This window comes from Stutzerimonas chloritidismutans, assembly GCF_051486945.1.
GTDB lineage: Bacteria > Pseudomonadota > Gammaproteobacteria > Pseudomonadales > Pseudomonadaceae > Stutzerimonas > Stutzerimonas chloritidismutans_B.
The window spans coordinates 340,583-567,638 of sequence record NZ_JAHVDX010000004.1 but is presented as its reverse complement, the minus strand read 5'-3'; the positions used below and the strand labels follow the sequence as shown (position 1 = coordinate 567,638).

Genomic DNA, 227,056 nt, shown 5'->3' with positions numbered 1-227,056 from the left:
GATCACCAGCTTGAGGAAGTCCAGCAGGTTGCGGGCGTATAGCGCCGAGGCATCCGCCGGCACGAGGGTCGCCAGGTTGGTGTAGCCAACCAGGGTCACGCCGTGCTTGACCACCACCTGATCGGCTTCGGTCAATGGACAGTTACCGCCCTGAGAGGCGGCGAGGTCGATCACCACCGAACCGGGCTTCATCTGCTGCACGGTTTCTTCCTGCAGCAGCGTCGGTGCCTTGCGGCCCGGAATCAGCGCGGTGGTGATGATGATGTCGGCCTGCTTGGCACGTTCATGCACGGCCTGGGCCTGACGTGTCATCCAGGACGCCGGCATCGGACGGGCATAGCCACCGACGCCTTCGGCGCATTCGCGCTCTTCGTCGGTCTCGAACGGCACGTCGACGAACTTGGCGCCAAGGGACTCGATCTGCTCCTTCACCGCCGGACGCACGTCCGAGGCTTCGATCACCGCACCCAGGCGCTTGGCCGTGGCAATGGCCTGCAGCCCGGCGACACCAGCGCCAAGGATCAGCACGCGCGCGGCCTTCACCGTCCCGGCGGCGGTCATCAGCATCGGCATGAAGCGCGGATATTGGTTGGCCGCGACCATCACCGCCTTGTAGCCGGCGATGTTGGCCTGGGAGGAGAGCACGTCGAGGCTCTGCGCGCGGGACGTACGCGGCGCGGCCTCCAGGGCGAAGGCGGTGACGCCGCGTTCGGCCATGCGTGCGATGTTGTCATTGTCGAAGGGATTGAGCATGCCGATCAGAGCCGTACCGGGCGCGATCTGCGCCAGTTCGGTCTCGCTCGGTGCGTTCACCTTCAGCAGGATCTCTGCTGCGAACGCCGCAGCGGCATCGGCGATGGTGGCGCCTGCCGCCTCGAAGGCACTGTCCGGAATACTGGCCTGTACGCCAGCTCCGCTCTGCACCGTCACCCGATGCCCTTGCCCGATCAGCTTCTTGATGGTTTCCGGTGTCGCGGCGACGCGCGTTTCACCGGGCCTGGTTTCGAGAGGAACACCAATGTGCATTGTTCTTGTTCTCCTGCTGGATCGTCGCCTGCGGTCCTGCCGGTCGACCGGCCATGAATCGCTGGCGTTACGTTTCGCCCGACCACTGCGGATGGCGGTCGAGCGTGGATCGGCTACGGCCCTCGCATCCAGGCAAAGCCCGGTGCGGCGCGGCATTCTGCAAGGACTGAAAAAATCAAACAACTGTTTTAACGTGAACGCAAGTGTGGCGGTTCGTTCACAATGTGACCGTTAGGTTGCTCCGCATCGCTGCAGGCCGCGTCGGTATTGGATTCGACCTTCGTCTAAGGTTCCATGCCGGGTTGTGCGCGGCGCAATCATGAATGACGGCCCATAGACGCGGTATTCGCCTGCGGCCTTGTCTATATTCGACCTTGGTGCCGGTTACGCGATTGACCGCGGCCAGCCGCACGTTAAATTCCGCGCACGGTTTGCAATGTCATGCATTCCCTGTAGTCCATAGCTGTTGGCCGCGCCAGGATCGGACCGCCGGCCATCCCCATGCGCACGCTCTGCGAGAAAATAGCCGGCATGACCGAATTGAACGTGAACGAGATGACCTTGCTCGAGGAGCCGCTGCCACGGCGGTTGCCTTTCGCCTTCGCCCGCCGCCACGGCGTGCTGCTGCTGGAGCGTCCCGAGGGCTTGCGCCTGTGTGCGCGTGAAGGTGCGCCGCTGACCGCACTGCAGGAGGCGCAGCGCGTCGCCGGTGGGCCGCTGGCGATGCAGTGGCTGGCGCAGGACGAGTTCGAGCAGGCCCTGAGCTCGGCCTATCAGCACGATTCGTCCGCGGCGATGCAGATGGTCGAGGGCCTGGGCAACGAGATGGACCTGCACAGCCTGGCCGACCAGATCCAGGAAACCGAGGATCTGCTCGAGCAGGAGGACGACGCGCCGATCATTCGGCTGATCAACGCGATCCTCGGCGAGGCGATCAAGGAAAACGCCTCGGACATCCACGTCGAGACCTTCGAGAAACGACTGGTGATCCGCTTTCGCATCGACGGCATCCTGCGCGAGGTGGTGCAGCCCAAGCGTGAGCTGGCGGCGCTGCTGGTCTCGCGGATCAAGGTCATGGCGCGATTGGACATCGCCGAAAAGCGCATCCCGCAAGACGGCCGCATCTCCCTGCGGGTCGGCGGGCGCGAGGTGGACATCCGCGTCTCGACGCTGCCTTCGGCCAACGGCGAGCGCGTGGTGCTGCGCCTGCTCGACAAGCAGGCCGGACGCCTGACGCTGCGCCACCTGGGCATGAGCGACCGCGACCGCAAGGTGATGGAACAGGCGGTGCAGAAACCGCACGGCATCATCCTCGTCACCGGCCCGACCGGCTCGGGCAAGACCACCACGCTCTATGCCAGCCTGGTCACGCTCAACGACCGCACGCGCAACATCCTCACCGTCGAGGACCCCATCGAATACAACCTCGAGGGCATCGGCCAGACCCAGGTCAACACCAAGGTCGACATGACCTTCGCCCGCGGCCTGCGCGCCATCCTCCGTCAGGACCCGGACGTGGTGATGGTCGGCGAGATCCGTGACCAGGAAACCGCCGACATGGCGGTGCAGGCGTCGCTCACCGGCCACCTGGTGCTCTCGACCCTGCACACCAACAGTGCCATTGGCGCGGTTACGCGCCTGGTGGACATGGGCGTCGAGCCCTTTCTCATCTCCTCGTCGCTGCTTGCCGTGCTGGCCCAGCGCCTCGTACGCGTGCTGTGTAATGACTGCAAACGCCCCTACGTGGCCGACGAGGCCGAATGCGCGTTGTTCGGGCTCGACCCAAGCGAGGCGCCGACGCTGTATCACGCTGAGGGTTGCGATGTGTGCCGCCAGCTCGGCTACCGCGGCCGGACGGGTATCTACGAGTTGGTGATGTTCGACGATGCCCTGCGCAGCATGATCCATACCCGCGCGCCCGAGCAGGACATGCTGCGCCACGCGCGCCGGCTGGGACCAAGCATTCGTGACGACGGCCTGCGCAAGGTGCGAGAGGGCGTGACGACCATCGAGGAAGTGTTACGCGTCACACGTGAGGAGTGAGATGAAAGCCAATGATTGGCGCTCGGACAGGGCGGTCGCCGTGCAACCTCATGAGCCGATTCGGATGATTGGCTGCGGTGTGCTGATGTATGGGGCGCGTGGCTGATGGCAGCGTTCGAATACATCGCGCTCGACCCCCGCGGCCGCGAACAGAAGGGGCTGATCGAGGCGGACAGTGCGCGTCAGGCTCGCCAGCTTCTGCGTGAAAAGCAGTGGTCCCCGCTTGAGGTCAAGCAGGCCAAGGCCAAGGAGGACAGCGGCGGCGCAGGTTTCTCGTTTGGTCGCGGGCTGTCGGCACGCGACCTGGCGCTGGTCACCCGGCAGCTGGCGACCCTGGTACAGGCGGCGTTGCCGATCGAGGAGGCATTGCGTGCGGCGGCGGCTCAGTCCGCTTCGCAGAAGATCAAGTCGATGCTGCTGGCGGTCCGGGCGCGCGTCATGGAAGGCCATAGTCTGGCGGGTTCGTTACGTGAATACCCGTCCGCGTTTCCCGAGCTGTATCGCGCCACTGTCGCCGCCGGCGAACACGCCGGGCACCTGGGGCTGGTGCTTGACCAGCTGGCCGACTACACCGACCAGCGCCAGCAATCACGGCAGAAAATCCAACTGGCGCTGCTCTACCCGGTGATCTTGCTGGTGGCCTCGTTGGCGATTGTCATCCTTCTGCTGGGCTACGTGGTGCCGGATGTGGTGAAGGTTTTCGTCAACACCGGGCAACAACTGCCGGCACTGACCACCGGGCTGATCGCAGTGAGCGAGGCGGTGCAGCGCTGGGGCTGGTTGATGCTGGTGGTGATCGTGGTAACGGGCCTGGGCGTGCGACAGGCGCTGCGCGACCAGGGCATCCGGCGGCGCTGGCATGCTGTGATCCTGCGCATTCCGTTGGTCGGGCGGCTGTCGCGGGCGACCAACACCGCGCGGTTCGCCTCGACCTTGGCGATCCTCACGCGCAGCGGCGTGCCGCTGGTGGATGCGCTCGGTATTGCGGCCGCGGTGATCGCCAACTTGCGTATTCGCGACAAGGTCATCGAGGCGGCGCAACGCGTCCGTGAGGGCGGCAGCCTGACGCGAGCGCTGGACGCGACGGGCGAGTTTCCGCCGATGATGCTGCACATGATCGCGAGCGGTGAGAAGTCCGGCGAGCTGGATCAGATGCTCGCCCGCACCGCGCGCAACCAGGAGAACGACCTGGCTGCGCAGATCTCGCTGATGGTGGGGCTGTTCGAACCCTTCATGCTGGTGTTCATGGGGGCCGTGGTATTGGTGATCGTGCTGGCGATCCTGCTGCCGATCCTTTCTCTCAATCAACTGGTGGGCTAGTGAGCATGACGTTGAACACGCGTAAACAATCGGGTTTTACCCTTATCGAAATCATGGTCGTGGTGGTGATCCTCGGGATTCTTGCCGCGCTGGTCGTGCCGCAGGTGATGAACCGCCCGGACCAGGCCAAGGTCACCGTCGCCAAGGGTGACATCAAAGCCATCGGCGCCGCGCTAGACATGTACAAGCTGGACAACTACGCCTACCCGAGTACCCAGCAGGGCCTGGATGCGCTGGTGGAGAAACCGTCCGGCAACCCGCAACCGAAGAACTGGAACCGCGACGGTTACCTCAAGCGTGTGCCCAAGGACCCATGGGGCAACGACTACCAGTACCTCTCGCCGGGCACCCAAGGCCAGTACGACCTTTACTCCTACGGTGCTGACGGCAAGCAGGGCGGCTCCGACCTGAACGCGGACATCGGCAACTGGGACCTCTGATCTCATGTCGCGGGCGCGCCGGGAGGGCGGCTTCACGCTGATCGAACTGCTGGTGGTGATCGTCATCCTCGGCAGCCTGGTCGGCTTGGCGGTGCTCTCCATTGGCAGCACGAGTTCATCCCGGGACATCCGGGACGAAGCGCAACGCCTGGCCAACCTGATCGGACTGCTCGCTGACGAGGCGGTGCTGGACAGCCGTGAATACGGCTTGCTGGTCAACCGCGAGAGCTACCGCGTGCTGCGCTATGACGAGGCCAAGCAGCGCTGGCTCGATGCTGGCGACACCCAGGCGCACCAGCCGCCGGATTTCATCCGCATGGAGCTCGAGCTCGACGGTTCGCCGCTGGAGCTGATCGCCCCGACCACGCGTGAGGATGACCGGGCAGGGCTATCCCAGGAGGGCGACCGCGAGCGCCGCCGCGCACCGCGTCTGCAGCCGCAATTGCTGATTCTTTCCAGCGGCGAAATGTCACCCTTCACGCTGACGTTCGCGGACCAGCGTCCCGGCGGCACTCGCTGGGTCGTCTCCAGCGACGGCTTCCGCATGCCGCAGGCCGTGCCCCTGGAAGATCGCCGATGAGCGTTCGTGCTGCACGGGGATTCACCCTGCTAGAAGTCCTAGTGGCGCTGGCGATCTTCGCCATCGTCGCCGCCGTGGTGCTGACCGCCGCCGGGCGCAGCGTAAGCAACGCGGCGCGCCTGGAAGCGCTGACGCTTGCCGGCTGGATCGCCGACAATCGCCTGACCGAACTGCAACTGCAGGAACCGGCGCCAAGCGTTGGCCGTGAGGACACCGAGCTGGAGTTCGGTGGACGCCAATGGCAGACGCTGAGCGAGGTCGAGACCAGCGGCACGCCTGGATTGCTCAGGATTCGCGTCTGGGTCGCCGCCGCCGAGGCCCGACGCGGGGCGTCTTCCGGCTCGATCGACGAGCGTGCGGTGACCAGCATCACCGGTTTCGTTGGCGTCGAACCATGACCGCAATCCGCTCCCGCCTGGAGGCGGGATTCACGCTGCTCGAGCTGCTGATCGCCATCGCCCTGTTTGCCCTGCTTGGGCTGGCGACCTACCGAATGCTCGAGACAGTGCTACGCAGCGACGAGGTGATCCGTGCTCAGGAGGGCCAGTTGCGCGAGCTCGGCCGTGCCGTCTGGACATTCGAACGCGATCTGATCCAGGCGGCACCGCGGCCTGTGCGCGACGGCTTCGGCGACGAGCAGAACGCCTTCATCGGCCAGCTTTCGGGCGAAGATGGCGTCTCGATGGAGCTGACCCGCAGCGGCTGGCGCAACCCCACGGGCCTGCGGCGTTCGAATCTTCAACGGGTGCGCTGGCGCTTATCGGGCGACACATTGGAGCGGCTCTACTGGGTGGTGCTCGACCGTGATGTCGACAGCGAACCGCGCATACAACGTGTGCTCGATGATGTGTTGGCGCTGCGCCTGCGTTACCTCGACGCTGAGAACAGCTGGCACGAGGAATGGCCGCCTTTCGAGTTTGGCCGTGGCGATCCGGCCGAACAGGCGCGACGCATGCCGGTCGCGGTCGAGGTGTCGTTCGATCATCGCCGCTACGGCACCATCACCCGTTTGCTGCGCCTGCCGGATGGCCCGGCACCGGCGCAGCAGTTCATCCAACCCGACTCCCAGGGCGTGCCGGAGCCTGGCGGCGTGGGGGAGATGCAATGAAAGCCCAGCGTGGTGTCGCGCTGATCACCGTGCTGCTGGTGGTGGCAATCGTTACTGTCGTCTGCGCCGGCATGATCGCTCGTCAGCAGCTGTCGATCCGGGGCACCGGTAATCAGATGCAGGCGCGCCAGGCTTGGCACTACGCGCTGGGTGGGGAAGCGTTGGCCCAGTCGATCCTGCGCCAGGATCGGGAGGCCTCGGCCGAGGGCGTGCCTGCGGTCGATCATCTACTCGAGCCCTGGGCGCTGCCGCAGCCAGCCTATGACCTGGACGAGGGGCAGGGCCAGGTACAGGTGCGTATCGAGGATCTGGCCGGCCGGTTCAACCTGAACAGCCTGGTGCAGGAGCAGCAGCCCAATGCTGCCGCCCTTGCCCAGTTCCGCCGCCTTCTGCTGCGGCTGCAGATCAGCGCACCCTATGCCGAGCGCCTGCTCGACTGGCTCGACAGCGATCAGCAGCCCAGCGGCGAGCTGGGCGCCGAGGACAATGCCTACCTGCTTCTTGAGCCGTCATACCGGACCGCTGGGCGCGGGCTCGAAGATCTGTCCGAGTTGCGCTTGTTGCTGGACATGCGCGACGAGGACTTCCAGCGCCTGGCGCCCTACGTCAGTGTGCTGCCGGCCGATACCCCGTTGAACGTCAATACCGCCAGCGCCATGGTGCTTTCCAGCCTCGCCGACAGCCTCAGCCCGAGTGCGGCTCAGGCGCTGGTCAAGGCGCGGCAATCGACACCGTTTCGCGACACCGCAACCTTCATGGCGCAACCGGCGCTCAGCGGTGTCCAACTGCAAGGCATCACGCTGGCGGTGACGAGCCAGCACTTCCAGGCGATCAGCGAAGTGCGCCTCGGCGACCGGCGCCTGGCGCTGGTCAGCCAGTTACACCGTGAAGACGATGGTGCCGTGCGCGTGCTGCAGCGTAACCTCGGGCAGCCACCTCGCCTGCCCGCCCAACTCGATGATGGAGATCGATAGCCCATGGACTGCCTGTTCCTGCCCGCTGACTGCGGCGCCCGCCTCAACGGCGATACTCAGGCCTACTGGCTGCCTGGCGAGGGCCCCGGCGCCTGGCTGCCACTGGCCGGATGCGCCGAGCAGGCGAGTACAGGGCTAACCCTGGTACTGCCTGCCGAGGTATGCAGTTATTTCGCGGTCAACCTGCCGACACGCAAGGCGCGGTGGGTTAACCAGGCGCTGGCCTATGCCGTCGAGGAGCTGCTGGCGGAGAACGTCGACGACCTTCACCTGACCCACGGCGATGCGCTGGAGGATGGCCGCCGCCGTGTGATCGCCATTCGCCGCCAACAGCTGGCCGACTGGCTGGCCGATCTGCAAGCACTTGGACTGACCGTTGTAGCCATCCATGTCGATGCCGACCTGCTGCCGCGTGACGGCACCCAGTTACTGTTTCTCGACGGCCGCGCCTTGCTGGGCGGTGCGCCGGAAGCTCGCCTGGCCTTCGCCAGCGGCCAGTGGCCTCACCTTGCCGCGCAATGTCCACCGCCATTGCATGCGAACGGCACGCTTGACGAGCCACCCGCGCCGTTGGCGGATTATGTGAGGCTGGATGAGCCCTATCGCTTTCTTGCCAGCGGCCGCGCCGCGGCGCTAAACCTCGCGCAGGGGGAATTTGCCGTGCGCGCCGCTGGCAGCGGGCTCGGTCAGTGGAAGCCGCTGATGGTGGTGCTGGCCTTGGTATTGGCAGTGCAATTGGTGTTCAACCTGGTCCAGGCCTGGTCGCTCGGGCGCCAGGCGGAGGAATACGCCGAGGCCAGCCGCGCCCTTTACACCGAGCTGTTCCCGGAGGACACGCGCATCGTCAACCTTCGGGCTCAGTTCGCCGATCACATCGGCCAGAGTGACACTACAGGCGGGCAGTTCATGCGCGTGCTCGATGAGGTCGCGCTGGCGATCGCCGAAGGCCTACCGGTGTCGATCAGCCAGCTCGATTACAACCAGGGGCGGGGCGACATGGCGCTTCAGGTGCAGGCCAGTGATTTCGCCGCGTTGGAGCAGCTTCGGCAACGCCTGGGCGAGACCGGCCGCAGCGTGCAGCTCGGGTCGGCCAGCCGCGAAGGCGATTCGGTGAGCGCGCGCGTCGTGATAGGAGGCTAGAGATGGATCTGAAACAACAACTGCGCGTACGCCTGGCCGAATCACCGCTCTGGCTTCGTTGGCAGCGTCTGCAGCCGCGTGAGCGGCTCTCCCTGACCTTGCTCGGCGCCTTCCTGTTGGTAGTGCTGTTCTACTTGTTGCTGTGGCAACCGGCGCAGCAGCGGGTCCGCGATGCGCGTGAAGCGTTCGAGCGTGAGCGCGAACTCTATGCCTATCTGCAGCAGAACACTGAGCTGGCACGGCAGATGTCCCGCAGCAATCCCATTGTGCTGGCGCCCGAGGCGCTGCAGGGCCTGGTCACCCAGAGTGCACAGGCCAACGGCCTGACCATCGAGAGCTTCGACAACGGCAGTGACGGCAGCCTGCAGGTCAGCCTGCCGAGCGCGTCCTACCCGACGCTGCTGCGCTGGTTCGATGAGATGCAGGGCAATGGAGCCGCCATCGGTGAGGTGAGCATCAGCCAGGTCGGCGATGGGCTGGTGGATGCGCGAGTGAGTTTTCTAGCCGGCGGCTGACCGGGGAGCAGGAGCCCGGCCAGCCTCTAGCCTCAGGCTGTTGGCTGGAACTGGTTGGCCAAGGCGCGCAACGCAGCTTCGGCGTCGAGCACCTTGTTGACTACGTCGTCGGCCTTTTCCCGGGTGAGGCCCAGGCGATCGAACAGGCTTTGCGGAATGTCTGCATAAGGCCCCGAGCCGATGCCGCGGTTGCGCAGCAGATGCACGGCCAGGCAGACCAGGTTCGCATGTCCGGCATGCTCGCCGGTGTAGTCCGGGTCATGCTGGAACCGCAAGGCGACCGACAATTCCTCCGGCATTTCCCAGTAGCGCATCAGCCAGGCACCGATCTGCTCGCGGGTGATGCCCAGCAAGTGCTGTTCGATGGTGCTGTGGTCCAGGTGCGGGTTGACCTCCAGGTGCCGGCAGATCAGCGAAAAGTGCGGTGGGAAGACGTGGGCCAGTACCAGATAACCGAAGTTGTGCAGCAGCCCGGCCAGGTAGCTGAGGCCTGCCTCGGGGCGCTGGGTGCGAGGAATCGCACGGTTCAGCCCCTCGATCACTGCGGCGGTGTAGATCGCCTGTTGCCAGTAGGGCGTGGCCTGCTGCGGGTGATCCTTCGGCAGGCTGAGGGTCTTGCCGAGCGCGAGGCCCAGGGCGAGGTTGATGACCAGATCGAAGCCCAATACGCGGACGATGGCGTCCTCCACCGAGCGAATCTTGCCGGGGGCGCGGTAGTAAGGCGAGGCGGCCCAACTGACCACCTGCGCGGCGAGTGCCGGGTCGGTCTCGACCACGCCGGTCATGTCGTCGACGCTCGCTTCAGGACTCACGCGCAGCTTGATGATCTTCTGTGCCGTCTGCGGCAACGGGGGAATCTCGAGGGTCTCCTCGAGGCGCTTCTGGATGCGCCGCGCGGTGAAGCTCTGCACCGCTTGGCTGATCTCGGTGCTGTCGTCGCCGGGGCGATCGAGGTTAGGGCGAATGCCGCTCAGCGGCGCGGCGAACTGGCCGGCGCTGGCCTTGCTGAGCAGTTGCTTGAAGTCCTGGCTGGCCATGGCCACCAGCAGGCCAGGGTGGCCGCTGTCGACCAGCACTTCAGGCTGTTGCAGCAGACGCTCTTCATAAAGACAGGGGGAGCTCGTCAGCGGTGGCAGGCCTGGCAGCACGCGCAGGTCCTGCTTGGCCAGCATGCGCGTTAGGCGTTCGGGCGTGACGGCGGTGAGCTGGCGGCCAGTCAGCTCGACCAGGCGCGGCAGGTCGAGCAGGTGGTCACGGGGATACAGAACCAGCAGTGCGCCGATGGCGTCGTCCAGCAGCACGGCCTGCACACGCGTGGCGGGGTCCAGGTCCGTGCGGTCTTCACAGGTGCGGTAGGGCAGCGCCAACTTGTCCAGCAGCTGGACAATCAGGGGAGGCAGCGTGACATCGTTGGTTTGGTCGACAGCCGAATTCATGAGCGAGGTTCCGTCTTATTCCCGTGCGGCGCAGTATAGCCCCAGCTTTAGTGCGGTTTGGGTTTGCCGACGAGCGTCAAACCTGACCGTATTGCTGACCATGGCGCAGCCAGCGCTCAAGCAATGGGCTGACATGCTGGGGCCAATGTGCCAGAAGTGCCTGGGCTGCGTCACGGACGCTCGGAAGGAGATCTGCGTCACGCATCAAGTCGGCGACCTTGAATTGGAGCAGCCCCGTCTGACGGGTGCCGAGCATTTCGCCGGGGCCGCGCAGCTCAAGGTCCTTCTCGGCGATGACGAAGCCGTCGCAGGTTTCGCGCATGATCGCCAGCCGTTCGCGGCCGATCTGCGAAAGCGGCGGATGATAGAGCAGCACGCAATGGCTGGCCGCGCTGCCGCGCCCGACGCGCCCGCGCAGCTGGTGCAGTTGGGCGAGCCCGAGGCGTTCGGGGTTTTCGATGATCATCAGGCTTGCGTTGGGCACGTCGACACCCACCTCGATCACGGTGGTGGCGACCAGCAGCTGCAGCCGGCCTTCCTTGAATTCGGCCATTACCGCCGCCTTCTCGGCCGGCTTCATGCGTCCGTGGATCAAGCCGACCTTTAAGCCGCCAAGCGCCGCGCTGAGGTCCTCGAATGTTGTTTCTGCAGCCTGGCAGGTCAGCTCCTCGGACTCTTCGATCAAGGTGCAGACCCAGTAGGCCTGGCGTCCCTCATTGCACGCCGAGCGCACCCGCTCGATGACTTCCAGACGGCGGCTGTCGGCCACCAGCACGGTGTTGACCGGGGTGCGGCCCGGCGGCAGCTCGTCGAGGAGCGAGGTGTCCAGATCGGCGTAGGCGCTCATGGCCAGGGTACGCGGGATGGGCGTGGCGGTCATGATCAGCTGGTGCGGGCAGAGCCGACCCTCGACGCCCTTGCGCCGCAACGCCAAGCGCTGCTGGACGCCGAAGCGGTGCTGCTCGTCGATGATTACCAGCGCCAGGCGGCGGAACTGCACCTCGTCCTGAAACAGCGCATGGGTGCCGACCACCATCGGGCAGCCGGCCGCGATGCGCTCCAACGCTGCGGCACGGGCTTTGCCTTTGAGCTTGCCGGCCAGCCAGGCGACCTCGATGCCCAGCGGCTCGAGCCACTTGCAGAAGGTGATGAAGTGCTGCTCGGCGAGGATCTCGGTCGGCGCCATCAGTGCGACTTGATAGCCGGCTTCCAGCGCCTGCAGGGCGGCAAGGGCGGCAACGACCGTCTTGCCGGCACCGACGTCGCCCTGCACCAGGCGCAGCATGGGTTCGTCCTGGGCCAGGTCATAGGCGATCTCGGCGCCGACGCGCTGCTGCGCCCCGGTGGGCTGGAAGCCGAGGTTGGTCAAATAGCGCTGAGGCAGGTCGCGGGCGACCGGTAGCGGAGGCGCGTGCTGCGCGCGGCTGCTCTCGCGCAGGCGCTGCATCGAGAGTTGGTGGGTCAGCAGCTCTTCGAAGGCGAGACGGTGCTGGGCCCAGTGCCGGCCTTCGGCGAGCTCTTCCAGGTCGGCATCCGGCGGCGGTCGGTGCAGGTAACGGATTGCTTCGTCGAGCTTGGCCAGCCGGTAGTCGCGGGTCAGCTCCGCGGGCAGCCAGTCCGGCAGGCTGTGGGGGCCGAGCCGTGCCAGCGCCTGTTCAGTCAACTGGCGCAGGCGCTGCTGGGTCAGGCCTTCGGTGGTCGGGTAGATCGGGGTCAGCGTCTGTTCCACGGCGACCGGCGTGCTGTCGCTAAGCGCGCGGTATTCGGGGTGGTAGATCTCCAGCCCCGACGCACCGGGGCGCACTTCGCCGTAGCAGCGCACCTGGGTGCCGCGCTTGAGCGCTTCCTTCTGCGCCTGGCTGAAATGATAGAAGCGCAGGCTGAGGCTGCCGCTACCGTCGTGCAGGCGCACCAACAGACTGCGTCGTCGTCCCATCACCACGTCGGCGCCGGTCACCGTGCCTTCGACCACTGCATCCTGGCCTGGACGCAGCGCGCCGATCGGCACGATGCGGGTACGGTCCTGATAGCGCAATGGTAGGTGGAACAGCAGGTCCTGCAGGGTTTCCAAACCGACCTTGGCGAGCTTTTCGGCCAGCGCCGCGCCGACGCCCTTGATCGCGGTGACCGGGACCGCCGACAGCTCGCTCATGGGTTCAGGCGTTCGCGGCCGGCGGCTTGGCGACCGAGCACAGCCGGATGGAATCGGCCAGCACTTCGATGGCCTTCGGCCGCGGGAAGCTGGCGCGCCAGGCGATCGCCACGGTGCGGAAAGGCACCGGCGGCGTCAGCGGGCGGATGTCCAATACGCCGGCGGAGTAGTGATGGCTGTCGACCGCCGACAGCGGAAGGATGGATACGCCCAGACCCGAGGCGACCATATGGCGGATGGTTTCCAGCGAGGAGGATTCGACGGTGGTATGGCTCGGTGCCTCGCCCTTGCGGGTGGTGGGGCAGGCTTCAAGCACCTGGTCGCGGAAGCAGTGGCCTTCCCCGAGCAGCAGCAGGCTCTTGTCGTTGAGCATTTCGCTGTCGATGGTTTCGCGCTTCGCCCACGGATGGCCGGCCGGCATCAGGACATAGAAGGGCTCGTCGTACAGCGGCAGGGTCAGGACATCGGCTTCCTGAAAGGGCAGCGCGATGATGATCGCGTCCAGCTCACCGGTGCGCAGCTTGTCGCGCAGGATATGCGTGAAGTTTTCCTCGATATACAGCGGCATGTCCGGCGCCACGCGGTGCAGCTGCGGGATCAGATGCGGGAACATGTAGGGGCCGACGGTGTAGATGGCGCCCACTTTTAGCGGTGCCGCCAGCTGGTTCTTGCCGGCCTGAGCGAGCTCCCGAATGCTCTGTGCCTGCTCGAGAACCTTTTGCGCCTGGGTGACGATGCCCTCGCCAACCGGGGTCAGGCGTACCGCACTTTTGGTCCGCTCGAAAATCAGCACGCCAAGCTCGTCCTCGAGCTTTTTAACGCCCACCGAAAGGGTAGGTTGGCTGACATGGCAACGCTCGGCGGCCCGGCCGAAGTGCTGTTCTTGGGCGAGCGTGACGATGTAGCGCAGTTCGGTCAGTGTCATAGCGTCATTCCATCAGAGTGCCGGCTAGCATAGCCTTTGCTCGTGTTCGAACCAACTGGCTGCCTGTTGTTCCTTTTACATCGCAACGAGCGCACAAAGCGTCGCCAGCAGTACACTCGACGCAGGCGGGCCCGAACGATGGCTCGCACCGGTTATGGAGCAACCGCCATGGCAAAGCGTCCTTCTGTAATGATCGCCGGCTGCGGTGACGTCGGCAGTCGTCTGGGGCTGCGGATGAGCCGGGCTGGCTGGACGGTGTTCGGCCTGCGCCGCGAGGCCTCGTCGCTGCCGGTGCCGATTCTGCCGGTCCGCGGTGATCTGGCCTCGCCCGAGGTGCCGCGTGGTTGGCCCAATGTCGCGCTGGACTACCTCGTCTACGCCGCTTCGGCCAGCCAACATGATGAGCCGGGTTATCGTCAGGCCTACGTCGAGGGCCTGCGCAACGTGCTCGGCTGGTTGCAGCAACGCGGCCAGCAGCCGCGCCGCTTGTTCTTCCTCTCCAGCACCGGCGTCTACGGGCAGCACGGCGGCGAGTGGATCGACGAAACCTCGGCAACCGAACCGAGCGGCTACACCGGTAGCGTCATGCTGGAAGCAGAGGCGCTGGCGGCGGCCAGTGGCCTGCCAGCAACCTGCGTACGCATGGCGGGGCTCTATGATCCCGTGCGGCCCTGGATGCAGAACCAGGTACGCGCGGGGTTGCGTGTCGATCGGGAGCCTGCGCAGTACAGCAACCGCATCCACCGCGACGATGCCGCCGGCTTGCTCGCCTGCCTGCTGGAAAAGGATCTTGCCGGAGCGCCGCTGGAGGACTGTTATCTGGGTGTGGATGACGACCCTGCCCCCCTTCACGAAGTGGTCGACTTCCTGCGCGAGCGGCTCGGCGTCACGCATTGGGCAGAACAGACGATGACCCGCCGCGCTGGCAGCAAACGCTGCAGTAATGCGCGCGCCCGCGCGCTGGGCTGGGTGCCACAGTATCCAAGCTACCGCAACGGCTACGCCTCCCTTCGCCCCGGCAAGGGTTAAGTAAGGAGCCGCGTCGCGGGGGGGTGGGGCCGCGGGGGTCGCACGCAGAGCGTGCTCCTACAGCAAGGGCGGTGCGATCAGCCCGGTGGAGCGCCTTAGATCAATGGGCGAACGGACCGCATAAGGCCTCCCCGCACCGAACCGCGTATGTCATTCCGTCGGCGATCCGCCCGTTTGGCCGTCATTTCCCGCAACTCTGCCGACATCGTGCTTACTAAAAATCTGATAGCACGCACGCCGTACACCCTGCCGCATGGCAGCAGTCGGGTCAGGAGCAGCTGCCGCAGCGCGGCGAAGTCATCAGGAAGAACCACCACGGCGGCGTTTTCGAACACCGAAGCAGGAGATTTTTCCAATGAGAGCCCTTCGCTGGCACGGTAAGCACGACATCCGCTGCGACAACCACGTACCCGATCCGTCGATAGAAGACCCCCGCGACGCCATCATCAAGGTGTCGTCCTGCGCCATCTGTGGCTCAGACTTGCACCTGTACGACGGTTTCATGCCCGGCATGCAGCACGGTGACATCATGGGTCACGAGTTCATGGGCGAGGTGATGGAAGTCGGCTCGGCGAACAAGAAGCTCAAGGTCGGCGACCGCGTGGTGGTGCCCTTCACCATCGTCTGTGGCGAGTGCGATCAATGCCGGCGCGGTAATTTTTCCGTTTGCGAACGTACCAACCGCAACAAGGACGTGGCCGACAAGGTCTTCGGCCACACCACCGCTGGCCTCTATGGCTACACCCATCTCACCGGCGGCTATGCGGGCGGCCAGGCCGAATATGTCCGTGTTCCCTACGCCGATGTCGGTCCGGTCGTTGTTCCAGATGGCATGACTGACGAGCAGGTGCTGTTCCTCGGCGACATCCTGCCCACCGGCTGGCAGGCCGCGGCGCAGTGCGATATCCAGCCCACCGACACGGTTGCCGTGTGGGGCGCAGGACCGGTCGGCCAGTTCGCCATCCGCAGCGCGATCATGATGGGTGCCGAGCAGGTCATCTGCATCGATAACGTGCCCGAGCGCCTGTCGATGGCCCGCGCCGGCGGCGCCATCACCATCAATTTCGATGAAGAGAGCGTGCTCGAGCGGCTCAAAGAGCTGACCCGCGGCAAGGGCCCGGAGAAGTGCATCGACTCGGTGGGTATGGAAGCTCACGCGGCGCGTTCCATCGACTCGATGTACGACCGCGCCAAGCAGGCGCTGATGCTCGAGAGCGACCGCCCGCACGTGCTGCGCGAGATGATCTACGTCTGCCGTCCGGCCGGAATCATCTCGATTCCCGGCGTCTACGGCGGGCTGATCGACAAGATTCCGTTCGGCGCGGCGATGAACAAGGGCCTGACCTTCCGCATGGGCCAGACCCACGTCAATCGCTGGACCGACGACCTGCTCAAGCGCATCCAGGAAGGCCAGATCGACCCGAGCTTCGTCATCACCCACAGCGTCAGCCTCGAGCAGGGTCCGGAGATGTACAAGACCTTCCGCGACAAGCATGACGGCTGCATCAAGGTCGTTCTCAAACCCTGAGGCCCGGGTGGCGGTTCCCTGGTACAGGGAGTCGTCATCTGCTTCCCCCGAGCCCCGAAGGAGGGACTGAATAATGAGCGTTCCACATCGCGTTACCCGCCCCAACCATTCCGCTCGTACCCTGGCCCGCGGGCTGGGCTGGTTCAGCATCGGCCTGGGCCTGGCCGAGGTGCTGATGCCCGGCAAGCTGGCCCGCTTCCTCGGCGTACCCGGCAACGAGGGACTGATCCGCGCCTGCGGCGCACGGGAAATCGCCACCGGCGTCGGCCTCCTGCTCACCGACGATCCCAAACCCTGGATATACGGCCGCATCGGCGGCGATGCCCTCGACCTGGTCGGCCTGGGCCTGAGCATCGAAAACGGCACCGAGCAGGTCAACGCGGCCATTGCCGCGGGGGCGGTGGCTGGTATCACGGCACTGGATATCAGCTGCGCCAAGGGGTTGGCCGCCGAGAGTCATTACGTTACCGAATGGGACTACAGTGACCGCAGCGGCTTCCCGGCGGATCCGCAAGCGATGCGGGGGAAGGTCGAGGCGGAGTTCGCCGCGGCGCGGGCTGAGCCGAATGGGTACAGTCCCTCGACGATGTTGCATTAAGGGGCATTCCGGCTGTCGCCGACGGGACGCGTTGCGCGGGTTGGTTTTGCGCGCTGGGTGACTACCGAGTTGGTTGAGGGCTTGGTATCGCGCTGCTGGGTGGGTTTCTTTTGGCAGTCGCCCGGATGGACGGTCTGCCAAAGGGACCAAAAAAGCCTTAGTTCTGCGTATTGCGCTGTTGTGGGTTTTGGGCTTTTGGGCTTTTGGGCTTTTGGGCTTTTGGGCTTTTGGGCTTTTGGGCTTTTGGGCTTTTGGGCTTTTGGGCTTTTGGGCTTTTGGGCTTTTGGGCTTTTGGGCTTTTGGGCTTTTGGGCTTTTGGGCTTTTGGCTTCCGAGCCTAGGGCCCGATGGCGGAGCTAGCTGGAGCATTGGTTTCGCCCTGCTGGGCGACTCACTTTTTTCAGTCGCGAAAAAAGTAAGCAAAAACGCTTGCCCCTGCATCCGGCCCCGGCTGCGCCGGGGTTCCCTCGCTCCGGTGACGTTCCAGGGGCCCGCCGCGAAGGGCCATCCCTGGCCCATCGCGGCTCTCGCGGCATCCATGCCGCTCAACCCCTTCCACGCCACCTGCGCTCGGCCTCCTGAAAGGGGCGATTCGGTGTCGTCTGCCGGGCCGTGCGCTTACAAGAAGAGCAAAAAACGTAGCATGCGAGATGTCCTGTGCTGCACGTTGATAACGTTCACTCACGCGGCCCCACCGCCCCACGAGACTTGTTTGTCGCTTTGTCGCTTTGTCGCTTTGTCGCTTTGTCGCTTTGTCGCTTTGTCGCTTTGTCGCTTTGTCGCTTTGTCGCTTTGTCGCCTTTGCTCCGTTTTCTTTGCACAGATCGCCAGACGACACAAAACGCCCCATCAGGAGGGTGAGCGCAATCGTTGCGTAAGGGAGCGAGCCGCATGGATGCGGCGAGAGGCTTAAAGGGCCATGGATGGCCCTTGTAAGCCGGCCCCTGAAGCGGCGATGGAGCGAACGAACCCCGGCGCAGCCGGGGCCGGATGGCGGGGCAAGACCTTTTGGTTCCTTTTGGGGCAATTGCCAAAAGGGACTCGCCCAGCAGGGCGAAACCAATGCCCCAGTCAGCTCCGCCATCGGGCCCTGGGCTCGGAACTCAAAGTCGAAAAGCTTCGCGGTCAAGACCGCTCCCACGACAGCGCAATATGCAGGGGCAATCGGTTTTACGCGCTTAATAGCTCGAAAAAGCAACTCGCCCCGAACAATGCGACAGGCCATTTTTTGCTAAGGTCTGCAGCCCGCCCCGCACCGCCACCCCTGGCGGTCACCACCCGATGAGAACCCATGTCCGCCGTCGTCAACGTCGTCCTCCCGGTCTTTGCCTTGATCCTGCTGGGTTTCATCTGCCGCCGTACCGGCCGCATGGGGCCGACTGGGGCTTCCGAGCTCAACCGGTTCGTGGTCTGGCTGGGGTTGCCGGCGCTGCTGTTCAGCGTGGTGGCCAACTCCACATGGGCGCAGTTGTGGCAGCCCGGCTTTATTACAGCGTTCGCAGTGGGTTGCCTGGGGGTGTTCGCCTTTACGCTGGGTTATCGCCTGCTACAGAAACAGCCGCTGGTCGATGCCAGCCTCGATGCACTCGGCGCGTCCTATGCCAACACGGGTTACATCGGTATTCCGCTGTGCATGCTGGTGTTGGGCGACGAGGCGCTGCAGCCGGCCATGGTGGCTTCGATCGTAGTGGTCTGCGTGTTGTTTGCCATCGCCCTGGCTTGTGTCGAAACCGGCCTGCACAGCGGCCAAGGCTTCAGCCGTACGCTCGGCAAGGTAGCGTTTGCGCTGCTGCGCAACCCATTGGTGGTGGCGCCAATGCTGGGTGGGCTTTGGGCGGCCAGTGGGGCGACATTGCCGGTAGCGGTGGCGACTTTGCTGGAGCTGCTCGGCGCAGCGGCGGCGCCCTGTGCGCTGGTCTCGCTGGGGTTGTTCCTGGCGCAACCGCAACCAGGCGGGCGGGTGGCGGGGGTTTGGCCTCTGGTAGGTCTGAAGCTGATCGCGCAGCCGCTGATCACCTGGTATTTGGCGTTTCAGATCTTCGAGTTGCCGCTGCTATGGGCCTATTCGGCACTGCTGCTGAGTGCGTTGCCTACCGGGACGGGCCCCTACATGCTCGCCGAGTTCTATGGGCGGGAGGGCTCGCGGGTGTCGCGTGTCGTGCTGTATTCGACGCTCGGCTCGCTGGTCACCCTGTCGGCGTGCCTGGTGCTGTTGCCGGTGTAGAGGTGGCCTTGCACCCATCCTACGGATCTGGTGCCCCTATCAAAGGTCTGGAACGCGTGGATAAGCCTGCGGCGTTATCCACCCTACGCCTGGGCCGGTCGTAGGGTGGATGGCCACCCCGTGGAAAACCGCGAAGCGTTTGCCACGCGGTAACGTTCAGCCCGCCGGCCGCGTCACTTCCAGCACCACCGCTGCGATGCGGTCGCACTCGGTATAGGCACCTTCAAGTAATTCCTCGCCGAACACGTCCGGATCCACCTCCCGGTAGCGCCAATCGAACCCACGCCCCTCGAGACGTTGCTCGACCTCGCGACGGAACGGGTCCTGGCTGCCCTTCATCGCAACGCCCGTATACAGCAGCAGAGTGCCGCAGGGCGCCAGACGTTGCAGCGCGCTGTCGACGATCGCCAGAGACAGGCCCGCACCAAGCGGGCCGCCGCCGTGCCGATAGGCGCGCTCGCCCGGGTCGACCAGATAGGGCGGGTTGGCCAGGATCAGATCGAAGTCGCCTTCGACATCATCGAGCAGGTCGCTGTGGCGTGTGCTCAAGTTGTCGGCTCCGGCCAGGGCGGCGTTGGTGCGGGTCATGCGCAGCGCCAGCGGGTTGATATCCACAGCCAGCACCTCTGCTTGCGGGCGTGCCAGAGCGGTGAGAATTGCACCGGCGCCGGAGCCGCAGCCGATGTCCACCGTGCGGGCGATGTTGCCCGGGTGATGGCTCAGATGCGCGCTGATTGCGTTGGCGAAGCGATAGGTATCGGGGCCGAAAAAAACCGAGTCCGGCGAGTCGGTCGGGTAAGCCGAGTGCACGAAAAGTTGGCCGTCAAGGCTTGATAGCCGCACGCGGCTACGCCAGTGGGAATCGCAGGGTGCCAGGACGCCAGCCTGGTCCATGAGGCTGAAGATCGCCGGTGGCAGCAGCTCATGCTGGAACGGCCGGCTCCAGCCGAAGACGCCCTGCAGATCCTTGGCGAGCTGGTTCTCGGGGCGTTGATTGACTCGCTCGTGCGTCAGAGGCGTCGGAGTAACGAAGTGGTAGCCGCGTTCGCGCAGCGCATTGACCAGCTGCAGCAACGCGCGGTCTTGAGTGGTTTCCGTTGTCATAGTGCTTCCCTGGCTTTCGCCTATCAGTTGAACAATCCGGTAAAGATGCGGGTGGCCAGCAGCCCGGCCGCGCTGTGGTGGCGGGTCGGCGCGAGCAGCGGCACCAGGTGATGCATGCGTGCCTCGCGGCTTGGCAGTTGCGCCAGTTGTTGTTCGAGCAGTTGGGTCTCGGTGTCGAAGTCGCTGTTCGGCCGATCCTTGGCCGCGACCAGCGCAGGCTTGTTCGGGCGCTCGGCCGGCGTGCGTCGGCGGCTATTGAATTGAGCCTGGCGCTGCGCCAGGGCCGGGTGCGGCTTGCCCGACGTCGGGGCCTGCTCGGCCAGCCAGTCCCCTGCAATCCAGTCGTGGATAAGCTGCTGCTCGTGTGCGCTGAATACGCCGAACATCGGGGCCTGCTCGCCCGTGATCAGCTGCCAGAAACGGCTGTGCTGCGGATCCTGGTGGCGTTTGATCCAGCCACGCTGTTGAAGCGTGTCGAGAAAGCGCGGAATCAGCGCCGGTTCGGCGAGCCAGGCGTTCACCGTGCGGCCGTCGAAGCGGCAGTAGTCCGAGTGGACGAACTGCCCGACCGCCGCCTTCTTTTCCAACACCCGCATCACTTCGTGCTCGGGTTCGAAATCGGCGATCACCGACAGCGTGCTCGCGCCGAGATCGTTGAGTCGATAGCCGTTGACGACCCGGCGATAGAATTCTTCGCTGTCGGCCACTTGTGGCCAGGCAGACAACAAACCCTGTACGGCCTTTTTCGCATGGCCGTTATCGGCGTTGTCTACTGTCACGTGCAGGGTGAAGTAATAGGGGTCGATGCCTAGCTCAGTGAGCTCGTAGGAACTGATCAGCAGATGCAGCGGAAGCTGCTCGTAGCCGAGATTGAAGCCGATCACCTCCGGGAGGAACCGTTCGGCATGCTCCGCCAACGCCAGCTGAATCGCACCCTGAACGAAATGCTCGTCTTCGAGGCTTTGCCAGTCATCACATCCCTGGCTGGCGAGCAGCTTGCGGTAGAGCACGACATGGTTCTTGTCTGGCTGGCCTTCGCCGAGCTCTTCCAGATAGGTCTGGATCAGTGAGGTGAAGCGGGCGTCGTCCCAGCGCTGCAACAGGCCATAAAGCCAGGCGCCGTCGACGAGCTTGGTCGGTGCCACGCCCCGCAGGAAATGCAGCGCGTGCGCCTTGCTGGTGAAGTAACGGCGTGGCCCGCCCGCGCGGCGCTCGTCCAGATAACGCTGGTACTGCGCGCCGACCTTGGCGGTATGCCCTTCGAGCCATTCGCCAAGCCCGGCCGGATGTTCGGGCAGGTCACAGGGTAGCGAGGCGGCCTTGCCCAATTGCAGTTCGAGATACTCCGCTGCGCTTGCGCGGATTTGTTCGCTGGCAGGCGACTCGAGCAGGGCGAAATAGAGTTCCTTGGAAGGCGCCCTTGCCTCGGGTGCCACGAGCAGCGCATCGACGGGGAGGCTTGGAGTCAGTTGCATAGGTTCACACGGCGGCAGAAGGGGAGGCCCCAGATGACTTTTTTGGCCCCGCCCGCTGGGTATTAGTTCAGCGCGCCTGCCGAATGGCCGGTCATCAGCGGGGGCTGATCGTCGTGCAACTTCTACCCATGACGGTCTTCCTAACTGCAAGGGCGCGTATCGCCCAGCCCATCCCATCAGGAGGTCCTAATGAACCCATCCGAGCGTGGCAAACAGAACCTGGAGACTCTCGAAGACCGCATCCCAGCGCGCGACGACCAGGCCCGCAGCAACGGCCGCACCAGTAACGGCGAGGCGGCCGGAGGCGATCGCGACGACGTGCCGGGTGGCGCCTACAACGTGCCGTCGGACATGACCGAGGAGGTCAGCGACGACCCGGCGCGCGGCAGCGATAAACCCCGGCACTAGTCCAGCGGCCCGGGCGGCGAAAAAAAATGGCGTCCGGGCTTAAGAAAATCCTATCGATGGTCGCTTGCTGGCTCTACGTACATCGTCCTACGGCGCCTGGCTCGTCATGCGTCAGGGCCGCCGAACGAGACCGCAGAGCCCGCCATGCGCCAACATACCCGCCTCAGCTTTCGTCACCTCAGCCGCATCCTGGTCACCAATCGCCTCAGTGGGGATCCGATGGGCTACGTGGCAGACCTGTCCATGGGTGGGTTGCGGCTGGTCGCCAAGCAGCCGCTGGGCATGAGTGGCTGCTATGAAATGGTGCTGCACGTGCCGGACCAAGGCGAGCGGTTGCGTGAGGTCGAGGTGGTCGTGATCTGCCAGTGGGTGCGCAAGGATTCCCGTCGCGATGCCTTCGAGATGGGCTTTTCGCTGGACCGGCCCAGCGCGGCCTTCATCGACCTGGTCGGACGGTTGCTGCCCAAGCGGCGTTGATCAGCGATTGACCACCCGGGCCGGCAATGCGGCTACCAGCAACGAACCGAGCAGCAGGCAAGCGGCGAAGAACAGCAAGGCGCTGCCGCTCTTGCCGGTCAGCTGCAGCGTCACCCCGATCACCGTGTTGCTGACCAGCCCTGCAATATTGGCCAGCGAGCACGCCAGGGCGAAGCCGGTCGCTGCAGCCGTGCCGGTGAGGAAGGTCGCCGGCAGGCTGAAGAATACGGGCACCGCACCGATGATCGCCGCCTGTGCGATTGAGAACAGCAGGACCGTGATCAGCACGTTGTCCGTATAGGCCGTACTGGTGGCAAGTGCGGCGGCGCCGATCCAGAACGGCAGGATGATGTGCCAGCGCCGCTCGCGGAAATGGTCTGAACTGGCGCCTAGCCCCAGCATGCCAATGACCGCAGCGACGCTCGGCACTGCCGTGAGCAATCCGATGACCGTGACATCACTGACGCCCGCATTGCGGATGAAGGTCGGCATCCAGAACCCCATCGCGTATGCGCTCAGCAGAATGGCGAAATCGATGCCACCGAGCATCCAGACCTTCAGGTTGAAGAAGCCCTGGCGAAAGCTGTCGCCGCTGGCCGGGCTCTGTGCCTCGTCCAGCGTCAGGTCGCGCAGCACCTGCCCTTGCTCGGTAACATCCAGCCAGCTGGCTTGCTTGGGTCCCTCGGGCAGCATCCGCAGCGCCAACAGCCCAAGCAGTACGCTGGGAATGCCTTCGAGCAGGAACAACCATTGCCAGCCGCGTAGCCCCTGAATCTGGTCGAAATGATCGAGAATCCAGCCGGATAGCGGCGCGCCGATGACGCTCGACAACGGCAGGCCGATCATGAACAGCGCGATCATTCGCCCTCGCCGGTAGGTCGGAAACCACAACGTCAGGTAATAAAGCGCGCCAGGGAGGAAGCCCGCCTCAGCGACGCCGAGCAGGAAGCGCACCAGGTAGAACTGCCCGGGCGTGGTGACCAGCATGGTGCAGGCCGACAGCACACCCCAGGTGATCATGATCCGCGCGATCCAGACCCGCGCACCGACGCGCTTGAGGATCAGGTTGCTGGGCACTTCGAAGAGAATGTACCCGACGAAAAACAGGCCCGCCCCGAGACCGAATGCCGCTTCGCTGAGCTGCAACTGATCGGCCATCTGCAACTTGGCGAAGCCGACATTGATACGGTCGAGGTACGCCGCCAGGTAACAGAAGCAGAGAAACGGGATCAGCCGCCAGGCAATCTTGCGATAGAGACGCGGGTCGTTCGGCTCGCCGTGAGTGGCCTGGGCATCGGGCGCGGGCGCCTGGGGCATTGGTTGTCTCCGTGTCTGTCATGTGTCGAAGGCAGCTCGGCATAGTAATGGAGCCGGGTGGCTGAGTCAGAACCTCTGACCCGAGACGTGCAGCGGAATGTCCCGTGTCGCGCTCAGCGCAATGACAGGCGTGCGTGGCTTTACTGGCAGACCGGCGCGAACTCGAACCCCATTGCCCCGGTCGCACCTGTTCGACCGGTGCTCTTCGGTGCGCCTGAAATTGTCCGGCAACTCGCAACTCAACGGAGACAGGCATGACTTCACAGTGGATCGACATTCCCGCGCAAGACGGCAAATCCTTCAAGGGCTACCTGGCTCTGCCGCCGCCGGCCACGGCCCTGGCATCGTGCTGATTCAGGAAATTTTCGGGGTGAACGACCATATCCAGTCGGTCGCCGACCAGTACGCGTCCGATGGTTATGTCGTCCTGGCGCCGGATCTGTTCTGGCGCAGCGAGCCGGGCGTGCAGCTCGGTTATGACGGCGACGACTGGGAGCGGGCCTTTGCTTTGATGAAGGCGCTGGACTTCGAGCTTGCCATTGACGATCTGCGCCGCAGCGCCGAGCTGCTGCGCGAACGCGACGACTGCAGTGGGCGCGTAGCCTCGGTGGGCTACTGCATGGGCGGTGTGCTGTCTTATCTGCTGGCGTCCCACCCAGGCGTCGATGCTGCGATCTGCTACTACCCCGGCAGCATCGAGAAGCGTCTGGATCAGGCGGAGAAGATCAAGTGCCCGACGCTGTTCCACTTCGCCGAAGAAGATGACCACATCGACAGCGACGCAGTCGCGGCCTTGCAGGAAAAGATGGCGCAGGTCGGTGGGGCCCAGATCGAGACTTACCCGGGCGTCGACCATGGATTCAACTGCTGGGCGCGGCCAGCCTACAGCCAGAATGCCGCGGCGCTGGCGCATGGGCGGAGCCTGGTGTTCCTGGCGGAGAATCTTTGAGCAGTCCAGATGGCTAGGGATCGCCCCGTAGGCGCTGCAAGATCGAGCCCTGCTTTGCGACCTGCGGCTACGAAGGGCCCGTGATCGCGAGCAAGCTCGCTCCTACAAGAGCAGCCCGCTCCGGCGGCGAACTCCGTACCTGTAGGAGCCAGCTTGCTGGCGAACCGGGAAATTTCGCGGGTCGAACGACTGCATCGAGCGTGGCTGCGGCATCGTCGACCTGATCTTTCGCGAGCAAGCTCGCTCCTACAGGAGCAGCCCGCTCGGGGGCGAACTCCGAACTTGTAGGAGCCAGCTTGCTGGCGAACCGGGAAACCGGGGGGCGAAACACTGCAGCGGGCACGGCTGCGGCATCGTCTACCTGATCTTTCGCGAGCAAGCTCGCTCCTACAGGAGCAGCCCGCCCCGGGGCGAACTTCGCACCTGTAGGAGCCGGCTTGCTGGCGAACCGGGAATTCTCGCGGGTCGAACGACTGCAACGGGCGCGGTTGCGGCATCGTCGCCCTGATCTTTCGCGAGCAAGCTCGCTCCTACAGAAGCAGCCCGCTCCGGGGCGAACTCCGCACCTGTAGGAGCCAGCTTGCTGGCGAACCGGGAAATCTCGCGGGTCGAACGACTGCATCGGGCGCGGCTGCGGCATCGTCGACCTGATCTTTTGCGAGCAAGCTCGCTCCTACAGGAGCAGCCCGCTCCGGGGCGAACTCCGAACCTGTAGGAGCCAGCTTGCTGGCGATCCCCCAGGCTCCCGAGTCGCGGGGATCGCCGCCAGCCGGCCAGAGCCGTGGCTGATCAACCCAGCGTCCCGAGTATGTTCACCCCGACCCGATCCGGAATCTCGTTCTGCGACAGTACGTGCAGCCCTGGGCTGAACACCCGTGCGTAACGCGACAGCAGCGGGCGCAGCTGTGGCATCACGGTCAGGATCGGCGGGTGGCCGTCCTTGCGCAGCTTTTCCTTCACCACCGGCATGCTGTTCTGCAGCTGGTTGAGCAGGCTCGGCTCCACCGGGATGTTGTCCAGGCTCACCTGGCCGGCCTGCTGGGCAATCGCGAGGGCATTGAGCAGGGTGTTTTCCAGTGCGTTTTCCAGCACGAAGACCGCCAGTTCGCGACGATCACCGGCAATCATCGAAACGATGCTACGGCGCAGGGCATAACGTACATCAGCCGCCAGCAGCACCGGGTCCTTGGTGGTTTCGCTGCATTCGAGCAGGGTGCTGGCGATGGTTTCGATGTCGCGCAGCGGCACCTCCTCCTGCAGCAGCTGACGGTACACGCGCATCTGCTGGGTGTAGCTCAGCGCGCCCTTCAGGCTTTCGGCCAGCTTTGGCGCCTGCAGCGTCAGGCGTTGCATCAGGTGCTCGACGTCGTCGTGCTTGAACAGGTCCGGCAGGTGCTCCCGCACCACCTTGTTCAGGTGGGTGGCGACCACGCTGGCGCAGTCGATCACCTGATAGCCGAGGTTCAGCGCCCGCGACTTGTCCGTCGGCTGAATCCAGACCACCTGCATGCGGTACGCCGGATCGGTGCCAAGGATGCCGTCGATCTCGCCGTACAGCTCCGGCGAGGGGATCGCCATCAGGCGGTCGGCATGCAGCTCGGCGCCGTCGATCTTCTCGCCATTGATGTAGATGTCATATTGCGAAGCCTTGAGCCGCAAGCTGTCGCGGATCTGCACTTCCGGCAGCAGGAAGCCCAGGTGCTCGGAGAGCGTCTGGCGCACGCCGCGCACCCGTGCCGGCAGCGGCGCGCCCGAGGCTTCGTTGACCAGCCCGACCAGCTTGTAGCCCAGCGAAATCGACAAACGCTCGACCAGCGGAATGTCTTCCCAGGCCAGCGTCTGGGCCTTTTCCTTGTCCATCGCCTGGCCGAGCTGCTGGATCTCCTTGAGATCCGCTCCGGCAGCCGGCGGCTCGTGCAGCGACACCCGCCAGCCGATGAAACCGATCAGCGCGGCAAAGCCGATAAAGGCCAGGTGCGGCATGCCCGGCACCAGGCCGAGCACGAAGAGGATACCGGCCACGGTGTACAGCGAGGCCGGGTTGGCCAGCAGCTGGCGCTGCACCTGGCTGGTGATGTCGCTGGATTCGTTGATCCGCGTGACGATGATCGCTGCCGCGGTGGACAAGAGCAGCGCCGGAATCTGCGCGACGAGGCCGTCGCCGATGGTGAGCAGGGCGTACTGCTTGAAGGCTTCGCCAGCCGCCAGGTCGTGGGCGAACACGCCGATGGCGAAACCGCCGAACAGGTTGATCAGGAGGATCAGGATGCCGGCGATGGCGTCGCCGCGGACGAACTTCGAGGCACCGTCCATGGCCCCGTAGAAGTCGGCTTCCTTGGCCACTTCCTGGCGCCGCGCCTTGGCTTCTTCCTGCGTGACGAGGCCGGCGTTGAGGTCGGCATCGATGGCCATCTGCTTGCCCGGCAGGGCGTCCAGGGTGAAGCGCGCGGTCACTTCCGAGATCCGCTCACCGCCCTTGGTGATGACGATGAAGTTGATGATCATCAGGATCACGAACACCACCAGGCCGACGATGAAGTTGCCGCCGATGACCACTTCGCCGAAGGCCTCGATCACCTTGCCCGCCGCGCCAGTACCGGTATGACCCTCGAGCAGCACCACGCGCGTCGAGGCGACGTTGAGCGTCAGGCGCATCAGCGTGGTGATCAGGATCACCGTGGGGAACAGCGAGAAATCCAGCGGACTTTTCGACGACACGCTGACCAGCAGCACCAGGATCGACATGGCGATGTTGAAGGTGAACAGCACGTCCAGCAGCTGCGGCGGCAGCGGCAGGATGATCATCGCCAGGATCGACAGGAGTCGCTGGAAAAGATTCGCCAGTCGGGCCGCGAGACGCTGCTGTTCAGCGGTGGCCGTCAGCTGGCCGAACCGGTGGCCGTGGTGCTCGACGACGAGATGACCGACGAGCAGATCCTGCGCCGCTTCAACGGCAGCCTGGGTCAGGCCGGGATTCGCGCCGAGCTGGACCAGAACGGTGCGCTGAAATTTTCCGCCCGCGAAGGCGACTGGCAGACACTCAAGGGCCAGCTGGCGGTACAGGGCGAAGGCAAGCTGTTCGACAAAGGCCGGTACGTTCGCGTGCAGAGCGAGGACGACCAGCTGCTGAGCTTCCCCGATGAACTGCAGCTCGATTCCTTCCGCGAGCTGCGCCGTCTGCTCGATTCGGTGGTGGCCGGGCTCGACAAGGTCACCACGCTGCGCGAACAGCTGAGCAACCGCCAGCAGGAAATCCGCGAATTCCTCGCCCGCCAGGCGCATGTCGACGAGAAGCAGTGGGCCATGGATTTCTCGCGCTCGGTGTTCAACCTGATGCAGCGCAGCCCATCGAGCTACGCTGCGGTCACCCAGACGGTCGTCGCCCAGGCGACCATCAGCCGCTTCGCGGTGGTCAGCCTGCTGTCCTGACGAGCCGCCCCCTCACGGCTCGCCGCGATCGATGAATTTCACATCCGAAGGCCGCCCCAGCGGCAGCGTTTGCACGGTATCGCCGAGCTTGCCGCTGTCGGGGTCCCGCGCCAGTACAACCAGTCCGTCACTCTTCTGATTGGCAACGATCATGAACTGGCCGCTCGGGTCGATGGCGAACTCCCGCGGCTCGCGGCCTTCGCTGCTGCGCTGCTGAATCTCGCGCAACATGCCGGCTTCCTCGATTGCATACACCACGATGCGGTTGGTCTCGGCGCGGTCGCTGACGTAGAGGAAGCGGCCGTCTGGTGAAGGGTGAATGGCGCCAGGTGAATGTTTGGACACATCGCCATTTTCGGCCAGGCTGACGAGTTGGCGCTGCACCAGGGTGCCATCGACATGATCGAAGCGCGCGACCTGGGCGCTCAGCTCCAGTGTGGCGTAAGCCTGCAGCCCGTCCGGACTGAACACCAGATGGCGTGGGCCGCTGCCGCCGGGCAGGGCGATGAATGCGGGGTCGGCGGGGGAGAGCGGTCGCTCGGCGTTGGCTGGGTCGTAGCGGTAAGCGAATATCTTGTCTGCACCCAGATCGCTGACGAAGAGCGTCTTGCCATTGGGCGACATCACAGCCGAATGCACGTGCGGGCCCTGCTGGCGCTCCGGGTGTACTTCGCTGGCCTTGTGCGCGGCAATCTGCGTGACGGGCGCCAGGGTGCCGTCGTTCGCCGTTGGCATTACCGCCAGGCTGCCACCAGGGTTTGGCCGCGAGCCATAGTTGGAGACGAACAGATAGCGGCCGTCGCGGCTTTGGCTCAAATGGGTGGGCTCGTCGCCCAGGCTGACCTGCTGCGCCAGTGGCGACAGCCTGCCGCTGTTCACCGCAATCATGAAAGCACTGACCCGGCCTACGGGGTCGGGCTGCCCCGGCCCGTTCTCGTTGGTGGCGTAGAGCCGGTTGCGGTTGAGATCCAACGTCAGCCACGAGGGGTTGTGGCTACGGATGACCTGCAAGGGCTGCGGTTCGATCTGGCCGCTGCCAGCGTCGAATTGCATGCGGTAGATGCCGCGATCATCCTCTTCGCTGGTGTAACTGCCGACTAGAAACTGGTACATGGGTGCCGCTACTCCCGAGGCGCTGAACGCCAGCGCGCCGAGGAGGGCACTGTGGCGCAGGGCAGTGATGAGGTGGCGCATGGCGGATCTCCCGAACGTGCGTGAGGCTATGACCGCAGCCGCGCCGCAACGCTCCACGCGTTGCCCTTCAGCCCTGCGTTCGTACCTTTAGCGCACGCTGGCCCAGCGCTTTGCGGCGGTGCAACCCGTGCAGCGAAATCGCCACCGGTACGGCCAGGGCGAACCAGCTCAGCCAGTCGCCCAACCCGTCGGATACCAGCCCGGCAATCAGCCCGAAGAGCGAAAGCGTGGCGATCACCAACGGCCAGAACCAGATACGCATCATGGCTGCCGCTCCGTAACGCCGCGCTTGAGCCATAGGTACAGGCCGCTGCCGAGCACGATGATGGTGAGGATGTCGAGCAATCCCCAGAGCACCTTGAGCGGTAATCCCCCGTAGTCACCAAAGTGCAGCGGTTCGGACAGCTGCAGCGCGGTGACGTACCAAGGGCGGGCGCTGGCTTCCAGCACGTCGCCCGTGGCGGGATCGACCAATAGGGCCTGGGTCAGGCGCGAAGTGAGCGGCGTGTCGCCGCGCAGGATCACGGCGATGTGCTCGGGCGTGGCGCGCAGGGTGCCGGGGTAGGCGATCATCGATACCGCCATGCCGGGTGCAGCGGCCAATGCGCGATCGACTGACGCCTGCAGTGTGCCGTCCACGGCGGGTGCGCCCTCGGCCTCGGCAGCGAGCAGCACGCGCGTCTCGCCGGCCTGCAGCGCCGCGACCTGCTCGGCCTGCCAACCTTTGAAGATCAGATCAGCCCAGGTGTTGATCACGCCAGTGAAACCTACTGCCAGCGCCCATACCAGGGTGACGATGCCAAGCAGGTTGTGCAGGTCCAGCCAGCGCGTGCGTGCGGCGCGCTCCTGGCGCACTTCACCGAAGCGCAGCTTACGCATGAAGGGCGCGTAGAGCACCACGCCGGATATGATCGCGATCATCAACAGCAGGCCCATCAAGCCGAGGAACAGCTTGCCGGGCAGGCCGGCGTACAGGTCCACGTGCAGGCGATACATGACGCTCATGAAGCCTTCGTCGAAGTTCGGTGCACCGAGCACCCCGCCGGTGCGCGCATCGGAAAGGATCAGGGTCGACTCGCTTTCGTCGGTATCGACACGGGTGTCGAGCTTCACGTACCAGAGGTCGGGCTCGTCTTCCTCGGCGAAGAAGTACAGCGGCACCAGCCCCGGATAGGCCGCCACCGCCTGCGCCGCCACCTGGTCGACCGGCGCGCGGGGAGCTCCTTCGGGCATGGCCGGCGCTTCGATCTCGTCGCCGGCCAGGTGCTCGATTTCATGCGAGAAGACTAGCGGCAGGCCGGTCAGGCACAGCATCAGGATGAACAGCGTGCAGACGAGGCTGGACCACTTGTGGACCCAGCCCCAGCGCCGAAGCGTTGCTGCCTGCATCAGAAGTCGACCGTGGCGCTAACCGTGAGGGTGCGGGGCGCGCCGAGGACGAGGTAGTTCGAGCCCGGATAGCCGCCAGCGGAGGCCCAGTAATCGCGGCCGGTGGCGTTGTCCAGACGAGCCCGCAGGACCACGTCCCGGTCGTCGATGGTCATACGGTAACGAGCGCCGAGGTCCAGGCGAGTCCAGGAGGGCAAGCGCAGGTCATTGCTGGCGCTGGCGTACTGCTTGCCGGTATGCACCACCAGGCTGGTCAGGGTCAGCCCCTGCATGCCGGGCACATCCCATTCGCCACCGACATTGGCCTGTACCTTAGGAACGCCGATGGCATCGTTGCCATCGTTTGCGCCGTTGAGGGTCTTCTTCTGTTCGGCATCCAGCAGGGTCAGGCCGCCTAGCAGACGTATCCCATGGGCGGGCTCGCCGAAGACCGACAGCTCGATGCCACGGTTGCGTTGCTCTCCGCCCTCGCGGAACAGCTGGTTTTCAACGATGCCGAAAGGCCGTTTGGTATTGAATACCGCAATGCTGCCACCCAGGTTACCGCCGTCGTATTTGAGGCCGACCTCGGTCTGCTTGGCGACATAGGGCGCCAGGATCGCATCATCATTGAGCACTGGCAGCCCGTTGGATGTTGCCGGGGCGGTTTCACCCTTGGTCAATCCTTCGATGTAGTTCGCGTACACCGAAAGCTCGTCGGTCAGCATGTATACAACGCCCGCGACGGGGGTGACTTCGTGGTCATCGTACTGGCCACTGCGGTTACCGGTCTGCGAGGAATAGCTCTTCGTTTCGATGCCCTGCCAGCGCGCACCAAGCGTGACCAGAAGGCGGTCATCCATGAAGCCCAGCGTGTCGGCTAAAGCGAGGCTTTTCGTACGGATGCGCTCTGTTACATGCGGATCAGAGAGGTCTCCACCATCGTAGGTAACAGTGGTGGGCAGCACCGCGTCGAACGGGTTGTAAAGGTTACCGACCACCGGGGCGTAAAACTGATTTGCCCCCTTTTCCCGCGAGTCGTACATTGCCGCCGAAGTCACGAGCTGATGCGAGACTGCGCCTGTCTGCAGGCGCACGCGCAAGCCGGCTTCGCTGGTGAATACGCTGTCTTCGCGGTAATTGTCGAAGCGCGAAGCGGAGGTTGTGCCAATGGCTGTGGCCCGTGGATTGGCAAGGCGATTTTGTTCCTCACCCTCACGCAAACCGGCGGCCAGCCAGCCAGTCACGGCGTCGGCGAAATCGTATTCGGCGCGAAAGGTGCCAAAGGTCTGCTTCTCTTTCGAATAGGTCCAGGACTGCGCAAAGTTATCGTCAGCATCTGGCGCGCTGGGCAGGCCACCGTTCGGTGTCACGCTCGGGCGTGGTTCATCGATGAAGTGGTACTGGTGACCAATGTCCGCCGACAGACGCAGGCGATCACCCTGGTAATCCAGGCCCAGCGCGAACATGTCCAGCGTTTGGTCCTCGTCGTCGACACCAGTTTCGCCAGCGCGTTTGGCGGCGTTGAGACGAAAGCCGAACTGGTTTTCCTCGCCGAAGCGGCGGCCCACGTCCGCCGCGACTGTGCCCTGGCCTCCGCTGCTGGCACCAACGGTCATTCGCGTTAGCGGCTCGTTCGTAGCGCGCTTGGGCAGCAGGTTGATAGCGCCGCCAAGGCCGGTACCGCCTGGTGCCGCGCCGTTAAGAAAGGCGCTCGCACCCCGGAATACTTCGGCTCGCTCGATAAATTCGGCGGCAACGTACTGTCGAGGCAACAGGCCATACAGTCCGTTGTAGGAAATGTCGTCCGAGTACAACGGGAAGCCGCGCACGACATAAAGCTCCTGCATGTTGCCGAAGCCTCGCGCGACACGGACCGAAGGATCGTTCTGCACGATATCCGACACGCTGCGCGCCTGCTGATCCTGAATCAGCTGCGAGGTGTAGGACGTAGAGGTGAACGGCGTTTCCATGTAGTCGCGATTGCCCAGGATGCCCACCCGGCCGCCCCGGGCAACTTGTTCGCCTGCGTAAGGTTGAGTCAGGCCTTCAGCAGAGGCGTCGGCGCTAGCTGTGATCTCGACCGATTGCAGTTCCACCGGCTCGGTGGTCGCCGCCTGGGGCTGGCGCTCGATTTGTTCCTGCGCCATCAACGGCGTGCCAGTGAAGCTGGCCGCAAGGCAAACGGGCAGCAGGGCGGTTTTGCGTGCGAAGCGAAGAGTGGGCATGGGAGACCTGACCGGCATGGAGGCAATGGGTGGATCACGGAGCAGAGGCCGACGAAACGGCATGCTATCTGAGGGCCACTATCATATTTCAATGCGAACAATTCGCAACCTAAGTTGCATCATCCTGCGCCGAATGGTCGCGACTATGCCGTTGGTCGTCATATTCGGAAACACATGAGGGCGGTTGTCGATCTGGCTTGCTGCCGGACGACCAGTTCATGCGAAACCCACATGACAGGAGAAACCACCATGCCAAATGCCATCCACCCGGACGAAGCCCGCATTCGCCAACTGCACAACGAGTTCGAGGCTGCCATCAAGGCCAAGGATCTGGACCGGATCATGGCCCAGTACGCACCAGACGTGGTCGCCTTCGATGCGGTCGGCGCACTGCAATTCAGCGGTGTGCCCGAGTACCACGCCCACTGGAAGCGCTGTTTCGAGTTCTGCCAAGGCGAGGGCTTTTTTGAGGTGCATGACTTGCACATCGAGGTCGGCGGCGACCTCGCCTACAGCCGCATGCTCAACCATTGCGGGGGTACCAACGAACAAGGTCAGCTGCAGACCGCCTGGATGCGCGGCAGCCGGGTTTGGCGCCGGCAGGATGGCGAGTGGCGGGTCGTGCATGAGCATTTCTCCATGCCGTTCGACATGGAAACTGGGCAGGTCAGTTTCAGCGAGGCGCCGGCGCAGCAACAGGGGCAGGCGTAGCGGATGCGTTCGTCGCCTGGCAAGGCAGGGTACGTGGCGGGCTGCTAGCGTTGCTGCGTCAGCGGCAGACGGAGCCCGCCCATGAACTACCTGTGCCTCATCTATTACGACGAACAGCACGTCGAGACCATGACCGACGAGCAGTGGCATGCGCTGGTCGAGCGGTGCCTGGCGTGCGGCGAGCGGCTGCGCGCCAGCGGCCACATGCTGGCCGGAGAGCCGTTGCAATCGGTACGCACGGCGCGCACGGTCAGGGTGCGCGACGGTGCAGCGTCAGTCGTTGACGGGCCTTTCGCTGAAACGCGCGAACAGCTGGCAGGCTTCTACCTGATCCAGGCGGAAGATGCGGACGAAGCCGCCGAAATCGCCGCGACCTTGCCGCCCGCAGCATTTGGCAGCATCGAGGTGCGCCCGCTGCGTCAGCTGCCGCAGCGTTAGGGATGCCCGCCCAGGCGACCAATGTCGCGGCGCGCATCGAGCATCTCTACCGGAGCGAGTCGAGGCGCGTGCTGGCGACCCTGATCCGACTGCTCGGTGATTTCGATCGCGCCGAAGAGGCGCTGCACGACGCCTTCGCCGCCGCTGTCCAGCAGTGGCCGCGCGATGGCGTGCCGGCGAGCCCGCGCGCCTGGTTGGTGTCGGCTGGACGATTCAAGGCCATCGACGCCCTGCGCCGGCGCATGCGCTTCGATGCCTCGTTGCAGCAGCTCGCCGATCAGCTCGAGCAGGCGGCGCCGGGGGAGGTGGACGAGGTGGACGATGATCGTCTGCGGCTGATCTTCACCTGCTGCCATCCGGCATTGCCGCCTGATGCGCAGGTCGCCCTGACGCTGCGACAGGTCTGCGACTTGACTACCGACGAGATCGCCCGCGCCTTTCTCGTTGCGCCCGCGACCATCGCCCAACGCATCGTTCGCGCCAAGGCGCGCATTCGTGAGGCGCGGCTGCCTTATCACGTGCCGGACCGCGACGAGCTGCCGGAGCGGCTGGATAGCGTGCTGCGAGTGATTTATCTGGTGTTCAACGAAGGCTATTGCGCCACGGGCGGCGATGCGCTGACCCGCGCCGACCTCTGCCGTGAGGCAATTCGTCTGGGTCGCTTGCTCGAGCATCTGCTGCCGAATCCGGAAGTGAGCGGGCTGCTGGCGCTGATGTTGCTGCACGAAGCCCGCCGCTCGGCGCGGGTCGATGCCGCTGGGGATCTGGTGCGGCTCGAGGATCAGGACCGCAGCCTATGGGAGCCGGCCATCATCGCGGAGGGTCTGGCGCTAGTACGGCAGGCATTCAGAACTGGCCGCCCTGGCCCCTACGCCTTGCAAGCGGCCATCATCGGCGTGCATGCCGAGGCCCCCAGTGCGCCGGAGACCGACTGGCAGCAGATCATCAGGCTCTACGATGTGCTGCTGTGCGTCAGTCCATCACCGACCATCGAACTGAACCGTGCCGTGGCGCTGGCCATGCACGACGGCCCTGCGGCCGGTATGGCCGTTCTCGACCACATCGAGGCCCGCGCCCTGTTGAAGGATAACCACCTGCTACACGCCGCGCGTGCCGACTTCTGCTACCAACTCGGCCGCCTGGACGAAGCGCGCCGGGCTTACCGAACCGCACTGTCTCTCGCCCGGCTCGAATCGGAGAGGCGTTTTCTGCAGCGTCGGCTTGACTCATTGGGGCGATAGCGAAGGGAGGCTTGTCCCGGATGCGCAGTTAGCGATTTGGCTAAACGCCCGTGAACGGGTCCGCATAGCCCGTTATCGATTTGGGCTAGGGTGCTGTGTTTTTGCGGCGCCCCCGTCAGGCCTATCGGTGCGTCGAACCCGCAGCTCACTCAAGGACGAAACATGCGGCTTCTTTTTTTGGCGATCTTCGCTTTGCTGTCCGCATTGGCTGCTAAAGACGCCATCAGTCGTGCCGCCTCGCTTATGGCCACCGTCCCGGACGCGCAAGAGCTTGTCCAAGAACGTATCACTGTTAAAAGCGTGAAAACGGGGCAGTACTGCAGGGTGCTCCGCCGTGGCGAGCGCCTGTGCGACTGGAGGATGGTGCTTGTCACTGATCGGCAGCGGGAAATACGGATGTTTCTCGCACCGTTGCTCGATGCGAACGACGGCCGCTATGCATTGCTGCAGGCAGGCGACGAGCTCAACGTAGGGCTACGGGGTGACGTTGCGTACACCATTACCCGAACCGCTTCGCCAGCCCCGCTTCCAGGCTTACCCCGTACCGCTACGTTGCTCGATATGGTGCAACTGAAGGCGTGGCATAAGTCGCTTCTATGGCGAGACGGCGGACGCCTGTTGGCCGACATACTTGTGTTGGCCCTGGCCTACGTAATGATCAAACGGATGCGCTTCCCGAGCCGCGCGCTTGTCTTGTATCTCTTGTGCGCGGTGCTTGTATCCGCGGTTTCGGTCTGGAGCCTCCGTCCGAGGCCAATGCCGGCGCTTCGCAGCCTGGTTGATCAGCCCGTTACGGTTGCGGCATTTGGCGAGAAACTGAGCTGTCGTAGTGGTTGGCTCAGCACCCATCGCCGTTGCGAGCCGCAGAGCTTTATCGCGGATACAGAAGGAAGAATCTGGCCGCTGGCCTACCGCGATACCGTCATGCTGCCCATTGAGCGTGGGCAGGATGTGTTGCTCGGCACCCATGAAGGTTTTATCTATCGGATCAAACCACCGATCCAGTCCAAAAAAGCTCAAGGGACCTGCAGCTTTCGAGATCACCCGACCGCCTTGCAACGAAAGGTTGTATGGATGTGTGATGACGAAGCTGAACGGCTGGTGCGCCAACGCGATTTTGTTGGTCAGTTCATCGCTCGAATCGATCGAGGCCGGATAAAGCGGGAGCTGCTTCAATTCGACTGGACCCAGGCCGCTTACAACGAACAAGAGCGAAAACACAGGCACCGGATGTTCATCGGAGCCTATATCCCGCTGATCGCCTGGTTTCTTACCTTTGTGGTGCTTTCGTATGGAAGGACTGACCAGGACTGAGCGGTGCTCCCAGGCTCTCTAGCGAATCAGTTGCCTCGATACGATGGGTACGTAGGGGCAAGTTCCACGCGGCGCCTGTTGCAGGCGCCGCGATCGCGCTAGCGGTTGGCTGCGCTGTCGAACACCTCACGATCCAGCTCGTTCTCGCTGCGGCCGATCAGGGTCGTCGTCATCAGGTCACCAGCGACATTGACGGTGGTGCGGGCCATGTCGAGGATGCGGTCGATGCCGGCGATCAGCGCTACGCCTTCGAGCGGCAAGCCGGCGGAGGTCAGGACCAGGCCGAGCATGATCAGCCCGGCGCCGGGGATGCCGGCCGTGCCGATCGAGGCGAGCGTCGCGGTAAGGATGATCATCAGGTATTGCCCGGCGCTGAGGTCGATACCGAAGGCCTGCGCGATGAACAGGGCCAGCACGCCCTGATAGATGGCCGTGCCATCCATGTTGATGGTCGCGCCGACCGGCAGCACGAAGCCCGCGACGCCTTCGGAGACACCCAGGTTCTTGCGGGCGCACTCGATGGAGACGGGCAGCGTGCCGGCGCTGCTCGAGGTGCTGAAGGCGACCGCCAGGGCGGGCGCAATGCCTTGCAGGAAGCGCAGCGGGCTGAGCCGGCCGACCAGCCCCAGCAGGCCACCGTAAACGACCAGTACATGGGCGATGCTGGCGAGATAAATCACACCGATCACCCCGGCGAGCGGCAGCAAGACTTCCGCCCCATGGCTGCCGACCACCCCGGCAGTCAGCGCGAATACGCCGATGGGGGCGACGCGCATCACCAGGTCGGTGAGCTTGTAAAAGGTTTCGGCCAGGCCGTCGAACAGGCGCACCGCCGGGGCTGCGCGCTCGCCGACCAGGTTCATGCTGACGCCCATCGCGATGGCGAAGACGATGATCTGCAGGATGTTGCCTTCAGAGAAGGCGGTCACCGGATTGCTCGGCACCAACCCGACGAGGATGCTCACCAGCGATGGCGCCTCCTTGGTTTCGGCCGTGCCGCTGGCAACCATGTTCATCCCTTCACCCGGGCTGAACAGGGCGCCGAACAGCAGGCCGATGCTGACCGCGAAGGCGGTGGTCACTAGATAGACGACGATGGTCTTGACGCTGATGCGGCCGAGCTTGGCGCTGTCTTTCATCGAGGTGATGCCGGCTACCAGCGAGACGAACACCAGCGGCACGAAGAGCATCTTGATCGCGTTGAGGAACAGCGTGCCGATCGGCGCCAGGACAAGGGCGTCCTGCTTGAATGCCAGGCCGACGGCGATGCCGAGGGCCAGGCCAATGAGGATCTGCTGCCAGAGGGCCAGGCGGCCGAGCAGGCGGAAGGGTGTACGCAGGGTGGTGCTCTGGTTCATGCGGGTACCTTGTTGTTCTTATTGAAAGAAGGGCCGCCGATCGCGGCCCGGATGCAAGCGCGCCCGACGAGTCGGGCGCGTGAAACGGGGGTCAGGCCTTCAGCGGGACAAGCCGCGGGGCGATCATGTTTTCCGGTCGCAGGATGTCGTCGAGCGTGGCGTCGTCGAGCAGTTGCTCCTCACGCACCAGCTCCAGCACGCCGCGCCCGCTGAGCAGCGCCTGGCCAGCGATGCGGGTGGCATTCTCGTAGCCGATGTAGGGGTTGAGCGCGGTGATCAGGCCGATGGAGTTTTCCATCAGGCGGCGGCAGTGGTCTTCGTTCGCTGTGATGCCGACGATGCAGTGCTCGCGCAGCATGTCCATGGCGCGCTGCAGCAGGCGGATCGAATCGAACAGTTTGAAGGCGATCAGCGGCTCCATCACGTTGAGCTGCAGCTGGCCGGCCTCGGCGGCCATGGTCAGCGCCAGGTCGTTGCCGATCACCTCGAAGGCGACTTGGTTGACCGCTTCGGGAATCACCGGGTTGACCTTGCCCGGCATGATCGAGCTGCCCGGCTGGCGCGCTGGCAGGTTGATCTCGTTGATACCGGTGCGCGGGCCGCTGGAGAGCAGACGCAGGTCATTGCAGATCTTCGACAGCTTCACCGCCAGGCGCTTGAGCATGCTGGAGAAGGTAACGAAGGCGCCCATGTCGGAGGTGGCTTCGATCAGGTCGGCAGCGGGTTTCAGCGGGTGCCCGCTGATGGTCGCCAGGCGTTGCACGGCCAGGGCCTGATAGTTGGGGTCGGCATTGATGCCAGTGCCGATGGCGGTGCCGCCAAGGTTCACTTCGACCAGCAGCTGCGGCGCAATCAGGCGCAGGTGCTCGAGGTCTTCGCCAAGCGTGGTGGCAAAGGCGCGGAATTCCTGACCGAGGGTCATCGGCACGGCATCCTGCAGCTGGGTGCGGCCCATTTTCAGGATGTGGGCGAATTCGCCGGACTTCTCGGCGAACGCCTGCACCAGGCTGTCGAGGCTGGCCAGCAGGGTGTCGTGGCCGAGCAGCAGGCCGAGGCGGATGGCGGTGGGGTAGGCGTCGTTGGTCGACTGCGCCATGTTCACGTCATTGTTCGGGTGCAGGTGGCGATATTCACCCTTGGCGTGGCCCATGTATTCGAGTGCGAGGTTGGCGATCACCTCGTTGGCGTTCATGTTGGTCGAGGTGCCGGCGCCGCCCTGGATCATGTCGACGACGAACTGCTCGTGGTGCTCGCCGCGAATCAGGTGCGCACAGGCCTGGCTGATCGCCACATGTTTGGCATCGCTGAGGTGACCGAGCTCGCGGTTGGCGTCTGCGGCGGCCTGCTTGACCATCGCCAACGCCACGACCAGCTTGGGAAAGTGCGAAAGCGGCACGCCGGAGAGGTGAAAGTTGCGCACCGCGCGCAGGGTCTGGATGCCGTAGTAGGCGTCGGCGGGGACTTCAAGGGAGCCAAGCAGGTCTTTTTCAAGCCGGAAGGATGCAGCGGAGGACATGAGGTTCTCATCCGAGAGAAAAACGGCATTTGCCGCGAAGGCCGCTACCATAGGGGTTCAAGGTGATGCTCGGCCAATGCCGTTGGGTGTTGGGTCATGCAGGATCGGCATAACGATGCTGTGACGCCGTTTCGCTGGCGAGCGTTATCGAGTTGTGCGTCGCTTGTCCCACCGCCCGGAGCTGGCATGAACATCGAAACGAAATGGCTGGAAGACTTCGTCGCCCTGGCCGCCACCCGCAGCTTTTCCCAGGCCGCCGAGCGGCGCTTCGTCACCCAGCCGGCATTCAGTCGGCGTATCCGCAGCCTGGAGAATTGCCTCGGCCTGACCTTGGTCAACCGTGCGCGCACGCCGGTCGAGTTGACCGAGGCGGGGCAGCTGTTTCTGGTGACCGCGCGCAACATGATCGACCAGCTCGGCGAAGCGGTGCATTACCTGCACAACCTCGAAGGTCAGCGCGGCGAAGTGCTGCAGATCGCCGCCGCTCACTCGCTGGCGCTCGGCTTCTTTCCCGAGTGGCTGGCCCGCCTGCGCCAGGATGGAGTGCCGGTGAACAGCCGACTGGTGGCGACCAACGTCGGTGAGGCCGTGCATTCGCTGCGCGAGGGTACGTGCGACCTGATCCTCGCCTACTACGATCCGGAAGCCGCGCTGCAGATGGACCCGGAGCTGTTTCCCTCGTTGTCGCTCGGGCGCACAGAGATCGTCCCGGTCTGCGCGGTGGATGCCGGCGGCGAGCCGCTGTTCGATCCGGATAGCGGGCAGACGGTCCCGTTGCTGGCCTACACCGCGGGTGCCTCGCTCGGCCGCTCGGTCAACCTGTTGCTGCGCCAGCGTGGGCTGCGCGCGACGACGCTCTACGAAACCGCCATGGCCGACAGCCTCAAGAGCATGGCCATGCAGCGCCTCGGTCTGGCCTGGGTGCCGCGCCTGAGCGTGACCGCCGAACTCGAACGTGGCGAATTGGTGGTTTGCGGTGGCGAGCAGTGGCGTGTGCCGCTGGAAATCCGTCTGTATCGCTGTGCGCTGGTGCGCAAGGCGCCGGTCCGGCTGCTCTGGCGCAAGCTCGAAGCGGGAGCGGGGCAGACCGGCGAAGGGTAAGCGAGCGGCTAACCGATCTGCTTGTCACAACCCGGACGCAGCCGCCGCCTTGTCGGCCGGTGGGGTACTGACCGGACGGGGGTTGCGCTATACTCCCCGGCCCTCTCGACGGCCGGCAATCGCCAGGCCGCGAGGCATTCCAGGCCACGCTCTATAGCGTGGTTTGTCGTTATTGATGCGCCCCTAAGGCGCCGATGAGAGGCACGATGATGAGCGCACTGGTAGGCGTGATCATGGGCTCCAAGTCCGACTGGTCAACCCTGAGCCACACCGCCGATATGCTGGAAAAGCTCGGCATACCGCACGAAGTCACCGTGGTGTCCGCGCACCGCACCCCCGATCTGCTCTTCCAGTACGCCGAACAGGCTGAACAGCGTGGCCTGCGGGTGATCATCGCCGGTGCGGGCGGTGCCGCCCATCTTCCGGGCATGTGCGCGGCCAAGACTCACCTGCCGGTGCTCGGCGTGCCTGTGCAGTCATCGATGCTTTCAGGCGTTGATTCGCTGCTGTCCATTGTGCAGATGCCAGCCGGTGTGCCGGTCGCGACCCTGGCCATTGGCAAAGCGGGCGCCATCAACGCTGCGCTGCTCTCGGCCAGCATCCTGGGCCATGAATTCCCCGAGTATCACGTGGCGCTGAAGAAATTCCGCGACGAACAGACCCAGACCGTGCTCGATAACCCGGACCCGAGGGACGCGTAAATGAAGATTGGCGTGATCGGTGGCGGCCAGCTGGGCCGCATGCTGGCCCTGGCGGGCACACCGCTGGGCATGAACTTCGCGTTTCTCGACCCGGCGCCGGATGCCTGTGCCGCCGCGCTCGGCGAGCACCTGCGTGCCGATTATGGCGATCAGGATCATCTGCGCCAGTTGGCCGATGAGGTCGACCTGGTGACTTTTGAATTCGAGAGCGTGCCGGCCGAAACCGTCGCCTTTCTCTCGCAGTTCGTACCGGTCTACCCCAGCGCCGAGGCGCTGCGCATCGCTCGCGATCGCTGGTTCGAAAAGTCCATGTTCAAGGATCTCGGCATTCCCACCCCGGAATTTGCCGACATTCAGTCGCAGCAAGATCTCGACGCCGCGGCAGCCAGCATCGGCCTACCGGCTGTGCTCAAGACGCGGACCCTGGGCTACGACGGCAAGGGTCAGAAGGTCCTGCGCAAACCGGCCGACGTTACCGGCGCCTTTGCGGAACTGGGCAGCGTGCCCTGCATCCTCGAAGGCTTCGTGCCGTTCAGTGGCGAAGTCTCGCTGATCGCGGTGCGGGGTCGTGACGGCGAAACCTGTTTCTATCCCCTGGTTCACAATACCCATGAGGACGGCATCCTCAGGCTCTCGGTTGCCAGTAGCAACCATCCGCTGCAGGCGTTGGCCGAGGACTATCTAGGTCGCGTGCTCAAGCAGCTCGACTATGTCGGCGTGCTGGCGTTCGAGTTCTTCGAGGTAGACGGTGGCCTCAAGGCCAACGAGATCGCGCCGCGTGTGCACAACTCCGGGCACTGGACCATCGAAGGCGCCGAATGCAGCCAGTTCGAGAATCACCTGCGCGCGGTGACCGGCCTGCCACTGGGCTCGACAGCGAAGCTGGGCGAGAGCGCCATGCTCAACTTCATCGGTGAAGTGCCGCCGGTGGACAAGGTCATTTCCGTTGAGGATTGCCACCTGCATCACTATGGCAAGGCCTTCAAAGCGGGGCGCAAGGTTGGCCACGCCACGTTGCGCTGCCCGGATCGCGCGACCCTTGACCGGCAGGTTACGGCGGTCGAGTCGCTGATCAAACGTAACTGAGCTCCCGGCCGTCTGGCTCGCCGCACCGGTTTCCGAACTGGCTGGCGCGGCGCCGGTCCGAAATTGGGTAACGCCAATATCGGACCTTAGGAGACTGCCAATGGGCATCATCGGAACAATCATCATCGGCCTGATCGTGGGCCTGATCGCACGCTTCCTGAAACCGGGCAACGACAGCATGGGCTGGATCATGACCATCCTGCTGGGTATCGGCGGTTCGTTGCTGGCGACTTACGGTGGCCAGGCGCTCGGCCTCTACGAGGCAGGCGAGGGTGCAGGGTTTATCGGTGCCGTGATCGGTGCAATCATCCTTCTGGTGATCTACGGTATGGTGACCGGCCGTAAACACTGATCCGCACGGGGCCGTCTCCGGCGGCCCGTTTCCCATCGACCAGTCGACCTCCATGCGCCTCACCGCCCTCTTTCTGCTGCTCTGCGCCACCTTCACCCATGCCGCCCCGGCCGAACTCGACTGGCTCGAACTGATGCCGGCCGAAGATCGCCAGGCGCTGGAAGACATGCCCGAGATCGCGCACGACACACCCGAGGCGGACGGCTTCAGCGACGAGGGTGGACTCAAGCAAGGCGCCGGCCTGCCGGAGGTGATGTATTCGGCCAAAACCGTGCCGGCCCTGGCGGGCAAGCAGATTCGCCTGGGTGGTTATCCCGTCCCGCTGGAAACCGACGCAAAAGGGCGCGCCATCGAGTTCTTCCTCGTACCCTACCCGGGCGCCTGCATCCACGTTCCACCGCCACCGCCGAACCAGATCGTGATGGTGCGATACCCGGCTGGCATCCTGCTGGACGACATCTACGCGCCGCTATGGGTCGACGGTACGCTGGCAATCGAACCGGTCAGCAATGAACTGGCGGATGCCGCCTACGCCATTGCCGCTAGCAGCGTCACGCTCGTCGACGAGGACGATCCCTAGCCGATGCGTCAGTCTGGGGCTCTTGATCCGCAGCTGCGCCAGGCGTTTCGCAATCTGGCAGCACTGACGGAGGGGATCGACACGGCGGTTTACCAGGCATTCGGCAAGGACCCGCTGGAGCCCATCATCGGGCTCGGCCCAGGCGACGCCCCCGTCGCCTTTCTCGGGCGTGACCCGGGGCGCGAGGAGGTGCGCCATGGCGAGCCGTTCGTTGGCAGCGGCGGGCAGCTGGTGCGGCGTGCGCTTCATCGCCATCTTTACGCAACCGAGTCGCCCAGCTTCGAGGCGAGCCTGGCGGTGGGAGCCGACTTCTTCTGGCTTAACACCGTGCCCTACAAACCGCTGGGCAATCGCGCATGGTCGATGGCGGTCAAGCGCCGCTTTCATCCGTTGATGCGACGTTTGCTGCTGGAACGTTGGGAGGGCGAAGACGTTGTCACACTCGGGCGCGAGGCCTTTCTCTGGTTCGGCCTCGATGCGACGCCCGCCGATCGTCAGCGGCTGGAGGCCTACTGGCAGCGTGAGGACAGGTTCAGCTCATGTTGCGAGATCATGCTCGACACCGGGCAAGGCAGACGCCAGCTGCGCCTGCACCCACTGCCACACCCCTCGCCACGCAATCTCGCCTGGTACAGCCGCTTCCCCGGGTTGCTCGATGCGCGGCTGACGCAGCTACTGCCCAGGCGATAGCGCTCAGCTGGCGCTTGGCTCGACGCCGATCGCAACGCTGAGCGTATGGCTGGCTCCGGGCGCGAGCTGCACGACATCGTCCATGACATTGGCCGTCTCGATGCAAAGCATCCGCTGCCAAGCGTCGTCGGCGAATTGCGAGAGGCGCTGCGACTTGTCGATCCAGGGGTTCCACAGCACGGCCGAGCGCGACCCCTCGACCTCTAACCTGATGCGCCTGTTCGCTGCTGGATCATGCAGGGCCAGGCTGGCTGGAACGTCGAGGTAAATGCGGTCAGTCTCGCCAGCGAAGCGCAGGTCGCCTTGTTGTTCGCGGCGCTGCCAGCCGTCGAGCGTCTCGATGTAGGGCAGGCCATCGAGGCCCTCGACCACCACCTGGTGGATGTCGCTGATGGCGAAATAACTGTGCAGTGCCTGGGACAGCGCCACGGGTTGGTGCCCGCGATTATGGCTGGTCAATGACAGATGCAGCCGGTCGTCGAGGCGAATCTTCAGCTCCGCCCTAACCTCGTGAGGCCAGCCGGGAAGATTGCCGGGGCAGGCGAAGATCAGGGATGCGCCCTCGTCATCGCTGTCGCTGCTCTGCAGTGTCCAGTCGATGCCGCGAACCAGCCCGTGTGCTGGCGGTTCGCTGCTGTGGTAGGCGTTCTGCACGGCTTGAGGGTTGCGCTTCAGGTCACCGAACCAAGGCCAGCAGACCGGTACGCCGCCGCGCACCGGTTGGCCGCGCAGAAAGGCGGCCTGCTCGCTCAGCCAGATGACCGGCTGGCCGTCCGCACCGCGGTAGCTGAGTACCTGTGCGCCCTGCTCGGCGACTACCAGCTCGGCATCGCCGCGGCGGATACGCCAGCAAGCGAGTTGGTCCATTTCGATGCGCTGGATGTCGACGGGCATAGGTGCTCTCGCGAGGGTAATGAATGAATAGCTCTGACCCTGCCGGCGCCGCGGGATTCCAGAACGGCGCGGTGAGAGGGGCAGGCGGGGCGCCGCGCGGGCGGGCCCCGACGGGGCGTGATCAGCGGCCCTGGCAGGCGTCGACGCGCAGCCAGCGCTCGATCAACTTGAACCCCTGCATCAGCACGAAGGCGATAACCAGATAGATCAGGCCGGCAGTGAGGAACATCTCTTCGTGCATGTAGGTGCGGGCGGCGATCTTGCGCGCCATGCCGGTCAATTCCAGTAGCGTGATGGTGCTCGCCAGCGCGCTGGCCTTGAGCATCAGGATCACCTCATTGCTATAGGCCGGCAGGCCGATACGCGCCGCACGGGGCAGGATGATGTGCCAAAGCGCCTGGCTACGTGACATGCCCAGCGCCCGTGCCGCCTCGACCTCACCCGCAGGCACGTTCTGGATCGCGCCGCGAAGGATCTCCGCGATATAGGCCGCGGTGTGCAGCGTCATGGTGATGATGGCGCACCAGTAAGGATCACGTAGGTAAGGCCAGAGCACGCTGTTGCGGACCGCCTCGAACTGCGCCATGCCGTAGTACACCAGGAAGAGCTGGACCAGCAACGGCGTACCACGGAAGAAAAAGATGTAGCCGTAGGGCAGGGCGCGCACGGCCAGCATGCGGGACGAGCGGGCAATGCCCAGCGGCAGGGCGAGAATCAGGCCGGCAATGACCGAGACCCCGACCAGTTGCAGGGTCAGCCAGGCGCCTTCGAGAAAGCTCGGCAGCCACTTGATGAATAGCTCCCAGCTCATGCGGCGCTCCTGACAAAGCCGCGACCGGCCCGTTTTTCTAGGAAATACATGCCCGTCATGGCAATGACCGTCAGGCCCAGGTAGATGAGTGCGGCAACGACGAAGAACGTGAAGGGTTCCTTGCTCGCGGTCACGGCGATCTGAGAGCTGCGCATGATCTCTTCCAGGCCGATGACCGATACGAGCGCCGTGTCTTTCATCAGAATCATGAACAGGTTGCCGAGGCCAGGCAGGGCCAGGCGCCACATTTGCGGCAGGATCAGGCGCAGAAAGATGCGTCGCTTACCCAAGCCCAACGCGAGACCGGCTTCCCGGTGACCCTTCGGGATCGCCAGCAAAGCACCGCGGAAGACTTCCGTGGCATAGGCGCCGAAGCACAGGCCGAGGGCGATGGTGCCTGCAGCGAAGGGGCTCAGGGCGAGGTTCTCGATGCCAAAAAGCTCACCGATACCGCGCACCAGGCCAATGGTGCCGAAATAGATCAGCAGCACCCAGAGCAGCTCGGGGACGCCGCGGACAATCGTCGAGTACGTGCCGCCGACCCAGCGCAGGGCGGCAAACGGGGACGTTTTGGCCAGCGCGCCGAGCAGGCCCAGCACCAGGCCGAGGGCGAGCGCCGCAAGGGCCAGTTGGATGGTCATCCAGGTGCCGGCGACCAGCGCCGGACCGAATCCGTGAAGATCGAGAATCATATGGGCTCAAACATCAAAGCCCGACCTACCAAGACTGGCGGCCGGGCTTCGATTCAGCTGGATCAGTAAATGTCGAACGGGAAGTACTTGGCGTTGAGCTTCTCGTAGGTGCCGTCAGCGCGGATTTCCGCCAGCGCCTTGTTCAGCTTTTCACGCAGCTCGTCATTGCCCTTGCGTACGGCGATGGCGATCTTGTCGTTGTCGAACACCGGCTCGCCTTTGAACTCGAAGTCCTTGCCTGCATCGCTCTTGAGCCATTCCCACTGGACGAACGAGTCGGCAAGGATGCCGTCAACGCGGCCAGCTGCAAGGTCAAGGTAGGCGTTTTCCTGGGTGTCGTAGAGTTTGATGTCAACGACGTCATCGAGGTTGTCCTCGAGCCAGGTACCGGCGATGGTCGCACGCTGTGCGCCAATCACCTTGCCATCGAGGTAGCTCTCGTCTGTCTTGAAGTCGACGGACTTGGGCGCCACGAACTGCAGCTTGTTGGTGTAGTAGTGATCGGTGAAATCGACAGCCTGCTTGCGCTCCTCGGTGACCGACATGGAGGCGGCGAGGAAGTCGAACTTACCGGCATTCAGGGCGGGAATGATGCCGTCCCAGTCAGAGGTGACCACTTCGCACTCGACTTCCATCTTGGCGCAGAGCGCGTGGGCGACGTCCAGGTCGAACCCTACGACCTGCCCGCTGGCATCGATCAAGTTGAAGGGTGGGTAAGCACCTTCGGTGCCGATACGCAGTTTTTCTGCAGCAAAGGCGTTGGCGCCGATCATCAGCGTGGCGGCGGCGGTCAGCAGAATCTTCTTATAGCTTTTCATGCGGTGTTGCTCCATTAGCGATGGCTGGACATGAACTGTTTACAGCGTGCCGATTGGGGATTGTCGAACACCTGCTCGGGCGTTCCCTGCTCTTCGACCAGGCCCTGGTGGAGGAAGACGACCTCACTGGAAACCTGCTTGGCGAAGTTCATTTCATGGGTGACCAGCAACATGGTGCGACCTTCATCGGCCAGCGACCGGATCACCGTAAGCACTTCTTGTACCATCTCCGGGTCGAGGGCCGAGGTTGGCTCATCGAACAGGATGACCTGTGGTTGCATCGCCAGCGTCCGTGCAATGGCCGCGCGCTGCTGCTGGCCGCCGGAGAGCTGATTCGGGTAGACGTGTCGCTTGTCGGCGATCCCAACCTTGGCCAGCAAGGCTTCGGCCGTTTCGGTCGCCTCGGCCTTGCTAAGGCCAAGCACGCGGCGGGGCGCTTCGATAATGTTGTCCAGCACGCTCATGTGGGGCCAGAGATTGAAGCTCTGGAACACGAAGCCCAGCTTGCTGCGCATCTGGTTGATCTGCTTGGAGTCCGCGGCAACCAGGTCACCGTCCTTTGCACGCTTGAGGCGCAGCTGCTCGCCGGAGACGTAAATCTCGCCCTCGTTGGGGTTTTCCAGCAGGTTGATGCAGCGCAGGAAGGTGGATTTTCCGGAGCCGGACGAGCCGAGGATGGAAATCACGTCGCCGTCGCGCGCGGTCAGCGAGATGCCCTTGAGTACTTCCAGATCGCCGTAGCGCTTGTGCAGGTTGCGGATTTCCAGCGCGGGTATGGCCTCGGCCATTGAGCTTCCTCTTCTCGGAGCAGGCGGGGACCTGGTCCGTCTTTATGTAAATTGCGCTCCGGCCGACTGCTCGCCGTCCTGGCGAGGCGCAAACCTAGCATGGGTGGGGGCATGCGCCAAGCGCGACGCTACCCCGTGCGGCGTGACTGACCGGTCAGCTTTGCCGTGCCCTGTTCAGGTGCCTCTATCTATATAGATGAAATTCCCAAGGGCGGCGCAATTGGATCGTTTGCGCCCTTGGGTGCGAGCGTCAGGCCGAGCCAGTTCGAGCGTGCTCGGCCTCGCCGGTCAGCATTTCGTCATGCTCTTCCATGCGCCATGGCAGGCTGCCGGGCGAGATATGCAGGAAGTGCAGGTACTTTTCGAACTGGTCGAGAATGTCGCTAATGATGTCGGCCTGGTCGTAGCCGTACACATCGTAGTGCTGCCCGCCGCGGCGCAGGAAGACTTCGGCGCGGTAGTAGAGCTCGTCCGACTCCGGTGCGTCGGCGAACGCGAACGCCGGCATGGCGTAGCCGACCGCGCGAATCTCATAGACGAAGTCGAGCTGGTCTTCCTTGATCACTTCCAGATACAGGCGCGAGTTGGCTTCGTCGATCTGTATCTCGGCCGGCCAGCCTTGCTCTACCAGCCCGCGTTGCACGCGGCGCATGCCCTTGAGCACGGTGGTGTCCATGAAGGTCTGCACTTGCTCGCGGTTGGGAAAGTTGACCAACCCGGCCAGGCGCTTCTTCCACGTACCGGGCGCCGCTGTGGTTGCACGATTGCCCTGGGCGAGGTTCTGCAGGCTGAGCTGGTGCCCTTCGATGACGAGCGCGCGCCACATGCCGAGCCCGGCCAGCATCATCAGGATGCAGAATGGCAGGCCGCTGGCGATGGCCATGGTCTGGAGCGCGCTGAGACCGCCAGCGATCAGAAGCGTCGCGGCGACGACGCCCTCGATAGTCGCCCAGAACACCCGCTGCCAGACCGGCGTGCGGATGGCGCCACCGGCGGCGATCGAGTCGATGACCAGCGAGCCGGAGTCCGACGAGGTGACGAAGAAGGTCACGATCAGCAGCACCGCCAGAAACGAGGCGACTGATGACCAGGGCAGCAGTTCGAACAGCTTGAACAGCGCGATGGCGTTGTCAGCCTGGACCTCGGCAATCAACGAGGTGTAGCCCTCGACCATGATCAGGTGCAGCGCGGTGTCGCCGAAGACTGAGAACCAGAGGAAGGTAAACATCGTTGGCACGATCATCACTCCAAAGACGAACTGGCGGATGGTGCGCCCGCGGCTGATCTTGGCGATGAACAGCCCGACGAAGGGCGACCAGGAAATCGTCCAGCCGAAGATGAACAGCGTCCAGTTGCCAATCCAGTCGCTGCGGCTGTACGCCTGAAGATTGAAGGTCCGCTCGACGATGTTGTTCAAATAACTGCCGGTGTTCTGCAGGAAGGTCTCGAGAATGAAGATGGTGGGACCTACCGCCAGCACGAACAGCATGAGCACGGTCGCCAGCAGGATGTTGAGCAGCGACAGGTTCTTCACGCCCTTGTCCAAGCCGGCAACCACGGAGGCGACAGCCATCGCGGTGATGATGGCGATGGCGGTGACCTGCACCCAGATGCTCACCGGGATCTCCGGCCAGAGGTAATTCAGACCCGCGTTGATCTGAGTGACCGACAACCCAAGCGTGGTGGCGATGCCGAACAGCGTGCCGAGAATGACCAGCACGTCGACGAAATGGCCGATCGGCCCGTAGATGCGCTCACCGATCAGGGGATACAGCGCCGAGCGCAGCGACAGCGGCAGCCCATGGCGGAACGAAAAGTACGCCAGCGCCAGCCCGACGATGCCGAAGATGCCCCAGATATGGAAACCCCAGTGAAAGAAGGCGATCTGCATCGCCTGCTTGGCCGAATCGACCGTTTCCGCCGCGCCGGCTGGCGGTGACGCGTAATGCAGTACGGGCTCGGCAACACCGAAGAACAGCAGCGCAATGCCGTACCCGGCCGAGAAGAGCATGGCGAACCAGGCGGGGAAACTGTACTGCGGTTCGGCATGGTCCGGACCCAGCTTGATGTTGCCCCATTTGGTCAGCGCGATGCCGACGATGAAGACCAGGAAGAAGGCCACCGACAGCATGTAGAACCACCCGAAATTGGTGGTGATGAAGGCCAGGGTCGAGCTGAACAGTTCGCCTGCCAGGTCTGGGTTGCTGATCGTGCCGATCACCAAGAGCAGCGTCACGATGACCGCGGGCACGAACACCGGCACGAGGATGATGGCTTTGGGTAGCTTCTTGTCTGCTTCCATATGTCGGTCTGCTCTCTGGTTGGAGAATGGGACGGAATACGGGCTGTGGCTCCTTTATGCGAGACGCCAACCAAAGGTAGACGGCAAGGGGCGGCCGAATACTCACCAGAACTTTCCCGAAGCAGGCGCCTTCGGGCCAACCGCGCACAGGACGTGCGCGGGCAAGGACGGTGGGGTGGGGTGTTCCGGCGCGTGAACCGAGTGCGCCGTGTCGCTTAGAACGTGACGGCGTAGGCGAGCGTGAAGGTGCGACCGCGGCCGTTGAACACGCGACCGTCGCGGGTGACCTTCGAGCCGGTGTTGGCCGCCTGCGAGTAGTAGGTCAGGTAGTCCTCATTCAGCAGGTTCTCGATGCCGAGGCTGGCCTCGCCCACCGGCAACCGGTAGCCCAGGGTGGCATCGACCAGGCTGTAGCCATCGAACTCCAGGCCGGGCGTGTCGAAATCGCGGCTGGCGTAGTGGTTTACCTGTAGCAGGCTGTGGAGGTTGTCAGTCCAGTTGGCCTGCCAGCTCATGCTGTAGCGGTCCGGCGAGATGTTGGCACCGTTGAGGTCGGTGTCGACCTTGCCGTCGCCGTCGGTGTCCGAGCGGCCATCGACCTGGGCATACATCAGTTTCAGGCGATGTGCATCGTTGACCTGCCAGCCAGCGGTGAGCTCGACGCCGTCGATCTCGGTGCGCTCGCGACGGATCTGGTAGACCCCGCCTACGCTGTCCAGACGTGAGCCGAGATCGGCGTCGGACTCGTAGTAGCTGATCTCGGCATCGAACGGCCCCTGCTTCAGGCGCAGACCGATCTCGCGGTTCTCGGTAACCACCGGCTGTAGATCGAGGAAGCTGTCTACGCGAGTGTTCGGGGTGCCGATGCCGCGCAGCACGCGGCCGACATCAGGCATACCGAAGCCCTCGGAATAGTTTCCGAACAGTTGTGCCCAGTCATTTATCTGCCACACCAGGCCGGCGTTGTAGAGCGTTTCTTCGAAGCTCGGGTTGCCGCCCTCGACGTCTACGCCGCCTAGCGCCGGATTGGTCGAGGCGATGGTGCGGAAACTGTCGACCTCAAGCTCGGCGAACTCGTGGCGCACCCCGGCGAAGAGGGTCAGGGAGTCCAGCGTGCGGACCTCGGCCTGCAAGAAGGGCGCGTAGTTGCGGAATACCGTCTCCGGTACCCATTCCCGATCAGTGAGGATCAGCTGCTGGCGGGTGGTGTCTTGCAGCACATCGAGGCCGCCCGTCAGCCGCAGGTGATCGTCGAGCAGGCCGTCGCGACTCAGGGTCAGCTTGCCGCCAATCTTGTCCGATTCGTTTTGCGACTGATCGAACAGGGTGCCGATCGGCGCGATGCTGTCGTCCTGAAAGGTGCCATTGGTTCCGCCACCGAAGCGCGCACGAAAACGCTGGGTGTAAAGCTGAAGGCCAAGTTCGTTGCCGTACAGATCGGCATGCTTGTAGGAAAGGCTGCTCGCCAGCGTCTCGTTCTGCGGCGCCTTGCCCTGCGGGTCGCCTTTGCGCGAGGTCGCGGGTACATCGGCGTCTGCGTCGCCCGGCACGTTCACGTATTCGTGTTCGCCTTCGACCTGGTAGCGGTTGAGCATGAGCGACACGTGCTGGTTGTCATCGATCCAGTAGCCGAGCTTGACCATCAGATCCTGGGCGGTGGAATCCATGACGTCGCCCTGGGTGTCGTCGACACCGATCAGTTCGCCATTGGCGTCGTAAAACATCCCTTGCGTCTGCCAGCTGGCCGCGGCCAGGTAGTCGAAATCGCCTTTCGTGCCTTCGACCCGGTAGTCCATCTTGTAGCCAAGGCCTTCGGAATCGTAGTCGGTGGGGGCCGTGAGGCTCACGGCGGCATGCTGGCGTAGCGTGCCACTGGCGGGGCGCCGCGTGACGTAGTTGATGATCCCGCCCGTGGCGCCCAGGCCGTGCTCGGCACTGGCGCCGTGGATCACCTCGATGCGCTCGACCATTGACAAGTCGATGACATAGCCATCTCGCTGACTGTCGCGAAGCGGCGTCGACTGCGGTACGCCGTCGATCAGGATCAGCGCCGAGCGACCGCGAAAGGTTTCGCCAGCGCTGCTCATCTTCTGCCGGCTCGGGGAGTAGGAGGGGATCAGGTTGCTGAGCACCGCACCATGATCCGACGTGATCGCCAGCTGCTGCTCGATCTGTTGGCGATCGATGACGGTTATTTTCTGGGGCGTCTTGCCCGCTTCGCTTCGAGCGCGTGTGGCGCTGATGGTCACTGCTTCAAGCTCGGCCGCCTGGTTGGCCAGGACCGGCGCGGAGGCGAAGGATAGGGAAGCCAGAGAAATGGCCAGACAAAGACAAGGTTTGCGTAACACCTGGTGCTCCCGGTATTGGTTTTATTGGGGGAGCGAGAACTTAAACTAAATGCGAATTACTTTCATTAAATTTACACAGTCGGCTGGGTTGTTTCGGCCTTGCGCAAGTCTTCCAGCGAGATGGGGGTGGTCTTGCCGTGGCGACTCACCGCTTGCGTTGGCGCCATTCCCAGGGCGCCTGCCGGTCCGATTTGGGCAATGCCCACAGGCCGCGCTTGAATTCGCGCGCCACGGCTTCGAGGGCTAGCAGGCTCCGATCCGTCATGTAGTCGGGTTCGGCCCAGGCTGCACCTGCTCGGATCATCTCGGCGTTCACATCCGTGTCGCCCGCATGAACCCGCGCAAGCGTGCGGCCATGGCGATCGCGTCCTTTCACCGCGAGCGAGACGTCCTTACCGAAAATGAAGCCCGACAGGGCGTGCTGTGCCTCGAGGCCATACGCCTGCCCCGCCTCGGGCGCGTCGACCTCAGCCAGCCGCACACGTATCCGCTCTCGGTCGGCAGTCAGGCACGCAAAGAGATCGCCCCCCGCAATGCCGATGACGCGGCAGTCGATTGAGTCAGCCGAAGCGGGCAGGGCGGTGACCAACAAGGTGGCGAGCAGGTAGCGCAGCATGTGTACCTCCGGCGAAGCGAGGCGCGCGAGGTTAGCAGGCCAATTACCGAAGGGCAGGGAGCTGTGTCTCAGATGGGTAGCGACTACAGAAATCGCAGGCAACAAAAAACCGGCTCATGGCCGGTTTCTGGTGTTTCGAAGGTGTGCACCACTCGAAACGAAATGAGTGGTGCCCAGGGACGGAATCGAACCGCCGACACGGGGATTTTCAATCCCCTGCTCTACCGACTGAGCTACCTGGGCAACGGGGCGCTATTAGACGGATTTGGCTTTTGCCTGTCAAGCGCGCCCTGGAAAAATATTTAGCCAGGACGGGCGTTTAGGTGACTACCCGCCCTGCTCGCCCTCACTCGCTCGGCGGCACGTAGCCTTCGGCCTGGGCGTACTCTTCGCCGGAGAGGAACTTGTCCATTTCGGCCTGGAGGAACTTGCGATCCTCGGCGTTCATCATGTTCAGGCGGCGTTCGTTGATCAGCATGGTCTGGTGTTTCTGCCAGTCGTCCCAGGCCTGCTTCGACACGTTGTTATAGATGTCCTCGCCTTTCGGGCCGGGGTATGGGGGGCGGTCCAGGCCGGGCAGTTCTTCCTTGTATTTGCGGCAATTCACGGTGCGGGTCATGACATCTCTCCTGCGTTCAGTTCGGCGGCGGCGCGCTTGAGCAGCGTCTTCACCGGGGCGGCAAGCCCCAGTCGCGGCGGGGTGGCGAGGTTATACCAGAGCCAGTCGGGCTGGGCCACGGCGCCGGCGACGCTGTCGACGCGGACCAGCCAGGGTTCGATGGCGAGCTGGAAATGGCTGAAAGTGTGCGTCAGGCCCGGCAACGGTTGTTGCCCCTGCAGGCGTAGGGCGTGGCGTTCGGCGAGCGGCGCGAGGGCGTCCAAGTCGTCCAGTTCGGGCAGGCTCCAGAGGCCGCCCCAAAGGCCCGTCGATGGGCGACGATAGAGCAGGATGGCGCCGTCCCGGTTGGCCAGCAGCGGCATCAGGGTGCGCTTCTGTGGCAACGTCTTGCGCGGCTTGGGGACCGGGAAATCCGTCTCGCGACCCAGCAGGTGAGCGCGGCAGCCCGAGCGTAGCGGGCAGAGCAGGCAGCTCGGCTTGCTTCGCGTACAGAGTGTGGCGCCCAGATCCATCATTGCCTGGGTGTAGTGGTTAACGCGCCGGCCCGGGGTAAATCGCTCAGCGACGTCCCAGAGCTGGCGGGCGACTTTCGGCTCGCCGGGATAGCCCGGTTGAGCGGTGTAGCGGGCCAGCACGCGCTTGACGTTGCCGTCGAGGATCGGCGCGCGCAGGCCCATGCTGAGGCTGGCGATGGCGCCCGCGGTCGAGCGGCCGATGCCGGGCAGTTCGGCGAGGCGTTCGACGTCACGGGGAAATTCGCCGCCGTACTCGGCCACGATCAGCTTGGCAGTCTTGTGCAGGTTGCGGGCACGGCTGTAGTAGCCGAGGCCAGTCCAGAGGTGGAGCACTTCGTCTTCCGGCGCGGCAGCAAGCGCCTCGACCGAGGGGAGCGCGTCCATGAACCGGTCGAAATAGCCGAGCACGGTGCTGACCTGGGTTTGCTGCAGCATGATTTCCGACACCCAGACCCGATACGGAGTGATGCCCTGCTGCCAGGGCAGGTCTTTGCGCCCGTGACGGTCGTACCATTCGAGCACGGCGTCGCCGAACTGCTCCGGGCTCATCGGCTCGGTGATCATCGGTTGAACAACCCCTTGAGCGCATCCTTCAGTTCCGGGCTGACCTTGTCGCCCAGCTTTTCTTCGATGGTCTGGTTGAGTTTCTCGCCGGCGAGCCGTGCGGCGATCTTGCCCAGACGGTCATTGTCGAAACGGCACGCCTTGGCGCCGAGCTCCAGCGGCCCCCGGCAGTGCAGCGGCCACTCGATGCCTACGTAGCGCTCGTTAACCTCGCAGGCCGGGTCGGGCATGGCGCCCTTGTCGCCTTCGACGAGGATGCCGACGCGGTAATCCATGCCCAGCACACGCAGGTCGATATCGCCTTCGCCGTTGACCGTCAGGCCCGGGATGCTGGCCTTGAGGTCGCGGTTGGTGGCGACGCCATTGCTCACGACCAAGTTGCCCTTGAGTTCACGGAAGGGGGTGTCTTTGCCCCGAGGGTCGCCACTCAGCTGCTTGCGATTGAGCGTGGCGATGGCGCGGCAGACTTGCTGCTCCAGGTTGGCATCGACGAGCACGCCATTGTCGATGATGAAGCCGGCCTTGCCGTTGAGGTTGTCGATCCAAGCTTTTTGACTATTGCCCTGGGTGCGGAAGTCGCCGTCCAGATTGACCAGCCCCTTGATGATGACTTTCTCGCCCATGCTTTGCAGAAGACGTTCGATGGGGACATGGATCAGCCGGCTCTGCAGGCCGATCTGCGGCAGCGCCTGCCGGACATCGAGGGTCGCCGAGCCTTCGACGCGCCCGTTGTACAGGCCGGCGCGCAGTGTCTCGACAGCAAGCTGGCCGCCAGCGCTGCGTGCGTTGAGGCTGACGTTCTCCAGCGGCAGCTTTTTCGCGGTGAGGCTGGCGACAGTAACCACGACGCGCGCGTCCAGCTTGCGCAGCGTCTCGACTGGCAACAGCTTCTCGTCGCTCCAGGCGTGCTGGGTCGGCTTGTCCGGAAGCGGGGTGGTGCCGCTGCCGATCACCGCGGCTTCGGTGGCATCGACCTCGCCTTGGCGTGCGGCGCCCGCCGGATCGTCCTTTTGCGCAGGGGGCAGGTAGCGGTCGAGATCGAGCCGGTCGCCCTTGAGGTCCATACGCACGGCCTGGCGGGCAAAATCGCTGATGCCGGCTTGGCCGGTGAAGCGGCTGTCATCGAACTTCAGGTCCAGCTCTTCGAGCATGAGGCTGGTCGGCGTGGCGGCCAGTCGCGTGACCAGTTCGGCTTTGCCCAGGGCGTTGCCGTCGGCCATCACCGGCAGCGGCTGGCCGATGCCTTCAAGAAACTCACGCAGGTTGAACGACGCGATAGACAGCGTGCCGGCGACCTTGGGCTGGTCGTTGAGATCGCGCGCCTTGAGTTCGCCAAGTCCGCGCACCTGATTAGCGGTGAACTTGAGGCTGGTCCACTCGGCCACATCGGCGGCCAGGTCGGCCAGAAGCTGCCCTTGGGCGCTGAAGTTGAGGGTCTTGCCTTTCAGCGGCTCGCCCGATGCTTCGCCGCTCAAGCGCATGTCCTCGAACTGGTAGCGCTGCAGGCGATTGTCGAAGCTCAGCGAGCCCTGCAGCTCGGTACGGGCCCGCATGACCGGTTTGTTGCTGCCAAAGAAGGCATTGAGCTTGAGCGGGATCGGGCTGCCCTCACGAATAGCGCCGGTGGTCAGCTCGATGCCTTCGGCGCTGAGCTGCTGGCCGCTGCGGGCGTCATGGTAGGCGACACGAGCATCGGTAATGGTCAGGCTGTCGATGTCCAGGCGCAGCGGGCGTGTGCTGCCGGTCGTTTCCGCCTCGGTATCGGCGGGCGCTTCGGCTGGCTCGGCCTCCGCGCCTTGCTCGGTGTCGCCCTGCTTCGCCGGGCGACCGATGCCTTCCCAGTTGCCCCGGCCCTGTTCGTCACGGGCGAGCATCAGGTTGAGACCGTTGACGGTGATGTCGCTCATTTGCACTTCGCGGCGCAGCAGCGGCATTACGCGGACTGACAACCCGAGCATGCGCAGGTCGGCGAAGGGCTGGTCGGGCGTCTGGGCGCTGGCGAGGGTGGTTTCGTGCAGCTCAAGACCCAGCCAGGGAAACAGGCTCCAGCCGATGTCGCCGGCGATGTTCAGTTCGAGGCCGGCCTTGTCGCGGGCAAGCTTGCGAATTTCATCCTTGTAGTCATTGGGGTCGAAGAGGTGGGTGAGTGCGAAGCCCAACCCGACGAGTACCAGCAGCAACCCGAGGATTACCAGGCCCAGGATCTTGCCGAGCGCTTTCATGGACGAGTCCTTGTGTTTTTGCGTTCTGAAAGGCAGCGAGTATAGCGCCGCAGGTTGGCCGGGCGGCGCGGTGCGTGTTGGAGTCGATGTGGGCGCCGCGGTTCCTGCGGCCGGTCGGGCCTCAGATCAGGTCCAGCGGCAGATGGGTGCGAGCGGCGAGCGCCTGGGCGTCGAGATGGCCGGCTGGCGCGGCCAGGCGCAGCGGTTTCCCGGCCTCGGCCGCCAATCGCAGGCTCTCGTCGAGCAAGCGTTTGCCGACGCCACGGCGCCGGGTGACCTTGCGCACGCAGAGGTGTGAAAGCTGCCAATGATCTGTGTTGCGCCGAAGCTGGGCGGCGCCGAGTAGGCGGTCATTGAAGCGGCCGGCGATCAGGCTGCCGTCGGCCAGCGCGCTGTCGATCAACGCCTCGGCATCGGCGTGGGGCACGAGCAGCCAGGCGGGCGCGTCGGCATAGATTTTCGCCAGGTCGATGCGATCCTGCGGGCTGGGGTCGGTGAGCGTTTCGACGTAGACGGGCATACGGCCGGGCACCTGTGCGGAAGATGCCGGCAAGCATAACCCCGCATTCTGGCAATCGCACGACAGCACCCTGCCTGCGCGGGTTGGCCGCCGGTGTTGCGCCTGGACACGGCTCATGGGCGCCCAGAGGCGATGCGCGGGTCCTTGATCTATCCGCGCGGGCTCGAGATATCCGATGCGGTTGCCCGTGCAGCAGGGGGGAGCGGGGCGATCTGCCGGTCCGCGCGAGGCGATCCGGCCGGCGGGCGCGTATCCCTTGGTACGGGTTTACGCCTATAATGCGTGCCTTTTTCGCCCGATGATCAGCGGAGCTGTTGATGTCCGAACGTACGGCTTGCGTAGAGCGCAACACCCTGGAAACCCAGGTCAAGGCCACCATCAATCTGGACGGCACTGGCAAGAGCCGCTTCGCCATCGGCGTGCCTTTTCTCGAGCACATGCTCGATCAGATCGCCCGCCACGGCTTGATCGATCTCGACATCGAATGTCAGGGTGACCTGCACATCGATGATCACCATACCGTTGAAGACGTCGGCATCACCCTCGGCCAGGCCTTCGCCAAGGCGGTGGGCGACAAGAAGGGCATGACCCGCTACGGCCATTCCTACGTGCCGCTGGATGAGGCGCTGTCGCGCGTGGTCATCGATTTCTCCGGTCGCCCGGGTTTGCAGATGCATGTGCCCTATACCCGCGCCACCGTCGGCGGCTTCGATGTCGATCTGTTCCAGGAATTCTTCCAGGGCTTCGTCAACCACGCGCTGGTCACCCTGCACATCGACAACCTGCGCGGGCACAACACCCATCACCAGATCGAAACCGTATTCAAGGCCTTCGGCCGCGCGCTGCGCATGGCCGTGACGCTGGACGAGCGCATGGCCGGGCAGATGCCATCGACCAAGGGTTGCCTGTAATGCAGACCGTCGCAGTCATCGATTACGGCATGGGCAACCTGCATTCGGTCGCCAAGGCGCTCGAACACGTGGGCGCCGGCCGGGTACTGATCACCAGCGATGCGCAGGTGATCCGCGAGGCGGACCGCGTAGTGTTTCCCGGCGTGGGCGCGATTCGCGATTGCATGGCCGAAATCCGTCGACTGGGCTTCGATGAGTTGGTGCGCGAAGTTAGCGTGGATCGGCCGTTCCTTGGCGTGTGTGTGGGTATGCAGGCGCTGATGGAACATAGCGAAGAGAACGGCGGCGTTGACTGTATTGGATTGTTTCCAGGTCGGGTGCGCTTTTTCGGTAAGGATCTGGAAGAAAATGGCGAGCGCCTAAAGGTGCCGCACATGGGCTGGAACGAGGTGGAGCAAGCGGTCAGCCATCCGTTGTGGCACAACATCCCAGCTGACGGCCGTTTCTATTTCGTTCACAGCTATTACGTCGAGGCGGCTCAGCCGCGCCAGGTCGTCGGGCGGGGTCGCTACGGCAAGCCGTTTGCCGCCGCGCTGGCCGACGGCTCGCGCTTCGCCGTGCAGTTCCACCCCGAGAAAAGCCACACCCACGGCCTGCAGCTGCTGCAGAACTTCGCCGCCTGGGATGGCCGCTGGTAATGAGCCGGGCCAAGCCAAAGGCTCCGGTCCTGACGCTGGATTCCGCTCAGGAGCAGGCCGCGCAACAGACCATCAAGCGCTTTCTGGAAGACCGTTTCGAGCTGGAGCTGGGCTCGTTCGAAGCGCAGGAAGTGCTTGATCTGTTCGCCCGTGAAATCGCTCCGCTGTATTACAACAAGGCGATTTTCGACGTGCAGACGCACCTCAAAGAGAGGTTCGAAAGCATCGAGAGCGACTTGTGGGCGCTCGAGAAGAGCTGACCTTAACCGACACTTGATTTGAACAGGTTCGAGCCATGCTGATTATTCCCGCCATCGATCTCAAGGACGGCGCCTGCGTGCGTCTGCGTCAGGGCCTGATGGATGACGCGACGGTGTTTTCCGATGATCCGGTGGCCATGGCCGCGAAGTGGGTCGAAGCGGGCTGCCGTCGCCTGCATCTGGTCGACCTCAACGGTGCCTTCGAGGGCCAGCCGGTCAACGGTGAAGTGGTCACCGCAATCGCCAAGCGCTACCCGAACCTGCCCATCCAGATCGGCGGCGGCATTCGCTCGCTGGAAACCATCGAGCACTACGTGCGCGCCGGCGTCAGCTACGTGATCATCGGCACCAAGGCGGTCAAGCAGCCCGAGTTCGTCGGCGAAGCCTGCCGCGCCTTCCCGGGCAAAGTGATCGTCGGCCTGGACGCGAAGGACGGCTTCGTGGCCACTGACGGCTGGGCGGAAGTCAGCAGTGTGCAGGCCGTCGATCTGGCCCGCCGGTTCGAGGCCGATGGCGTCTCGGCGATCGTCTACACCGACATCGCCAAGGACGGCATGATGCAGGGCTGCAACGTCGAGGCCACGGTGGCGCTGGCCAATGCCAGTCGTATCCCGGTGATCGCTTCCGGTGGCATCCACAACATTGGCGATATCCAGAAGCTGCTCGACACCAACACGCCCGGCATCATCGGCGCCATCACCGGGCGCGCGATCTACGAGGGCACCCTCGACGTCGCCGAAGCGCAGGCGCTCTGCGATCTGAAGTTCAAAGACGAGTAACAAGCCGTGAGCTGGAAGCCGGCAGCTGAAAGCGAAGCTGCTCGACCGGCTTCCCGCTTCTGCACTTAAGGCTTCAAGCTCTTTTCGGAGAAAAGCATGGCCCTGGCCAAACGCATCATCCCCTGCCTCGACGTGGACAACGGCCGCGTGGTCAAGGGCGTCAAGTTCGAGAATATCCGCGACGCCGGTGACCCGGTGGAGATCGCGCGCCGCTACGACGAGCAAGGCGCCGACGAGATTACCTTCCTCGACATCACCGCCAGCGTCGACAACCGCGACACCACGCTGCACACCGTCGAGCGCATGGCCAGCCAGGTGTTCATTCCGCTGACCGTGGGCGGCGGCGTGCGCACCGTTCAAGACATCCGCAACCTGCTCAATGCCGGTGCCGACAAGGTGTCGATCAATACGGCCGCGGTGTTCACCCCAGAATTCGTCGGTGAAGCCGCCGATCGTTTCGGCTCGCAATGCATCGTCGTGGCGATCGACGCCAAGCGCGTCTCGAAGCCCGGTGAGCCCGGCCGCTGGGAAATTTTCACCCATGGCGGTCGCAAGCCCACCGGGCTCGACGCGGTGCTCTGGGCGCAGAAGATGGAAGCCCTTGGCGCTGGCGAAATCCTGCTGACCAGCATGGATCAGGACGGTGTGAAGAGTGGCTATGACCTCGGTGTCACGCGCGCCATTAGCGAGGCGGTGCGCATCCCGGTCATCGCCTCCGGCGGTGTCGGCAATCTGCAGCACTTGGCCGACGGCATCCTTGAAGGCAAGGCCGATGCGGTACTCGCCGCGAGCATCTTTCACTTCGGCGAGTACACCGTGCCGGAAGCCAAGGCCTACATGGCCAGCTGCGGCATCGTGATGCGCTGACAACCGCCGCCCGGCGGACATATCACCACACCCAAGGACACGGCCGCCAGCAGCGGCCGTTGCGTCATCAAGGACCCCTGAAAAATGTTCAAACCCCTCCTGCTTGCGCTGGCCGTCGGCCTCTCACTCGCCCCGGTCGCGGCCCAGGCGGAACCGGAACGGATCCACCTGCTGACTGAAAATTTCCCGCCCTACAACATGGCCGTCGACGGCAAGAACTTCGCGCGCGACGAGAACATCAGTGGCATCGCTGCGGACATCGTGCGCGAGGTGTTCAAGCGCGCGGGTGTGGACTACAGCCTGACCCTGCGTTTCCCGTGGGAGCGAATCTACAAGATGGCGCTGGAGATGCCGGGCTACGGCGTGTTCGTCGCGGCGCGCCTGCCAGAGCGCGAAGCGCTGTTCAAATGGGTAGGGCCGATCGGGCCGGACGACTGGGTGCTGCTGGCGCGAGGCGACAGTGACCTGCAGATCAGCAGCCTCGAACAGGCGCGCCAGTATCGAATCGGCGCCTACAAGGGCGACGCCATCGCCGAGCACCTTGCAAGCAAGGGACTCGAACCGCAATTAGCGCTGCGTGACCAGGCTAACGTCGAGAAACTACAGAACGGGTCCATCGACCTCTGGGCCACGGGTGACCCGGCGGGGCGATTTCTGGCTCGCCAGCAGGGTGTGACGGGCTTCAAATCGGTGCTGCGGTTCGACAGCGCTGAGCTTTACCTGGCACTGAACAAGGAAACCGCCGACGACATCGTGGCCCGTTTACAGGCGGCGTTGGACAACATGCGTGCCGATGGCACGCTGGACGTCATTACGGCTCGCTACCTCTGACCTACCCCCGCGCCCCATCACGGGGCGCTTTCGCCAGCCCGTGCGCAACGCGCGGGCGTCGCGGCGAGGCAAGGGCCGCACAGTGCCCGGTATTTCTACCCGACACCTCCTTGTGATATCGAAATGACAGCTTAGCTGTGACCGATTTCTCATTTCACGGCTTGCTCGCGTGCGCCTGGTTCACAACTTGCTAAACCAGATGGAGGAACACTGGCGCAGTGCCTGTACGACAGGCTGCCAGCGGCGTCGGTGCAAGCGTGTTCGATGAGGGGAGCGTGTTCGATGAAGCGTTTGTTTGCGGTGGCCTTGTTCATGTTGTCGGCCGTGTCGGCTCAGGCCGCATTGCCAAGCGATTACAAACTCGTTGTGCTGACTGAGAACTTCCCGCCCTTCAATATGGCGGCGGACGGCAAGAATTACGCTGCCGACCGGAACATCAGCGGCATCAATGCTGATATCGTCCGGGAGATGTTCAAGCGCGCCGGTGTGGACTACAGCCTCACGCTGCGTTTCCCCTGGGACCGCATCTACAACCAGGTGCTGGAGCACCACGACCAGGCCCTGTTCTCCACCACCTATACCCCTGAGCGTGAGCCATTGTTCAAATGGGTCGGGCCATTGGCGAGCACCGGCTGGGTTCTGCTTGCGCCACCCGGCAGCTCGCTGCGCCTGACCTCCTTGGAAGAGGCCAGGCAGTACCGGATCGGCGCCTACCGCAACGATGCGGTCAGCCAGCATCTGGAAAGTAAAGGTTTCGAGCCGGTCAACTCGCTTCGTGATCAGGAGAACGTCGGCAAGTTGCTCAAGGGGCAGATCGATCTTTGGGCGACCACCGACCCGGTCGGCCCGTACCTCGCCAAGCAGGAGGGCGTCGGCGGTCTGACCACCGTATTGCGATTCAACGATGCCCAACTGTTCCTCGCGCTGAACAAACAGACGCCCGACGAGGTGGTGAGCCGCCTGCAGAAGGCACTCAACGACATGCGGAGCGACGGATCGATCGATGTCATCCTGCGCCGCTATCTGTAGCGCCTGATGTCATGGTCAACCCGCAACAGGGCGGGGCGGTGCTGAAAGCTGTTGGTCAGCGATAGACGCCATCGCGGCCGTGCGCAGCCATAGCCCGGTTGGCTCGCATGGCGATCATCTGGCCCATGTCGACCCAGTCGATGCCGGCCTCCTCCAGGCGCGGCAGTTCGCGCTCAAGCAGCGCCAATGTGCTGCGGTGCGGATGGCCAATGATCACCACGGAACCCTGTTTGCGAGCGAGGGCGAGCGCCTCGCGGAACTGTGTGGCCACTGCCGCGGGGCTTGGATCGTCGTCGAGAAAGATATCCCGTGACAGGCTGGCCAGCCCCACCTGCTGGGCGGATGCCGCCGCGACCGTTCCCCGGTTAGTGCGGCTGTCGAGAAAGAAAAGGTGGCGCCGTTGCAGCTCGGTCATCAAGGCCAGCATCGGTAACTGCCTGACGGTCATTTCACTGCCCATGTGGTTGTTCAGTCCGCTTGCGTGCGGTACGGCCCGGAGCGCCTCGTCCAGTCGGTGCTGAAGCGCGTCCTGAGGCAGCCCGGGGCGCCAGGCGTAGGGACCACCCGCCGGCGCCATGGGCATGTGCAGCATGACGGTCTTGCCCGCACTGTTGGCCTTCTCCGCAAGCGCCCTGGCGTGAGGGGCATCCGGCAGGATCGCCAGCGCGACCGGCCCGGGAAACTGCAGGACTCGTAGGTCGCGGTGCAGGTTCTGACCGAGGTCGTCGATGACCAGAGCGAGCCTGGGCCTGCTGGCAGGAGCTTGCCGCTGGGCTTCAGGCGGGCTGGCACGGTCTGCCGCCGGGGCGGGTGCCGCCGCGGCATGCAGGAACAGCGTCAATGCCGCCAGCCACGGCAGCGCCACCCGGCGCACCGGTTACTGGCCGCGGGTCAGGTTCAGTCCCTTGAGGAGGTTCAGCGCCTGCCCGAGCTGGTAGTCATCGTCCTGCGGGCGCTCCGAATCGCTGATCACTTGCGTGCTGCTGGGGCGATCCGGCCCACCGTTGCCGTTGCCCAGGTGCCCCGCCAGGTCCGCCTCGCGGATACCGTCGGCAGCCTGCTCGCGGGTCAGCTTGGCGCGTGTGACTTCGATGTCCGGCTCGATGCCCTGGGCCTGGATCGAGCGGCCATTAGGGGTGAAATAGAGCGCGGTGGTGAGCTTGAGCGCACGATCGTTGTTGAGCGGCAGGACGGTTTGCACGGAACCCTTGCCGAAACTGTCCGTGCCCATCACCACGCCGCGCTTCTGATCCTGCAGTGCGCCGGCGACGATTTCCGACGCCGAGGCGCTGCCGCCGTTGATCAGCACGACGAGCGGTACGCCTTCGCTGGCGTCGGCCGGATCGGCGTTGAAGCGCAGCTCGGAGTTGGCGATGCGCCCCTTGGTGTAGACGATCAGCCCATCGGTGAGGAAGTGATCGGACACCTCGACGGCCGCCTGCAGCACGCCGCCGGGGTTGTTGCGCAGGTCGAGCACCAGGCCGTTGAGCTTCTTGCCGTTCTCCTTGCGCAGCGCGGCCAGCGCCTTGCCGACTTCTTCGCCAGTGTTGATCTGGAATTGGGTCACACGCAGGTAACCATAGCCGGGCTCCAGCATCTGATTCTTGACGCTGTTGACCTTGATCACCGCACGGGTGAGTTTGACGTCGAACGGCTTGCCTCCCTCGCGCACGAGCGATAGTGCGATGTCGGTGCCCGGCTTACCGCGCATCATGTTCACCGCATCCATCATCGACATGCCTTTAGTCGGCTTGCCGTCGATCTTGACGATCAGGTCACCGGCTTCGATGCCGGCCTTGGAGGCGGGCGTGTCGTCGATCGGTGAGACGACCTTGATGAAGCCGTCTTCGATGCCCACCTCGATGCCGAGGCCGCCGAACTCGCCGCTGGTGCTTTCTTGCAGGTCGGCGAACGCTTCCGGCTCCAGATAAGCCGAATGCGGATCAAGGTTGCTGAGCATGCCCTTGATGGCGTTTTCCAGCAGGGTCTTGTCATCGACCGGTTCGACATAGGCGGCCTTGATCCGGTCCAGCACCTCGACGAAGGTGCGCAGCTCGTCCAGTGGCAGGGGCGCCTTGCGCTGCGCCTCGATGGCGGCCGGCTCCGCCTCTGCCGGCGGCTCCTGGGCCCAGGCGCTACCGTGCATCCCCAGCATGATCGCCAGGGCGAGGGTGGAAGGTTGGGCGAAACGGCGCAGGTGCAGCATGTCGAACTCCAGTTGAGAGGGGGTGCGCTTGCGGCCGGGCGGCCTATCCTTGCGCGCGACACCACACGGCAGGATCGCTGGGGCGGCCCTGCTGGCGAATGGCGAAATACAGGGCGGCAGATTCCTGTCCGCCGCTGTTGCCTACGGTAGCGATGGGGTCGCCGGCCTTGACGATCTCTCCCGCGTCCCGCAGCAGGCTCTGGTTGTGACCGTAGAGGCTCAGGTAACCGTTGCCGTGGTCGAGGATGACGAGTAATCCGGCGCCCCGTAACCAGTCGGCGAACACCACCCGGCCGCCATGGACGGCACGGACCTGAGTGCCGACACGCGCGCCAATCAGTACGCCGTCCCATTTGGTTCGAGCATCGCCGCCACGCGGAGTGCCGTAGCGCGCGACCAATTGGCCGTCCACCGGCCAGGGCAGCTTGCCTTTGGCGCTAGCGAAGGGGCCACCAAAGCTGCCGCCCGCGCTTGAGACCACAGGGCCGCTGGGCTGCGTCGAAGCACGGCCTGCCTGCTGGCGTTGCGACTCCTGCTCGCGGGCCTGTGCCAAGGCGCGCTGGCGAGCCTGTTCCGCTTCGCGGGCCTGGCGGGCAAGGGTTTCCTCGATGATCTTGAGGACGCGCTCGAGCTGTGCCTGCTCCTGCTTGCGCGCCTGCAGTTTCTGGTCGCGGCTGGCCCGGTCGCGGTCCAGCTTGGCCAGGGTTTGCTGGCGCTTCTGGCGTACTTCGGCCAGCTGCTCGCGGCGTTGCTTGAGGCCGTCCTGCTGTTCGGCGAGGGTTGCTTGCTGCGCTTCGATACCAGCCTCGACATTGGCGAGCTGGCGCAGCGTCTCGTTGAAGCCCTCGACCTGCTCGAAGCGCGCCTTGCTCAGGTAGTCGTAATAGGTCAGCGTGCGGGAAAACTTCTCCGGGCTTTGCTGGTTCAACAGCAGTTTCAGGTATTCCTGACGGCCGCTCTGGTAGGCCGCGCGAGCCTGAATGCCGATCAGACGCTGCTGCTCGATGCGGGCGCCTTCGAGCGTCGTCTTCTCCTCGTTCAAGCGGTCAAGCTCGGCTTCGCTGCGATCGATTTCCTGTTGCAGCGAGTCGACCTGCTTTTCCAGCTCGCCCATCTCGCTTTCAGTGGTTTGCAGCTGCTTCTGGACCGTGGATTTCTCCTGCTCGATCTGCTTGAGCAGCTTTTGCAATTCGGCAACGTCCTGCCGTGCCGCTTCGATCTGCCGGCGGGCGTCGGCACGTTCATCGGCGATGGCCGGACCGAGCAGGCAGGCGAGCACCAGGGCTAAAAGAATACGAGGCATGGGGGAGCTAACCGAGAGTTCGACGACCGCCGTAGTATGCCTAAAAAATGATCGGGAAGCTTGAGGCCCTGCCAAAGCTGGGCCTGGCTTCCCGATTGGGCTGTCAGCTCAGTTCGACTATCGAACGACCGGTCATCTCGGCTGGCACTGGCATGCCCAGCAACGTCAGCAACGTCGGGGCGACGTCCGCAAGCACGCCGCCCTCGCGAATGCGCGCCGAACGCTTGCCGACATAGATGAAGGGCACCGGCTCGCAGGTGTGCGCCGTGTGTGCCTGGCCGGTCATCGCGTCTTCCATTTGCTCGACGTTGCCGTGATCGGCGGTAATCAGAGCCTCGCCACCGACCTTCTCCAGCGCTTCGACGATGCGACCCATGCAACTGTCCAGGCACTCGACGGCCTTGACCGCTGCGTCGAACACACCGGTGTGGCCGACCATGTCGCCGTTGGCGTAGTTGACGATGATGACGTCGTAACGCTGATGTTCGATGGCGTCGACGATGCGGTTGGTGACTTCCGGCGCGCTCATCTCCGGCTGCAAGTCGTAGGTCGCGACTTGCGGCGATGGGATCAGGATGCGTTCTTCACCTTCGAACGGCTCTTCGCGGCCGCCCGAAAAGAAGAAGGTCACGTGCGCATATTTTTCGGTCTCGGCAATTCGCAGTTGAGTCTTGCCATTGTTGGCCAGATATTCGCCGAGCACGTTGGTCAGGGCCTCGGGTGCGAAGGCCGACGGTGCCGGAATGCTCGCCGCATACTGGGTGAGCATCACGAAGCCGGCCAGCTGTGGGACGCGAGCACGCTGAAAGCCCTCGAAATCGGCTTCTACAAAGCAGCGCGTCAGCTCGCGCGCACGATCGGCGCGGAAATTCATGAAGACGACGGCATCGCCATCCTCCACTCGGACCGGCTCGCCGATGGTGGTGGCCTTGACGAATTCGTCGCTCTCGCCGCGCTCGTAGGCAGCGATCAGGCCGTCGACCGCATAGTCGGCATGGTGGTCGGCCTTGCCGTCAACGATCAGATGATAGGCCTGCTCGACGCGGTCCCAGCGGTTGTCGCGGTCCATGGCGAAATAACGACCGATCAGGCTGGCGACCCGCCCCTTGCCCAAACGAGTGAAGGTCGCCTGCATCAGTTCGATCGAGGATTGCGCGCTCTTCGGTGGTGTGTCGCGGCCATCGAGGAATGCGTGCAGGTAGATTTTTTCGGCGCCGCGCTTGGCTGCCAGTTCCGCCATGGCAACCAGGTGATCCTGGTGGCTGTGCACGCCACCATCGGACAGCAGGCCGAGGATGTGTACGGCCTTGTCCGCATTGACGGCCTTGTCGACCGCTTCGCAGATGGTGGGGTTGGCGAAGAAATCACCGTCGCGGATCGACTTGGTCACGCGGGTGAAGTCCTGATACACCACCCGGCCGGCGCCCAGGTTCATATGGCCCACCTCGGAATTGCCCATCTGGCCGTCCGGCAGGCCGACGTCCATGCCGCTGCCTGAGATCAGCCCGTGCGGTTGAGTCGCGAGCAAGCGGTCATAGACCGGCGTGCGGGCGGCATGGATCGCGTTGAATTCCGGATTATCGCTGTGGCCGAAGCCGTCGAGGATCATCAGTACGAGAGGTTTGGGCGCGGCAGGCATGTATCTGGCTCCTTGCACGAGGGCGCGAAAATGGCGGCCAGTCTACTGGCTGGCCGGTTTGGCGTCACGATTCGCAGGGTTCAGCCTGGTAGGGGGGCTGTGTATACTGGCCCGCATTTTATCCCCCGGGTACCCATTAGATGGTCGCTAAGCTGATTGAATTCGTCTCTAACCACTATGTATTGGTCAGCATCTTTCTGGTGCTGCTCATCCTGCTGGCGATCACCGAGGCCCGAAAGGGCGGCAAGAGCCTGAGCAATCGCGAACTGACCGGCCTGGTCAACCGTGACGAAGGCGTCGTGTTGGACGTGCGTGCCAAGAAGGAGTTCGATGCCGGCCACATCGTCGACTCATTGAACATTCCCTACGACAAGCTGGTCAGCCGACTGAGTGAGCTGGAAAAGCACAAGGCCAGGACGATCGTCGTGGTCGATGCCATGGGCCAGCACGCCGGAACGGCCTGCCGTGAGCTTCAAAAGGCAGGCTTCACAGCCGCGAAGCTGGCCGGAGGGATTTCCAGCTGGCGCGGCGAGAATCTGCCAGTGGTCAAATGAACATGCCTAACATCGTCATCTATACCACCGCCTGGTGCCCCTTTTGCATTCGCGCCAAGGCGCTGCTTGATCGCAAGGGTGTCGCCTACGAGGAAATAGCCGTGGACGGCAAGCCTGCGCTGCGTGCCGAGATGGCCAGCAAGGCCGGCCGTACATCGGTTCCGCAAATCTGGATTGGCGACGCGCATGTCGGTGGTTGCGACGACCTCCATGCGCTCGACCGTGCTGGACGCCTGGATGCGATGTTGCAGGGCTGAGCCGCACCGGCCGGCCGCGGCGCCTTAGGTTGCCGCTTGATGACCCGAACATCCCACGCACAACGAGAAGGCTTCACATGACTGAACAAGCAAACAACGGAGCGGCTGGCCAGCAGGAGCAGGGCGCGCAATTTTCCCTGCAGCGCATCTATGTGCGCGACCTGTCGTTCGAAGCGCCAAAGAGCCCCGAAATCTTCCGTCAGGAATGGAGCCCGAGTGTTTCGCTGGATCTGAACACCAAGCAGAAGCCGCTCGAAGGCGACTTCCATGAAGTCGTGCTGACGCTCTCAGTTACCGTCAAGACCGGAGAAGAGGTCGCGTTCATCGCCGAGGTGCAGCAGGCCGGCATCTTCCTGATCAAGGGGCTCGAGGCGCAGGCGATGAGCCACACGCTCGGCGCCTTCTGCCCGAATATCCTGTTCCCTTATGCTCGCGAGACGCTCGACAGCCTGGTGACCCGTGGCTCGTTCCCGGCGCTAATGCTGGCGCCAGTCAATTTCGATGCGCTCTATGCGCAGGAAATGGCCCGCATGCAGCAGGCCGGCGACGCTCCCGCGACCGCTCACTAATCGAGCACGCCGCCACGCGCCGCAGTTCGTTCGGTGCATGAAACAGCCGAGGCGTGACGCCCGGCTGTTTCGCTCGTCATGTGTTCACGCTAGCGGACCGTGACAACCAATTTGCCCACCGCTTTGCGCTGCCCAAGCGTGTCGATTGCCTGGGGCGTTTGTTCCAACGTAAACGTCTGCGAAACCAGTGGCTTGAGCTTGCCCTCGGCATACCAGGCGAACAGTTGTCGAAAGTTGGCGGCATTGTCGTGCGGCTGTCGCTGTGCGAACGAGCCCCAGAACACGCCTACCAGCGAGGCGCCCTTGAGCAGCGGCAAGTTGGCCGGTAGCGCGGGGATATCGCCTGCAGCGAATCCCACAACGAGCATCCGCCCGTTCCAGGCGATGCTGCGGAACGCCTCCTCGAACAGTTGCCCACCGACCGGGTCGTAGATGACGTCCACACCCTGTCCACCTGTGAGCGTTTTGATCTGCTCCTTCAGGCTCGTCTCGCTGTAGTTGATCAGCTCGTCCGCGCCCGCCGCCTTCGCCACCGTCAGCTTTTCGGCCGTCGATGCGGCCGCGATGACCCTGGCGCCCATCGCCTTGCCGATCTCCACGGCTGCGAGCCCTACGCCCCCCGATGCGCCGAGTACGAGCAGCGTCTCGCCTGGTTGCAGGTTGGCGCGTTGCCGCAGGGCATGCATGGACGTGCCATAGGTCATGCTGAAGGCGGCGGCGGTGGTGAAATCCATCTCGGCGGGTATCGGAAGGGCATTGCTGCCAGGCACCGCGACCTGCTCTGCAAAGCTGCCCCAGCCGGTCAGGGCCATGACGCGATCACCGACTTTGAGATGGGTTATTTTTTCGCCCACCGCGGCGACCACACCGGCCGCTTCTCCGCCCGGGGAAAAGGGAAACGGCGGCTTGAATTGGTATTTGCCCTGAATGATGAGGGTGTCGGGGAAATTCACCCCAGCCGCATGGACGTCGAGCAGCACATCGCCTTTCTTGACGGTCGGGGTGGGTGCGTCTTCGACGACGAGGTGTTCGGCGGGGCCGAACGCTTTGCACAGGACCGCTTTCATCGGGTTTCCTTCTTAGTCCGGGTCAGTCGCCTGGAGTCTAGAAGCCTCGATCGTAGGCGCAATGAGCATGGTCGGCCCTGATGGGTGCCCATACGCCGGGCTTGGGTCGGCGCGGCGCAGTGGTTATGCTGGCCGCCTCCCCTTTTGGAGTCGTCACCGTGAAACGCATTCTGCTGTTCTGCCTTGCCCTGTTAGTTGCCGCGCCTGTGATGGCCAATTCACCCGAAGGGGAGGAGGCCGCGGCGCCAAAGACGATTTACTACACGCTGGTTCCGGCGCTGGTGGGTAACTATGGCTCCGGTGCAAAGCTCAAGTATTACAAGGCCGATGTGGCGTTGCGCATCACCGGTACCGAAGCCGAGGCCAAGGTCAAGCATCACGAGCCGCTGATACGCAACCAACTGGTCATGTTGTTCTCACAGCAGACGGACGCCAGTCTGGGCAGTGTCGAAGCCAAGGAAGCGTTGCGTCAGGAGGCGCTCAAGCAGGTGCAGGCCGTGCTGAATCAGGAGGAGGGGCAGCCGTTGGTCGAGGATCTGCTGTTCAATAATTTGATCGTCCAGTAGGTCACGGCTGCGCTGTCAGCGCAGCGATTGGATCGCGCGCCACTGCGCCTCGGTCACCGGCATCACCGAGAGTCGGCTGGCCTTTTGTACCAATGGCAGTTCCGCCAGCGCCGGTTGCTGCTTCAGGCGCGATAGTGCCAGTACTTCATTGAGACGTTCACCAAAGCCGACGTCGATGGCGCTCCATCGATTGGCACTGTCACTGGATTTGGCATCGAAATAGGGGCTGTCCGGATCCAGCGCCGTCGGGTCGGGATAGGCCTCGCCGATGATAAGGCCTACGCCTGCCACGCCGGGCGTAGCGCAGCTAGAGTGGTAGAAGAAAAACTCATCGCCTGGCGCCATGGCCCGTAGAAAATTGCGTGCTTGGTAATTGCGCACCCCATCCCAGCGTGCCCGCTGCTTTTGCTGAAGGTCGAGGATGGAGAATTCGTCGGGTTCAGACTTCATCAGCCAATACGGCATGGAGTTTGCTCATTGTCTAGGGTTATCAGGATTCTCAAGTCGAACATTCCCCGACAACCGGTCACCGCGCTCGTTTGCGCTGCATCGGACCTTAGCGGAGAATGCCGCGCTTGAGGTTGGCAGTATCGAGTCCCAGAACTAAAACGAAAGAGTGGCTCGATGTTTTTCGCCTGGCAGGGGGAGGCGAACTTATATGAAACGCAAGCCGGATATTTTGTGGGTGTTGGTGCTTATCTTCGGTCTCGGTGTCGTCACGACGGGCTATACGCAGGGGCTTTGGGAACAGAATGACGCTACGTCCACCGTCCCGATCAGCCACGCGCAGCAACAGCGCTGATCCCGCTCGCCGCATGGACGCGGCATCGCTCAGTCCTCTCCGTACCATCCTCTATCCGTCACTGTCGCCCTTAAGCTGACGTCCCAGCTTTGCAGGGGTAGCTGGTCGACCTTCTGACAGTCATGTGCCAGGCCGAGCAGGGTCGGTTTGTGACATTTTTTGCGCGCTTTCCGGTAGGCCAGGCTGCGGTCGTAGAACCCGCCGCCCATGCCCAGTCGACCGCCGAACTCATCAAAGCCCACCAGTGGCATCAGTACCAGGTCCAGCGCCCATATGGGGCGTTGTCGAGCCGGTCGAAAGCGCGGCTCGGCGATGCCGAAGCGATTGGTTCGCAGAGGTTCGCCGGGCATGATCCGCTGGAACGCCATTCGTGTTCGCGGCCAGGCGTTGAGCACCGGTAGATAGGTCGCCTTGCCGCGGCGCTGGGCTTCAAGCATGAGTGGGCGCGGATCGATCTCGCCATCGTTGGGTAGGTACAAGGCAACATGCCGGGCGCGGCGAAACAGTGGGTGCTGGGCAAGTTGACGGAAGAGTCGGCCTGAGGCCAGGCGCTGCTGATGCTTGGACAGTTGGCGGCGCGCTTGGCGCAGTGACCGCCGCAGCGCGGGGCGAGAAAGGCCTTCGGCAGCGATCATGAAAGTAAGCTCCCCAGCATGCCGCTGCCCGCGTAGGCCCTTGAACCCGAGAGTTCAAGGTGGCGACTACAGAGTACCTTAAGGCTTTCCGTCAGGCGGACATGCACACCGGCACTACGTGTAGCCTCCATGGTGTTGCTTATCGGGAGAGGGTCATCGCCGACTGGCGAACATGCCAGGGAGTGGGCGCGAGTATAACGCAAACCGGTTGCCGTTGATCAGTTGCGCGAGGGGTTTGGATCGGCGGCAAGCGCGCTGTCGACTCGCTCGAGCAGGGTGCGAACATGCTCGCGGGCGCTGTTGGCCTGGGCGTCTAGGCGATCGTGCTTGTGCAGCAACTCGTGCGTAATGTTCAGCGCGGCCATCACGGCAACGCGGTCCGCCCCGATGACCTTGCCGCTGCTGCGGATCTCGCGCATCTTGCGGTCCAGGTAGCTGGCCGCGCTTTCCAAATTGCTGCGCTCCTCTGGCGGACAGGCAATGCAATATTCCTTGTCCAAGATTTGCACGGTGACGGTGTTCGGCTGGGTCATGAGTCCTGCTCCAGGGCTTTCAGGCGCGAAATCATCGCTTCGACCTTTACACGAGCGATTTCGTTCTTCTCGATCAGATGAGCGCGCTCTTCGCGCCAGGCCTGCTCGCTGTGGAGCAGCAGGCGATTCTGGGCCTTGAGCTGCTCGACCCGCTGTAACAGCTGTTCCAGCTTGCTCGTGAGCAATTGCAGATCGGCGTCTTCCATGGGATTCCTGATGAAGTGCCAGCGGCAACGACCGGCCGTCTCAGATGGTCTTGGCTCGGGCGCCGATGCTAGGATACGAGGCCTTCATTCTAGTCATTAGCGCCCCCGCGCGCCTAGCAGCCAATGCCCACTCAGAATTCTCCTTATGCTGCCTTCGCCACATTGCTGGCCAGCAGCGCTCAACCCGTCACCCCGGCCGAACTCCATGGCCTCTTGCTGGGGCGCAGCTGCGCAGGGGCCGGCTTCGATATCGATGCCTGGATCGCTGACGCCACCGAACTGCTCGGTGGCGAGCCGGACGAGCCGGTCCGTCAGGCGTTGATCGGCCTGCAGGAAATGGTCAAGGGCGAACTCGCCGGCGAGGACATTGCTATCGTCCTGCTGCTGCCCTCCGATGAGGCCTCGCTCACCGAGCGCGCAACCGCGCTGGGGCAGTGGTGTCAGAGTTTCCTGACCGGCTTCGGCCTGGTCGCCGGCGACCGCGCCCTGAGCGGTGAGGCAATGGAAGTCCTGCAGGACCTGGCGGCGATTGCCCAGGTCCAGGAGTCGCTGGAAGAGTCGGAGGATGGCGAAAGCGACTATATGGAGGTAATGGAGTACCTGCGCGTCGCGCCCATGCTCTTGTTCAGTGAGTGTGCCAGACCTGTCGCGCCGGTCCCCAAGCCTTCCCTGCATTGAGAGTTGCCCATACATGACTCGCATACCCCGATCCGAATACGCCCGCCGGCGCAAGGCGCTGATGGAGCAGATGGAGCCCAACAGCATTGCCATCCTGCCCGCGGCGCCCATGCATATCCGCAATCGCGACGTCGAGCACACCTACCGGCAGGACAGTGATTTCCAGTACCTCTCCGGCTTTCCCGAGCCCGAAGCGGTGATTGCCCTGATCCCCGGACGTGAGCACGGTGAGTACGTGCTGTTCTGCCGCGAGCGAGACCCGGCGCGCGAACTCTGGGACGGGCTTCGTGCAGGGCAGGATGGGGCGGTTCGTGATTACGGCGCCGACGATGCCTTCCCCATCGGTGACATTGACGACATCCTCCCAGGGCTGATCGAGGGCCGCTCGCGGGTGTACTACGCCATCGGCAGCAATCCTGAGTTCGATCACCAACTGATGGAGTGGATCAACACCATCCGCTCCAAGGCGCGCCAAGGTGCGCAGCCGCCCAACGAATTCGTCGCCCTCGACCATCTGCTGCACGACCTGCGGCTGTACAAATCGGCCAACGAAGTGAAGGTCATGCGTGCCGCCGCGGAGATTTCCGCGCGCGCGCACATCAAGGCGATGCAGGCCAGCCGAGCCGGGCTGCACGAGTATCACCTCGAAGCTGAGCTTGACTACGAGTTCCGCAAGGGCGGGGCGAAGATGCCGGCCTACGGTTCGATCGTCGCGGCGGGCAAGAACGCCTGCATCCTGCACTATCGAGAAAACGATGCGCCGTTGAAGGACGGCGAGCTGGTACTGATCGATGCGGGTTGCGAAATCGATTGCTACGCCAGCGATATCACCCGCACCTTCCCGGTCAACGGCCGTTTCACACCAGAGCAGCGCGCCATTTACGACCTGGTCCTGGCCGCTAACCTGGAAGCGTTCAAGCACATCGCGCCGGGCAAGCACTGGAACGAAGCCCACGAAGCCACCGTGCGGGTGATCACTGCAGGTCTGGTGGAGTTGGGCCTGCTTCAGGGTGAAGTCGACGAGCTCATCGCGGCCGAGGCCTACAAACCGTTCTACATGCACCGGGCTGGCCACTGGTTGGGGATGGACGTGCACGATGTCGGCGACTACAAGGTCGGCGGTGCCTGGCGTGTCCTCGAGCCCGGCATGGCGATGACGGTGGAGCCCGGAATCTACATCGCGGCCGACAATACGGATGTTGCGAAGAAGTGGCGTGGCATCGGCGTGCGCATCGAGGACGATGTCGTGGTAACCCGTACCGGATGCGAGATTCTCACTGGCGGCGTGCCCAAGGCGGCCGACGAAGTCGAGGCGCTGATGGCCGCCGCTCGCGAGGTCGCCTAAGGCATGGGCACGCTGGCGATTGTCGGCGGCGGGCTGGTTGGTGCCAGCCTTGCGCTGGCGCTGCAGGCCGGGGCGCGGAATCGTGGATGGAAAATCCTGCTGATCGAGCCGTTCGAGCCAGGCCATGAGTACCAGCCGAGCTACGATGCGCGGTCCACGGCCTTGTCCTACGGCACGCGGCTGATATACCAGCGGCTTGGCGTCTGGGCGCGGATTGCCGAGCGTGCCGAGCCCATCAGTCATATCCATGTGTCCGATCGTGGGCATCCTGGCGCGACCCGGCTCGAAGCGGCGCAAGAGCGCGTACCGGCGCTTGGCTACGTTGTAGAAAACGCCTGGATCGGGCACTGCCTGTGGCAAGCGCTGGATGACCAGGTTGTGGAGCGGCATTGCCCCGCCGAGGTCGAGCACATGCAACCCGTGGCCGATGGCTATCGCCTTGCGCTCAGCGATGGCCGCACGCTCGATTGCGACCTGGCGGTCCTTGCCGACGGCGGTCGCTCAGGCCTACGCGAGCAACTCGGCATCGAGGTGCGCCGTACGCCGTACGGGCAGTGCGGGTTGATCGCGAACGTCACGCCGGGGCAAGCGCATGGCGGTCGCGCATTCGAACGATTCACCGAACATGGGCCGATGGCCCTGTTGCCCGTCCAGGGCAACCGCTGCGCGCTGGTCTGGACGCGCCCGAAGGCCGACGCCGAGCGCCTTGTAGGGCTAGACGACAGGACCTTCCTCGCCGAACTGCAAGATGCGTTCGGCTTCCGGCTTGGCGGGTTTCGTCACGTCGGCACGCGGCATCTTTACCCGCTGACCCTCATCGAAGCGGAGGAGCAGGTCCGGCGCAACCTGGTAGTGCTCGGCAATGCCGCGCACAGCCTGCATCCGATTGCCGGTCAGGGCTACAACTTGTCGCTGCGCGACACAGAGGCGCTGGCCGGGGCGTTGCTCTCCAGCTCATCCGCGCTTGGCGACCTGGCCGTGCTGCAGGCCTACCACCGGCGTCAACGGGCGGACCAGGCGCTTACCGTCGGGTTTTCGGATCGTCTGACGCGTCTGTTCGGCGAGCCCGGTCGGGCCAGTACGCTCGCGCGCAACCTGGGGCTGGTCGCGCTGGACCTTTCACCGACGGGCAAGGGGTGGTTCGCACGCCAGGCGATGGGGCTTGGCGTTCGCGAAGGTTGAATCTCATACCGGCGCGAGCCGGCCACGCAGGAGAGAACGGATGCATACGGACCTCATCATCGTCGGTGCGGGCATGGTCGGCAGCACCCTTGCGCTGGCGCTGCGTGACGCAGGGCTTTCCATCAAACTGATCGATGCCGGCGTGCTAACGTCGCAGCCCTTCGACGCTGATGGCGCCTTCGAACCGCGTGTCAGCGCGCTTTCGGCGGCGAGCCAGAGGATCCTCGAACGGGTGGGAGCCTGGACCGGGATCGTCGAACGGCGTGCCAGCCCCTACCTCGAAATGCGCGTGTGGGATGGCTCCGGCACCGGCCAGATCCATTTTTCTGCCGCCTCCGTACATGCCGAGGTGCTTGGCCACATCGTGGAGAATCGGGTCGTACAGGACGCCCTGCTCGATGCACTCAACGATGGCGCGTCAGTCGAGCTGATCGGTGAGGCGCGGCTGGAACATCTGCAACATGATGCCGAGGGTTGGCAGGTCACGCTGGCCGACGGTTCTCACCATTGTGCCCGACTGCTGGTGGCTGCTGATGGCGCCCAGTCGGCGGTCCGGCGCCTGGCCGGCTGCGAAACCCGCGAGTGGGATTACCTGCATCATGCGATCGTGACCAGCGTGCGCTGCGCCGATTCCAACCAGCGCACCGCCTGGCAGCGCTTTACTGACGAAGGGCCGCTGGCGTTCCTGCCGTTGCAGCGGGGCGATGACGAGCGCTGGTGCTCGATCGTCTGGTCGACCACCGAGCTCGAGGCGCAGCGTTTGATGGCGCTCGACGACGAGGGCTTCCGGAAGGCCTTGGGGCGGGCCTTCGAGCATCGCCTGGGCGACATTCAGCAGGCCGATCCGCGGCTGTGTATCCCGCTGCGCCAGCGCCACGCCAAGCGATACGTCCAGCCGGGGCTGGCCCTGATCGGCGACGCGGCCCATACCATCCATCCGCTTGCGGGGCAGGGCGTAAACCTGGGATTGCTCGACGCAGCCGTGCTGGCCGAGGTGCTGACGGCTGCGGTGGCGCGAGGGGCCGAGCCGAGCGACCTGCGCGTCCTCTCGCGGTTCGAGCGGCGGCGCATGCCGCAGAACCTGGCGATGATGGCGGCGATGGAGGGGTTCGAGCGGCTGTTCCAGGCCGATAGCTTGCCGCTGCGGTGGTTGCGTAACGCCGGGCTGAAGGGTGTCCAGGCGATGCCCGAAGCCAAGGCGCGCTTCGTTCGGCAAGCGCTTGGACTGTCCGGTGATTTGCCGATACTGGCGCGGGTCTGACGCGTGCTGTAACGCCTTGCACGACGTGTCGCATTGAGTTGGCAAATGGGATTCACTACTATTTGGCCTCTTTCGTTCACTCAAGAAGAGGCTGATCCATGCAGGTAAGCAAAGGTTTACTCGCCGCTCTGGCGCTCACTGCGCTGTCCGGCGCCGCTCAGGCTGCCGACGAAGTGGTGGTTTACTCCTCGCGGATCGACGAGCTGATCAAGCCCGTATTTGACGCCTACACAGCCAAGACGGGCGTCGACATCAAGTTCATCACCGACAAGGAAGCGCCGCTGATGGCGCGCATCAAGGCGGAAGGTGCGAACACGCCGGCTGACCTGTTGCTGACCGTCGATGGCGGCAACCTCTGGCAGGCCGAACAGATGGGTATTCTTCAGCCGCTGGACTCGGATGTGGTGAAGAAGAACATCCCCGCGCAATACCGCTCCTCCACTGATGCCTGGACTGGGCTGTCGCTGCGCGCGCGGACCATCGTGTATTCGCCCGAGCGCGTCGAAGAGAGCGAGCTGAGCACCTACGAAGCCCTGGCCGACGAAAACTTCGATGGCCGCCTCTGCCTGCGCACGAGCAAGAAGGTCTACAACCAGTCGCTGACCGCCACGCTCATCGAAACGCATGGCGCCGAGAAGACCGAGGAAATCCTCAAGGGTTGGGTCAACAATCTGGTGACCGACGTCTTCGCTGACGACACCGCGCTGATCCAGGCGGTCGATGCCGGCCAGTGCGACGTCGGTATCGTCAACACCTACTATTTTGGTCGTCTGCACGCGCAAAACCCGGACCTGAAGGCCAAGCTGTTCTGGCCGAATCAGTCCGACCGGGGCGTTCACGTCAACCTGTCCGGCATTGGCCTGACCAAGCACGCACCGCATCCAGACGCCGCGCGCAAACTGGTCGAGTGGATGACGACCCCCGAAGCGCAGAGCATCTTCGCCGACATCAACATGGAGTTCCCGGCCAATCCCGACGTGAAGCCATCTGCCGAAGTGGCCGCATGGGGTGACTTCAAGGCCGACACCATTCCGGTCGAGGTCGCGGGCAAGCGCCAGGCCGAAGCGATCAAGCTGATGGATCGCGCCGGCTGGAACTAAAGGCAGCGACCTGAACGCCTGATCGCAGCCGCACCGCCGGCACGCGACCAGGCCGCTGCGGCTGCGGTTATACTCGACGCCCCCGATTGCTCCGGGGGCGTTGTCATTTCTGCTTTTCCGAGGCCTGCGTGTCCCACCCCGTCGAGCGTCGCTGGTACCCCATCACCCTTTCGGTTGCCGCGCTGGTCCTGCTACCGCTGAGTGTGCTGCTGCTCAGCTGGAGCGATATCGATACCAGCATCTGGTCTCACCTGTGGGATACCCAGCTGCCCAGGCTGCTGGGCAATACGGCGTCATTGATCGTCGGTGTCAGTGCAGGTGTGGTGCTTCTTGGCGTCAGTCTCGCCTGGCTGACCGCTCTCTGCGACTTTCCAGGCCGGCGCTGGCTGGACTGGGCCCTCATGCTGCCCTTCGCGATTCCCGCCTACGTGCTGGCGTTCGTCTTCATCGGGTTGCTGGATTTCGCCGGCCCGGTTCAGACGCTGGCGCGTGAGTGGTTCGGCAGCGGTATCCGGTTCCCCCGCGTCCGGTCGACAGGCGGGGTCATCGTGGTTCTGGTGCTGGTCTTCTATCCTTACGTCTACCTGCTCGCGCGGGCGGCGTTCCTGGCGCAGGGGCGGGGTTTGATGGAGGCGGCGCGGGTGCTCGGTCACTCGCCGTGGCGGGCGTTCTGGAGCGTGGCGCTGCCGATGGCGCGGCCGGCGATTGGCGCCGGGCTGGCGCTGGCGATGATGGAAACCCTGGCGGATTTCGGTGCCGTCTCGGTGTTCAACTTCGATACCTTCACGACGGCCATCTACAAGACCTGGTACGGCTTCTTCAGCCTGACCAGCGCGACCCAGCTGGCCAGCCTTCTGCTGCTCGCCGTGATACTGGTGCTCTACGGCGAGCGTCGGGCCCGTGGTGCGGCCCGTCCGGCCAACGAGCGTGCGCGTTCGGCGCCGCTCTATCAGCTGCGAGGCTTTAAGGCGCTCGGGGCCAGCGTCTGGTGCGGCCTGGTGTTCGGCTGCGCCTTCGTCGTACCGGTGCTACAGCTCTTGGTCTGGCTGTGGCAGCGCGGTCGCTATGACCTTGACGAACGCTACGTCGGGCTGATCCTCCACACGCTGTACCTGGGCGGCCTCGCGGCATTGATCACCGTGGTGGTGGCCTTGCTGCTGGCCTTCGCCCGGCGGCAGGCGCCAGTGCGTTCGGTGCGCGCCGCGGTGGGTTTGGCAAACCTTGGATACGCGCTGCCCGGCTCGGTCCTGGCGGTATCGATCATGCTGGCATTCAGCTACCTCGATCGCGAATGGGTCGTGCCGTTGTCCGCTTGGCTTGGCGGTGCGGGCAAGCCGATCCTGCTGGGTAGCCTTGGCGCGCTGCTGCTTGCGTACCTGATTCGTTTCATGGCGGTCGCCTTTGGGCCGCTGGAGACTGCGCTGGCACGGATCCGGCCGTCCCTGCCGCAGGCCTCGCGCAGCCTGGGCGTTGGCGGGCCGGCGCTGTTCTTCAGGGTCTATTTGCCGCTACTGCTGCCAGGCACGCTGAGTGCCGCGTTGCTGGTATTTGTCGACGTACTCAAGGAAATGCCGGCCACCCTGCTGATGCGGCCCTTCGGCTGGGACACGCTCGCCGTGCGGATTTTCGAAATGACCAGCGAGGGCGAGTGGGCCCGGGCGGCGCTGCCTGCGCTGACGCTGGTCCTGGTCGGGTTGCTGCCGGTAGTGTTGCTCATTCGACGTTCCGCGCGCCGGGCCGGTGGCTAATCGCCTCACCGTGACCTGTCACAACCTTGGGGCTACAATGCGCGCCATTCAAAAAACGCCGGGTAGCATTCTCCGGCTCTAACAAGCATTACCTACGCCGCTTCGGCGACCTGCCCGGAAGGAGAAACCCATGGGTCAGCGTACTCCCCTCTACGATCAGCACCTCGCGCTCGGTGCCAAGATGGTCGACTTCGGCGGTTGGGACATGCCGCTGCACTATGGCTCCCAGGTCGAGGAGCATCATCAGGTGCGGCGCGATTGCGGGGTGTTCGACGTCTCGCACATGACCGTCGTCGATGTGTCCGGCGAACAAGCCAAGGCTTACCTGCAGCGCCTGCTGGCCAATGATGTCGGCCGGCTCGCCGAGGTCGGCAAGGCGCTCTATACCGCCATGCTCAACGAGCAGGGCGGGGTGATCGACGACCTGATCGTCTATCTCACGGACTGGGGCTACCGCCTGGTGGTCAACGCCAGCACCCGTGACAAGGACCTGGCGTGGATGACCCGCCAGGCCGAGGGTTTTGCGGTCGACGTCCGCGAGCGGCCCGATCTGGCGATGCTCGCGATTCAGGGGCCGAATGCCCGCGCCCGTACGGCCGACCTGCTCAATCAGCAACGCGCGGCGCTTATCCAGGAACTCAAACCCTTCCAGGGTCGCGCTGTCGGTGACTGGTTCATCGGCCGCACCGGCTACACGGGCGAGGACGGCCTAGAGATCATTCTGCCTACCGCCGAAGCGCCGGATTTCCTCAGCGAACTGGTCGGTGCCGGCATTTCGCCGATCGGGCTGGGCGCGCGCGATACGCTGCGCCTGGAAGCGGGCCTCAACCTTTACGGTCAGGACATGACCGAAGCCGTATCGCCGCTGCAGGCCAACATGGGCTGGACGGTGGCCTGGGAGCCGGCCGATCGCTCGTTCATCGGCCGCGCCGCACTCGAGGCCGAACGCACGCGCGAGGTGCCCAAGTTGGTTGGGCTGGTGCTGGAGGAGCGTGGCGTCCTACGCGCCCACCAAGTGGTGCGGGTCAATGGCAGCGGTGAAGGTGAGATCACCAGTGGGAGCTTTTCGCCGACGCTGGGCAAGTCCATCGCGCTCGCCCGCGTGCCTGCCGCGACCGGTGATCGTGCCGAAGTGGAAATACGCGGCAAATGGTACCCAGTTCGGGTGGTTCAGCCGACTTTCGTGCGCCACGGCAAAGTCCTGGTGTAAATTCCGCGGAGCGCTTCCTTGCGGTGGGCTGCGAGAGGCCTGCTGCGACTTCAATTCCAACGGTTTCGAGGACATGAACATGAGCGACATCCCAAGCGATCTGCGTTACGCCGCCAGCCACGAATGGGCCCGCCTCGAAGCGGACGGCACCGTCAGCGTCGGCATCTCCGACCATGCTCAGGAAGCGTTGGGCGACGTGGTCTATGTCGAACTCCCTGAGGTCGGGCAGCAGCTCGGCGCCGGCCAGCAGGCGGGCGTGGTCGAGTCGGTGAAGGCAGCGTCCGACATCTATGCGCCGATCTCCGGCGAGGTCGTAGCAATCAACGAACAGCTGACCGATGCACCCGAGAAGGTCAATGGCGAACCTTACGGCAGCTGGTTCTTCCGTGTGCAGCCCAACGACACGGCCGAGCTGGACAAGCTGCTCGACGTTGAGGGCTACAAGGCCGCTTGCAACGCCGACGCCTGATTTTCTGATCCGAGCCCCGCGCCGCTGGTCGAGTTCGCTCACCGGCTCGGCGCCGGGGCTTTCCTTTTTCCGAGAGAGCAGTCATGTCCCAAGTGCCGCGCCTTTCCCAGCTTCAGCAACCCGACGCCTTCCTCCGTCGCCACCTAGGGCCCGATGCGGCTGAGCAACAGGCCATGCTCGACGCGCTGGGATTGTCGAGCCGCGAGCAGCTCATCGAGCAGACCGTACCGCCGGCGATCCGGCTGAACGGCGAGTTGGCACTGCCGCCGGCGCTGGACGAACAAGGTGCGCTGGCCAGGTTGCGCAGCCATGCCGAGCAGAACCAGCTCTGGACCAGCCTGATCGGAATGGGCTACCACGGCACCATCACTCCGACGGTTATCCTGCGTAATGTGCTGGAGAACCCGGGCTGGTACACCGCCTACACGCCCTATCAACCTGAAATTGCCCAGGGCCGTCTCGAGGCGCTGCTGAATTTTCAGCAAATGACCATCGACCTGACCGGGCTGGATTTGGCCAACGCATCGCTGCTCGACGAGGCGACCGCCGCGGCCGAAGCCATGACGCTGGCGCGGCGGGTAGCCAAGAGCAAGAGCAACCGCTTCTTCGCCGATGAAAACTGCCACCCGCAAACGCTCTCGGTCATGAAGACCCGCGCGGAGGCCTTCGGCTTCGAACTGGTGGTCGGTGCCGTCGAGAGCATTGCCGGCGAGGACGTGTTCGGGGCGCTTCTGCAATATCCCGATACCCATGGCGAAATTCGCGACCTGCGCCCGGCCATCGAGCAGCTCCATGCGCGTCAGGCCCTGGCCTGTGTCGCGGCCGACCTGCTCAGCCTCGTGCTGCTGACGCCGCCTGGCGAGCTCGGCGCGGACGTGGTGCTCGGTACGACGCAGCGATTCGGCGTGCCGATGGGCTACGGCGGGCCTCACGCTGCGTATTTCGCCACGCGTGACGAGTTCAAGCGCGCCATGCCGGGGCGAATCATCGGTGTGTCCAAGGATGCGCGTGGCAATACTGCGCTGCGCATGGCGCTGCAAACCCGCGAGCAGCACATCCGTCGCGAGAAGGCCAACTCCAACATCTGCACCGCGCAGGTGCTGCTGGCGAACATTGCCAGCTGCTACGCTGTTTACCACGGGCCGGACGGGCTCAAGCGGATTGCCCAGCGCACCCACCGCTTGACGGCGATCCTTGCCGCGGCGCTGGAGCGCGGCGGCATCAAGCGCATCAACGCCCATTTCTTCGACACGCTGACCCTCGACGTCGGCGGTGCCCAGACGGCGATCCTCGAAAGTGCCCGGGCAGCGCGCATCAATCTGCGCATTCTGGGGCGCGGCAAGCTGGGCGTGAGCCTGGACGAAACCTGCTGTGAGAAGACCGTCGAGCAACTGCTCGCAATCTTCCTCGGTGCCGACCACGGGCTCGACGTTGCAGCACTCGACGCCGGCGAGGTTGGCGATGGCATCCCGCAGGCCCTGGTACGCAGCACCGGTTTCCTCTCGCACCCGGTGTTCAACAGCCATCACAGCGAAACCGAGATGCTGCGGTACCTCAAGCAGCTCGAAAACAAGGATCTGGCCCTGAACCAGGCGATGATCCCGCTGGGCTCCTGCACGATGAAGCTCAACGCAACCAGCGAGATGATCCCGATCACGTGGCCGGAATTCGCCAATCTGCATCCCTTCGCCCCGCTCGAACAGGCACAGGGATACAAGGCCATGATCGACGAGTTGGAAGCCTGGCTGTGCGCGATCACAGGTTTCGATGCGATCTCCATGCAGCCCAACTCCGGCGCCCAGGGCGAATATGCCGGCCTGGTCGCGATCCGCAAGTACCATGAGAGCCGTGGCGAAGGGCAGCGCGACATCTGCCTGATCCCGTCCTCAGCGCATGGCACCAATCCAGCCTCGGCCCAGATGGTCAGCATGCGTGTCGTCATCGTTGAATGCGACAAGGCTGGTAACGTCGACCTGGCGGACCTCAAGCGCAAGGCCGCCGAAGCGGGGGATCGGCTGTCCTGCCTGATGATCACCTATCCGTCTACGCACGGCGTTTACGAGGAAGGCGTGCGCGAGATCTGCGAGACCATCCACGCGCACGGTGGGCAGGTCTATATGGACGGAGCCAACCTCAACGCGCAGGTTGGGCTGGCGCGACCGGCCGACATCGGCGCCGACGTGTCGCACATGAACTTGCACAAGACGTTCTGCATTCCGCACGGCGGTGGCGGCCCGGGCATGGGACCCATTGGCATCAAGGCCCACCTGCAGCCCTTCGTGGCCAATCATCCGGTTATCGAACTGCAAGGCCCTAACCCCGAGAACGGTGCGGTCAGCGCGGCGCCCTGGGGTAGTGCGAGTATTCTGCCGATCAGCTGGATGTACATCGCCATGATGGGCCCGCAGCTGCGGGACGCTACCGAAGTCGCCATCCTGGGTGCCAACTACCTGGCCAAGCGTTTGGGTGATGCCTATCCGGTGCTCTACAGCGGCCGCAATGGCCGCGTCGCGCACGAGTGCATCATCGACTTGCGACCCTTGAAGGCGCAGACGGGGATAACCGAGGAGGACGTCGCCAAGCGTTTGATCGACTATGGCTTCCATGCGCCAACCATGTCGTTCCCAGTCCCTGGCACCTTGATGATCGAGCCGACCGAAAGCGAATCGAAGGCCGAACTTGACCGTTTCGTCGAGGCGATGCTGAGCATTCGGGCCGAGATTGCCAAGGTCGAGAGCGGTGGCTGGCCGGCCGAGGACAACCCATTGGTGCGCGCACCGCATACCCTGGCAGACGTGACTCACCTTTGGGACCGCCCCTACAGCATCGCCGAAGGTGTCACCCCGACTGCCCACACGCGCGCGCACAAATATTGGCCGGCGGTGAACCGGGTGGATAACGTCTTCGGTGACCGCAACCTGTTCTGTGCCTGCGTGCCGGTCGACGCATACAGGGATTGATCTGCTGAGAACGCGCTGGAAACCGGGGGCGGCGAGCCCTCGGTGTGTTCCCAAGCTCGGTAAAAGGATAGAGGCATCATCACGCTGGGTGGTCTGGGCATGATAAGCCCGATATTTCGTTCCCGACAGATATGCCAGGGGCCCCAGAGACCGGCTTGCAGACGGGCGATCCAGCGTTCTCAGCAATCCGCCTCGCACGGCTGCCGGTCAAGATGCTTCGGTTAGAGTGCTACCCGTCCGCGTGAATTGCCGTTACACCTGACCATAGGCTGGCCCGGTTTCGCTGGTCGAGCGTCAGCTGTCGGCCGCGTCGTCGGCTACCGATTCCATCCCTAGCATTTCGGCTAGCGCGAGCTGCGCCTCTTCGACGCCCTGGCGCTTCGGGGCGGAGAACAGCTGGACGCTGACCCCTTCACCCCACCCCTTACGAATGTCACGCTGGATCGCCAGCAGGGCGTTTTTCGCGGCGCCAAACGCGAGCTTATCCGACTTGGTCAGCAGGATATGCAGCGGTAGGTCACTGGCACTCGACCAGTCCAGCATCATGCGGTCGAATTCGGTCAGCGGATGGCGGATGTCCATCATCAGGAACACACCGGCCAGGCTTTCCCGGCTGCTCAGGTACGCTTCCAGGTGGCGCTGCCAGTGCTGCTTGAGGGGAATCGGCACCTTGGCGTAGCCGTAGCCGGGCAGGTCGACCAGGCGATGTTCGTCGTCCAGGCGGAAGAAGTTTAGCAACTGGGTGCGCCCGGGCGTCTTCGAGGTACGCGCAAGGTTGGCGTGTGTCAGTGTGTTCAGCGCGCTGGACTTGCCTGCGTTGGAGCGGCCGGCGAATGCGACCTCCAACCCCTCGTCAGCCGGGCATTGGTCGACCTTGGCGGCGCTGGTCATGAAGGTCGCTTGCTGGCAGAGGCGGAGAATCGGGTTCTTCGGGAGCATGGATATTCCGGTGAGGTGCGCAGGGGTGCGGCAATGGTTCATTTCCGTTTCAAGGCCGCCAGTATATAATGCCGCAGATTTTGTGTGCGCTTTGGTCTTGACACGAACCCCTGCAGCGATCACCTCGGCGCCGCATCCGGCCGGTGGAGGGATCGTTTCGGTCAGTATCGAACCCGTGCGAACCTAACGAGCATGGCCGCAGCCAGCTGGCTGGCCTGCCGAATAAGATCCTTTTAACCCTTTAGCCGTAGTTGGATGAGCTGATGAACAAAGTACTCGTGAGTCTGCTGTTGACCCTTGGCATCACCGGTATGGCCCACGCGGCTGGAGATGCCGAAGCAGGCAAGGAAAAGGTCGCGGTCTGTGGTGCCTGCCACGGTGCCGACGGCAACAGCGCCGCCCCGAACTTCCCGAAGCTCGCGGGTCAGGGCCAAAGCTACCTGTTCAAGCAACTGCAGGACATCAAGGCCGGCAGCTCGCCAACCGCCGAGCCGGGTGTTGGTCGCAAGGTCTTGGAAATGACAGGCATCCTCGATCCCTACAGCGATCAGGACCTTCAAGACATCGCCGCTTACTTCGCAAGCCAGAAGATGACCGTCGGCATGGCCGATCCGGCGCTGGTCGCGCAGGGCGAGAAGCTCTTCCGCGGCGGTAAGGTCGAAGAAGGCATGCCCGCTTGCACTGGCTGCCACTCGCCCAATGGGGCTGGTATCGAGCTCGCCAAGTTCCCGCACCTCGGTGGCCAGCATGCGGCCTACACCGCCAAGCAGCTGACCGATTTCCGCGAAGGTAACCGCACCAACGACGGCGATGCCGCCATCATGCGAACCGTCGCGTCGAAGCTGACCAACAAGGACATCGAAGCCCTGGCCAGCTACATCCAGGGCCTACACTGATCCGCTAGCCGGTCGGCGTACCGAAAGGGCGTTCGAGGCGTGAGCCTTGGCGCCCTTTCGTTGTTTTGGGCCTCGCTATAATCCTGTGTCAAGAGTTTGAAAAGCCGATGAAAGCGCTGGCGAGCCGCAGCGAATTACTGCAGCCTGTTGCGCATTCGGTCAGCCGTTCATAGCCAAGGGAGTCACCATGCGTAAACTCGTTCTCAGCGCCGTTCTCGTCACTGCTAGCCTGTTCGGTCTGCCGGCCAGCGCGGCGGAATTCCAGGCGGGGAAGGAATACGTCGAATTGAAGACGCCGGTGCCCGTCGCCGAGCCCGGCAAGGTCGAAGTGGTCGAGCTGTTCTGGTACGGCTGCCCACACTGTTATCAATTCGAGCCGGTGATCAATCCGTGGGTCGAGCAACTGCCCGAGGACGTCGACTTCAAGCGTATTCCGGCGATGTTCGGCGGCGTGTGGAACCTGCATGGCCAGATGTTCCTGGCGCTCGAGTCGATGGGTGTCGAGCAGAAGGTTCATGATGCGGTGTTCAATGCCTATCACCGCGAGGGCAACAAGCTCGATACACCTGAGAAAATGGCCGAATTCCTGGCCGGCCAGGGCGTCGACGGCGAGGCCTTCCTGAAAGCCTACAACTCCTTCGGTGTGAAGAGCCGCGCTGAGCAGGCCAAGAAGCTTGCCATGGCCTATCAGATCACGGGGGTGCCGGTAATGATCGTCAACGGCAAGTACCGCTTCGATATCGGCTCGGCGGGTGGCCCGCAGCGCGCGTTGGAAGTCGCCGACTTCCTGATCGAAAAAGAACGCACCGCGCAGTAAGCAACGCCATGTTGCGCCGCTGGAGTTCGCCGCGCCTGGCAGGCCCCGGTCAGACCAGGGTCAACTCGCACTGTCTGGACTCCATCGGCCTGCCGTGCGATGGCCGGCTGCGCCTGCTGAGCTTCAATATCCAGGTCGGCATCAGTACCGAGCGTTATCACCATTACCTGACCCGAAGCTGGCAGCACTTCCTGCCTCATCAGGGCAGGGCGCTCAACCTGCAGCGTATCGGCGAGCTGCTGTCCAATTACGATCTGGTCGCCCTGCAGGAGGCTGACGGCGGCAGCATGCGCTCCGGATTCGTCAACCAGGTCGAGCACCTGGCCCAACTCGGCGCTTTTCCCTACTGGTACCAGCAGCTCAATCGCAACCTCGGCCGCTTCGCCCAGCACAGCAACGGCGTGCTCAGCCGGCTGGAGCCTCAGGGGCTGGAGGATCACCCGCTGCCTGGCCCCTCCGGGCGCGGTGCGATCCTTCTGCGTTTCGGTGAAGGTGAGGATGCCCTCGTGGTGGTCGTCATGCACCTCGCGCTCGGCGGCAGCACCAGGACGCGACAACTTGCCTATATTCGCGAGCTGGTCGGGCCTTACCGTCATCAAGTACTCATGGGCGACATGAACACTCATGCCAGCGACCTGCTGGAACATTCGCCCTTGCGCGACCTCGGTTTGCAGGCGCCACAGATTGAGGCGACCTTTCCCAGCTGGCGTCCGCGCCGGTGTTTGGACCATATTCTGCTCAGCCCAAGTTTGACACTCGAGCGCGTCGACGTGCTGGCCCAGGCGAGCTCCGACCATCTGCCCGTCGCCGTGGAGATTCGGCTGCCCGATTCAATGCACGGCGATGCGTTGCCGGTCCCAAGGTAGGCATGAAGTGAACGACGACGCCAAACGTTGGAAGGAAAAGTACCTCAGCTCGCTGGAGCAGCAGGAGCGCCAGGAAAAGCGTTGGGAAACCCGCCTGGATCTGCTGCGACGGAGCCTGGTGCGCAGCAGCTTCGCTGTCGAGGGTGCCGACCCAGCGGTCGAGCAGTGCATGCGCGAGTTGCGCGAGATACTGCGCGATGAGGTGTTGGACGACCGGCTGGCCGCGCTGGTGCCGCGTCTGGAACGGGCCGTGTTGGATACCGAACGGACCAAGCAGGACCGTCTTGGACAATTGACCGGCGCGCTCCATCGCCTGGTCGAGCAATTGCTCGAGCTGCCTCTGCCTGGCGAGATACGCAAACCGCTGAAGAAGTTCGATCGTCAGCTCGACGACCGCGCGGCGCAATCGCGCGAACTGCCGCCGCTGCTGGACGAGCTGGGCCAATTGCAACAACAGGCCTTGGCTGCACAGGATCAGGCCGCGCCGGCGTCGGTGGGCCTGTTCGGCCGGCTCTTTGGCACGCGCAATCAACCGGAAGCCTCATCGGGCGAACCCGCAGGCCAGGCCTCGTCGCCACAGCCGCTGGGGGCGCCGTCCGAGCCCGCGCCGCCCCAGGCGACACTCTCCGGGCCCGAGCCTGAAACGGTCGCATCTGAGGGATCCTGCCCGGCCGTTAACGAACCGGTCGACCTAACGCCCGTCACGCCGGTTGACAGCCCTCTGGAAGACGCCAGCCACGGCGATGATGTGATCTATACGCTGCCTGAAACCCCTGAGCTGGCCTACAGCGCGGTAGCCGAGCGGGTCGAGACCACCCTGTTCAGCCTGCTCGATGGCTTGCAACTGCCGGAGCACCAGCAGCCGCAGGCGCAGGCGCTGCGTGAACGTATCCAGCGCGGTCTGAATTGGTACGAGCTGGTGCCGGTGCTCGATGATCTGGCGCAACTGATGCTGGCGGTGGCGGATCAGGGGCAGCGCGAATTCGAGAACTACCTCAAGCTGCTTAACGAGCGACTGGCGAGCATGCAGCAGAGCCTGAGTTCGGCCCGTGAAGGTCATGCGCAAAGCCAGGAAGCCGCCCAAGCGCTCGATGAGGAGCTGCGCCAGCAGGTTGGTGGCTTGCAGAGCAGCATGCTCGAAGCCAAGGATTTGCCTTCACTGAAACAGGCCGTGCAGGCACGCCTCGACGGGCTGCTGGAGACGGTCGACCTCTACGAGCAGCAACGCGGCGAGCATGAGCAGCGCCTGGCCGAACGGCTCGGCACGTTGGTGGGCCGTGTCGCGAGCCTGGAGGAAGCAGCAGTCGGCATGCAGCAGCACCTCGAAGAGCAGCGTCAGAAGGCCTTGCAGGATCCGCTCACCCAGCTTGCCAACCGGGCGGCCTGGGATGAGCGCCTCGAGCTGGAGTTGGCGCGGCAGCAGCGCTATGGCGGAAATCTGCTGCTCGCGGTGCTCGATGTCGACCACTTCAAGCGCATCAATGACAGCTTCGGTCATCTGGCCGGTGACAGGGTGTTGAAAATCATCGCCAATGAGCTGCGCAAGCGGTTGCGCAAGACCGATTTCATCGCCCGTTTCGGCGGCGAGGAGTTCGCCCTGTTGCTGCCTGAAACGCCGCTGGAAGCTGGGCTGCAGTTGCTCGACAACTTGCGCACCGGCATTCAGGCCTGCCCGTTCCATTTCAAAGGTGCGCGTCTGGAGGTCACGCTGTCGGGCGGTATCGCCGATTTCCGCGAGCGCGACAGTGCCGATGCGGTCTTCGAGCGGGCCGACAAGGCGCTTTACCGTGCCAAAGGCGGCGGGCGCAACCGTATCGAGGCGGGCTGACCAACCGGTCTGGACCGGCTGCTTACCCTGCGTATACTGGCCCGTCTCGTCACGCGCCGCGCGAAGCGGCGCGTTGCATCGGCACGGCCAGCGGCATGCCGGCTGCCTGAGTCATTCAGTTGTCGACCCGAGGTGACCATGAAAGCCCTGATTCTAGGTGCGCTGGCCGTATTGCTGGCTGGCTGCGCCAGCGGCCCACGCATCGATACCCGCCATACTTCATTGGGCCAGGACAGCCGGGCGCAATTCATTGTCCTGCACTACACCTCGAGCGACCTGCAGCGCTCGCTGGAGATTCTCAAGGGTGACGGGGTCAGCAGCCACTACCTGATTGGAGAATCGCCAGCCACTATCTACCGGCTGGTCGATGAGGACCGACGCGCCTGGCATGCTGGCGATAGCCAGTGGAATGGGCGCACCTGGCTCAATTCGAGTTCCATTGGCATCGAGTTGGTCAACCGTGGCTACATTGAGGACGCGCAGGGGCGGCGGCTCTGGTATCCCTATTCGGAGGCGCAAATCGACGCGCTCGTCGTCCTGCTCAAGGACATCATGCAGCGCCACTGGCTCAAGCCTGGCGCAATCGTCGGGCACAGCGACATCGCCCCGCAGCGCAAGGTGGATCCGGGGCCCTTGTTTCCTTGGAAACGGCTCGCAGAGGAAGGGCTGGTGCCTTGGCCAAACGCAGCCGCTGTTGCGCGGCAGCAATCGATCTTCGCGCAGCAGCTGCCGGATGTCGGCTGGTTCCAGCGCCAGCTGGCGATCCAGGGCTACAAGGTGCCGACCCATGAGCATCTGGATTTGGAGACGCGCAACGTGATCGCAGCGTTTCAAATGAAGTATCGACCGTCGCGGTTCGATGGCGAGCCGGATGCTGAGACTGCAGCGCTGCTGCACGTGCTCAACGCGGCACTCGCTGCGCCCTAAGACCGCTCGGTGCAGCCGATCAACCTGGAATCGGCCAGGGCTGCGGTTCGATGGTCGGTAGCGGCGCGGTATTCAGGATCGGCCAGCATCGCCAGGAAGGCCGCTCGCGAGGGATAGCGGACCAGCAGCATCCGGTCCCAATGCTCATCGGCCGGAGCAATCAGGGCGACATGGGCCCGCGCCATCACCTGCACCTCGCCACCCGCTTCACGGACCTTCGTCAGTGCGGTGCGACTGTAGCGCGCATACGCCTCGGCACCGCTGCACGCTGCATGGGGCGAGCTGTCAGGGTAGTGCGCCTCCTGGTGGAAGCGCAGCAGATTGAGCATGAGAATGGGTATGTCGGCGGGCATGCGCTCGGCGAACTGCTGCATTTGTTCCGCGGTAGGGTTGAGATGGGCGGGCATGGCGGCTCCTTTCGTTGGCCGTCGCCCGCCTGGCTCAGATGGGCAGGGCGATGTAGAAGATGGTGCCGTGGCCGATGCGTGAATGCACGCCGATGCGACCACCATGCAGCTGGGCGATCTCCTTGCATAAGGCAAGCCCCAGTCCAGCCCCGCCGCGCCGCCGACCGATCTGCACGAAGGGCTCGAAGATTCGCGCCTGCTGGCTGTAGGGGATGCCTTCGCCGTTATCTTCCACGCTGAGGATCACACGTTCGCCATGGTGCCGCGCCAGCAGCCGGATTTCGCCGCCCTTGGGCGTGTGCCGCAGCGCGTTGCTGAGTAGGTTGTCCAGCACGCGCTCCATCTGTTGGCGATCAAGCAGCAGGTTCGGCAGCAAGGCCTGCAGTTCCAGCTCAATCTCGATATCGTTCTCGGCGGCCGCCGCGACGAAGCGCTCGCGGGCTTCGCTAAGCAGCGCCGCCGGGTCGCATGGCACGCGTTCGAGCTTTTGTTGCCCGCTCTGGTAGCGGGAGAAGTTCAGCAGGTCGTTGATCAGCGTGACCAGGCGTTGCATCTCTTCGTGCACGGTGCTGAAGAGGTCGGCCTCGCGGCTGCTCGCCGGGTAATGGGTGCGCTCGCGCAAGAGGCTGAAGGCCATCTGCATACCGGTTACCGGCGTGCGCAGTTCGTGCGAGGCGCGCAGCACGAATTCATTGCGTACGCGCTCGAAGGTGCGCTGGTCGGTGACGTCGTGCAAGACCATCACCGCGCCGCTGATACGGCCGTCATGGTGGTTCACCGGGCTCAGGCGCCAGGAAAGCAGGCGTCGCTCGCCGTCGGCTTCGATTACCAGGTCGTCCGGCGGACCGGAGAGCGGCTTGTCGTCCAGCACCAGGCGTGCGGCCTCGTCCAGTTCCGGATGGCCCAGCGCTTCGCCGAGCGTCGAGCCGATGTGTTCGGTTTCCCAAGCGAGCTGCCGCTGTGCGACCGGGTTGGCGTGCTCCAGGCGGCCCTGCCGATCGATGATCAGCAGGCCATCGTCGATGCTGTCCAGCAGGGCCTGGAGGCGTTGCTGGCCGTTGACCAAGGCATCAATGTTGGTCTGCTTGAAGGTGTGCAGGGCCTGCGACATCAAGCCGAAGCGCCGGCTCAACGAAGACAGTTCGGCAATGGGCGAGCTAGGCAGCGTGATATTGAAATCGCCGCGGCCAATCTGGTCCGCCACGCTCGACAGTTGCTCGATGGGGTCGCCAAAGCGCCGTGCGAAGCTGTGCGCCGTTACAAAGCCGATCAGCAGGACGGCGATGCCCGTCAAGCCGAGCAGGCCCGCAAGTAGCTGGGCCCGCTCGCGGCTGCGGATCTCGGTGTCTCGGATCTGATCGTAGGCATCTTGCTGCATATCGACCATCAACGAACGCACCCGATTGAAGGCGCGGCGCAGGCCGTTGTCCTCCAGCAGCGTAAGCGCCTGCGCGGCCGGTGCCTCGAGCATGGCGAGAAACGCGGCATAGGCTTGTTCGATGGCGCGGTAATCATCGCGGCTGGCTTCGTCTGCCGCTTCGGCCAAGCCTCTGGCCAGGGCTGTTTCGAAGGCCTGGCGCGGTTCGTCGAGGGCGGCATTGTCGCGATCCGTGCGCACCAGGATCAGCAGATGATTGCCCAGCGCCTGACGCAGTTGCTGGTTGGCCTCGATCACACCGAAGTTGTCGCGGATCAGCTTCTCTTGGCTCTTGGCCATCTGCACCACGCTGACGAGCGCCAGGACCAGGCCCAGCAATGCAACGGTCATCAGCGCCGAGAACCCGAGGAAGAGTCGGGTCCGGAGCTTCATCTGAATCTTCATAGGCCGTATTGCTTGCGCTTCCGGTAGAGGGTCGACGCGTCGATGCCGAGCGTCCGGGCGGCCTGTTCGAGTGTTTCACTGGTACTCAGCACGCCGGCGATGTGGGCGCGTTCCAGTTGCTCCAGACTCATGGCTTCACCGATGCGTGGCGCGTTGCTGACGGCCTGGTCTGCCAGGCCGAGGTGGCTCACCTCGATCATTTCCTGCGGGCAGATGATGCTGGCGCGCTCGACGACGTTGCGCAGTTCGCGCACGTTGCCGGGCCAGCGGTAGGCCTTGAGGGCCGCGATGGCGGCGTCGCTGAAGCCGCGCGCCGGCCGGCCATAGCTCTTTACGAACGAGGCCAGGAAACGTTCGGCCAAGGTCAGCACGTCTTCTGGGCGCTCGCGCATCGGTGGCAAGTTGAGCGTGATGACGTTCAAGCGGTAGAGCAGATCCTCGCGGAACTTGCCTTCACGGACCATTTCCTCGAGGTTCAGGTTCGTGGCGGCGAGAATGCGCACATCGGCCCGGCGGGTGACCGGATCGCCGACCCGCTCGTATTCCTTGTCCTGGATGAAACGCAGGAGTTTGGGCTGGAGCGTCAAGGGAAAATCGCCGATCTCGTCGAGAAACAACGTACCGCCGTCGGCCTGATTGACGCGGCCGAGCGTGCTCTCGGTCGCCCCGGTGAAGGCCCCGCGGTTGTGACCGAACAGCTCGCTCTCCATCAGGTCCGCCGATAGCGATGGGCAGTTGATGGTGATGAAGGCTTTCTTGGCGCGACGGCTCCAGTTGTGGATGGCTCGGGCCAGCTCGCCCTTGCCGGTGCCGGACTCGCCGAGAATGAGGATATTGGCGTCGGTGTCGGCCACCTGCCGGGCGGTTTCCAGCACATTCATCATGGCCGGGCTGTGCGAGCCGAGCGCGTCGTTGCGCTTTTGGACCTCGCCTTCGAGCGCTTCGAGCCGTGCCGCCATCTGCCGGACTTCCAGCTGCTTGGCCGCCGACAGCCGCAGCTGCTCGGGGCTACAGGGCTTGACCAGATAGTCCGCCGCGCCCGCCTGCATGGCATCGACCGCGGTGTCGACCGCCGAATGGGCTGTGACGATCACCACGCGCATCCAGGGGGCTATCACGCGCATCTGTTGCAGAACGTCCAGGCCGTTGTCCTCGCCGAGGCGCAGGTCGAGGAAGCATAGGTCGAAGACCTGGCGCTGCAGGACGGCTTCGGCCTGCGATGCGCTAGCGGCAGTGACAACCGTATAGCCGCGATCCTCCAGGCAGTAGCGGAAGGTACGCAGGATCGCGGCCTCGTCATCTACCAGAAGAATACGGCCACCGGTGTCGGTCGTTTGGTCCATGGATGCTCCAGGTTGGCAAAGCGGATTAGCAGCTGAATCGGAAGGTACGACGGGCGCCCGGTTAGCGGCTGAGCGGGCGGCCGCACTCGAGCGCCTGCATTAGTCTACGGAAAGTCTTGCAAGTTGCACGGTCAGGTTGGGGCTTTACTGCAGCCTGCAATCACTCAGCAAGCGAAACGATTGCCTAAGTCGTTGTTTTCTTTAACTTTGCCATGTGAAAAAGTCTGGCACGCGCCTTGCGGCGAGAGGGCACAACTGACTGTCTGACTTGCCTCGAACGGGGCGCTGGAGGAATCAAATGGCCCACACCATGACGCAACTGAACGAGCTGATCGAAATCACCCGCGACGGCCAACATTTCTATCAGCACGCAATGGAGGCGGTGAAGGACGTCGAACTCCAACACCTGTTCCGTGATCTCGCCCAGGCCAAGACGCACGTCATTCAAGCGCTGTCGGTGAAGGTCGCCGCCAATCAGGAGCAGCCAGCGCAGGGTGGAACTACAGCCGGCAAATTGCGGGAGGTCTACGCCGACACCAAGGCGCGCCTTGGCGACCCCGACGCGGTGTATGTGGACCAACTGGACCAGGCGGAGGAACGCATCCTGGGCGCCTTCGAAGACGCGCTGAAAAGCGCCGAGCCCGATGTGCGTGCGCTGCTTGCCATCGAGCTGCCGAAGCTACGCGCCTGCCACGCTCGCATCCATGCGCTCAATCACCGCGGCGATGACGCCTAGGTGGGGATTAGGCCGTCGTGCATTTCGCACGGGCCCGCTTCGGGGCATCGTGCAAATTAAATTGGCGGCAAGCAGGTTGGTGTAGATAAGTTATTGAAATACAAATTAAAAATAACTAGATAAAGCTGGCATGCGGAGTGCAATCCATTAGGTAATTCAGATTGCCCCGCATGCTTAGAAGGAGTTGAGGATGAATCGCAACGCACGCTTCTCACTGGTTGGAAAGGCTTGTCTTACCGCTGCGGTCGTAACTCTTCTCGTTGGTGCCGAGCGGCCGATGTCGCAACCGCTCAGCCAGACGCAACAGCAGCCGGCGGAACGAATCCGCATGTATGACGCTCAACCGGTAGGGGTCGTGCAGACCGGACCCGAACCACGTTCTATCGACTATCTGCAGGTCCGGTCGGAGCAACGCTGGGTTTTCTGAGTAGTAGATCCGCCAATCTCAACGCGACGATCCCGCTGAGATGTTCCTGAACCGAAGAGGAGAGACACCATGCTGAGTTGGGCCATTACCTTTCTGATCATCGCCATCATCGCTGCGGTACTGGGCTTCGGTGGTATCGCCGGCACCGCAACGGGTATCGCGAAGATCCTGTTCGTCGTGTTCCTGGTGCTGTTCGTGGCATCGCTGATCTTCGGCCGTGGTCGCGGCCCGCGGGTCTGACGCAACCATGCCGCCCGTAAGGGCGGCTGCAATACCGAAGGAAGCGGCACCGGACAGGACGCCAAAATCTAGAGTGGTTGCCCACGCAGCCCTCCACTGATCGGACGGCTCGCTGGCGAGCCATCCAACCCCGCGTAGCGGGTGAACCAAGGGGTCGGGACGCTCTGCTATCGGAGCGACCTAGGGGTACAGGGGGTACCTCCGGCACGGGCCAGGTTCAGCGACGCGCAACCGAAGGTGGCACTCACCACCTTCGGTTCGTATCTATCTCTCCCTCCGTTGTGCTTAAACGTATCCGTTACGTTATCCGCGCGAACCGCACTGTTCTCCAGCCGGCGTTGGTCAAGGCATGACCGTCACCCGTCGACGCCGCTATCATCGCGACCAGTCATCCGCGGGAGAACAACATGCTCAATGGCCTCTGGCTTGGCTTTTTCGTCGTCGCGGCTATTGCGGCGTTCGCTAGGTGGCTGATCGGTGGAGACCCTGGCGTCTTTGCGGCGTTGGTCGAGAGCCTGTTCGCCATGGCCAAGCTGGCCGTGGAAATCATGATCGTGCTGTTCGGCACCCTGACGCTCTGGCTCGGCTTCCTGCGAATCGCGGAAAAGGCCGGGCTGATCGAATGGCTGGCCCGTCTGCTTGGCCCCCTGTTCAGGCGGCTGATGCCCGAGGTGCCGGCCGGTCACCCGGCGCTGGGTTTGATCACGCTGAATTTCGCCGCCAATGGCCTTGGCCTGGATAACGCGGCCACGCCTATCGGGCTGCGTGCAATGCGAGCACTGCAGGAGCTTAACCCCTACCCAACCGTGGCGAGCAATGCGCAAATTCTCTTTTTGGTGCTCAACACCTCGTCCTTGACCCTCCTACCTGTCTCGATCTTCATGTACCGCGTCCAGCAGGGCGCGGAGGATCCCACGCTCGTCTTCCTACCGATCCTGCTGGCAACCACCGCATCGTCGCTCGCCGGGCTTCTGGCCGTCGCGCTCGTCCAGCGGCTGCGCCTCTGGGACCCGGTTGTGCTCGCCTATCTAGTACCCGGTGCGCTGTTGCTTGGCGGTTTCATCGCGCTGCTGGCCGGGCTCTCCGCTACGGCGCTGGCTGCCCTGTCGTCGTTGCTGGGCAACCTGACGCTGTTCGGCCTGATCATCGCCTTCGTCGTGATTGGCGCGCTGCGCAAGGTGCCGGTGTACGAGAGCTTCGTCGAGGGGGCGCAGGAAGGCTTCGACGTTGCCAAGAGCCTGTTGCCGTACCTCATTGCCATGCTCTGCGCGATCGGCGTGCTGCGCGCATCCGGCGCGCTGGATTTCGGACTAGACGGCATCCGTTGGTTGGTCGAGGTGCTGGGCTGGGACACCCGCTTCGTCGATGCGCTACCGACGGCACTGGTCAAACCGTTTTCCGGCAGTGCAGCACGGGCGATGTTGATCGAAACGATGCAAAGCCAAGGGGTCGACAGCTTTCCCGCGTTAGTCGCCGCGACGGTGCAGGGCAGCACCGAGACGACCTTCTACGTGCTGGCGGTGTATTTCGGTGCGGTCGGGATTCAGCGCGCGCGGCATGCGGTGGGGTGTGCTTTGGCGGCAGATGCCGCGGGGATCACCGCGGCGATCCTGGTGTGCTATTGGTTTTTTGGCTAAGGCCGGTCGAGGCTTTAGCCTGGCGTGGGCGTTAGCCCGCTACTCGCTGCCAGACCCGGAACAACGGCTCTGCCAGAAACATCACCAGAAACAACCGCAAAACCTGCACGGCCGTCACCAGCGCCACGGACAGCTGCAGCGCCTCGGCCGTCAGGCACAGCTCGGTGATACCGCCGGGCATCATGCCCAGCATCAACGAGGTCTGGTTCAGCGTGCTCGCCCAGCCGAGTGCCCCTGCCAGCCCAGCTGCGGCCGCCATGGCGAGAAGCGTGAAGAGCAAGACGCGTAGCAGGAAGATCGGCGCGTTGCGAAAGAACGGCCGATCGAAATGGCAGCCCAGCGAGCAGCCGATCAGCCATTGCCCCAGTTGCCCCGCGCCCGGCGGCAGGCCGAGGTGCAGGTCGAACGTCACCGCGGCGATGGCGCACGCTGTTAGCGGGCCGAGCATCCAGGGATTGGGTTGGCCCAGCCGCTTCCATAGCAAGGCGAGCAAGCCGCCCGCGGGCAGCAGCACGGCGATCCAGAACCAACTTACCGGGTACGGGGCCGGCGGGTCGACCGGCGGCAGGCTCCAGGTAAAGAGTGCCGGCACTACCAGTACGACCAACAGCAGGCGCAGGCTGTGCGCGGCAGCGACGCGAGCAGGTTGGGCATCGTGGCGCGAGGCCAGGTTGACCATTTCGCTTGCCCCACCGGGCATGCTGGCGAAAAAGGCGGTCGCTCGATCGACGCCGCCGCCGCGCATCAGCACCAGAAGGCCGATCAAACCGAGCAGCAGGGTGCCGATAGCGCCGGCCAAAATCACACCGAAGTGGCTGAGTACCTGCTCCATCACCTCGCTGGTGAAGTGCAGGCCGATGGCGCTGGAGATGATCCACTGACCGGCCTGGCGGCCTCGCGGCACCTCCTGCACCAACCAGCCGCTGCAACGAACAAGGATCACCGCCAGCAGCGAGCCGACCATCCAGGGCAGCGGCCAGCCTGCAAGGCTGGCCAGCCAGCCGCCAAGGGCGCCCACCAGCGGGGTCGCCCACCAGGCGGGCAAGCGCAGGGCGCGCATCTCAGCCCTGTGCGGCCAGGGTGGCGCGACGGCGGCGCCCCATGTACCAGCGGATGCCCGGCATTGCCAGCATCAGTACAGCCATGGCCCAGAGGATCAGGGTAATCGGGCTGCCCCAGAGGATGCCCAGCTCGCCGTTGGAAATCGACAGCGCACGGCGCAGGTTGTCTTCCATCATCTCGCCGAGCACGAAGCCAAGAATCAGCGCCGAGAGCGGGAAATCCAGCTTGCGCAGCAGATAGCCGAAGACACCGAGGCCGACCATCAGCACCAGGTCGAAGGTGGTGCTGTGCACCGAATAGACGCCGACCATGCTGATCACGGTGATCGCCGGTACCAGGACCCAGTTCGGCACGGCGAGCATGCGCGAGAACAGGCCGACCAGCGGGATGTTCATGATCAGCAGGATCACATTGCCGATGAACAGCGAGGCGATCAGGCCCCAGACCACGTCTGGCTGCTGTTCGAACAGCAGCGGACCGGGGGTGATGTTGTACAACGTCAGCGCGCCGATCATCACCGCGGTGGTGCCTGAGCCCGGTACGCCGAGGGTCAGCATGGGAATCAACGAGCCGCACGCAGACGCATTGTTCGCGGCTTCCGGCGCGGCGAGGCCACGCAGGTCACCGTCACCGAACTTGCCGCTTTCGCCAGCCATGCGCTTTTCGCTCATGTAGGTCATGGCGCTGGCAATGGTGGCGCCGGCGCCCGGCAAGGTGCCGATGACGAAACCGGCTACGGCGCTGCGGACCATGGTGAAGAAGGTCAGGCAGAACTCCTTGAAGTTGAACAGCAGTCGCCCGCTGGCCTTGACTGCCTGTTGCCCGCTGTGGGTCTTTTCCAGCATCAGCAGGATTTCGCTGACGCTGAAGAAGCCGATCACCACGATGACGAATTGAATGCCGTCCGACAGGCTGACGCTGCCGAAGGTGAAGCGGTACACGCCGGTGGTGGCATCCACGCCGACGGTCGCCAGGCCCAGGCCGATCAGCGCCGACATCAGCGTCTTGACCGGCTTGTCCCCGACCATGCCGCCGAGGCAGGCGATGGCGAAGATCATCAGCACGAAATATTCGGCCGGGCCGAAGGCCACCGCCCATTTGGCCAGCAGTGGCGCGAACAGCACCACCCCGCAGGTGGCGATGATGCTGCCGATAAAGGAGCTGACTGCCGACAGCGACAGGGCGATGCCCGCCTTGCCCTGGCGCGCCAGCGGGTAGCCGTCGAGGGTGGTCATCACCGCGGCGGCGTCGCCCGGCACGTTGAGCAGGATTGCCGAGATGCGGCCGCCGTATTCGCAGCCCAGGTACACCGCGGCGAGCAGGATCAGCGCGGTCTCCGGCGGCAGGCCCAGGGCGAAGGCCAGCGGCAAGAGCAGTGCCACGCCGTTGATCGGGCCCAGGCCTGGGAGCAGGCCGACAATGGTGCCGACAAAGGCGCCGAACAGCGCCACGAGCAGGTTGGTCGGTCGCGTGGCGACATCGAAGCCCTGCATCAAGAAATTCAGTGTTTCCATTTTAGCTCTCCAGCAAACGCAGCACGCCGAGCGGCAGCGGCACGTCCAGCAGGTAATCGAACAGGCCGTAGAGCAACAGGCCCAGCAGCGCACCGCTGATCACGCATGGCCACAGGCGACCGTTGAACAGCAGGCCTAGGGCGAAGCCGGCCAGCGCGGTTGAAATCACGAAGCCCAGTGGCTCGAACAGCAACGCGTAGGCCAGGAGCACCAGGATGCAAAGGGCGGCGCGGCGGGCCATGGCCCAATCGAAAGCTGGCGTCGGCTCGCCCTTGGGCTTGCACAGCAGCCAGAGCGAACCGATGCCCATCAAGAACAGCAGGAGCAGCGGGTAGGCGCGCGGGCCGACCGGGTCATAGGCGAATGGCGCCTCGAAGCCCCAGGCGAGCAGCGCGAGACCGACGCAGGCGAGCAGCCAGGCCGCGGCGAAGACACGAACGTACATTGGAGTTACCTCGGCAGGAGTCGGCGCCGCGCAGGCGTGGCGCCGACGGGGTGTTACTTGACCAGGCCGAACTCGCCGGCGAGATCCTTGTACTCCTTGACCTGCTTGTCGACGAAGGCCTTGAGCTCGTCGCCGGTCATCGACAGCGGGAAGAGGTCGCGCTGTTCACGCAGCTTGGCGAAATCCTCGTCGGCCAGCAGGGTGTCGAACTGGGTCTTCCACCAGTTGAAGTCTTCATCGCTGACCTCCGGGCCCATATAGAAGCCGCGGATCACCGGCCAGCTGATGTCGAAGCCCTGCTCCTTGGCGGTCGGGATCTCGCTCATCTTGCCCGGCAGGCGCTCGTCCGACAGCACCGCGAGAATGCGGATCTTGCCGGCGTCGAGCTGCGGCGCCACTTCACCTAGGCCGCTACTGGTGACCTGCACATGGCCGCCAAGCATGGCGGTGAGCGTCTCGCCGCCGCCTTCGAACGCCACGTAGCGCAGCTTCTTGACGTCCACACCGGCGGCGCGGGCGATCAGTGCGGTCTGCATCCAGTCCTGGCCGCCGATGGTCGCGCCAGCGCCGAAGACCACGCTGCCCGGATCCTTCTTCACGGCAGCGATCAGGTCATCGAGGTCCTGGTAGGGCGAATCGGCGCGTACCGAAATGGCGCCATAGTCAGTGCCGATACCGGCCAGCCAGCGGACGGCGGATTCGTCGTAGCGGCCGAACTTGCCTTGTGCCAGGTTCAGCAGCGAGCCGCTGGAGAACGCGGTGATGGTGCCTGGCTCGTCGGCGCGCTGGGCAACCACGGCGTTGTAGGCGACCGCACCGACACCGCCCGGCATGTAGGTGACGCGCATCGGCGCTTCAAGCAGGCCGGCATCTTTTAGGCCGCTCTGGGCCAGCTTGCAGGTCAGGTCGAAGCCGCCGCCGGGCTTGGCCGGGGCGATGCATTCGGGGCGCTTGGGCTCGGCCATCAGCTGGCTCGAGAGCATCAAGCAGGACGAGAGCAGGGCGAAACGACGAAATGCGTTCTTCATGGGTGTCTCCTCGGTTTCTTATTGTGGACGGCTTTACCAGATCGGCAGGCTGTAGCTGACGATCAGGCGGTTTTCATCGGCATCGCGGGCGAAGTCAGAGCGGTACATCGCGTTGCGCCAACGCACCGCCACGTTTTTCAGCGGGCCGCTTTGCACCACGTACTTCAGTTCGATATCGCGTTCCCACTCGCTGCCGTTGTCGCCGCCGCTGTACTCGGCGTTGTCACCCGAGACGTAGCGGGTGAGGAAGGTCAGCCCAGGGATGCCGATGGAGGCGAAGTTGTAGTCGTAACGTGCCTGCCAGGAGCGCTCATCGGCGTTGGCGAAGTCGTTGATCTGGACGAAGTTGACCAGGTACGGGTTGCTGCCGTCGATGTAGGCATAGCCCGTGTCGCCGCGCATCTGCTGGTAGCCGAGGCTAACTTTGTGGCCGCCCAGGCTGTAGCCGAGCATGCCGTTCCAGGCCTGGTTGTCGATCTCGCCACCGTTGGCCGCGCCAGTGTCGTCGCTGATCATCAGGCGCACGTCTGCGCTTAGCGAGGACTGCTCGCCGAGCGGCTGCACTGCCAGCAGGTTGAAAAAGTGCTGGCGGTAGATGTCGTCCAGCTCCGAGGCGTAGTAGGTGCCAGTGAAGCGCTCGCTGAAGCGGTACTCGACACCAGCGAACGTCAGATGATCGGCCTCGGCAGCACGGGCGAAGCGGCTGTTCTTGTTGTTCAGCTGCAGGTCCTGCGAGTCGGTCGAGGCGCGGTCGATCACTTTGTCGAAGCGCCCACCAATCAGCGTCAGGCCGTCGATGTCGGTGGACATCAGCGTGGTGCCTTCGAACAGCTGCGGCAGGGTGCGGCTATCGCTGGCGTTGGCGATCGGCATTTCCGGCAGATGGGTGCCGTAGCGCAGTTCGGTCTCGCCAATCTTCGCCTTGGCGGTCAGGCCCAGACGGCTGAACTCATCAGGCGTGCTGCCGTCCTCGTTGACGGGCAGCAGATCGGTGCCGGCACGGCCGCCGCCCGAGTCGAGCTTGACGCCGAGCATACCGAGCGCGTCCAGGCCGAAGCCCACGGTGCCTTCGGTGAAACCGGACTGAACGTCGAGAATGAAGCCCTGGGTCCATTCCTCGCGTTTGGATTGGCCGGTGCCTTCGCGGAAGTCGCGGTTGAGGTAAATGTTCTGGGTTTGCAGCGTGGCGCTGCTGTCCTCGATGAAATCAGCCTGGGCAAGCGGTGCCAGCGAGGCGGCCGCGACAGCGAGGGCGAGACGGGCGTGTACGGGTGTTTGTCTGACGACAGTCAGCATCCTTGGATCTCCACTATTGTTTTTGTTGTGACGGCCTTGAGCCGTGCCGGTGGATCTGGCCACCTGCGGCGATCCTAGGCGGCGAAACTTTCACCAGCCTTTCACGCGCGAAAGCAGCATGTCGCAAGCCCAGTCGCTACACTGGCGCACCTTGCGTATCGGGCAGAGGACAGGCAATGCGGATACTTCTCGTCGAGGATCACCCTCAGCTCGCCGAAAGCGTGGCTCAGGCGCTGCGCGCGGCCGGCTGGACTGTGGACCGGCTCGACGACGGCATCGCGGCCGATCTGGCTCTGGCGAGCGAGGACTACGCGCTGGCAATCCTCGACGTCGGCCTGCCCCGGCTCGATGGCTTCGAGGTGCTGGCGCGTCTGCGCGGGCGTGGCAAGACGCTGCCGGTGTTGATGCTCACCGCGCGCGGTGAGGTCAGCGACCGCGTCCATGGGCTCAACCTCGGTGCTGACGATTACCTGGCCAAGCCGTTCGAGCTGTCGGAGCTGGAGGCGCGGGTCAAGGCGTTGTTGCGCCGCAGCGTCGCCGGTGGCGAGCGCCAGCAGCGCTGCGGTGCGCTGGTCTATGACCTGGACGCCCGCCGCTTCAGCCTCGACGGCCAACCGCTGAGCCTCACCTCGCGCGAGCAGGGCGTGCTCGAAGCGCTGATTACCCGGCCGGGGCGGGTGATGAGCAAGGATCAGCTTGCCGCCCTGGTCTTTGGGCTCGACGAGGAAGCCAGCGCCGACGCCATCGAGATCTATATTCACCGGCTGCGTAAGAAGCTTGAAGGCGGCGCGGTGCGGATCGTCACCTTCCGCGGGTTGGGTTACCTGCTGGAGGCCGTGGATGCCTGAATGGCGGCGCGCCGGAAGCCTGCGCGCCGGGTTGCTGCTCTGGCTGGCGGCGTTGCTCGCGCTGTTGTTGTTGTTCAGTGGCTGGAGTGCCTATTGGAACGGCCGCGCCGCCGCCGATACCGCCTACGACCGCACCCTGCTGGCCTCGGCCCGCGCCATTGCCGACGGGCTTGTCACCAACGAGGGCAAGCTGCGCGCCAACGTGCCCTACATCGCGCTCGATACGTTTGCCTACGACAGCGCGGGGCGCATCTATTACCAGGTGCTGGACACCGCCGGCGAATTGGTCAGCGGCTACGAGCACTTGCCCGCGCCAGGCCCCGAAGTGTTACGTACCGATGACTACCCGGCACTGGCGCGCTTCTACGACGGCGAGTTCCAGGGCCAGGGTGTGCGCCTGGTCAGCCTGCTGCAGCCGCTCAGCGACCCGGCCCTCACGGGCATCGCTGAAATTCGGGTCGCCGAAACCCTGGGCGCGCGCGAGCGCATGGCGCGCAGCCTGCTCACCGATACCCTCTGGCGGGTCGGGGTGCTGGCGATCGCCGCGCTTGTGCTCGTCTGGCTTGCGGTCAGTCGCGCGCTGCGCCCGCTTGGGCGGCTCAGCGAAGCGGTCGAACTGCGCGAGCCGGATGACCTGCGCCCGCTGCCGCTGGTCTCGGTGCAGCGCGAGTTCCGGCCGCTGGTGCTGGCGCTCAATCACTTCACCGAACGCTTGCGTGGGCAGCTGGAACGGCAGGCGCAATTCATCGCCGATGCCTCGCACGAACTGCGTACACCGCTGGCGGCGCTCAAGGCGCGCCTGGAACTGGGCTTGCGCGACCCGGAGCCGCAGCGTTGGAAACTGACCCTGGAGGAGGCCGAGGAGCACACCGATCGCGTCGTCCACCTGGCCAACCAGCTGCTCTCACTGGCGCGCATCGAAAGCGGCGTGCAGGCCATGGCCGAAGGCGGCACCCAACGTCTCGACCTGTCGCAGTTGGCGCGCGAGCTGGGGCTGGCGATGGCCGCGCTGGCGCACCAGCGGGGCGTGGCGCTCGCACTGGAAGCCGACCAGCCAGTATGGGTACATGGCGAGCCGACCCTGCTCAACGAGCTGCTCAGCAACCTGGTCGACAACGCGCTGGCGCATACGCCGGCAGGCGGCAATGTGGTTATTCGCGTGCTGCCGCAACGGGTGTTGGAGGTTGAAGATGACGGCCCCGGCATACCGGCCAGTGAGCGCGAGCGGGTCTTTGCACGTTTTTATCAGGTCAAGCGCGGGCGCGGCGCCGGCCTGGGCCTGGCGATCGTCGGTGAGATCAGCCGCGCCCACCGCGCCCGCATCGAGCTCGGCGAGGCGGCGCTCGGTGGCCTGCTGGTCAAGGTGCGCTTTCCAGCGTCAACGAGCGACGGCGTCGATTAACGGTGCCTCGGCGACCATGACCTGATTACGCCCGCTGTGCTTGGCGCGGTAGAGCGCTGCGTCGGCGGCATCGAGCAGCTGTGCTGGGCTGGTATCACGGGGCGGCAAGCTCGCCACGCCGATGCTGATCGTCAAGGTCACGCGGGTTTCGCCATGGCTCAGCGCCAGCCGCTCGACCGCGTCGCGGATGCGCTCGGCCAACGGGGCCGCCTCGGGCGCGGCGAGGCCCGGCAGGATCATCGCGAATTCTTCGCCGCCGTAGCGCGCCACCACCTCGCCGGCGCGCTGGCCGTGCTGGCGCAGGACCTCCGCTACCTGGCGCAGGCAGCGGTCGCCGAACAGGTGGCCGTGGGTATCGTTGACGCGCTTGAAGTGGTCAATGTCGAGCAGCAGCACGGACAGCGACATCCCGGTGCGCACCGCGCGGCGAATCTCTTCGTCCAGCATCAGGTCGAAATGCCCGCGGTTAGACAGTTGGGTCAGCGCATCGGTAACGCTGACGCGTGTGAGCTGCGCGTTGACCTGCTCCAGCCCGCGCTTGGCGTCCTCCAGCGCCCGGGTGCGCTCATAGACCCGCGCCTCCAGTGCCTCGTTGCTGCGGATCTGCGCCGACAGTGCTTCCTGCTGCGCGCTCAGCCGCGACTCCCGTTCCTGAGCCAGCGCCAGCGATGCCTGCAGCGCACTGTGCTGGGCGCTGATGCGGCTCTCGCGCTCTTGATTGATGCGCTCGGCCAGCGCCATCGACAAGAGCACGAATTCGGTGAACATGCCGATCAATTGGCCGTGCAGCGTCAGTGCGTTCAACGGCAGCACGCCCTCGAGCGCGAGCAGGTGCACGATCGTCGCCACCAGCAGGGTCGCCCAGGCGATAGTGAACATGCGTGCCGCACCGTTGCCACGTCGCCACAGGTTGATCACCGCCGCCATCGTCAGCACGCAATGCACCAGCACCATCGGCTCGATCGCCAAATACCGAGTAAGGTTCGGCGCCGCGATGATCGCCACGATCACCACTGCCCAGTAGATCATCAGGACCCAGGTCACCAGCCAGGGCCAGCCGCCATAACGGCGCGTGGCGAGGAAGCGGCTGGCGAAGAGCAGCGGGGTAAACAGAGTCAGTGCAGCGGAGAGCCCATAGAAGTGACGGGCTAGGGCCGGTGTATCTGGCCAGACGAACAACTGACCGAAGCCGGTCATCGCCAGGATGTAAAAAAGCGCGCTGAGCAGGTAGGCCACGTAGAAGAGGTACGCGCGGTCTCGGGTAAAGATGAAGAGGCTGCTGTTGTAGAGCAGTATCACCAGCATGCCGCCGAAGAACAGGCTGATCATCGCCACATCCGTGATCTTGTCGGCGGCGAAGCCTGCTTCATCGAACAGCGTCAGCGGAAGGGCGATCAGCTCTCGCGCCTGGACCTGCATGTACACCACTGCCTTTTCGCCTGGCTCGATTTCGATGGGAAACACCAGGTTGTTGCTTTCCAGTGGGCGTCCGGCCATCGGCAAGTGATCGCCGGCATACATCGGCGGGCCCCAGCTATCGCTGGCCGGGTAATAGAGCCGCACCCGAACGACGTCCAGCACCGGCCATTTGAGCGTCAGATACCAGCTGCCGGCCGGTGTGAACACACTGCTTTCCAGGCTGAAGCGCAGCCAGGCGCCTTCGCGCTGCTTGCCGAGGTTGGGTTTGGCGAGCGGTTGCCACGGCCAGCCGGCCTGTTGCGCGGTGGTGAAGTCTGCATCCGGGTGCCCCTCGATCCACTCGATCGCGCCGGCGCGCAGTGTCGTGTCAGCCTTGCTGACAACCTCCGGGCTCAACGCCAGGGCTGAACTGCAGACGACAGTCGCGAGCAGCGCCATCAGGCAGCGAATCGTAAGCAGGCAGGTGCGCATTGCGGCCGGAAAACCTCGTGGCTGTTTCGGTGGACTGGAGCGTCCAGCAGGGTATCGGAGCGGTGGGCGAAAGGTTGAGACGATACGGGTGATGTCGTTTTGATGCTACTTGGCATCGACCCAGCGGTCTGCCATCCATCGGAAGCAACCCAAGCGGCCAACTGCGTTCTTGACTGATCGGTCGCGGGGCGCCGCCTAGGTGCTTCGAGCCCGGCCGGCGGCGGCTGCACTCGGCCTTGGCTTGTCGGGCAAGGTGAACCGCTCTGGCGAGTAATTCGCAACCGCTGCGGTTGTGAGACGCCGGCTCACGGCTTTTCATTCGTGCAGCGGGGTTGGAGCGGTTAAACTCCGGGTTCCGTTCGAAAAGGCCCACAAGGTTCGGCCGGATTTAACAACAACTCAAAAGGAGATCTCCCATGAAAGGCACATCCCTCGCATGGGCCCTGTCAGCAGCACTGGCGGGCACAACCTTCGCTGGCCTGGCTCAGGCACAAGAAAACTTCGTCACCATCGGCACCGGTGGCCAGACGGGCGTTTACTACGTCGCCGGCCAGTCGATCTGCCGTTTCGTCAACCGCAACGCCGAGGACCTGAAGTGCAACGCACCAGCGAGTGGCGGCGGCGTGGCCAACGTCAACGGCCTGCGTAGCGGTGAGTTCAACTTCGGCATCATGCAGTCGGACCACCAGTACAAGGCAATGGAAGGCGTCGCGCCGTTCGAGAAAGAAGGCAAGATGGATGACATCCGCGCCGTCTTCTCGCTGCAGAGCGAAGTGTTCACCGTGCTGGCGCGCCGTGACGCCAACATCAAGGGCCTCGACGATCTGAAGGGCAAGCGTGTCAACATCGGCAACCCCGGTTCGGGCCAGCGTGACACGCTCGAAGAGATCATGAACGTCAAGGGCTGGGACAAGTCGGCCTTCGCGCTCGCCGCCGAATTGAAGCCGGCTGAACAGGCCAGCGCCCTGGGCGACAACAACATCGACGCGATGACCTACTTCGTGGGCCACCCGAACGGTGCCATCCAGGAAGCGACCACCACTGTCGACGCGGTTCTGGTGCCGATCACCGGTCCGGAAATCGACAAGCTGCTGGCTGACAAGACCTACTACACCAAGGCCGAGATCCCTGGCGGCCTGTACAAGGGCAACGACAGCGCGACCCAGTCGATCGGCGGCAAGGCCGTCCTGTCGACCACTTCCAAGGTCGATGCTGACGTGGTCTACAAGCTGGTCAAGTCGGTGTTCGAGAACCTCGAGCGCTTCCAGCGCCTGCACCCGGCATTCAAGGACCTGAAGGCCGAGGACATGATCAAGGTTGGCCTGTCCGCGCCGCTGCATGAAGGTGCCGAGCGCTACTACAAGGAACGTGGCTGGATGTAACGGGCTCCGGGCCTGACGCCGATGGCGCACAGGCCCATTGTCCGCGGCTTTCGTCTGGAAACCCGCGCCTTGCGCGGGTTTTCGCGGTTTCCGTTACCTGAAAAAACAGGCCACATTCCATGCAAGACAAAGAACTGTCCACCGAGGAACTGATCGCCCAGGACGTCGGTGCGCGTACGCCGGCGGGGGTCATGTCGGCCGTCATTGCCGGGCTCGCCCTGCTCTGGTCGCTGTTTCAACTGTGGATTGCCTCGCCGTTGCCCTTCGTCCTGGGCTTTGGCGTGCTCAACGACACCGAAACCCGCTCCATCCACCTGGCCTTCGCCCTGCTGCTGGCGTTTCTCGCCTATCCAGCCTTCAAGCGATCGCCCAGGGATCGTGTGCCGCTCGCTGACATTGCCCTGGGGCTCATCGCTGCCGCCACGGCCGCCTACCTGTTCATTGCCTACGAGCAACTGGCCCAGCGCCCTGGCAACCTGACCACGCTCGATCTGGTGACTGCCTGCGTGGGCATTCCGCTGCTGCTCGAGGCCACTCGCCGCGCGCTTGGCCCGCCGCTCGCGATCATCGCGCTGATTTTTCTCGTCTACAGCGTCGCCGGCCCCTGGATGCCAGGTCTGCTGGCGCACCGCGGGGTGAGCCTCACCGCACTGGCCAACCACCAGTGGATCACCACTGAAGGCGTGTTCGGCATCGCCCTCGGCGTTTCCACCAGCTTCGTCTTTCTGTTCGTGTTGTTCGGCGCTCTGCTGGAGCGTGCGGGCGCCGGGCACTATTTCATCCAGCTGGCCTTCAGCATGCTCGGCCATTTCCGCGGTGGCCCGGCGAAGGCCGCCGTCGTTGCCTCCGGCATGACCGGCCTGATCTCCGGTTCGTCGATCGCCAACGTGGTAACCACCGGGACCTTCACCATCCCGATGATGAAGCGCACCGGCTTCTCAGCCGAGAAGGCCGGCGCGGTGGAAGTGGCGTCATCGGTCAATGGGCAGATCATGCCGCCGGTAATGGGCGCCGCGGCCTTCCTGATGGTCGAGTACGTGGGCATTCCCTACGTCGAGGTGATCAAGCATGCCTTCCTGCCGGCGCTGATTTCCTACATCGCGCTCGTCTACATCGTGCATCTGGAGTCGCTCAAGCTTGGCCTTACCGCCCTGCCACCTGCCCAAGCGGCCAAGCCCTGGATGCAGCGTCTGATCGGTTTCGCCTTTGGCGCGGCACTGATTTCGGGGATCTCCCTGGCGGTCTATTACGGCCTCGGCTGGATGAAACCCCTGCTGGGCGATGCCACCTTGTGGGTCGTTGGCGTCCTGCTCGCGATCGTCTATGTCGGCCTGCTCAAAGTCGCTGCGAGCAACCCACCGCTGCCGGACGAAGACCCGGATGCGCCCATCGAGCAGTTGCCCAAGACCCGCCCCGTGCTGCTGTCCGGCCTGCATTTCCTGCTGCCGGTGGTGGTGCTGGTCTGGTGCCTGATGGTCGAACGCTTGTCGCCCGGCCTGTCGGCGTTCTGGGGGTCGGTGATGCTGGTGATCATCCTGCTCACCCAGCGGCCGTTGCTGTCGCTGCTGCGCAAGGATGGTGCCCATGACCACGGCAACTTCATGGACGGCGTCGTCGATCTGCGCGAAGGGCTGATCGCCGGTGCGCGCAACATGATCGGCATCGGCATCGCCACTGCGGCAGCCGGGATCATCGTCGGTGCGGTCTCGCAGACCGGCGTCGGCCTGGTGCTCGCCGACCTGGTCGAACTGCTGTCGATGGGCAACCTGCTGCTGATGCTGCTGCTCACCGCCTTCCTCAGCCTGATCCTGGGCATGGGCCTGCCGACCACTGCCAATTACATCGTGGTGTCCAGCCTGCTGGCGCCGGTGATCGTGGCGCTGGGTCAGCAAAACGGCCTGATCGTGCCGTTGATCGCGGTCCACCTGTTCGTCTTCTACTTCGGCATCATGGCCGACGTGACGCCACCGGTGGGCCTGGCCTCCTTTGCTGCGGCGGCCGTGTCGAAGGGCGATCCGATCAAGACCGGTATCACCGCGTTCTACTACAGCCTGCGCACCGCGGCGCTGCCCTTCCTGTTCATCTTCAATACCGACCTGCTGTTGATCGATGTCGATTTCGCGCACGGAGCGCTGATCTTCATCGTGGCGACCATCGCCATGCTGATCTTCGCCGCCGGCACTCAGGGTTATTTCCTGGTGCGCAGCCGGTGGTACGAGAGTGTGCTGCTGCTGTTGGTCGCATTCACGCTATTCCGCCCGGGCTTCTGGATGGACATGATCCATGACCCGTACCGCGACCTCGAGCCGACCCGGCTGGTCGAGGCTTTGGCCGACGTCGAGGAAGACAGCCAGTTGCGCCTGCGGGTGATGGGTGAGGACGACGTCGGCGACCCGCGCGAGTTCGTCGTGCTGCTGGCCATCCCGGATGGCGAGAGTGGTGAGGAGAAGCTCGAGAAGATCGGCCTGATGACCTATGAAGAGGGCGGCAAGGTGCTGATCGATAGCGTCACCTTCGGCAGCCCGGCCGCAGAGGCGGGCCTGGAGTTCGATCAGGAGATTCTGCGGGTCCGTGCGCCCACGGAGCGTTGGCCGAAGGAGTTCATGTGGATTCCGGCCTTCTTGCTGTTCGGCCTGATTGTCTGGATGCAGCGGCGGCGCCTGAACCGCTGACGCATCGAGCGTAGAAAGCCCCGGTCATGCGCTGCATGGCCGGGGCTTTTTATTGGCCAATACCGCGTGCTGAGGACTGTGAGCGCCATCGGAACAGCGTGTCCGGGGCGGCTGGGGTGATCGCGTCCCGTCTCCGGCGCCGGTTAACGGCCTCAGCCGCATGCCGGCCGCTACGATCCGCTCGTTGCGCGGATGCTTCCCCAAACCAGCTCCGCTACGCCGGCTTACCCGGCAAGGACGTCGGAGCGCCCTGTGCCTCGCGCAAGGGCTCGGCGGGCTGCCGGTTGCGTTGGCCTGGCTGGCCTTCCAGGGCCGCGTAGGCGGCGCTACAGAACAGAGAGTTCAGGCGCTTCATGTCGGCGATGAGCTCCAGATGGGCGGCGCTGGTCTCGATGCTTTCGACCACCTGCTGGTGCAGACGATGTACATGGGCATGGGCCAGCTCGCGTTCACGCTTGCGGAATTGGCGCTTCTGCTGGAGCAGCTGCCGTGCGCTGTGCGAGTCGCTGGAAAGGAACACCGACAGCCCCAGGCTCAGGTTGGCGCTGAGCAGCGCATGCAGCTGGCTGAGTTCGTCCACGCCGCGGTCGGAAAACGAGCGACGCTTGGATGTTTTGAGGTTCTGCACCTTGCCCAGCATGTGCTCGATGATGTCGCCGGCCTGCTCCAGATTGATCGCCAGCTCGATGATCTCCGCCCAGCGCCGGCTTTCCTGCTCGGCCAGGTCTTCGCGTGGCATACGCGCCAGGTACAGCTTGACGCCGCTGTAGAGCGCGTCGACGTCATCGTCCAGGCGGCGAATCTCCTCGCCGGGCTCTGGCCGATCCTCACGCAGCGCCTCGAGCAGCCGCGCCAGCATCGTTTCCACCAGATCGCCAATGCGTAATGTCTCGCGGGTGGCATTGGCCAATGCGAGGGTCGGGGTGTCCAGCGCGGTCGGGTCCAGGTGACGTGGCTGTGCGACCCCGCTATCGAGCACGCGATCCGGTAGCAGGCGCTCACAAAGCCGGGCCATCGGCTTCACGGTGGGAAGCAGCACCAGGCAACGCAGCGAGTTGTAGACCAGGTGAAAGGCGATCACCTGGGTTTGCGCGCTATAGCCAAGCGTGCCCATCCACTCGACCAGCGTCGGCAGGAAGGGCAGCACCAGCAGCCCGGCGAACTTGTACAGCAGGTTTCCCAGCGCCACCCGCCGGGCCGGGATCGGTTGGGGCGTGGCATTGAACCAGGCCAGCAGCCCACTGCCCATGTTCGCCCCGATTACCAGCCCAAGGGCCACCGGCAGGCCGATCAAGCCGGCGCTGGCCAAGGTCGCCGTAAGCAGCACAGCGGCGAGGCTGGAATAGGACAGCACCGCGAACAGGGCGCCCACGACCACGGCCAGCAAGGTGTCGCCGGCCAGTGACGAAAACAGCACGCGCATGCCGCGCGCTTCGGTGATGGGGGCTGCGGCGTGCACGATCAGTTGCAGGGCCAGGATGATCAGACCGAGGCCGATCAGAACCCGCCCAAGCTGGCCGGCGCGGGTTTGTTTGCGCGAGAGAAAAAGGCAGACGCCGACCAGGGTAAACAGGGGCGACAGCCAGGACAGATCCAGCGTCAGGACCCGCGCCATCAGCGCCGTGCCGACGTCCGCGCCGAGCATGATCGCCAACGCCGTGGGCAGTGCCATCAGGTTCTGCGCGACGAAGGAAATGGCCAGCAATGCCGTCGCGTTGCTGCTCTGCACCAACGCCGTAACGCCGAGGCCTGCGGTAAAGGCCATCGGCGCGTTGGCCATGCTGTGCCCGAGCAGCCGCCGCAGGTGCGAGCCATATACCCGCATGATCCCGGTGCGCACGATGTGCGTACCCCAGACCAGCAGGGCGATGGAGGACAGCAAGTGCAGCAGCGTCAACATCGAGCACAGGCTCCGGTATAGCAGGGTCAACGACCGCGGCTCGCCGTGAAGGCGCACGCGGGTCTATAGGGTTGACCCTCTGCCTGAGCCGGCCGTTCACGTGGCGGTCATGAACGGCTGTCCGGGCCTTAGTTCGGCGAGTAGTAGCCGACGCCGAGCAGCACGTCGTCGACGCGACGAATCAACGAATGCTTGCGTTCCACCGCATTGGTGGCCGGGTTGCACCACATGTAGTCGACCGTACCGGTGCCCTTGTCCTTGGCCAACGCGATCATCTGCCGGAACAGCGGCGTGCCAGCCGCATCGGTGACCTCACGCACATCCACCCCGACCAGGCTCGGCGAGGCGCCGCTGGCGCGGTAGCGCCCGTCGTCCAAACCGATGGCGAAGACGTATTCATCGTTCATCACGAAGTCGCCCTGCGGGTCATTGAACGCATTGAAGGCGGCCTGCGCACCGGATTGATTCACCAGTGCCACGGCGCGATCGAGCATCTTCTGCGCCTGCTCGGCTGAAGCCCGGGGCAGGTAGTAGCCAACGGCGACGATGTGGTCACCGACCTGACGGTACAGGCTGGTCTTGTTCTCCACCTTGTTGTCGACGGGGTTCAGCCAGTGATAGTCGACGGCGCCGCGGTCCGACTGGCGAGCACCCTCGAGGATCTGCCGAAAGAAGGGCGTGCCGGCGGCATCCTTGACGTCGCCCACCGTCAGCCCGACCAGCGCTCGTGAAGCGCCATTGCTGGCGAGCAGGGTGCCGCTCTGGCCGAGCACGAAGACATAGTGCTGGCCGTCGACGAAGCCGCCCTGGGGATCGTTGAAAGCGGCCAGTGCCCGCTCCGGGCCGTTCGTTTGCAAGTAGTCGGCGGCTCGGTCAAGCAGTGCGTTGGCCTGTCGCATGTGGCTGCGCTCGACCGAGCCCTTGGCCGGCGCGCTCTCCGTGGCGGCATGGGCGAGCGGGCCGGCGCATAGCACAGCCCCCAGCGACAGGATCAGCAGGTTCCGGTGGTTCGGTTTCATCGAATGCTCCTAGCCTGCGGCAGGCGACAGGCTGCAAAGGTGCGTGAAGGGCTGCCTGGCCTGAATATCCTATGTCCGGTGGGGCTATTGATATTGATCGCAAGGCGCGATGACCTCCTGCGAAAGGCGTAGGCAAAAATGCCGCACCATCGGTCCGTGAGCGCCGGGCCGGGTCGGCGCTGGGGGCCGTTCTTGCTAACCTTGGCCGCTGATCCCGCCGAAGCCGCCCGCATGCTCGACCTTTATCACGCCCCTGATCTGGAAACCCTCGGTGAACTGGCCACGCGGCTGCTTGCCCAGCCGCTGCGCGACCCCTTCGCCCCTGCGCAAGTAGTGGTGCCGAGCCAGGGCATGGGCCGCTGGCTGACCCTCGAGCTGGCCCGCAAGCAGGGCATTGCCATGCAGCTGGAGATGCAGCTGCCCGCCAAATTCGTTTGGGACCTGAGCCGCGCCGTTCTCGGCAGCCTGCCGGAGCAGTCGGCGTTTTCTCCGACGACCCTGACCTGGCGGCTCTACGGCTGGTTGTGCGAGCCGGACAATCTCGACCGGGCGCCGCGTCTGGCGCGCTATCTCGACGGCGGCGACGAACGCAGGCGACTGTCGTTGGCCGCAAAGATTGCCGACGTTTTCGATCAATACCTGCTTTATCGCGACGACTGGCTTGCGGCCTGGGAGCGTGACGAAACGCTGGATCTCGGCCCGGACGAAGCGTGGCAAGCATTGCTCTGGCGCGAGCTGACCAAGGATGGCCACCCGCACCGGGCACGGCTACTTGGTGATCTGCTTCAGCGTCTGTACAAAGAAGAGCCGCTTCCCGGGCTGCCCGAGCGGGTGCTGGTATTCGGCATCAGCAGCCTGCCGCCGCACCACTTGCGGGTGCTCGACGGCCTGGCCCGACACATCGACGTCGTGGTCTGCGCGCTCAACCCGAGCCGCGAGGCGTGGGGCGAGATTCGTGACATCCGCGAGCTGGCCAGGCAGCCATCCGCCGCTGATGACTGGTATCTGGACGTGGGCCACCCACTGTTGGCGAGCCTGGGCAAACAGGGCCGCGATTTCTTCGATTCGCTGTTCAGCCTCGCCGCCAGCGAAGGCAGCCGTGAGTTCGGCCTGTATTCCGATGATGAAGACCTGACCGACGACAGCCTCCTGCACGCCCTGCAGAACGACGTTCTGCGCCTGCACACGCGGCAGCCCGAAGCGCGCATCAACCTGGCCGAGAATGACCGTTCGCTGGAAGTCCACATCGCCCATTCGCCGCTGCGCGAAGTGGAAATCTTGCACGACCAGCTGCTTGCGCGCTTCGCCGAAGACCCGACCCTGACGCCTGACCAGGTCGTAGTGCTGACGCCGGACATCGAGCGATATGCGCCTTTCATCGAGGCGGTGTTCGCCCCGCGCGAGGGCAGCCCGCGGATTCCCTACAGCCTTGCCGACCGCAGCCTGCGCGCCGAACTGCCGCTGATCGAGGCGTTCCTCGACTTGCTGTTGCTGGCCCAGAGCCGCTTTACCGCCGAAGAAGTGCTCGCCTGGCTGGAACAGCCGGCCATTGCCCGCTGCGCCGGAATCGAAAGCGACGATCTGCCCCTGCTGCGTGACTGGCTGCGCGAAGCCGGCGTGCGTTGGGGGCGCGATGGTGCCCAACGCGCGCGCCTCGGCCTCCCGGACGAGTCTGCCTTTACCTGGCGCCAGGGGCTGGACCGCCTGCTGCTCGGCTTCGCTGCACCGCCGCAACTGGCTGGCAACGGCGCGCCGCTGCTCGGCGAGCACTGGCCGCTGGATGCGCTGGAAGGCGGTCGTGCGCAGGTGCTGGCCCGGCTGATTGAGTTTGTCGAACGGCTCGGCAAACTGGCCGACCAATTAGAGCGCCCGCGCCCGCTGGCTGATTGGGCTGATGATCTTCAGGCATTACTCGACACGCTCTTCAACGAGCGCGAGGCAGGCGACACCCTGTTGCTACTGTCGCAAGCCTGCGCGGCGTTGCGCGACCAGGCCCAGGCGGCGGACCTCACGCGGCCCATCGAACTCGCGCTGGTGCACCAACAGCTCAGCGCCGCGCTGCAGCAAGGCGGCGGCGTCTCGGGTTTTCTCACTGGCGCGGTGACCTTCTGCACCATGGTGCCGATGCGCAGCCTGCCGTTTCGCGTGGTCTGTCTGCTCGGGCTGGATGACGGCGCCTTCCCGCGGCGCACACCGCCCTCGGGCTTCGACCTGATCGGCCGCCATCCCCGCCGTGGCGATCGCGCGCGGCGACTCGATGACCGTTACCTGCTGTTGGAAACGCTGCTCTCGGCGCGTCAGGCGCTGTACCTGTCCTATGTCGGCCGCGACCCTCGGGACAACGCTACGTTGCCACCGTCGGTGCTGCTCAGCGAAGTGCTCGAAGCCGTCGACATGACCGCCGTCGTTAAGAGCGAGCTGGCTCGCGATCGGGCCAGCGCTGAGTTCGTCCAGCAGACAGAATCCAAGGCCAGCGAGAAGATTCTTATTGCCCATCCCTTGCAGCCGTTTTCACCGCGCAACTTCGCCGAATCGCCTTGCGCCGGCTACTCGCTGCCCTGGTTCCGCGCGGCCCAGCGTCTGGCCGAGCCGCCCGACATCCAGCCGCAGCCGTTTGCCAGCGTGCTTGCCGAACCCGATGACGCCTGGCTGACCCTGGAGCCATCGCAGCTGCTGCAGTGCTTCCGCCACCCGGCACGTTTCCTTCTCGAGCAGCGCTTGGGTGTGCGCCTGGCAGACGACCAAGAAGCGCTCGCCACCGACGAGCCCTTTGACCTGGAGCTGCCGGCCTGGAACGGCCTGCGCCGCCTGACGTTGCAGGCCATGGAGCACGGTTGGAGCGACGAGGACGAGCGGCGCATGGCCTGCGCGGCGGGCTGGCTGCCCACCGGCGAACTGGGCCAGGCGCTCTGGGGCAAGCTGCGCGGCCCGGTACGCGCCTTTACCCCGCGGCTATTCGAGCTGCGCCCCGAGGCCGTGCCCGAGCCGCTTGCCGTGGACATCACGCTGGCGGGCGTGCGCATCCACGGCTGGCTCGACGGCGTCACTCCGGGTGGGCTGTTCGGCTGGAAGCTCGGCAAGCTGGGCGAGTGGGATCTGCCGCCGTTCTGGTTGCGTCACTTGCTCCTGAACCTCTCCGCGACGCCGGGTATCGAGCGCCACAGCATGATGCTGTCGCCGGCCGGGGACTGGCAGCTCGGGCCGCTGGCCAATGCGGCCGAGCTGCTCGAGCCCTGGCTCGATGCCTATCGGCACGCTATCCGCGAACCGTTGCCGCTGCTGCCCCGCAGCAGCCACGCCTTTGCCAAGGGCTACCGCAAACCGGCGCGCGGCAGCGAGCCTATCGAGACGGCCCGCAAGCGGGCGCGGGAGGCCTGGGTCGGGGCTGAGTTCAGCCCCATCGCTGCCGAGTCCGAAGACCCCTGGAATGCCTTGGCCTTCCGCGATCGCGATCCGCTGGACGAGCGATTCGAAACCCTGGCCCAACGGCTGATAGGCCCGGCGCTGGATGCGTTGAAGGTGCCGGAGGATGGGGAATGAACGTGTTTGGCTTTGCTAGCCGGGCTCGGCCCCGCGTTGCGCCCTTCATGGGCGCCTCACTTTTCTTTGCTCGCGCAAAGAAAAGTAAGCAAAAGAAAGCGCGCCCCTGCATACGGGTCTGGTCGCTGCGCGACCGGACTTCCCTCACTCCAGCATTGCTCCGGGGGCACGCCACGAAGGGACGTCCCTGTCCCTTCGTGACTCGCTCGGCGTCCATGCCTCGCGACCCCCTGCGCAACGCCTGCGCTCGGCCTCCTGAAGGGGAACCGGGTGCCGTCCCGACTGCGATGCAACGATCATTGCATCGCGATCATCGTTGTCTTGCCAATGCTTCGGTAATACGAGGCAGGTCGGGCCGGGAACCGGGCCCCCTCAGGAGGCCGAGTGGAATCGGTCTGGAAGTGGTCGAGCGGCATGGACGCCGCGAGAGCTCCGAAGGGGCATGGACGCCCCTTCGGAGCGGGCCGCTGGAGGGCCGATGGAGCGAGGGAACCCCGGCGCAGCCGGGGCCGGGTGTGGGGTGTGCTTTCTCTTTGGTTACTTTCTCTTTGCACACGCAAAGAGAAAGTGACTCGCCCGGCGGGGCGAAACCCGGACTTATCAGCAATACAGATGCTGCCGATACATCGCTCGCCTGGCAGGGAACTGATCAATGAAACTCGACCTGCTCGATTCCCCCTTCGACGGCCGCTCGCTGATCGAAGCCAGCGCCGGCACCGGCAAGACCTGGACGCTGACCGCGCTATACGCCCGCCTGCTGCTCGAGCGGCAGTTGTCGGTCGGCCAGATCCTCGTTGTTACCTATACCACCGCCGCGACTGCCGAGCTGCGCGAGCGCATCCGCGCGCGGCTGGCCGACCTGCTGGCGGTCTACGAGGGCACGCCCAGCGAGGACGACTTCCTCAACCGGCTGCACGCCCGCTACCCCGACGAAGCCTCGCGGCGGCGCTTGCTGCTCGCCGTGCATGGCTTCGATGAAGCAGCAATCTTCACCATCCACGGCTTTTGCCAGCGGGCCTTGCAGGACGCGGCCTTTGAAGCCGGCGGCGATTTCGACAGTGAACTGACCGCCGATGACCGCGAGCTCATCGATGCGCTGCTCGCCGATGCCTGGCGCAGCGAGCTGGCGGCAGCGGACCCGGCTTGGGCGCGTTTCCTCGCGAAGCAGCGGATCACCCCGCAGGCGCTGCGCCAGCGGCTGCGCAGCCATCTGGGCAAGCCTTACCTGCGGGTCGAGCCGCAGGGCACACCGGTGGCTGCCGACCTGCGTCCGGTCGAGGCGGCCTGGCAGCGGGCCGCGGCGCTATGGCGCGAGGCTGGCGTTGCCTGGGTGACGGAGCTGTCAGCCCACGACGGGCTCAACCAGAGTACGCACAAGCGCATCAAATTCGATCCCTGGCGGGCCGAGCTGGACGCCTATTTCGCCGATCCCGCCGTCATGTTCGACCTGCCTGACGGCGCGGCGAAATTCGGCGTGCGTGCGCTCAGCAAGGCCTGCAAGAAGGGCTTCGACGCGCCCGTTTGCGAGCTGGCCCACGCCCTCGACGCGCTGTGCGACCAGGTTGCCGAGGCCCTGCCGGCCGGCGCGCAGCGGCTGGTGGCGTTACAGGTCGAGCTGCTGGCGCGGCTCGACCGCGAATTGCCCGAGCGCAAAGCGGCGCAGCGGCTGCTGGCCTTCGACGACCTGCTCAACCGCCTCAATCAGGCCCTGCGAGGCCCGGCAGGCGACGACCTGGCTGCTTCCCTGCGCGCGAGCTATCCGCTGGCGTTGATCGACGAGTTTCAAGACACCGATCCGATCCAGTACGCCATCTTCGACCGCATCTACACCAAGGGCAGCCCGGCCTCGCTGTGCTTCGTCGGTGATCCCAAGCAGGCCATCTACGCCTTTCGCGGTGCGGACCTGGCGACCTACATGACGGCCAAGCAGCAGGCCGACCGCGAGCCGTTCAACCTGCCGACCAACTACCGATCGACGCCCGAGTTGATCGATGCGCTGAACCGGCTGTTCGAGCACCCGGAGCCCTTCGCCCAGCGTGACCTGCAGTACCCGAGCGTCGATGCTGCCGAGAAACCGCGCGCCACGCTGCGCCTGGTAGAGGAGGGCGGAGCGGCACCGCTGTCGCTGGTCTGGCTCGGTGACGATCCGCTAGGCAAGGGCGAAGCTGCCGAGCGGGTCGCCAGCGACACCGCACGGCGCATCGCGATCCAGCTGGCAGCGGCCGCCGAGGGGCGCGCCGGCTTCTACAAAGGCGGCCAATTCACCCCGCTGAAAGGCGGCGACATCGCGGTGCTGGTCGCCAACCATCGGCAGGCTGGAATGATCGCCGAGGAATTGGCCGCCCGCGGCGTTCCCAGCGTGCGGCGTGGGCGTGACAGTGTTTGGCGCAGCGAAGAGGCGACCGAGCTCGCCGCAATCCTGGCTGCCTATGTCGAACCTGGGCGCGAAGGCCTGCTGCGCCATGCGCTGGCCACGCGGATGCTAGGCCGCAGCGCTGCCGATCTGGCGCGTTGTCAGGACGATCAGCAGGCGTGGGACGCCGAACGCGAAGCCGCCGAGCGCTATCACCAGTTGTGGCAGCAGCAGGGCTTCATGCGCGTGTTTCGTGCCTGGCTCGACGAGCAGGCGGTGGCCGAGCGGCTGCTGGCGCGGGTCGATGGCGAACGCCGGCTGACCAACCTGCTGCACCTCGGCGAGCTGCTACAGGCCGAGAGCCTGGTGCGGCCCGGCCTGGAACCGCTAATCGCCTGGTTTAATGCGCAGCGCAATAGCGAAGGCGGTGGCGAGGAGGCGCTGCTGCGCCTGGAAAGCGATGCCGAGCGCGTCCAGATCGTCACCATCCACACCAGCAAGGGCCTCGAATACCCGCTGGTGTTCTGCCCGTTCCTTTGGGACGGCAAGCTGCTCGGCAAGCATCCCGACAGCGCCCGCTGTCACGACGCAGAGGGCCGGCCACTGCTGGACCTGGGCAGCGAAGCCTTCGAGGAACACCTCGAAGGCGCGCGCCAGGAGGCCTTCGCTGAGCAGCTGCGCCTGGCTTATGTCGCGCTGACCCGCGCCCGTGACCGGCTCTGGCTGCATTGGGGGCCGGTCAGCCTGTGCAAGCCGAAGAAGGACGGCACCTTCGCCGACGAGGGCCTGCATACCAGTGCCTTGGCCTGGCTGCTGCACGGGCGCACGTTGGCGGGAGAGCGGCCACTGGCCGAGCTGAGTGAACATCTGGGTGCGCTGGAGGGCAGCAGCCTACGCCTGGCCATCGAACGGTTAGTCGACAACAGCGATGGGCGTATCGCCTGCCTGCCGCTGGAGTCGCGCGAAGCCAGCGCGCAGGGCCCAGGCCGCGCCGCGCCGCCTAGGCATTTGTCGCAGCTCAACCGCAGCCTGCACAGCGCCTGGCGCATTGGCAGCTTCTCCGGCCTCGCCGCGGGTATGCACATGGAAGCGCCCGACCGCGATGCCCTGGCGATGCCCGATGCCGGTGAACCAGGCACGGGCTTTTTCGCCTTTCCCCGCGGTGCGCGGGCCGGCACCTGCCTGCACGCGATCCTCGAAGACTGGGCGCGGGGCAAGGGCGAGCTGGCGCAGCTGGTCGAACCGGCGCTTCAGGCTTACGGCCTGCCGCTGGAATGGCGGGACATCGCCATTCGGCACCTCCAGCAGGTGCTGGAAACCGACCTGAATGGTGCCGGCCTGACGCTGGCGAGCCTGCAGTCGGCGCGGCGCCTGCCTGAACTAGGGTTCACCTTCCCCGTGCGTGACCTGGACGTGGCGCGGCTGCGGCGGCTGCTTGTCGATCCGGGCAACGGATTGGCCGAGCCCCTGCGCGAGGCGGCGTCGCGGCTGGAGTTCGACAGCCTCAAGGGCTTCCTCAAGGGTTTCATCGACCTGACCTTCGAGCACGACGGCCGCTGGTACATCGCTGACTACAAGTCCAACTGGCTCGGCCCGGATGCGGGTTACTACGGCGGCGAGCGGCTGCTGCAGGCGCTGGCCGCCGAGCATTATTACCTGCAATACCTGATCTACCTGGTCGCACTGCGCCGCTTCCTGCGCCAGCGCCTTGCCGATTTCCGCGACGAGCAGCTGGGTGGAGCCTTCTACCTGTTCCTGCGCGGGATGCCCGAGGCGGGTGTGTATTTCGCACGGCCCGATGACGCGTTGCTCGATGCGCTGGATCGCTTGTTCGAGGAGGGCAAGTGATGCCCATCCTATTCGCCTGGCGGGTTGCTCCGACTCTACGACCAACCAGGAGCCAGCCTGCCGCCTGCTCCCTGTCCCCTAGCGGGAGTGGGCATATAGGCGCCGTTGAGCGTTTGGGGCAGCTGATCCACACTGCGCCCAGGGAGGGTGCAACCCATCGATACGCAGGCGCCTGCCACCGCTCCGTGAGGACGCATCCATGACGCTTCAAGAGCTACCCCTCGGTCCGCTGGAGCGTGCCATCGTCGGCAGTTTGCAGCGCCTCGAGCCACAGGCCGCCGAGCCGGTGCTGGTGGCCGCCGCGCTGTGCTGCGAGGCGCTGGGCCGCGGTGATGTCTGCCTGCCGCTACGTCGCCTGGGTGGTCAACGGCCGTGGCCGGAGCACGATTTCAACCTGCCGCCGCTCGACACCTGGCGCGAGATGCTGGAGGCCTCGCCCCTGGTTGGTGTGCCAGGCGACTACGCACCGCTGATCCTCCATGGCGATCGGCTTTACCTCGCCCGTTACCAAGCCTACGAGCAAGGGTTGGCTGAGCAGCTAATCGCCCGCGCAACTGAAGCCCCGGCTGTGGACGAAGCGCAGCTCGCCGACAGCCTGGCGCGGCTGTTCGCCTTCAACCAGCAGCGCCCGGACTGGCAGCGCCTGGCCGCCGCCCAGGCGGTACGCCGGCGCCTGGCCGTGATCTCCGGCGGCCCTGGCACCGGCAAGACCACCACGGTGGTGCGCTTGCTGGCCGCGTTGCTCGAACAGCCGGGCAGCGAGCGTCTGGCCATCGGCCTCGCCGCGCCCACCGGCAAGGCCGCTGCGCGGATGGCCGAGGCGATCCGCGACGCCAAGGCCGATCTGCCGGTCAGCGAGGCGGTCAAGACGGCGCTGCCGGACGAGGCGCGTACCCTGCATCGCCTGCTAGGCAGCCGCGGCGACAGCCCACGGGTTCGTCACGATGCATCCCATCCGCTGGCGTTGGACGTGCTGGTCGTGGACGAGGCCTCCATGGTTGACCTGGCCTTGATGGCCAAGCTGGTCGATGCCCTGCCGCCCAAGGCGCGGTTGATCCTGCTCGGCGACAAGGATCAGCTCGCCGCCGTTGAAGCCGGTGCAGTCTTCGCCGAGCTTTGCGAGGGGCGCGGTTTCGATGCCGAGGCAGCGAGCGAGCTGGAACGTCTCACCGGTCAGCCGGTGCCCGTCGAGCCACCGCGCTCGCGCCTCGGCGATGCCGTGGTGCTGCTGACCCACAGCCATCGTTTCGCCGGCGACAGCGGCATCGGGGAGCTGGCACGGCGAATAAACGGCGGCGATGCGAAGGGGACCGTCGCGCTGCTGCAGGAAAATCGTGATGACCTGGTCTGGAACGCGACACCGACCCCGGGCGCGCTGATCGAGCGGCTGGAGCAAGGCTACTCACCCTACTTGCAGGCCGCGCGGCAGGCCGACCCCGCGGCGGCTTTCGCCGCCTTCAATGATTTCCGTGCGCTGACGGCGCAGCGTGACGGCCCGTTTGGCGTGACTGGCATCAACGAGGCACTGGAGGCGCGCTTCAAACGCCGCTTCGGCGTCGCGAGCCGTGAGCGCTGGTATCCCGGCCGCGCGGTAATGGTGCGGCAGAACGACTATGCGCTGGGCCTGTTCAACGGAGACATCGGCCTGTGCCTGAACACCGACCAGGGTTTGCGGGTGTTCTTCGAGGGCGACGAGGGTCATCGCGGCTTCGCCCCGGCGCGCCTGCCGAGCCATGACAGCGCCTTCGCGATGACGGTGCACAAGAGCCAGGGCTCGGAGTTCGCCGAGGTGTTGCTGGCGCTGCCTGAGCAACCGAGCCCGCTGTTGACGCGCGCGTTGCTCTACACCGGCATCACCCGCGCCAAGCGGGTCGTGGAGATTTGGGCGCTGCCGGCGCGGTTGGCTGAGGCGGTTGCCACTCGGGCCGAACGCGCCGCCGGACTTGCCGAGCGGCTGGCATCGGCATCGGCACGGGTATCAGCAGCAGAGGCGGTGGCGCCCGTTGTCCGCGACGGCCCGCCGGCGCAACCCGAGCCGGCCGGTGACCAGCTCAGCCTGTTCTGAACAGGGTCACCGGTCACGAACCCTGCATGATCGCCGCCAATGCAGGCTCGTTTCGTGAAACGGTTGCCGGTATCCGCTCGGGTTTTCTGTTCCGATGGGCGTTCGCCGATCACCCACAACCGGGACACGCGATGAAAATCTTCTTTCTCTTGGTTTGGGGCCTGCTCAGCCTGTCGCTCGCCGGGGCTGCGCTGTACGGCCTGTGGGCCGAGCCGTCCTTGGGCGGCGCCTTGGCCTTGTTGGCTATCGCTTACTACACCTTCTGCTTCCTCCAACTGATCCGCGCGGCCTACCGGCCCTGGGGGCTGCTCGGTCCGAGGCGGCGAAGCGGTTATTGGCTGTGCCTGTTGCTATTGCCGATGGCCCTGCTGCCGCTCAGTGCTGCGTATGACGTTTGGGAGCAGGGCGCCTATCGCCTGGAAGCCGCCGATCGGGATGGCCGCTTGAGCCTGATGATCATTCGGCAACTGCTGCTGTGGCTGCAGGAGTTGGTCGGCTACCTGGGGCCGATGCTGGTGCTGGTGCTGGTCATTACGGGGCTAGGAATGGCGCTGTTACTGCTGCATCTCCTGCGCGGCCAGACCGTGCGCTGATCGGTCGCGGGTGTTGTCATGCTGATCTGTAACGCGGCATCAGGTACGTTTCGCCCCGGCCATTCTATGCACGTCGGGATCTGACTGATGAAAGGGTGCACGCGCAGCCTATGGTTATTGCTGAGCCTGGCGATCAGCCTGGGGACTCATGCGGGCACTGTCCGGCTTGTGACGGGCGACGACTATGCGCCACTCACCGGCCAGTCGCTGGTCGGTGCCGGCATGCTGTCCTCGGTGGTACAGGCAGCGTTCACGCGCGGCGGCCAGGACACTTCGCTGGCATGGCAACCATGGAAACGCGGCTATCTCATGACCCTGCGTGGCGAGTACGACGCCACCTTTCCCTACATTCGCGCGGCGCAGCGCGAGCGCGATTTTCTCTTTTCCTCGCCGCTGTACGTGTCCGAGCAACACCTGTTCAGTCGCGCTAAGGACGCCATCGAGTACGCAGACCTGGCCCGCGTAACCGGGCGGCGGCTGTGCCATCCGCTGGGTTGGCAGTTACCTGAGGCTATCCAGAAGCTGGTTGACCGGGGTGTGCTGGTGCGTCATTCGCCGCCGGGCCTGAACGAGTGCGCACAGTTGCTATTGCTCGGCCGTGACGATGTCTTCCTGGCTGATCTGGAGCTGGGCCGTTTCGCCCTGCAGGCCACCGAGGGGCCCCGATCGCGTTTTCACGTCTCGAACTCGGTGGTCGGCCGCGAGACGATGCACCTTATCGTGCCGCGTAGCCGTACGGGCGGTGAGGCGCTGATCGAGCGCTTCGACCGGGGCCTGCAAACCCTACGCGCCAGTGGCGAATACCATCGCTTGTTGGATCAGGCGCGCTTGCCCGTCAAGCCGTTGTAGGGCCGCTCGTCGAACCTCGACCGTCTCAGGCAATCGAAGCAGTGCTGCTCGCCTTTGGTACCGCCCAGCCAGGCGGCCGGTTCCGCAAACCGCTGCTAGGCTAGTCAATATTGTCGCCGTCTCGACCGGCTCATACGAACAACAACGCCTGGCCCGCTTCGGCGCCGGGTCTGGAGCCTTGCATGATCCCCCGTTCGCACGCCGAGCTGCCAACCGAGCTCGCCGCCTTCGTCGCCGCGCATTTCGCCGACCGGCAGAGCCAGCCCGATCGACTCATCGCCGAATCCTGGCACCGCAGCGTCAGCCAGCACGGGCTAGACCCGGCCCGGCACGCGCCGCATGCACAACTCGAGGCGCACGAGATCCGCCTGCACCAGGAGGCGCACCATGACTACCTCGGCGTCGCCAGCCAGGGCGTCGAGGGCCTGTCGCGACGGCTCAACCCGGCAGGCTTCGCTGTCCTGCTGAGCGATCGTCGCGGCATTACGCTGGACGCGCGCCTGCCAAGCCGCCACAGCCCGTACGCCGATTCCGGCCTGGTCATCGGCAGTTGCTGGGACGAATCGCTGGTCGGCACCAATGGCATTGGCACCGGTCTGGCGGCCGGGCAGCCGTTGATCATCCACCGCGACGAGCACTTCCTGAACAGCCACTTCCGCCTGAGCTGCTCGGTGGCGCCGTTGTTCGATGCCCAGGGTGCGCTGATGGGCTGTCTCAACGCCTCCTGCCTGAACAGTGGCGGGCCAAAGCAGGCGCAATACCTGACGCTGCAATTGGTCAGCCTGTACGCTCGCCTGATCGAGAATGCGAGCTTTCGGCAACGCTACGCCGATTGCGTCGTGCTGACACTTGGTGGCCAGGAAAACGACCTGGGCAACGAGCAATTGCTCGCGCTCGATGCCGGCGGCCGCGTACTCGGCGCCAACCGTGCTGCCTTTGCCGCGGCGACCGGCGAACGGCCGCTGCTCGGGCAGGCGGTCGAGGCGCTGCTGCCGGTCTCGCTGGATCGTCTGATCAGCCTGACCCAGGGCGGCGCACGCAGCACCACCCTTCACCTGCGCCCAGACGAGCCGGTGCTGGAGGTGGCCTTGCGGTTGCCGCCAATGCCCGCCCAACGTGCCGCCCCGGTGCCGGCGCGGCAGACGACAATCGCCGTGCCGACGCTCGAACAATTGGCCGGCGGAGACAGCCACTTGCAACGGACCGTGCAGCGCCTGCGGCGGGTCCTCAACCGGGACATCCCATTGCTGCTGCGCGGCGAAACGGGCACGGGAAAAGAGGCGTTCGCCCGCGCTATCCACCAGGCCAGCCAGCGTGCGGCCGGCCCTTTCGTAGCGCTCAATTGCGCGGCGATTCCGGAGTCGCTGATCGAAAGCGAACTGTTCGGCTATCGCGCCGGCACCTTTACCGGCGCCAGCCGGCAGGGGATGAAGGGCAAGCTGGAGCAGGCCAATGGCGGGACGCTGTTTCTCGACGAGATTGGCGATATGCCGGCGCACCTGCAGACGCGGCTGCTGCGGGTGCTGGCCGAGCGGGAACTGGTGCCGCTGGGCGCCGCCACGCCGGTGTCGCTGAATGTGCAACTGGTCTGCGCGACGCACCGCGACTTGCCCGCGATGGTGGCTGCGGGCGAGTTTCGTGAGGACCTGTATTACCGGCTCAACGGCCTGACGTTACAACTGCCGCCACTTCGTGAGCGCGAGGACCGTGCCGGGCTGATTCAGCGGGTGCTGGAGCAGGAGTCGGCCGATGAGTGGATCGCGCTGGCACCCGAAACGATGTCGCGGCTGATCGCCTACGCGTGGCCGGGCAACGTGCGCCAGCTGATCAACGTGCTGCGCTGTGCGGTCGCGCTGGCAGACGACGGGGTGATCGGTCTCGATTGCCTGCCACCGGAAGTCCTGTCGGTGTCGGTGTCGGTGGAGTCGTCGTCCGTGACGCAATCGCTGGAGACGACCCGAGACGCGGCCGAAGCGGCCCATCTGCAAGCGACACTCGAGCAGCATGGCGGCAACGTCACGTCGGCGGCGCGTTCCCTTGGCATCAACCGCGCCACGCTGTATCGCAAGGTGCGTCGGTACGGTTTGTCGTAAGGGAAAGGCTGGCCGGTGTGGGGACGTCAGGCGAATAAATTCACCTCTACAGATGCCGGGCGTAGGGGCGAATTTATGCGCCCCAAAGGCACCCAGCACCTAATGCCAGCGCAACTAGAACTCAGCCCCGGCACACAGACCCGCATGACCCGATCTCGCCTGCGCGGGACCGGGCATGCTCGGCTGATCAGCTCTGCACGTACACCGCATGGGTATGGGTGTACTCGTACAGGCCGTGCTTGCCATCCGCGCCGCCGATGCCGGATTTGCGCACCCCGGCGTGGTAGCCCTGCATCGCCTCGAAGTTCTCGCGGTTGATGTAGGTCTCGCCGAAGTCCAGGCCAGCGGCCGCTTTCATCGCGGTGGACAGATCGCGCGTGTAGATCGAAGAGGTCAGGCCGTACTCGCAGTCGTTGGCCAGGGCGATGGCCTCGTCCAGGTCGTCGATGATCTGTACCGGCAACACCGGGCCGAAAACTTCCTTGCGCATGATTTCCATGTCGTGCGAACAGTTGGCGAGCAGCGTCGGCTGGTAGTGGAAGCCTTTGCCCAGGTCCGCCACGGCGCCACCGGTGACCAGCTGCGCACCCTGGCTCTGGGCGGTGCGCACCATCTGCTCGACCTTGCGCAGCCCGGCCTCGTTGATCAGTGGGCCCATCTCCACGTCCGCCTGGGCGATGGGGTCGCCGTAGCGCGTTTCGGCCAGGGCACCGGCGATGCGTTCGATGAACTGGTCGGCCACGCCGCGCTGCACGTAAACGCGCTCGGCGCAGTTGCAGACCTGCCCGGTGTTGATAATGCGCGAGGCGCGGATGGCGGTGACGGCGAGGTCCAGGTCCGCGTCGTTCATTACGATGGCCGGGGCTTTGCCGCCCAGCTCCAGGTTGAGCTTGGTGACGTTCTGCGCCGCGGCGGCCATGATCCGCTGGCCGGTGCCGACGCTGCCGGTAAAGCTGATCATGTCGATCTTGTCGCTGGTGGTCAGCGCGCTGCCGACCCCAGCGCCGCTGCCGCAGACCACGTTGAACACGCCTTTGGGCAGGTCGGTCTCGGCCACCAGCTTGGCGAATTCGAAGCAGTTGTTCGGCGTCTCTTCGCTGGGCTTGATGACGATGGTGTTGCCGGTCACCAGCGCCGGCGCCATCTTCCGGGCGATCAGGAAGAAGGGGAAGTTCCACGGCAGGATCCCGGCCACCACGCCCAGCGGCTTGCGGAACAGGAAGATGTTTTCGCCGGGCCGGTCGCTGGTGATGATCTCACCCTCGATGCGGCGCGCCCATTCGGCCATGTAGTCGAGGTAGTCGGCGGTGAAGTTGACTTCGACCAGCGCCAGGCTCTGGATCTTGCCGCCTTCCTCGGTGATGACGCGGGCCAGGCGGTCGGCGTTCTGGCGGATCTTGCTGGCAATGGCGCGCAGGTAACCGGCGCGCTCGATGGCAGGCTTCTGGCTCCAGGCTTTCTGCGCGGCGCGGGCGGCGGCGATGGCGCGTTCGGCGGTGGCGGCATCGGACTCCGGCACGCGGGAGAGCACCGCGCCGGTCGCCGGGTTGCGCACCTCGATGAGGTTGTCGCTGGCGACAAAGGCGCCGTCGATGTAGTTCTGGTAGGTCGTCAAGTCAGTCATGTCAATTCTCCTAGTGGTCAGTTGCTGGCCGTTTTCTGGGTCGGCTGTGGCAGGTCGTCCGGGCCGTGCTCAAGGCGATCGTGGGCGCGCTTGATCAGGTATTGATGGATCTGGCCCATCTGCTCCATGTCGAAAGCCTCTGCGAACGACGGCATGCCATCCGGGATGCGTGCGCCGTGGAGGATGCCGAGAAACTGCTCATGCTTTTCCGGGGTGAGCATGCGCAAATCCGGCAGCACGCCGCCGCTGACCGCATGGATGCCGTGGCACTGCGAGCAGTAGCCGTCATAGAGCTTGCCGCCGGCCTCGACGGTGGCGGCATCGGCAGTCAGTGGTGGCGGCTTGGGTGCATCTTCTCGCGGCGCCGGTTCCTGCAGTTCGGCCGTGCCGCCAAGCTTGTAGGTGAGCACTTGGGCATAGGGCTGAACACCGGCACGCAGCGACAGGGCGCCGGCAAAGGTGGAGAAGGCACCGCCCCAGCCCGCCATGAAGGTCACGTACTGCTCGCCGTCCACGCTGTAGGTGATGGGCGCGGCCATCACCCCGCTGGCAGCCGGCTGCTCCCAGAGCTTCTTGCCGGTGTCGGCGGCATAGGCGATGACCCGGCCATCGGCGCTGCCTTCGAAGACCAGATTGCCAGCGGTGCTCAGGGTGCCGCCGTTGAAGATGGTGACGTAGGGCACTTCCCAGGCCTGCTCTTGCTTGACCGGGTCCCAGGCGATCAGCTTGCCGGACCAGGTGTCGGCGTACTTGCCGAGGCCTTCCGGGTCCTCGGGCATCATCCCGGTCTTCAGGCCCAGCTGGTACATGCTCTTGAACTTGTTACGCGCCGGCTTATCCGGCACGTGCTCGTACCAGGCGGACATGATGTGCGCGGGGATGTAGACAAGCCCGGTGTTCGGGTTATAGGACATGGGGTGCCAGTCATGCGCGCCCCAGAAGCCCGGCTGGACCAGCTTGGCCTTCTTTTCACCTTTCCAGTAGGCCGCCGCTTCGTCGTCGACGATGGGCCGGCCGGTCTTCAGATCGACGCCCTTGGCCCAGTTGATCGGCACGATGTTTTCAGCCGAGAGCAGCTCACCGGTGGCGCGGTCGATGACGTAGAAGAAGCCGTTCTTCGGCGCCTGCATCAGCACCTTGCGCTGTTTACCCTTGATCTCCAGGTCAGCCAGGATCATGTGCTGCGTGGCGGTGTAATCCCAGGCATCGCCCGGCGTGGTCTGGTAGTGCCAGACGTATTCGCCGGTGTCGGCGTTGACCGCGACGATGGAGGACAGGAACAGATTGTCGCCCTTGCCCTCGCTGCGCCAGATTGGGTCCCACAGCGAGCCGTTGCCGACGCCGATGTAGAGCAGATTCAGCTCCGGGTCGTAGGCGAAGGAGTCCCAGGCTGTGCCGCCGCCGCCCTGTTCGACGAAGGCGCGGCCGTGCCAGGTCTTCTTGGCTATCTCCATGCCCTTGCCTTCGGCGGGCTTGTCCGGGTCGCCCGGTACGGTGAAGAAGCGCCAGGCCTGCTTACCGGTTTCGGCGTCATAGGCGGTGACGTAGCCGCGCACGCCGAACTCGGCGCCGCCGTTGCCGATCACCACCTTGCCGTTGACTACTCGCGGCGCGCCGGTGATGGAGTAGCTGCGTTCCTTGTCGTAGCGGGTGTCGACCGACCAGACGCGCTCACCGGTCTTGGCGTCGATGGCTTCCAGGCGGCCATCGAGCACGCCGACATAGACCTTGCCCTTCCACACGGCGACGCCGCGGTTGATCGCATCGCAGCAGGCCTCACCGGCGCGGGAACGGTCGGACTTGGGGTCGTACTTCCAGATTTCCTTGCCGGTGCGCGCATCGAGCGCATAGACGATGGAGAAGGGCCCGGTGGTGTACATCACGCCGTCGACCACGATGGGCGTGGCTTCGACGCCGCGGTCGATGTCGAGCTTGTAGCTCCAGGCTAGCCCGAGTTCGTCGACGTTGGCATCGGTGATCTTCTTCAGCGGGCTGAAGCGCTGCTCGCCGTAGTCGCGGCCGTGGCTCATCCAGTTGCCGGGTTCGGCGTCGGCATTGGCGATGCGCTTGCCGTCGACGTCGGCGGCGTGCAGCGGCAGGGACAGCAGGGCAGCAAGGCTGGCGCCCAGCAGCGTGGGCGCCGGAAACCGGCCAAGGTAGGGATCGAATGACTTCATCGCAGGCTCTCTCTTGTTATTGATCGACCGCCTCAGGGGCAGGTCTTCCAGGGAGAGCAACCGCTGTGCCAGGCCGGCCGAAGGGCATGCAGCCCACGGCTGGCGGGGCTTGCGGGCGGGACGGGGCGTGTCAGTGCAACCGAGTGTCGCGCTGCAGGTGTTGCATGGCTGCGACAGGGTCGCAGCCATGCAACGGAGAGGGTCAGCTTCCGAGCAAGGTCAGCACCAGCGGCAGGCTGGCGGCGGCGAGCAGCGTTTGCAGGGTGATGATGCCGGCCATCAGGTGGCTGTCGCCGCCAAGCTGGCGGGTTAACACATAGGCGGTCGGCGCGGTGGGCAGGGCGAAGAACAGCACCAGAATGGTCGTCTCCATCGTCGGCAGGCCGAGCATGATGGCAACGCCATAAGCCAGCAGCGGCACGGCGAGCAGGCGTACCGCGCAATTCCAGCCCAGCGCGGGAATCTCCCCGCCCAGCTCGCGAGGTTTAAGTGCCGCCCCTACGCACAGCAGGCCCAGTGGCAGGCTGGCAGCGGCGAGCAAGGCGAGCAACCGGTCGGTGCCGCCCGGTAGTCCCAGGCCTGAGAAATTGACCAGCGCGCCAGCCAGACACGCGAGGATCAGCGGGTTCTTGATGATTGGAAGGAGCAGGCCGCGCACGCTAACACCGCGCTCGGCCGTCAATGCCCATACGGACATCACGTTCACAGTCGGCACCATGAGAGCAAGCATCAGCGCAGCCATGGCCAGGCCGTCTTTGCCGAACAGGCTGCCCACGGCGGCCAGGCCCAGGTAAGTATTGAAGCGCAGCACGCCCTGGGTGATTGCGCCGAAGCGGGCGGCCGGCCAGCCACGCAGACGCTTGACGGCCAGAAGGGCGATCCAGGCCACGCCGAGGCTCAACATGACCCCACTCGCGAGTTGCGGCAGGGCGGGGTTGTCCAGTGGCGCAGTGGCCAGGCTGCTGAACAGCAGGGCCGGGAATAGGATGAAATAGTTGATGCGCTCCGCGCCGGGCCAGAATTCGGCGCTTGGAAAAGCACGCAAGCGCAAGAAATAGCCGGCGACGATCAGGGCGAAAAGGGGCCAGAGGGCCAGCAGCAGGGTGGTCACTCGTATACATCCATCGGTGCAGGTTCAGCGATAGTGGAACGTCAAGCGCCGCGCCGCAAGCCAGGTGTGGCCGCCGGAACCGGTTGGTGCGTTCATCGGGAAACCAAGCGGGGTGATGTCTAAGTGATATCATTCGCCGGGCCTGTACAAGAGCGATACCGATGTTGACCCTCGAACACCAGTCCGCGGAAGATTTTCGCGACACGTCCTACGGCCGGCAGCTGCTCGGTGGGTTTCGCTGCCTACTGTTCGCGCCCGAGCTGGAGCGCGAGTTCCGCCGCTATGTTGATCGGCAGGCGCGCCTCGCACAGTGCCTAGGTGCCTGTCTGTTGTTGGCGGTGGTCGGCGGCTACCTCTACGTCGAACACAGGCTTTTTACCTATCACGACCCGGCATGGCTGCGCGAACTGACGCTGTTGCGCCTGTTGCAGACGTTGCCCGGTTTCGCTGTCCTGATCATCACGCTGCTGCGAACGCGCATACGGGTAGTGGCGAATCGGCTGTTTCCGCTGTTGCTGGTGCTGGTCGGCGCCATCGCTGCACGTATCGACATCCAGTATGAGGTGCTGCAGCCAGAGTTCGCCTTTCGCTATGGCGCTGGGCTGCTGATCGTTTGTTCATTCTTCTTTCTTGGCATCACGTTCTGGCGCGCGCTGGCCAGCGCGGCGGCGATCATCCTCATCGATATCGTCATCGCCGCGGTGATCCTGCCGTCCGAAGAAATGCGCGTGCACTGGATTTCGGTCAGCTATTACACGCTGCTGCTGATCATCGGCGCGATCAGCCGCTATGTGCATGAGTACTCGCAGCGCGAGCAGTTTCTGGTGCGCAAGCTGCTGGGCTGGGTTGCGGAGCACGACGCCATGAGCGGGCTTGCCAATCGGCGCAGCTTCGACACAGCGCTCAAGCAGACGCTGCTACAGGCGCGACGTGACCGCCAGCCGTTGGCATTGCTGTTGCTCGATCTGGACAACTTCAAGGCCTACAACGACAAGCTGGGCCACCCGGCAGGCGATGCGCTGATCCGCCAGTTCAGCGAGATCCTGGCGGGCTTCTCGCGCCGACCCATGGACCTGGCCGCGCGCGTCGGAGGCGAGGAATTCGCGCTGCTGTTGCTCAACTGCGATGCGCAGGCAGCTCAGGTGATTGCCGGGCAGATACTGGAGGCGTTGGCTGAGCGGGCCATCGCGCACCCGGCGTCGGCGCAGGGCGCGCGTGTCACTGCCAGCATTGGCGTTGCGATGTGGCAGCCCGGGCAGAGCGCCGAGCAGCTCTATCAGGCGGCTGATGCCGCGCTCTACCGCGCCAAACAGGCAGGAAAAAACCGCTACGTTGCAGCCTGACAGGCCCGAAGAAGCGGCTCAGCGGCGCGGCATGACCGGGCGGGTCCGGCCGCTGCCGTCAATCGCGACAAAGACGAACACCGCTTCGGTGACCTTACGCCACTCGCTCGACAGCGGGTCGTCGCTCCACACCTCTACCAGCATGCGAATCGAGCTCCGCCCTACGTCCAGCGTCTGGGTATAGAAGGACAGCTGCGCGCCCACCGGCACCGGCACCATGAAGGCCATCCGGTCGATGGAGACCGTTGCTACCCGGCCGGCCGCGACCCGGCTGGCCATCGCCGTGCCGGCCAGGTCCATCTGCGACACCAGCCACCCGCCATAAATGTCACCGAAGCCGTTGGTCTCGCGCGGCAGTGCAGTCAGCTGGAGAGCGAGGTCGCCCTGCGGGATCGGATCTTCCTGTTCGTATTCTTTCATCGGTCGGACTCGCGGCGCGTTTGTTTTTCTGGCGCGAAAAGCCCGCATCGACGCGGGCAGGGGGCCGAGTATAGCCGCTGACGGCGGGTCCAGCGACCGCCGCCGGCGCGGGTGGCTCGTAACCAGATTGTCATATTCCATTCATAGAGTGGTCACACGGCCTGCAGACAATGGCCTCCGTTCCAACACACTCGAGCACACCCCTGCTAGGAGCAAGGTATGAAACTGAATCGTTTGATGGCGGCCCTGACGTTTGTCGCTGCCGGTGTAGGCGCTGCAAGTTCGGTCGCTGCGGTTGATCCGTCGCTGCCGACGTATGAGAAAACCTCCGGCGTCTCCGGCAACCTGTCCAGCGTCGGTTCCGACTCCCTGGCCAACCTGATGACTCTGTGGGCCGAAGACTTCAAGCGTTTCTACCCGAACGTCAATATCCAGATCCAGGCTGCCGGTTCGTCTACTGCTCCGCCCGCTCTGACTGAAGGCACCGCCAATCTTGGACCGATGAGCCGTCCGATGAAGGACAACGAGATCCAGGCCTTCGAAGAGAAGTATGGCTACAAGCCGACCGCCGTTCCGGTCGCCATCGACGCCCTGGCGGTGTTCGTGCACAAGGACAACCCGATCAAGAGCCTGGACATCGAGCAGGTCGATGCCATCTTCTCCAGCACGCGTCTGTGCGGTGGCGAGCAAGACATCAAGACCTGGGGCGACCTGGGCCTGACCGGTGAGTGGGCTGCCAAGCCGATCCAGTTGTTCGGCCGTAACTCCGTGTCCGGCACTTACGGTTACTTCAAGGAAGAAGCGCTGTGTAAGGGCGACTTCAAGTCCAACGTCAACGAGCAGCCGGGCTCCGCTTCGGTGGTGCAGTCGATTTCCAGCACGCTGAACGCGATTGGTTACTCGGGTATCGGCTACAAGACCTCCAGTGTCCGTGCCGTTCCGCTGTCCAAGGGTGGCGAAGCCTTCGAAGCCAACGAAGAGAACGCGCTGGCTGGCAAGTTCCCGCTGGCTCGCTTCTTCTACGTCTACGTCAACAAGGCGCCGAACAAGCCGCTGAGCCCGATCGACGCCGAGTTCCTGAAGCTCGTACTGTCCAAGCAGGGCCAGGAAGTCGTAGTCAAGGACGGCTACATCCCGCTGCCGAAGAAAGTCGTCGACAAGACGCTGAGCGACCTGGGCCTCAACTAAGGTCTGCTGCACAGCCTGCGACCCCGGTCGCAGGTTGAGCAAACGCCCGCCACGCCAAGCGCGTTGGCGGGCGTTGTCGTGTCATTGCCTTGTAATTTTTCTGTCACACGACTGCATTAAATTAGGCGCCCGACCGGCCCCAAGCCCGGATATAGGCTTGCGCCAACGCGGCGCGGCGGACAAAACGGCCCGAGCGGCCAGGACCTTCGCATGAACGATATCGAGACCATGAGCGCGAATTCCGATCTGCAACGGCTGGACTTCAATACCCCGGCCCTGCAACGCAAGCGCCGCATACGCGCGCTTAAAGACAACATGGCGCGCTGGTACGTCTCCATCGGCGGCCTCGCCGTGCTTGGCGCCATCTGCCTTATTTTCTTTTACCTCGCCCAGGTCGTGACGCCGATGTTTCAGGGGGCTGAGCTGGAAGCTCGCGATCCTCAGCAACCGGCTTGGCTGGCTGAAGCGGGCGAACCGCTGCTACTCGCCATGGAAGAGCAGAATCAAGTCGCGATGCGCTTGGGCGCTGACGGGCTGGTGCGCTTCTTTAGCCTGAGTACGGGCGAATCACTGCGTAGCGTCGAACTGCCGCTACCGGCTGGAAGCCGGATCGTCTCCCTCGGTCAGGACACCCCAGGCAATCGCCGTATCGTCCTTGGACTGGACAACGGCCAAGTCTTGGTCGTTGAGCACAACTATAAAGTCAGCTACCCGAACGGCAAAAAGACCATCACGCCTCAGCTCGACTATCCGTTCGGTAAGGAGCCGCTGCAGCTGGATCCCGAAGGGCGCGCGATAGCCCACGCAGCGGTTAGCTTGAATGGAAAGACGCTGATGGTCGCAGGCGCTGCAAACGGCGCGCTGCAGGCGTTGCGCATTTCCGCCACCGAAAACATGCTGACGGGCGAGACCACCCTCGAAGAAGAGCGGCTGCAATTGCCGCAGCTCGCCGAGCCGATCAAGGCGCTGCGAATCGACCCGAGGCACATGTGGCTGTTCGCCGTGAGCGGTCGCGCCAGCGTTGATGTCTTCGACCTGCGCCGTAAGCAACTGAACGGTCGTTACAAGTTGCTGAGCGGAAAAGGTGAGATCACGACCGTTGCTTCGCTGCTGGGCGGCATCTCGCTAATGGTGGGTGACTCAACGGGCGGTATCGGCCAGTGGTTCATGGTGCGTAGCAGTGACGGCCAGGCCGAACTGCAGAACGTGCGCAATTTCCAGCTAGCGGATAACGCCATCACCCAGATCCTTCCGGAAGAACGTCGCAAGGGCTTCCTTGCACTCGACAGCGCTGGCCAGCTGGGCATTTTTCACAGCACCGCGCACCGTACACTGCTGACCGAACAGGTTGCCGAGGGTGCGGCGATCGCCGCCATGTCGCCGCGTGCCACACGGCTGCTGGTCGAGTCCGATGGCCAACTGCAGCGCTTCGTAATCGACAACCCGCACCCGGAAATCTCCTGGAGCGCGCTGTGGGGCAAGGTCTGGTACGAAAGCTATCCGGAGCCGGACTATGTCTGGCAGTCCACCTCCGCAACGGGTGACTTCGAGCCCAAGCTGAGCCTGTCACCGCTGGCGTTCGGCACGCTCAAGGCCGCTTTCTACGCCATGCTGCTGGCCGCACCGCTGGCTATCTGCGCCGCCTTCTACACCGCCTACTTCATGGCGCCCTCGCTGCGTCGTAAGGTCAAGCCGGTCATCGAACTGATGGAAGCGCTGCCGACGGTCATCCTCGGCTTCTTCGCCGGCCTGTTCCTCGCGCCGTTCCTGGAAAACCACCTGCCAGGCATCTTCAGCCTGCTCATGCTCACGCCAATCGGCATTCTGCTCGCCGGCTGGGCGTGGAGCCGCCTGCCTGAGCGCATCCGCCTGAGCGTGCCGGATGGCTGGGAAGCGGTGTTGCTGATTCCAGTGATTCTGCTCGTGGGTTGGGGCTCGATCGCCGTCAGCGGCCATCTAGAGAACTGGATCTTCAATGGCGACATGCGCCACTGGCTGTCCCATGAAATGGGCATTCCTTTCGATCAGCGCAACGCGTTGGTGATTGGACTCGCGATGGGTTTCGCGGTGATCCCGACCATCTATTCGATCGCCGAGGACGCCGTGTTCAGCGTGCCGAAGAGCCTGACCCTGGGTTCGCTGGCCCTCGGCGCGACGCCGTGGCAGACACTGACGCGCGTCGTCCTGTTGACTGCGAGCCCGGGCATTTTCTCGGCCTTGATGATCGGCATGGGCCGCGCCGTGGGCGAAACCATGATCGTGCTGATGGCCACCGGTAACACGCCGATCATGGAAATGAACATCTTCGAAGGCATGCGCACCCTGGCGGCGAACGTCGCGGTGGAAATGCCCGAGTCGGAAGTCGGCAGTACCCACTACCGCGTGCTCTTCCTCGCCGCGATGGTGCTGTTGATGTTCACCTTCGTGATGAACACGCTGGCCGAGCTGATTCGCCAGCGCCTGCGTCGCAAGTACGCCAGCCTGTAACCGAAGCCCCGCCTGCGGGCGCAAGACGCTGCCGGTGACGGCTGCGAACAGATTTCGACAAAGGTATCGATCCGTGAAAAAGGATTCGCTGAAAACCTGGATCAAGAGTGGCACTCCCTGGGTCTGGATGAACGCCGGCGCTGTGTCCATCGCGGTCATCATGACCCTTGGCCTGCTCGCCGTTATCGCTGTACGTGGCCTCGAGCATTTCTGGCCGGCGGATGTGATTGTCGCCGACTATCAGGTGCCCGGCGCCGAGCAGAAGATCATGGCTGGCGAAGTGGTGCAGGCTGAGCAGGTGCCGCGCGCGCGCCTGGCTGCCAGCGGGCTGCCGGTTAATGTGGAAGGCGGGGAATTCATGACCCGCGAACTGCTCAAGGTCGGCAACCGTGAGGTCTACGGCGCGGACTTCTCTTGGGTCATCGGCGAGTGGCTGAGCAACCCGCGCAAGCCTGCCGACCTGGTTGCCCTGGAGCGCCGCGAATGGGGCAACTTCTACGGTGAACTGCTTGCCGTAAAAGAAGAAGGCAACCTGGTCGCCGAGGGCGAGGCTGCATGGAGCGAGCTGCAAGCGCGCATCGAACGTGTAGACGATCTTCATGAACGCATTGCCGAGCTAGAAGCGGTAGACATCGGCCGCATCAACCACGGCCTCGAGCGCCTGCGGCTGAAAACACGCAAGCTCGAGCTCGATGGTCAGCTCGACGAAGCGGCCCAGGCCGAACTCGACGCCGAGCGCGCCCAATGGGATGCCGAATACAAGGCGTTGGAAGGCCAGCTGGTCAGCCTGTACAAGGAATTCAACCGCGACAGCATCACCATGCGCACCATGGACGGCCGCGAGCAGGAGATCAGCCTCGGCAAGGTGGTCCGCGCCTACCGCCCGAACGCCATGTCGCTGACGGACAAGATGGGCTTCTACTTCGCCAAGATCTGGGAGTTCGTCAGTGACGAGCCGCGTGAGGCCAATACCGAGGGCGGCATCTTCCCGGCGATTTTCGGCACCGTGCTGATGACCCTCATCATGGCGGTCATCGTCACGCCGTTCGGCGTGATCGCGGCGGTCTACCTGCGCGAATACGCGAAGCAGGGCGTCCTGACCCGCATCATCCGCATCGCCGTGAACAACCTCGCCGGCGTGCCCTCGATCGTCTACGGCGTGTTCGGCCTGGGCTTCTTCGTCTATGTGCTTGGTGGCTCGCTCGACCGCATCTTCTACCCCGAGGCGGCGCCGGCGCCGGTATTCGGCACGCCTGGCCTGATGTGGGCGTCGCTTACCCTGGCGATTCTTACGCTACCGGTGGTGATCGTGGCCACCGAGGAAGGTTTGGCCCGTATTCCGCGCATCCTCCGTGAAGGTTCGCTGGCGTTGGGCGCAACCAAGTCCGAGACGCTGTGGAAGGTGGTGCTGCCGATGGCCAGCCCGGCGATGATGACCGGCCTGATCCTCGCTGTTGCACGCGCCGCCGGTGAAGTCGCACCGCTGATGCTGGTGGGTGTGGTCAAGCTCGCGCCGAGCCTGCCGCTTAACGGCAACTACCCTTACCTGCATCTGGATCAGAAGATCATGCACCTGGGCTTCCATATCTACGACGTCGGCTTCCAGAGCCCCAACGTCGAGGCGGCACGCCCATTGGTCTACGCGACGGCGCTGCTGCTGGTCCTGGTCATCGCCATCCTCAACCTGACCGCGGTCGTGATTCGTAACCATCTGCGCGAAAAATACAAAGCGCTTGATCACTAACAGCCGATAAAAGCGCTGGAGGCCGGCGCTGGGCGAACAAGCGGCACTGACCGCGTCCAGCTCAAGCCTCTGGCCTCCAGCGACTACGGAGACATCTCATGTCACAAGCAAAGACGCATTCCATCGACATTTCGGCGCTGGGTCGTGACAAGCGCGCCCTGGACCTGGCCAGCGAGCAGGTCGCCATCGAGGTGCCGGACCTGAGCCTCTACTACGGCGAAAAGCAGGCGCTCTACAACGTCAGCCTGAACATTCCGCGTCAGCGCGTAACCGCTTTCATCGGCCCGTCCGGTTGCGGTAAGTCGACGCTGCTGCGCTGCTTCAACCGCATGAACGACCTGGTCGACGGCTGCCGCATCGAAGGCGCCATTAACCTCGACGGCAACAATATCTACCGCAAGGGCGAAGACGTTGCCGACCTGCGTCGTCGCGTCGGTATGGTATTCCAGAAGCCCAACCCGTTCCCCAAGAGCATCTACGAGAACGTGGTGTATGGCCTGCGCATCCAGGGGATCAAGCAGAAGCGCGTGCTCGACGAGACCGTCGAATGGGCCCTCAAGGGCGCCGCCCTGTGGGATGAGGTCAAGGATCGCCTGCATGAGTCCGCGCTCGGCCTCTCCGGCGGTCAGCAACAGCGCCTGGTGATCGCCCGCACCATCGCCGTGCAGCCGGAAGTGCTGCTGCTCGACGAGCCGAGCTCGGCACTCGACCCGATCTCCTCGCTGAAAGTCGAAGAGCTCATCTACGAACTGAAGGCCAAGTACACCATCGTCATTGTGACCCACAACATGCAACAGGCCGCGCGGGTTTCGGACTACACGGCGTTCATGTACATGGGCAAGCTGATCGAGTACGGCGATACCGATACGCTGTTCACCAATCCCGAAAAGAAGCAGACCGAAGACTACATCACCGGCCGCTACGGTTGATGCCATGGGAAATCTCCTCTGGCTTTGTCGGGCGCGCTTGCCGTACTACTCGTACTGTCAGCGCGCGCCCTCCGCGCCAGTGAAGATTTCCCAAGGGCCTCAACGTTAAGTCGACAATTTTCTAGGTGCGCTGCGCACCAGAGCCGCCTAGCGGCAGCCTCCTCGGAGCGAAACAATGATCAGCAAAGACAGCCACACGCAACATATCTCCCAGCAGTTCAACGCCGAGCTGGAAGAGGTGCGCAGCCATCTTCTGGCCATGGGTGGCCTGGTGGAGAAGCAGGTCAACGACGCGGTCACCGCGCTGATCGAGGCCGATTCCGGGCTGGCGCAGCAGGTACGTGACGTCGACGATCAGATCAACCACATGGAGCGCGACATCGACGAGGAGTGCATTCGCATTCTGGCCCGTCGTCAGCCTGCTGCCTCCGACCTGCGCTTGATCATCAGCATCTCCAAGTCGGTGATCGACCTGGAACGCATCGGTGACGAAGCGACCAAGATCGCCCGCCGCGCCATCGAGCTGTGCGAAGACGGCGAGTCGCCACGCGGTTACGTCGAGGTCCGTCATATCGGCGACCAGGTGCGCCGCATGGTGCAGGAAGCGCTCGATGCCTTTGCCCGTTTCGACGCCGAACTGGCCCTGTCTGTCGCGCAGTACGACAAGACCGTCGACCGAGAATACAAGACCGCGCTGCGCGAGCTGGTCACCTACATGATGGAAGACCCGCGCTCGATCTCCCGCGTGCTCAGCGTTATCTGGGTACTGCGTTCGTTGGAGCGGATCGGCGACCATGCGCGCAACATCGCCGAAATGGTGATCTACCTGGTGCGCGGCACCGACGTGCGCCACCTGGGCCTGACCCGTATGGCAGAAGAGGTCGCCAAGCGCGACTGACCCTTCAACGTCGCGCCAGCGCCTCGCTCAGGTAATCGATCATCGCCCGCTGCTTCGGCGGCAGGTGCCTGTTCGGTCGCCAGAGCAGCCAGGCGGCGCCCTGATAGGAGCCGGTGAAGCGCCAGCCAGGCAGCACTTCGCAAAGCCGCCCTTGTTCCAGGGCGGCGGCCGCGGTGAACTGCGGCAGCACGGCGATGCCCAGCCCGGCTAGCGCTACCTCCAGACGGGCTTCGCTGTGGTTGCTCTGGAAGCGACCCCGCACCAGTACCGTCTCCTGCCGCTCGCCATCACTGAAGTGCCAGCGGTTATCGCCGGCGCGCTCGCCCAGATAGAGGCAGTCGTGACCAAGCAATGCCTGCGGATGTTGCGGAGTGCCGCGCTCCTGCAGATAAGCCGGGGTTGCGCACAGTAGCTGACGGACCGGGCCGAGCGGCTTTCCGGCCAGTTCTTCGGGCGGGTGGTCGGTGACCTGTACCAGCACGTCGAAGCCATCCTCGATCAGGCTTGGGCTCTGATCGCTGATGTGTAATTGCACGTCGACCTCGGGGTAACGCCCAAGAAAGCCTGGCATCAATGGGCTGATCACGAACTTACCGTACGCCTTCGGCACGCTCAGGCGGACCAGCCCACGCGGACAGCTCATCAGCCGCTCCCCGATGGCTAGCGCCTGGTCGGCGGCGTCCAGCATCGCTCGGCAATGCGTGTAGAACTCTCGCCCAGCCTCGTTCAGACGCAGCTGCCGCGTGGTGCGTTCGAGCAGGCGCAGCGCGAGTTGTTGCTCGAGCCGTGCTACCTGCCTGCTGACCGCCGAGGCCGTCATATCGAGCTGGCGCGCCGCCGCGGAAAAGCTTCCGGCCTCAACCACGCGGACAAAAACGGCCATGCCAGGCAGCAGAGCCGCGCCATCATTTATTCCCATAGCGCACAAGTCCTGTTCTGAGGTCACGGATTATCGATCCGCTCGGAAAGGTTAACAATCGCCCCTCCACGAAGGGGGCGAGCGAGATGCAGGAACTGGCGCGACGTAATCTATGGCTGGCCGACGCCATGCTGTTGGCGGTAGCGGTTATCTGGGGCAGCAGTTATGCGGTGGCCAAGCAGGCGCTGCTGTTCTATCCCGTCCTGGGCTTCCTGGCGATCCGCTTCGGCCTGACCTTTGTGCTGCTGTTGCCGCAATTGCGCGGAGCGGGGCGCCGGGCGTTGCGCCCGGGTGTGCCGTTGGGCCTGATCATGCTGGGGATCTTCCTCTGTGAGACCTGGGGCGTGATGCTAACCAGCGCCAGCAACGCGGCGTTTCTCATCAGTCTGTGCGTAATTTTCACGCCCTTCGTCGAGTGGGCACTGTTGCGCCAGCGCCCGGACGGCCGACTGTTCATAGCGTGTGGGCTGTCGCTTGTGGGCGTTTGGCTGCTGACCGGCGGGACCGAGCTGTCGCTGAGTCTTGGTGATTGGCTGATGCTGGCCGCTGCGGTGTTGCGCGCGCTGTTGGTGTGCCTGACCCGGCGGTTCACTGCTGGGCTGGAGGTTCCGCCGATGGCACTGACAGCGGTGCAGAGCGGGGTGGTCGCGGCGGGCTGCGTGGCGATCGGCTTTTCCTTGCCAGGGGGTCTGCCGGCCTTGCCACAGAGCCCGGCGTTCTGGGCTGGCGCGCTCTATCTGGTAGGGTTCGCCACGCTTTTTGCGCTGTATGCGCAAAACCTCGCATTGGGGCGCACCAGCGCCACGCGCGTTTCGTTGCTAATGGGCTCGGAGCCGCTGTTCGGTGCGTTGATCGCCGGGCTCTGGCTGGGGGAACGCATCGGCGTGCAGGGTTGGTTGGGTGGCCTGCTGATCGTCACGGCGACCTTTATCGCGCTACGGGCCACCACGACGCAAGCAAGGGGTGTCGCTGCGCCAGCGCAGAGTGCGGCTTAGCCAGGCGGCCCTAACGCTGCGCCAGGCTCGCTTGCAGGGATGCCAGTTGCTGCTGGCGCTCGGGGTGCTCCAGCCGCGCCCCAGGATTGAGCGACGACCACTCCGGATGAGCACGGCAGCGTTGCAGTGCGTCTGGAAGTCGGCCTTCGCGCCAAGCCTTATCATCCGGCGCATCCAGGCGAATCGTGTCCACTGCCGCATGCCCGCGGGCGGCCAGTGCCTGCAGTAGGTAGCGCTGGCGTAAGGCGAGCAGACGCAGCACGGCGTCGTCGACAGTCAGCTCACGCTGGCCCTTGAGCTTGCCGAGCAGGCGATTACCGTAATGCCTGGCGGTTTGCGCGCCGCCGCCGGCGAGCGCACCGAGCAGTGCTGCGGCGCCGAGCGTGATGCCACCAACCATCAGGTCAACGCCCGCGCCGGCCGCAGCACCAGCAGCCATGCCGCTACCGATCTTCACGCCGAGCTGCTTCAGCGTCTCTGGATTGAACAGGTCGTCGCCCCAGCGCCCATCGAGCAGCGGCAGGTCCGCCGCGGCCGCGTCCTGCGGGCGGAACGCGTGCAGCCGCAGCAGCGCTTCGACGCAGCGCTGCTCGCGTGCACGGATTGCGTCGTGCAATTCACGGATGGCGCCGCGTTCGAGCTCAGGTTGTGCCGCCACGCTGCGCCGGAAGGCGGCAACGTCGATCAGCAATTCAGCGATCAGCCGATTGCCCTCGCTCAGCCGGGTAAGGGCCTGGGCTTCGTGATCGTCGATCAACCGCTGCAACTTGGGGCGCGATTGCTCCAGTAGCAGCGCCAGACTTTCGTAGAGCCGGCGCTCGCCGTCGATCGGCGGCGCCACGCTGTCGAAGCGCACCAGCGCATGCAGGCCCAGCCGCGCGAGCGCCTCGCGCCACAGGTCTTCACGGTGGCCGGGCTGAGCGACAAAATTGAGCACCGGCAGCAAGGGCTTGCCGCACCCCGCGAGCACCGCCAGCTCATCTTTGTACTTGGCCAGCACGGGTTCGCGGGCGTCGATGACATACAGCCCGGCGTCGCTGGCCAGCAGCTGGCGCAACACCTTGGCTTCCTGCTCGAAACGCTGCCGAGCCTCGCTGCCTTCGAGAAAACGGGCGGTGCGTGCCGGACCGTCGAGGCGCTCGCCGGGGCGTTCGATGCGCTCGAGGTGGTCGAGCAGGGCGATGGCATCCTCCAGGCCGGGTGTGTCGTAGAGCTCCAGCAGCGGCTCGCCCTCGACCGACAATCGCGCACCTTCGACGTGGCGGGTGGTGCTAGGCCGATGCGAGACTTCGCCGAAGTCGACATCGCGGGTGAGGGTGCGCAGCAGCGACGTCTTGCCGACGTTGGTATGGCCGACCAGGGCGAGTTTCAGGGGGGCGCTCATCGGTTATTGCTCCACTGCGTTCGCCTTTGTAGGAGCCCGCTTGCTGGCGATGCGTCCTGCGATGTCGGCGATCTGATCGCCAGCAAGCTGGCTCCTACTGCAGCAATGCCGGTTTCATCAGTCATGGCCGGTCTCCAGCCAGGTCAGCGGTGCGCTGGTGGAGTGGGGCAGGCCGAGGCTGTCCAGCGCCTGCTTCCAGTCTTGCAATCGGTAGCTGTCCAGCGCTTCGCCAGCGGGCGGCTGCAGCAGCCAGACGCGGCTCTCGGCGGCGCAACGGCTCAGTTCGCCGATCAACGCCAGCGTGCCCCGATCCGGCGAACGGCGAGGATCACAGGCGATGGCCAGGCGCTCCGGCGGGAAGCGAGTGAGTTGTTCCAGCAGCCGACGACGTTGTTCGCGGTCGTCCAGCACACCGGCATCGGCCACCGCCGTTGGCAGTTTTGGCGGCCAGGGGTGGCTCTGGTCCAGTTCTATAGCAACCAGTACCGCGCCCTCGCTGCCGTCCAGTTGCGCTCCGCCACTCGGTGCGTGCAGCTGTTGCGGCGCTGCATCGCTTATCCCGAGGCGCTCGCTCGAGGGTTGCAATCGCTCGCGCAACAGCCGATAGGCCGGAAGCTCCAGGTCGAGCCGCAGCTGCGCACGGCCGCGCCGCCAGCGCCACAGGCAGAACAGGGCCAGCAGCAGGCGCGGTAGCAAGCCGTAGACCAGTACCACACCGACCAGCCAGCCGGCCCAGCTTTGGCGTGCGCTTTCCACGCCGTTGGCCAAGTCGCCACTGGCGCGGATTTGTTCGATGTCCGGCACACCGAAGCCCAGCAGCGAAGGCAGCACGGCGAGGGTCTGGGTTAGGTTGATGAATGTGCTTTCACCAAGAATGGTTGTTTCCCAGACGAAGCCATAGCGACGCGTGGCGAGCAGCGCCAACAGGGTCACCAGTGCGCTGCTCATGGCCACCAGCCATAAACCATGTACACCAAGCCCCAGCAGCCAACGTCCGAGGCGGCGTTGTTCTAGCACCGCCAGTAACGCCGGGGCCAATTGCACGGCACGAGCATCGCGGGCGAGCTTTTCGCTGAGCCAGAGCCACAGCCGACCCAGCGCACCGCCGGCATCGCCTGCAAAGAAAAATCCCAGCAGCCAGCCCAGCAGTGTCAGCAGATTCAACCCAAGTAGGCTGCCTAGCGCCCAGAACACATTCACGGGTCTGAGCCCGTCCCCCAGCGCTGCAAACGCCAGCCCGGCGCCAGTGAACAGCGCCAACAGCGCCATCGCGATACCGGCCAGCCGCACGCCCTGGCGCCAGTGCTGCAGGGCATCGATCAGACCGTCACGGCGTGCCAGCCACAGCGCTCGGACTTCGATCAGTTCGGGCAACTCCCCGCCTTTTGCGCGGGCCTGGCGATTGGCTTCCGCGTCGTCCAGCGGCCCGGCGTGCTCTTCGCGCAGGCGAATGGCTTCGGTCAGCCAGAGGCGGTCGAGGGGATTGGGCGGCGACAGGGGAGGTTGGGGCACGCGGTTTCTCGAGATGGGGCTTGGGTTTGAGAATAACGTTGCACGCCCGAAGAGTGAAACCGGTCAAGTCGTCCAGCTAAAGCGTCCAGTACCATCCGCCGCCGATCGAATGATCGACCTGCGGCTTCGCCGCATCACCTGCCACGGATAGGCCGGTTCGCCACGCGCTGCTGGCCCGCCTTCATGCTTTAAAAGGACTTTTGCCATGAAAGACATTTTTTTCTTCGACGCCATGCTGACGCCTAAGATCATTACCCTCCTGTATTGGGCGGGGCTGCTGGCCGTTATCGTATGCGGTGTGGCCGCCATGTTTGGTGTATTTGGCGGCGGCCTGTGGTCCGGCCTTGCCATCCTCGTCGGCGGCCTGATTGGGACGCGGCTCTGGTGTGAGCTGCTGATCGTCATGTTCAAGATCAACGAAAATCTGAAGAAAATCGCCATCCGTCAGTGATAGGCCGGGGCGGCTTCCCTGCCGCCTTTTCGCTTTCTCTCCTTTCTCGGGCCGGTCACTCAGCCTGAGCGCGCACTTTCACCGCGATATCGGGCTGGTCGATGAACAGGCCGTCTATGCCCGCATCAAGGTAGGCGCGGATGTCCGCCTCGATGTCGCCGCGCTCGGATGGGACCTCGCCCTTACGCAGGTTGGCGGGCAGGAATACGTTTTCGGCGCGGAACGTGTAGGGGTGCACCTTCAGGCCGGCTGCATGCGCGTTCGGCACGAAGTCGGTGGGCTCGCCGAGGTTGCCATTGGCGTCGCGCGGGATGATGTAGCTCTTCTCCGGCCCGACGCCAGCTGCATATCGGGAAATGGCCTTGAGGCCCTCGGCGGTTGCCATTTGCGCGTAGGTCAGATCGCTGCCGCGCACTGTCTGATCGTACGGCTGGCCGCCGCCGAAGAGCTGCACCAGCCGTAGCTGGGTGAGGCGGCTCAGGGTCTTGAGGTTCTCAACTTCGAACGACTGAATGTAGACGGGTGCGCGGCGGCCGGCATAGCCGTTGCGGTGGAGCGTGCGCACCAACGGCTGCTCCATCGCCAGGCCGAGTTGCTGGAAGTGCGTCGAGTGCTTGGTCTCGATGTACAGGCCGATGCGGCGGCGCTCGCTGAGCTGCATGGTTTTCACCAGATCGATGATCTCCTGCAGCGTCGGGATCTCCAGGCTGCCGTCCATGCGGGCATTGCCCGGGCGGATAGCCGGGATGCGCTCGATGGCTCGCAATGTCTTCAGTTCGGCGAGCGTGAAGTCTTCGCTGAACCAGCCGGTCAGGCTGACGCCGTCGACCACCTGGGTGCGCTTGCGGTCGGCGAATTCGGGATGGCTGGCGACGTCCGTGGTCAGGCCCAGTTCGTTGTCGTGGCGGGCGACCAGTTGTCCGTCGCGGGTCATTACCAGGTCCGGCTCGATGTAGTCGGCGCCTTGGAGGATGGCCAGGGCGTAAGAGGCCAGGGTGTGCTCGGGCACGTAGCCACTGGCGCCGCGGTGGGCGATAACCAGCGGGTTGGGCTCGTCGCGGCCGGTCAGCTTGTCTGACTTCGCCAGCTCGGGCGAAGCGGCGAACGCGGCGGCTGGCAGCAGGAAACTGCAGGCGACGAACAGGTTACGAAGGGTAGGGCGGCGGTGGCGGACCATTGCAGACGTCTCCGTCGGAAGGGGGAGCGGTCAGCCTGAAGCGTAACAGTGACAAGCACCTGACGCTCCGGTGGCTGGGGGATGACCGTTTCGTGATGATGACGTGTCTCTGGCGCCGCTGACGCACGGCAGGCCCTCTGCTATCCTCGCCGCCATGACTCAGCCCCCCTTTCCCCTCGCAATGATCGCGGCCCTCGCGGAAAACCGCGTCATAGGCCTCGACAACAAGATGCCCTGGCATCTGCCCGCCGACCTCAAGCACTTCAAAGCTATGACACTCGGCAAGCCCATCATCATGGGCCGCAAGACCTGGGATTCGCTCGGCCGACCATTGCCGGGCCGGCTGAATCTGGTCGTCAGCCGCCAGCCGGGTTTGCAGCTCGAGGGCGCCGAGACTTTTCCTTCGCTGGACGCGGCGTTTGCACGCGCCGAGCAGTGGGCGCGGGAGCAGGGCGTGGACGAGGTGATGCTGATCGGTGGTGCCCAGCTCTATGCCCAGGCGTTAAATCGGGCGCGGCGCCTCTACCTGACGCGCATCGATGCCGCGCCTGACGGTGACGCCTTCTTTCCTGACTTTGACGAAACCCAGTGGCAGCGTGTCGACGACCAGGCACACCCGGCCGAGGGCGGCGCGCCCGCCTATCGTTTCGAGACCTGGCAGCGCGGTTGATCCCCTGCTGATCCGCCCGCATTGACCGGCGCCAAGTTCAGCATTGGCGTCAGGCGATAGGCTTGCCCGATTGCAGCCGACGAGAAATCCCCATGCCCCATCAGCAGCCTGATACCGCGCCGGCCGAAGCCGTTGCGCCCCTTTTCGTGCGCCATCCGCTCTGGGAGGACGCGCTTGCCCTCGTGCTTGGCACGGCCATGGTCGCGCTCGGCATCGCCTTCTATACGCATGCCGGGTTGCTTACCGGAGGCACCGTAGGGTTGGCCTTTCTGGCGAAATACATGGCCGGCTGGTCCTTTGGCCTGGCGTTTTTCCTGCTCAACGTGCCCTTCTATTTGCTGGCGATCTGGCGCATGGGCTGGCGCTTCACGTTGCGTACGATTTGTGCGGTCGGGCTGGTGTCGCTGCTGGCAGAGCTGACACCCGGCTGGATTCGCTTTGCCGATCTGAACATTTATTACGCCGCGCTGTTCGGCGGTTTCGCGATGGGTATCGGCCTGCTGATGCTGTTCCGTCACCGCGCGAGCCTCGGTGGGGTCAACATCCTTGCGCTGTTCTTGCAGGAGCGCTTCGGTCTGCGCGCCGGCACCATCCAGATGGGCATCGATGCGGCAATCGTGCTGGGCGTCGTGTTCGTCGTGCCGCTAGACAGGGTCGCGCTCTCAGTGCTGGGCGCAGTAGCGCTGAACCTCGTGCTGGCGATCAACCATCGCGCCGATCGCTACATGGGTGTCAGCTGAGACGGCCGGCTTGATCAACCCAGCGTGACCAGCTGCGCCCGTGGCTGGCCATCCTCGATGTCTAGCAGGGCCAGGCTGATCGGCAGCGAAAAGCGGCGTCGGCCGGCGCTGCCGGGATTGAGGTAGAGCACGCCGTCAACCTCCTCGATACGCGGCTGGTGCGAATGCCCCGCGATGACGACATCGACCTGGTCGGCAACCGGGTCCAGGTCCAGCGTCTTGAGATCGTGCAAGACATGAATGTGCAGCCCGCCGAGTTCGAGGTCGAGGCGCTCGGGAATGGCGGAGGCCCATTCGCCGCTATCAACATTGCCGCGAATGACCTCCAGTGGCGCCAGCGCCCGCAGGGCGTCAAGCACCTCAGGCTTACCGATATCGCCGGCGTGGATGATGCACGCGCAACCGTCGAGGATGGCCAGGGCTTCGGGCCGCACCAGGCCATGAGTGTCCGATATCACGCCGATTCGCATAGGGGCTCCTGTCATGGTTACTCGACTATAGGCAAGCAAGGCTTGGCCGCGGTTCGATCATGGGGCAGGCTTGCCCCTTTCGGCTGAACGGAGCGGGGCAATGGAACGGGTCGAGTGCATCGTCATCGGTGCCGGCGTGGTTGGCCTCGCCGTGGCGCGCGCCATGGCGCAGGCGGGGCGTGAGGTGATCATCCTCGAGGCGCTGGACGCCATTGGCACCGAGACGAGCGCGCGTAACAGCGAAGTCATCCATGCCGGCCTCTATTACCCCGCAGGTTCGCTGAAGGCGCGCCTGTGCGTGGCCGGGCGGGAAGCGCTCTATGCCTTCTGTGACAGCCACGGGGTGCCCTATCGGCGCTGCGGCAAGCTGATCGTTGCGACTGACGACAGCCAGCTCGAGGGTTTCGGCCGGCTCGAACAGCAGGCCCGTGCCAATGGCGTGCATGACCTGCAACGGCTCGACGCGGCCGCCCTGCACGCGCGCGAGCCGCAGCTCGCGGGCGTCGCCGCGTTGCTCTCACCCAGCACCGGCATTATCGACAGCCACGCCTTCATGCTGGCGCTGCTCGGCGATGCCGAAACGGCCGGTGCGATGCTTGCGGTGAATGCGCCGGTCGAAGGGCTGCGGATATCGGGCGACGGAATCGAGGTCACGGTCGGCGGCGCCGAGCCCATGCGGCTCATGGCGCGTGAGGTGATCAATTGTGCCGGGCACGGCGCGCCGCCGCTGGCCCAGGCCATACAGGGCGCGCCGGGTTTGGCCGTGCCGCCGCGCTATTTCGCCAAGGGCAGCTATTTCACGCTCAATGGCCGCGCGCCGTTCAGCCATCTGGTTTATCCGATGCCGGAACCCGGCGGGCTAGGTGTGCACCTGACGCTCGATCTCGGTGGCCAGGCGCGCTTTGGCCCGGATGTCGAATGGGTCGAGGGTCTCGACTACCGCCTCGACGCAGGGCGCGCCGAGGGATTCTATGCGGCGATCCGCCGTTACTGGCCAGCGTTGCCGGACGCCGCGTTGCAGCCTGCCTATACCGGTATCCGGCCGAAGATCAGTGGGCCCGGCGAGCCGGCCGCGGACTTTCGCATCGATGGACCGGCGCAGCATGGCGTACCCGGCCTGGTGAACCTGTTCGGCATCGAATCCCCGGGGCTGACTTCAGCATTGGCGATAGCCGGACACGTCCGCGATCAGCTGACGAACTGATCACGCCGCAACGCTGGTCGCGTTGCGGCTTACCGGCGCCCGGCGGCACACTGCTGCGCCGCCCCGTTTCGGACGGCGGGCCAGGGAGGAATGCATGCAAGCGTCGACTGACAATCGCCTGTTGGGAATCTACCTGCTGATCGGGCTCGCACAGGGCCTGGTGCTTTGGGGGGCGAGCGAGGCCTGGCCACAGGGCGCTGCCTGGCGCGCGCTCTGTTCGGCGCTGCTGGCGTTTGCAGTGATCGGCGGCTGGCTGGTGCAGTTGATGTGGGGCTCGCTGCGCGAGGCCGGGCGCACGCCGCACGTGTTGGCCGCAGCGTTGGTGCCGGCGGTACTGGCGGCGGCGCTTGCGGCACAATTCGACCAGCCGCGCTGGTACTACCTGGGCGAAACCAGCGCCACATTGTTGCTCTGGAGCAACCTGCTCCTGGCCTATGTGCTGGCGCCGTTCATCCAGGCGCGCGAAGCCGGGCAGCGTTGGCGCGTGGAATACGCCAGCCTCTACCAGCATGCGGTGAACAACGGCCTGATGCTCTTTATCGCCTGTCTCCTGCTGCTGGCGTTCTGGCTGCTGATCCTGCTCTGGGCGGGCTTGTTCAAGCTGGTCGGCATCGATGCTTTCGAGACGTTCTTCGAGTCGTCCGGCTTCGTCTGGATCGCCAGTGCCGGCGTCTTTGCCCTCGGCCTGTGGATTGGTCTGGAGCGGGGCCAGATGGTCGATGCGTTGCGCAACGGCGTGCAGGCGATGTGCCGGTTTCTGCTGCCAATGACGACACTCATCCTGTTGCTCTTCCTCCTGTTCTTACCGTTCACAGGGCTTGGGCCTTTGTGGGCAACGCGGCACGCGACGCCGATCTTGCTGACGCTGGCCTTCGCACACCTGTCGCTGCTCAACGGCGTGGTGCAGGACGGCCATCAAACCAGCCCCTATCCTCGCCCGCTGCGCCTGATGATCGAAGTCAGCGCGCTTGGCCTGCCGATCCTGACGGGCCTGGCCGCCTACGCACTCTGGCTGCGCATCGGCCAGTACGGACTGACTCCCGACCGTGTGTTGGCCGCGCTGTTCACCGCGCTTGCCGTGCTGCATGGGCTGGCTCTGGCCGTTGCGGTGGGGCGGCGCGGGGAGGGCTGGCTGGCCGGGCTGCGGCAGAGCAATCCGCCGCTGGCGCTACTGGCCGCGCTGTTGCTGATCGGGCTGCACGTCGCCGCGCTGAGCCCCTTGCAGCTCAGCGCGGCGAGCCAGCATGCCCGCCTGCTGGATAACGACGTGCCGCTCGAACGCACCGACCTGGGAGCCTTGCGCTTCAACTTGGGTGAGCCCGGCCGCAGTCACTTGGCGCAACTTCGTGACCAGCTCGCCATGCCAGGCCTTGAGCCGGCGCGGGTCGAGGCGCTGCAGGCCGAGCTGCAACGGCTCGACAAGGCGGACACCTACTGGGCATGGCGAAACGAACAAGAGGTCGCCCTGGCCCCGCCGATCAGCTGGATTGGCGAGGCGCTGGCCGACGAAGATGGGGCGCTTGCACGTACGCTCGCACCGCAGGGTTGCGCCGAAGAATGCCAGCTATTCGCCATCGACCTCGACGCTGACGGCCAAGCTGAAGCGGTACTGCTGCGCGGCGATCGACCCCGCATCTTTCCGGTGATACAGCGCAACGCCGCAGGCGATTGGCGCTGGATTGGCCAACTGCGGCTCGCGGGCAATCAGCCGCTGGACAGAGAGACCCTGGCGGAACGGCTGCGTGCCGGCGATGTAGACCGGATCGCACCGCGCTTCCCGGCCCTGCAGATCGACGATATGCGTCTGGAACCTTCGATGTCCGACTAGAACGAAAAAGCCCGACGCGAGGTCGGGCTTTTTTGTCAGCGAACCGGCCGATCAGCCGTCCAGCATCGCCTTGTTGCGCACTGCGCCCTTGTCGGCGCTGGTGGCGAGCAGGGCGTAGGCCTTGAGCGCAGTGGTTACCTTGCGCGTGCGCGGCTTCGCCGGCTTCCAGCCCAGCTTGTCCTGCTCGATGCGGCGGTGCGCCAGTTCCTCATCCGATACCAGCAGGTTGATGCTTCGGTTGGGGATATCGATCAGGACCTTGTCGCCGTCGCGAACCAGGCCGATGGCGCCGCCCGCGGCCGCTTCCGGCGAGGCGTGGCCGATCGACAGGCCGCTGGTGCCGCCGGAGAAGCGGCCATCGGTCAGCAGCGCGCAGGCTTTACCGAGACCTTTCGACTTCAGGTATGAGGTCGGGTAGAGCATTTCCTGCATGCCCGGGCCGCCTTTCGGGCCTTCGTAGCGGATGATGACGATGTCGCCTTCCTTCACCTCGTCGCCGAGGATGCCCTTGACGGCGGCGTCCTGGCTTTCGAAGACCTTGGCGCTGCCTTCGAAGACGTGAATCGACTCGTCCACGCCGGCCGTCTTCACCACGCAGCCATCCAGCGCGATGTTGCCGTAGAGCACGGCCAGGCCGCCCTCCTGCGAGTAGGCGTGCTCGACCGAGCGGATGCACCCATTGGTGCGGTCGTCATCGAGGGTGTCCCAGCGGGTCGACTGGCTGAAAGCGGTTTGCGAGGGAATGCCGGCAGGGCCAGCACGGAAGAAGGTATGAACCGCCTCGTCCCTTGTCTGGGTGATGTCCCACTGGGCGATGGCTTCTTCCATGCTGCGGCTGTGGACCGTTGGAACGTCCGTGTGCAACAGGCCGCCACGGGCCAGCTCGCCGAGGATGGAGAAGATGCCGCCGGCGCGGTGCACGTCTTCCATGTGGTACTTCTGGATGTTTGGCGCCACCTTGCACAGCTGCGGGACCTTGCGCGACAGCGCGTCGATGGCGCGCAGGTCGAAGTCCAGTTCGGCTTCTTGTGCCGCGGCGAGCAGGTGCAGGATGGTGTTGGTCGAGCCACCCATGGCGATGTCCAGCGTCATGGCGTTCTCGAACGCGCGGCGGTTGGCGACATTGCGCGGCAGCACCGATTCGTCGCCCTCGCCGTAATAGCGCTGGCACAGCTCGACGGCCAGGCGGCCGGCCCGCAGGAACAGCTGTTCGCGGTCGGCGTGGGTGGCGAGCGTCGAGCCGTTGCCCGGCAGGGCTAGTCCTAAGGCTTCGGTCAGGCAGTTCATCGAGTTGGCGGTGAACATGCCCGAGCAGCTGCCGCAGGTGGGGCAGGCGCTGCGCTCGTATTCGGCGACCTTCTCGTCACTGGCCGAGCTGTCGGCGGCGATGACCATGGCATCGACCAGGTCCAGGCCGTGGCTGGCGAGTTTGGTCTTGCCGGCTTCCATCGGGCCGCCGGAGACGAACACCACCGGGATGTTCAGGCGCAACGCGGCCATCAGCATGCCGGGGGTGATCTTGTCGCAGTTAGAGATGCAGACGATGGCGTCGGCGCAGTGAGCGTTGACCATGTATTCGACCGAGTCGGCGATGATTTCGCGCGAGGGCAGCGAATAGAGCATGCCGTCGTGGCCCATGGCGATGCCGTCGTCGACCGCGATGGTGTTGAACTCTTTCGCCACGCCGCCGGCCTTTTCAATCTCACGGGCGACCAGCTGGCCCAGGTCTTTGAGGTGCACGTGGCCGGGCACGAACTGGGTGAAGGAGTTGGCGATGGCGATGATCGGCTTCTTGAAGTCTTCGTCCTTCATGCCAGTGGCGCGCCACAGGGCACGGGCGCCGGCCATGTTGCGGCCGTGGGTGGAGGTTTTCGAGCGATAGTCAGGCATGACGGTTCCTGCGGCTAATCAACGGGTCGAATGGTGCTTAGGGTGAGCTGCGTGCAACGGAAGGTGACCGTGTGCGTGCGGACGGGCCGGGACGAGACGGGTAGGGCTCGTGCGGCCGGGGCTCACTGGCCCGCCGGGGGATGGTGGCGAGGAATGCGGCCGATTCTACGCGCGTTCCGGGCGGCGAGCCAAACGGCACGATTACCGGCACTCATCCTACGTTGAGTCAGGTGCATCAACACCGAAGCTGATCATCAATTATTCAGCCGGGGCGAAGCGCGGCCGTTCATCCGCCGCACGCGGGCTTTCAGTGGCGCACCGATTTTCGCTGGCTAGGGTTGATTCGGCCGACTGGCCATCCGCCCTTTGGATGGCAGGCGGGAAACAAAGGTGCAGTGCGTTCGACTCGCATGGCGAGCTGGCGCGACGTCCGTACACATGATGATTACAACAAGAGGAACATGCACATGCTGGACATCAAACTCTGCGGCATCGCCGTTGCGCTGGGCCTTGCAATTGGCGGGTCTTCCATCGCTGCTCCACTGCCTGACACCCCCGGCGCGCCATTTCCCAACGTGAGCAGTTTCGACCGCTCCGGTCCCTACGCGACGACGAGTCGCAGCGAAGGCCCGAATTGCCGCGTCTACCGTCCCAGCAACCTGGGACAGAACGGCGTCCGGCATCCGGTGATTCTGTGGGGTAACGGAACCGGGACCGGGCCGACTGCCTATTCAGGCCTGTTGTCGCATTGGGCCAGCCATGGCTTCGTGGTAGCGGCAGCTGAGACCTCCAACGCCGGCACCGGCCAAGACATGCTCGCCTGTCTCGACTATCTGGTGCAGGAGAGCAACCGTACCTTCGGCACTTATGTCGGCGTGCTCAACACCGGGCGGGTCGGGACGTCCGGTCATTCACAGGGCGGCGGGGGCTCGATCATGGCCGGTCAGGATGATCGTGTCAGCGCTACCGCGCCGATTCAGCCCTACACCATTGGCCTGGGCCACAATCCGGCGTCTCAGCGCAATCAGAAGGGGCCGATGTTCCTGATGTCGGGCGGAGGCGACACCATCGCGTTTCCATACCTGAATGCGCAGCCGGTCTACACGCGTGCCAACGTGCCGGTGTTCTGGGGTGAGCGGCGCTACGTCACGCACTTCGAGCCGGTCGGTGATGGCGGCGCTTACCGTGGGCCTTCCACGGCCTGGTTCCGCTATCAGCTGATGGATGATGAATCAGCCCGCAGCACCTTCTACGGACGGTTATGCGGGCTGTGCACCAGCCTTTTATGGACGGAGCAACGCAAGGGCATCGAGTAAGCGTTCTGACGAAATCCTCGCACGCGTCGGGTGCGAGGATTTCGCCTGCGATGGCGATCAGCTGTTCGGCAGGATGCGGCAGGTGAGGCTTTTGATGTAGCGCGTCTCCGGGATGGCCGGGTGAACGGGATGGTCTGGACCCTGCGCGCCGCGTTCGAGTAGCAGAATGTTGCGGTCCAGATGCCGCGCGCTACCAAGCAGGATGTTTTGCAGGTCGTCTTCGGGCAGGTGCATGGAGCAACTGGCGCTGACCAGGATGCCGTCCTTGTTCAACAAGCGCATGGCCTGCTCATTTAGGCGGCGATACGCCGCTTCGCCGTTCTTCAGATCCTTCTTGCGCTTGATGAAGGCGGGCGGGTCAGTAATGACCACGTCGAAGCGCTCTTCGGCGTTCTTCAGCTCCTTCATGGCCTCGAAGGCATCACCCTCGACGCAGGTCATTTTGTCTCCAACTCCGTTTAGTGCGGCGTTGCGCTCGACGCCATCCAGGGCGAAAGCGGAGGCGTCGACGCAGAATACTTCGCTAGCACCAAAGGCCGCCGCCTGTACGCCCCAGCCCCCGATATAGCTGAACAGGTCGAGCACGCGCTTGCCCTTGACGTAGGGTGCCAGGCGCGCTCGGTTCATGCGGTGGTCGTAGAACCAGCCGGTTTTCTGGCCTTGCAGCACAGGCGCTTCGAACTTCACGCCGTTCTCTTCCAGTGCCACCCATTCCGGGACGACGCCGAACGCGGTGTCGACGTAACGTTCCAGGCCCTCGGCGTCGCGGGCGCTCGAATCGTTCTTCCAGAGCACGCCGCGCGGCTTGAGCACTTGCACCAGGGCTTCGAGCACGGCGTCGCGGTTGCGCTCCATGGTCGCTGAGGCCAATTGCACCACCAGGTGGTCGTGGAAGCGGTCCACCACCAGGCCGGGCAGCAGATCGGAATCGCCATAGATCAGGCGGTAGCAGGGCTGGTCGAACAGTCGCTCACGAATCGATAGCGCGACCTGGATCCGGTGCACCAGCAGCGATTTGTCCAGGCTGTGCTTGAGATCGCGAGACAGCAGGCGCGCGCAGATCAGGTTGTTTGGCGACACCCCGACGATGCCCAGCGGCTTGCCACCGGCCGCTTCGAGAACGGCCTGGTCGCCAGGTTGGAAGCCGGCCAGCGGCGTGGCGGCGGTATCCACTTCGTTGCTGTAGACCCACAAGTGGCCGGCCCGCAGGCGACGGTCGGCATTGGCTTTGAGGCGCAGGCTGGGCAGGTTCATCGGGGCGGCTCCGGGAAAAGGGCGCGATTATAGGGGTAAAAGCCGATAAAAGCGCTGGAGGCTTGAGGCTGGGACGGGTAGGCGAAAGACAGGTTGCTGGGCGTGCGAGCAGTGCCCCCGCGCAGGCTTCAGGCTTTGGGCCTGCGCTCAGCCCATTTGTAGGAGCAGGCTCTGCCTGCGACCAGCGTAGCGAAAAAGCCGTGCCCGGCCGCAGAAAGCGCCTGCTCCCGTCCGGCGGACGTATCAGGCCGCCAATGCCTTGACCAGCGCTTCACTGAACGCGGGGATATCGTCCGGCTTGCGGCTGCTGATCAGATGCCCGTCGACCACCACCTGTTGGTCAATCCAATTGGCGCCAGCGTTCTTCAGGTCGTCGGTCAGCGATGGCCAGCTGGTCATCTTCTTGCCTTTGACCAGGTCGGCAGAAGCCAGCAGCCAGGCGCCGTGGCAGATGACCGCGATGGTCTTGTTCGCCCTGGCGGCGTCACGGACCAGCTCCTGCGCCATCTCGTCGGTGCGGATGGTGTCGGAATTGACCACACCGCCTGGAAGCAGCACAGCGTCATAGTCTTCCATGTGGATGATGTCGAAGGTCTTGTCGACATGGAACTTGCTGGCTGGCGTGGTGTGGTTCCAGCCGGTGACTTCGCCGTTGGATGACGAAATGATCTCGGCAACAGCGCCGGCCTTCTCCAGCGCTTCCTTGGGGCCGGTCAGCTCGACCTGCTCGAAGCCATCGGTGACCAGGATCGCTACGCGTTTGCCTTTAAGGGTATCGGCCATTTCGTTTTCTCCTCGTCGGATTGCAATTCGGTCTACTTGAAATCCGACAGTGAACTCAGCCAAAGTTCGCACTTCTTTCCTAGTGGCCTAGTGCTACTTGCCGGGCCGGGCCGAGCATGTCCATCGAACTTACCGACGAGCAGATCCGTAGCGTGCTGCAGGGGATCAGCGTACCTCCGCAGCCGCAGATCATGGTCGACCTGCAGATGGAGCAGGTCATGCCTGACCCCGACCTCCGTGCCATCGCTCGGCTGATCAGCCAGGATCCAGGGCTTTCCGGCGCGCTGCTCAAGACTGTCAATTCCCCGTTCTTTGGCCTGGCCAACCGTATCGCCTCGATCCAGCAGGCGGTCAATCTGCTCGGCTGCCATTCGGTGATCAACCTGATCAATGCGCAATCGATTCGTGGTGAGCTGACCGACGCGGCCATCGTGACCCTGAACCGTTTCTGGGATTCGGCGCAGGACGTGGCCAGTACCTGTCTGACACTGGCTAAGCGCATTGGCCACCCTTCGCCGGACGAGGCCTACACCCTGGGGCTGTTCCATAACTGCGGCATTCCGTTGATGCTCGAACGCTTTCCCGGCTACATGACGATCCTCGAGGAGGCGTACGCCAGCGTGGGGCCGGAGACGCGCATCACCGATGTGGAAAATCGCGTGCTGAACACCAACCATGCGGTGGTCGGTTACTTCGTGGCGCGCTCCTGGAAGCTGCCGCAGCATCTGTGCGAAGCCATCGCCAACCACCACAATGCGCTAGCCATGTTCCGCGACGAATGGGGCGATCCGCAGGTCCGGACGTTGCTGGCCATTCTGAAGATGGCCGAGCACATCTGCGCCACCCATCGCGTGCTTGGCGAGCAGGCGGACGATCACGAGTGGGAAACGATCGCTCAGCGCGTGCTCGAGTATGTGGGGCTTTCCGACTACGATTTCGAATGCCAGCGCGACAGCATCCGCGAGCTGGGCCTCAGCTGACCCGGGGCGGCGTGAGCTGCTAAGGTCGCCTTCCGTCTCCCGTTGATTCGCCCCATGCCTGAATTACCTGAAGTTGAAACTACCCGTCGCGGCATCGCCCCGCACCTGATCGGCCAGCGCGTCAGCCGTGTCCTCGTCCGGGAGCGGCGGCTGCGCTGGCCCATCCCCGACGATCTGGACGTGCGCCTGTCCGGGCAACGCATCGAGGCGGTCGAGCGGCGTGCCAAGTACCTGCTGATCAAGGCCGAGGTCGGTACCCTGATTGCGCATCTGGGCATGTCCGGCAGCTTGCGTCTGGTGCCGGCGGAGCTGCCGGCGGGCAAGCATGAGCATGTCGATATCGTGCTCGAATCGGGCATGGCGCTGCGCTACACCGACCCGCGCCGCTTCGGCGCGCTGCTGTGGAGCGATGATCCGCTGAGCCACGTGCTGCTCGCCAGCCTGGGCCCCGAGCCGCTGGATGACGCCTTCGACGGTGATCGGCTCTACATGCTATCGCGTGGGCGCAGCATGGCGATCAAGCCGTTCATCATGGACAACGCCGTGGTCGTGGGTGTCGGTAACATCTATGCCAGCGAAGCGTTGTTCGCGGCGGGAATCGACCCCCGGCGCGCCGCGGGCGCAGTTTCCCGGGCGCGATATTTGAAGCTGGCCGTCGAGATCAAACGCATCCTGGCCTACGCCATCGAGCGCGGCGGCACCACGCTACGCGACTTCGTCGGTGGGGATGGCAAGCCTGGCTACTTCCAGCAGGAGCTATACGTCTATGGGCGCGGCGGCGATTTCTGCAAAACGTGTGGCTCAACCCTGCGTGAAGTGCGCCTGGGCCAGCGCGCCAGTGTCTACTGTGGCCGCTGCCAGCGATGAATTCGGCGCGGCTGCACAGGCATTGACGGCGTTCACGATCAATCACCCGTGGCCGCTGCTATAGTGGACCGCCACTACAATCATCTGCCTCGTTTCGCCCAGCTGAAGGACCACACCATGAATCTGTTTCGCTCCACTGCTGTTGTCTTGGCCCTGACCACCGGCCTGCTGGCAATGCCGGCCCAGGCGCAATCGACGCAGCAGAACGCCAGTGGCGATCCCCTGTACACCGTCGAGGCACCCAAGGCCTTTTCCATTGTTGGTGACTTGCTAATCGCGCGCCCGTTGCTGATTGCCGCTACCGCGATCGGCGCCGGCCTGTTCGTCGTCAGCCTGCCGTTCAGCGCGATGGGCGGTGGCATTAAGGAAACTGGCAAGGCGCTGGTGGTTGAACCCGGCGCTGCGGCATTCGCGCGTTGCCTGGGTTGCACTCGCGTCGGCTACAACCGCCAGGACTGATTGCTACGCCCAATGTCGGTCATCTGCCGGCTTGGCGTTCAAACGGCTCCGCCGCCTCGTGCGTGCGGAGCCGTTTCGTTTTTGGCGCCGGGGTATGGAACGGGCGAGGGCCGCTGCGGAAGTAAAGCCATCGTGAAGAAGTTCTGGGCAGGCGAAGTGATCACGCCTTGCCGGTGATGATGAGGTACTTCTGCATCAGCTCGTCCTTGCTCTCGACGTTGCTCTCGTCGAGCGGAATGCAATCCACCGGGCAGACTTGCTGGCACTGGGGTTCGTCGTAGTGGCCGACGCATTCGGTGCAGAGGTTGGGATCGATGACGTAGATTTCCTCGCCCTGGGAAATCGCGCTGTTCGGGCACTCCGGCTCGCACACGTCGCAATTGATGCAGTCATCGGTGATTATCAGGGACATCCAGCAAACTCCAGCTGCGGCGCGGGCCGTAGCGCAGGTAAGAACAGGCCGCCAATTTTGCCGCATTGGCTCGCCCGGTGCACGCGGCCGATCATCCCTCGACCGCGCGCCGCGTTTCAGCGCGAGGCGTAGCGTTCTGACAGGGCTTTCATCACCGAGGGGTGGACAAACTTGCTGACGTCGCCACCCAGCCGCGCAATTTCGCGGACCAGCGTCGAGGAGATGTAGGAGAACTTCTCCGAGGGCGTCAGGAACAGGCTTTCGACGTCCGGCACCAGCTGGCGATTCATGTTGGCCAACTGGAACTCATATTCGAAATCGGACACTGCACGAAGGCCGCGCAGCAGGACGTTGGCCTGCTGCTCGACGACGAAGTGCGCCAGCAGCTTGGCGAAGCCCAGCACCTGGACGTTCGGCAGGTGGGCTGTCACCTCCTTGGCCAGCGCGACGCGTTGTTCAAGTGGGAACAGTGGATTCTTGTTGGGGCTGGCCGCAACGGCAATGATCACCTCGTCGAACAAGCGCGAGGCGCGCTCGACCAGGTCGGTATGGCCCATGGTGATCGGGTCGAAAGTGCCCGGATACAACACTCGATTCATCGCGGCGTCCTGACGCATGCGTGGGGGGTGGATGGTAGCGGCTGGGTGTCGGCAGCGTAAAGTATCAATGCGGATGCCGGCTCGTTGTCGGCATGATGGCGCTGTTCATGCTCATTTCAACCGTTAGAGGGCTTGACGGGCTGCGGAGTCCCCGTCGACCTACCGCGCCGTTCGCACAGCGGCCAGCCCTCATCGTACGAACAACCGTGTAATCAGGCGCTGCAGTGGTCGGCCGTAGGGTGGGTAGATCAGCCGGGTCGAGTTCAGTCGCGGCCTGGCGAATACGCCCTTCGCCTTGCTGAAGGTCAGAAAGCCTTCCCGACCATGGTAGTGCCCCATGCCGGACGGGCCGATGCCGCCGAATGGCAGGTCGTCTTGCGCAACGTGCAGCAGGGTGTCGTTGAGACAGACGCCGCCGGCGTGGGTTTCGTGCAGCACACGCCGCTGCTCGGCCTTGCCATAGCCGAAGTAATACAGCGCCAGCGGCCGAGCCCGAGCGTTGACGTAGGCGAGCGCTTCGTCGAGGCCGTCGTAAGGCACTACCGGCAACAACGGGCCGAAAATCTCGTCCTGCATGAGCGTCATCTGGTCATTCACGTCCAGTACCAGGCAAGGCGGCATGCGCCGGCCATGGCCTTCGTCATGCAGCGGCAGTATGCGCGCGCCATGGGCCCGTGCGTCGTCGAGGTAGGCCTGCAGGCGATCGGCATGGTGCTGGTTGACGATGCTGGTGTAGTCAGGATTGTCGACCAGCGAGGGGTAGAGGTGGCGCACCGCCTGGCGGTACGCCTCGATGAAGGGGGCTAGGCGTTGACGCGGTACCAATACGTAATCAGGCGCGACGCACGTCTGCCCCGCATTGAGCATCTTGCCGAAGGCGATGCGCTCGGCGGCCTGCTCCAAGGGCACGTCAGCCGAGACGATGGCCGGCGACTTGCCGCCGAGCTCAAGGGTTACGGGGGTGAGATTGTCCGCTGCAGCGCGCATCACCTGCCGACCAACGCGGGTGCTACCGGTGAACAGCAGGTGATCGAATGGCAGCCGTGAGAATGCGATAGCGACATCCGCCTCGCCGAGCACCACAGCGACCTGATCCTCGGCAAAGATTTGCCCCAGCAAGCCCTTCAATAGCATGCCGGTGACAGGCGTGGCTTCGCTCATCTTGAGCATGATCCGGTTGCCCGCCGCCAGCGCGCCGATCATGGGACCGATCGCGAGGTACAGCGGATAGTTCCACGGCACGATGATCCCGACGATGCCAAGCGGCTGGTAGATCACCCGGGCGCTGGCCGGCTGGAAGGCCAGGCCGACGCGGCGGCGCGAGGGTTTCATCCAGCGTCGGAGATGGCGCTGCGCATGCCGGATGCCGTGCAGGCTGGGCATGATCTCGGCCAGTCGGGTCTCGTCCGCGTTGCGATGTCCGAAATCTTGGCTGATTGCCTCGACGATCGCCTGCTGATGCGTGGCGAGCAGGTCGTGCAGCGCTTCGAGCCACTGCAGGCGCGTCTCGCTGCTCGGGTGCGGGTCGGCGGCGAACGCCTTGCGCTGGCGCTCCAGAATTGCGGGCAGCCGCTCGATGACGAGATGCGTCTGGTCCAGGTAGGAAATCTCAGCGAGCACGGGACGAGCTCCGGGGTGGGGTCGAATCTGTTTAGAGTGATTACTCTATTCTGTCAATCGAGCTGGGCTGGATGCCGCTTCCGGGTTACCGTTGCGCCTCGTTTCCGCTCCGTCACGAATGCCCCCGATGTCGCCCAGACCCGATACCCGCGAACGCATCCTGAATGCCGCGCTCGAGCTGTTCAACCAGCAAGGCGTGCCGGCCGTCACCACCAACCACATCGCGGCGTACCTGCAAATATCGCCCGGCAATCTGTATTACCACTTCCGCAACAAGCGGATGATCGTCGCCGATCTGTTCGACCGCTATGAAGCGGCCGTGGCTGGCTTCCTGCAGTTGCCTGCGGACCGCGAGGTGACGCTGGATGACAAGGCCGACTATCTGGAAGCGCTGCTGGGCTCGATCTGGGAGTACCGCTTCGTGCAACGCAACCTCGAACAGCTGCTCGACGACGACCCGTTGCTGGCCGAGCGCTACCGCCAGTTCATCGACCGCCATCTGAAGGCCGCCCGGACCATCTATCAAGGCTTTGCCGATGCCGGCCTGCTGCGGATGGACGCTACTCAGGTCGAGGACATTGCGCTCAACGCCTGGATCGTCATCACTTCATGGGTGCGCTTCCTGTACACCGCTGGCGTTCGCTCGGAACGGCTGAGCGAGGCCTTGCTGCGCCGCGGCGTTTACCAAGTACTGGCGCTGGAGGAAGGCTTCATTACCGAGCCGGCGCGGGCGGGATATATCGCACTCTGTAGGCGCTTCCGCGTGCCGCTCGACGCGCCCCTCGGTTGATCTGCAGCACCGTTCAGCGAGATCCCAGCCACTGCGGAATACGCCGCTCCAGGTAGTAGCCGGGTTTGAGTGGAGAGCCCTCGACAAAGCCAACGTGGCCGCCGCTAGGGTGCAGTTCCAGGGTGGTGGTTGACGACAATTCGCCCGGCTCGGGCAGGCTGTGGCGGAACACGAAGGGGTCGTCCTCGGCCTGGATCAGCAGCGTCGGGACGCGGATGTCTGGCAGGAAATAACGGCTCGATGCGCGGCGGTAATAGTCCTGGGCGTCGGTGTAACCGTGCAATGGCGCGGTGAAGCGGCCGTCAAAATCCCAGAAGGTACGCATGCCATCCAGCGAGCCCAGGCGCTGCAGTGCGCCGAGGTGTTCAGTCAGGCCTTCGTGCTGGAAGCGCTGTTGCTTGTCCCTGACGTAGGCAACCATCGCTTTCATGAAATGCGCCTGGTAGACCCGCGAAAAGCCAAGGCCGATGCGGTCGGCACACTGGTCCAGGCGAAAGGGGACGGAGACCGCTACCGCCTTTTGCACCGGTGCCGCGGCGCCCGTCTCGCCCAGGTACTTCAGTAGAACGTTGCCGCCCAGCGAGTAGCCCACGGCATGCAGCGGTGCGAGCGGGCGTGCGGCCTGCAGGTGCGCGATGACTTCGGCCAGATCGTCGCTGGCGCCGGAGTGATAGGCGCGCGGCAGCAGGTTCGGTTCGCCTGAGCAGCCGCGCCAATTGATCGCGACGCTGCTCCAGCCCTGATGCGCTAAACGGTCCTGTAGCCCGACGACATAGTGCGAGTTCGATGACCCGGTCAGCCCGTGAAGGACCAGCACCAGCGGCGTGGTCACATCGTGCGGACCGTGCCAGTCGAGATCGATGAAGTCGCCATCCGAGAGCCAGAGCCGCTCGCGGCGCCGCGCCAGCGCTGGGGTGCGCCGGAAGAAGGGGTTCCACAGGGTTTGTAAGTGGCCACCCGGTAGCCAGGGAGATGGCCGGAAAGCCTGCTCGACCGAGGCGGTGACAGTGTCAGGCATGGACACGTTCGGCCCGTCCGTTGGCGCGCGTGCCGGGCCCGATCAGGCCTGGCCGCTGCGCTCCCACAATGCGTAGTGCACCTGGCCGGCCGTCTTTTCCCGGTGCAGGCGCCAGTTACCGGGCAGGCCGAGACTCGAAGGTTGCGCTTCGCTCTCCGTATAGATCCACGCATGCTTCGCCAGCCAGCCCTTGGCCTCCAATAGCTCGCAGGCAGGCAGCAGGAGGTTCTTGCTGAATGGTGGGTCGAGAAAGATCAGGTCGAAGGGGGTCGGCGCTTGGGTATCCAAGTAGCGCAGGGCGTCGCTTTGCATCAGCTGGCCGTGGCCACACTTGAGGGTATCGAGGTGCTTGCGCAGGGCAGCGATAGCATTGGCGTTGAGGTCAAGCGCCAGGGCCATGCTGGCGCCGCGTGACAACGCTTCGAGGTACAGCGCACCGCTGCCGGTAAAGGGGTCGAGCACACGCGCGCCGGACAGGTAGGGCGCCAGCCAGTTGAACAGCGTTTCACGCACCCGGTCGGGAGTGGGGCGTAGCCCCTCGGCATCGGGGAAGGCAAAGCGGCGGCTGCGCCACTCGCCGCCGATGATGCGCAGTTGCCCTTGGCCGCCATGGGCGGCGGGGCGGGCGGAAGGTCTGGTCATCAATGCTCCGGAACGCCGCTGGGTTGTTCGATGGGTGTATCGCTGGGCGGCGGCAGGGGCTTCTGCTCGACCTTGGGTCCGGCGGTCACGATGACGAAGCCGCCGGCTTCGAGGTGCTTGTTCATCGCCGTCTTCACCTGCTCGACTGATAGCCCCTGGACCTGTTGCATGAAATCTTCGAGATAGGTCAGCGGCAAGTTGTAGAACCCAATGCTGCCCAACTGGCCGACGATGTCGCTGTTGCTCGCGGTGGACAGCGGGAAGCTACCGGCGATCTCGCGCTTGCTGCGCTCGAGCTCCGCTTCGGTAGGGCCTTTCTCGAGGAATTCGGCGACCAGGCGCTGGACCAGCTCCAGCGTCGCCTCGGACAGCTCCGCGCGGGTCTGCAAGTTGATCATGAAGGGGCCAACAGCCTGCATCGGGCTGAAGCCCGAATACACGCCATAGGTCAGGCCGCGTTTTTCGCGCACTTCTTCCATCAGGCGCGTGCCGAAGCCGCCGCCACCGAGTATCTGGTTGCCCAAGTAGAGCGCGGCGTAGTCCGGATCGCCTCGCGCGACGCCCAGCTGCGCGAGCATCAGGTGAGTCTGGTTTGACGGGAAATCGATGTGCTCATGCACGGCCTGGGGGGCATCGGGCGTTGGTGGCGCTGGCAGCGACGGCCCATTTGGCAGGGCCGCGGAAACCGTGTTAGCGATTGCCTCGGCCTCGTCTCGACTGAGATCGCCCACCAGGGCGATCACCACATTGCCGGCGGCGTAGGCCTTGGCATGGAAGGCGCGCAACTGGTCGGCCGTGATGCCTGGGATCGACTCGGCGTTGCCTTCGCTAGCATGTGCGTAGGGGTGCTGCTGGTAGAGCTGCTTGAAGAGCTCGAGGCTGGCGAGCTTGCCCGGGTTCTGCTTCTGGAATTCGAAGCCGGCCATGACCTGGTTCTTGATCCGCTGCAGCGAGCCTTCCGGGAACGTCGGCTGGCCGACCACCTGGCTGAACAGCTGCAGCGCCGGCTCTCGCTTGTCCGCCGCGCTAAGGCTACGCAGGCTGGCAATCGCCATGTCGCGGTAGGAGCCGTTGCCGAATTCGGCACCCAGCCCCTCGAACCCCGAGGCGATCGCGGTGACGTCACGCCCCTCGATGCCTTCGTTGAGCATGGCATTAGTCAGCATGGCCAGCCCCGGGACGCCGCCGTCCTGGCTGCTGCCGGCGGCAAAGGTCAGGCGCAGGTCGAACATCGGCAGTTCGTGGGCCTCGACGAAGAGCACCCGTGCGCCGCCCTCGGTCTGCCAGCTCTGAATGTCCAGTGTGCGGCGGGCGAGCGGCTTGTCGCCCAGTTCGTCGAGCGACTGGATGCGCTGTTGCTCCGCTTCGGCTTCGCGGGCGATGGCCTGGCCGGACTCGGCCGGCGTGGCAACTGTCTGCGTGGCTGGCACCGGCAGGTTGGCGGCGGTCTCGCTGGCGTGCTCGTTGCAGCCTGTCAACAGGCCAGTGGCCAGCGCCAGGGCGAACAGGCCGCGACGCAACGGGGTGCGATCACTCATCGCGGGTCTCCTCGGGCAGCACATGGGCGACGCTCATGCGCGAGCGGGTGAAATAGGTGCGGGCGGCCTGCTGGATGTCTTCCGGGGTCACGGCTTCCAGCGCAGCGAGCTCGTCATCCATCAGCCGCCACGATAGGCCCACCGTCTCCAATTGGCCGATAGTTGTGGCTTGCTGGGTGATGGAGTCGCGCTCGTAAACCAGGCCAGCAATGACCTGTGCTCGGACCCGTTCGAGCTCTTCTGCCGAAGGCGCACTCTGCTTGAGCGCCTCGAGCTGCCGCCATATGCCGGCTTCGACCTCTTCGAGGGTGCGGCCCTTCTGCACGTTAGGCGAGGCGCTGACGATGAACAGGCTGTCGCCGCGGGGGTAGGCGTTGTACCAGGCCGAGGCGCTGGTCACCAGTTCTTCGCCGCGCTCCAGCTGCTCGGGCAGGCGTGCGCTGTAGCCGCCATCGAGCAAGGCGCTGATCAGGCGCAGGGCATGTATCTGACGGGGGTTTTCGTCAGCCGTCGCCAGGCCGGGCACGTTGAAGGCCATGATCAGACTTGGTAGCTGCGTCTTGACGTGAAGGGTGAGGCGGCGTTCGCCGGGCTCGTCAAGCTCCAGCGGCCGCTTGGCGCTGGGCAGAGGGCGTTGTTCGATTGGCCCGAAATAACGTTCGGCCAGGTTGCGGATTTCCTCTGGCGTGACATCCCCGACTACCACCAGCGTGGCGTTGTTGGGCGCGTACCAGGTTTGGTACCAGCCGCGCAGTTCCTCGACTGTCATGCGCTGCAGGTCGGCCATCCAGCCAATGGTCGGGTTGTGGTAACCACTGGCGGGGTAGGCCATGGCCTTGAAGCGCTCGTAGGCCAGTGCGCTGGGCTTGTCATCCGTGCGCAGGCGGCGTTCTTCCTTGATCACCTCGATTTCGCGGGCGAACTCATCGGCCGGCAGTTTCAGGCTGGCCAGGCGGTCAGCCTCGAGCTCGAAGGCAACAGCCAGGCGGTCGCGCGCCAAGACCTGGTAGTAGGCGGTGTAGTCGTCGCTGGTAAAAGCGTTTTCCTCAGCGCCGAGCTCGCGCAGGATGCGCGAGGCCTCACCCGCGCCAAGTTTGCGGCTGCCCTTGAACATCATGTGCTCAAGGGCGTGCGAGAGGCCGGTTTGGCCGGGAGACTCGTAGCTCGAACCCACCTTGTACCAGAGCTGCGACACTACAACCGGTGCGCGGTGGTCTTCGCGCACGATCACCTTCAGGCCGTTGTCGAGGAAGAATTCGTGGGTGGGCTGGCCATCGGCGGCGATGACCAGCGGCAAGTACAGGGCGCCTAACAACGTCAGGGCGGCGCGGCGTAGCGTCAAGGGCATAGTCGGGGCTCGTTGGAAGGTCGGATCCGCCGGTGGCACGGCAGGCTGTCACGTCGGGCATGTTAATGGTGCGCTGATGCCAGGGCAAAGGCGGCAGCCTGGCGTAGGGCCACGCTTAGCGCAGGGGATTATGCAGTGCTAGGATAGCGCCCGTCCGGCCGGTGGCGTGGCCGCCGGCGTTTGCCCTCTTGAGAAAATCTTCTCCATGTTTGGTTCCAACGACGATAAGAAGGCGCCAGCCGAGGCTGGCGAAAAGAAAGGCTTGTTCGGCTGGCTGCGCAAGAAGCCGCAGGCGCCTGCCTCCGAGCCGCCGCCAGCCGCCGAGCCGCTGGAAGAGAGCCAGCCGTTCGCCGATGAACCCGACGAGGCCGCCCGCGAAGAAGTCCGTGATCGTGAGGCGCCCATCGAAGCGTCGGCCGAGCCTGCGCCTGTGTCCGCGCTGCAGACCGAATCCGAACCGGCCCACGACATCGTCGTGCCCGAGACGATGCCGGAAGAGCCGGCGCTGGCTGAAGTCGCCATCGAGCCGCCGCCTGCCCCTGTCGCCGAGGCGCCTCCTCGGCTTGGCTTCTTTGCACGTCTCAAGCAAGGTTTGTCGAAAACCAGCGCCAGCATCGGCGAAGGTATGGCCAGCCTGTTCCTCGGCAAGAAGGCCATTGACGACGACCTGCTCGACGAGCTGGAAACGCGGCTGTTGACCGCCGATGTCGGTGTCGAGGCGACCACCGCGATCATGCAGAACCTCACGCGGCGCGTTTCGCGCAAGGAACTGGCTGACAGCGGGGCCCTGTACAAGGCACTGCAGGAGGAGCTCGCCGGCCTGCTGCGGCCGGTCGAGCAGCCGTTGCAGATCGATGCCAGCCGGACCCCGTTCGTGATCCTGGTGGTTGGCGTAAACGGCGTCGGAAAGACCACTACCATCGGCAAGCTGGCCAAGAAACTGCAGCTCGAGGGGAAGAAGGTCATGCTCGCGGCCGGTGACACCTTCCGCGCCGCGGCCGTGGAGCAGTTGCAGGTCTGGGGGGAGCGCAACAACATCGCCGTCGTGGCTCAGCACACTGGCGCGGACTCCGCTTCGGTGATCTTCGATGCGGTGCAGGCTGCGAAGGCGCGGGGCATCGATGTCCTGATCGCCGACACGGCTGGTCGTCTGCATACCAAGGACAACCTGATGGAAGAGCTGAAAAAGGTCCGCCGGGTCATGGGCAAGCTCGACGAGACGGCGCCGCACGAGGTGCTGCTGGTGCTCGATGCGGGCACGGGGCAAAACGCGATCAACCAGACCAAGCAGTTCAACCAGGCGGTCGAGCTCAGCGGATTGGTGCTCACCAAGCTCGACGGCACGGCCAAGGGCGGCGTGATCTTCGCGCTGGCCAAGCAGTTCGGCACGCCGATTCGCTATATCGGCGTGGGCGAGGGCATCGATGACCTGCGGACCTTCGAGGCGGACGCCTTTGTCGACGCACTGTTCGCCGAGAGGGGTGCGGGCGGGGGTGCAGCCTCGTCATGATCCGCTTCGAACAGGTCGGCAAGCGCTATCCCAACGGGCACACCGGTTTGCATGAGCTGTCCTTCCATGTGCAGCGCGGCGAATTTCTCTTCGTGACCGGCCATTCGGGCGCTGGCAAGAGCACGCTGCTGCGGCTGCTGCTGGCGATGGAGCGACCCACGAGCGGCAAGCTGCTCCTGGCCGGGCAGGATCTGTCGCGCATCAGCAGCGCCCAGATTCCTTTCCTGCGTCGGCAGATCGGCGTGGTCTTCCAGAACCATCAGCTGCTCTTCGACCGCACGGTGTTCGACAATGCCGCGCTGCCGTTGCAAATCCTCGGGCTGAGCAAGCGCGAGATCGGCCAGCGGGTAATGACGGCGCTCGAGCGAGTCAGCCTCAAGGACAAGGCGTTGCAGTACCCTTCGGATCTGTCCACCGGGCAGCAGCAGCGTGTCGGTATCGCCCGCGCGGTGGTGCACCGCCCGGCCCTGCTGCTGGCTGACGAGCCTACCGGTAACCTCGATCCTCGCCTGGCCGCGGAAATCATGGGTGTGTTCGAGGACATCAACCGCCTCGGCACGACCGTGCTGATCGCCAGCCACGACCTGGCGCTGATCGCACGCATGCGCCATCGCATGCTCACGCTGCAGCGCGGTCGTCTGATCGGTGACGGGGAGGCGACTCGATGAGTGCACAGAAACAAGGCTCGACCCCGGCCGAACGCGTCGGCGGCCTGCCCAACAAGCCCGAACAGCCCGTCAACGACGAACCGGACTTCAAGGCGCTGTTCCACGCCTGGCTGGAGAGCCATCGCGCCAGCGTCGTCGACAGTGTCGGGCGCCTGGTCAAGCAGCCGATCGGCAGTTTTTTCACCTGCCTCGTCATGGCTGTCGCGCTGAGCCTACCGATGGGCTTGGCGCTTCTGTTGGACAACGTCGAGCGGCTCGGCGGCTCCTGGCAGCGCGCCGCACAGATCTCGCTGTTCATGGAGCTGGACGTGGACACGTCCGGAGGGCAAGCGCAGCGTGAGCGGATACTCGAGATACCGGACGTTGCCGAGGCCGAATGGATCAGCCGCGAGCAGGCGCTCGAGGAGTTTCAGCAACTGTCCGGCCTGGGCGAAGCCCTGCGCGAACTGCCGGAGAATCCGCTGCCAGGTGTCATCCTGGTCACGCCTCGCGAAGTCGACCGGGATAACCTGGAAGCCCTGCGACAGCAGCTCGACGACCTGCCGGGCGTGGCCCAGGCGCAGCTCGACCTGCTCTGGGTCGAGCGGCTCGGGGCCATCCTCAGGCTGGGCGACCGCTTCGTCTTCGGACTAAGTCTGCTGCTTATCGCGACCTTGCTCCTGGTCATCGGTAACACCATTCGCTTGCACATCGAGAACCGCCGCACCGAGATCGAAGTGGTCAAGCTGGTTGGTGGTACGGATGGCTACGTGCGGCGCCCCTTCCTTTATATGGGCGCACTCTATGGCCTAGGGGCCGGGCTCATCGCCTGGGCGCTGCTCGCCTACGGATTGGGGTGGCTGAACGAGGCCGTGACCGGCCTGGCTGGGCTGTATGGCAGCGATTTCGGGCTGGCCGGGGTACCCGTCGAGGATGGCCTGTCGCTGGTGCTCGGTGCGTTGCTGCTGGGCTACATCGGAGCCTGGCTGGCGGTAGCGCGGCACCTCAGTGAGCTTGCGCCAAGGTGATAAGTTATTGTTTTTGTTCAGTTATTTAGATTGGTGTCGGAACTTTTCCACAGGCTTGAAGTCTGATTCGGCAATGCTAAACTGCTGCAGCTTCATTATTGGAGGAACTGCATGACGACTAATCTGCAACCTGTTCAAGCGCTGGTTCCGGGAGCCAATCTCGAAGCCTACGTGCAGACGGTAAACAGCATCCCGCTGCTTTCGGTCGAGCAGGAACGCGACCTGGCAGAGCGCCTGTTCTACAAGCAGGACCTCGAGGCCGCTCGCCAGATGGTGCTTGCTCACCTGCGATTCGTGGTGCATATCGCCCGCAGCTACTCGGGCTACGGTCTGGCGCAAGCTGACCTGATCCAGGAAGGCAACGTCGGCCTGATGAAGGCCGTCAAGCGCTTCAATCCGGAAATGGGCGTGCGGCTGGTGTCCTTCGCGGTCCACTGGATCAAGGCGGAAATCCACGAGTTCATCCTGCGCAACTGGCGCATCGTCAAAGTTGCGACCACCAAGGCGCAGCGCAAGCTGTTCTTCAATCTGCGCAGCCAGAAGAAGCGCCTGGCCTGGTTGAGCAACGACGAAGTCGAGCGAGTCGCCGACAGCCTGGGTGTCGAGGCACGTGAAGTGCGCGAGATGGAGAGCCGTCTGACCGGTCACGACATGGCCTTCGATCCGTCGGCCGACGCCGATGACGACAGCGCCTACCAGTCCCCGGCGCACTATCTGGAGGATCACCGCTACGATCCGGCCCGCCAGCTGGAAGATGCGGACTGGAGCGACAGCTCCAATTCCAATCTGCATGAAGCGATGGATGCCCTGGACGAGCGCAGCCGCGACATTCTTCAGCAGCGCTGGTTGAGTGATAACAAGGCCACGCTGCATGACCTGGCGGCCAAGTACGGCGTATCCGCCGAGCGGATCCGTCAGCTAGAAAAGAATGCGATGAACAAGCTGAAGGGGTCTATTCAGGCCTGATAGGCGAGGTAACTGACAAAGGCGCTGCAGACCCGCTCTGCAGCGCCTTTTTCTTTGCCGTTCGTTCAGTTCGCTTAGCGGGGCGGGCGTGTCTGTTCCAGGCTTTCGGTCAGGGTGATCAGCAGTTGGGCGGCACTGATCGGTTTATGCAGCCAGGTGACCTTGTCGTAGTCGGCCTCTCCATCGAAATGAGTGGCCGCGGACACCACGATGATCGGCAGGTCCCGCGTCTGCGGGTTGGCTCGGACGTCCTCGATTAGCTCGCGCCCGCTGCCGTCTGGCAGGTGTAGGTCAAGGGTCATCGCTTCGTAGCGGGCCTCGGCCAGCTTGTTGCGAGCCGCATGCAGGCTCTGAGCGCGATCGACCGCATAGCCCGCGTCGCGCAACATCAGGTGTAGCAGGCGGCCGGTGTCGGGTTCGTCCTCCACGACCAGCAAGCGCAGTTGCCCCTGATCGGGACCGGTCGTGCTGGTCTCGATGATCGGCAGTTCGCACCAGAACGTCGTGCCGTGTCCCACCTGGGTGTCGAAACCGACACGGCCACCCATGCGCTCGATGAATTCCTTGGTGATCGCCAAGCCCAGCCCGGTGCCGCCTTTTTGCCTGCTGTCAGATGCGTCGGCCTGTGCGAATTTCTCGAAGATGCGGTTCTGAAAGCCTTCGGGTATTCCGGGCCCCTGGTCAGTGACATTGATGCGCACCTGACCGCCTTCCGTCTGGCTGCAGTGCAGGGTTACTTGGCCGCCCTCAGGGGTGTACTTGATGGCGTTGGATAAGAAATTGCTGAGCACCTGCTGCAGGCGCAGGCCGTCGACCCATACGCGCAGATCCGGGGCGTCATCCAGTACGCAGTCGACACCCAGATGCGTAGCGAACGCCTGGTTGCTGGCCAGTGCCTCTTCCAGCAAGCGGCGCAGGGAATGCTCGCGCATGTCGAAGGTCATCTTGCCGGCGGCGATCTTTTCCATGTCCAGCAAGTCGTTGATTAGATGGCCCAGGCGCAAGCTGTTGCGGTGGGCGATGTCGAGCATCTGTAGCATCGGTGGCGGCACCTCACCCATGGCGCCGCCCGTGACGAGGCCCAGCGCACCGCTGATCGACGTCAGCGGCGTACGCAATTCATGGCTCACGGTGGAGACGAACTCGTCCTTCATCTGCTCGATGCGCTTGTGCTCGGTCAGGTCCATGCTGGTGCCGCTGATGCGCAGTGCCTGGCCGTCCTGGTTGCGCTGGATATAGCCGCGCACCAACACCGGAAGGGCATGGCCGGCCTTGTGCTGGAAGCGCAATTCAGTGGTGAAGTGGTCGACGTCGGACAGCATCGTCTGCGCCAGCTGTGCCCTGGCGCGTGGCAGGTCTTCCGGCACCATGACCCGCTCCCAGAGTTTGAGGTCAGCCTGCAGTTCGCCGGGGCGGTAGCCCAACATGTGCCAGGCGCGAGGCGAGGCGTAGAAGGTTCCTGCCGCGAGGTGGAGGTCCCAGACGCCGTCATTGCTGCCTTTGAGCGCCAGGCTCAGGCGCTCCTCGCTCAGCTGCAGGGCACGCCGGTTTTCGCGAATGTGGTCGGTCATCTCGCGGGCTAGGGCCTCGGCGCGGCTACGACCGAGGGCCAGCGAAGATGTCAGGAAAAAGAGCAAAAGGCTCAGGCCAAGGCAACCGCCCAGCACCAGGGCATCATTGGAGTGATAGAAGGCCTCGAATTCGGGAAGGCTCTCGATGTGCAAGGTCCAGGTCTGGCCATACAGGTCGAGTTGCACGACCTTCTGGTACTCAGCGGGTTGCGCCCCGGTCCGGTCGAGACTGGCGAAGATCAGCTGATCGGGCGTTTTGTTGGTCCCGGCGTAGATCTGCAGGCTGAGATTGGTGTCGGCGGCGCCCAGGATGCCGTACATCAGGTCGTCCATCCGGTAGGGGCTGTAGACGAACCCGCGCAGCGCTTGCAGGCGCGCCTCGGCGGTGTCGGCCGAAACGCCTCGCTGGTAGATCGGCACGTACATCAGCACGCCGGCCTGGACCTTGCCATGGGTTTCCTGGCGCAGTGTGACCTTGCCGGTCAGCCGCGGCCGGCCAGTTTCGGCGGCCCTGCGCATGGCTTGCTGGCGGACCGGCTCGGAGAACATGTCATAGCCGAAGGCAGCGAGATTTCGCGCGCGAAACGGCTCAAGGTACACGACCGGTGTATGCAGCGTGGCCCCGGTGTGAATTGGATGGACCTGGTAGTCCGGGTAACCCTCGGCCTTTACCTGTCGCTCATGCTCGGCAAGCTCCTGGGGGCGGACCGCTTGGGCGAACCCCACGCCCTGGATACCCGGATAGTGCTCGGCCAGGCTCAGGCGTTCGTTGTAGGTACGCCATTGGGCGCGGGTCACTTCGTCGGTGGCGTCGAACAGGCCGGCCGCGCCGAGCAGGATCTGCTCATGGTCGATCAGCCGCTTGCCGATGGCCTCGCTGGTCTTCTCCACCAAGAAATCGAACTGCCGCTCGGCCGCGCGTTCTTCATCGAGCTGCAAGTGATTGAAGATCATCAGTTGAACCAGCAGGGTCACGCCCAGCACCACCCAGGCGATGCTGTTACGCCACTGGAAGAACTGGCGCACCTTGCCGAGGGTGCGGGCGTCGCTTGCGGTTTCGCTCATGGGTCGCTGTCGTGCCTCGGTGGCGAATGCTGAGAAGCTCTGCGCGGAGCCATTGAGCTAATGGACGGTCGGAACCGCCGCCACGTTCATCTGGGCCCGAGCTTACCCGTCGGGATGGCGAACTGCCATAGCGCTCCGTCAGGCCGCGCCAGGCGGTTCAGAACGCCCCTGGCCTGAGCGAGTTGAGGTAGTGGCTGCCGCCCAACTGGTTGACCTGGCGGCGGATCCAGGCCGCGCGGCTACGTACGTGCGGGCCGGGCCTACCGGCATTCCACTCGCGTGGATTGGGCAGGACCGCGGCCAACTGGCTGGATTGTTGCGCGGACAGATAGGGCGCGCCCACATCAAAGTGATGCCGGGCGGCCGCTTCCGCGCCGAAGATCCCGTTGCCCCATTCGACACTGTTCAGATAGACCTCGAGGATGCGCTGTTTTGGCCAGAGCAGCTCGATCAGCCCGGTGAACCAGGCTTCCAACCCTTTGCGGACCCAACTGCGGCCGGACCAGAGAAACAGGTTCTTGGCCACCTGCTGGCTGAGCGTGCTGGCCCCACGCAGCGAGCCGCCGCGCTCGTTGTGCGCGAAGGCGGCGCGGATGGCATCGATGTCGAAGCCCCAATGCGTGGCGAACTTCTGGTCCTCGGCAGCCACAACGGACATCTTCAGGTGGTCCGGCAGCTCCTTCCAGGGGCGCCAGGTGCGTTGCAGGTCGATGCTGTCCCCGCTGGCCAAGGACTCGATCTTGCGTTCGATCATCAGCGCAGTGAATGGCGGCGGCACCCAGCGCAGCACCAGCACCAGCAGTACCGAAAGGGCGATCAGCCATAGCAGCAGTTTGGTCAGGCGGCGCATCAGGGCTCGAAGCATGGGTCGTGGTCGCGGCCGGAAAGAGCCGGCATTATAACGGCCTCGAAAGGTCAGACTGGAAACCCGCCCATGATTCGTCTGTTCATTCTCTTCGCTGGCGTGTTCGGCCTGACCGGCGTCGCCCTCGGCGCCTTTGCCGCTCACGGTCTCAAAAACCGCTTAACGCCCGAGATGCTGACCGTATTCCAGACCGGTGTGCAGTATCAGATCTACCACGCCCTGGCACTGCTGGCCGTGGCGCTGTTCTCGCTGCACATGCCCGGACGCCTGTTGAACGCCGTGGGTGGGCTGTTCGTGCTCGGTGTGTTGTTGTTTTCCGGCAGCCTGTATCTGCTCACCCTGACCGGCGTCAGCAAGCTGGGCATCATTACGCCGATCGGCGGCGCGGCTTTTCTGGCTGGCTGGCTGTGCCTGCTACTCAGTGCCTGGAATATGCGTGCCTGAAGGCGGGACGAATGGCCGCGCGCATCGCCTTGGTGGCCTGGGTCGATCGGGCTAGAATGCGGGCCCCTTTGCAATGGTGGCTATCACTATGCTCATCGAGTTGAACGGCGAGCGCCATGAGCTTCCTGACGGCCAATCGGTCGCCGACCTGTTGCAACGCCTGGACCTGGTCGGGCGGCGCTTGGCGGTCGAACTGAACCGCGACATCGTTCCGCGCAGCCAGCACGCCGCTACGCTGTTGGCCGAAGGCGATAAGGTCGAGATCGTCCACGCCATCGGCGGCGGCTAACGGGCTGACCCTTTTCGATCCCGGTGCGCCCGTGACGCGTGCCTTTTTCACCGCATCACGCCTGAACAGGAGGGCACCATGAGCCCAGTTCCCCAAGACAAACCCTTCACGCTGGCCGGTCGCACCTATCAGTCGCGGCTGCTGGTCGGTACTGGCAAGTACAAGGACCTCGACGAAACGCGCGCGGCCATCGAGGCCTCGGGTGCCGAGATCGTCACCGTGGCCGTGCGCCGAACCAACATCGGCCAGAATCCGGGCGAGCCGAACCTGCTCGACGTCATCTCGCCTGAGCGCTACACCATCTTGCCGAACACGGCTGGTTGCTATGACGCCGAGGACGCGGTGCGCACCTGCCGCCTGGCGCGCGAGCTGCTCGACGGGCACAAACTGGTCAAGCTCGAAGTGCTGGCTGACCAGAAGACCTTGTTCCCCAACGTCATCGAGACACTCAAGGCCGCCGAGGTATTGGTCAAGGAAGGCTTCGACGTCATGGTGTACACCAGCGACGACCCAATCATCGCGCGCCAACTTGCCGACATGGGTTGCATTGCCGTGATGCCGCTGGCTGGCCTGATCGGCACCGGACTGGGCATCTGCAATCCCTACAACCTTCGCATCATTCTCGAAGAGGCGAAGGTTCCGGTGCTGGTCGATGCCGGCGTCGGTACCGCCTCGGACGCAACCATCGCCATGGAGCTGGGCTGCGAGGCGGTACTCATGAACAGCGCCATCGCCCATGCTCAACAACCTGTGCTGATGGCGCAGGCCATGAAGCACGCGATCGAGGCGGGGCGCCTGGCCTATCTGGCCGGCCGCATGCCGAAGAAGCTCTACGCCAGCGCGTCCTCGCCCATGGACGGCCTGATTCGCTGAGCCCCACCCTCCGCCTGCGCCATTCGAGCGCGGGCGGTACAGCATCCTGCAGGTTTCACTCGATGATCGATACTTCCCCACCGGCCGATGGCCAGCGACGCATGCGCACCATCAAGAGCTTCGTGATGCGTGCCGGTCGCATGACCGAAGGCCAGCAACGCGGCCTCGACCAGGGTTGGCCACGCTTCGGCCTCGAACTGGCCGATGGTCTGCGAGACTTCGACGAGGTTTTCGGCCGCACCGCGCCGCGTACTTTCGAAATTGGCTTCGGTATGGGCCATTCGACGCTGGAAATGGCAGCCGCGGCGCCCGAGCAGGACTTCATCGGCGTCGAGGTACATACGCCGGGCGTCGGTGCGCTGTTAAACGGACTTGTGTCACAAAACCTAAATAATGTCCGTGTCTACAGTTGCGATGCCCTTGAAGTGCTGCGTGAATGCGTCCCCGATGCGAGCCTGGATCGGGTTCTGCTGTTCTTCCCCGATCCATGGCACAAGAGTCGCCACCACAAGCGGCGTATCGTCCAGCCGGCGTTTGCCGAGCTGGTCCGGCAGAAGCTCAAGGTCGGCGGCGTCCTGCACATGGCGACCGACTGGGAACCCTATGCCGAACACATGCTCGACGTCATGAACGTCGCGCCTGGCTATCGCAATCTGGCTGCCGATGGGCACTGTGTCGAGCGCCCCGCGGAGCGACCAGTGACCAAGTTCGAACGCCGCGGCGAGCGTCTGGGGCATGGCGTATGGGACATCAAGTTCGAGCGCATCGACTGAAGCGACACACTACAAACGGGCGCCAACCAGGCGCCCGATAGAGCCGCACGAAGCGGCCCAGGGACGACACCACACACGACGGCTCGCCAGGATGGCAACCTTCCGGCACACAACTACAACGATGACGCGCCCTGCCTCCTGGCGGGACGGTGACCTGCAGCCTGCCAATCCAGCTGCAAAGGAGCGATACAGATGTTCAGAAAACTCGGAGTTCTGCTGTTGGCGGTATGCGCCAGCCAAGCCCAGGCCAAGGTCAATGAAAGCGAGGCCGCGCGCCTCGGTCAGGATCTGACGCCGCTCGGCGGCGAGCGCGCCGGTAACGCGGCCGGGACCATTCCGGCCTGGACCGGCGGGGTACAGCCGCCGGAAGGCTACAGCGCCGGCATGCATCACCCTGATCCCTTCGCCGATGACGCCATGCTTTATCGTGTCGACAACAGCAACGTCGCCGAATACGCCGCACTGCTGCCCGAGGGCCTTCGCGCCCTGGTCGAGCGTAACTCCGACTTCTACCTGCGCGTCTTCCCGTCGCGTCGCAGTGCCGCGAACCCTCAGCGCATCTACGACGCAACCCGGCAGAATGCAGTCGATGCCGAGCTGATCGCCAACGGCAACGGTATCCGTGGCGCCTCGGCGGGCATTCCGTTCCCCATCCCGCAAGACGGCATGGAAGTGATCTGGAACCATGTCCTGCACTACAAGGGCGACCAGACCCATTTCGTCAACAACCAAGCCGTGGTGATCAACGGCAACCCCACGTATATCCGCCGCGACCGACACATCTACTACGTCTACAACCGCGATGGCATCACCCAGGCTGACCTGGACAACACCTCGCTGTACTACAAGTACCGCGTCACCGCACCGGCCAAGCTCTCCGGCACCTCGCTGGTCGTGCAGGATCCACTCGATCAGGTGCTGGCCGTGCGCAAAGCATGGCGCTATAGCCCGTCGGACCGTCGTGTCCGCCGCCTGCCATCGCTGGCCTACGACTCGCTACAGCCCGATACCAGCGGCCTGGCGACCGCCGACGTGGTCGACTCCTTCAATGGCGCGCCGGATCGCTACGAGTGGACGCTGGTGGCCAAGCGCGAAATGCTGGTGCCGTACAACAGCTATGCCATTCATCAGAAGGGCATTCCGTATGAAGACATCGTCCGCGCTCGCACCTTGAATCCGGAACTGCTGCGCTATGAGCTGCACCGTGTCTGGGTCGTCGACGCCACCCTGCGTAAAGGCTTCGATCATCCCTACGACAAGCGTCGCTTCTACATTGACGAAGACAGCTGGTCGATCCTGGCGGTGGACCTGTACGACGAGAACGGCGAGCTGATCGGCCTGCAGGAAAGCCATCCAATCAGCTATTACGAGGTGCCGATGTTCAACAGCACCGTCGAGACGCTGTACCACCTCAAGGACGGTAACTACTTCGTCGACGGGTTGGATAACAACGAGCAAATGTATGACTTTGATGTTCGGCTGAGCCCGCGGGATTTCTCCCCGGCTGCGTTGAGGCGTGGTAACTGACGTCCGATGAGAACCGCCCGGCAGGGCGGTTTGTTTGCCTCAGTTCCGGTCGGCGACAACACCGATGATGAACAGCACCAGCAGGAGCACCGGTGCGAGCGTGTAGTTGTTGAACTGCGCCAGGCCTTTGGCCAGCCACGGCGTGAGATAAATGATGCCAAGGCCATAGACCAAGGCGCAGAAGACTACGAACGCCAGGGTGCGCAGGATGAAATTCAGCCCGCCGATGTTCTTTTGCACCCAAGCGTTGAGTGCCGGTCCGAACAGGACGAACAGGGTCGCCATGATTGCCAGCGAGATGTCGAACAGGTGGCTTCGGCTCCAACGCGACAGGGTGGCGATGAGGTCGAGTACGAGATCCATGCGGAGGTCCTTAGGGCAGGAATAGCTGCAGCAGGTCGTTGAGAAAAAGCTGGCCTTTAGGCGTGGCGACCAACCGTTGCGGATCGCGCTCCAGCAGGCCGCGGGCTTCGGCTTCGCGCCGCCCGGCGGCCAGTGTTTCGATCGCCAGTCCGGTGCGCTGAGTGAACAGTGTCGCGGGTACGCCGTCGGTGAGGCGCAGCACATTCATCAGAAATTCGAAGGGCAGCTCACCATCGTCCAAGGTTCGGTCGCCGGCACAGAAGGCTGTGGCGGGATCGAGATAGTCTGCGGGGCGCCGGGTTTTCCAGTTGCGACGAATGGCGCCGCCCGCGATTGTGGCCTTGCCGTGGGCGCCGGCGCCGAGGCCGAGAAAATCGCCAAAAGTCCAATAATTCAGGTTGTGTCGCGCCTGGCGGCCCGGCTGTGCATGCGCAGAGGTTTCGTACTGGCGATAGCCGTGCGCGGCGAGCAACGCCTGGCCAGCCTCCTGGATGTCCCAAAGCGTTTCGTCTTCTGGCAGCTTTGGTGGACGGGTCCAGAACTCGGTGTTCGGTTCGACCGTCAGTTGATACCAAGACAGATGCGTCGGTTGTTGCGCGATGGCGGTCTGCAAGTCGTGCAGCGCGTCGTCCAGGGTCTGCCCAGGCAAGCCGTGCATGAGGTCCAGGTTGAAGTTGTCGAAGCCCGCCGCTCGTGCCATGCCCGCGGCGCGGATCGCCTCCTCGCCGTCATGGATGCGGCCAAGCGCTTCCAGCTTGTCCGCTTGAAAACTCTGCACGCCGATCGACAAGCGGTTTATGCCGAGCTGTCGGTAATCGCGAAACTTGGCTTGCTCAAAGGTGCCGGGATTGGCTTCGAGCGTGATCTCGATGTCATCGACGAAACCCACTCGCTGATCGAGCGCGTCAAGTATGCGACCCAAGGCCCTAGCCGAAAACAGGCTCGGCGTACCGCCGCCGAAGAACACCGAGGTCACTTGGCGGCCCTGTACGAGTTCGGTATCCCGCTTGAGGTCGTTAATCAGCGCCTCGACATATTCGTCTTCGGGCAGCCGAGGTCCGGCGGCATGGGAGTTGAAGTCGCAGTAGGGACACTTGCGAACGCACCAGGGGATATGGACGTAAGCGGCCAGGGGAGGCAGCTCGAGGCTATCCGTACATCTGCTGTTAGCGTCCGGCTGCCCATTGCCAGCCTGGCTCATGCGAGCCCCAGCCTCGCCCTCAGTTGCGCCATGGCGCGTGCACGGTGGCTGAGGCGGTTTTTGTCGGCGGGGAGCATTTCGGCGCTGGCGCAGTTTTGTTCGGGCACCCAGAACAGTGGGTCGTAGCCGAAGCCGTGCTCACCACGCGGCGCCTGCAGAATGCGCCCATGCCAAAGGCCTTCGCAGATGATCGGCAGCGGGTCGTTGGCATGCCGGACCAGAGCCAGCGCGCAGACGAACTGGGCGCCGCGCTCGGCGTCCGGGACGTCGCGCAGCGCCTCGAGCAGTTTGGCATTGTTGGCAGCGTCACCCTGGCCATCGGCGTAGCGCGCCGAGTAGATGCCCGGTGCGCCGCCGAGATAGTCGACCGCCAGGCCCGAATCGTCGGCAAGTGCCGGCAGCCCGGAAACGCGCGCAGCATTGCGCGCCTTGAGGATGGCGTTCTCGATGAACGAAAGGCCGGTTTCTTCGGGTTCCACATCGCTGAATTCGCCGACCGACCGCACGCGGACAGCGTCGCCCAGCATGGCCTGTAGTTCCTTCAGCTTGCCGGCGTTGTGGCTGGCCAGCACCAATTCGTCGAAGGTCATCATTCGTCCGGAAAGAATTCTTGAGTGAAGTCGAAATTGATCGGGGCGCTACCGGATGGCAGCACGTTTAGGTTGAATCGCAGTGTTTCGCGAGATTCGAACGGGAACTGCGCCAGATAATAGATCGCAGCGTCACCCTCTTTGTGTTGCTTGAAGGTCAGTGGGTAATCCTTTCCGAGCAGGTCCTTGACGCTACCGCTGACCTGCGCGGCGACCGGCTGGCCTGACTTGAGTACCGAGACATTGACCACGCCCTGGGCACGGCTGCGCACCAGGCCGGCCGCGGCGGCTATCTCAGGCTGCAGGAAGCTGGAATTGAAGGCGATGTAATGCACCTCATGCTCGCCGACGCTGTGCTTGCGTTCGGCCAAGGCGGGTAGGGCAAATATCAGGGCAAGAAGAACGATCAGGCTGCGTGTCACGATGAATCCTCCTTTGGGTAACGGTCAGCGGCCCTGGCCGGTTAGCCGGTAGATACCGATTTCGCCGATCAGGTTTGGCCAGATGCGACTGGCCAGGCCGTGCTTGTGATGGCGATCCACGGCCAGGCGCTCGAGCACTCGGGCGCCGAGCTCGTGGCTCAGCCGCTCGAAGTCCTCGAAGGTGCAGAAGTGGATGTTCGGCGTGTTGTACCACGTGTACGGCAGAAACTCCGAAACCGGCATGCGGCCCTTGCTGGCGAGGTACCAGCGGCAGCGCCAGTGGCCGAAATTCGGAAAGGTGATGATGCACTCGCGGCCGACGCGTAGCATTTCGCGCAGCAATTCGTGCGGGTAGTGAACGGCCTGCAGTGCCTGGGTCATGACGACCATATCGAAGCTGTTGCTGGCGAAGTTTCCAAGGCCCTTGTCCAGGTCCTGCTCGATGACGTTGACGCCCTTGTCGATGCAGGCTGCGATGTTGTCAGGGTCGATTTCCAGGCCATAGCCGCTGACCTTTTTATTCTGCTGCAGCCAAGCCAGCAGGTCGCCTTTGCCGCAGCCGAGGTCGAGTACCCGGCTGCCCTCTGGTATCCAGTCTTGGATGATGTCCAGGTCGGCGCGCATGTTGGTTCCTTATACGGCGATGCGGTTCATGTATCCGCGGAAGGCCTGCAGATAGCGAGGGATGGGGATTAGGAAGGCATCGTGACCCTGGGGCGCGTCGATTTCCAGGTAGGAAACGTTCTTGCGGGCAGCCATCAGTGCATCGACTATTTCCCGTGAGCGTTCCGGCGAGAAACGCCAGTCGGTGGTGAACGACATGATGCAGAAGTCCGACTGTGCTACCGATAGCGCACGGGCAAGGTCGTCGTAGTGCGCTGCTGCCGGGTCGAAGTAATCCAGCGCCTTGGTCATCAACAGGTAGGTATTGGCGTCGAAGCGGGTGGAGAATTCCTCGCCCTGGTAACGCAGGTAGCTTTCGACCTGGAACTCGACACTGTTGAAGTCGTAGTTGAGCTTCTCGCTCTTCAAGCCGCGGCCGAACTTGGTTCCCATGGCGTCGTCGGACAGGTAGGTAATGTGGCCGACCATCCGCGCCAGCATCAGGCCGCGCTTTGGGATCACGCCCTGTTCCTGGAAATGCCCGCCGTGGAACTCCGGGTCGGAAAGGATCGCCTGGCGCGCCACTTCGTTGAAGGCGATGTTCTGTGCCGACAGCTTCGGCGCCGAGGCAATGGCCACACAATTGCGCACCCGCTCCGGGTAGCTCATTGTCCATTGCAGGGCCTGCATGCCACCGAGGCTGCCACCGACCACCGCTGCCCATTGATCGATGCCAAGCACATCGGCCAGACGCGCTTGGCTGTTTACCCAATCCTCGACCGTGACCACCGGAAAATCAGCACCGTAAGGGTTGCCGGTAAGGGGGTTGAGGCTGCAGGGGCCGGTGGAGCCGTTGCAGCCGCCAAGGTTGTTCAGGCTGACGACAAAGAAGCGGTTGGTGTCGATGGCCTTGCCGGGGCCGATGCAGCTGTCCCACCAGCCTGGTTTGCGGTCCTCGGCGTCATGGTAGCCGGCGGCGTGGTGGTGCCCGGAGAGCGCGTGGCAGATCAGCACGGCGTTGCTGCGCGCTGCGTTCAACTGGCCATAGGTTTCGTAGATGAGCTGGTAGTCGTGCAGCGTGCGGCCGCAGGCCAGTGCCAGCGGTTCGGAAAAATGCTCGATCTTCGGACGTACCAGGCCAACGGAATCGGCTGGAATAGCTATGGGCATCGACCCTGGCTCGTAGTGGGACAAGGCGGCAGAGTCTAATGCCAAGCGCGCGTCAATTCACGCCCAATCGCAGCCCTGGATCAGCCGACGCTGGCCGCACCGATGGCGACGACCTTGCCTTGCCGGCGAATCGGTGCCGGGCGCCTGAGAATGCGCAGGATGTCCCCGGCTTGGGTCAGTTGCTGTTCGAGTTCGACGCTGTAGCGGGTCAGTAGTCGACCACGCTGGCTGCTTTGCTGGCTGTCTTGCGCCAGACTCTTGAGGCGCAGCATGTGGGCTTCGAGTTGCTGCTTGTGTTCCAGCGAGTGCTGCATCAAGGGCAGCAGGGCCTCTGCGGCCCAGTGCTCGGCCTCCTGCCGCAGGCGCTGGTGCATGGCAACCACTTCTTGCACGAGCGTGGCAAAAAAGCGCCGGGTCAGGGTGCCCTGCTCGGTGAGCAATGTCTTGAGCTGCAGGCGGAACTGATCCGCCTTGCCCTGAAGGGCCTTGAGTTCCAATTGGTAGGGTGCGAGCCGAAACAGCGGGGCGTCCGCGCCGTGCAGCGGGTTTTCCTCGTTGTGCCGACGATAGATGGCCGCGACCATCTTGTTGGCCAGGGCGGCCTCCTGCTCAAGCGCGCCCAGGTCCTGTTCCACCGAGCGGAAGAAATGCAGGATGCTGAGGTTGATGCCGAGCGTGGTCAGGCTGCCAGTCAGGCTGCGACGCAGGCGGGTCAGGTGCTCGTCCAGCCGCTCCGCGCGGATCGTTGAGCGCAAGAGCTCGCCCTGGCGCTGCAACAGGCGCTGGTTGGTCTTGAGCTGCAGCAGGCGCTTGTGGTGTTGGTTGTGATCGTGCCGGGTGCGAGCGGTCAGCTCCAGCAGCATCTGGCCGTTGTCTTGGCGGTGATTGTCCAGCAGCTCGCATTGCTCGCGTACCTTGCTCAGCCGCTGCGTCAGGATCTGCTGGCTGCCTTGCAGCAAGGCGATGACCTGGCGAACCACCTGCTGCTCCAGCAGATGCTCCTTCTGGGCGAGGATGCGCTCACACAGCAATTGCTCGAGAGCGACCAGCCGGCTGCGCTCGAGTAGGGCGTTGTCGCCGCGGATCTTGCCTAGCAAGGCTTGTTTTGCCGACAGCGGCAGCACGCCCTCGACGGGCAAGCCCAGCTGTTTGGCGGTGCTGGCCTGCATGCGGTCGATTGCTGCCTGCACGAAGCTATCGCCGGCGACGTCGTCCCATAACACGTCGATCTTGTTGAGCACGGCGAACAACCGATTGCGGTTGCCGTCGTCGAGTTGACGGATGTGTTGCTGCCATATCTCCATGTCGCTGGCCGTCACGCCAGCATCGGCCGAGAGCAGGAAAATCACTGCCTGGGCGCTAGGCAGCATCGACAGGGTCAGCTCTGGTTCGCTGCCTAGGGCGTTCAGCCCCGGGGTGTCCAGTACGCGCAGACCTTGGCGCAAAAGCGGGTGGTCAAAATTGACCAGGGCATGGCGCCACGCGGGCACCAGTACCTCGCCCTCGACGCTGGAAGCCTCCAGCGTGTCGGCTTGGAAGCCGAGTTTCAGCGCTTGGTCGGCCGTGACCGATTTGGTCGAGGCCACCTGGGCGAAGGCCTCCACCATTCGCTGCGGGTCGTCGGCATGCAGGGGTAGGTTCAGCCAGGCCTGAGGGGTGCGCTTGTACTGCGCGATGCTGGACTCCTCCAGGCGTGACTCGATCGGCAGCAGGCGAATATAGGATTGAGCGGCGCGCGGGTCGAAGAAGAGTTCCGTCGGGCACATGGTGGTACGCCCGGCGCGCGAGGGCAGGATGCGTTGGCCGTATTCAGAAAAGAACAAGCTGTTGATCAGCTCGGTCTTGCCGCGTGAGAACTCGCCGACGAAGGCCAGGGTGATGTGATCGGTCCGCAGCAACTTCAGCGCCCGGTCGAGCCGGGAATCGACGGCCTCTGAATTGAGCCGATTGTGCGTCAGCCAGCTGCGATAGCGGGTGATTTCCCGAATGAGGTCGCGCTTCCAGGAGACATAGGCGTCCACTTGCCGGTCGAGTCGTTCCATGAGGGGGTCCTGAAAGGCATGATCGGGCGATTATCCCAGTCGCCGGGATGCCGTCAATCGCATGGCTGTGATCTACCGCCCAAAGGCCTGATGAAGCGAATGGGCGGTCGCCGGTCAGATCAGCGCGCGCAAGATATTGGGCATATGGGTGCTTACCGCCAGATTGTTGATTACCAGCATGTCCAGCAGCTTGATCGCAAGAAGCGCGAAGATCGGTGAAATATCCAGCCCACCCAGGTTTGGCAACAGGCGCCGGAAGGGTGCTAGTGCCGGCTCGCAAACCTGGCTTACCAGCTGAGCGCCCGGGTTGTGGCTGCCTGGCGCGACCCACGACAGGATTACGCTGATGATGAGTGCATAGAAGAAGATATTAAGGAACAGGCCGGTCACGCCAATGATGGCCCATACCAGCAGCTGTAGTACGTTGCCGATGGTGCCGTAGGCGATCATCAGCACGGCTGCCATCAGCAGCATCTGCACGATAACTGCCAGCACCAGCGATGAGAGGTCGAGGCCGCCGACGCTTGGAATGACGCGCCGCAGCGGCTTCAGCAGCGGGTGCGTGGCGCGGACGATGAACTGGCTCAGCGGGTTGTAAAAATCAGCCCGAACCAGCTGCAGGATGAACCGCAGCAGTACGATCAGCAGATAGAGGCTGCCGAGCGTTTGAACGATCAGGATCAGGGCTTGCGAGAGTTGCGACATGAATGCTCCTTATTGGCCCAGTTGTTCGGCGAGTTCAGCCGAGCGTTTGGCGGCGGCGCCCAGCGCCTGCTGTACCAGCTGCTCGAAGCCCCCCGCCTGAAAGGCTTTGATTGCCGCTTCGGTGGTTCCGTTCGGTGAGGTGACTCGGCGTCTCAATTCAGCGGCCTCGACGTTGCTATCGCAAGCCATGCGTGCAGCCCCCAGTGCGGTCTGCAGTGTCAGTTGTGCCGCGGTATCACGAGGTAGGCCCAGACGTTCGCCGGCGGCCGTCATGGCCTCGATCAAGAGGAAGAAGTAGGCCGGGCCACTGCCGGACACCGCGGTGACGGCATCAATCATGCCCTCATGATCCAGCCAAAGGGCGACGCCCACCGCACTGAGCAGCTGCTCGGCCTGTTGCCGTTGCCTGTCGTTGACCTGAGTGTTGGCAAAGAGCCCGCTGACGCCCTGGCGCAGCAGCGACGGGGTATTGGGCATGCAGCGCACGATGGCACGAGGGGGCTGTTCGCCGAGCCAAGCTTGCAGGCTGGCGCACGTGATGCCCGCGGCGATCGAGACGATCAGTTGGTTGGCACGCAGCGATCCGGCCAGGGCTCGGCAGACCTCCTGCATCACCTGTGGCTTGACTGCCAGCACCACCACATCGGCCTGATCGATCGCCGCCGCGTTGTCCGCGAAGGTGGCGATGCCGTATTCGCCCGCCAGTGCCTTGCGCTTGTCTTCGCCGGGGTCACTAGCGGAAAGGGCCTCGGCAGGAGTGCCCTGGGCGCGCAGTCCACCAATCAGACTGGCCGCCATGTTGCCGCCGCCGATGAAGGCGATACGGGATGTGGTCATGCGTGGTTTCCTTTATTCATGCGGGGGTGCTGTAGTCGCGAGCACCGAACAGGGCAGTGCCGATACGGACCCAGGTGGCGCCTTCGGCGATGGCGGCCTCCAGATCCTGGCTCATGCCCATCGAGAGGCTGTCGAGATCAAGCGCGAGGTTGGCTTGCAGGCTGCGCAGGCGGGCGAAAGCGGCATGTTGCTCGGCCGGGTCGTCGGTCGGCGCCGGAATGGTCATCAGGCCGCGGAGACGCAGGTGCGGCAGTTCGGCGATGCGGCTGGCCAGTTCCGCCACTTCGTGCGGCTCACAGCCCGACTTGCTGGCCTCTCCGCTGACGTTGACCTGCAGGCAGACATTGAGCGGCGGTTTGTCCGCAGGGCGCTGGTCGGACAGGCGCTGGGCGACTTTCAGGCGGTCAACCGAATGCACCCAGTCGAAGTGCTCGGCGATCGATTTGGTCTTGTTCGACTGGATGGGCCCAATGAAATGCCAGGCCAGCGGCAAATCGCCCAGCACGGCCTGTTTCTCCAAGGCTTCCTGCAAATAGTTCTCACCAAAATCGCGAAGCCCTGCGGCATGCGCCTGGCGAATCGCCTCGGCGGGTTGGGTCTTGCTGACCGCCAACAGGTGCACCTCGTCAGGATTGCGAGCCACAGCTTGCGCCGCCTCACGGATGCGCGCTGCGACCTTTGCAATATTGTTCGCTATCGTGGACATTACCTGCGCCCGCCAGCCTAGGGTCTGCGCGGCATTCTACCTGCTTGCTTGTAATTGGGGAGTCCCATGGATATCACAGAGCTGCTGGCCTTCAGTGCCAAGCAGGGTGCGTCGGATTTGCACCTGTCTTCCGGCCTTCCGCCGATGATCCGCGTCGATGGCGACGTCCGCCGGATCAACCTCCCCGCGATGGACCACAAGCAGGTACACGCGCTGATCTACGACATCATGAACGACAAGCAGCGCAAGGATTTCGAAGAATTCCTTGAGACCGACTTTTCGTTCGAGGTGCCCGGCGTGGCCCGCTTCCGGGTCAACGCCTTCAACCAGAACCGCGGCGCCGGTGCGGTGTTCCGGACCATTCCTTCCAAGGTGCTGACCATGGAAGACCTGAACATGGGCGAGGTTTTCCGCAAGATTACCGACGTGCCGCGCGGGCTGGTGCTGGTAACCGGGCCGACCGGTTCGGGCAAATCGACCACCTTGGCTGCGATGCTCGACTATCTGAACAACACCAAGTACCACCATATCCTCACCATCGAGGACCCGATCGAATTCGTCCACGAGTCCAAGAAGTGCTTGGTCAACCAGCGTGAAGTGCACCGTGACACGTTGGGCTTCTCCGAAGCCCTGCGCTCGGCCCTGCGTGAAGACCCGGACATCATCCTCGTGGGCGAGATGCGTGACCTTGAAACCATCCGCCTGGCGCTGACTGCCGCGGAAACCGGGCACCTGGTCTTTGGCACCCTACACACCACCTCCGCCGCCAAGACGATCGACCGCGTAGTCGACGTGTTCCCGGCCGAGGAGAAATCCATGGTGCGCTCGATGCTCTCCGAATCCCTGCAGGCAGTCATTTCCCAGACGCTGCTGAAGAAGGTCGGGGGCGGCCGAGTGGCAGCGCACGAGATCATGATCGGGACCCCGGCGATCCGGAACCTGATTCGCGAAGACAAGGTGGCGCAAATGTATTCCGCCATCCAGACCGGCGGCTCGCTGGGCATGCAGACGCTGGACTCATGCCTCAAGGGCTTGCTGGCCAAAGGCGTGATCTCGCGCGACAGCGCCCGGGAAAAGGCCAAGCAGCCGGAAAACTTCTGACCCTGGCGCGCCAGCGTTGTGGGCTGGCACGCCGATTTGCCTGAACGCGGTTTCGCCCGACGAATACGAGAACGACGATGGAATTCGAGAAACTGTTGCGCCTGATGGTGGAAAAGGGTGGCTCCGACCTCTTCATTACAGCGGGCGTGCCGCCGTCGATGAAGGTCAATGGCAAGATCCTGCCCGTCAACAAGACGCCCATGTCGCCGGAGATGACGCGCGAAACCGTGCATGCCGTGATGAACGAGCAGCAGCGGCGCGAGTTCGCTGAAAACCACGAATGCAACTTCGCCATCAGTGCGCGCGGCATCGGTCGTTTCCGCGTCAGTGCCTTCTATCAACGCAACCTGGCGGGCATGGTGCTTCGGCGTATCGAAACCAACATTCCTACCATTGAAGACCTCAAGCTGCCCGAGGTGCTGAAAAAGCTGGCGATGACCAAGCGCGGCCTGGTGCTCTTCGTCGGCGCGACCGGTACCGGCAAGTCGACGTCCCTCGCGGCGATGATTGGCTACCGCAACAAGAACTCCAGCGGGCACATCATTTCCATCGAGGACCCGATCGAGTTCATCCATCAGCACCAGAGCTGCATCGTGACTCAGCGCGAGGTCGGCATCGACACCGATTCGTTCGACGTGGCCCTGAAGAACACCCTGCGCCAGGCACCGGATGTAATTCTGATCGGCGAGGTGCGGACTCGCGAAACCATGGACTACGCCGTCGCGTTCGCCGAAACCGGGCACCTCTGCCTGGCCACGCTGCACGCCAACAACGCCAACCAGGCGCTGGATCGCATCATCAACTTCTTCCCCGCCGACCGGCAGCAGCAGGTCTGGATGGATCTGTCGTTGAACCTCAAGGCTATCGTCGCCCAGCAGTTGATCCCGACGCCCGACGGCAAGGGGCGTCGCGCGGTCATCGAAGTGCTGATCAACACGCCACTGGCCGCCGACCTCATCCGCAAAGGCGAGGTACATGAACTCAAGAGTCTGATGAAGCGCTCTACCGACCTGGGCATGCAGACCTTCGATCAGGCGCTCTACAACCTCTACGTGCAGGGCGAGATCACCTACGAAGATGCCTTGGCCCACGCCGACTCTTCAAACGACCTGCGCCTGATGATCAAGCTCGGCTCAGAGACGGATGGCGAGCACCTGACCAGCGTGTCCCAAGGGCTCACGCTCGAAGTCAGCGACGACGATCCGGGCCGCAGCTTCCGCTAATCGTTTTCCTTCCGCGCCTGCCCGATGCGCTTGCCGGCTTTGCTGGCGACGCGCTCGGCCTGGCCGTCACGCTGCGCCCCGGCCCTTGCGCGGCTCATCAGTTGGGGTATCAATTCGCCTTCGGGAAGATGCTTCCAGAACCGCACCGGCAGGTTGCTTTCCATCACGCTGCGGTTGAGGCGGGCGGGGTTGAAGGTGCTCTCATAATAGGTTTTCCACATTGCGCCGCCCGGGTCGGACGCGCCTTGCGCGAGCGCACGCCAGGAGGGCGGGCAGGGGCGGTTGTAGTGCAGCTGCGCGCCGTCCCAGCACACACCATCCTCCGGGCTCGCGATCAGCCAGGTGAGGCGGCCCATGCGATGGGTGAAATGCTCCGCTGCCCAGGGCAAGACATCATGCGCAGGTTCGAACCACGCCACATGCTCAGGCCCGTCCGGCTCCTCGCGTGGCATGAACCTTAGGAATGCATGCAAGTGGTGTGCTTCGCGGCGCACCGCTTTGATACGAGCGTGCAGCTCACTGCCATCGACGTCGCCAACGAGCCGCCCAGCAGCGTCGCCCTGCGCGACGCGCCATAGCACTCGGTAGAGCAGTGCCCAGCGGTCGTGCATGCGAAAGCACGCCGCCATTTCGAGTTCGGCCAGTAGGGACTTAGGGATGCGAATACCTTGGCCGGACGTCGCCAGCGGCGGCGGAGGTGTCTCAAAGAGTCCGGGCGAGGAGTCGCTCGTCGCCCAACTCACCTCATGAGGCTCTATCGCGCTATGCAACAGCGCCCGTGCGCAGCGGCGCCAATCCTCGAAGCTGCCATCGAACCGTGCGGTGAACATCACCAGAGCGCCATCTGCGCGGGCGCGTCGCGCAAATGTTGGCGTAGGGCTGCGGATTCCTGGCCGGCCAGGCGTGGCCGGTAATCCTGGGTGATGACGAAGGGCTTGGCCTTTTCCAAGGCGCAGCGCAGGCGGGTCAGATCCTCGAAGCGGATGCGCTTCTGCCGGCGCAGGTCGACCAACCGTCTGGCGCTAAGCATGCCGATCCCGGGGACGCGGGCGATCATCTGCTCCTCCGCGCGGTTCAGGTCCACCGGGAACTGCTCGCGGTGTGCCAGCGCCCAGGCGAGCTTGGGGTCAATATCGAGTGCGAGGTTGCCGGGCCCGCTGAACAGTTCGCCGGCAGTGAAGCCATAGCCCCGCATGAGGAAGTCCGCTTGGTAAAGGCGATGCTCCCGGAGCAGCGGCGGAGGCTCGGCCGGAACGCTGGAGGGGCTGTGCGGGATCGGGCTGAACGCCGAGTAGTAGACCCGTTTCAGCCGGTAGCTGCCATAGAGCGACTGCGCAGTGCCGAGGATGGTGCTGTCGTCGGTATCGTCCGCACCGACAATCATCTGCGTGCTCTGCCCGGCTGGCGTGAACCGGGGGGCGCGGCGCTCGCTCGAGGCCTCGGTTTCGCCCTGGTGAATCCGCTGCATTGTCTGGCGAATGCTTGCGACCTGCTTCTCCGGGGCCAGGCGGATGAGGCTGGTCTCGGTCGGCAATTCGATATTCACGCTGAGTCGATCGGCATAGCGCCCGGCTTCGGCGACCAGCAGCGGATCGGCGTCGGGGATCGTCTTGAGGTGGATGTATCCACGGAACTCGTGCTCTTCGCGTAGCAGCTTGGCGACGCGCACCAGTTGCTCCATGGTGTAATCCGCCGAGCGGATGATCCCGGAACTGAGAAACAGGCCGCTGATGCAATTGCGACGGTAAAAGTCCATCGTCAGAGCGACCACCTCTTCCGGCGTAAAGCGTGCACGGGGCACGTCGCTGGAGCGGCGGTTGACGCAATATTGGCAGTCGTAGAGACAGAAGTTAGTCAGCAAGATCTTCAGCAGCGACACGCAGCGGCCATCTGGCGTGAAGCTGTGGCAGATGCCCATGCCATTCGTGGCGCCTAACCCGTCCTTGCCCTTGGAACTGCGCTTTGGCGCGCCGCTGCTGGCGCAAGAGACATCATATTTGGCGGCATCAGCCAGAACGCTGAGTTTTTCGATCAGTTGCATGCTGAAGGCCTTTGATACTGTTTGGATGTACAGTATCACCATTGCGCGGTTCGGCAATGCCCGTCCGGCGGCGCGAGTGGAGGAGAATTTCAGATAAGCTGATGGCTGGCCCACACATGTCGAGGTTCGGATGCGTCAGAACACCCATAGCACGCTGATCGGCTATCTTCTCTGGATATTCGGTTTTCTCGGATCGCACCGTTTCTATTACGGCAAACCAATTACCGGCACGATTTGGTTCTTTACCCTGGGCCTGTTTTTTGTAGGTTGGATCATCGACCTCTTTCTAATTCCGTCGATGGATCGCGAAGCGGATCTGCGTTTCCAGTCTGGCCCGATCAACTACACCGTGGCCTGGATTCTCCTGACGTTCCTCGGTGTATTCGGCGTGCACCGGATGTACCAGGGAAAATGGATCACCGGTCTGATTTACCTGTGTACGGGCGGCTTGTTCTTCGTCGGCGTGCTGTACGATTTTTGGACGTTGAACAGTCAGGTCTCCATGCGCAACCTGGAGAACCGTTGATTGAAGACGGCGGCCCCGTCTCCACGTCGCCGCCGTCTTTGTCTTAGCTATTGAAGGCGATCCGACCGTCGACCAGCGTGTAACGCACTGCACCGGGTAGGCAATGGCCGAGGAATGGGCAGTTTCGCCCCTTGGAATGCCAGGCATCGCCGGCCAGGGTCGAGCTCGCTGGGTCGAACAGGACCACGTCCGCTGCGTCGCCAACGGCCAGGCGGCCAGCGGACAGCCTAAGCGCGGCGGCGGGGCCATTGGTCAAGCGTGCCAGCAGAGTCGGCAGGTCCAGCAACCCGTCTTCGACCAGGGTCATAGCCAGCGGTAGATGGATATCCACGCTGCTGATGCCCGGCTCCGTCTCACCGAAGGGTGCTTCTTTCGCGTCCGCCTCGTGAGGCTGGTGATGGCTGCTGATCGCCCCAATAACACCCGAGCGAACCGCCTCGCGAAGCCCTTCACGATCCTTGGCGCTGCGCAGGGGCGGCTGGACGTGATACAGGCTGGAAAAACCATGTAGCGCCTCGTCCGTGAGGATCAGTTGATACATCGCGACGTCGGCCGTGACCGGCAGGCCGCGGGCCTGGGCCTCAGCGATCATCTGCGCGCCGCGTGCGGTGGTCAGCTGAGTGAAGTGGGCGCGTACGCCGGCCTGCTCGACCAGCAACAGGTTGCGTGCCAGTGCGATGGTCTCGGCGGTCTCCGGTATCCCGGCTAGCCCGAGGAATGAGGCAGGCGGGCCATCATGGGCGAGGCCGCCGTTGGCCAGGTCGGCATCCTGCGAATGCATTACTACGGTCAAGTCGAACGTGGCGGCATATTCCAGCGCGCGGCTGAGGTTGCGCTGGCTGGAAAAGTTGGCCAATCCGTTGCCGAAGGCCACGCAGCCTGCGTCACGCAGAGCAACCAGCTCGGCGAGCTGCTCGCCGGCCAGCTCGCGGGTCAGGGCACCGATCGGGTAGACTTTCGCATGGCCGGACAGGCGGGCACGGTCGAGGATGAGTTCGGCCACTGCGGCCGTGTCCAATACGGGTCGCGTCTGCGGCGGGCAGCACAGGCTGGTGATCCCGCCGGCGGTGGCGGCAAGTGTCTCGCTGGCGATATTGCCCTTGCGGCTGTAGCCCGGCTCACGTAACGCGACTGACAGATCGACCAGGCCGGGCGCGGCGACCAGCCCTCTGGCATCGAGCGCATGGGCAGGCTCGAACCCGGCAGGGGGCGCGCCGATCGCGACCACTTTGCCGTCCAGGCAATGGATGTCGGTCACTTCGTCGCGACCGCTGGCCGGATCGATCAGGCGGGCACCGAGGATGGATGTTGGCATCAGTTCAGCTCCCCGGCGGCATGTTCATTGTCCAGCTGACGTTGTGCGGTTTGGCCGCTCATGGCCATCGACAGCACGGCCATGCGAATGGCGATGCCATAGGTGACCTGGTTGAGGATCACCGACTGGATGCCGTCGGCCACGGCCGATTCGATCTCCACGCCCCGGTTGATGGGCCCGGGATGCATGACGATGGCGTCCGGTTTGGCGAGGGCCATGCGTGCGGCGGTCAAGCCGTAGAGGCGGTAGAACTCGCCTTCGCTGGGCAGCAGGCCGCCCTGCATGCGTTCACGCTGCAGGCGGAGCATGATCACGACGTCCACGTCCCGTAGCCCTTCGCTCATATCGTTGAACACCCGCACGCCATATTGCTCCAGGCCGATTGGCAGTAGCGTCTTGGGGCCGATGACGCGGATATCCGGACAGCCGAGCGTCTTGAGAGCCAGCATGTTGGAGCGCGCCACGCGTGAGTGAAGGATGTCTCCGACGATCGCTACTGATAGCTTATCGAAGTCACCTTTGTGGCGGCGAATCGTCAACATGTCGAGCATGCCTTGAGTGGGGTGTGCATGGCGCCCATCCCCACCGTTGATCACCGCCACGTCGGGGCAAACATGTTCGGCGATGAAGTGTGCAGCGCCTGACGCGGCGTGACGCACCACGAACATGTCCGCAGCCATCGCCTCCAGGTTGCGTAAGGTGTCTGTCAGCGTCTCGCCCTTGCTGGTCGAGGAGGTGGAAACATTTAGCGTGATGACATCCGCGGACAAGCGCTTGGCGGCCAGTTCGAACGTGGTGCGGGTGCGCGTGGAGTTCTCGAAGAACACATTGCAGACAGTCTTGCCACGCAATAGCGGGACCTTTTTGACCGCGCGGGCACCGATTTCGAGAAAGGAGTCGGCGGTGTCGAGGATTTCGGTAAGCAGTTCGCGGGGCAGCCCGTCCAGGGAGAGGAAGTGGCGCAGCTGACCATGATCGTTCAGCTGCAGCGGGCGCTTGGCGTCGGTAGGCGTCATCGCGGAATCTCAGTTAGCGGAAGCGAGGGTCTGGTATTCGAGGGTAAGCGGAGCGGGGCCCAGCAGCTTGACGCGCTGTTCGGGGGCCAATGACAGGGTCGCGCCCACCACATCAGGGCGGATCGGCAGCTCGCGAGCGTTGAGATCGAGCAGACAAACGAGTGTCACGCTGGCGGGGCGGCCATAGTCGAACAGCTCGTTCAGTGCGGCACGGATGGTGCGTCCGCTCATCAGCACGTCGTCGACCAGCACCAGATGCTGGCCTTCGATTTCGAATGGCAGCTCGGACGGTCTGACCTGGGGGTGCAGCCCGTTCTGGGTGAAATCATCGCGGTAGAACGAAACGTCCAGAATGCCCAGCGGCTCCTGCTGACCACGATGGTGAAGGAGTGATTGGGCCACCCATACACCGCCCGTGCGTATGCCGATGAAGCGCGGCTCGTTAATGCCTCGGCGCTCGAGATGCTGACCGAGGGTTGCAGCCATCTCGGGGAGCAGATGGTCGGGGTTGGGCAGGGTCATGGTTTCTCCTGGGGCCGCATCATGCGGTCTGCTGGGCGTTCAACCAGCCTTCTAATAACAGCGCCGCGGCCAGGGCATCGACCGGTCGCTCTCGGTAGCCTCCGTTCTGCCCCTGGCGAAGACGCTCGCCCTTGGCTTCGTAGGTAGTCAGGCGCTCGTCGTGGGTGTGTACCGGCAGATTGAAACGCCCATTCAGGCGGCGTGCGAACTTCTCAGCGCGTCCGCTCATCTCGCTGGCGCTGCCGTCCATGTTCAGCGGCAAGCCAACGATCAATGCGTCCGGCTGCCATTCGCGGATAAGGCCCTCGACCTGGCTCCAGTCGGGCACGCCATTCTGGGCCTTGAGTACGCACAATTCGCGCGCCTGGCCGGTGACGGCCTGGCCGACCGCGACACCAATCTGCCGGGTGCCATAGTCGAAGCCCAGCAGTAGCCGCAGAGTGCTCATGAGTGACCGACCTGGCTGCTGAGCAGATTGAGGTCGACACCCAGCGAGGCGGCCGCCGCGCTCAGTCGCTGTTCGAACGGCAGGTCGAAGAGAATGTGCGCCTGCGCCGGGCAGCTCAGCCAGACATTGCTAGCCAGTTCGGACTCCAGTTGCCCGGCCTCCCAGCCTGCGTAGCCAAGTGCGACCAGGTGCTGTCGGGGCCCATGACCGTCGGCGATGGCGAACAGCACGTCTTGCGAGGTGGTCATGCCGAGCGACCCCAGGTCGAGCGTGGCCTGGAACTGCGAGCCCGCCGGGTGCAAGACGAACCCACGATCGGTCTGTACCGGTCCGCCGGTGAGGATCACTAGCTGCTGGCTGATCCCCGTGATCGGGTCGTCGGGGCGTAGTTGCTCGAGTACGTCGGTCAATGTCAGTCCGCTAGGACGATTGACGACCAGCCCCATGGCACCCTCCGGGGTGTGGTCGACGATATAAATGAGCGCCTGGGCGAAGTTGGGATCGGCCATGTGGGGCATGGCAATCAGGAAGTGATGCTTGAGATAGCTGGGGGAGGTCGCTTTCATGCCCGCTAGCTTAAGCGTTGCAGGCACGGGCGTGAAGCCACGGCAGGCTGGTCGATACCGTCAGCGGCTGGACAGCCGGTCGCCGCGCTCGAAGCGCCAGGTTCGGATAATCTCGACCTGGTCGAACGTCTTAGCCAGCTCTCCAGAGAAGGGCGCGAAGGGCGCAGCCAGCCTGACGATGCGCATCGCCGCCTCGTCGAGTACCGCCTGGCCGGACGATTCCAACACACGCAATTCCTGCACCGTACCATTGCGGTCGACCACGACCAGCATGCGCAGGCTGCCATAGATGCGCTGCCTCCGGGCCTCGTCCGGGTAGTTGAGGTTGCCGATACGCTCGACCTTCTTACGCCATTCATCGCGATACCACGCGCTGATGTCGCGCATGGTCGCAGCACTGTTTTGTCGGCTTACGCGTGGACGCTTGGCATATTCCTGACGTTCCTGGGCGAGTTCAGCCTCAAGGCTGGCTATCTCCTCGCTCAGTTGCGAGCTGTCGAAAACTGGCGCGGGTTGCGACTCGGGCTGAGGCTTGTTTTTCTGCGGCTTTTCGGGCGTCTTGTCCGGTTGTGGCGAGCGTGTCGCGACGGCGGTTTTTGCTGATTCGCTGCGGTTGCTCGGTGGCGGTGATGCAGCTGGAGTGACTTTGCGAATCTGGGTGTCCTGAAAAGGCGCCTGCTCGTCGGTCTTCGGTGTGGCCTTGTGCTCCAGGGTGCCGCTGCCCTGCTGGTTATCCTGGGCCAGGAAGTCGGCCTCTTCGGGCTTTTTCTCACTTTTGAACGTGGAGATCGTGATCTCTAGCGACTTGCTCACCTGTGTGGGGTCCGCCAGGCTGAATCCGAGCCCCAGAATCAGCGCGGCATGGGCCACCGCTGCCACGAACAGCGTGAAGCCGAGGCGATCCGCGGGGCGGACGCTCGAGGTGGCTGGGGTCGGTTGACGTGTCGCTGCGTTCATCGCGTTACTGTCGGCTCGAAGTGCGCGCAGTCTGCCCAGCAGGACTGCAAAAGTCTATGAACCAGCCGGCAGCTTTGCCGTGTCGGCGGCCGTCGAGCGAATCTTGCGATGAGCGGAGGCGGCCTGGGCGAATGGCCGCCTGTTGAGCCTATTGCACGCGTGCCTGAAGTTTCTGGTCGATCGCGTCCATCAGCTGTTCGCCGATTCGGGTGTCGAACGCATTGTCGATCTCCCGGATGCAGGTTGGGCTAGTGATGTTGATCTCCGTGAGGTAGTCGCCGATGACATCCAGCCCGACGAACAGCAGGCCCCGTTTGCGCAGTTCGGGGCCGACCAGGGCAGCGATCTCACGATCTCGATCCGACAGCGGCTGCGCCACGCCGCGCCCGCCTGCAGCGAGGTTCCCACGGGTCTCGCCAGCGGCCGGTATCCGCGCAAGGCAGTAGGGTACGGGCTCGCCGTCGATCATCAAGATGCGCTTGTCGCCGTCCTTGATTGCCGGGATATAACGCTGCGCCATGATCTGTTGTTGGCCGTGACGAGTCAGTACCTCGAGGATAACCGACAGGTTAGGGTCGCCTTCGCGGTGACGAAAGATCGACGCGCCGCCCATTTCGTCCAGCGGTTTGAGAATGATGTCACGCTGTTCTCGGGCGAAGTCCCGCAAAATGTCCGGCCGACGACTGACTACCGTTGGCGGAGTGCATTGCGGAAACTGAGTGGCGAAGAACTTTTCATTGCAGTCACGCAGGGTTTGCGGCCGGTTCACCACCAGTGTGCCAGTTTGCTCGGCAAGCTCCAGTAAGTAGGTCGAATAGATGTACTCGCCGTTGAAGGGCGGGTCCTTGCGCATGAGGATGACGTCGAGATCGCCCAGCGCGGTATCGATTTCATCCTCGACCTCGAACCAATGTTCTGGGTCGTTGAATACCTTGAGCGGTCGCATGCGGGCACGAGCCTCGCCGGCGATCTGATATAGGTCGCGCTGCTCCATGTAGAACAGCGTCCAGTTGCGCGCCTGGGCGGCCAGCAACATGGCCAGCGAGCTGTCCTTCTTGAAGGCGATCTGCGCGATTGGGTCCATGATGATCCCGACGCGAACAGTCATGTGATGGTCTCCGCAAAAGGGCAGCGAAGGCTGCCGAAGGCTTGAAATGTGGGGGCAGATTGGCCGTGGATGTGCGTTGGGTCAAGGAAAATCCCGGCGCTCTGGCGGCAGATAGCTTGCGCATGAAGGAGTGTGCTAAAAAGGTCCGGCGATTGGGTGCAGCCCATCGATGACAGGGCCTCCGGCGCACTGGCATAACGATAAACTACGACTCACCGAGGCGATGGTAGGGCGAAATGGAACAGCACTCCGAGGGCTTGAAGGTCATGGTGATCGACGACTCGAAAACGATTCGTCGCACGGCCGAAACGCTGCTGAAGAAAGTAGGTTGTGATGTGATCACAGCGGTGGATGGCTTCGATGCGCTCGCCAAGATCGCAGACACGCACCCGCGCATCATTTTCGTCGATATCATGATGCCCAGGCTCGATGGCTATCAGACCTGTGCGTTGATCAAGAACAACAGTTCTTTCAAGTCGACGCCGGTCATTATGCTGTCGTCCAAGGATGGCCTGTTCGACAAGGCCAAGGGGCGGATCGTGGGGTCAGACCAGTACCTCACTAAGCCTTTCAGCAAAGAAGAATTGCTCGGTGCAATCAAGGCTCACGTGCCTGATTTCGCACCTTTGGAGCAAGTATCCTGAAGTTCGGCCTCTGTGCCGCTGAAGCCTTTCCCACGGAGAAATCATGGCTCGCGTTCTGATTGTTGATGACTCGCCGACCGAGATGTACAAGCTGACGGCCATGCTGGAAAAGCATGGCCATGTCGTTCTCAAGGCAGAGAATGGTGCAGATGGCGTCGCGTTGGCACGCCAGGAAAAGCCCGATGCCGTTTTGATGGATATCGTCATGCCGGGGCTCAACGGCTTTCAAGCCACCCGGCAACTGACCAAAGATGCGGAAACAAGTCACATCCCGGTGATCATTGTGACCACCAAGGATCAGGAAACCGATAAGGTCTGGGGCAAGCGGCAGGGTGCCAAAGATTACCTGACCAAGCCGGTCGATGAGGCTACGCTGCTGAAGACCCTTAACGCCGTTCTCGCCGGTTGAATCCGGCGGCTCTGTAATCCGGACAAAGGGATCTGGCCAGCATGTCTGATGCGCCAACACCGTTTCAGCGCCTTCTCGAAATTGATGCGCGATGCCGTGCACTTGCGGCTGGACTGCCGTCTCAGCAAGAGGCCATCCAGACGTGGGCAGGCATCGGCTTTCGAATGGGTGGTCGCCTGTTTGTTGCGCCGATGGGCGAAGTGGGAGAAATCCTGCATGAGCCAAGGCATACCTTGCTTCCAGGGGTAAAGGCGTGGGTCAAAGGTGTGGCGAACGTGCGTGGGCGCCTGTTGCCGATCATGGATCTGTGTGGCTATTTCGGGCTGGAGTTGTCTGCTCTGCGCAAGCAGCGCCGGGTTCTGGTCGTCGAGCATCAAGAGGTATTCGCCGGACTCACGGTCGATGAGGTTTTCGGCATGCAGCATTTTCCCGTGGATGCATTTTCCGAGCAGTTGCCGCCGGTTGAGGCGTCGATTCAGCCGTTCATCCACGGTGTATTCCAGCGTGAGCAGCCCTGGCTGGTGTTCAGTCCGCATGCGCTGGCTGCCCACCAGGCATTTCTAGACGTGGCGTACTGATATATAGGCGGGTCGGCAGATGCCGGCCTTTTAGTTGTTGGAAAGGAAACGAACGGTGGGGTCCAGGCGGGGGCCGGAACAATGAAAAAATTCAACGCGAATGAATTGCTGGCAGGGGTGCGTAGTAACACCCTGATCGCCGGTCTGTTTGGTCTTCTGATCGTGTCGATGGTGCTGTTGTTCGCCAACTTCGCCTATATCAATACCCAGGCCGATTACGATAACGAATACTTAGGACACGCAGGTGAGCTGCGAGTTCTGTCGCAGCGTATCGCCAAGAACGCGGTGGAAGCTGCGTCCGGTACGCCCGATGCGTTCGAGTCGCTGAAAGAGGCACGCAACGACTTCAGTCAGCGCTGGGGCTATCTATCGCAGGGTGATGAGCAGATCGGCCTGCCGGCAGTGCCCGAGGCGCTCCAGGCGGAAGTGGCCGCGGTGCAGCAGGACTGGGATACCTTGCGTCAGAACACCGATGCGATTCTTGCAAGCGAGCAGACTGTACTGTCCCTCCACCAGGTTGCCGCCACACTGGCCGAAACGATTCCGCAGTTGCAGGTCGAATACGAGGAGGTCGTCGATATTCTTCTCGAGAGTGGCGCGCCCGCTGCGCAGGTGTCGGTTGCTCAGCGTCAATCGCTGCTGGCTGAACGTATTCTGGGTTCGGTGAACAAGGTGCTGTCCGGTGACCAGGATTCGGTTCAGGCCGCTGATATGTTCGGCCGCGACGCGAGCCTCTTCGGCCGCGTACTGACGGCGATGCTCGAAGGCAACGAAGCCATGGGCATCACGCGTGTCAGCGATGCCGAAGCGCTCGACCGCCTCGCCGAAATTTCCGAACTGTTCCAGTTCGTCTCTGGCTCGGTGGATGAAATCCTCGAAACGTCGCCGGAGTTGTTCCAGGTTCGCGAGTCTTCCAACAACATCTTTGAGGTCTCGCAGACCCTTCTCGACAAGACCTCTACTCTTACCCTGGGTCTGCAGGGCATGGCCGATGCCCGTTACATGTATACCCTGGCCGGCTATGTGCTCGGTGCGCTGGCACTCGCCTCCATTCTGTTGATCGGTTCGGTGATGGTCGTCGAAACCCGTCGTCGTCTGGCTGAAACCGCCGAGAAAAACGAACGTAACCAGACTGCCATTCTGCGTCTGCTCGACGAAATTGGCGACCTGGCAGACGGTGACCTCACCGTGGCTGCGACGGTAACCGAAGACTTCACCGGTGCGATTGCGGACTCGATCAACTACTCGATTGACCAACTGCGCGACCTGGTCGAAACCATTAACCAGACCGCCGTTCAGGTGTCCGGCGCGGCGCAGGAAACCCAGGCGACCGCCATGCACCTGGCCGAGGCGTCGGAGCATCAGGCCCAGGAAATCGCCGGAGCGTCTGCGGCGATCAATGAAATGGCAGTGTCGATTGATCAGGTATCGGCCAACGCCGCGGAGTCGTCCGCGGTAGCAGAACGCTCGGTAGCCATTGCCAACAAGGGCAACGAGGTTGTGCACAACACCATCACTGGCATGGATAACATCCGTGAGCAGATCCAGGACACCTCTAAGCGAATCAAGCGTCTCGGTGAATCGTCCCAGGAGATCGGTGACATCGTTAGCCTGATTAATGACATTGCCGACCAGACCAACATTCTCGCATTGAACGCTGCGATCCAGGCCTCCATGGCGGGCGATGCAGGCCGGGGCTTCGCGGTGGTTGCGGACGAAGTTCAGCGTCTGGCTGAGCGCTCTTCAGCGGCGACTAAGCAGATCGAGGCGCTGGTTAAGACGATTCAGACCGATACCAACGAGGCGGTTATCTCGATGGAGCAGACCACCTCTGAAGTGGTTCGCGGTGCGCGCCTGGCGCAAGATGCTGGAGTCGCTCTGGAAGAAATTGAAAAGGTTTCCAAGAGCCTCGCCGCGCTTATCCAAAACATTTCCAACGCCGCTCGTCAGCAGGCCTCGTCCGCAGGTCATATTTCCAACACCATGAACGTGATCCAGGAGATCACCTCGCAAACCTCGTCCGGCACCACCGCTACGGCCAAGAGCATTGGTAACCTGGCGAAGATGGCCAATGAGATGCGCCAGTCGGTGTCCGGCTTCACCCTGCCGGAAACGCAGGACCAGGCCTGACCGAGAACGCGGCAGCTGGCAGCAGCTGCCGTGAACGTTCATGAGTAAGGGGCGGGACATGCAGCCAAGCGTTGATTGGTCATTGAGACCCTTGGCCGATATGTCGCCAGCGGAGTTTCATGACTGGCAGGCACTGCTCGAGGCTCGTTCCGGAATGATCGTTTCGGAAGAGCGTCGGGCGTTCCTGCAAGTCAATCTCACCAGTCGCATGCGAGAAATAGGGGCGACCGACTACACCAGCTACTACCAGCAGGTCGTGTCCGGGCCGCGGGGAGCCGTGGAGTGGTCGGCTTTGATGGATCGTCTGACGGTGCAGGAAACACGGTTTTTCCGTCATGCCCCTTCGTTCTCCTTTCTTTCGGCGTACTTGCGAGCGCGCCGTGAGCAGCGAGACACCTCGCGTCCTTGGTCGCTGTGGAGCGTGGGCTGTTCAAGCGGTGAAGAAACCTATTCATTGGCGATCACTGCGGCCGAAGCCCTTCATGAACAAGGCAATGTTCCGGTGGGAGTGATCGGGACCGACATCAGTCTCAGCGCGCTCGGCCGTTCGCGTGACGGTATCTACGCCAGCCGCCGGCTCGAGCATGTCTGCGAAGAATGGCGGGCGCGATACTTCCAACCATTGGAAGCGGATCGTTACCAAGTGGTACCCAGTCTGGCGGCACGCGTGTGCTTTGCCAGGCTCAACGTGCTGGAGTTGGCGAGCGCGCCAATGTCCAACATGGACGTCATTTTTTGCCAAAACCTGTTGATCTATTTTCGTCGCTGGCGACGCCGCGAAATCCTCACCCGCCTGGCCGAGCGCCTCGCGCCCGGAGGGTTGCTGGTGATTGGCGTGGGCGAGGTGGTTGAATGGCAGCACCCGGACCTCGAGCCGGTGGCTGACAAACAGGTTCTGGCCTTTACCCGGAAAAGTTTATGAGCGGAGTCGCTATGGGTGATCGGCACGATTATGTCGCCCTGGAGTGGGTGAAAGGCGAAATCGCCGAAACGCTGAAGCAAGCGCGCCAGGCGCTGGAAGCGTTCGTCGAAAACCCGCAGGACTCGACGCGGATGCAGTTCTGCCTGACCTATGTGCATCAGGTGCATGGCACGCTGCAGATGGTTGAGTTCTTCGGCGCCGCCCTGTTGGCCGAAGAGATGGAGCAGCTTGCCCGCGCGCTGATGGAGGGTCGGGTCTCCAGTCAGACTGAGGCGCTCGAAGTGCTCATGCAGGCCATCCTGCAAATGCCGGTCTATCTGGATCGTATCCAGACCGCTCGCCGCGATCTACCGATGGTCGTGTTGCCGCTGCTAAACGACCTGCGCGCAGCGCGTGGTGAAAAGCTGCTGTCAGAGACCAGCTTGTTCTCACCGAACATGTCGAGCCGCCCGGCGGCCTTATCCAGTGAGTATCTTGCCCAGCGGCAGACGGCGGACCTGCCCGCCTTGTTGCGCAAGCTGAGGCAAATGCTTCAGGTCGCGCTCGTCGGCGTGATTCGCAATCAGGACCTTCCAACGAACCTGGGCTACATGGCCCGTGTATTTGCGCGTCTGGAAATGCTCTGCAAGGACGCACCGCTCGGCGCACTGTGGCAGGTCGCGTCCGGTGTCGTCGAAGGCCTCGCCAGCGGCGGCGTTGCCAATGGCACCTCGATCAAGACGCTGTTGCGCCAGGTGGACAAGGAACTCAAACGCCTCGTCGAGCAAGGCGCAGGCGGCATCAATCAACCAGCTCCCGACGAGCTGGTAAAGAATCTACTTTTCTACATCGCCAAGGCTCCGGCGCAGTCCGCGCGCATCCAGTCCCTCAAGGCCCAGTACAGCCTCGACGAAGCACTCCCGGACAGCAATGTCGTCGATGAAGAGCGTGCACAGCTCGCAGGGCCTGATCGCAGCGCGATGCGTTCGGTCGTTGCGGCCCTGTGCGAGGAGCTGGTACGCGTCAAGGATAGCCTCGACCTGTTCGTGCGCAGCGATCGCCTCGGATTGGCCGAGCTGGGTGCAATGCAGGCACCACTCAAGCAAATTGCCGATACATTGGCTGTGCTCGGCTTCGGCCAACCGCGGAAGATCATTCTCGATCAGATTGCGGTCATCGAATCGCTGACCAGCGGTGTTCGCGAACCCAACGACGCGGCGCTGATGGACGTGGCTGGCGCGCTCCTGTACGTCGAGGCCACCCTGGCTGGCATGGTCGGCGGTACCGATGACGAGCGCAGTGAAGACAGCCATTTGCCCACCACTGATGTGGCGCAAATCCATCAGCTCGTGATTCGAGAAGCACGTACTGGCCTCGAACAGGCCAAGGACGCGATCATCGAGTTCATTGCATCGCAGTGGAATCATCAGCATCTGGCCCGCGTCCCGGACCTGCTGACGCAATCCCGTGGTGGTCTGGCGATGATCCCTCTGTCGCGCGCGGCTGCTTTGCTTGACGCCTGCAACCGCTACATCCAGGAGCAGCTCCTGACGCCTCAAGCGATTCCCGACTGGCAGAGTCTGGACACGCTCGCCGACGCTATCACCAGCGTCGAGTACTACCTCGAGCGACTGAGTGAAGACTGCGGGACCCAGGGCGATCTGATTCTCGACGTGGCCGAAGAAAGCCTCCAGGCGCTGGGCTATCCGCTCGTAGAAGTGCCCTCCATCCTCGACCAAGCGCCCACCGTGCTGGAAGAAGAACTGGTAGTCGGCGATCCGTTGGAAGAGATCGAAGTATTGCCCGCGGAGCCGCTGTTGGAGGGCATGCTGTCCGAGCCCGAGCCCGAGCCCGAGCCCGAGCCCGAGCCCGAGCCCGAGCCCGAGCCCGAGCCCGCATCAGAGCAAGAGCAGGCCATCGCCGCTGAGCAGCCCGACGCCTTTAACCTCAGCGAGCTTGCCGACGAGCCTTCGGAGGATCAAGCGAGCGAGCCCGCGAATAGCGGGTTGCCAGGCTGGACGCTGGAGGAAATCGAACCCGAAGAGGTTGAGCCTGAAGACGGCAACCAGGCGGAACCCAGCTCTCTGAGCGATACCGAGTGGACGCTCGAGCCGTCAGTATCCGCACCCGGCTCTGATGAGGCGGCATCCTTCGGTGTCGAAGCTGCTCATGAGTTAGAGGAGGCTCAGGCCGACCCGCTGGAGTGGTCCGAGGCGGAAATGATCGAGTTGGGCATGCCCGAAGTCGATTTGCCCCAGCGTCAGGAACAGCCTGCCGAACAGGCAGCTGTGCGCAGCATCGAAGACGTCATGGCCGCGCCGGTGGTCGCAATCAACCCACCGGCGCGCGACGTACCTCCTAGCCTTTTGCCGCCGCCAGCTGACGAGGAGGCAGTCGATGACGACCTGCTCGAAGTATTCATCGAGGAAGCGGCCGAGGTGCTCGAAACCATCGGCGAGTACCTGCCGAACTGGATCGCTGATGTAGCGGACAAGGATTCGCTGAGTGAAGTCCGGCGCGCATTCCATACATTGAAGGGCAGCGGCCGTATGGTCCGCGCCCTGATTATTGGCGAGCTTGCCTGGTCGGTCGAGAATCTACTGAACCGCGTGATCGATCGCAGTATCGAGGCGAGCGCGCCGGTGAAAAAGCTGGTCGGTGACGTCGTGGATCTGATGCCTTCGCTGGTCGAGGAGTTCGCGGCCAAGGCTCAGCGTCAGCGTGATGATGTGGATCGCCTAGCTGCCGATGCTCATGCATTGGCCAAGGGCCAACCTCTGGATCCAGGTCCTCAGGGGGGCAAGAGCAGCGTTGCCGAGAGGACAGAACCTGAGCCGAGCGACACCGACTCGTCGGATGCGCTCGATCCTCAGCTGCTCGAGATATTTCGCAACGAGGCCGAGGCACACCTGACGACCTTGGTCGACTTCCTAGCCGACTGCGCCCAGCGCTTACCCCAGCCGGTCTCCGACTCGCTCCAGCGTGCGCTGCACACCTTGAAGGGCAGTGCGCACATGGCGGGTATCCTGCCAGTCGCCGAGATCGCGACGCCTCTGGAAAGAATGGTCAAGGAATTCAAGGCCAACCTGATCGATATGGACCTGGTTGAGGCCGAGCTGCTGCATTCGGCCGAACAGCTGCTGCGGCTTGGTCTGGAGAACTTGGACCGTGACCCGCTGGCTCCGATTCCAGGTGCCGAGGCGTTCATCGCGCAGGTGCACGAATTGCACCAGTCGCGACTGGCCGAGGCCAATGCGCGAGGCGAGAACGACCAGGGTGAAAGCCGTGATCCTGGGATGATTGCCTTGTTCCTGTCCGAAAGCATGAACATCCTGCTCGATGCTGAGGACCTTCTGCATAGCTGGCGTGAGCATCCGGCCGAGCGGCAAGAATTGAGCGCGCTGCTCGAAGAGCTCACCGCGCTCGGGCATGGAGCCCAGATGGCGGATCTACCTCAGATCGATGCGCTCTGCCGGGTTTTATTGGACCTCTATGCCGTGGTTCAGGATGGCCGCCTAGCTGTAAGTGGCCGCTTCTTCGATGATGTTGAAGAAGGGCACGAGGCCCTTGTGGGCATGATGGATCAGGTCGCGGCTGGCCTACAGGTGTCTGCCCGCCCGGAATTGGTGGCGCGGCTGGAGGCGCTTCTCGCCGAAGCGGTCGAGCCAATAGCGCTCGGCCTGGCGGTGTCTGAGCCTGAACAGGGCCCAGAGACAGCCGCCGTCGATACAGCAGCGCTGCCCGAGCATACTTTCGAAGCCGAAGCCGAAGCCGAAGCCGAAGCCGAAGCCGAAGCCGAAGCCGAAGCCGAAGCCTGGCTGGACACGACCCCGCAGGCAGAGGAAATGCTCGACATACGTGACGAGCAAGACCAGGAAATGGTTGAAATATTCCTCGACGAGGCGGTTGATTTGCTGGAAAGCGCGGGTGGCGCACTGGATCGCTGGCTTGCGGAACCGACCAATCAACGGGCGCTCTCTGCGCTGCTGCGCGACCTGCATACCCTTAAAGGTGGCGCGCGAATGGCTGAGATTCGCCCCATCGGCGACCTTGCCCACGAGCTGGAAACTCTTTACGAAGGCCTTTCCGACGGCCGCTACGTACACTCGGACGAGCTGGCAGCGTTGCTCCATCGCAGCCATGACCAACTGGCCGTGCAACTCGAGCAGTTGCAGGCGAACACGCCGATGAGCCAGGCCCTCGCGCTCATCGCGAGTATTCAGTCGTTTCGCCAGGGCGGCTCACTGAGCTTCGATGAGCCCGCCGGACGTGACGATGCGGGCAGCCCGCAGGCCCCAACCGAAGAAGCTGAACAGCTTGGCTTAGGCGCGTTCGAAGAGGCCAGTGTTGACGATGAGCCTGAATTCATCGCGGCAGAAGAGGCGGAGCTGGACTTGCCGGACCTCAGCATGTCCGATGATAACAGCTGGCTAGTCGAGCCCTCGGCTGCCCCGTTGGTGCCCGACGATTCAGAGATGGGCGATGCGCCTGTCGACGAGATCAACCCCTTGTTGCAGGCAGACGCCCCCATTGAGGCGGTTGCTGAGCCCGAGCTGCCGGAAGCTCTGGACGTTGCCGATGAATATTTAGCCGATGTCGCTTCCTCGGAATCCGTAGAAACGCCCTCTGCTTGGAATGATCGCGACCCGGAGCTGGTCGAGATTTTCCTCGAAGAGGGGTTTGACATCATTGAGCGTGCTGGCCAGTCGCTGCAGCGCTGGATGGGGAATGTCGAGAACAGCCTTGAGGTAGAGGCGTTGCAGCGTGATCTGCACACGCTCAAGGGCGGCGCGCGGATGGCAGACATCCGCGAGATCGGTGATCTAGCCCATGAGCTCGAATACCTCTACGAAGGCCTGTGCGCCGGTAGCTATCGCGCCAGTCCTACCCTGTTCGCCTTGCTGCAAAACTGCCATGACCGGCTCGCGGCGATGCTCGACGCGGTGCGCTCCTATCAGGCGCTGCCCACCGGGTTGGATCTGATCGAAACCATCAGGCGCTTCCGCGTCAATCCGGACGAGCAGCTGAGCATGCCGAGCAGCGTCGCGCTCAAGGCCGCCACAGATGCATCGCAGGAGTCGGCCGAGGCCGAGATTCTGGACATCTTCATCGAGGAAGCGGATGACTTGCTCGAGGAAATGGAAGCCGCGCTGAATCGCTGGGATGCATCGCCGGAAGCGGTCGAATCATTGGCCGATATCATGCGCATCCTTCATACGCTCAAGGGTGGGGCCCGCTTGGCCGGCCAGGTCGCACTGGGCGATATGGCCCATGAGCTGGAGCAACGGCTCAGCGAAGCCCAGCTGCAGGGCGCGCCATTACCGGAGAGCGTCTATCTGGACGCTCAGAGCGGTTATGACGCCCTGCTAAAAGATGTCGATGCCTTGCGCCAGCGGCTGGATAGCGACATGCCTGAAGCGCCGATTGTCGAGCAGGACGAAGTACCCGAGCCAAGTCCGGCGACCATTGTGTCGCTCGATACACCGATCGTCGCTGCCAGCACACATGTGCCGAGCAGCAATACCCCTGCAAAGGTGCTGCCGTTCATCCGCCGCGCCGAGCAAGCCGCCGCCGAAGCAGCCTCGCGGCGTGCGCCGCAAGAATTGGTCAAAGTACCAGCAGACCTGCTCGAAGGGCTGGTCAACCTGGCGGGCGAGACGTCCATTTTCCGTGGTCGGGTCGAACAACAGGTCAGTGACGTTGGCTTCACGCTCGGTGAGATGGAAGCCACCATCGAGCGGGTTCGTGACCAGCTGCGGCGCCTGGATACCGAAACCCAGGCGCAGATCCTGAGCCGCTACCAGGCCGAGGCTGAGCGCGCAGGTTACGACGACTTCGACCCCCTGGAGATGGACCGTCATTCCCAGCTTCAGCAGCTGTCTCGCGCGCTGTTCGAATCCGCGTCCGACCTGTTGGACCTCAAGGAAACACTAGCGGCACGAAACCGAGATGCAGAAACCCTGCTGTTGCAGCAGGCTCGGGTCAACACCGAACTGCAGGAAGGCCTCATGCGGACTCGCATGGTGCCGTTCGACCGACTGGTTCCGCGTCTTCGCCGGATCGTTCGCCAGGTCGCCGGTGAGCTCGGCAAGCAAGTCGAGTTTCATGTCGGCAATGCGACGGGCGAAATGGACCGCAGCGTCCTGGAACGCATCGTCGCGCCCTTGGAACACATGCTGCGTAATGCGGTTGACCACGGCATCGAGTCGGGCGCCAAGCGGCTCGCCGCTGGAAAGCCCGAGCAGGGGAACATCCGCCTGGACTTGACCCGTGAGGGTGGCGACATCGTGCTCACGCTGAGTGACGACGGTGCCGGCATCAATCTTGAAGCGGTTCGCCGTAAAGCGATCGAGCGGGGCCTGATGGCATCGGGTAGCGAGCTGTCCGATCATGAGGTACTGCAGTTCATCCTTGAAGCCGGATTCTCCACCGCCGAAAAGGTCACTCAGATCTCCGGGCGTGGCGTGGGCATGGACGTGGTGCATTCGGAGGTCAAGCAGCTCGGCGGTTCGATGAGCATCGAGTCGAGCCTGGGCAAAGGCACCCGTTTCCTGATCCGCTTGCCGTTTACCGTCTCGGTAAACCGCGCACTGATGGTCTATTCGGGCGAAGACCTTTACGCCATTCCGCTGAACACCATCGAGGGCATCGTGCGGGTGTCGCCTTATGAACTCGAGGCCTATTACCAGCCAGGTGCTTCAAGGTTCGAATACGCCGGGCAAACCTATGAGCTGCGGTATCTCGGCGAATTGCTGAACAACGGCCAGCGACCGAAGCTGGTCGGACAAAGCCTGCCGTTACCGGTAATTCTGGTGCGCTCGAACGAGCACAGTGTCGCCGTTCAGGTCGACAGCCTGGCCGGCTCACGTGAAATCGTGGTGAAGAGCCTGGGCCCGCAGTTCGCTACCGTGCCGGGCATCTCCGGTGCGACCATCCTCGGTGACGGTCGTGTCGTTGTCATTCTCGATCTGCTCGCCACCATTCGGGTCCTGCATGCGCAGCTGCAGACCCAGCTGCAGCCGATGCGGCTTGTTGGTATGGATGAGGAGGCCGAGGTCGAGGTCGACCGGCCAACATTGGTTATGGTCGTCGACGACTCGGTCACCGTGCGTAAGGTCACCAGCCGTCTGCTCGAGCGAAACGGCATGAACGTGCTCACCGCGAAGGATGGGGTCGACGCCATCACGCAACTACAGGAACGCAAGCCGGACGTCATGCTGCTGGACATCGAAATGCCGCGGATGGATGGCTTCGAGGTGGCGACCCTGGTGCGCCACGACGAACGCCTTCAGGATTTGCCGATCATCATGATCACCTCGCGTACAGGTGAGAAGCACAGGGACCGGGCCATGTCGATTGGCGTGAATGAATACCTCGGCAAGCCGTACCAGGAGTCGTTGCTGCTCGAAACGATCCAGCAACTGGTCAAACGTCATGAGTGAGGTCGTCGCCGCGCGCATCGGTGTGATTGCCGACACTTCGCTGCAGCGCCATGTGCTGCAGCAGGCACTGACCGCCAATGGCTATCAGGTGGTCCTGAACAACGATCCAGCGCGCCTGCAGGAAGATGACCTGGCGGCCATCGAAGCTGACTTGTGGCTCGTCGACTTGGCCCAGACGGAAGAGTCGCCTCTGGTCAATTCGCTTCTCGAGCGGGACGCTTGCCCGGTTTTGTTCGGCGAGGGCCGAGCACCTGAGCGTCATTCAGAGCATTACCCGCGCTGGGAGCGGCGGCTGTTCGGCAAGCTCAAACGACTGGTGGGCGACCCCTCCTGTGCGGTCGGGCCGCGCCTGGACGTGCTGCGCAATGATGAGCAGCGACCCAGTTCCCTCGAATTGCCTGCCGTGCTTGCGAGTCATCAGCAGCCGGCTGGCGCCCCGGCACGTGAAATCTGGCTGTTGGCAGCTTCGCTGGGTGGTCCGGAGGCGGTCAAGGCGTTCCTCGACGTGCTACCGGCCGGTCTGCCGGTGGGCTTCGTCTACGCGCAGCATATCGAGGCCAGTTTCCAGACCGCGCTGTCCCAAGCTGTTGGCAGGCATAGTCAGTGGCAGGTCGGACAATGCCGCGACAAGGACCTGATTCGCTGCGGCGAGGTGGTGATCGCGCCCATCGCCCAGGAAATGAGCTTCGACAAGGACGGCTCGATGCAGCTTACTGGGCGGGCGTGGCCTGAGCCTTACAGCCCATCGATCGACCAGATGATGCTCAATCTGGCCCAACAGTTCGGCCGGCGCTGTGGCGTGATCGCGTTTAGCGGCATGGGCAGCGATGGCAACGCCGCAGCGGCCTATGTTCTGCGTCAGGGCGGCCGGGTATGGACCCAGCGGGCCGAGACCTGCGTCTGTTCGAGCATGCCCGACAGCCTTCGCGAGGGCGGATATAGCTCGCTCAGCGGGGACCCGCGCGAACTTGCCCAGGCACTCGTCAATCATCTCGTGCTGCTGGCCAACGAGCCGGTTGCCGCTTCGCAAGTGGATCACCCATGAGCCAAACCATTGCTACTCAGGAAACACCCGCCAACCTTACCGGGCTCCTGGTGCCGCTGTCCGACCGGACCCTGCTGCTACCCAACGTGGCGGTTGCCGAGATTATCGGTTACCGGGCACCGCAGGCGGTGCAAGGCATGCCTTCCTGGTTTTTAGGCCAGGTGCCTTGGCGGGATCTGAGGTTACCGCTGCTCTCGTTCGAGGCGGCATCCGGTGGCCAGGCCGAAACCGGCACGCGGGCGCGGGTCGCGGTGCTCAACGCGCTGGGTGGACGCGAGCACGTCAAGTTCATCGCACTGCTGGTGCAGGGCATTCCACGTTCTATCAAGCTCGACTCTGAGCTGGCGCGTGCGGATGTGTCGCTGAACCCGCTCGAACTGGATGCTGTGGATCTCGGCGATGTTCAAGCGCGTATACCGGATCTCGTGGCATTCGAGCAGAAGCTCGCAGACGCCGGGCTGATTTGACCTGCTGAGCTGGCAGCCTAGGCCTGAAAATCACCCCAAAGGTGCTGCGCCACGCTCAGCGCCGCCACCGGCGCGGTCTCGGTGCGCAGCACTCGCGGGCCCAGTCGGGCCGGGTGGAAGCCAGCTCGAATCGCCTCGCTGATCTCCTGATCGTTAAGCCCGCCCTCGGGCCCAATCAGGAACGCCAGCGACGCTGGGGCCGGATGCCGCGATAGCGGTTCTGCTATCGGGTGCAGCACCAGTTTGAGATCCGCTTCGACAGTTAGCCACTCCGTCAGTGGTTGCGGTGAATTGATCACTGGAATGACCGACCGCCCACACTGTTCGCAGGCGCTGATCGCAATCTGCCTCCAATGCGCCAGCCTCTTGTCGGCCCGTTCGTCCTTGAGGCGCACCTCGCACCGCTCGCTGACGATAGGCGTGATCTGCGCCGCGCCCAGCTCGGTGGCTTTCTGAATCGCCCAGTCCATTCGCTCCCCGCGCGACAAGCCTTGGCCAAGGTGCACCTGCAACGGAGACTCAGGCTGGCCGTCGAAGCGGTCGTGCAGCGCCACGCTGACCTGCTTTTTGCTCACCTCGACGAGTTCGCCGCGGAACTCCATACCGCTCCCGTCGAAGAGCTGGACGGCCGCGCCAACACCGAGGCGAAGTACGCGGCCGATGTAATGCGCAGACGCTTCGGGCAACACCAAGACACCCAATGCTAACGGGGCGTCAATAAAGAAACGAGAAATGCGCATCGGGTTGGCCGGGCAGGGTAACGGGCGGCTAGTCTATCGCGCTTGCCGCGACGTCAGAAGCTCGCGATCCCGACTCAGCCGGGATCGCGAAACGACGCGGGTGCATCGGCCGGCACAGCGACCTGCACCGCGGCGCGTGTGGCGATATCGATGCCCTCGCTGGCCACCTCGGCGAGGAAGTCGATCTCGTCCTCGGTGATGGTGTAGGGCGGAAGGAAATACACCACGCCTCCCAATGGCCGCAGCAGCGCGCCGCGCTGCAACGCATGCTGGTAGACCTTCAGTCCGCGTCGCTCCTGCCAGGGATAAGGGGCCCGGCTGGCCTTGTCCTGCACCATTTCAATAGCCAGCGCCATGCCCGTCTGGCGAACCTCGGCGACATGCGGGTGGTCGGCCAGATGTGCGGTCGAGCGCGTCAATCGTACAGCGAGCGCTTTGTTTGCCTCAATCACATTGTCTTGCTCGAAGATATCGAGCGTGGCCAGGGCGGCTGCGCAGGCGAGCGGGTTACCGGTATAGGTGTGCGAATGCAGGAAGGCGCGGAGCGTCGCGTAATCGTCATAGAACGCTTGGTAGATCTGGTCCGTGGTGAGCACCGCAGCCATCGGCAGATAGCCCCCGGTCAGCGCCTTGGATAAGCAGAGGAAGTCCGGCGCAATTCCGGCTTGCTCGCAGGCGAACAAGGTGCCGGTGCGCCCGAAGCCGACCGCGATCTCGTCATGAATGAGGTGTACGCCATAGCGGTCGCACGCGTCGCGAAGCAGCTTGAGATAAACAGGGTGGTACATGCGCATGCCGCCGGCACCCTGGATCAGCGGCTCGACGATCACCGCCGCGATCTGCGTATGGTTCTCGGCGAGTGTCTGTTCCATGTGCTCGAACATGGCGCGTGAGTGGTCTTCCCAACTCATGCCTTCCGGTCGCAGGTAGCAGTCCGGACTGGGCACCTTGAAGGTGTCGAGCAGCAGGGGCTTGTAGGTGTCAGTGAATAGAGCCACGTCGCCCACGGACATCGCCGCGACGGTCTCGCCGTGGTAGCTGTTGGTCAGGGTCACGAAGCGTTGCTTGTCCGGTTGGCCGCTGTTGCGCCAGTAGTGAAAGCTCATCTTCAGCGCGACTTCGATGCCTGTGGAACCGTTGTCGGTATAGAACACGCGAGACAGGCCCTGGGGCGTGAGCGCGACCAGGCGCTCGGACAGTTCCACCACCGGTTGATGACTGAACCCGGCGAGCATTACGTGCTCCAGCTGATCGACCTGATCCTTGATGCGCTGGTTGATTCGTGGGTTGGCGTGACCGAACACGTTGACCCACCAGGAGCTGACGGCATCGAGGTAGCGTTTACCATCGAAATCCTCGAGCCAGACGCCCTGGCCACGCCTGATCGGGATCAGCGGCAGCTGCTCGTGATCTTTCATCTGGGTGCACGGATGCCAGAGAACGTCGAGGTCACGCCGCATCCAGCTATCGTTCAGGCTCATGGCTCATCCTCCGCGTTCAAAGGGCCGCAGCCTAGCAGAAAGCGCCGGACGCATTTCATCGGCCGATCTATCCGCTGCGCTGATAGTTTGCAACGAAAAAATGCGATTCATTTCGATCGGTTAGCCGGTAGGCTTAGCGCTCCTCAAGGTTTTGGAATGCAAGCGATGCAGTTGCGCAACAGTCCCAGTAACTACGGTGCGGTCAGTATCGCCCTGCATTGGCTTGTGGCCGTCACGGTGATCGGGTTGTTCGCGCTCGGTTTCTGGATGGTCGGGCTGAACTACTACAGCAGCTGGTACAGAACTGCGCCGGACATCCACAAGAGTATTGGCTTACTGCTGTTAGCGCTGATGGTGGTACGCGTAGCTTGGCGCTTCGCCAATCATGGCCCGGTGCCGCTGGCCAGCCATGGCCGGGTGACACGCCTGGCGACCAAGGCGGGGCATGCATTGCTGTATGTCGGCCTTTTTGGCGTGATGATTTCCGGTTATCTCATCTCCACTGCCGACGGCCGGCCGATCAGCGTATTTGGCTGGTTCGAGGTTCCGGCGCTGGTCACGGCGATACCCGATCAGGAAGACGTTGCCGGGCTGATCCATGAATACCTCGCCTGGGCCCTGATCATCTTTTCCGGGGTGCATGCGCTGGCGGCACTCAAACACCACTTCATCGATCGCGACGCAACGCTCAAACGAATGTTCGGCCGCGCCGATGCCTCTTAACGACCAAAGGAGACTCCCATGTTGAAGAAGACCTTCGCCGCGCTCGCCCTGGGTACGGCCTTGTTCGCCGGCCAAGCCATGGCGGCTGATTACACCATCGACCAAAAGGGCCAGCACGCCTTCGTCAATTTCAAAATCAGCCACCTCGGCTACAGCTGGCTGTGGGGCCGGTTCAACGATTTCAGCGGTACCTTCAGCTTCGATGCCGACCAACCGGAGGCGAGCAAGGTCGAGGTGACCCTGCAGACCGCCAGCGTGGATTCGAACCATGCCGAGCGTGACAAGCACCTGCGCAGCGATGACTTCCTCAACGTATCCAAGCATCCGACCGCGACCTTCAAGTCCACTTCGGTCAAGTCCACCGGGGAAGGCACTGCGGATATCACTGGAGACCTGACGCTCAATGGTGTGACCAAGCCGGTCGTCATCGCCGCCAAGTTCATTGGTGAAGGGAAGGATCCGTGGGGCGGCTATCGCGCCGGTTTTGAAGGCACCACGACCCTCCAACTGAAAGATTTCGACATCAAAATGGACCTCGGGCCAGCGTCCCAAAGCGTCGATCTGATCATCTCGGTTGAAGGCGTGCGTCAGTAACGCACCGCGACACACGAACGCCGGCGGAAGCCGGCGTTCTGCTTTCCGGGCCAAGCTGCGATGCGCTGGTCAGAGCGGTTGGTGCAGTGCGTCATCGACCCAGCGCATAGGCAAGCGCCGGTCCCGTCGACCGCACATTCGCTGTTTACAAACAGTCTTGAATGTAAGTATATTCGCCGCATTCCACTGTTCGAGTCTGCCCAGCGCGCGTCCTGCTGGGTCCTGTCTGATCTACGAGGTCACTTTCCATGCCGTTCAAGCCAGCCCGTGCTGCCCTGGGTCCCTTATTCGCCGCTGCTGTGCTCATTGCCGGATGCCAGGACGAAGCGGCGCCGCCGGCTGCGGAGCAACCGCAACAGGCGCCCCAGGTCGGCATCGTGACGCTGAAGGCGGAACCCTACGCGCTGACCACGGAATTGCCTGGTCGGGCGCAGGCCTACCGCATTGCGGAGGTGCGACCGCAGGTCGACGGCATCATCCAGAAGCGCCTGTTTACTGAAGGCAGCGACGTGAAAGCGGGTCAGCAGCTTTACCAGATCGACGATTCGCTCTACCAGGCAACTTTTAAGAGTGCCCAGGCCAGCCTGGCTTCGGCCAAATCGCTGGCCGATCGCTACGCGCTGTTGGTCAAGGAGCAGGCGGTGAGCCAACAGGCCCATGACGAGGCGCGCGCGGCCAGTCTGCAGGCCGAAGCCGAGCTTGAGCGCGCTCGCATCAACGTGCGCTACACCAAGGTGCTGGCCCCGATCTCCGGCCGCATCGGTCGCTCAGCCGTCACCGAAGGTGCGTTGGTCAGCGCGGGCCAGACGCAGGAGCTGGCGATCATCCAACAGCTCGATCCGATTTACGTTGATGTCACCCAGCCCGCACGGGACTTGCTCAACCTGCGACGCGACCTGTCCGAGGGCCGCCTGGAGCGAGCCGGTGAGAATGCTGCCAAGGCAACCCTGACTCTCGAAGACGGTAGCACCTACCCGCACGAGGGCAAGCTGGAGTTCTCCGAAGTCTCGGTGGACTCGGGTACCGGTTCGGTGGTGTTGCGTGCCGTCTTCCCCAATCCAGACAAGATACTGATGCCAGGCATGTTCGTTCATGCGCAACTGGTCGCGGGCGTGAAGAGCGAGGCGATCCTCGCGCCCCAGCAGGGTGTCACGCGCACGCCAACCGGCGAGGCGACAGCCATGGTCGTCGGTGCTGACGACAAGGTGGAGGTTCGCAAGATCGCGGCCGCGCGTACCGTCGGCAATCGCTGGTTGGTCACTGATGGTCTCCAGCCGGGCGATCGCCTGATCACTGAAGGGCTGCAATTCATCCGTCCGGGTGTTCAGGTCAAGCCGGTTCCGGCGACGAACGTGACCCCCACCCAGCCGCAAGCCCAGTAAGGTCGAGCCGAGGATCCATCGTCAATGTCCAAATTCTTTATCGACCGGCCCATCTTTGCCTGGGTGCTCGCGCTGGTCATCATGCTGGCTGGCACCCTGTCGATCCTGTCGCTACCGGTCCAGCAATACCCCAGCATTGCGCCGCCTGCGGTCGGCATTTCTGTCAACTACCCGGGCGCGTCGGCGCAAACGGTGCAGGACACCGTAGTCCAGGTCATCGAGCAGCAGCTCAACGGGATCGACGGCCTGCGTTACATGTCTTCGGAAAGCAACTCCGACGGCAGCATGACAATCACCGTAACCTTCGAGCAGGGCACCGACCCGGATATCGCTCAGGTCCAGGTGCAGAACAAGCTGCAACTGGCGACGCCGTTGCTGCCGCAGGAAGTGCAGCAGCAGGGCATCCGTGTGACCAAGGCGGTGCGTAACTTCCTGATGGTCATCGGCGTGGTTTCGACCGATGGCAGCCTGACCCGCGGCGACCTCTCCGATTACATCGTCTCCAATATCCAGGACCCGATCTCGCGGACTGCCGGGGTCGGTGACTTTCAGGTGTTTGGCTCGCAGTATGCGATGCGGATCTGGCTCGATCCGGCCAAGCTCAACAATTTTGCGCTGACGCCAAGTGATGTCGGCGATGCGATCGAGGCGCAGAACGTCCAGATTTCGGCCGGCCAGTTCGGGGGCTTGCCGGCGGTGCCGGGCCAGCAACTGAGCGCGACCATCATCGGCAAGACGCGGCTGCAGACACCTGAGCAGTTCCGCAACATCCTGCTCAAGGTCAACAGCGATGGCTCTCAGGTCCGCTTGGGTGACGTGGCGCGGGTCGAGTTGGCCGAGCAGAGCGCAGCGATCAGCGCGCTGTACAACGGGATGCCGGCGTCGGCAATGGCGATCAAACTAGCGACCGGGGCGAATGCCCTCGATACCGCCAAGGCGGTGCGCGCCACCATCGACGAGCTCAAGCCGTTCTTCCCTGCAGGGATGGAAGTGGTCTATCCGTACGACACTTCTCCCGTGGTATCGGCGTCGATCACCGGCGTGGTGCACACCCTGTTCGAAGCCATCGCGCTGGTTTTCCTGGTGATGTACCTGTTCCTGCAGAATTTCCGTGCGACGCTGATTCCGACACTTGCCGTGCCGGTTGTCCTGCTCGGGACGTTCGGCGTGCTCGCGGCATTCGGTTTCAGCGTCAATACACTCACCATGTTCGCGATGGTCCTGGCGATTGGCTTGCTCGTGGACGATGCCATCGTCGTGGTGGAAAACGTCGAGCGGGTGATGGCCGAGGAGGGGCTGTCACCGCGCGAAGCGACGCGTAAGTCGATGTCGCAGATCCAGGGTGCGCTGGTTGGTATTGGCCTGGTGCTGTCGGCTGTCTTCGTGCCGATGGCCTTCTTCGGCGGTTCGACCGGCGTGATCTACCGCCAGTTCGCGATCACCATCGCCTCGGCGATGACGCTGTCGGTGCTGGTCGCGCTGATCTTCACTCCGGCGCTTTGCGCGACCTTGCTCAAGCCGATCCCCAAGGGTCAGCATCATGCAAAACGTGGCTTCTTCGGCTGGTTCAACCGAACCTTCGAACGCGGCGTGGGCGGCTACGAGAACGGCGTGCGCAGCGTGCTCAAGCGCAAGATTCCGTTCTTGCTGTTGTACGTGGTGATCGTTGCGATCATGGCGGTGCTGTTCACACGTCTGCCCGCGTCCTTCCTGCCCGACGAGGACCAGGGTGTGCTGTTCGTTCAGGTCCAGACACCCGCCGGCTCGACCGCCGAGCGTACTCAGCAGACGATCGACGCGATGCGCAAATATCTGCTTGAAGAGGAGTCTGACGTGGTCAACTCGGTCTTCACCGTTACCGGCTTCAACTTCGCCGGTCGCGGGCAGAACTCAGGCCTGGCCTTCGTTGGTCTGAAGCCGTGGGATGAGCGCACCGGTGAGGGCGAGGACGTCGCTTCGCTGGCGCAGCGCGCGCAGGCCCGCTTCGGTGCATTCCGCGACGCCATGGTGTTCGCTTTTGCGCCGCCGGCGGTGATGGAGCTGGGTAACGCGACGGGCTTCAATTTCTTCCTTCAGGACCGGGCAGGCGTTGGTCATGAGACGCTGATGAACGCCCGTAATCAGTTCCTCGGGCTGGCGGCCGAACACCCGGCGCTGACTGGCGTCCGCCCCAACGGATTGAATGACGAGCCGCAGTATCAGCTGCAGATCGACGACGAAAAAGCTCGCGTACTCGGCGTATCGCTGAGCGCGATCAACCAGACGCTGTCGATCGGCTGGGGTTCGAGCTATGTCAACGACTTCATCGATCGCGGCCGCGTCAAGCGCGTCTACATGCAGGGCGAGGCCAGCTCGCGGATGAATCCAGAAGACCTGGACAAGTGGTTCGTGCGTAACGATGCCGGCGAGATGGTGCCCTTCAGCGCCTTCGCCAGCGGCGAGTGGGTATATGGCTCGCCCAAACTGTCGCGCTACAACGGCGTATCGGCGATGGAGATCCTAGGCCAAGCCGCGCCGGGCTACAGCTCCGGTGACGCCATGGCTGCGGTGGAAGAGATAGCCCAGAAATTGCCGCAGGGTGTCGGCATCTCGTGGACCGGTCTGTCCTACGAGGAGCGTCTCTCCGGTGATCAGGCGCCGGCGCTGTATGCCTTGTCGCTGCTGGTGGTATTCCTTTGCCTGGCGGCCTTGTACGAAAGCTGGTCGATTCCCTTCGCGGTCATGCTCGTGGTGCCGCTCGGGGTGATCGGTGCGCTGCTGGCGACGCTTGGGCGCGGCCTGTCCAATGACGTGTTCTTCCAGGTAGGCCTACTGACCACTATCGGTTTGACGGCGAAAAACGCCATCCTGATCGTGGAATTCGCCAAGGAACTTCATGAGCAGGGGATGAACCGGTTCGATGCGGCGATCCAGGCCTGCCGCATGCGCCTGCGGCCGATCGTTATGACCTCATTGGCTTTCACGCTAGGCGTGGTTCCACTCGCTTTGGCCAGCGGTGCGGGCGCAGGCAGCTCGCACGCCATCGGCACGGGCGTCATTGGCGGCATGCTCACCGCAACCTTGCTGGTGATTTTCTGGGTGCCGTTGTTCTATGTTCTGGTGTCTTCGCTGGGTGAGCGCAACAACGACGCCACCGAAGCGCCGAAGGGAGATGCACAATGAACAAGTCAGTAATTGCCCTGGCCTTGCTGGCCACGTTGAGTGGCTGTTCGCTGATCCCGGATTACCAGCGCCCGGACACGCCCGTTAGTCAGGCTTGGCCAACCGGAGAGGCCTACGAAGGGACCGAGAGCGCTGCCCGGGGCGAGGCCTTGTCGCTGGGCTGGGAAGCGTTCTTTCGCGATCCGGCCTTGCGCCAGCTGATCGGCGTGGCGCTGGAAAACAACCGGGACCTGCGTGCCGCCGCGCTCAACGTCGAAGCCTATCGTGCGCTATATCGGGTCCAGCGCGCTGATCTGCTTCCGGCCGTTTCCGCTGACGGGGCCGGCAGCCGTACACGCACGCCAGGCGATCTCAATCAGTCTGGGCAGAGCGCGATCAGCAGCCAGTACAGTGCCACGCTGGGCGTTTCCTGGGAGCTCGACCTGTTCGGCCGGCTTGGCAGCCTGCGTGAGCAGGCGCTGCAGCAATTCTTCGCCACAGCCGCAGCGCAGCGCAGCACGCAGATCAGCCTGATCGCCAGTGTGGCCAACGCCTGGCTGACGCTGCAGGCCGACCAGGCGCTGCTGCAGGTAAGCCGAGACACGCTCGATACCTATGAGGAAAGCCTGTCGCTGACGCAGCACAGCTTCGATGTGGGCGTCGCGTCCGCGCTCGAGCTAAGCCAGGCGCGCAGCGCGGTCGACACGGCGCGCGTAAGCATCGAGCGCTACACACGCCAGGTCGCGCAAGACCGCAACGCCCTGGTGTTGCTGCTGGGGCAGAACCTGCCTGCAAACCTGCCGGCACCGGGTGATCTCGAACGCGATCAACTGGCGCCGCTGCCAGTCGGACTGCCATCGGACCTGCTGCGCAAGCGGCCGGACATTATCCAGGCCGAATACCAGCTACGGGCAGCCAACGCCAACATCGGTGCGGCGCGGGCGGCGTTCTTCCCCAGTATCAGCCTCACCGGCGCGGCGGGCACGGCGAGCAGCGAGCTTTCTGGCCTGTTCGAAGGCGGCTCCCGCTACTGGAATTTCTCGCCGAGCATCAGCGTACCGATCTTCAATGCGGGCCAGTTGCGCGCCAATCTCGACTATGCCGAAATCAGCCGCAACATCCAGGTCGCGCAGTACGAGTCGGCGATTCAAACGGCGTTTCGTGAGGTGTCCGACGGCTTGGCCGCGCAGTCGACCTACACGCGCCAGGTGCAGGCCCAGCGCGACCTGCTGGGAACCAGTGAGGATTACTATCGCCTCGCCGAGCGCCGCTATCGCACCGGTGTGGACAGCTACCTGACCCTGCTGGATGCGCAGCGCCAGCTATTCGAGGTCAAACAGCAGTTCATCGCCGATCGCCTCGCCCAGATGACCAGCGAAGTGGATCTGTTCAAGGCGCTTGGGGGTGGCTGGGATGCTCAGGCGCAACCCTTGCCCGGAGAAGGCTGACGCGAGCGTCTTTTCTCGAACCAAATAAAAACGCCGCCCTGGTCAACCAGAGGCGGCGTTTTCGTTATTGCAGCGCGGTCAGCGGTTGCGGGTCAGCAAGGCTGGTTTCTCGCCACGCGGCCGTGTCGGAAGTTGTTCGAGCTGATCGATGCTCGGCAGTCGGTCGATCTTCGACTCCTTGTGAATGATCACCGGCTGCTTTTCCTTCGGCTTCTCGGCCGCCATGTCTCGGCGCGCGCCCCCGAGCTCTTCACGACGCACTTCGTTCTTGTTGCGGCGGGGTTGGCCGCCACGCGCCGACTGGCCATTGCGTTTGCCCTTCCCTTGGCCAGCTGCCGCACCGCCACCGCCACCGCCGCCACCGCTGCGCTGCTGCCCTGAGTTGGCACGCGGTTGCCCATTGCCTGGGCTGCCGCCGCCGGAGCGGCGCCCGCGGCCTGGCTGGTTCTGATAAGGGCTGACGTAGTCGACGCGGTTGCCAAAATTATCGACCTCATCATCGAGGAAGGTTTCCGGGTCACGATCGTTCGGCATCCGCGGCGGACGGCTGACGGTCGCAGCAGCGCTCTGCTCGGCACCTTGTGCGCGACCACCCCGTGGCTTGTTGCGGCTGCGGCGGTTGCGCGTGCGCTCTTGCTGCTCGGCAGGCGCCTGTGCATCAGCTGCTTTCGCCCGCGGCTTGCGCTCGGCGCTGCGCGGCTGTCGGGGTTGGCGAGGTTCGCGAACTTCAGGCTTTTCCGCCTCGATGCTTTCGGCATCGAAGCCCATCAGATCGCCGTCTGGAATCTTCTGCTTGGTCATCCGTTCGATGCCCTTGAGCAGCTTTTCTTCGTCGGGTGCGACCAGGGAAATTGCTTCACCGCTGCGTCCGGCGCGGCCAGTTCGGCCGATGCGGTGTACATAGTCTTCTTCGACGTTGGGCAGCTCGAAGTTGACGACATGGGGCAACTGATCGATGTCCAGCCCGCGAGCGGCGATATCGGTAGCGACCAGGATACGCACCTGGTTGGCCTTGAAGTCGGCCAGCGCCTTGGTGCGCGCGTTCTGGCTCTTGTTGCCATGGATCGCGGCAGCCGGCAGGCCATGCTTGTCCAGATATTCGGCGAGGCGGTTGGCGCCGTGCTTGGTACGGGTGAAGACCAGCACTTGCTCCCAGGCACCCTGAGTAATCAGGTGCGCCAGCAGGGCACGCTTGTGGCTTGCCGGCAGGCGGAACACTCGCTGCTCGATGCGCTCGACCGTGGTGTTCGGCGGCGTCACCTCGATGCGTTCGGGATCATGCAGCAGCTTGTTCGCCAGATCGGTGATGTCTTTAGAGAAGGTCGCCGAAAACAGCAGGTTCTGGCGCTTCGCCGGAAGCCGGGCAAGGACCTTCTTGACGTCGTGGATGAAGCCCATGTCGAGCATGCGGTCGGCTTCGTCCAGGACAAGGATCTCGACCTTCGACAGGTCGACCGCGTTCTGGCCGGCCAGGTCGAGCAGGCGGCCCGGGCAAGCGACGAGTACGTCGAGCCCCTTGGCGATCGCCTGGATCTGCGGGTTCATGCCGACGCCGCCGAAGATGCAAGCACTCTTGAACGGCAGGTCGCGGGCATACACCTTGAAGCTGTCGTGGACCTGGGCGGCAAGTTCGCGCGTTGGCGTCAGCACCAGCACGCGCGGTTGACGCGCGGCATGGCGGTGCTCGCGGTCGGGGTGGCCGCCCGGGAATAGAATTTCGAGGACGGGAAGCGCGAAGCCACCGGTTTTCCCGGTGCCCGTCTGTGCGGCGACCATCAGGTCGCGTCCTTGCAACACGGCGGGAATCGCCCGCTGTTGCACCGGTGTAGGCTGGGTGTAACCGGCGGCCTCGACGGCACCGGCCAAAGCCTCGGAGAGACCGAGGGAAGCAAAGGACATGAGAAATCCTGTCTTGTTAGGGCGACGCCCTGGGATGGTCATGCCTGGCTCGAATCGCGACTGGCGTGCGATCCCGTCCGGTCCTGCCGCGTCACGAGACATCGGCATCCGGGCGTAAGCCTGGCGGAAGCGCGGAGTATAACAGAGGCTGTCTACCCCGCATTGGTACGACAGTGTGGCAGTTCGCAGGTTCATTGACCAGCGCCTATTTCTGTGGAGCTGGTCCGGCTTTCAGCGCGACAGGCCGAGGTTATTCCACACCGCCAGGCTCGGCTCCGCCTGGTTCAGGGTGTAGAAGTGCAGGCCCGGCGCGCCACCCTCAAGCAACTTCTGGCACATCTCGGAGATCACCTCGGTGCCGAATGCCTGGATGCTCGGGATGTCATCGCCATAGGCTTCCAGCTGCTTGCGGACCCAGCGCGGGATCTCCGCGCCGCAGGCGTCGGAGAAACGCGCCAGCTTGCTGTAATTGGTGATCGGCATGATGCCGGGGATGACCGGTGTATCCACACCCAGCTTCTGCACCCGCTCGACGAAGTAGAAGTAGCAGTCGGCGTTGAAGAAATACTGAGTGATGGCGCTGTCGGCACCGGCGTTGGCCTTGCGTACGAAGTTGGCCAGATCGTCTTCGAAGCTGCGCGCCTGCGGATGCACTTCCGGATAGGCGGCGACTTCGATGTGGAAGTGATCGCCGGTTTCGGTGCGGATGAATTCCACCAGCTCGTTGGCGTAGCGCAGCTCGCCGCTGGCCATGCCCATGCCTGACGGCAGGTCGCCGCGCAGGGCGACGATACGGCGGATGCCGGCGTCGCGGTAGGTCGCCAGCAACGTGCGTAGCTCGGCCTTGCTGTCGCCGACACAGGACAGGTGCGGCGCGGTCGGTACCTTTATTTCGCCGTCGAGCTGCAGCACGGTGTTCAGCGTTCGATCACGTGTCGAGCCGCCGGCACCATAGGTGCAGGAGAAGAAATCCGGCTGGTATTCAGCCAGCTGGCGCGCGGTGGCCAGCAGTTTTTCGTGTCCGGCTTCGGTCTTGGTGGGGAAGAATTCGAAGCTGATGGAGGGTTTCGATTGGGGTTTGCTCATGGCGAATCCAGGGCTGTCGGACAGCTTGCTGCCCGAAACTTCCTCTTATCGATAAAGGCTGGCGGCTGGAGGCGGGACGAGCGCGCGGCATGTCGTCCCGCCTCCAGCCTTTCGGCCTTCAGCGGTTCTTAGTAGCGGTAGCTGTCCGGCTTGAACGGGCCTTCGACCTCGACGCCGATGTACTCGGCCTGCTTCGGTGTCAGCCGGGTCACGACGCCGCCGAAGCCCTTGACCATCTCGAGCGCGACTTCCTCGTCGAGCTTTTTCGGCAGGACCATGACGGTTACGTTCTTGGTCTTCTCAGTCACCGGCAGGTCGGCGAACTTCTCGTTGTACAGGTGGATCTGTGCCAGCACCTGGTTGGCGAAAGAGCCGTCCATGATTCGGCTCGGGTGGCCAGTGGCGTTGCCCAGGTTAACCAGGCGACCTTCGGCGAGCAGGATCAGGTAGTCATCATTGGCAGGATCGACGTGCTTGCCGGTGCGGTGGATCTTGTGCACCTGCGGCTTGACCTCTTCCCAGCCCCAGTTCTGGCGCATGAAAGCGGTGTCGATCTCGTTGTCGAAATGGCCGATGTTGCAGACCACGGCGCGCTTCTTCAGGGCCTTGAGCATGCCGGCGTCACAGACATTGGCGTTGCCGGTGGTGGTGACGATCAGGTCGATCTTGCCGAGCAGTGCCTTGTCGATACTGGCATCGGTGCCGTCGTTGGCACCGTCCAGGTACGGCGAGACGACCTCATAGCCGTCCATGCACGCCTGCATGGCGCAGATCGGATCGACTTCGCTGACCTTGACGATCATGCCTTCCTGGCGCAGCGAAGCGGCCGAGCCCTTGCCCACGTCGCCATAGCCGATGACCAACGCCTGCTTGCCCGACAACAGGTGGTCGGTGGCACGCTTGATGGCGTCGTTGAGGCTGTGGCGGCAGCCGTACTTGTTGTCGTTCTTGCTCTTGGTGACCGAGTCGTTGACGTTGATCGCCGGGATTTTCAGGGTGCCTTTCTTGAGCATGTCCTGCAGGCGATGCACGCCAGTGGTGGTTTCTTCGGTCACGCCATGGACGCG

199 protein-coding genes, 1 tRNA gene, 1 other RNA gene and 2 pseudogenes (2 of these 203 cut by a window edge) are annotated in these 227,056 nt (G+C 63.9%); 109 read left to right on the top strand and 94 right to left on the bottom strand.

All coding sequences use genetic code 11. From position 1 onward, the window contains the following. Nucleotides 1–1,026 carry the 5' portion of a Re/Si-specific NAD(P)(+) transhydrogenase subunit alpha gene (locus tag KXR72_RS18000; protein WP_437422452.1) on the bottom strand. It extends 96 nt beyond the left edge of the window, so only the first 1,026 of its 1,122 coding nucleotides appear in the window; its start codon is at nt 1,024–1,026; the stop codon falls past the left edge of the window. Between the two features lie 531 nt (nt 1,027–1,557). Here KXR72_RS18000 and gspE point away from each other — a divergent pair. The 9 genes from gspE (at nt 1,558) to KXR72_RS17955 (ending at nt 9,146) form a co-directional block, all read left to right on the top strand. Then, a complete protein-coding gene (gene gspE, locus KXR72_RS17995; RefSeq protein ID WP_437422451.1) occupies nt 1,558–3,069 on the top strand; it encodes a type II secretion system ATPase GspE in 1,512 nt (503 codons plus the stop codon). Between the two features lie 105 nt (nt 3,070–3,174). Then, nucleotides 3,175–4,389: a GspF family T2SS innner membrane protein variant XcpS gene (gene xcpS / locus KXR72_RS17990; protein WP_437422450.1), complete on the top strand. Its 1,215-nt coding sequence runs from the start codon at nt 3,175–3,177 to the stop codon at nt 4,387–4,389. A gap of 5 nt (nt 4,390–4,394) precedes the next feature. Continuing rightward, nucleotides 4,395–4,829 (top strand): type II secretion system major pseudopilin GspG, encoded by a 435-nt coding sequence (gene gspG / locus KXR72_RS17985; RefSeq protein ID WP_437422449.1) that lies wholly within the window; start codon nt 4,395–4,397, stop codon nt 4,827–4,829. Nucleotides 4,830–4,833: 4 nt separating this feature from the next. Continuing rightward, nucleotides 4,834–5,409, top strand: a complete 576-nt coding sequence (gene gspH, locus KXR72_RS17980) for a type II secretion system minor pseudopilin GspH (protein ID WP_437422448.1) — start codon at nt 4,834–4,836, stop codon at nt 5,407–5,409. Further along, nucleotides 5,406–5,807 (top strand): type II secretion system minor pseudopilin GspI, encoded by a 402-nt coding sequence (gene gspI, locus KXR72_RS17975; RefSeq protein WP_437422447.1) that lies wholly within the window; start codon nt 5,406–5,408, stop codon nt 5,805–5,807. The genes gspH and gspI overlap by 4 nt, the downstream gene beginning before the upstream one ends. Continuing rightward, entirely contained in the window at nt 5,804–6,517 is a 714-nt protein-coding gene (gene gspJ / locus KXR72_RS17970) for a type II secretion system minor pseudopilin GspJ (RefSeq protein ID WP_437422446.1), read from the top strand. The genes gspI and gspJ overlap by 4 nt, the downstream gene beginning before the upstream one ends. Then, on the top strand, nt 6,514–7,491 hold the full coding sequence (gene gspK / locus KXR72_RS17965; protein ID WP_437422445.1) for a type II secretion system minor pseudopilin GspK: 978 nt from the start codon (nt 6,514–6,516) through the stop codon (nt 7,489–7,491). Before gspJ ends, gspK begins: the two co-directional genes overlap by 4 nt. A 3-nt stretch (nt 7,492–7,494) precedes the next feature. Further along, entirely contained in the window at nt 7,495–8,631 is a 1,137-nt protein-coding gene (gspL, locus tag KXR72_RS17960) for a type II secretion system protein GspL (RefSeq protein WP_437422444.1), read from the top strand. Nucleotides 8,632–8,633: 2 nt separating this feature from the next. After that, nucleotides 8,634–9,146, top strand: a complete 513-nt coding sequence (locus KXR72_RS17955) for a type II secretion system protein M (protein WP_437422443.1) — start codon at nt 8,634–8,636, stop codon at nt 9,144–9,146. 32 nt (nt 9,147–9,178) lie between these two features. On the opposite strand, the gene KXR72_RS17950 is transcribed toward KXR72_RS17955, so the two are convergent. The 3 genes from KXR72_RS17950 to KXR72_RS17940 form a co-directional block, all read right to left on the bottom strand. Then, the gene (locus tag KXR72_RS17950) at nt 9,179–10,582 is read right to left on the bottom strand and encodes an HDOD domain-containing protein (protein WP_437422442.1); all 1,404 of its coding nucleotides are present in this window, start codon (nt 10,580–10,582) and stop codon (nt 9,179–9,181) included. A 76-nt stretch (nt 10,583–10,658) separates the two neighbouring features. Then, a complete protein-coding gene (gene recG / locus KXR72_RS17945) occupies nt 10,659–12,734 on the bottom strand; it encodes an ATP-dependent DNA helicase RecG (protein WP_437422441.1) in 2,076 nt (691 codons plus the stop codon). A 4-nt stretch (nt 12,735–12,738) separates the two neighbouring features. Then, on the bottom strand, nt 12,739–13,659 hold the full coding sequence (locus tag KXR72_RS17940) for a hydrogen peroxide-inducible genes activator (RefSeq protein ID WP_423707242.1): 921 nt from the start codon (nt 13,657–13,659) through the stop codon (nt 12,739–12,741). Between the two features lie 168 nt (nt 13,660–13,827). Here KXR72_RS17940 and KXR72_RS17935 point away from each other — a divergent pair, with 168 nt between their 5' ends. From KXR72_RS17935 to KXR72_RS17920, 4 genes are all read left to right on the top strand, one after another. Next, a complete protein-coding gene (locus KXR72_RS17935) occupies nt 13,828–14,688 on the top strand; it encodes an NAD-dependent epimerase/dehydratase family protein (RefSeq protein ID WP_437422440.1) in 861 nt (286 codons plus the stop codon). A 355-nt stretch (nt 14,689–15,043) separates the two neighbouring features. Next, nucleotides 15,044–16,216: a zinc-dependent alcohol dehydrogenase gene (locus KXR72_RS17930; protein WP_437422439.1), complete on the top strand. Its 1,173-nt coding sequence runs from the start codon at nt 15,044–15,046 to the stop codon at nt 16,214–16,216. Nucleotides 16,217–16,289: 73 nt separating this feature from the next. After that, nucleotides 16,290–16,814, top strand: coding sequence for a transcriptional regulator (locus tag KXR72_RS17925; RefSeq protein WP_217475525.1), 525 nt, complete (start codon nt 16,290–16,292; stop codon nt 16,812–16,814). 1,290 nt (nt 16,815–18,104) lie between these two features. After that, entirely contained in the window at nt 18,105–19,037 is a 933-nt protein-coding gene (locus KXR72_RS17920; protein ID WP_437422438.1) for an AEC family transporter, read from the top strand. A gap of 156 nt (nt 19,038–19,193) precedes the next feature. On the opposite strand, the gene KXR72_RS17915 is transcribed toward KXR72_RS17920, so the two are convergent. Together KXR72_RS17915 and KXR72_RS17910 are read right to left on the bottom strand one after the other, a co-directional pair. Then, a complete protein-coding gene (locus KXR72_RS17915) occupies nt 19,194–20,141 on the bottom strand; it encodes a methyltransferase (protein ID WP_437422437.1) in 948 nt (315 codons plus the stop codon). Nucleotides 20,142–20,164: 23 nt separating this feature from the next. Beyond that, nucleotides 20,165–21,616: an iron-containing redox enzyme family protein gene (locus tag KXR72_RS17910; RefSeq protein WP_437422436.1), complete on the bottom strand. Its 1,452-nt coding sequence runs from the start codon at nt 21,614–21,616 to the stop codon at nt 20,165–20,167. Nucleotides 21,617–21,805: 189 nt separating this feature from the next. On the opposite strand from KXR72_RS17910, the gene KXR72_RS17905 reads away from it, so the two are divergent. Beyond that, entirely contained in the window at nt 21,806–22,024 is a 219-nt protein-coding gene (locus tag KXR72_RS17905; protein ID WP_437422435.1) for a hypothetical protein, read from the top strand. Nucleotides 22,025–22,168: 144 nt separating this feature from the next. After that, nucleotides 22,169–22,501 carry a PilZ domain-containing protein gene (locus KXR72_RS17900; protein ID WP_437422434.1) on the top strand — a complete coding sequence of 111 codons (333 nt, stop codon included), beginning with the start codon at nt 22,169–22,171 and terminating at the stop codon, nt 22,499–22,501. Here KXR72_RS17900 and KXR72_RS17895 read toward each other — a convergent pair whose 3' ends face one another. Next, on the bottom strand, nt 22,502–23,818 hold the full coding sequence (locus KXR72_RS17895) for an MFS transporter (RefSeq protein WP_437422433.1): 1,317 nt from the start codon (nt 23,816–23,818) through the stop codon (nt 22,502–22,504). Nucleotides 23,819–24,188: 370 nt separating this feature from the next. Between KXR72_RS17895 and KXR72_RS17890 the strand changes: the two genes are divergently transcribed. Continuing rightward, nucleotides 24,189–24,767, top strand: coding sequence for a dienelactone hydrolase family protein (locus KXR72_RS17890; RefSeq protein WP_437422432.1), 579 nt, complete (start codon nt 24,189–24,191; stop codon nt 24,765–24,767). A gap of 789 nt (nt 24,768–25,556) precedes the next feature. Here KXR72_RS17890 and KXR72_RS17885 read toward each other — a convergent pair. Then, nucleotides 25,557–27,590, bottom strand: a pseudogene (locus tag KXR72_RS17885) (flagellar biosynthesis protein FlhA); the annotation flags it as partial. On the opposite strand from KXR72_RS17885, the pseudogene KXR72_RS17880 reads away from it, so the two are divergent. Then, a pseudogene (locus tag KXR72_RS17880) lies at nt 27,588–28,196 on the top strand (hypothetical protein); the annotation flags it as partial. The pseudogenes KXR72_RS17885 and KXR72_RS17880 overlap by 3 nt on opposite strands. 12 nt (nt 28,197–28,208) lie before the next feature. Here the strand turns inward: KXR72_RS17880 and KXR72_RS17875 are convergent. The 4 genes from KXR72_RS17875 to KXR72_RS17860 form a co-directional block, all read right to left on the bottom strand. Beyond that, on the bottom strand, nt 28,209–29,390 hold the full coding sequence (locus KXR72_RS17875; protein WP_437422431.1) for a lactonase family protein: 1,182 nt from the start codon (nt 29,388–29,390) through the stop codon (nt 28,209–28,211). A gap of 67 nt (nt 29,391–29,457) precedes the next feature. Continuing rightward, nucleotides 29,458–29,655, bottom strand: coding sequence for a hypothetical protein (locus KXR72_RS17870; RefSeq protein ID WP_437422430.1), 198 nt, complete (start codon nt 29,653–29,655; stop codon nt 29,458–29,460). Next, nucleotides 29,652–30,779 carry a PepSY-associated TM helix domain-containing protein gene (locus KXR72_RS17865; protein WP_437422429.1) on the bottom strand — a complete coding sequence of 376 codons (1,128 nt, stop codon included), beginning with the start codon at nt 30,777–30,779 and terminating at the stop codon, nt 29,652–29,654. Before KXR72_RS17865 ends, KXR72_RS17870 begins: the two co-directional genes overlap by 4 nt. Beyond that, entirely contained in the window at nt 30,779–32,986 is a 2,208-nt protein-coding gene (locus tag KXR72_RS17860; protein ID WP_437422428.1) for a TonB-dependent receptor, read from the bottom strand. The genes KXR72_RS17865 and KXR72_RS17860 overlap by 1 nt, the downstream gene beginning before the upstream one ends. Nucleotides 32,987–33,235: 249 nt before the next feature. Between KXR72_RS17860 and KXR72_RS17855 the strand changes: the two genes are divergently transcribed. The 4 genes from KXR72_RS17855 (at nt 33,236) to KXR72_RS17840 (ending at nt 36,690) form a co-directional block, all read left to right on the top strand. Further along, nucleotides 33,236–33,697, top strand: coding sequence for a YybH family protein (locus tag KXR72_RS17855; RefSeq protein ID WP_437422427.1), 462 nt, complete (start codon nt 33,236–33,238; stop codon nt 33,695–33,697). Between the two features lie 81 nt (nt 33,698–33,778). Beyond that, entirely contained in the window at nt 33,779–34,135 is a 357-nt protein-coding gene (locus tag KXR72_RS17850) for a YciI family protein (protein WP_437422426.1), read from the top strand. 2 nt (nt 34,136–34,137) lie between these two features. Further along, nucleotides 34,138–35,376: an RNA polymerase sigma factor gene (locus KXR72_RS17845; RefSeq protein WP_437422425.1), complete on the top strand. Its 1,239-nt coding sequence runs from the start codon at nt 34,138–34,140 to the stop codon at nt 35,374–35,376. Between the two features lie 162 nt (nt 35,377–35,538). After that, nucleotides 35,539–36,690, top strand: a complete 1,152-nt coding sequence (locus KXR72_RS17840; RefSeq protein WP_437422424.1) for a hypothetical protein — start codon at nt 35,539–35,541, stop codon at nt 36,688–36,690. A gap of 98 nt (nt 36,691–36,788) precedes the next feature. Here the strand turns inward: KXR72_RS17840 and KXR72_RS17835 are convergent, their stop codons facing one another. Both KXR72_RS17835 and KXR72_RS17830 read right to left on the bottom strand, forming a co-directional pair. Then, on the bottom strand, nt 36,789–38,048 hold the full coding sequence (locus KXR72_RS17835) for a dicarboxylate/amino acid:cation symporter (RefSeq protein ID WP_437422423.1): 1,260 nt from the start codon (nt 38,046–38,048) through the stop codon (nt 36,789–36,791). Nucleotides 38,049–38,139: 91 nt separating this feature from the next. Beyond that, a complete protein-coding gene (locus tag KXR72_RS17830; protein ID WP_437422422.1) occupies nt 38,140–39,564 on the bottom strand; it encodes an aspartate ammonia-lyase in 1,425 nt (474 codons plus the stop codon). Between the two features lie 186 nt (nt 39,565–39,750). On the opposite strand from KXR72_RS17830, the gene KXR72_RS17825 reads away from it, so the two are divergent. From KXR72_RS17825 to KXR72_RS17800, 6 genes are all read left to right on the top strand, one after another. Next, nucleotides 39,751–40,665 (top strand): LysR substrate-binding domain-containing protein, encoded by a 915-nt coding sequence (locus tag KXR72_RS17825; protein ID WP_437422421.1) that lies wholly within the window; start codon nt 39,751–39,753, stop codon nt 40,663–40,665. Between the two features lie 209 nt (nt 40,666–40,874). Then, nucleotides 40,875–41,366 carry a 5-(carboxyamino)imidazole ribonucleotide mutase gene (gene purE, locus KXR72_RS17820; RefSeq protein ID WP_243604353.1) on the top strand — a complete coding sequence of 164 codons (492 nt, stop codon included), beginning with the start codon at nt 40,875–40,877 and terminating at the stop codon, nt 41,364–41,366. Then, on the top strand, nt 41,367–42,452 hold the full coding sequence (locus tag KXR72_RS17815; RefSeq protein WP_437422420.1) for a 5-(carboxyamino)imidazole ribonucleotide synthase: 1,086 nt from the start codon (nt 41,367–41,369) through the stop codon (nt 42,450–42,452). It abuts the gene before it with no gap. Between the two features lie 100 nt (nt 42,453–42,552). Next, a complete protein-coding gene (locus tag KXR72_RS17810; protein WP_243604351.1) occupies nt 42,553–42,804 on the top strand; it encodes a GlsB/YeaQ/YmgE family stress response membrane protein in 252 nt (83 codons plus the stop codon). 52 nt (nt 42,805–42,856) lie between these two features. After that, complete coding sequence (locus tag KXR72_RS17805) at nt 42,857–43,384, top strand: DUF3299 domain-containing protein (RefSeq protein ID WP_437422419.1); 528 nt, start codon at nt 42,857–42,859, stop codon at nt 43,382–43,384. A 3-nt stretch (nt 43,385–43,387) separates the two neighbouring features. Then, nucleotides 43,388–44,074, top strand: a complete 687-nt coding sequence (locus tag KXR72_RS17800) for a uracil-DNA glycosylase family protein (protein ID WP_437422418.1) — start codon at nt 43,388–43,390, stop codon at nt 44,072–44,074. 3 nt (nt 44,075–44,077) lie between these two features. Here KXR72_RS17800 and KXR72_RS17795 read toward each other — a convergent pair whose 3' ends face one another. From KXR72_RS17795 to panM, 13 genes are all read right to left on the bottom strand, one after another. After that, nucleotides 44,078–44,968, bottom strand: coding sequence for a D-hexose-6-phosphate mutarotase (locus tag KXR72_RS17795; protein WP_437422417.1), 891 nt, complete (start codon nt 44,966–44,968; stop codon nt 44,078–44,080). Nucleotides 44,969–45,089: 121 nt separating this feature from the next. Continuing rightward, nucleotides 45,090–45,779: an ABC transporter permease gene (locus KXR72_RS17790; protein ID WP_437422416.1), complete on the bottom strand. Its 690-nt coding sequence runs from the start codon at nt 45,777–45,779 to the stop codon at nt 45,090–45,092. Beyond that, nucleotides 45,776–46,471 carry an ABC transporter permease gene (locus KXR72_RS17785; RefSeq protein ID WP_437422415.1) on the bottom strand — a complete coding sequence of 232 codons (696 nt, stop codon included), beginning with the start codon at nt 46,469–46,471 and terminating at the stop codon, nt 45,776–45,778. Before KXR72_RS17785 ends, KXR72_RS17790 begins: the two co-directional genes overlap by 4 nt. Nucleotides 46,472–46,533: 62 nt before the next feature. Next, nucleotides 46,534–47,289, bottom strand: coding sequence for an ABC transporter substrate-binding protein (locus KXR72_RS17780; protein ID WP_437422414.1), 756 nt, complete (start codon nt 47,287–47,289; stop codon nt 46,534–46,536). A gap of 14 nt (nt 47,290–47,303) precedes the next feature. Next, nucleotides 47,304–48,077, bottom strand: a complete 774-nt coding sequence (locus KXR72_RS17775; protein WP_437422413.1) for an ABC transporter ATP-binding protein — start codon at nt 48,075–48,077, stop codon at nt 47,304–47,306. Nucleotides 48,078–48,327: 250 nt separating this feature from the next. Further along, nucleotides 48,328–50,379, bottom strand: coding sequence for a BCCT family transporter (locus KXR72_RS17770; RefSeq protein WP_437422412.1), 2,052 nt, complete (start codon nt 50,377–50,379; stop codon nt 48,328–48,330). A 215-nt stretch (nt 50,380–50,594) separates the two neighbouring features. Then, nucleotides 50,595–52,727, bottom strand: coding sequence for a TonB-dependent receptor (locus KXR72_RS17765; RefSeq protein WP_437422411.1), 2,133 nt, complete (start codon nt 52,725–52,727; stop codon nt 50,595–50,597). 145 nt (nt 52,728–52,872) lie between these two features. Next, nucleotides 52,873–53,343, bottom strand: a complete 471-nt coding sequence (locus KXR72_RS17760; protein WP_437422410.1) for a thermonuclease family protein — start codon at nt 53,341–53,343, stop codon at nt 52,873–52,875. A 167-nt stretch (nt 53,344–53,510) separates the two neighbouring features. Next, nucleotides 53,511–53,586 (bottom strand) — tRNA-Phe (locus KXR72_RS17755). A gap of 103 nt (nt 53,587–53,689) precedes the next feature. Continuing rightward, nucleotides 53,690–53,962 (bottom strand): oxidative damage protection protein, encoded by a 273-nt coding sequence (locus KXR72_RS17750; protein ID WP_437422409.1) that lies wholly within the window; start codon nt 53,960–53,962, stop codon nt 53,690–53,692. Continuing rightward, nucleotides 53,959–55,026 (bottom strand): A/G-specific adenine glycosylase, encoded by a 1,068-nt coding sequence (gene mutY, locus KXR72_RS17745; protein WP_437422519.1) that lies wholly within the window; start codon nt 55,024–55,026, stop codon nt 53,959–53,961. Before mutY ends, KXR72_RS17750 begins: the two co-directional genes overlap by 4 nt. Nucleotides 55,027–55,037: 11 nt before the next feature. Beyond that, nucleotides 55,038–57,263, bottom strand: a complete 2,226-nt coding sequence (locus KXR72_RS17740; RefSeq protein WP_437422408.1) for an AsmA family protein — start codon at nt 57,261–57,263, stop codon at nt 55,038–55,040. Nucleotides 57,264–57,384: 121 nt separating this feature from the next. Next, nucleotides 57,385–57,783: an aspartate 1-decarboxylase autocleavage activator PanM gene (gene panM / locus KXR72_RS17735; RefSeq protein WP_437422407.1), complete on the bottom strand. Its 399-nt coding sequence runs from the start codon at nt 57,781–57,783 to the stop codon at nt 57,385–57,387. Nucleotides 57,784–58,100: 317 nt separating this feature from the next. Here panM and hisB point away from each other — a divergent pair, with 317 nt between their 5' ends. The 7 genes from hisB to KXR72_RS17700 all read left to right on the top strand — a co-directional run bounded on the left by hisB (nt 58,101) and on the right by KXR72_RS17700 (nt 63,098). Next, complete coding sequence (gene hisB / locus KXR72_RS17730; protein WP_019341947.1) at nt 58,101–58,694, top strand: imidazoleglycerol-phosphate dehydratase HisB; 594 nt, start codon at nt 58,101–58,103, stop codon at nt 58,692–58,694. Continuing rightward, nucleotides 58,694–59,332, top strand: a complete 639-nt coding sequence (gene hisH / locus KXR72_RS17725; RefSeq protein WP_019341946.1) for an imidazole glycerol phosphate synthase subunit HisH — start codon at nt 58,694–58,696, stop codon at nt 59,330–59,332. Before hisB ends, hisH begins: the two co-directional genes overlap by 1 nt. Further along, on the top strand, nt 59,332–59,592 hold the full coding sequence (locus KXR72_RS17720; RefSeq protein WP_437422406.1) for a DUF2164 domain-containing protein: 261 nt from the start codon (nt 59,332–59,334) through the stop codon (nt 59,590–59,592). The genes hisH and KXR72_RS17720 overlap by 1 nt, the downstream gene beginning before the upstream one ends. Nucleotides 59,593–59,627: 35 nt before the next feature. Continuing rightward, nucleotides 59,628–60,371 (top strand): 1-(5-phosphoribosyl)-5-[(5-phosphoribosylamino)methylideneamino]imidazole-4-carboxamide isomerase, encoded by a 744-nt coding sequence (gene hisA / locus KXR72_RS17715; protein ID WP_217475896.1) that lies wholly within the window; start codon nt 59,628–59,630, stop codon nt 60,369–60,371. Nucleotides 60,372–60,467: 96 nt separating this feature from the next. Further along, nucleotides 60,468–61,238: an imidazole glycerol phosphate synthase subunit HisF gene (gene hisF, locus KXR72_RS17710; protein ID WP_437422405.1), complete on the top strand. Its 771-nt coding sequence runs from the start codon at nt 60,468–60,470 to the stop codon at nt 61,236–61,238. An 84-nt stretch (nt 61,239–61,322) separates the two neighbouring features. After that, complete coding sequence (locus tag KXR72_RS17705; protein ID WP_437422404.1) at nt 61,323–62,069, top strand: substrate-binding periplasmic protein; 747 nt, start codon at nt 61,323–61,325, stop codon at nt 62,067–62,069. Between the two features lie 282 nt (nt 62,070–62,351). Beyond that, on the top strand, nt 62,352–63,098 hold the full coding sequence (locus KXR72_RS17700) for a substrate-binding periplasmic protein (protein WP_437422403.1): 747 nt from the start codon (nt 62,352–62,354) through the stop codon (nt 63,096–63,098). A gap of 55 nt (nt 63,099–63,153) precedes the next feature. Here the strand turns inward: KXR72_RS17700 and KXR72_RS17695 are convergent, their stop codons facing one another. The 4 genes from KXR72_RS17695 to gpmI all read right to left on the bottom strand — a co-directional run bounded on the left by KXR72_RS17695 (nt 63,154) and on the right by gpmI (nt 68,246). After that, nucleotides 63,154–63,963 carry a divergent polysaccharide deacetylase family protein gene (locus tag KXR72_RS17695; RefSeq protein ID WP_437422402.1) on the bottom strand — a complete coding sequence of 270 codons (810 nt, stop codon included), beginning with the start codon at nt 63,961–63,963 and terminating at the stop codon, nt 63,154–63,156. A 12-nt stretch (nt 63,964–63,975) separates the two neighbouring features. Further along, the gene (locus KXR72_RS17690; RefSeq protein ID WP_437422401.1) at nt 63,976–65,304 is read right to left on the bottom strand and encodes a S41 family peptidase; all 1,329 of its coding nucleotides are present in this window, start codon (nt 65,302–65,304) and stop codon (nt 63,976–63,978) included. Nucleotides 65,305–65,347: 43 nt separating this feature from the next. Continuing rightward, complete coding sequence (locus KXR72_RS17685) at nt 65,348–66,607, bottom strand: murein hydrolase activator EnvC family protein (protein ID WP_437422400.1); 1,260 nt, start codon at nt 66,605–66,607, stop codon at nt 65,348–65,350. 103 nt (nt 66,608–66,710) lie between these two features. Continuing rightward, the gene (gene gpmI, locus KXR72_RS17680) at nt 66,711–68,246 is read right to left on the bottom strand and encodes a 2,3-bisphosphoglycerate-independent phosphoglycerate mutase (RefSeq protein WP_437422399.1); all 1,536 of its coding nucleotides are present in this window, start codon (nt 68,244–68,246) and stop codon (nt 66,711–66,713) included. 140 nt (nt 68,247–68,386) lie between these two features. On the opposite strand from gpmI, the gene KXR72_RS17675 reads away from it, so the two are divergent. From KXR72_RS17675 to secB, 3 genes are all read left to right on the top strand, one after another. After that, nucleotides 68,387–68,800, top strand: coding sequence for a rhodanese-like domain-containing protein (locus KXR72_RS17675; protein WP_437422398.1), 414 nt, complete (start codon nt 68,387–68,389; stop codon nt 68,798–68,800). Between the two features lie 2 nt (nt 68,801–68,802). Then, entirely contained in the window at nt 68,803–69,057 is a 255-nt protein-coding gene (grxC, locus tag KXR72_RS17670; RefSeq protein WP_437422518.1) for a glutaredoxin 3, read from the top strand. Between the two features lie 77 nt (nt 69,058–69,134). Beyond that, complete coding sequence (gene secB / locus KXR72_RS17665) at nt 69,135–69,626, top strand: protein-export chaperone SecB (protein ID WP_437422397.1); 492 nt, start codon at nt 69,135–69,137, stop codon at nt 69,624–69,626. 89 nt (nt 69,627–69,715) lie between these two features. Here the strand turns inward: secB and KXR72_RS17660 are convergent, their stop codons facing one another. After that, nucleotides 69,716–70,693, bottom strand: coding sequence for an NADPH:quinone oxidoreductase family protein (locus tag KXR72_RS17660; protein WP_437422396.1), 978 nt, complete (start codon nt 70,691–70,693; stop codon nt 69,716–69,718). 158 nt (nt 70,694–70,851) lie between these two features. Between KXR72_RS17660 and KXR72_RS17655 the strand changes: the two genes are divergently transcribed. Next, the gene (locus KXR72_RS17655; RefSeq protein ID WP_437422395.1) at nt 70,852–71,259 is read left to right on the top strand and encodes a flagellar basal body-associated protein FliL; all 408 of its coding nucleotides are present in this window, start codon (nt 70,852–70,854) and stop codon (nt 71,257–71,259) included. Between the two features lie 15 nt (nt 71,260–71,274). Here KXR72_RS17655 and KXR72_RS17650 read toward each other — a convergent pair whose 3' ends face one another. Continuing rightward, a complete protein-coding gene (locus KXR72_RS17650) occupies nt 71,275–71,724 on the bottom strand; it encodes an EVE domain-containing protein (protein ID WP_437422394.1) in 450 nt (149 codons plus the stop codon). A 193-nt stretch (nt 71,725–71,917) separates the two neighbouring features. On the opposite strand from KXR72_RS17650, the gene KXR72_RS17645 reads away from it, so the two are divergent. Further along, entirely contained in the window at nt 71,918–72,061 is a 144-nt protein-coding gene (locus KXR72_RS17645) for a hypothetical protein (protein ID WP_437422393.1), read from the top strand. A gap of 29 nt (nt 72,062–72,090) precedes the next feature. Here KXR72_RS17645 and KXR72_RS17640 read toward each other — a convergent pair whose 3' ends face one another. The 4 genes from KXR72_RS17640 to KXR72_RS17625 all read right to left on the bottom strand — a co-directional run bounded on the left by KXR72_RS17640 (nt 72,091) and on the right by KXR72_RS17625 (nt 73,435). After that, the gene (locus KXR72_RS17640) at nt 72,091–72,696 is read right to left on the bottom strand and encodes a 5-formyltetrahydrofolate cyclo-ligase (RefSeq protein WP_437422392.1); all 606 of its coding nucleotides are present in this window, start codon (nt 72,694–72,696) and stop codon (nt 72,091–72,093) included. Nucleotides 72,697–72,702: 6 nt separating this feature from the next. Next, a non-coding RNA gene (ssrS, locus tag KXR72_RS17635) (6S RNA) lies at nt 72,703–72,881 on the bottom strand. A 33-nt stretch (nt 72,882–72,914) separates the two neighbouring features. Beyond that, complete coding sequence (locus tag KXR72_RS17630; protein WP_437422391.1) at nt 72,915–73,229, bottom strand: cell division protein ZapA; 315 nt, start codon at nt 73,227–73,229, stop codon at nt 72,915–72,917. Continuing rightward, a complete protein-coding gene (locus tag KXR72_RS17625; RefSeq protein ID WP_437422390.1) occupies nt 73,226–73,435 on the bottom strand; it encodes a TIGR02449 family protein in 210 nt (69 codons plus the stop codon). The genes KXR72_RS17630 and KXR72_RS17625 overlap by 4 nt, the downstream gene beginning before the upstream one ends. 123 nt (nt 73,436–73,558) lie before the next feature. On the opposite strand from KXR72_RS17625, the gene KXR72_RS17620 reads away from it, so the two are divergent. The 9 genes from KXR72_RS17620 to gcvP all read left to right on the top strand — a co-directional run bounded on the left by KXR72_RS17620 (nt 73,559) and on the right by gcvP (nt 85,388). Further along, nucleotides 73,559–74,113 (top strand): YecA family protein, encoded by a 555-nt coding sequence (locus KXR72_RS17620; RefSeq protein ID WP_437422389.1) that lies wholly within the window; start codon nt 73,559–73,561, stop codon nt 74,111–74,113. A 13-nt stretch (nt 74,114–74,126) separates the two neighbouring features. Beyond that, nucleotides 74,127–75,458 (top strand): Xaa-Pro aminopeptidase, encoded by a 1,332-nt coding sequence (gene pepP / locus KXR72_RS17615; protein ID WP_437422388.1) that lies wholly within the window; start codon nt 74,127–74,129, stop codon nt 75,456–75,458. 3 nt (nt 75,459–75,461) lie between these two features. Continuing rightward, nucleotides 75,462–76,640, top strand: a complete 1,179-nt coding sequence (gene ubiH, locus KXR72_RS17610; protein ID WP_437422387.1) for a 2-octaprenyl-6-methoxyphenyl hydroxylase — start codon at nt 75,462–75,464, stop codon at nt 76,638–76,640. A gap of 40 nt (nt 76,641–76,680) precedes the next feature. After that, on the top strand, nt 76,681–77,901 hold the full coding sequence (locus KXR72_RS17605; RefSeq protein ID WP_437422386.1) for a 2-octaprenyl-3-methyl-6-methoxy-1,4-benzoquinol hydroxylase: 1,221 nt from the start codon (nt 76,681–76,683) through the stop codon (nt 77,899–77,901). A 98-nt stretch (nt 77,902–77,999) separates the two neighbouring features. Next, nucleotides 78,000–79,001, top strand: a complete 1,002-nt coding sequence (locus tag KXR72_RS17600) for an extracellular solute-binding protein (protein ID WP_437422385.1) — start codon at nt 78,000–78,002, stop codon at nt 78,999–79,001. A 128-nt stretch (nt 79,002–79,129) separates the two neighbouring features. Beyond that, a complete protein-coding gene (locus tag KXR72_RS17595; protein ID WP_437422384.1) occupies nt 79,130–80,749 on the top strand; it encodes an ABC transporter permease in 1,620 nt (539 codons plus the stop codon). 130 nt (nt 80,750–80,879) lie between these two features. Continuing rightward, nucleotides 80,880–81,959 carry a glycine cleavage system aminomethyltransferase GcvT gene (gcvT, locus tag KXR72_RS17590; protein ID WP_437422383.1) on the top strand — a complete coding sequence of 360 codons (1,080 nt, stop codon included), beginning with the start codon at nt 80,880–80,882 and terminating at the stop codon, nt 81,957–81,959. A 79-nt stretch (nt 81,960–82,038) separates the two neighbouring features. Further along, a complete protein-coding gene (gene gcvH / locus KXR72_RS17585; protein ID WP_437422382.1) occupies nt 82,039–82,428 on the top strand; it encodes a glycine cleavage system protein GcvH in 390 nt (129 codons plus the stop codon). Between the two features lie 83 nt (nt 82,429–82,511). Then, a complete protein-coding gene (gene gcvP / locus KXR72_RS17580) occupies nt 82,512–85,388 on the top strand; it encodes an aminomethyl-transferring glycine dehydrogenase (protein ID WP_437422381.1) in 2,877 nt (958 codons plus the stop codon). A 294-nt stretch (nt 85,389–85,682) separates the two neighbouring features. On the opposite strand, the gene yihA is transcribed toward gcvP, so the two are convergent. After that, nucleotides 85,683–86,327, bottom strand: a complete 645-nt coding sequence (yihA, locus tag KXR72_RS17575; RefSeq protein ID WP_437422380.1) for a ribosome biogenesis GTP-binding protein YihA/YsxC — start codon at nt 86,325–86,327, stop codon at nt 85,683–85,685. Between the two features lie 263 nt (nt 86,328–86,590). Between yihA and KXR72_RS17570 the strand changes: the two genes are divergently transcribed. The 5 genes from KXR72_RS17570 to KXR72_RS17550 all read left to right on the top strand — a co-directional run bounded on the left by KXR72_RS17570 (nt 86,591) and on the right by KXR72_RS17550 (nt 91,661). Beyond that, entirely contained in the window at nt 86,591–87,223 is a 633-nt protein-coding gene (locus tag KXR72_RS17570; RefSeq protein WP_437422379.1) for a c-type cytochrome, read from the top strand. 187 nt (nt 87,224–87,410) lie between these two features. Further along, nucleotides 87,411–88,040, top strand: a complete 630-nt coding sequence (locus tag KXR72_RS17565) for a thiol:disulfide interchange protein DsbA/DsbL (protein WP_437422378.1) — start codon at nt 87,411–87,413, stop codon at nt 88,038–88,040. Between the two features lie 11 nt (nt 88,041–88,051). Further along, the gene (locus tag KXR72_RS17560; protein WP_437422517.1) at nt 88,052–88,906 is read left to right on the top strand and encodes an endonuclease/exonuclease/phosphatase family protein; all 855 of its coding nucleotides are present in this window, start codon (nt 88,052–88,054) and stop codon (nt 88,904–88,906) included. Nucleotides 88,907–88,913: 7 nt separating this feature from the next. Then, on the top strand, nt 88,914–90,734 hold the full coding sequence (locus KXR72_RS17555; protein WP_437422377.1) for a diguanylate cyclase: 1,821 nt from the start codon (nt 88,914–88,916) through the stop codon (nt 90,732–90,734). Between the two features lie 138 nt (nt 90,735–90,872). After that, complete coding sequence (locus tag KXR72_RS17550; RefSeq protein WP_437422376.1) at nt 90,873–91,661, top strand: N-acetylmuramoyl-L-alanine amidase; 789 nt, start codon at nt 90,873–90,875, stop codon at nt 91,659–91,661. Here the strand turns inward: KXR72_RS17550 and KXR72_RS17545 are convergent. Genes KXR72_RS17545 through algB form a run of 3 tightly spaced genes read right to left on the bottom strand, consistent with a single transcriptional unit; the run spans nt 91,658 to nt 95,233 of the window. Continuing rightward, nucleotides 91,658–92,068 carry a DUF1330 domain-containing protein gene (locus KXR72_RS17545; RefSeq protein WP_437422375.1) on the bottom strand — a complete coding sequence of 137 codons (411 nt, stop codon included), beginning with the start codon at nt 92,066–92,068 and terminating at the stop codon, nt 91,658–91,660. The two genes, KXR72_RS17550 and KXR72_RS17545, sit on opposite strands and share 4 nt — an antisense overlap. A 34-nt stretch (nt 92,069–92,102) precedes the next feature. Further along, the gene (locus KXR72_RS17540) at nt 92,103–93,890 is read right to left on the bottom strand and encodes a KinB sensor domain-containing domain (protein WP_437422374.1); all 1,788 of its coding nucleotides are present in this window, start codon (nt 93,888–93,890) and stop codon (nt 92,103–92,105) included. Further along, on the bottom strand, nt 93,887–95,233 hold the full coding sequence (gene algB / locus KXR72_RS17535; protein WP_437422373.1) for a sigma-54-dependent response regulator transcription factor AlgB: 1,347 nt from the start codon (nt 95,231–95,233) through the stop codon (nt 93,887–93,889). The genes KXR72_RS17540 and algB overlap by 4 nt, the downstream gene beginning before the upstream one ends. Nucleotides 95,234–95,531: 298 nt before the next feature. Here algB and KXR72_RS17530 point away from each other — a divergent pair, with 298 nt between their 5' ends. The 4 genes from KXR72_RS17530 to KXR72_RS17515 all read left to right on the top strand — a co-directional run bounded on the left by KXR72_RS17530 (nt 95,532) and on the right by KXR72_RS17515 (nt 98,273). After that, nucleotides 95,532–95,969 carry a ferritin-like domain-containing protein gene (locus tag KXR72_RS17530; protein ID WP_437422372.1) on the top strand — a complete coding sequence of 146 codons (438 nt, stop codon included), beginning with the start codon at nt 95,532–95,534 and terminating at the stop codon, nt 95,967–95,969. 190 nt (nt 95,970–96,159) lie between these two features. Then, on the top strand, nt 96,160–96,396 hold the full coding sequence (locus KXR72_RS17525; RefSeq protein WP_437422371.1) for a hypothetical protein: 237 nt from the start codon (nt 96,160–96,162) through the stop codon (nt 96,394–96,396). Between the two features lie 69 nt (nt 96,397–96,465). After that, a complete protein-coding gene (locus KXR72_RS17520) occupies nt 96,466–96,636 on the top strand; it encodes a DUF1328 domain-containing protein (RefSeq protein ID WP_003282841.1) in 171 nt (56 codons plus the stop codon). A 407-nt stretch (nt 96,637–97,043) separates the two neighbouring features. Further along, nucleotides 97,044–98,273: a nucleoside recognition domain-containing protein gene (locus tag KXR72_RS17515; RefSeq protein ID WP_437422370.1), complete on the top strand. Its 1,230-nt coding sequence runs from the start codon at nt 97,044–97,046 to the stop codon at nt 98,271–98,273. Between the two features lie 31 nt (nt 98,274–98,304). Here KXR72_RS17515 and KXR72_RS17510 read toward each other — a convergent pair whose 3' ends face one another. Genes KXR72_RS17510 through KXR72_RS17490 form a run of 5 tightly spaced genes read right to left on the bottom strand, consistent with a single transcriptional unit; the run spans nt 98,305 to nt 103,618 of the window. Next, the gene (locus tag KXR72_RS17510) at nt 98,305–99,333 is read right to left on the bottom strand and encodes an AbrB family transcriptional regulator (RefSeq protein ID WP_437422369.1); all 1,029 of its coding nucleotides are present in this window, start codon (nt 99,331–99,333) and stop codon (nt 98,305–98,307) included. 1 nt (nt 99,334) lies between these two features. Then, nucleotides 99,335–100,849 carry a tripartite tricarboxylate transporter permease gene (locus KXR72_RS17505; RefSeq protein ID WP_437422368.1) on the bottom strand — a complete coding sequence of 505 codons (1,515 nt, stop codon included), beginning with the start codon at nt 100,847–100,849 and terminating at the stop codon, nt 99,335–99,337. A 1-nt stretch (nt 100,850) separates the two neighbouring features. Then, entirely contained in the window at nt 100,851–101,294 is a 444-nt protein-coding gene (locus KXR72_RS17500) for a tripartite tricarboxylate transporter TctB family protein (RefSeq protein ID WP_437422367.1), read from the bottom strand. A 53-nt stretch (nt 101,295–101,347) separates the two neighbouring features. Continuing rightward, nucleotides 101,348–102,322 (bottom strand): tripartite tricarboxylate transporter substrate binding protein, encoded by a 975-nt coding sequence (locus KXR72_RS17495; RefSeq protein WP_437422366.1) that lies wholly within the window; start codon nt 102,320–102,322, stop codon nt 101,348–101,350. Nucleotides 102,323–102,355: 33 nt separating this feature from the next. Next, entirely contained in the window at nt 102,356–103,618 is a 1,263-nt protein-coding gene (locus KXR72_RS17490) for an OprD family porin (protein WP_437422365.1), read from the bottom strand. A gap of 176 nt (nt 103,619–103,794) precedes the next feature. On the opposite strand from KXR72_RS17490, the gene KXR72_RS17485 reads away from it, so the two are divergent. Then, nucleotides 103,795–104,466 carry a response regulator gene (locus KXR72_RS17485; protein ID WP_437422364.1) on the top strand — a complete coding sequence of 224 codons (672 nt, stop codon included), beginning with the start codon at nt 103,795–103,797 and terminating at the stop codon, nt 104,464–104,466. After that, entirely contained in the window at nt 104,459–105,868 is a 1,410-nt protein-coding gene (locus KXR72_RS17480; RefSeq protein WP_437422363.1) for a sensor histidine kinase, read from the top strand. Before KXR72_RS17485 ends, KXR72_RS17480 begins: the two co-directional genes overlap by 8 nt. On the opposite strand, the gene KXR72_RS17475 is transcribed toward KXR72_RS17480, so the two are convergent. After that, the gene (locus KXR72_RS17475; RefSeq protein WP_437422362.1) at nt 105,845–107,758 is read right to left on the bottom strand and encodes a sensor domain-containing diguanylate cyclase; all 1,914 of its coding nucleotides are present in this window, start codon (nt 107,756–107,758) and stop codon (nt 105,845–105,847) included. The two genes, KXR72_RS17480 and KXR72_RS17475, sit on opposite strands and share 24 nt — an antisense overlap. Nucleotides 107,759–108,174: 416 nt before the next feature. On the opposite strand from KXR72_RS17475, the gene KXR72_RS17470 reads away from it, so the two are divergent. Then, on the top strand, nt 108,175–109,140 hold the full coding sequence (locus tag KXR72_RS17470; RefSeq protein WP_437422361.1) for a TAXI family TRAP transporter solute-binding subunit: 966 nt from the start codon (nt 108,175–108,177) through the stop codon (nt 109,138–109,140). A gap of 119 nt (nt 109,141–109,259) precedes the next feature. After that, entirely contained in the window at nt 109,260–111,812 is a 2,553-nt protein-coding gene (locus tag KXR72_RS17465) for a TRAP transporter permease (protein ID WP_437422360.1), read from the top strand. Nucleotides 111,813–112,026: 214 nt separating this feature from the next. Here KXR72_RS17465 and KXR72_RS17460 read toward each other — a convergent pair whose 3' ends face one another. Together KXR72_RS17460 and KXR72_RS17455 are read right to left on the bottom strand one after the other, a co-directional pair. Then, nucleotides 112,027–113,712, bottom strand: a complete 1,686-nt coding sequence (locus KXR72_RS17460) for a Na/Pi cotransporter family protein (RefSeq protein WP_437422359.1) — start codon at nt 113,710–113,712, stop codon at nt 112,027–112,029. Nucleotides 113,713–113,840: 128 nt separating this feature from the next. Next, nucleotides 113,841–114,731, bottom strand: coding sequence for a cache domain-containing protein (locus tag KXR72_RS17455; protein WP_437422358.1), 891 nt, complete (start codon nt 114,729–114,731; stop codon nt 113,841–113,843). Between the two features lie 231 nt (nt 114,732–114,962). Between KXR72_RS17455 and recC the strand changes: the two genes are divergently transcribed. The 6 genes from recC to KXR72_RS17425 all read left to right on the top strand — a co-directional run bounded on the left by recC (nt 114,963) and on the right by KXR72_RS17425 (nt 128,072). Beyond that, on the top strand, nt 114,963–118,271 hold the full coding sequence (recC, locus tag KXR72_RS17450) for an exodeoxyribonuclease V subunit gamma (RefSeq protein ID WP_437422516.1): 3,309 nt from the start codon (nt 114,963–114,965) through the stop codon (nt 118,269–118,271). Nucleotides 118,272–118,923: 652 nt separating this feature from the next. Continuing rightward, a complete protein-coding gene (gene recB, locus KXR72_RS17445; protein WP_437422357.1) occupies nt 118,924–122,472 on the top strand; it encodes an exodeoxyribonuclease V subunit beta in 3,549 nt (1,182 codons plus the stop codon). Between the two features lie 199 nt (nt 122,473–122,671). Beyond that, a complete protein-coding gene (gene recD / locus KXR72_RS17440) occupies nt 122,672–124,537 on the top strand; it encodes an exodeoxyribonuclease V subunit alpha (RefSeq protein WP_437422356.1) in 1,866 nt (621 codons plus the stop codon). Between the two features lie 131 nt (nt 124,538–124,668). Further along, nucleotides 124,669–125,130: a hypothetical protein gene (locus KXR72_RS17435; RefSeq protein ID WP_437422515.1), complete on the top strand. Its 462-nt coding sequence runs from the start codon at nt 124,669–124,671 to the stop codon at nt 125,128–125,130. 87 nt (nt 125,131–125,217) lie between these two features. Then, nucleotides 125,218–125,979: a substrate-binding periplasmic protein gene (locus KXR72_RS17430; RefSeq protein WP_437422355.1), complete on the top strand. Its 762-nt coding sequence runs from the start codon at nt 125,218–125,220 to the stop codon at nt 125,977–125,979. Nucleotides 125,980–126,161: 182 nt separating this feature from the next. Continuing rightward, nucleotides 126,162–128,072, top strand: a complete 1,911-nt coding sequence (locus KXR72_RS17425; protein ID WP_437422354.1) for a sigma-54-dependent Fis family transcriptional regulator — start codon at nt 126,162–126,164, stop codon at nt 128,070–128,072. Nucleotides 128,073–128,259: 187 nt separating this feature from the next. On the opposite strand, the gene aldA is transcribed toward KXR72_RS17425, so the two are convergent. The 3 genes from aldA to KXR72_RS17410 form a co-directional block, all read right to left on the bottom strand. Next, nucleotides 128,260–129,696 (bottom strand): aldehyde dehydrogenase, encoded by a 1,437-nt coding sequence (gene aldA / locus KXR72_RS17420; protein WP_437422353.1) that lies wholly within the window; start codon nt 129,694–129,696, stop codon nt 128,260–128,262. 17 nt (nt 129,697–129,713) lie between these two features. Continuing rightward, nucleotides 129,714–131,873 carry a PQQ-dependent dehydrogenase, methanol/ethanol family gene (locus KXR72_RS17415; protein WP_437422352.1) on the bottom strand — a complete coding sequence of 720 codons (2,160 nt, stop codon included), beginning with the start codon at nt 131,871–131,873 and terminating at the stop codon, nt 129,714–129,716. Between the two features lie 202 nt (nt 131,874–132,075). Next, nucleotides 132,076–132,984, bottom strand: coding sequence for an AEC family transporter (locus tag KXR72_RS17410; RefSeq protein ID WP_437422351.1), 909 nt, complete (start codon nt 132,982–132,984; stop codon nt 132,076–132,078). Nucleotides 132,985–133,145: 161 nt separating this feature from the next. On the opposite strand from KXR72_RS17410, the gene KXR72_RS17405 reads away from it, so the two are divergent. Then, a complete protein-coding gene (locus KXR72_RS17405; RefSeq protein ID WP_437422350.1) occupies nt 133,146–134,327 on the top strand; it encodes a diguanylate cyclase domain-containing protein in 1,182 nt (393 codons plus the stop codon). 18 nt (nt 134,328–134,345) lie between these two features. On the opposite strand, the gene KXR72_RS17400 is transcribed toward KXR72_RS17405, so the two are convergent. Then, nucleotides 134,346–134,747: an acyl-CoA thioesterase gene (locus KXR72_RS17400; protein WP_437422349.1), complete on the bottom strand. Its 402-nt coding sequence runs from the start codon at nt 134,745–134,747 to the stop codon at nt 134,346–134,348. Between the two features lie 219 nt (nt 134,748–134,966). Between KXR72_RS17400 and KXR72_RS17395 the strand changes: the two genes are divergently transcribed. The 5 genes from KXR72_RS17395 to phoU all read left to right on the top strand — a co-directional run bounded on the left by KXR72_RS17395 (nt 134,967) and on the right by phoU (nt 141,993). After that, on the top strand, nt 134,967–135,935 hold the full coding sequence (locus KXR72_RS17395) for a phosphate ABC transporter substrate-binding protein PstS family protein (RefSeq protein ID WP_437422348.1): 969 nt from the start codon (nt 134,967–134,969) through the stop codon (nt 135,933–135,935). A gap of 210 nt (nt 135,936–136,145) precedes the next feature. Further along, nucleotides 136,146–138,422 carry an ABC transporter permease subunit gene (locus KXR72_RS17390; protein ID WP_437422347.1) on the top strand — a complete coding sequence of 759 codons (2,277 nt, stop codon included), beginning with the start codon at nt 136,146–136,148 and terminating at the stop codon, nt 138,420–138,422. A 73-nt stretch (nt 138,423–138,495) separates the two neighbouring features. Then, nucleotides 138,496–140,166 (top strand): phosphate ABC transporter permease PstA, encoded by a 1,671-nt coding sequence (pstA, locus tag KXR72_RS17385; protein ID WP_437422346.1) that lies wholly within the window; start codon nt 138,496–138,498, stop codon nt 140,164–140,166. A 98-nt stretch (nt 140,167–140,264) separates the two neighbouring features. Beyond that, nucleotides 140,265–141,095, top strand: coding sequence for a phosphate ABC transporter ATP-binding protein PstB (gene pstB, locus KXR72_RS17380; RefSeq protein WP_437422345.1), 831 nt, complete (start codon nt 140,265–140,267; stop codon nt 141,093–141,095). 175 nt (nt 141,096–141,270) lie between these two features. Next, a complete protein-coding gene (gene phoU, locus KXR72_RS17375) occupies nt 141,271–141,993 on the top strand; it encodes a phosphate signaling complex protein PhoU (protein ID WP_437422344.1) in 723 nt (240 codons plus the stop codon). Nucleotides 141,994–141,997: 4 nt separating this feature from the next. Here the strand turns inward: phoU and KXR72_RS17370 are convergent, their stop codons facing one another. Then, the gene (locus tag KXR72_RS17370; RefSeq protein ID WP_437422343.1) at nt 141,998–142,912 is read right to left on the bottom strand and encodes a LysR family transcriptional regulator; all 915 of its coding nucleotides are present in this window, start codon (nt 142,910–142,912) and stop codon (nt 141,998–142,000) included. An 86-nt stretch (nt 142,913–142,998) separates the two neighbouring features. On the opposite strand from KXR72_RS17370, the gene KXR72_RS17365 reads away from it, so the two are divergent. Beyond that, complete coding sequence (locus KXR72_RS17365) at nt 142,999–143,907, top strand: DMT family transporter (protein WP_437422342.1); 909 nt, start codon at nt 142,999–143,001, stop codon at nt 143,905–143,907. 10 nt (nt 143,908–143,917) lie between these two features. On the opposite strand, the gene KXR72_RS17360 is transcribed toward KXR72_RS17365, so the two are convergent. Further along, nucleotides 143,918–145,291, bottom strand: coding sequence for a GTPase/DUF3482 domain-containing protein (locus tag KXR72_RS17360; RefSeq protein ID WP_437422341.1), 1,374 nt, complete (start codon nt 145,289–145,291; stop codon nt 143,918–143,920). 117 nt (nt 145,292–145,408) lie between these two features. Continuing rightward, entirely contained in the window at nt 145,409–146,803 is a 1,395-nt protein-coding gene (locus KXR72_RS17355; protein ID WP_437422340.1) for a DUF2868 domain-containing protein, read from the bottom strand. Between the two features lie 205 nt (nt 146,804–147,008). Here KXR72_RS17355 and KXR72_RS17350 point away from each other — a divergent pair, with 205 nt between their 5' ends. After that, complete coding sequence (locus tag KXR72_RS17350) at nt 147,009–147,254, top strand: DUF4282 domain-containing protein (protein ID WP_437422339.1); 246 nt, start codon at nt 147,009–147,011, stop codon at nt 147,252–147,254. 55 nt (nt 147,255–147,309) lie between these two features. Here the strand turns inward: KXR72_RS17350 and KXR72_RS17345 are convergent, their stop codons facing one another. Continuing rightward, nucleotides 147,310–148,431: a glycerophosphodiester phosphodiesterase gene (locus KXR72_RS17345; protein ID WP_437422338.1), complete on the bottom strand. Its 1,122-nt coding sequence runs from the start codon at nt 148,429–148,431 to the stop codon at nt 147,310–147,312. Nucleotides 148,432–148,585: 154 nt separating this feature from the next. On the opposite strand from KXR72_RS17345, the gene KXR72_RS17340 reads away from it, so the two are divergent. Together KXR72_RS17340 and KXR72_RS17335 are read left to right on the top strand one after the other, a co-directional pair. Then, nucleotides 148,586–149,101 carry a dihydrofolate reductase gene (locus KXR72_RS17340; RefSeq protein WP_437422337.1) on the top strand — a complete coding sequence of 172 codons (516 nt, stop codon included), beginning with the start codon at nt 148,586–148,588 and terminating at the stop codon, nt 149,099–149,101. 92 nt (nt 149,102–149,193) lie between these two features. Next, on the top strand, nt 149,194–149,841 hold the full coding sequence (locus KXR72_RS17335; RefSeq protein WP_437422336.1) for a YitT family protein: 648 nt from the start codon (nt 149,194–149,196) through the stop codon (nt 149,839–149,841). 14 nt (nt 149,842–149,855) lie between these two features. Here KXR72_RS17335 and KXR72_RS17330 read toward each other — a convergent pair whose 3' ends face one another. Continuing rightward, complete coding sequence (locus KXR72_RS17330) at nt 149,856–150,311, bottom strand: metallophosphoesterase family protein (RefSeq protein WP_437422335.1); 456 nt, start codon at nt 150,309–150,311, stop codon at nt 149,856–149,858. A gap of 100 nt (nt 150,312–150,411) precedes the next feature. On the opposite strand from KXR72_RS17330, the gene KXR72_RS17325 reads away from it, so the two are divergent. Together KXR72_RS17325 and KXR72_RS17320 are read left to right on the top strand one after the other, a co-directional pair. Next, nucleotides 150,412–151,515: an NAD(P)/FAD-dependent oxidoreductase gene (locus tag KXR72_RS17325; protein WP_437422334.1), complete on the top strand. Its 1,104-nt coding sequence runs from the start codon at nt 150,412–150,414 to the stop codon at nt 151,513–151,515. Between the two features lie 94 nt (nt 151,516–151,609). After that, entirely contained in the window at nt 151,610–153,343 is a 1,734-nt protein-coding gene (locus KXR72_RS17320) for a DUF4153 domain-containing protein (protein WP_437422333.1), read from the top strand. Between the two features lie 51 nt (nt 153,344–153,394). On the opposite strand, the gene ilvD is transcribed toward KXR72_RS17320, so the two are convergent. Beyond that, nucleotides 153,395–155,233, bottom strand: a complete 1,839-nt coding sequence (gene ilvD, locus KXR72_RS17315; protein ID WP_437422332.1) for a dihydroxy-acid dehydratase — start codon at nt 155,231–155,233, stop codon at nt 153,395–153,397. Nucleotides 155,234–155,700: 467 nt separating this feature from the next. On the opposite strand from ilvD, the gene KXR72_RS17310 reads away from it, so the two are divergent. Next, a complete protein-coding gene (locus KXR72_RS17310) occupies nt 155,701–156,549 on the top strand; it encodes a poly(ethylene terephthalate) hydrolase family protein (protein WP_437422331.1) in 849 nt (282 codons plus the stop codon). 57 nt (nt 156,550–156,606) lie between these two features. Here KXR72_RS17310 and KXR72_RS17305 read toward each other — a convergent pair whose 3' ends face one another. Continuing rightward, on the bottom strand, nt 156,607–157,803 hold the full coding sequence (locus KXR72_RS17305; RefSeq protein ID WP_437422330.1) for a class I SAM-dependent rRNA methyltransferase: 1,197 nt from the start codon (nt 157,801–157,803) through the stop codon (nt 156,607–156,609). A 243-nt stretch (nt 157,804–158,046) separates the two neighbouring features. Further along, entirely contained in the window at nt 158,047–158,586 is a 540-nt protein-coding gene (locus KXR72_RS17300) for a type 1 glutamine amidotransferase domain-containing protein (protein ID WP_437422329.1), read from the bottom strand. Nucleotides 158,587–158,702: 116 nt separating this feature from the next. Here KXR72_RS17300 and KXR72_RS17295 point away from each other — a divergent pair, with 116 nt between their 5' ends. The 3 genes from KXR72_RS17295 to KXR72_RS17285 all read left to right on the top strand — a co-directional run bounded on the left by KXR72_RS17295 (nt 158,703) and on the right by KXR72_RS17285 (nt 160,892). Further along, the gene (locus KXR72_RS17295) at nt 158,703–159,566 is read left to right on the top strand and encodes an HDOD domain-containing protein (protein WP_437422328.1); all 864 of its coding nucleotides are present in this window, start codon (nt 158,703–158,705) and stop codon (nt 159,564–159,566) included. A gap of 54 nt (nt 159,567–159,620) precedes the next feature. Further along, nucleotides 159,621–160,433, top strand: a complete 813-nt coding sequence (gene mutM, locus KXR72_RS17290; RefSeq protein WP_437422327.1) for a bifunctional DNA-formamidopyrimidine glycosylase/DNA-(apurinic or apyrimidinic site) lyase — start codon at nt 159,621–159,623, stop codon at nt 160,431–160,433. A gap of 117 nt (nt 160,434–160,550) precedes the next feature. Continuing rightward, on the top strand, nt 160,551–160,892 hold the full coding sequence (locus KXR72_RS17285) for a multidrug transporter (RefSeq protein ID WP_437422326.1): 342 nt from the start codon (nt 160,551–160,553) through the stop codon (nt 160,890–160,892). Between the two features lie 160 nt (nt 160,893–161,052). Here KXR72_RS17285 and KXR72_RS17280 read toward each other — a convergent pair whose 3' ends face one another. The 3 genes from KXR72_RS17280 to KXR72_RS17270 form a co-directional block, all read right to left on the bottom strand. Then, entirely contained in the window at nt 161,053–161,304 is a 252-nt protein-coding gene (locus KXR72_RS17280) for a YfhL family 4Fe-4S dicluster ferredoxin (protein ID WP_025243441.1), read from the bottom strand. A gap of 116 nt (nt 161,305–161,420) precedes the next feature. Next, a complete protein-coding gene (coaD, locus tag KXR72_RS17275) occupies nt 161,421–161,903 on the bottom strand; it encodes a pantetheine-phosphate adenylyltransferase (protein ID WP_437422325.1) in 483 nt (160 codons plus the stop codon). A gap of 189 nt (nt 161,904–162,092) precedes the next feature. Next, the gene (locus KXR72_RS17270) at nt 162,093–163,523 is read right to left on the bottom strand and encodes a coniferyl aldehyde dehydrogenase (protein WP_437422324.1); all 1,431 of its coding nucleotides are present in this window, start codon (nt 163,521–163,523) and stop codon (nt 162,093–162,095) included. A 127-nt stretch (nt 163,524–163,650) separates the two neighbouring features. On the opposite strand from KXR72_RS17270, the gene KXR72_RS17265 reads away from it, so the two are divergent. Next, nucleotides 163,651–164,313: a TetR/AcrR family transcriptional regulator gene (locus KXR72_RS17265; protein ID WP_437422323.1), complete on the top strand. Its 663-nt coding sequence runs from the start codon at nt 163,651–163,653 to the stop codon at nt 164,311–164,313. A 13-nt stretch (nt 164,314–164,326) separates the two neighbouring features. On the opposite strand, the gene KXR72_RS17260 is transcribed toward KXR72_RS17265, so the two are convergent. From KXR72_RS17260 to KXR72_RS17245, 4 genes are read right to left on the bottom strand one after another with little or no spacing between them, the layout of a single operon-like run. Beyond that, on the bottom strand, nt 164,327–165,331 hold the full coding sequence (locus KXR72_RS17260; protein ID WP_437422322.1) for a hydrolase: 1,005 nt from the start codon (nt 165,329–165,331) through the stop codon (nt 164,327–164,329). A gap of 42 nt (nt 165,332–165,373) precedes the next feature. Continuing rightward, nucleotides 165,374–165,973: a 16S rRNA (guanine(966)-N(2))-methyltransferase RsmD gene (gene rsmD / locus KXR72_RS17255; RefSeq protein ID WP_437422321.1), complete on the bottom strand. Its 600-nt coding sequence runs from the start codon at nt 165,971–165,973 to the stop codon at nt 165,374–165,376. Further along, nucleotides 165,973–167,511, bottom strand: a complete 1,539-nt coding sequence (locus KXR72_RS17250; RefSeq protein WP_437422320.1) for a M16 family metallopeptidase — start codon at nt 167,509–167,511, stop codon at nt 165,973–165,975. The genes rsmD and KXR72_RS17250 overlap by 1 nt, the downstream gene beginning before the upstream one ends. Then, nucleotides 167,504–168,859, bottom strand: coding sequence for a M16 family metallopeptidase (locus KXR72_RS17245; protein ID WP_437422319.1), 1,356 nt, complete (start codon nt 168,857–168,859; stop codon nt 167,504–167,506). Before KXR72_RS17245 ends, KXR72_RS17250 begins: the two co-directional genes overlap by 8 nt. A 205-nt stretch (nt 168,860–169,064) precedes the next feature. Between KXR72_RS17245 and ftsY the strand changes: the two genes are divergently transcribed. The 4 genes from ftsY (at nt 169,065) to rpoH (ending at nt 173,010) form a co-directional block, all read left to right on the top strand. Next, a complete protein-coding gene (ftsY, locus tag KXR72_RS17240) occupies nt 169,065–170,369 on the top strand; it encodes a signal recognition particle-docking protein FtsY (protein WP_437422318.1) in 1,305 nt (434 codons plus the stop codon). Beyond that, a complete protein-coding gene (ftsE, locus tag KXR72_RS17235; RefSeq protein WP_437422317.1) occupies nt 170,366–171,037 on the top strand; it encodes a cell division ATP-binding protein FtsE in 672 nt (223 codons plus the stop codon). Before ftsY ends, ftsE begins: the two co-directional genes overlap by 4 nt. Continuing rightward, on the top strand, nt 171,034–172,044 hold the full coding sequence (ftsX, locus tag KXR72_RS17230; RefSeq protein WP_437422316.1) for a permease-like cell division protein FtsX: 1,011 nt from the start codon (nt 171,034–171,036) through the stop codon (nt 172,042–172,044). Before ftsE ends, ftsX begins: the two co-directional genes overlap by 4 nt. 111 nt (nt 172,045–172,155) lie before the next feature. Then, nucleotides 172,156–173,010 (top strand): RNA polymerase sigma factor RpoH, encoded by an 855-nt coding sequence (rpoH, locus tag KXR72_RS17225; RefSeq protein WP_437422315.1) that lies wholly within the window; start codon nt 172,156–172,158, stop codon nt 173,008–173,010. 74 nt (nt 173,011–173,084) lie between these two features. Here rpoH and KXR72_RS17220 read toward each other — a convergent pair whose 3' ends face one another. Then, a complete protein-coding gene (locus KXR72_RS17220) occupies nt 173,085–175,646 on the bottom strand; it encodes a CHASE domain-containing protein (RefSeq protein WP_437422314.1) in 2,562 nt (853 codons plus the stop codon). Between the two features lie 157 nt (nt 175,647–175,803). Then, a complete protein-coding gene (gene mtgA, locus KXR72_RS17215) occupies nt 175,804–176,511 on the bottom strand; it encodes a monofunctional biosynthetic peptidoglycan transglycosylase (RefSeq protein WP_437422313.1) in 708 nt (235 codons plus the stop codon). Nucleotides 176,512–176,580: 69 nt separating this feature from the next. On the opposite strand from mtgA, the gene KXR72_RS17210 reads away from it, so the two are divergent. From KXR72_RS17210 to KXR72_RS17190, 5 genes are all read left to right on the top strand, one after another. Next, nucleotides 176,581–176,955: a DUF423 domain-containing protein gene (locus tag KXR72_RS17210; protein WP_437422312.1), complete on the top strand. Its 375-nt coding sequence runs from the start codon at nt 176,581–176,583 to the stop codon at nt 176,953–176,955. 88 nt (nt 176,956–177,043) lie between these two features. Beyond that, a complete protein-coding gene (thiS, locus tag KXR72_RS17205) occupies nt 177,044–177,244 on the top strand; it encodes a sulfur carrier protein ThiS (RefSeq protein WP_437422311.1) in 201 nt (66 codons plus the stop codon). A gap of 78 nt (nt 177,245–177,322) precedes the next feature. Further along, the gene (locus tag KXR72_RS17200) at nt 177,323–178,117 is read left to right on the top strand and encodes a thiazole synthase (RefSeq protein ID WP_437422310.1); all 795 of its coding nucleotides are present in this window, start codon (nt 177,323–177,325) and stop codon (nt 178,115–178,117) included. 62 nt (nt 178,118–178,179) lie between these two features. After that, nucleotides 178,180–178,890 (top strand): tRNA (guanosine(46)-N7)-methyltransferase TrmB, encoded by a 711-nt coding sequence (gene trmB, locus KXR72_RS17195; RefSeq protein WP_437422309.1) that lies wholly within the window; start codon nt 178,180–178,182, stop codon nt 178,888–178,890. A gap of 192 nt (nt 178,891–179,082) precedes the next feature. Beyond that, nucleotides 179,083–180,417, top strand: a complete 1,335-nt coding sequence (locus tag KXR72_RS17190; RefSeq protein ID WP_437422308.1) for a DUF1329 domain-containing protein — start codon at nt 179,083–179,085, stop codon at nt 180,415–180,417. A gap of 39 nt (nt 180,418–180,456) precedes the next feature. Here the strand turns inward: KXR72_RS17190 and KXR72_RS17185 are convergent, their stop codons facing one another. The 10 genes from KXR72_RS17185 to KXR72_RS17140 form a co-directional block, all read right to left on the bottom strand. Further along, a complete protein-coding gene (locus KXR72_RS17185) occupies nt 180,457–180,780 on the bottom strand; it encodes a DUF3392 domain-containing protein (protein ID WP_437422307.1) in 324 nt (107 codons plus the stop codon). A gap of 10 nt (nt 180,781–180,790) precedes the next feature. After that, on the bottom strand, nt 180,791–181,981 hold the full coding sequence (hemW, locus tag KXR72_RS17180; protein ID WP_437422306.1) for a radical SAM family heme chaperone HemW: 1,191 nt from the start codon (nt 181,979–181,981) through the stop codon (nt 180,791–180,793). Further along, nucleotides 181,978–182,574 carry an RdgB/HAM1 family non-canonical purine NTP pyrophosphatase gene (rdgB, locus tag KXR72_RS17175; protein WP_437422305.1) on the bottom strand — a complete coding sequence of 199 codons (597 nt, stop codon included), beginning with the start codon at nt 182,572–182,574 and terminating at the stop codon, nt 181,978–181,980. The genes hemW and rdgB overlap by 4 nt, the downstream gene beginning before the upstream one ends. Continuing rightward, nucleotides 182,571–182,993, bottom strand: coding sequence for a DUF4426 domain-containing protein (locus KXR72_RS17170; protein ID WP_437422304.1), 423 nt, complete (start codon nt 182,991–182,993; stop codon nt 182,571–182,573). The genes rdgB and KXR72_RS17170 overlap by 4 nt, the downstream gene beginning before the upstream one ends. 24 nt (nt 182,994–183,017) lie before the next feature. Continuing rightward, a complete protein-coding gene (gene metW, locus KXR72_RS17165; protein WP_437422303.1) occupies nt 183,018–183,617 on the bottom strand; it encodes a methionine biosynthesis protein MetW in 600 nt (199 codons plus the stop codon). Nucleotides 183,618–183,626: 9 nt separating this feature from the next. Next, on the bottom strand, nt 183,627–184,766 hold the full coding sequence (gene metX, locus KXR72_RS17160; RefSeq protein WP_437422302.1) for a homoserine O-succinyltransferase MetX: 1,140 nt from the start codon (nt 184,764–184,766) through the stop codon (nt 183,627–183,629). 80 nt (nt 184,767–184,846) lie between these two features. Beyond that, complete coding sequence (locus KXR72_RS17155; RefSeq protein ID WP_437422301.1) at nt 184,847–186,808, bottom strand: dynamin family protein; 1,962 nt, start codon at nt 186,806–186,808, stop codon at nt 184,847–184,849. A 114-nt stretch (nt 186,809–186,922) separates the two neighbouring features. Continuing rightward, nucleotides 186,923–187,513: a YggT family protein gene (locus KXR72_RS17150; RefSeq protein ID WP_437422300.1), complete on the bottom strand. Its 591-nt coding sequence runs from the start codon at nt 187,511–187,513 to the stop codon at nt 186,923–186,925. Nucleotides 187,514–187,522: 9 nt separating this feature from the next. Then, complete coding sequence (gene proC, locus KXR72_RS17145) at nt 187,523–188,350, bottom strand: pyrroline-5-carboxylate reductase (RefSeq protein ID WP_437422299.1); 828 nt, start codon at nt 188,348–188,350, stop codon at nt 187,523–187,525. A gap of 16 nt (nt 188,351–188,366) precedes the next feature. After that, nucleotides 188,367–189,056 (bottom strand): YggS family pyridoxal phosphate-dependent enzyme, encoded by a 690-nt coding sequence (locus tag KXR72_RS17140; protein ID WP_437422298.1) that lies wholly within the window; start codon nt 189,054–189,056, stop codon nt 188,367–188,369. A 66-nt stretch (nt 189,057–189,122) separates the two neighbouring features. Between KXR72_RS17140 and pilT the strand changes: the two genes are divergently transcribed. Then, complete coding sequence (gene pilT / locus KXR72_RS17135; RefSeq protein ID WP_437422297.1) at nt 189,123–190,157, top strand: type IV pilus twitching motility protein PilT; 1,035 nt, start codon at nt 189,123–189,125, stop codon at nt 190,155–190,157. A gap of 77 nt (nt 190,158–190,234) precedes the next feature. Continuing rightward, nucleotides 190,235–191,380: a PilT/PilU family type 4a pilus ATPase gene (locus KXR72_RS17130; protein ID WP_437422296.1), complete on the top strand. Its 1,146-nt coding sequence runs from the start codon at nt 190,235–190,237 to the stop codon at nt 191,378–191,380. Here the strand turns inward: KXR72_RS17130 and KXR72_RS17125 are convergent. After that, the gene (locus KXR72_RS17125) at nt 191,377–192,210 is read right to left on the bottom strand and encodes a TIGR03915 family putative DNA repair protein (RefSeq protein ID WP_437422295.1); all 834 of its coding nucleotides are present in this window, start codon (nt 192,208–192,210) and stop codon (nt 191,377–191,379) included. The two genes, KXR72_RS17130 and KXR72_RS17125, sit on opposite strands and share 4 nt — an antisense overlap. Then, complete coding sequence (locus KXR72_RS17120; protein ID WP_437422294.1) at nt 192,210–193,421, bottom strand: putative DNA modification/repair radical SAM protein; 1,212 nt, start codon at nt 193,419–193,421, stop codon at nt 192,210–192,212. Before KXR72_RS17120 ends, KXR72_RS17125 begins: the two co-directional genes overlap by 1 nt. Before the next feature lie 130 nt (nt 193,422–193,551). Here KXR72_RS17120 and KXR72_RS17115 point away from each other — a divergent pair, with 130 nt between their 5' ends. Continuing rightward, nucleotides 193,552–193,947: an NINE protein gene (locus KXR72_RS17115; RefSeq protein ID WP_437422293.1), complete on the top strand. Its 396-nt coding sequence runs from the start codon at nt 193,552–193,554 to the stop codon at nt 193,945–193,947. A 43-nt stretch (nt 193,948–193,990) separates the two neighbouring features. On the opposite strand, the gene KXR72_RS17110 is transcribed toward KXR72_RS17115, so the two are convergent. The 7 genes from KXR72_RS17110 to gshB form a co-directional block, all read right to left on the bottom strand. Then, nucleotides 193,991–195,262, bottom strand: coding sequence for a dihydroorotase (locus KXR72_RS17110; RefSeq protein ID WP_437422292.1), 1,272 nt, complete (start codon nt 195,260–195,262; stop codon nt 193,991–193,993). Further along, a complete protein-coding gene (locus KXR72_RS17105; protein WP_437422291.1) occupies nt 195,262–196,278 on the bottom strand; it encodes an aspartate carbamoyltransferase catalytic subunit in 1,017 nt (338 codons plus the stop codon). Before KXR72_RS17105 ends, KXR72_RS17110 begins: the two co-directional genes overlap by 1 nt. A 9-nt stretch (nt 196,279–196,287) precedes the next feature. Beyond that, nucleotides 196,288–196,800, bottom strand: coding sequence for a bifunctional pyr operon transcriptional regulator/uracil phosphoribosyltransferase PyrR (gene pyrR / locus KXR72_RS17100; protein WP_437422290.1), 513 nt, complete (start codon nt 196,798–196,800; stop codon nt 196,288–196,290). 19 nt (nt 196,801–196,819) lie between these two features. Further along, on the bottom strand, nt 196,820–197,248 hold the full coding sequence (ruvX, locus tag KXR72_RS17095) for a Holliday junction resolvase RuvX (RefSeq protein WP_437422289.1): 429 nt from the start codon (nt 197,246–197,248) through the stop codon (nt 196,820–196,822). Continuing rightward, nucleotides 197,245–197,814 carry a YqgE/AlgH family protein gene (locus KXR72_RS17090; RefSeq protein ID WP_437422288.1) on the bottom strand — a complete coding sequence of 190 codons (570 nt, stop codon included), beginning with the start codon at nt 197,812–197,814 and terminating at the stop codon, nt 197,245–197,247. The genes ruvX and KXR72_RS17090 overlap by 4 nt, the downstream gene beginning before the upstream one ends. Nucleotides 197,815–197,874: 60 nt before the next feature. Further along, nucleotides 197,875–198,771 carry a TonB family protein gene (locus KXR72_RS17085; protein ID WP_437422287.1) on the bottom strand — a complete coding sequence of 299 codons (897 nt, stop codon included), beginning with the start codon at nt 198,769–198,771 and terminating at the stop codon, nt 197,875–197,877. A 148-nt stretch (nt 198,772–198,919) separates the two neighbouring features. Further along, complete coding sequence (gshB, locus tag KXR72_RS17080) at nt 198,920–199,879, bottom strand: glutathione synthase (protein ID WP_437422286.1); 960 nt, start codon at nt 199,877–199,879, stop codon at nt 198,920–198,922. A 236-nt stretch (nt 199,880–200,115) separates the two neighbouring features. Between gshB and pilG the strand changes: the two genes are divergently transcribed. From pilG to KXR72_RS17040, 8 genes are all read left to right on the top strand, one after another. Then, complete coding sequence (gene pilG / locus KXR72_RS17075) at nt 200,116–200,523, top strand: twitching motility response regulator PilG (RefSeq protein WP_243604198.1); 408 nt, start codon at nt 200,116–200,118, stop codon at nt 200,521–200,523. Between the two features lie 43 nt (nt 200,524–200,566). After that, nucleotides 200,567–200,932, top strand: a complete 366-nt coding sequence (gene pilH / locus KXR72_RS17070) for a twitching motility response regulator PilH (protein ID WP_021206021.1) — start codon at nt 200,567–200,569, stop codon at nt 200,930–200,932. 41 nt (nt 200,933–200,973) lie between these two features. Next, nucleotides 200,974–201,510: a chemotaxis protein CheW gene (locus KXR72_RS17065; RefSeq protein WP_437422285.1), complete on the top strand. Its 537-nt coding sequence runs from the start codon at nt 200,974–200,976 to the stop codon at nt 201,508–201,510. An 81-nt stretch (nt 201,511–201,591) separates the two neighbouring features. Continuing rightward, nucleotides 201,592–203,640 (top strand): methyl-accepting chemotaxis protein, encoded by a 2,049-nt coding sequence (locus KXR72_RS17060; RefSeq protein WP_437422284.1) that lies wholly within the window; start codon nt 201,592–201,594, stop codon nt 203,638–203,640. 58 nt (nt 203,641–203,698) lie between these two features. Beyond that, complete coding sequence (locus tag KXR72_RS17055) at nt 203,699–204,562, top strand: CheR family methyltransferase (protein WP_437422283.1); 864 nt, start codon at nt 203,699–203,701, stop codon at nt 204,560–204,562. 11 nt (nt 204,563–204,573) lie between these two features. After that, complete coding sequence (locus KXR72_RS17050; protein ID WP_437422514.1) at nt 204,574–211,983, top strand: Hpt domain-containing protein; 7,410 nt, start codon at nt 204,574–204,576, stop codon at nt 211,981–211,983. After that, nucleotides 211,976–213,028: a chemotaxis protein CheB gene (locus KXR72_RS17045; protein WP_437422282.1), complete on the top strand. Its 1,053-nt coding sequence runs from the start codon at nt 211,976–211,978 to the stop codon at nt 213,026–213,028. Before KXR72_RS17050 ends, KXR72_RS17045 begins: the two co-directional genes overlap by 8 nt. Further along, on the top strand, nt 213,025–213,495 hold the full coding sequence (locus tag KXR72_RS17040; RefSeq protein ID WP_437422281.1) for a chemotaxis protein CheW: 471 nt from the start codon (nt 213,025–213,027) through the stop codon (nt 213,493–213,495). The genes KXR72_RS17045 and KXR72_RS17040 overlap by 4 nt, the downstream gene beginning before the upstream one ends. Before the next feature lie 17 nt (nt 213,496–213,512). Here the strand turns inward: KXR72_RS17040 and KXR72_RS17035 are convergent, their stop codons facing one another. Next, a complete protein-coding gene (locus KXR72_RS17035; protein WP_437422280.1) occupies nt 213,513–214,235 on the bottom strand; it encodes a 16S rRNA (uracil(1498)-N(3))-methyltransferase in 723 nt (240 codons plus the stop codon). A 74-nt stretch (nt 214,236–214,309) separates the two neighbouring features. Next, entirely contained in the window at nt 214,310–215,716 is a 1,407-nt protein-coding gene (locus KXR72_RS17030; RefSeq protein ID WP_437422279.1) for an adenosylmethionine--8-amino-7-oxononanoate transaminase, read from the bottom strand. A gap of 165 nt (nt 215,717–215,881) precedes the next feature. On the opposite strand from KXR72_RS17030, the gene KXR72_RS17025 reads away from it, so the two are divergent. From KXR72_RS17025 to adeC, 5 genes are all read left to right on the top strand, one after another. After that, nucleotides 215,882–216,439, top strand: a complete 558-nt coding sequence (locus KXR72_RS17025; RefSeq protein WP_437422278.1) for a cytochrome b — start codon at nt 215,882–215,884, stop codon at nt 216,437–216,439. An 18-nt stretch (nt 216,440–216,457) separates the two neighbouring features. After that, the gene (locus tag KXR72_RS17020) at nt 216,458–217,033 is read left to right on the top strand and encodes a YceI family protein (RefSeq protein ID WP_437422277.1); all 576 of its coding nucleotides are present in this window, start codon (nt 216,458–216,460) and stop codon (nt 217,031–217,033) included. Nucleotides 217,034–217,281: 248 nt separating this feature from the next. Then, nucleotides 217,282–218,415 (top strand): efflux RND transporter periplasmic adaptor subunit, encoded by a 1,134-nt coding sequence (locus KXR72_RS17015; RefSeq protein ID WP_437422276.1) that lies wholly within the window; start codon nt 217,282–217,284, stop codon nt 218,413–218,415. 24 nt (nt 218,416–218,439) lie between these two features. Beyond that, nucleotides 218,440–221,577, top strand: coding sequence for an efflux RND transporter permease subunit (locus KXR72_RS17010; protein WP_437422275.1), 3,138 nt, complete (start codon nt 218,440–218,442; stop codon nt 221,575–221,577). Further along, nucleotides 221,574–223,004, top strand: a complete 1,431-nt coding sequence (gene adeC / locus KXR72_RS17005) for an AdeC/AdeK/OprM family multidrug efflux complex outer membrane factor (RefSeq protein ID WP_437422274.1) — start codon at nt 221,574–221,576, stop codon at nt 223,002–223,004. The genes KXR72_RS17010 and adeC overlap by 4 nt, the downstream gene beginning before the upstream one ends. Before the next feature lie 78 nt (nt 223,005–223,082). On the opposite strand, the gene KXR72_RS17000 is transcribed toward adeC, so the two are convergent. The 3 genes from KXR72_RS17000 to ahcY form a co-directional block, all read right to left on the bottom strand. Continuing rightward, on the bottom strand, nt 223,083–224,903 hold the full coding sequence (locus KXR72_RS17000) for a DEAD/DEAH box helicase (RefSeq protein WP_437422273.1): 1,821 nt from the start codon (nt 224,901–224,903) through the stop codon (nt 223,083–223,085). Nucleotides 224,904–225,134: 231 nt separating this feature from the next. Beyond that, the gene (gene metF, locus KXR72_RS16995; RefSeq protein ID WP_437422272.1) at nt 225,135–225,989 is read right to left on the bottom strand and encodes a methylenetetrahydrofolate reductase [NAD(P)H]; all 855 of its coding nucleotides are present in this window, start codon (nt 225,987–225,989) and stop codon (nt 225,135–225,137) included. Between the two features lie 128 nt (nt 225,990–226,117). Next, nucleotides 226,118–227,056: the 3' portion of an adenosylhomocysteinase gene (gene ahcY / locus KXR72_RS16990; protein ID WP_437422271.1), read on the bottom strand. It continues 468 nt past the right edge of the window; only the last 939 of its 1,407 coding nucleotides appear in the window; its start codon lies off the right edge, out of view; the stop codon is at nt 226,118–226,120.

Excerpts from the sequence above, each read along its gene's own strand:
- gspE (WP_437422451.1), top strand. The coding sequence starts at position 1,558 with ATGACCGAATTGAACGTGAACGAGATGACCTTGCTCGAGGAGCCGCTG.
- xcpS (WP_437422450.1), top strand. The coding sequence starts at position 3,175 with ATGGCAGCGTTCGAATACATCGCGCTCGACCCCCGCGGCCGCGAACAG.
- gspG (WP_437422449.1), top strand. The coding sequence starts at position 4,395 with ATGACGTTGAACACGCGTAAACAATCGGGTTTTACCCTTATCGAAATC.
- gspH (WP_437422448.1), top strand. The coding sequence starts at position 4,834 with ATGTCGCGGGCGCGCCGGGAGGGCGGCTTCACGCTGATCGAACTGCTG.
- gspI (WP_437422447.1), top strand. The coding sequence starts at position 5,406 with ATGAGCGTTCGTGCTGCACGGGGATTCACCCTGCTAGAAGTCCTAGTG.
- gspJ (WP_437422446.1), top strand. The coding sequence starts at position 5,804 with ATGACCGCAATCCGCTCCCGCCTGGAGGCGGGATTCACGCTGCTCGAG.
- gspK (WP_437422445.1), top strand. The coding sequence starts at position 6,514 with ATGAAAGCCCAGCGTGGTGTCGCGCTGATCACCGTGCTGCTGGTGGTG.
- gspL (WP_437422444.1), top strand. The coding sequence starts at position 7,495 with ATGGACTGCCTGTTCCTGCCCGCTGACTGCGGCGCCCGCCTCAACGGC.
- KXR72_RS17955 (WP_437422443.1), top strand. The coding sequence starts at position 8,634 with ATGGATCTGAAACAACAACTGCGCGTACGCCTGGCCGAATCACCGCTC.
- KXR72_RS17950 (WP_437422442.1), bottom strand. The coding sequence starts at position 10,582 with ATGAATTCGGCTGTCGACCAAACCAACGATGTCACGCTGCCTCCCCTG.
- recG (WP_437422441.1), bottom strand. The coding sequence starts at position 12,734 with ATGAGCGAGCTGTCGGCGGTCCCGGTCACCGCGATCAAGGGCGTCGGC.
- KXR72_RS17940 (WP_423707242.1), bottom strand. The coding sequence starts at position 13,659 with ATGACACTGACCGAACTGCGCTACATCGTCACGCTCGCCCAAGAACAG.
- KXR72_RS17935 (WP_437422440.1), top strand. The coding sequence starts at position 13,828 with ATGGCAAAGCGTCCTTCTGTAATGATCGCCGGCTGCGGTGACGTCGGC.
- KXR72_RS17930 (WP_437422439.1), top strand. The coding sequence starts at position 15,044 with ATGAGAGCCCTTCGCTGGCACGGTAAGCACGACATCCGCTGCGACAAC.
- KXR72_RS17925 (WP_217475525.1), top strand. The coding sequence starts at position 16,290 with ATGAGCGTTCCACATCGCGTTACCCGCCCCAACCATTCCGCTCGTACC.
- KXR72_RS17920 (WP_437422438.1), top strand. The coding sequence starts at position 18,105 with ATGTCCGCCGTCGTCAACGTCGTCCTCCCGGTCTTTGCCTTGATCCTG.
- KXR72_RS17915 (WP_437422437.1), bottom strand. The coding sequence starts at position 20,141 with ATGACAACGGAAACCACTCAAGACCGCGCGTTGCTGCAGCTGGTCAAT.
- KXR72_RS17910 (WP_437422436.1), bottom strand. The coding sequence starts at position 21,616 with ATGCAACTGACTCCAAGCCTCCCCGTCGATGCGCTGCTCGTGGCACCC.
- KXR72_RS17905 (WP_437422435.1), top strand. The coding sequence starts at position 21,806 with ATGAACCCATCCGAGCGTGGCAAACAGAACCTGGAGACTCTCGAAGAC.
- KXR72_RS17900 (WP_437422434.1), top strand. The coding sequence starts at position 22,169 with ATGCGCCAACATACCCGCCTCAGCTTTCGTCACCTCAGCCGCATCCTG.
- KXR72_RS17895 (WP_437422433.1), bottom strand. The coding sequence starts at position 23,818 with ATGCCCCAGGCGCCCGCGCCCGATGCCCAGGCCACTCACGGCGAGCCG.
- KXR72_RS17875 (WP_437422431.1), bottom strand. The coding sequence starts at position 29,390 with ATGCGCCACCTCATCACTGCCCTGCGCCACAGTGCCCTCCTCGGCGCG.
- KXR72_RS17870 (WP_437422430.1), bottom strand. The coding sequence starts at position 29,655 with ATGATGCGTATCTGGTTCTGGCCGTTGGTGATCGCCACGCTTTCGCTC.
- KXR72_RS17865 (WP_437422429.1), bottom strand. The coding sequence starts at position 30,779 with ATGCAGGCAGCAACGCTTCGGCGCTGGGGCTGGGTCCACAAGTGGTCC.
- KXR72_RS17860 (WP_437422428.1), bottom strand. The coding sequence starts at position 32,986 with ATGCCCACTCTTCGCTTCGCACGCAAAACCGCCCTGCTGCCCGTTTGC.
- KXR72_RS17855 (WP_437422427.1), top strand. The coding sequence starts at position 33,236 with ATGCCAAATGCCATCCACCCGGACGAAGCCCGCATTCGCCAACTGCAC.
- KXR72_RS17850 (WP_437422426.1), top strand. The coding sequence starts at position 33,779 with ATGAACTACCTGTGCCTCATCTATTACGACGAACAGCACGTCGAGACC.
- KXR72_RS17845 (WP_437422425.1), top strand. The coding sequence starts at position 34,138 with ATGCCCGCCCAGGCGACCAATGTCGCGGCGCGCATCGAGCATCTCTAC.
- KXR72_RS17840 (WP_437422424.1), top strand. The coding sequence starts at position 35,539 with ATGCGGCTTCTTTTTTTGGCGATCTTCGCTTTGCTGTCCGCATTGGCT.
- KXR72_RS17835 (WP_437422423.1), bottom strand. The coding sequence starts at position 38,048 with ATGAACCAGAGCACCACCCTGCGTACACCCTTCCGCCTGCTCGGCCGC.
- KXR72_RS17830 (WP_437422422.1), bottom strand. The coding sequence starts at position 39,564 with ATGTCCTCCGCTGCATCCTTCCGGCTTGAAAAAGACCTGCTTGGCTCC.
- KXR72_RS17825 (WP_437422421.1), top strand. The coding sequence starts at position 39,751 with ATGAACATCGAAACGAAATGGCTGGAAGACTTCGTCGCCCTGGCCGCC.
- purE (WP_243604353.1), top strand. The coding sequence starts at position 40,875 with ATGAGCGCACTGGTAGGCGTGATCATGGGCTCCAAGTCCGACTGGTCA.
- KXR72_RS17815 (WP_437422420.1), top strand. The coding sequence starts at position 41,367 with ATGAAGATTGGCGTGATCGGTGGCGGCCAGCTGGGCCGCATGCTGGCC.
- KXR72_RS17810 (WP_243604351.1), top strand. The coding sequence starts at position 42,553 with ATGGGCATCATCGGAACAATCATCATCGGCCTGATCGTGGGCCTGATC.
- KXR72_RS17805 (WP_437422419.1), top strand. The coding sequence starts at position 42,857 with ATGCGCCTCACCGCCCTCTTTCTGCTGCTCTGCGCCACCTTCACCCAT.
- KXR72_RS17800 (WP_437422418.1), top strand. The coding sequence starts at position 43,388 with ATGCGTCAGTCTGGGGCTCTTGATCCGCAGCTGCGCCAGGCGTTTCGC.
- KXR72_RS17795 (WP_437422417.1), bottom strand. The coding sequence starts at position 44,968 with ATGCCCGTCGACATCCAGCGCATCGAAATGGACCAACTCGCTTGCTGG.
- KXR72_RS17790 (WP_437422416.1), bottom strand. The coding sequence starts at position 45,779 with ATGAGCTGGGAGCTATTCATCAAGTGGCTGCCGAGCTTTCTCGAAGGC.
- KXR72_RS17785 (WP_437422415.1), bottom strand. The coding sequence starts at position 46,471 with ATGATTCTCGATCTTCACGGATTCGGTCCGGCGCTGGTCGCCGGCACC.
- KXR72_RS17780 (WP_437422414.1), bottom strand. The coding sequence starts at position 47,289 with ATGAAAAGCTATAAGAAGATTCTGCTGACCGCCGCCGCCACGCTGATG.
- KXR72_RS17775 (WP_437422413.1), bottom strand. The coding sequence starts at position 48,077 with ATGGCCGAGGCCATACCCGCGCTGGAAATCCGCAACCTGCACAAGCGC.
- KXR72_RS17770 (WP_437422412.1), bottom strand. The coding sequence starts at position 50,379 with ATGGAAGCAGACAAGAAGCTACCCAAAGCCATCATCCTCGTGCCGGTG.
- KXR72_RS17760 (WP_437422410.1), bottom strand. The coding sequence starts at position 53,343 with ATGCTGCGCTACCTGCTCGCCACCTTGTTGGTCACCGCCCTGCCCGCT.
- KXR72_RS17750 (WP_437422409.1), bottom strand. The coding sequence starts at position 53,962 with ATGACCCGCACCGTGAATTGCCGCAAATACAAGGAAGAACTGCCCGGC.
- mutY (WP_437422519.1), bottom strand. The coding sequence starts at position 55,026 with ATGAGCCCGGAGCAGTTCGGCGACGCCGTGCTCGAATGGTACGACCGT.
- KXR72_RS17740 (WP_437422408.1), bottom strand. The coding sequence starts at position 57,263 with ATGAAAGCGCTCGGCAAGATCCTGGGCCTGGTAATCCTCGGGTTGCTG.
- panM (WP_437422407.1), bottom strand. The coding sequence starts at position 57,783 with ATGCCCGTCTACGTCGAAACGCTCACCGACCCCAGCCCGCAGGATCGC.
- hisB (WP_019341947.1), top strand. The coding sequence starts at position 58,101 with ATGTCCGAACGTACGGCTTGCGTAGAGCGCAACACCCTGGAAACCCAG.
- hisH (WP_019341946.1), top strand. The coding sequence starts at position 58,694 with ATGCAGACCGTCGCAGTCATCGATTACGGCATGGGCAACCTGCATTCG.
- KXR72_RS17720 (WP_437422406.1), top strand. The coding sequence starts at position 59,332 with ATGAGCCGGGCCAAGCCAAAGGCTCCGGTCCTGACGCTGGATTCCGCT.
- hisA (WP_217475896.1), top strand. The coding sequence starts at position 59,628 with ATGCTGATTATTCCCGCCATCGATCTCAAGGACGGCGCCTGCGTGCGT.
- hisF (WP_437422405.1), top strand. The coding sequence starts at position 60,468 with ATGGCCCTGGCCAAACGCATCATCCCCTGCCTCGACGTGGACAACGGC.
- KXR72_RS17705 (WP_437422404.1), top strand. The coding sequence starts at position 61,323 with ATGTTCAAACCCCTCCTGCTTGCGCTGGCCGTCGGCCTCTCACTCGCC.
- KXR72_RS17700 (WP_437422403.1), top strand. The coding sequence starts at position 62,352 with ATGAAGCGTTTGTTTGCGGTGGCCTTGTTCATGTTGTCGGCCGTGTCG.
- KXR72_RS17690 (WP_437422401.1), bottom strand. The coding sequence starts at position 65,304 with ATGCTGCACCTGCGCCGTTTCGCCCAACCTTCCACCCTCGCCCTGGCG.
- KXR72_RS17685 (WP_437422400.1), bottom strand. The coding sequence starts at position 66,607 with ATGCCTCGTATTCTTTTAGCCCTGGTGCTCGCCTGCCTGCTCGGTCCG.
- gpmI (WP_437422399.1), bottom strand. The coding sequence starts at position 68,246 with ATGCCTGCCGCGCCCAAACCTCTCGTACTGATGATCCTCGACGGCTTC.
- KXR72_RS17675 (WP_437422398.1), top strand. The coding sequence starts at position 68,387 with ATGGTCGCTAAGCTGATTGAATTCGTCTCTAACCACTATGTATTGGTC.
- grxC (WP_437422518.1), top strand. The coding sequence starts at position 68,803 with ATGCCTAACATCGTCATCTATACCACCGCCTGGTGCCCCTTTTGCATT.
- secB (WP_437422397.1), top strand. The coding sequence starts at position 69,135 with ATGACTGAACAAGCAAACAACGGAGCGGCTGGCCAGCAGGAGCAGGGC.
- KXR72_RS17660 (WP_437422396.1), bottom strand. The coding sequence starts at position 70,693 with ATGAAAGCGGTCCTGTGCAAAGCGTTCGGCCCCGCCGAACACCTCGTC.
- KXR72_RS17650 (WP_437422394.1), bottom strand. The coding sequence starts at position 71,724 with ATGCCGTATTGGCTGATGAAGTCTGAACCCGACGAATTCTCCATCCTC.
- KXR72_RS17645 (WP_437422393.1), top strand. The coding sequence starts at position 71,918 with ATGAAACGCAAGCCGGATATTTTGTGGGTGTTGGTGCTTATCTTCGGT.
- KXR72_RS17640 (WP_437422392.1), bottom strand. The coding sequence starts at position 72,696 with ATGATCGCTGCCGAAGGCCTTTCTCGCCCCGCGCTGCGGCGGTCACTG.
- KXR72_RS17630 (WP_437422391.1), bottom strand. The coding sequence starts at position 73,229 with ATGACCCAGCCGAACACCGTCACCGTGCAAATCTTGGACAAGGAATAT.
- KXR72_RS17625 (WP_437422390.1), bottom strand. The coding sequence starts at position 73,435 with ATGGAAGACGCCGATCTGCAATTGCTCACGAGCAAGCTGGAACAGCTG.
- KXR72_RS17620 (WP_437422389.1), top strand. The coding sequence starts at position 73,559 with ATGCCCACTCAGAATTCTCCTTATGCTGCCTTCGCCACATTGCTGGCC.
- pepP (WP_437422388.1), top strand. The coding sequence starts at position 74,127 with ATGACTCGCATACCCCGATCCGAATACGCCCGCCGGCGCAAGGCGCTG.
- ubiH (WP_437422387.1), top strand. The coding sequence starts at position 75,462 with ATGGGCACGCTGGCGATTGTCGGCGGCGGGCTGGTTGGTGCCAGCCTT.
- KXR72_RS17605 (WP_437422386.1), top strand. The coding sequence starts at position 76,681 with ATGCATACGGACCTCATCATCGTCGGTGCGGGCATGGTCGGCAGCACC.
- KXR72_RS17600 (WP_437422385.1), top strand. The coding sequence starts at position 78,000 with ATGCAGGTAAGCAAAGGTTTACTCGCCGCTCTGGCGCTCACTGCGCTG.
- gcvT (WP_437422383.1), top strand. The coding sequence starts at position 80,880 with ATGGGTCAGCGTACTCCCCTCTACGATCAGCACCTCGCGCTCGGTGCC.
- gcvH (WP_437422382.1), top strand. The coding sequence starts at position 82,039 with ATGAGCGACATCCCAAGCGATCTGCGTTACGCCGCCAGCCACGAATGG.
- gcvP (WP_437422381.1), top strand. The coding sequence starts at position 82,512 with ATGTCCCAAGTGCCGCGCCTTTCCCAGCTTCAGCAACCCGACGCCTTC.
- yihA (WP_437422380.1), bottom strand. The coding sequence starts at position 86,327 with ATGCTCCCGAAGAACCCGATTCTCCGCCTCTGCCAGCAAGCGACCTTC.
- KXR72_RS17570 (WP_437422379.1), top strand. The coding sequence starts at position 86,591 with ATGAACAAAGTACTCGTGAGTCTGCTGTTGACCCTTGGCATCACCGGT.
- KXR72_RS17565 (WP_437422378.1), top strand. The coding sequence starts at position 87,411 with ATGCGTAAACTCGTTCTCAGCGCCGTTCTCGTCACTGCTAGCCTGTTC.
- KXR72_RS17550 (WP_437422376.1), top strand. The coding sequence starts at position 90,873 with ATGAAAGCCCTGATTCTAGGTGCGCTGGCCGTATTGCTGGCTGGCTGC.
- KXR72_RS17545 (WP_437422375.1), bottom strand. The coding sequence starts at position 92,068 with ATGCCCGCCCATCTCAACCCTACCGCGGAACAAATGCAGCAGTTCGCC.
- KXR72_RS17540 (WP_437422374.1), bottom strand. The coding sequence starts at position 93,890 with ATGAAGATTCAGATGAAGCTCCGGACCCGACTCTTCCTCGGGTTCTCG.
- algB (WP_437422373.1), bottom strand. The coding sequence starts at position 95,233 with ATGGACCAAACGACCGACACCGGTGGCCGTATTCTTCTGGTAGATGAC.
- KXR72_RS17530 (WP_437422372.1), top strand. The coding sequence starts at position 95,532 with ATGGCCCACACCATGACGCAACTGAACGAGCTGATCGAAATCACCCGC.
- KXR72_RS17525 (WP_437422371.1), top strand. The coding sequence starts at position 96,160 with ATGAATCGCAACGCACGCTTCTCACTGGTTGGAAAGGCTTGTCTTACC.
- KXR72_RS17520 (WP_003282841.1), top strand. The coding sequence starts at position 96,466 with ATGCTGAGTTGGGCCATTACCTTTCTGATCATCGCCATCATCGCTGCG.
- KXR72_RS17515 (WP_437422370.1), top strand. The coding sequence starts at position 97,044 with ATGCTCAATGGCCTCTGGCTTGGCTTTTTCGTCGTCGCGGCTATTGCG.
- KXR72_RS17510 (WP_437422369.1), bottom strand. The coding sequence starts at position 99,333 with ATGCGCGCCCTGCGCTTGCCCGCCTGGTGGGCGACCCCGCTGGTGGGC.
- KXR72_RS17505 (WP_437422368.1), bottom strand. The coding sequence starts at position 100,849 with ATGGAAACACTGAATTTCTTGATGCAGGGCTTCGATGTCGCCACGCGA.
- KXR72_RS17500 (WP_437422367.1), bottom strand. The coding sequence starts at position 101,294 with ATGTACGTTCGTGTCTTCGCCGCGGCCTGGCTGCTCGCCTGCGTCGGT.
- KXR72_RS17495 (WP_437422366.1), bottom strand. The coding sequence starts at position 102,322 with ATGAAGAACGCATTTCGTCGTTTCGCCCTGCTCTCGTCCTGCTTGATG.
- KXR72_RS17490 (WP_437422365.1), bottom strand. The coding sequence starts at position 103,618 with ATGCTGACTGTCGTCAGACAAACACCCGTACACGCCCGTCTCGCCCTC.
- KXR72_RS17485 (WP_437422364.1), top strand. The coding sequence starts at position 103,795 with ATGCGGATACTTCTCGTCGAGGATCACCCTCAGCTCGCCGAAAGCGTG.
- KXR72_RS17480 (WP_437422363.1), top strand. The coding sequence starts at position 104,459 with ATGCCTGAATGGCGGCGCGCCGGAAGCCTGCGCGCCGGGTTGCTGCTC.
- KXR72_RS17475 (WP_437422362.1), bottom strand. The coding sequence starts at position 107,758 with ATGCGCACCTGCCTGCTTACGATTCGCTGCCTGATGGCGCTGCTCGCG.
- KXR72_RS17470 (WP_437422361.1), top strand. The coding sequence starts at position 108,175 with ATGAAAGGCACATCCCTCGCATGGGCCCTGTCAGCAGCACTGGCGGGC.
- KXR72_RS17465 (WP_437422360.1), top strand. The coding sequence starts at position 109,260 with ATGCAAGACAAAGAACTGTCCACCGAGGAACTGATCGCCCAGGACGTC.
- KXR72_RS17460 (WP_437422359.1), bottom strand. The coding sequence starts at position 113,712 with ATGTTGACGCTGCTGCACTTGCTGTCCTCCATCGCCCTGCTGGTCTGG.
- KXR72_RS17455 (WP_437422358.1), bottom strand. The coding sequence starts at position 114,731 with ATGAAACCGAACCACCGGAACCTGCTGATCCTGTCGCTGGGGGCTGTG.
- recC (WP_437422516.1), top strand. The coding sequence starts at position 114,963 with ATGCTCGACCTTTATCACGCCCCTGATCTGGAAACCCTCGGTGAACTG.
- recB (WP_437422357.1), top strand. The coding sequence starts at position 118,924 with ATGAAACTCGACCTGCTCGATTCCCCCTTCGACGGCCGCTCGCTGATC.
- recD (WP_437422356.1), top strand. The coding sequence starts at position 122,672 with ATGACGCTTCAAGAGCTACCCCTCGGTCCGCTGGAGCGTGCCATCGTC.
- KXR72_RS17435 (WP_437422515.1), top strand. The coding sequence starts at position 124,669 with ATGAAAATCTTCTTTCTCTTGGTTTGGGGCCTGCTCAGCCTGTCGCTC.
- KXR72_RS17430 (WP_437422355.1), top strand. The coding sequence starts at position 125,218 with ATGAAAGGGTGCACGCGCAGCCTATGGTTATTGCTGAGCCTGGCGATC.
- KXR72_RS17425 (WP_437422354.1), top strand. The coding sequence starts at position 126,162 with ATGATCCCCCGTTCGCACGCCGAGCTGCCAACCGAGCTCGCCGCCTTC.
- aldA (WP_437422353.1), bottom strand. The coding sequence starts at position 129,696 with ATGACTGACTTGACGACCTACCAGAACTACATCGACGGCGCCTTTGTC.
- KXR72_RS17415 (WP_437422352.1), bottom strand. The coding sequence starts at position 131,873 with ATGAAGTCATTCGATCCCTACCTTGGCCGGTTTCCGGCGCCCACGCTG.
- KXR72_RS17405 (WP_437422350.1), top strand. The coding sequence starts at position 133,146 with ATGTTGACCCTCGAACACCAGTCCGCGGAAGATTTTCGCGACACGTCC.
- KXR72_RS17400 (WP_437422349.1), bottom strand. The coding sequence starts at position 134,747 with ATGAAAGAATACGAACAGGAAGATCCGATCCCGCAGGGCGACCTCGCT.
- KXR72_RS17395 (WP_437422348.1), top strand. The coding sequence starts at position 134,967 with ATGAAACTGAATCGTTTGATGGCGGCCCTGACGTTTGTCGCTGCCGGT.
- KXR72_RS17390 (WP_437422347.1), top strand. The coding sequence starts at position 136,146 with ATGAACGATATCGAGACCATGAGCGCGAATTCCGATCTGCAACGGCTG.
- pstB (WP_437422345.1), top strand. The coding sequence starts at position 140,265 with ATGTCACAAGCAAAGACGCATTCCATCGACATTTCGGCGCTGGGTCGT.
- phoU (WP_437422344.1), top strand. The coding sequence starts at position 141,271 with ATGATCAGCAAAGACAGCCACACGCAACATATCTCCCAGCAGTTCAAC.
- KXR72_RS17370 (WP_437422343.1), bottom strand. The coding sequence starts at position 142,912 with ATGGGAATAAATGATGGCGCGGCTCTGCTGCCTGGCATGGCCGTTTTT.
- KXR72_RS17365 (WP_437422342.1), top strand. The coding sequence starts at position 142,999 with ATGCAGGAACTGGCGCGACGTAATCTATGGCTGGCCGACGCCATGCTG.
- KXR72_RS17360 (WP_437422341.1), bottom strand. The coding sequence starts at position 145,291 with ATGAGCGCCCCCCTGAAACTCGCCCTGGTCGGCCATACCAACGTCGGC.
- KXR72_RS17350 (WP_437422339.1), top strand. The coding sequence starts at position 147,009 with ATGAAAGACATTTTTTTCTTCGACGCCATGCTGACGCCTAAGATCATT.
- KXR72_RS17345 (WP_437422338.1), bottom strand. The coding sequence starts at position 148,431 with ATGGTCCGCCACCGCCGCCCTACCCTTCGTAACCTGTTCGTCGCCTGC.
- KXR72_RS17340 (WP_437422337.1), top strand. The coding sequence starts at position 148,586 with ATGACTCAGCCCCCCTTTCCCCTCGCAATGATCGCGGCCCTCGCGGAA.
- KXR72_RS17335 (WP_437422336.1), top strand. The coding sequence starts at position 149,194 with ATGCCCCATCAGCAGCCTGATACCGCGCCGGCCGAAGCCGTTGCGCCC.
- KXR72_RS17330 (WP_437422335.1), bottom strand. The coding sequence starts at position 150,311 with ATGCGAATCGGCGTGATATCGGACACTCATGGCCTGGTGCGGCCCGAA.
- KXR72_RS17325 (WP_437422334.1), top strand. The coding sequence starts at position 150,412 with ATGGAACGGGTCGAGTGCATCGTCATCGGTGCCGGCGTGGTTGGCCTC.
- KXR72_RS17320 (WP_437422333.1), top strand. The coding sequence starts at position 151,610 with ATGCAAGCGTCGACTGACAATCGCCTGTTGGGAATCTACCTGCTGATC.
- ilvD (WP_437422332.1), bottom strand. The coding sequence starts at position 155,233 with ATGCCTGACTATCGCTCGAAAACCTCCACCCACGGCCGCAACATGGCC.
- KXR72_RS17310 (WP_437422331.1), top strand. The coding sequence starts at position 155,701 with ATGCTGGACATCAAACTCTGCGGCATCGCCGTTGCGCTGGGCCTTGCA.
- KXR72_RS17305 (WP_437422330.1), bottom strand. The coding sequence starts at position 157,803 with ATGAACCTGCCCAGCCTGCGCCTCAAAGCCAATGCCGACCGTCGCCTG.
- KXR72_RS17300 (WP_437422329.1), bottom strand. The coding sequence starts at position 158,586 with ATGGCCGATACCCTTAAAGGCAAACGCGTAGCGATCCTGGTCACCGAT.
- KXR72_RS17295 (WP_437422328.1), top strand. The coding sequence starts at position 158,703 with ATGTCCATCGAACTTACCGACGAGCAGATCCGTAGCGTGCTGCAGGGG.
- mutM (WP_437422327.1), top strand. The coding sequence starts at position 159,621 with ATGCCTGAATTACCTGAAGTTGAAACTACCCGTCGCGGCATCGCCCCG.
- KXR72_RS17285 (WP_437422326.1), top strand. The coding sequence starts at position 160,551 with ATGAATCTGTTTCGCTCCACTGCTGTTGTCTTGGCCCTGACCACCGGC.
- KXR72_RS17280 (WP_025243441.1), bottom strand. The coding sequence starts at position 161,304 with ATGTCCCTGATAATCACCGATGACTGCATCAATTGCGACGTGTGCGAG.
- coaD (WP_437422325.1), bottom strand. The coding sequence starts at position 161,903 with ATGAATCGAGTGTTGTATCCGGGCACTTTCGACCCGATCACCATGGGC.
- KXR72_RS17265 (WP_437422323.1), top strand. The coding sequence starts at position 163,651 with ATGTCGCCCAGACCCGATACCCGCGAACGCATCCTGAATGCCGCGCTC.
- KXR72_RS17260 (WP_437422322.1), bottom strand. The coding sequence starts at position 165,331 with ATGCCTGACACTGTCACCGCCTCGGTCGAGCAGGCTTTCCGGCCATCT.
- rsmD (WP_437422321.1), bottom strand. The coding sequence starts at position 165,973 with ATGACCAGACCTTCCGCCCGCCCCGCCGCCCATGGCGGCCAAGGGCAA.
- KXR72_RS17250 (WP_437422320.1), bottom strand. The coding sequence starts at position 167,511 with ATGAGTGATCGCACCCCGTTGCGTCGCGGCCTGTTCGCCCTGGCGCTG.
- KXR72_RS17245 (WP_437422319.1), bottom strand. The coding sequence starts at position 168,859 with ATGCCCTTGACGCTACGCCGCGCCGCCCTGACGTTGTTAGGCGCCCTG.
- ftsY (WP_437422318.1), top strand. The coding sequence starts at position 169,065 with ATGTTTGGTTCCAACGACGATAAGAAGGCGCCAGCCGAGGCTGGCGAA.
- ftsE (WP_437422317.1), top strand. The coding sequence starts at position 170,366 with ATGATCCGCTTCGAACAGGTCGGCAAGCGCTATCCCAACGGGCACACC.
- ftsX (WP_437422316.1), top strand. The coding sequence starts at position 171,034 with ATGAGTGCACAGAAACAAGGCTCGACCCCGGCCGAACGCGTCGGCGGC.
- rpoH (WP_437422315.1), top strand. The coding sequence starts at position 172,156 with ATGACGACTAATCTGCAACCTGTTCAAGCGCTGGTTCCGGGAGCCAAT.
- KXR72_RS17220 (WP_437422314.1), bottom strand. The coding sequence starts at position 175,646 with ATGAGCGAAACCGCAAGCGACGCCCGCACCCTCGGCAAGGTGCGCCAG.
- mtgA (WP_437422313.1), bottom strand. The coding sequence starts at position 176,511 with ATGCTTCGAGCCCTGATGCGCCGCCTGACCAAACTGCTGCTATGGCTG.
- KXR72_RS17210 (WP_437422312.1), top strand. The coding sequence starts at position 176,581 with ATGATTCGTCTGTTCATTCTCTTCGCTGGCGTGTTCGGCCTGACCGGC.
- thiS (WP_437422311.1), top strand. The coding sequence starts at position 177,044 with ATGCTCATCGAGTTGAACGGCGAGCGCCATGAGCTTCCTGACGGCCAA.
- KXR72_RS17200 (WP_437422310.1), top strand. The coding sequence starts at position 177,323 with ATGAGCCCAGTTCCCCAAGACAAACCCTTCACGCTGGCCGGTCGCACC.
- trmB (WP_437422309.1), top strand. The coding sequence starts at position 178,180 with ATGATCGATACTTCCCCACCGGCCGATGGCCAGCGACGCATGCGCACC.
- KXR72_RS17190 (WP_437422308.1), top strand. The coding sequence starts at position 179,083 with ATGTTCAGAAAACTCGGAGTTCTGCTGTTGGCGGTATGCGCCAGCCAA.
- KXR72_RS17185 (WP_437422307.1), bottom strand. The coding sequence starts at position 180,780 with ATGGATCTCGTACTCGACCTCATCGCCACCCTGTCGCGTTGGAGCCGA.
- hemW (WP_437422306.1), bottom strand. The coding sequence starts at position 181,981 with ATGAGCCAGGCTGGCAATGGGCAGCCGGACGCTAACAGCAGATGTACG.
- rdgB (WP_437422305.1), bottom strand. The coding sequence starts at position 182,574 with ATGATGACCTTCGACGAATTGGTGCTGGCCAGCCACAACGCCGGCAAG.
- metW (WP_437422303.1), bottom strand. The coding sequence starts at position 183,617 with ATGCGCGCCGACCTGGACATCATCCAAGACTGGATACCAGAGGGCAGC.
- metX (WP_437422302.1), bottom strand. The coding sequence starts at position 184,766 with ATGCCCATAGCTATTCCAGCCGATTCCGTTGGCCTGGTACGTCCGAAG.
- KXR72_RS17155 (WP_437422301.1), bottom strand. The coding sequence starts at position 186,808 with ATGGAACGACTCGACCGGCAAGTGGACGCCTATGTCTCCTGGAAGCGC.
- KXR72_RS17150 (WP_437422300.1), bottom strand. The coding sequence starts at position 187,513 with ATGTCGCAACTCTCGCAAGCCCTGATCCTGATCGTTCAAACGCTCGGC.
- proC (WP_437422299.1), bottom strand. The coding sequence starts at position 188,350 with ATGACCACATCCCGTATCGCCTTCATCGGCGGCGGCAACATGGCGGCC.
- KXR72_RS17140 (WP_437422298.1), bottom strand. The coding sequence starts at position 189,056 with ATGTCCACGATAGCGAACAATATTGCAAAGGTCGCAGCGCGCATCCGT.
- pilT (WP_437422297.1), top strand. The coding sequence starts at position 189,123 with ATGGATATCACAGAGCTGCTGGCCTTCAGTGCCAAGCAGGGTGCGTCG.
- KXR72_RS17130 (WP_437422296.1), top strand. The coding sequence starts at position 190,235 with ATGGAATTCGAGAAACTGTTGCGCCTGATGGTGGAAAAGGGTGGCTCC.
- KXR72_RS17125 (WP_437422295.1), bottom strand. The coding sequence starts at position 192,210 with ATGTTCACCGCACGGTTCGATGGCAGCTTCGAGGATTGGCGCCGCTGC.
- KXR72_RS17120 (WP_437422294.1), bottom strand. The coding sequence starts at position 193,421 with ATGCAACTGATCGAAAAACTCAGCGTTCTGGCTGATGCCGCCAAATAT.
- KXR72_RS17115 (WP_437422293.1), top strand. The coding sequence starts at position 193,552 with ATGCGTCAGAACACCCATAGCACGCTGATCGGCTATCTTCTCTGGATA.
- KXR72_RS17110 (WP_437422292.1), bottom strand. The coding sequence starts at position 195,262 with ATGCCAACATCCATCCTCGGTGCCCGCCTGATCGATCCGGCCAGCGGT.
- KXR72_RS17105 (WP_437422291.1), bottom strand. The coding sequence starts at position 196,278 with ATGACGCCTACCGACGCCAAGCGCCCGCTGCAGCTGAACGATCATGGT.
- pyrR (WP_437422290.1), bottom strand. The coding sequence starts at position 196,800 with ATGACCCTGCCCAACCCCGACCATCTGCTCCCCGAGATGGCTGCAACC.
- ruvX (WP_437422289.1), bottom strand. The coding sequence starts at position 197,248 with ATGAGCACTCTGCGGCTACTGCTGGGCTTCGACTATGGCACCCGGCAG.
- KXR72_RS17090 (WP_437422288.1), bottom strand. The coding sequence starts at position 197,814 with ATGAAAGCGACCTCCCCCAGCTATCTCAAGCATCACTTCCTGATTGCC.
- KXR72_RS17085 (WP_437422287.1), bottom strand. The coding sequence starts at position 198,771 with ATGAACGCAGCGACACGTCAACCGACCCCAGCCACCTCGAGCGTCCGC.
- gshB (WP_437422286.1), bottom strand. The coding sequence starts at position 199,879 with ATGACTGTTCGCGTCGGGATCATCATGGACCCAATCGCGCAGATCGCC.
- pilG (WP_243604198.1), top strand. The coding sequence starts at position 200,116 with ATGGAACAGCACTCCGAGGGCTTGAAGGTCATGGTGATCGACGACTCG.
- pilH (WP_021206021.1), top strand. The coding sequence starts at position 200,567 with ATGGCTCGCGTTCTGATTGTTGATGACTCGCCGACCGAGATGTACAAG.
- KXR72_RS17065 (WP_437422285.1), top strand. The coding sequence starts at position 200,974 with ATGTCTGATGCGCCAACACCGTTTCAGCGCCTTCTCGAAATTGATGCG.
- KXR72_RS17060 (WP_437422284.1), top strand. The coding sequence starts at position 201,592 with ATGAAAAAATTCAACGCGAATGAATTGCTGGCAGGGGTGCGTAGTAAC.
- KXR72_RS17055 (WP_437422283.1), top strand. The coding sequence starts at position 203,699 with ATGCAGCCAAGCGTTGATTGGTCATTGAGACCCTTGGCCGATATGTCG.
- KXR72_RS17050 (WP_437422514.1), top strand. The coding sequence starts at position 204,574 with ATGGGTGATCGGCACGATTATGTCGCCCTGGAGTGGGTGAAAGGCGAA.
- KXR72_RS17045 (WP_437422282.1), top strand. The coding sequence starts at position 211,976 with ATGAGTGAGGTCGTCGCCGCGCGCATCGGTGTGATTGCCGACACTTCG.
- KXR72_RS17040 (WP_437422281.1), top strand. The coding sequence starts at position 213,025 with ATGAGCCAAACCATTGCTACTCAGGAAACACCCGCCAACCTTACCGGG.
- KXR72_RS17035 (WP_437422280.1), bottom strand. The coding sequence starts at position 214,235 with ATGCGCATTTCTCGTTTCTTTATTGACGCCCCGTTAGCATTGGGTGTC.
- KXR72_RS17030 (WP_437422279.1), bottom strand. The coding sequence starts at position 215,716 with ATGAGCCTGAACGATAGCTGGATGCGGCGTGACCTCGACGTTCTCTGG.
- KXR72_RS17025 (WP_437422278.1), top strand. The coding sequence starts at position 215,882 with ATGCAGTTGCGCAACAGTCCCAGTAACTACGGTGCGGTCAGTATCGCC.
- KXR72_RS17020 (WP_437422277.1), top strand. The coding sequence starts at position 216,458 with ATGTTGAAGAAGACCTTCGCCGCGCTCGCCCTGGGTACGGCCTTGTTC.
- KXR72_RS17015 (WP_437422276.1), top strand. The coding sequence starts at position 217,282 with ATGCCGTTCAAGCCAGCCCGTGCTGCCCTGGGTCCCTTATTCGCCGCT.
- KXR72_RS17010 (WP_437422275.1), top strand. The coding sequence starts at position 218,440 with ATGTCCAAATTCTTTATCGACCGGCCCATCTTTGCCTGGGTGCTCGCG.
- adeC (WP_437422274.1), top strand. The coding sequence starts at position 221,574 with ATGAACAAGTCAGTAATTGCCCTGGCCTTGCTGGCCACGTTGAGTGGC.
- KXR72_RS17000 (WP_437422273.1), bottom strand. The coding sequence starts at position 224,903 with ATGTCCTTTGCTTCCCTCGGTCTCTCCGAGGCTTTGGCCGGTGCCGTC.
- metF (WP_437422272.1), bottom strand. The coding sequence starts at position 225,989 with ATGAGCAAACCCCAATCGAAACCCTCCATCAGCTTCGAATTCTTCCCC.